Annotated in this window: 186 protein-coding genes and 7 pseudogenes; 115 read left to right on the top strand and 78 right to left on the bottom strand. The window is 71.5% G+C overall.

Annotated elements, in window-relative coordinates; translation table 11 throughout:
• Positions 1-97: 97 nt before the first annotated feature.
• The 8 genes from AC27LF_RS18045 to AC27LF_RS18010 all read left to right on the top strand — a co-directional run bounded on the left by AC27LF_RS18045 (position 98) and on the right by AC27LF_RS18010 (position 10,636).
• Positions 98-1,204 carry a LacI family DNA-binding transcriptional regulator gene (locus AC27LF_RS18045; protein ID WP_479659549.1) on the top strand — a complete coding sequence of 369 codons (1,107 nt, stop codon included), beginning with the start codon at positions 98-100 and terminating at the stop codon, positions 1,202-1,204.
• A gap of 83 nt (positions 1,205-1,287) precedes the next feature.
• Positions 1,288-2,886 carry an FAD-dependent oxidoreductase gene (locus tag AC27LF_RS18040; RefSeq protein WP_479659548.1) on the top strand — a complete coding sequence of 533 codons (1,599 nt, stop codon included), beginning with the start codon at positions 1,288-1,290 and terminating at the stop codon, positions 2,884-2,886.
• Between the two features lie 95 nt (positions 2,887-2,981).
• Positions 2,982-5,111: a hydantoinase/oxoprolinase family protein gene (locus tag AC27LF_RS18035; protein WP_479659547.1), complete on the top strand. Its 2,130-nt coding sequence runs from the start codon at positions 2,982-2,984 to the stop codon at positions 5,109-5,111.
• Positions 5,108-5,704 (top strand): hypothetical protein, encoded by a 597-nt coding sequence (locus AC27LF_RS18030; RefSeq protein ID WP_479659546.1) that lies wholly within the window; start codon positions 5,108-5,110, stop codon positions 5,702-5,704. The genes AC27LF_RS18035 and AC27LF_RS18030 overlap by 4 nt, the downstream gene beginning before the upstream one ends.
• Position 5,705: 1 nt before the next feature.
• Entirely contained in the window at positions 5,706-6,986 is a 1,281-nt protein-coding gene (locus AC27LF_RS18025) for a TRAP transporter large permease (RefSeq protein WP_479659545.1), read from the top strand.
• A 31-nt stretch (positions 6,987-7,017) separates the two neighbouring features.
• Positions 7,018-8,016 (top strand): glycoside hydrolase family protein, encoded by a 999-nt coding sequence (locus tag AC27LF_RS18020; RefSeq protein WP_479659544.1) that lies wholly within the window; start codon positions 7,018-7,020, stop codon positions 8,014-8,016.
• A 257-nt stretch (positions 8,017-8,273) separates the two neighbouring features.
• Entirely contained in the window at positions 8,274-9,560 is a 1,287-nt protein-coding gene (locus tag AC27LF_RS18015; RefSeq protein WP_479659543.1) for an esterase/lipase family protein, read from the top strand.
• 44 nt (positions 9,561-9,604) lie between these two features.
• Complete coding sequence (locus tag AC27LF_RS18010; RefSeq protein WP_479659542.1) at positions 9,605-10,636, top strand: alpha/beta fold hydrolase; 1,032 nt, start codon at positions 9,605-9,607, stop codon at positions 10,634-10,636.
• Positions 10,637-10,709: 73 nt separating this feature from the next.
• Here AC27LF_RS18010 and AC27LF_RS18005 read toward each other — a convergent pair whose 3' ends face one another.
• The 6 genes from AC27LF_RS18005 to AC27LF_RS17980 all read right to left on the bottom strand — a co-directional run bounded on the left by AC27LF_RS18005 (position 10,710) and on the right by AC27LF_RS17980 (position 13,426).
• Entirely contained in the window at positions 10,710-11,096 is a 387-nt protein-coding gene (locus AC27LF_RS18005; RefSeq protein WP_479659554.1) for a VOC family protein, read from the bottom strand.
• A complete protein-coding gene (locus tag AC27LF_RS18000) occupies positions 11,093-11,386 on the bottom strand; it encodes an ArsR/SmtB family transcription factor (protein ID WP_479659541.1) in 294 nt (97 codons plus the stop codon). The genes AC27LF_RS18005 and AC27LF_RS18000 overlap by 4 nt, the downstream gene beginning before the upstream one ends.
• A 119-nt stretch (positions 11,387-11,505) precedes the next feature.
• Positions 11,506-11,967 (bottom strand): DUF6010 family protein, encoded by a 462-nt coding sequence (locus tag AC27LF_RS17995; RefSeq protein WP_479659540.1) that lies wholly within the window; start codon positions 11,965-11,967, stop codon positions 11,506-11,508.
• Positions 11,964-12,251: a DUF3817 domain-containing protein gene (locus AC27LF_RS17990; RefSeq protein WP_479659539.1), complete on the bottom strand. Its 288-nt coding sequence runs from the start codon at positions 12,249-12,251 to the stop codon at positions 11,964-11,966. The genes AC27LF_RS17995 and AC27LF_RS17990 overlap by 4 nt, the downstream gene beginning before the upstream one ends.
• Positions 12,252-12,279: 28 nt before the next feature.
• The gene (locus tag AC27LF_RS17985) at positions 12,280-12,606 is read right to left on the bottom strand and encodes a hypothetical protein (protein WP_479659538.1); all 327 of its coding nucleotides are present in this window, start codon (positions 12,604-12,606) and stop codon (positions 12,280-12,282) included.
• Positions 12,607-12,736: 130 nt separating this feature from the next.
• On the bottom strand, positions 12,737-13,426 hold the full coding sequence (locus tag AC27LF_RS17980) for a DJ-1/PfpI family protein (RefSeq protein WP_479659537.1): 690 nt from the start codon (positions 13,424-13,426) through the stop codon (positions 12,737-12,739).
• Between the two features lie 362 nt (positions 13,427-13,788).
• On the opposite strand from AC27LF_RS17980, the gene AC27LF_RS17975 reads away from it, so the two are divergent.
• Complete coding sequence (locus AC27LF_RS17975; RefSeq protein ID WP_479659536.1) at positions 13,789-14,526, top strand: hypothetical protein; 738 nt, start codon at positions 13,789-13,791, stop codon at positions 14,524-14,526.
• A 91-nt stretch (positions 14,527-14,617) separates the two neighbouring features.
• Here the strand turns inward: AC27LF_RS17975 and AC27LF_RS17970 are convergent, their stop codons facing one another.
• From AC27LF_RS17970 to AC27LF_RS17955, 4 genes are all read right to left on the bottom strand, one after another.
• Entirely contained in the window at positions 14,618-15,283 is a 666-nt protein-coding gene (locus AC27LF_RS17970) for an aspartate/glutamate racemase family protein (protein WP_479659535.1), read from the bottom strand.
• 10 nt (positions 15,284-15,293) lie between these two features.
• The gene (locus tag AC27LF_RS17965; protein ID WP_479659534.1) at positions 15,294-16,058 is read right to left on the bottom strand and encodes an AroM family protein; all 765 of its coding nucleotides are present in this window, start codon (positions 16,056-16,058) and stop codon (positions 15,294-15,296) included.
• Positions 16,059-16,274: 216 nt separating this feature from the next.
• Complete coding sequence (locus tag AC27LF_RS17960) at positions 16,275-17,978, bottom strand: OPT family oligopeptide transporter (RefSeq protein ID WP_479659533.1); 1,704 nt, start codon at positions 17,976-17,978, stop codon at positions 16,275-16,277.
• A 136-nt stretch (positions 17,979-18,114) separates the two neighbouring features.
• A complete protein-coding gene (locus tag AC27LF_RS17955) occupies positions 18,115-19,080 on the bottom strand; it encodes a DUF1177 domain-containing protein (protein WP_479659532.1) in 966 nt (321 codons plus the stop codon).
• 343 nt (positions 19,081-19,423) lie between these two features.
• Here AC27LF_RS17955 and AC27LF_RS17950 point away from each other — a divergent pair, with 343 nt between their 5' ends.
• From AC27LF_RS17950 to AC27LF_RS17940, 3 genes are all read left to right on the top strand, one after another.
• Positions 19,424-20,242, top strand: coding sequence for an IclR family transcriptional regulator (locus tag AC27LF_RS17950; protein WP_479659531.1), 819 nt, complete (start codon positions 19,424-19,426; stop codon positions 20,240-20,242).
• A gap of 82 nt (positions 20,243-20,324) precedes the next feature.
• On the top strand, positions 20,325-21,050 hold the full coding sequence (pepE, locus tag AC27LF_RS17945; RefSeq protein WP_479659530.1) for a dipeptidase PepE: 726 nt from the start codon (positions 20,325-20,327) through the stop codon (positions 21,048-21,050).
• 427 nt (positions 21,051-21,477) lie between these two features.
• Positions 21,478-23,673, top strand: coding sequence for a beta-L-arabinofuranosidase domain-containing protein (locus tag AC27LF_RS17940; RefSeq protein ID WP_479659529.1), 2,196 nt, complete (start codon positions 21,478-21,480; stop codon positions 23,671-23,673).
• A 371-nt stretch (positions 23,674-24,044) separates the two neighbouring features.
• On the opposite strand, the gene AC27LF_RS17935 is transcribed toward AC27LF_RS17940, so the two are convergent.
• Both AC27LF_RS17935 and AC27LF_RS17930 read right to left on the bottom strand, forming a co-directional pair.
• Positions 24,045-25,013: an alpha/beta hydrolase gene (locus AC27LF_RS17935; RefSeq protein WP_479659528.1), complete on the bottom strand. Its 969-nt coding sequence runs from the start codon at positions 25,011-25,013 to the stop codon at positions 24,045-24,047.
• Between the two features lie 118 nt (positions 25,014-25,131).
• Complete coding sequence (locus AC27LF_RS17930; RefSeq protein ID WP_479659527.1) at positions 25,132-25,449, bottom strand: putative quinol monooxygenase; 318 nt, start codon at positions 25,447-25,449, stop codon at positions 25,132-25,134.
• Between the two features lie 143 nt (positions 25,450-25,592).
• On the opposite strand from AC27LF_RS17930, the gene AC27LF_RS17925 reads away from it, so the two are divergent.
• The 3 genes from AC27LF_RS17925 to AC27LF_RS17915 all read left to right on the top strand — a co-directional run bounded on the left by AC27LF_RS17925 (position 25,593) and on the right by AC27LF_RS17915 (position 29,255).
• Positions 25,593-26,498 (top strand): AraC family transcriptional regulator, encoded by a 906-nt coding sequence (locus AC27LF_RS17925; RefSeq protein WP_479659526.1) that lies wholly within the window; start codon positions 25,593-25,595, stop codon positions 26,496-26,498.
• A gap of 158 nt (positions 26,499-26,656) precedes the next feature.
• Entirely contained in the window at positions 26,657-27,409 is a 753-nt protein-coding gene (locus AC27LF_RS17920; RefSeq protein ID WP_479659525.1) for an SDR family oxidoreductase, read from the top strand.
• A 295-nt stretch (positions 27,410-27,704) separates the two neighbouring features.
• The gene (locus AC27LF_RS17915; RefSeq protein ID WP_479659524.1) at positions 27,705-29,255 is read left to right on the top strand and encodes a pectate lyase family protein; all 1,551 of its coding nucleotides are present in this window, start codon (positions 27,705-27,707) and stop codon (positions 29,253-29,255) included.
• A 289-nt stretch (positions 29,256-29,544) separates the two neighbouring features.
• Here the strand turns inward: AC27LF_RS17915 and AC27LF_RS17910 are convergent, their stop codons facing one another.
• Both AC27LF_RS17910 and pdxA read right to left on the bottom strand, forming a co-directional pair.
• A complete protein-coding gene (locus AC27LF_RS17910; RefSeq protein WP_479659523.1) occupies positions 29,545-30,351 on the bottom strand; it encodes a DeoR/GlpR family DNA-binding transcription regulator in 807 nt (268 codons plus the stop codon).
• A gap of 89 nt (positions 30,352-30,440) precedes the next feature.
• Positions 30,441-32,819, bottom strand: coding sequence for a 4-hydroxythreonine-4-phosphate dehydrogenase PdxA (pdxA, locus tag AC27LF_RS17905; RefSeq protein ID WP_479659522.1), 2,379 nt, complete (start codon positions 32,817-32,819; stop codon positions 30,441-30,443).
• Between the two features lie 244 nt (positions 32,820-33,063).
• Here pdxA and AC27LF_RS17900 point away from each other — a divergent pair, with 244 nt between their 5' ends.
• The 8 genes from AC27LF_RS17900 to AC27LF_RS17865 all read left to right on the top strand — a co-directional run bounded on the left by AC27LF_RS17900 (position 33,064) and on the right by AC27LF_RS17865 (position 41,394).
• Entirely contained in the window at positions 33,064-34,662 is a 1,599-nt protein-coding gene (locus AC27LF_RS17900) for an ABC transporter substrate-binding protein (RefSeq protein ID WP_479659521.1), read from the top strand.
• Positions 34,663-34,665: 3 nt separating this feature from the next.
• A complete protein-coding gene (locus tag AC27LF_RS17895; protein WP_479659520.1) occupies positions 34,666-35,595 on the top strand; it encodes an ABC transporter permease in 930 nt (309 codons plus the stop codon).
• 3 nt (positions 35,596-35,598) lie between these two features.
• Entirely contained in the window at positions 35,599-36,495 is an 897-nt protein-coding gene (locus tag AC27LF_RS17890; protein WP_479659519.1) for an ABC transporter permease, read from the top strand.
• 3 nt (positions 36,496-36,498) lie between these two features.
• Entirely contained in the window at positions 36,499-37,341 is an 843-nt protein-coding gene (locus tag AC27LF_RS17885) for an ABC transporter ATP-binding protein (protein ID WP_479659518.1), read from the top strand.
• Entirely contained in the window at positions 37,338-38,264 is a 927-nt protein-coding gene (locus AC27LF_RS17880; protein ID WP_479659517.1) for an ABC transporter ATP-binding protein, read from the top strand. The genes AC27LF_RS17885 and AC27LF_RS17880 overlap by 4 nt, the downstream gene beginning before the upstream one ends.
• Positions 38,261-39,241 carry an aldo/keto reductase gene (locus AC27LF_RS17875; protein WP_479659516.1) on the top strand — a complete coding sequence of 327 codons (981 nt, stop codon included), beginning with the start codon at positions 38,261-38,263 and terminating at the stop codon, positions 39,239-39,241. The genes AC27LF_RS17880 and AC27LF_RS17875 overlap by 4 nt, the downstream gene beginning before the upstream one ends.
• Positions 39,242-39,334: 93 nt before the next feature.
• The gene (locus AC27LF_RS17870) at positions 39,335-40,129 is read left to right on the top strand and encodes an HpcH/HpaI aldolase family protein (RefSeq protein WP_479659515.1); all 795 of its coding nucleotides are present in this window, start codon (positions 39,335-39,337) and stop codon (positions 40,127-40,129) included.
• Entirely contained in the window at positions 40,126-41,394 is a 1,269-nt protein-coding gene (locus AC27LF_RS17865; protein WP_479659514.1) for a sialidase family protein, read from the top strand. Before AC27LF_RS17870 ends, AC27LF_RS17865 begins: the two co-directional genes overlap by 4 nt.
• A 107-nt stretch (positions 41,395-41,501) precedes the next feature.
• Here AC27LF_RS17865 and AC27LF_RS17860 read toward each other — a convergent pair whose 3' ends face one another.
• The 3 genes from AC27LF_RS17860 to AC27LF_RS17850 are packed head-to-tail and all read right to left on the bottom strand — an operon-like array spanning position 41,502 to position 45,218.
• Positions 41,502-43,715, bottom strand: a complete 2,214-nt coding sequence (locus AC27LF_RS17860; protein ID WP_479659513.1) for a xanthine dehydrogenase family protein molybdopterin-binding subunit — start codon at positions 43,713-43,715, stop codon at positions 41,502-41,504.
• Complete coding sequence (locus AC27LF_RS17855; protein WP_479659512.1) at positions 43,712-44,701, bottom strand: FAD binding domain-containing protein; 990 nt, start codon at positions 44,699-44,701, stop codon at positions 43,712-43,714. Before AC27LF_RS17855 ends, AC27LF_RS17860 begins: the two co-directional genes overlap by 4 nt.
• Positions 44,688-45,218, bottom strand: coding sequence for a (2Fe-2S)-binding protein (locus AC27LF_RS17850; RefSeq protein ID WP_479659511.1), 531 nt, complete (start codon positions 45,216-45,218; stop codon positions 44,688-44,690). The genes AC27LF_RS17855 and AC27LF_RS17850 overlap by 14 nt, the downstream gene beginning before the upstream one ends.
• 266 nt (positions 45,219-45,484) lie before the next feature.
• Between AC27LF_RS17850 and AC27LF_RS17845 the strand changes: the two genes are divergently transcribed.
• From AC27LF_RS17845 to AC27LF_RS17775, 15 genes are all read left to right on the top strand, one after another.
• A complete protein-coding gene (locus AC27LF_RS17845; RefSeq protein ID WP_479664531.1) occupies positions 45,485-45,610 on the top strand; it encodes a hypothetical protein in 126 nt (41 codons plus the stop codon).
• Between the two features lie 272 nt (positions 45,611-45,882).
• On the top strand, positions 45,883-47,061 hold the full coding sequence (locus AC27LF_RS17840) for an NAD(P)/FAD-dependent oxidoreductase (protein ID WP_479659510.1): 1,179 nt from the start codon (positions 45,883-45,885) through the stop codon (positions 47,059-47,061).
• Positions 47,058-47,348 (top strand): (2Fe-2S)-binding protein, encoded by a 291-nt coding sequence (locus AC27LF_RS17835; protein WP_479659509.1) that lies wholly within the window; start codon positions 47,058-47,060, stop codon positions 47,346-47,348. The genes AC27LF_RS17840 and AC27LF_RS17835 overlap by 4 nt, the downstream gene beginning before the upstream one ends.
• A complete protein-coding gene (locus tag AC27LF_RS17830) occupies positions 47,335-48,753 on the top strand; it encodes an FAD-dependent oxidoreductase (protein ID WP_479659508.1) in 1,419 nt (472 codons plus the stop codon). Before AC27LF_RS17835 ends, AC27LF_RS17830 begins: the two co-directional genes overlap by 14 nt.
• A gap of 10 nt (positions 48,754-48,763) precedes the next feature.
• Positions 48,764-49,693 (top strand): dihydrodipicolinate synthase family protein, encoded by a 930-nt coding sequence (locus tag AC27LF_RS17825; RefSeq protein WP_479659507.1) that lies wholly within the window; start codon positions 48,764-48,766, stop codon positions 49,691-49,693.
• 1 nt (position 49,694) lies between these two features.
• Complete coding sequence (locus AC27LF_RS17820; RefSeq protein ID WP_479659506.1) at positions 49,695-50,696, top strand: proline racemase family protein; 1,002 nt, start codon at positions 49,695-49,697, stop codon at positions 50,694-50,696.
• Between the two features lie 9 nt (positions 50,697-50,705).
• Positions 50,706-52,151: an aldehyde dehydrogenase (NADP(+)) gene (locus tag AC27LF_RS17815; protein WP_479659505.1), complete on the top strand. Its 1,446-nt coding sequence runs from the start codon at positions 50,706-50,708 to the stop codon at positions 52,149-52,151.
• 98 nt (positions 52,152-52,249) lie between these two features.
• The gene (locus tag AC27LF_RS17810; RefSeq protein ID WP_479659504.1) at positions 52,250-53,266 is read left to right on the top strand and encodes a sugar ABC transporter substrate-binding protein; all 1,017 of its coding nucleotides are present in this window, start codon (positions 52,250-52,252) and stop codon (positions 53,264-53,266) included.
• A gap of 6 nt (positions 53,267-53,272) precedes the next feature.
• Positions 53,273-54,820 carry a sugar ABC transporter ATP-binding protein gene (locus AC27LF_RS17805; RefSeq protein ID WP_479659503.1) on the top strand — a complete coding sequence of 516 codons (1,548 nt, stop codon included), beginning with the start codon at positions 53,273-53,275 and terminating at the stop codon, positions 54,818-54,820.
• Positions 54,817-55,818, top strand: a complete 1,002-nt coding sequence (locus tag AC27LF_RS17800) for an ABC transporter permease (protein WP_479659502.1) — start codon at positions 54,817-54,819, stop codon at positions 55,816-55,818. Before AC27LF_RS17805 ends, AC27LF_RS17800 begins: the two co-directional genes overlap by 4 nt.
• A 29-nt stretch (positions 55,819-55,847) precedes the next feature.
• Positions 55,848-57,887 carry a hydantoinase/oxoprolinase family protein gene (locus AC27LF_RS17795; protein ID WP_479659501.1) on the top strand — a complete coding sequence of 680 codons (2,040 nt, stop codon included), beginning with the start codon at positions 55,848-55,850 and terminating at the stop codon, positions 57,885-57,887.
• Positions 57,884-59,596 carry a hydantoinase B/oxoprolinase family protein gene (locus tag AC27LF_RS17790; RefSeq protein ID WP_479659500.1) on the top strand — a complete coding sequence of 571 codons (1,713 nt, stop codon included), beginning with the start codon at positions 57,884-57,886 and terminating at the stop codon, positions 59,594-59,596. Before AC27LF_RS17795 ends, AC27LF_RS17790 begins: the two co-directional genes overlap by 4 nt.
• A complete protein-coding gene (locus AC27LF_RS17785) occupies positions 59,593-60,789 on the top strand; it encodes a metal-dependent hydrolase family protein (protein WP_479659499.1) in 1,197 nt (398 codons plus the stop codon). Before AC27LF_RS17790 ends, AC27LF_RS17785 begins: the two co-directional genes overlap by 4 nt.
• Entirely contained in the window at positions 60,786-61,682 is an 897-nt protein-coding gene (locus AC27LF_RS17780) for an LLM class flavin-dependent oxidoreductase (RefSeq protein ID WP_479659498.1), read from the top strand. The genes AC27LF_RS17785 and AC27LF_RS17780 overlap by 4 nt, the downstream gene beginning before the upstream one ends.
• Before the next feature lie 122 nt (positions 61,683-61,804).
• The gene (locus tag AC27LF_RS17775; RefSeq protein WP_479659497.1) at positions 61,805-62,482 is read left to right on the top strand and encodes a GntR family transcriptional regulator; all 678 of its coding nucleotides are present in this window, start codon (positions 61,805-61,807) and stop codon (positions 62,480-62,482) included.
• Between the two features lie 128 nt (positions 62,483-62,610).
• On the opposite strand, the gene AC27LF_RS17770 is transcribed toward AC27LF_RS17775, so the two are convergent.
• Complete coding sequence (locus AC27LF_RS17770; protein ID WP_479659496.1) at positions 62,611-62,898, bottom strand: hypothetical protein; 288 nt, start codon at positions 62,896-62,898, stop codon at positions 62,611-62,613.
• A gap of 387 nt (positions 62,899-63,285) precedes the next feature.
• On the opposite strand from AC27LF_RS17770, the gene AC27LF_RS17765 reads away from it, so the two are divergent.
• Complete coding sequence (locus tag AC27LF_RS17765; RefSeq protein WP_479659495.1) at positions 63,286-64,314, top strand: hypothetical protein; 1,029 nt, start codon at positions 63,286-63,288, stop codon at positions 64,312-64,314.
• Between the two features lie 100 nt (positions 64,315-64,414).
• On the opposite strand, the gene AC27LF_RS17760 is transcribed toward AC27LF_RS17765, so the two are convergent.
• A complete protein-coding gene (locus AC27LF_RS17760) occupies positions 64,415-64,573 on the bottom strand; it encodes an LxmA leader domain family RiPP (RefSeq protein WP_479659494.1) in 159 nt (52 codons plus the stop codon).
• Positions 64,574-64,873: 300 nt separating this feature from the next.
• Here AC27LF_RS17760 and AC27LF_RS17755 point away from each other — a divergent pair, with 300 nt between their 5' ends.
• A complete protein-coding gene (locus tag AC27LF_RS17755) occupies positions 64,874-66,094 on the top strand; it encodes a helix-turn-helix domain-containing protein (RefSeq protein WP_479659493.1) in 1,221 nt (406 codons plus the stop codon).
• Between the two features lie 344 nt (positions 66,095-66,438).
• Here the strand turns inward: AC27LF_RS17755 and AC27LF_RS17750 are convergent, their stop codons facing one another.
• The 5 genes from AC27LF_RS17750 to lxmK form a co-directional block, all read right to left on the bottom strand.
• Positions 66,439-67,359, bottom strand: a complete 921-nt coding sequence (locus AC27LF_RS17750) for a hypothetical protein (protein ID WP_479659492.1) — start codon at positions 67,357-67,359, stop codon at positions 66,439-66,441.
• Positions 67,360-67,564: 205 nt separating this feature from the next.
• The gene (locus AC27LF_RS17745; protein ID WP_479659491.1) at positions 67,565-68,311 is read right to left on the bottom strand and encodes a flavoprotein; all 747 of its coding nucleotides are present in this window, start codon (positions 68,309-68,311) and stop codon (positions 67,565-67,567) included.
• Complete coding sequence (locus tag AC27LF_RS17740) at positions 68,304-69,305, bottom strand: LLM class flavin-dependent oxidoreductase (RefSeq protein ID WP_479662975.1); 1,002 nt, start codon at positions 69,303-69,305, stop codon at positions 68,304-68,306. The genes AC27LF_RS17745 and AC27LF_RS17740 overlap by 8 nt, the downstream gene beginning before the upstream one ends.
• A gap of 3 nt (positions 69,306-69,308) precedes the next feature.
• Positions 69,309-70,301 (bottom strand): T3SS effector HopA1 family protein, encoded by a 993-nt coding sequence (locus AC27LF_RS17735; RefSeq protein WP_479659489.1) that lies wholly within the window; start codon positions 70,299-70,301, stop codon positions 69,309-69,311.
• Complete coding sequence (gene lxmK, locus AC27LF_RS17730) at positions 70,298-71,428, bottom strand: class V lanthionine synthetase subunit LxmK (protein WP_479659488.1); 1,131 nt, start codon at positions 71,426-71,428, stop codon at positions 70,298-70,300. The genes AC27LF_RS17735 and lxmK overlap by 4 nt, the downstream gene beginning before the upstream one ends.
• A 131-nt stretch (positions 71,429-71,559) precedes the next feature.
• Here lxmK and AC27LF_RS17725 point away from each other — a divergent pair, with 131 nt between their 5' ends.
• The 3 genes from AC27LF_RS17725 to AC27LF_RS17715 all read left to right on the top strand — a co-directional run bounded on the left by AC27LF_RS17725 (position 71,560) and on the right by AC27LF_RS17715 (position 76,198).
• Positions 71,560-73,353 (top strand): ABC transporter ATP-binding protein, encoded by a 1,794-nt coding sequence (locus AC27LF_RS17725; RefSeq protein WP_479659487.1) that lies wholly within the window; start codon positions 71,560-71,562, stop codon positions 73,351-73,353.
• Between the two features lie 152 nt (positions 73,354-73,505).
• Positions 73,506-74,825, top strand: coding sequence for a M16 family metallopeptidase (locus AC27LF_RS17720; protein WP_487231272.1), 1,320 nt, complete (start codon positions 73,506-73,508; stop codon positions 74,823-74,825).
• Positions 74,826-74,848: 23 nt separating this feature from the next.
• Entirely contained in the window at positions 74,849-76,198 is a 1,350-nt protein-coding gene (locus tag AC27LF_RS17715) for a M16 family metallopeptidase (protein ID WP_479659485.1), read from the top strand.
• A gap of 7 nt (positions 76,199-76,205) precedes the next feature.
• Here the strand turns inward: AC27LF_RS17715 and AC27LF_RS17710 are convergent, their stop codons facing one another.
• Positions 76,206-76,910, bottom strand: coding sequence for a phytanoyl-CoA dioxygenase family protein (locus AC27LF_RS17710; RefSeq protein WP_479659484.1), 705 nt, complete (start codon positions 76,908-76,910; stop codon positions 76,206-76,208).
• Positions 76,911-77,103: 193 nt separating this feature from the next.
• Between AC27LF_RS17710 and AC27LF_RS17705 the strand changes: the two genes are divergently transcribed.
• From AC27LF_RS17705 to AC27LF_RS17660, 10 genes are all read left to right on the top strand, one after another.
• Positions 77,104-78,153, top strand: a complete 1,050-nt coding sequence (locus AC27LF_RS17705) for a LacI family DNA-binding transcriptional regulator (protein ID WP_479659483.1) — start codon at positions 77,104-77,106, stop codon at positions 78,151-78,153.
• A 136-nt stretch (positions 78,154-78,289) separates the two neighbouring features.
• The gene (locus tag AC27LF_RS17700) at positions 78,290-80,575 is read left to right on the top strand and encodes an endo-1,4-beta-xylanase (protein ID WP_479659482.1); all 2,286 of its coding nucleotides are present in this window, start codon (positions 78,290-78,292) and stop codon (positions 80,573-80,575) included.
• Between the two features lie 6 nt (positions 80,576-80,581).
• On the top strand, positions 80,582-82,048 hold the full coding sequence (locus tag AC27LF_RS17695; RefSeq protein WP_479659481.1) for an ABC transporter substrate-binding protein: 1,467 nt from the start codon (positions 80,582-80,584) through the stop codon (positions 82,046-82,048).
• A 13-nt stretch (positions 82,049-82,061) separates the two neighbouring features.
• Complete coding sequence (locus tag AC27LF_RS17690; RefSeq protein WP_479659480.1) at positions 82,062-83,069, top strand: carbohydrate ABC transporter permease; 1,008 nt, start codon at positions 82,062-82,064, stop codon at positions 83,067-83,069.
• A gap of 14 nt (positions 83,070-83,083) precedes the next feature.
• Entirely contained in the window at positions 83,084-83,968 is an 885-nt protein-coding gene (locus tag AC27LF_RS17685; RefSeq protein ID WP_479659479.1) for a carbohydrate ABC transporter permease, read from the top strand.
• 13 nt (positions 83,969-83,981) lie between these two features.
• Entirely contained in the window at positions 83,982-84,953 is a 972-nt protein-coding gene (locus AC27LF_RS17680) for a Gfo/Idh/MocA family protein (protein ID WP_479659478.1), read from the top strand.
• Positions 84,950-85,381, top strand: coding sequence for a Gfo/Idh/MocA family protein (locus AC27LF_RS17675; RefSeq protein ID WP_479659477.1), 432 nt, complete (start codon positions 84,950-84,952; stop codon positions 85,379-85,381). The genes AC27LF_RS17680 and AC27LF_RS17675 overlap by 4 nt, the downstream gene beginning before the upstream one ends.
• A gap of 46 nt (positions 85,382-85,427) precedes the next feature.
• Positions 85,428-87,407 (top strand): MGH1-like glycoside hydrolase domain-containing protein, encoded by a 1,980-nt coding sequence (locus AC27LF_RS17670; protein ID WP_479659476.1) that lies wholly within the window; start codon positions 85,428-85,430, stop codon positions 87,405-87,407.
• Complete coding sequence (locus AC27LF_RS17665; protein WP_479659475.1) at positions 87,404-88,186, top strand: phytanoyl-CoA dioxygenase family protein; 783 nt, start codon at positions 87,404-87,406, stop codon at positions 88,184-88,186. Before AC27LF_RS17670 ends, AC27LF_RS17665 begins: the two co-directional genes overlap by 4 nt.
• 20 nt (positions 88,187-88,206) lie before the next feature.
• Positions 88,207-89,781: a DUF6298 domain-containing protein gene (locus tag AC27LF_RS17660; RefSeq protein WP_479659474.1), complete on the top strand. Its 1,575-nt coding sequence runs from the start codon at positions 88,207-88,209 to the stop codon at positions 89,779-89,781.
• Positions 89,782-89,954: 173 nt separating this feature from the next.
• Here the strand turns inward: AC27LF_RS17660 and AC27LF_RS17655 are convergent, their stop codons facing one another.
• Both AC27LF_RS17655 and AC27LF_RS17650 read right to left on the bottom strand, forming a co-directional pair.
• Positions 89,955-90,959 (bottom strand): LacI family DNA-binding transcriptional regulator, encoded by a 1,005-nt coding sequence (locus AC27LF_RS17655; protein ID WP_479659473.1) that lies wholly within the window; start codon positions 90,957-90,959, stop codon positions 89,955-89,957.
• Positions 90,956-92,275 (bottom strand): Gfo/Idh/MocA family protein, encoded by a 1,320-nt coding sequence (locus AC27LF_RS17650; protein ID WP_479659472.1) that lies wholly within the window; start codon positions 92,273-92,275, stop codon positions 90,956-90,958. Before AC27LF_RS17650 ends, AC27LF_RS17655 begins: the two co-directional genes overlap by 4 nt.
• A 179-nt stretch (positions 92,276-92,454) precedes the next feature.
• On the opposite strand from AC27LF_RS17650, the pseudogene AC27LF_RS17645 reads away from it, so the two are divergent.
• The 3 genes and pseudogenes from AC27LF_RS17645 to AC27LF_RS17635 form a co-directional block, all read left to right on the top strand.
• Positions 92,455-92,787 (top strand): annotated as a pseudogene (locus tag AC27LF_RS17645) (acetylxylan esterase); the annotation flags it as partial.
• Positions 92,741-93,199, top strand: a complete 459-nt coding sequence (locus AC27LF_RS17640) for an acetylxylan esterase (RefSeq protein WP_479659553.1) — start codon at positions 92,741-92,743, stop codon at positions 93,197-93,199. The pseudogene AC27LF_RS17645 and the gene AC27LF_RS17640, both read left to right, overlap by 47 nt.
• Before the next feature lie 83 nt (positions 93,200-93,282).
• Entirely contained in the window at positions 93,283-95,751 is a 2,469-nt protein-coding gene (locus tag AC27LF_RS17635; RefSeq protein WP_479659552.1) for a glycoside hydrolase family 2 protein, read from the top strand.
• A gap of 22 nt (positions 95,752-95,773) precedes the next feature.
• On the opposite strand, the gene AC27LF_RS17630 is transcribed toward AC27LF_RS17635, so the two are convergent.
• Entirely contained in the window at positions 95,774-96,637 is an 864-nt protein-coding gene (locus AC27LF_RS17630; protein WP_479659471.1) for a helix-turn-helix domain-containing protein, read from the bottom strand.
• A 157-nt stretch (positions 96,638-96,794) separates the two neighbouring features.
• On the opposite strand from AC27LF_RS17630, the gene AC27LF_RS17625 reads away from it, so the two are divergent.
• Positions 96,795-97,631 carry a phytanoyl-CoA dioxygenase family protein gene (locus AC27LF_RS17625; protein WP_479659470.1) on the top strand — a complete coding sequence of 279 codons (837 nt, stop codon included), beginning with the start codon at positions 96,795-96,797 and terminating at the stop codon, positions 97,629-97,631.
• Positions 97,632-97,689: 58 nt separating this feature from the next.
• Here AC27LF_RS17625 and AC27LF_RS17620 read toward each other — a convergent pair whose 3' ends face one another.
• The 5 genes from AC27LF_RS17620 to AC27LF_RS17600 form a co-directional block, all read right to left on the bottom strand.
• Positions 97,690-98,220 (bottom strand): OsmC family protein, encoded by a 531-nt coding sequence (locus AC27LF_RS17620; RefSeq protein ID WP_479659469.1) that lies wholly within the window; start codon positions 98,218-98,220, stop codon positions 97,690-97,692.
• Positions 98,213-99,568, bottom strand: coding sequence for an LLM class flavin-dependent oxidoreductase (locus AC27LF_RS17615; protein ID WP_479659468.1), 1,356 nt, complete (start codon positions 99,566-99,568; stop codon positions 98,213-98,215). The genes AC27LF_RS17620 and AC27LF_RS17615 overlap by 8 nt, the downstream gene beginning before the upstream one ends.
• 121 nt (positions 99,569-99,689) lie before the next feature.
• A complete protein-coding gene (locus AC27LF_RS17610; RefSeq protein WP_479659467.1) occupies positions 99,690-100,820 on the bottom strand; it encodes an NrtA/SsuA/CpmA family ABC transporter substrate-binding protein in 1,131 nt (376 codons plus the stop codon).
• A 70-nt stretch (positions 100,821-100,890) separates the two neighbouring features.
• Positions 100,891-101,667 carry an ABC transporter ATP-binding protein gene (locus tag AC27LF_RS17605; protein ID WP_479659466.1) on the bottom strand — a complete coding sequence of 259 codons (777 nt, stop codon included), beginning with the start codon at positions 101,665-101,667 and terminating at the stop codon, positions 100,891-100,893.
• On the bottom strand, positions 101,631-102,542 hold the full coding sequence (locus AC27LF_RS17600; protein WP_479659465.1) for an ABC transporter permease: 912 nt from the start codon (positions 102,540-102,542) through the stop codon (positions 101,631-101,633). The genes AC27LF_RS17605 and AC27LF_RS17600 overlap by 37 nt, the downstream gene beginning before the upstream one ends.
• A gap of 634 nt (positions 102,543-103,176) precedes the next feature.
• Here AC27LF_RS17600 and AC27LF_RS17595 point away from each other — a divergent pair.
• The 23 genes from AC27LF_RS17595 to AC27LF_RS17485 all read left to right on the top strand — a co-directional run bounded on the left by AC27LF_RS17595 (position 103,177) and on the right by AC27LF_RS17485 (position 132,906).
• A complete protein-coding gene (locus AC27LF_RS17595) occupies positions 103,177-103,845 on the top strand; it encodes a GntR family transcriptional regulator (RefSeq protein ID WP_479659464.1) in 669 nt (222 codons plus the stop codon).
• A 791-nt stretch (positions 103,846-104,636) separates the two neighbouring features.
• Positions 104,637-105,806 carry a PucR family transcriptional regulator gene (locus AC27LF_RS17590; protein WP_479659463.1) on the top strand — a complete coding sequence of 390 codons (1,170 nt, stop codon included), beginning with the start codon at positions 104,637-104,639 and terminating at the stop codon, positions 105,804-105,806.
• Positions 105,807-106,139: 333 nt separating this feature from the next.
• Complete coding sequence (locus tag AC27LF_RS17585; RefSeq protein WP_479659462.1) at positions 106,140-111,782, top strand: SDR family NAD(P)-dependent oxidoreductase; 5,643 nt, start codon at positions 106,140-106,142, stop codon at positions 111,780-111,782.
• 211 nt (positions 111,783-111,993) lie between these two features.
• Positions 111,994-113,319 (top strand): condensation domain-containing protein, encoded by a 1,326-nt coding sequence (locus tag AC27LF_RS17580; RefSeq protein ID WP_479659461.1) that lies wholly within the window; start codon positions 111,994-111,996, stop codon positions 113,317-113,319.
• Entirely contained in the window at positions 113,316-114,395 is a 1,080-nt protein-coding gene (locus AC27LF_RS17575) for an ABC transporter ATP-binding protein (protein ID WP_479659460.1), read from the top strand. The genes AC27LF_RS17580 and AC27LF_RS17575 overlap by 4 nt, the downstream gene beginning before the upstream one ends.
• Positions 114,392-115,240 carry an ABC transporter permease gene (locus tag AC27LF_RS17570; RefSeq protein WP_479659459.1) on the top strand — a complete coding sequence of 283 codons (849 nt, stop codon included), beginning with the start codon at positions 114,392-114,394 and terminating at the stop codon, positions 115,238-115,240. Before AC27LF_RS17575 ends, AC27LF_RS17570 begins: the two co-directional genes overlap by 4 nt.
• 3 nt (positions 115,241-115,243) lie before the next feature.
• Complete coding sequence (locus AC27LF_RS17565; protein ID WP_479659458.1) at positions 115,244-116,065, top strand: ABC transporter permease; 822 nt, start codon at positions 115,244-115,246, stop codon at positions 116,063-116,065.
• Between the two features lie 61 nt (positions 116,066-116,126).
• Positions 116,127-116,957 carry a GNAT family N-acetyltransferase gene (locus AC27LF_RS17560; protein WP_479659457.1) on the top strand — a complete coding sequence of 277 codons (831 nt, stop codon included), beginning with the start codon at positions 116,127-116,129 and terminating at the stop codon, positions 116,955-116,957.
• A 53-nt stretch (positions 116,958-117,010) separates the two neighbouring features.
• The gene (tdh, locus tag AC27LF_RS17555; protein WP_479662973.1) at positions 117,011-118,039 is read left to right on the top strand and encodes an L-threonine 3-dehydrogenase; all 1,029 of its coding nucleotides are present in this window, start codon (positions 117,011-117,013) and stop codon (positions 118,037-118,039) included.
• A gap of 219 nt (positions 118,040-118,258) precedes the next feature.
• The gene (locus AC27LF_RS17550; protein WP_479659849.1) at positions 118,259-119,203 is read left to right on the top strand and encodes a phosphate/phosphite/phosphonate ABC transporter substrate-binding protein; all 945 of its coding nucleotides are present in this window, start codon (positions 118,259-118,261) and stop codon (positions 119,201-119,203) included.
• Positions 119,200-120,051: a phosphonate ABC transporter ATP-binding protein gene (gene phnC / locus AC27LF_RS17545; RefSeq protein ID WP_479659850.1), complete on the top strand. Its 852-nt coding sequence runs from the start codon at positions 119,200-119,202 to the stop codon at positions 120,049-120,051. Before AC27LF_RS17550 ends, phnC begins: the two co-directional genes overlap by 4 nt.
• Positions 120,052-120,054: 3 nt before the next feature.
• Entirely contained in the window at positions 120,055-121,818 is a 1,764-nt protein-coding gene (gene phnE, locus AC27LF_RS17540) for a phosphonate ABC transporter, permease protein PhnE (protein WP_479659851.1), read from the top strand.
• Positions 121,819-122,039: 221 nt separating this feature from the next.
• Complete coding sequence (locus AC27LF_RS17535; RefSeq protein WP_479659852.1) at positions 122,040-122,759, top strand: GntR family transcriptional regulator; 720 nt, start codon at positions 122,040-122,042, stop codon at positions 122,757-122,759.
• Positions 122,760-122,886: 127 nt separating this feature from the next.
• The gene (phnG, locus tag AC27LF_RS17530) at positions 122,887-123,327 is read left to right on the top strand and encodes a phosphonate C-P lyase system protein PhnG (protein ID WP_479659853.1); all 441 of its coding nucleotides are present in this window, start codon (positions 122,887-122,889) and stop codon (positions 123,325-123,327) included.
• Positions 123,324-123,995: a phosphonate C-P lyase system protein PhnH gene (gene phnH / locus AC27LF_RS17525; protein WP_479659854.1), complete on the top strand. Its 672-nt coding sequence runs from the start codon at positions 123,324-123,326 to the stop codon at positions 123,993-123,995. Before phnG ends, phnH begins: the two co-directional genes overlap by 4 nt.
• 1 nt (position 123,996) lies before the next feature.
• Positions 123,997-125,076 (top strand): carbon-phosphorus lyase complex subunit PhnI, encoded by a 1,080-nt coding sequence (locus AC27LF_RS17520; protein ID WP_479659855.1) that lies wholly within the window; start codon positions 123,997-123,999, stop codon positions 125,074-125,076.
• A complete protein-coding gene (locus AC27LF_RS17515) occupies positions 125,073-126,245 on the top strand; it encodes a carbon-phosphorus lyase complex subunit PhnI (RefSeq protein ID WP_479659856.1) in 1,173 nt (390 codons plus the stop codon). The genes AC27LF_RS17520 and AC27LF_RS17515 overlap by 4 nt, the downstream gene beginning before the upstream one ends.
• Positions 126,242-127,219 carry an alpha-D-ribose 1-methylphosphonate 5-phosphate C-P-lyase PhnJ gene (locus AC27LF_RS17510; protein ID WP_479659857.1) on the top strand — a complete coding sequence of 326 codons (978 nt, stop codon included), beginning with the start codon at positions 126,242-126,244 and terminating at the stop codon, positions 127,217-127,219. Before AC27LF_RS17515 ends, AC27LF_RS17510 begins: the two co-directional genes overlap by 4 nt.
• The gene (locus AC27LF_RS17505; RefSeq protein WP_479659858.1) at positions 127,216-128,076 is read left to right on the top strand and encodes an ATP-binding cassette domain-containing protein; all 861 of its coding nucleotides are present in this window, start codon (positions 127,216-127,218) and stop codon (positions 128,074-128,076) included. Before AC27LF_RS17510 ends, AC27LF_RS17505 begins: the two co-directional genes overlap by 4 nt.
• A gap of 5 nt (positions 128,077-128,081) precedes the next feature.
• A complete protein-coding gene (locus tag AC27LF_RS17500) occupies positions 128,082-128,894 on the top strand; it encodes an ATP-binding cassette domain-containing protein (RefSeq protein ID WP_479659859.1) in 813 nt (270 codons plus the stop codon).
• Complete coding sequence (locus AC27LF_RS17495; RefSeq protein WP_479659860.1) at positions 128,891-130,111, top strand: alpha-D-ribose 1-methylphosphonate 5-triphosphate diphosphatase; 1,221 nt, start codon at positions 128,891-128,893, stop codon at positions 130,109-130,111. The genes AC27LF_RS17500 and AC27LF_RS17495 overlap by 4 nt, the downstream gene beginning before the upstream one ends.
• 2 nt (positions 130,112-130,113) lie before the next feature.
• On the top strand, positions 130,114-130,938 hold the full coding sequence (locus tag AC27LF_RS17490; protein ID WP_479659861.1) for an inositol monophosphatase family protein: 825 nt from the start codon (positions 130,114-130,116) through the stop codon (positions 130,936-130,938).
• 459 nt (positions 130,939-131,397) lie between these two features.
• Positions 131,398-132,906, top strand: a complete 1,509-nt coding sequence (locus AC27LF_RS17485) for a peptide MFS transporter (RefSeq protein ID WP_479659862.1) — start codon at positions 131,398-131,400, stop codon at positions 132,904-132,906.
• A 57-nt stretch (positions 132,907-132,963) separates the two neighbouring features.
• On the opposite strand, the gene AC27LF_RS17480 is transcribed toward AC27LF_RS17485, so the two are convergent.
• The 6 genes from AC27LF_RS17480 to AC27LF_RS17455 form a co-directional block, all read right to left on the bottom strand.
• Positions 132,964-135,411 (bottom strand): ATP-binding SpoIIE family protein phosphatase, encoded by a 2,448-nt coding sequence (locus AC27LF_RS17480; RefSeq protein ID WP_479659863.1) that lies wholly within the window; start codon positions 135,409-135,411, stop codon positions 132,964-132,966.
• 179 nt (positions 135,412-135,590) lie between these two features.
• Positions 135,591-136,970: a nucleobase:cation symporter-2 family protein gene (locus tag AC27LF_RS17475; protein WP_479659864.1), complete on the bottom strand. Its 1,380-nt coding sequence runs from the start codon at positions 136,968-136,970 to the stop codon at positions 135,591-135,593.
• A 72-nt stretch (positions 136,971-137,042) separates the two neighbouring features.
• Positions 137,043-137,882: an SDR family NAD(P)-dependent oxidoreductase gene (locus AC27LF_RS17470; protein ID WP_479659865.1), complete on the bottom strand. Its 840-nt coding sequence runs from the start codon at positions 137,880-137,882 to the stop codon at positions 137,043-137,045.
• Positions 137,875-138,291 carry a cupin domain-containing protein gene (locus AC27LF_RS17465; RefSeq protein ID WP_479659866.1) on the bottom strand — a complete coding sequence of 139 codons (417 nt, stop codon included), beginning with the start codon at positions 138,289-138,291 and terminating at the stop codon, positions 137,875-137,877. Before AC27LF_RS17465 ends, AC27LF_RS17470 begins: the two co-directional genes overlap by 8 nt.
• Positions 138,292-138,320: 29 nt before the next feature.
• Positions 138,321-139,148 carry a phosphoenolpyruvate hydrolase family protein gene (locus AC27LF_RS17460; protein ID WP_479659867.1) on the bottom strand — a complete coding sequence of 276 codons (828 nt, stop codon included), beginning with the start codon at positions 139,146-139,148 and terminating at the stop codon, positions 138,321-138,323.
• On the bottom strand, positions 139,138-140,367 hold the full coding sequence (locus tag AC27LF_RS17455; protein ID WP_479659931.1) for a Tm-1-like ATP-binding domain-containing protein: 1,230 nt from the start codon (positions 140,365-140,367) through the stop codon (positions 139,138-139,140). Before AC27LF_RS17455 ends, AC27LF_RS17460 begins: the two co-directional genes overlap by 11 nt.
• A 133-nt stretch (positions 140,368-140,500) precedes the next feature.
• Between AC27LF_RS17455 and AC27LF_RS17450 the strand changes: the two genes are divergently transcribed.
• The 9 genes from AC27LF_RS17450 to AC27LF_RS17410 all read left to right on the top strand — a co-directional run bounded on the left by AC27LF_RS17450 (position 140,501) and on the right by AC27LF_RS17410 (position 150,362).
• The gene (locus AC27LF_RS17450) at positions 140,501-141,931 is read left to right on the top strand and encodes an aminotransferase-like domain-containing protein (RefSeq protein WP_479659868.1); all 1,431 of its coding nucleotides are present in this window, start codon (positions 140,501-140,503) and stop codon (positions 141,929-141,931) included.
• Positions 141,932-142,159: 228 nt separating this feature from the next.
• Positions 142,160-142,762, top strand: a complete 603-nt coding sequence (locus tag AC27LF_RS17445) for a helix-turn-helix domain-containing protein (RefSeq protein ID WP_479659869.1) — start codon at positions 142,160-142,162, stop codon at positions 142,760-142,762.
• A 230-nt stretch (positions 142,763-142,992) separates the two neighbouring features.
• Positions 142,993-144,090, top strand: coding sequence for an ABC transporter substrate-binding protein (locus AC27LF_RS17440; protein ID WP_479659870.1), 1,098 nt, complete (start codon positions 142,993-142,995; stop codon positions 144,088-144,090).
• Between the two features lie 3 nt (positions 144,091-144,093).
• Positions 144,094-144,972: an ABC transporter permease gene (locus tag AC27LF_RS17435; RefSeq protein WP_479659871.1), complete on the top strand. Its 879-nt coding sequence runs from the start codon at positions 144,094-144,096 to the stop codon at positions 144,970-144,972.
• Positions 144,969-145,760: an ABC transporter permease gene (locus AC27LF_RS17430; RefSeq protein WP_479659872.1), complete on the top strand. Its 792-nt coding sequence runs from the start codon at positions 144,969-144,971 to the stop codon at positions 145,758-145,760. The genes AC27LF_RS17435 and AC27LF_RS17430 overlap by 4 nt, the downstream gene beginning before the upstream one ends.
• Complete coding sequence (locus AC27LF_RS17425) at positions 145,750-146,922, top strand: ABC transporter ATP-binding protein (protein WP_479659873.1); 1,173 nt, start codon at positions 145,750-145,752, stop codon at positions 146,920-146,922. The genes AC27LF_RS17430 and AC27LF_RS17425 overlap by 11 nt, the downstream gene beginning before the upstream one ends.
• Entirely contained in the window at positions 146,919-148,322 is a 1,404-nt protein-coding gene (locus AC27LF_RS17420) for an NAD(P)/FAD-dependent oxidoreductase (protein WP_479659874.1), read from the top strand. Before AC27LF_RS17425 ends, AC27LF_RS17420 begins: the two co-directional genes overlap by 4 nt.
• 16 nt (positions 148,323-148,338) lie before the next feature.
• A complete protein-coding gene (locus AC27LF_RS17415; RefSeq protein ID WP_479659875.1) occupies positions 148,339-148,719 on the top strand; it encodes a cupin domain-containing protein in 381 nt (126 codons plus the stop codon).
• On the top strand, positions 148,716-150,362 hold the full coding sequence (locus tag AC27LF_RS17410; protein WP_479659876.1) for an amidohydrolase: 1,647 nt from the start codon (positions 148,716-148,718) through the stop codon (positions 150,360-150,362). Before AC27LF_RS17415 ends, AC27LF_RS17410 begins: the two co-directional genes overlap by 4 nt.
• A gap of 93 nt (positions 150,363-150,455) precedes the next feature.
• Here the strand turns inward: AC27LF_RS17410 and AC27LF_RS17405 are convergent, their stop codons facing one another.
• Positions 150,456-151,379 carry a LysR substrate-binding domain-containing protein gene (locus AC27LF_RS17405; RefSeq protein WP_479659877.1) on the bottom strand — a complete coding sequence of 308 codons (924 nt, stop codon included), beginning with the start codon at positions 151,377-151,379 and terminating at the stop codon, positions 150,456-150,458.
• Between the two features lie 226 nt (positions 151,380-151,605).
• Here AC27LF_RS17405 and AC27LF_RS17400 point away from each other — a divergent pair, with 226 nt between their 5' ends.
• Positions 151,606-153,087, top strand: a complete 1,482-nt coding sequence (locus AC27LF_RS17400) for an MFS transporter (protein ID WP_479659878.1) — start codon at positions 151,606-151,608, stop codon at positions 153,085-153,087.
• Between the two features lie 19 nt (positions 153,088-153,106).
• On the opposite strand, the gene AC27LF_RS17395 is transcribed toward AC27LF_RS17400, so the two are convergent.
• The 10 genes from AC27LF_RS17395 to AC27LF_RS17350 all read right to left on the bottom strand — a co-directional run bounded on the left by AC27LF_RS17395 (position 153,107) and on the right by AC27LF_RS17350 (position 163,727).
• On the bottom strand, positions 153,107-153,736 hold the full coding sequence (locus tag AC27LF_RS17395; RefSeq protein WP_479659879.1) for a carboxymuconolactone decarboxylase family protein: 630 nt from the start codon (positions 153,734-153,736) through the stop codon (positions 153,107-153,109).
• A 20-nt stretch (positions 153,737-153,756) separates the two neighbouring features.
• Complete coding sequence (locus AC27LF_RS17390) at positions 153,757-155,022, bottom strand: extracellular solute-binding protein (RefSeq protein ID WP_479659880.1); 1,266 nt, start codon at positions 155,020-155,022, stop codon at positions 153,757-153,759.
• A gap of 41 nt (positions 155,023-155,063) precedes the next feature.
• On the bottom strand, positions 155,064-155,879 hold the full coding sequence (locus AC27LF_RS17385) for a carbohydrate ABC transporter permease (protein ID WP_479659881.1): 816 nt from the start codon (positions 155,877-155,879) through the stop codon (positions 155,064-155,066).
• Positions 155,876-156,790 carry a carbohydrate ABC transporter permease gene (locus AC27LF_RS17380; protein WP_479659882.1) on the bottom strand — a complete coding sequence of 305 codons (915 nt, stop codon included), beginning with the start codon at positions 156,788-156,790 and terminating at the stop codon, positions 155,876-155,878. Before AC27LF_RS17380 ends, AC27LF_RS17385 begins: the two co-directional genes overlap by 4 nt.
• Positions 156,787-157,878 (bottom strand): ABC transporter ATP-binding protein, encoded by a 1,092-nt coding sequence (locus tag AC27LF_RS17375; RefSeq protein ID WP_479659883.1) that lies wholly within the window; start codon positions 157,876-157,878, stop codon positions 156,787-156,789. Before AC27LF_RS17375 ends, AC27LF_RS17380 begins: the two co-directional genes overlap by 4 nt.
• Position 157,879: 1 nt before the next feature.
• A complete protein-coding gene (locus tag AC27LF_RS17370; RefSeq protein ID WP_479659884.1) occupies positions 157,880-158,920 on the bottom strand; it encodes a succinylglutamate desuccinylase/aspartoacylase family protein in 1,041 nt (346 codons plus the stop codon).
• The gene (locus AC27LF_RS17365) at positions 158,917-159,759 is read right to left on the bottom strand and encodes a phytanoyl-CoA dioxygenase family protein (RefSeq protein WP_479659885.1); all 843 of its coding nucleotides are present in this window, start codon (positions 159,757-159,759) and stop codon (positions 158,917-158,919) included. Before AC27LF_RS17365 ends, AC27LF_RS17370 begins: the two co-directional genes overlap by 4 nt.
• 20 nt (positions 159,760-159,779) lie before the next feature.
• Positions 159,780-160,922, bottom strand: coding sequence for an aminotransferase-like domain-containing protein (locus AC27LF_RS17360; protein ID WP_479659886.1), 1,143 nt, complete (start codon positions 160,920-160,922; stop codon positions 159,780-159,782).
• A 176-nt stretch (positions 160,923-161,098) separates the two neighbouring features.
• Complete coding sequence (locus AC27LF_RS17355; RefSeq protein WP_479659887.1) at positions 161,099-162,229, bottom strand: aminotransferase class I/II-fold pyridoxal phosphate-dependent enzyme; 1,131 nt, start codon at positions 162,227-162,229, stop codon at positions 161,099-161,101.
• A gap of 4 nt (positions 162,230-162,233) precedes the next feature.
• A complete protein-coding gene (locus AC27LF_RS17350) occupies positions 162,234-163,727 on the bottom strand; it encodes an alkaline phosphatase family protein (protein WP_479662977.1) in 1,494 nt (497 codons plus the stop codon).
• Between the two features lie 321 nt (positions 163,728-164,048).
• Here AC27LF_RS17350 and AC27LF_RS17345 point away from each other — a divergent pair, with 321 nt between their 5' ends.
• From AC27LF_RS17345 to AC27LF_RS17315, 7 genes are all read left to right on the top strand, one after another.
• On the top strand, positions 164,049-164,933 hold the full coding sequence (locus tag AC27LF_RS17345) for a MurR/RpiR family transcriptional regulator (RefSeq protein ID WP_479659888.1): 885 nt from the start codon (positions 164,049-164,051) through the stop codon (positions 164,931-164,933).
• A 13-nt stretch (positions 164,934-164,946) separates the two neighbouring features.
• Positions 164,947-165,621 (top strand): HAD family hydrolase, encoded by a 675-nt coding sequence (locus AC27LF_RS17340; RefSeq protein ID WP_479659889.1) that lies wholly within the window; start codon positions 164,947-164,949, stop codon positions 165,619-165,621.
• Between the two features lie 123 nt (positions 165,622-165,744).
• Positions 165,745-166,896 (top strand): aminotransferase-like domain-containing protein, encoded by a 1,152-nt coding sequence (locus tag AC27LF_RS17335; RefSeq protein ID WP_479659890.1) that lies wholly within the window; start codon positions 165,745-165,747, stop codon positions 166,894-166,896.
• A 34-nt stretch (positions 166,897-166,930) separates the two neighbouring features.
• Positions 166,931-167,977, top strand: coding sequence for a succinylglutamate desuccinylase/aspartoacylase family protein (locus tag AC27LF_RS17330; RefSeq protein ID WP_479659891.1), 1,047 nt, complete (start codon positions 166,931-166,933; stop codon positions 167,975-167,977).
• A gap of 32 nt (positions 167,978-168,009) precedes the next feature.
• Entirely contained in the window at positions 168,010-168,933 is a 924-nt protein-coding gene (locus AC27LF_RS17325; protein ID WP_479659892.1) for an endonuclease/exonuclease/phosphatase family protein, read from the top strand.
• A complete protein-coding gene (aroA, locus tag AC27LF_RS17320; RefSeq protein WP_479659893.1) occupies positions 168,930-170,240 on the top strand; it encodes a 3-phosphoshikimate 1-carboxyvinyltransferase in 1,311 nt (436 codons plus the stop codon). Before AC27LF_RS17325 ends, aroA begins: the two co-directional genes overlap by 4 nt.
• Before the next feature lie 135 nt (positions 170,241-170,375).
• Positions 170,376-174,068, top strand: a complete 3,693-nt coding sequence (locus tag AC27LF_RS17315) for a family 78 glycoside hydrolase catalytic domain (RefSeq protein WP_479659894.1) — start codon at positions 170,376-170,378, stop codon at positions 174,066-174,068.
• Between the two features lie 81 nt (positions 174,069-174,149).
• Here the strand turns inward: AC27LF_RS17315 and AC27LF_RS17310 are convergent, their stop codons facing one another.
• A complete protein-coding gene (locus AC27LF_RS17310; RefSeq protein ID WP_479659895.1) occupies positions 174,150-175,394 on the bottom strand; it encodes a TolB family protein in 1,245 nt (414 codons plus the stop codon).
• 217 nt (positions 175,395-175,611) lie between these two features.
• Between AC27LF_RS17310 and AC27LF_RS17305 the strand changes: the two genes are divergently transcribed.
• Positions 175,612-175,830: a hypothetical protein gene (locus tag AC27LF_RS17305; RefSeq protein ID WP_479659896.1), complete on the top strand. Its 219-nt coding sequence runs from the start codon at positions 175,612-175,614 to the stop codon at positions 175,828-175,830.
• Between the two features lie 26 nt (positions 175,831-175,856).
• Here AC27LF_RS17305 and AC27LF_RS17300 read toward each other — a convergent pair whose 3' ends face one another.
• Complete coding sequence (locus AC27LF_RS17300; protein WP_479659897.1) at positions 175,857-176,690, bottom strand: helix-turn-helix transcriptional regulator; 834 nt, start codon at positions 176,688-176,690, stop codon at positions 175,857-175,859.
• Between the two features lie 96 nt (positions 176,691-176,786).
• Between AC27LF_RS17300 and AC27LF_RS17295 the strand changes: the two genes are divergently transcribed.
• Positions 176,787-177,386 carry an NADPH-dependent FMN reductase gene (locus tag AC27LF_RS17295; protein WP_479659898.1) on the top strand — a complete coding sequence of 200 codons (600 nt, stop codon included), beginning with the start codon at positions 176,787-176,789 and terminating at the stop codon, positions 177,384-177,386.
• 290 nt (positions 177,387-177,676) lie between these two features.
• A complete protein-coding gene (locus AC27LF_RS17290) occupies positions 177,677-180,346 on the top strand; it encodes a SpoIIE family protein phosphatase (RefSeq protein WP_479659899.1) in 2,670 nt (889 codons plus the stop codon).
• A 176-nt stretch (positions 180,347-180,522) separates the two neighbouring features.
• Here AC27LF_RS17290 and AC27LF_RS17285 read toward each other — a convergent pair whose 3' ends face one another.
• Positions 180,523-181,158 (bottom strand): response regulator, encoded by a 636-nt coding sequence (locus AC27LF_RS17285; RefSeq protein ID WP_479659900.1) that lies wholly within the window; start codon positions 181,156-181,158, stop codon positions 180,523-180,525.
• A complete protein-coding gene (locus tag AC27LF_RS17280) occupies positions 181,155-182,381 on the bottom strand; it encodes a sensor histidine kinase (RefSeq protein WP_479659901.1) in 1,227 nt (408 codons plus the stop codon). The genes AC27LF_RS17285 and AC27LF_RS17280 overlap by 4 nt, the downstream gene beginning before the upstream one ends.
• A 170-nt stretch (positions 182,382-182,551) precedes the next feature.
• On the opposite strand from AC27LF_RS17280, the gene AC27LF_RS17275 reads away from it, so the two are divergent.
• The 6 genes from AC27LF_RS17275 to AC27LF_RS17250 all read left to right on the top strand — a co-directional run bounded on the left by AC27LF_RS17275 (position 182,552) and on the right by AC27LF_RS17250 (position 187,775).
• On the top strand, positions 182,552-183,640 hold the full coding sequence (locus AC27LF_RS17275) for an ABC transporter permease (protein ID WP_479659902.1): 1,089 nt from the start codon (positions 182,552-182,554) through the stop codon (positions 183,638-183,640).
• Positions 183,637-184,320, top strand: a complete 684-nt coding sequence (locus AC27LF_RS17270) for an ABC transporter ATP-binding protein (protein WP_479659903.1) — start codon at positions 183,637-183,639, stop codon at positions 184,318-184,320. The genes AC27LF_RS17275 and AC27LF_RS17270 overlap by 4 nt, the downstream gene beginning before the upstream one ends.
• A 249-nt stretch (positions 184,321-184,569) precedes the next feature.
• Positions 184,570-185,325 carry an SDR family NAD(P)-dependent oxidoreductase gene (locus tag AC27LF_RS17265; RefSeq protein WP_479659904.1) on the top strand — a complete coding sequence of 252 codons (756 nt, stop codon included), beginning with the start codon at positions 184,570-184,572 and terminating at the stop codon, positions 185,323-185,325.
• 205 nt (positions 185,326-185,530) lie between these two features.
• On the top strand, positions 185,531-186,262 hold the full coding sequence (locus tag AC27LF_RS17260; RefSeq protein WP_479659905.1) for an SDR family oxidoreductase: 732 nt from the start codon (positions 185,531-185,533) through the stop codon (positions 186,260-186,262).
• 64 nt (positions 186,263-186,326) lie between these two features.
• Positions 186,327-186,929, top strand: coding sequence for a hypothetical protein (locus tag AC27LF_RS17255; RefSeq protein WP_479659906.1), 603 nt, complete (start codon positions 186,327-186,329; stop codon positions 186,927-186,929).
• Between the two features lie 177 nt (positions 186,930-187,106).
• Positions 187,107-187,775 carry a class I SAM-dependent methyltransferase gene (locus AC27LF_RS17250; RefSeq protein WP_479659907.1) on the top strand — a complete coding sequence of 223 codons (669 nt, stop codon included), beginning with the start codon at positions 187,107-187,109 and terminating at the stop codon, positions 187,773-187,775.
• Between the two features lie 192 nt (positions 187,776-187,967).
• Here AC27LF_RS17250 and AC27LF_RS17245 read toward each other — a convergent pair whose 3' ends face one another.
• The gene (locus AC27LF_RS17245) at positions 187,968-189,857 is read right to left on the bottom strand and encodes an ATP-binding cassette domain-containing protein (protein ID WP_479659908.1); all 1,890 of its coding nucleotides are present in this window, start codon (positions 189,855-189,857) and stop codon (positions 187,968-187,970) included.
• Between the two features lie 428 nt (positions 189,858-190,285).
• Here AC27LF_RS17245 and AC27LF_RS17240 point away from each other — a divergent pair, with 428 nt between their 5' ends.
• Entirely contained in the window at positions 190,286-190,909 is a 624-nt protein-coding gene (locus AC27LF_RS17240) for a GH32 C-terminal domain-containing protein (RefSeq protein ID WP_479659909.1), read from the top strand.
• A gap of 40 nt (positions 190,910-190,949) precedes the next feature.
• Here AC27LF_RS17240 and AC27LF_RS17235 read toward each other — a convergent pair whose 3' ends face one another.
• The 17 genes from AC27LF_RS17235 to AC27LF_RS17155 all read right to left on the bottom strand — a co-directional run bounded on the left by AC27LF_RS17235 (position 190,950) and on the right by AC27LF_RS17155 (position 209,385).
• Positions 190,950-191,744 (bottom strand): SDR family NAD(P)-dependent oxidoreductase, encoded by a 795-nt coding sequence (locus AC27LF_RS17235; protein WP_479659910.1) that lies wholly within the window; start codon positions 191,742-191,744, stop codon positions 190,950-190,952.
• Between the two features lie 184 nt (positions 191,745-191,928).
• The gene (locus AC27LF_RS17230) at positions 191,929-193,899 is read right to left on the bottom strand and encodes a phosphocholine-specific phospholipase C (RefSeq protein WP_479659911.1); all 1,971 of its coding nucleotides are present in this window, start codon (positions 193,897-193,899) and stop codon (positions 191,929-191,931) included.
• 31 nt (positions 193,900-193,930) lie between these two features.
• Entirely contained in the window at positions 193,931-195,400 is a 1,470-nt protein-coding gene (locus AC27LF_RS17225) for an endonuclease/exonuclease/phosphatase family protein (RefSeq protein WP_479659912.1), read from the bottom strand.
• A gap of 317 nt (positions 195,401-195,717) precedes the next feature.
• Positions 195,718-197,061: a cytochrome P450 gene (locus tag AC27LF_RS17220; RefSeq protein WP_479659913.1), complete on the bottom strand. Its 1,344-nt coding sequence runs from the start codon at positions 197,059-197,061 to the stop codon at positions 195,718-195,720.
• A gap of 168 nt (positions 197,062-197,229) precedes the next feature.
• Entirely contained in the window at positions 197,230-198,111 is an 882-nt protein-coding gene (locus tag AC27LF_RS17215; protein ID WP_479659914.1) for a discoidin domain-containing protein, read from the bottom strand.
• A gap of 344 nt (positions 198,112-198,455) precedes the next feature.
• The gene (locus AC27LF_RS17210; RefSeq protein WP_479659915.1) at positions 198,456-199,019 is read right to left on the bottom strand and encodes a phage tail protein; all 564 of its coding nucleotides are present in this window, start codon (positions 199,017-199,019) and stop codon (positions 198,456-198,458) included.
• Positions 199,020-200,999 carry a putative baseplate assembly protein gene (locus tag AC27LF_RS17205; protein WP_479659916.1) on the bottom strand — a complete coding sequence of 660 codons (1,980 nt, stop codon included), beginning with the start codon at positions 200,997-200,999 and terminating at the stop codon, positions 199,020-199,022.
• Positions 200,996-201,415 (bottom strand): GPW/gp25 family protein, encoded by a 420-nt coding sequence (locus tag AC27LF_RS17200; protein ID WP_404024268.1) that lies wholly within the window; start codon positions 201,413-201,415, stop codon positions 200,996-200,998. Before AC27LF_RS17200 ends, AC27LF_RS17205 begins: the two co-directional genes overlap by 4 nt.
• A gap of 5 nt (positions 201,416-201,420) precedes the next feature.
• Entirely contained in the window at positions 201,421-201,696 is a 276-nt protein-coding gene (locus AC27LF_RS17195; protein WP_479659917.1) for a PAAR domain-containing protein, read from the bottom strand.
• Positions 201,697-201,766: 70 nt separating this feature from the next.
• The gene (locus AC27LF_RS17190) at positions 201,767-203,665 is read right to left on the bottom strand and encodes a VgrG-related protein (RefSeq protein WP_479659918.1); all 1,899 of its coding nucleotides are present in this window, start codon (positions 203,663-203,665) and stop codon (positions 201,767-201,769) included.
• Between the two features lie 10 nt (positions 203,666-203,675).
• Complete coding sequence (locus tag AC27LF_RS17185) at positions 203,676-204,488, bottom strand: CIS tube protein (RefSeq protein WP_479659919.1); 813 nt, start codon at positions 204,486-204,488, stop codon at positions 203,676-203,678.
• A 3-nt stretch (positions 204,489-204,491) separates the two neighbouring features.
• Positions 204,492-204,926, bottom strand: coding sequence for a phage tail protein (locus AC27LF_RS17180; protein WP_121890064.1), 435 nt, complete (start codon positions 204,924-204,926; stop codon positions 204,492-204,494).
• Positions 204,927-204,990: 64 nt separating this feature from the next.
• Positions 204,991-206,718, bottom strand: a complete 1,728-nt coding sequence (locus AC27LF_RS17175) for a hypothetical protein (protein ID WP_479659920.1) — start codon at positions 206,716-206,718, stop codon at positions 204,991-204,993.
• Between the two features lie 5 nt (positions 206,719-206,723).
• Positions 206,724-206,867 (bottom strand): DUF6760 family protein, encoded by a 144-nt coding sequence (locus AC27LF_RS17170; RefSeq protein WP_479659921.1) that lies wholly within the window; start codon positions 206,865-206,867, stop codon positions 206,724-206,726.
• The gene (locus AC27LF_RS17165; protein WP_479659922.1) at positions 206,864-207,316 is read right to left on the bottom strand and encodes a hypothetical protein; all 453 of its coding nucleotides are present in this window, start codon (positions 207,314-207,316) and stop codon (positions 206,864-206,866) included. The genes AC27LF_RS17170 and AC27LF_RS17165 overlap by 4 nt, the downstream gene beginning before the upstream one ends.
• Complete coding sequence (locus AC27LF_RS17160; protein WP_059142910.1) at positions 207,316-207,759, bottom strand: phage tail protein; 444 nt, start codon at positions 207,757-207,759, stop codon at positions 207,316-207,318. The genes AC27LF_RS17165 and AC27LF_RS17160 overlap by 1 nt, the downstream gene beginning before the upstream one ends.
• 57 nt (positions 207,760-207,816) lie before the next feature.
• Entirely contained in the window at positions 207,817-209,385 is a 1,569-nt protein-coding gene (locus tag AC27LF_RS17155; RefSeq protein WP_479659923.1) for a phage tail sheath family protein, read from the bottom strand.
• 307 nt (positions 209,386-209,692) lie between these two features.
• On the opposite strand from AC27LF_RS17155, the gene AC27LF_RS17150 reads away from it, so the two are divergent.
• On the top strand, positions 209,693-213,283 hold the full coding sequence (locus AC27LF_RS17150) for a phage tail protein (RefSeq protein WP_479659924.1): 3,591 nt from the start codon (positions 209,693-209,695) through the stop codon (positions 213,281-213,283).
• Positions 213,284-213,286: 3 nt separating this feature from the next.
• On the top strand, positions 213,287-213,928 hold the full coding sequence (locus AC27LF_RS17145; RefSeq protein ID WP_479659925.1) for a hypothetical protein: 642 nt from the start codon (positions 213,287-213,289) through the stop codon (positions 213,926-213,928).
• Positions 213,929-214,276: 348 nt separating this feature from the next.
• Here the strand turns inward: AC27LF_RS17145 and AC27LF_RS17140 are convergent.
• Positions 214,277-214,432, bottom strand: a pseudogene (locus tag AC27LF_RS17140) (IS630 family transposase); the annotation flags it as partial.
• Positions 214,433-214,677: 245 nt separating this feature from the next.
• On the opposite strand from AC27LF_RS17140, the gene AC27LF_RS17135 reads away from it, so the two are divergent.
• Together AC27LF_RS17135 and AC27LF_RS17130 are read left to right on the top strand one after the other, a co-directional pair.
• A complete protein-coding gene (locus AC27LF_RS17135; protein WP_479659936.1) occupies positions 214,678-214,860 on the top strand; it encodes a hypothetical protein in 183 nt (60 codons plus the stop codon).
• On the top strand, positions 214,845-215,081 hold the full coding sequence (locus tag AC27LF_RS17130) for a transposase (RefSeq protein ID WP_479659933.1): 237 nt from the start codon (positions 214,845-214,847) through the stop codon (positions 215,079-215,081). The genes AC27LF_RS17135 and AC27LF_RS17130 overlap by 16 nt, the downstream gene beginning before the upstream one ends.
• On the opposite strand, the pseudogene AC27LF_RS17125 reads toward AC27LF_RS17130, so the two are convergent.
• Positions 215,048-215,392 (bottom strand): annotated as a pseudogene (locus AC27LF_RS17125) (ATP-binding cassette domain-containing protein); the annotation flags it as partial. The gene AC27LF_RS17130 and the pseudogene AC27LF_RS17125 overlap by 34 nt on opposite strands.
• Before the next feature lie 343 nt (positions 215,393-215,735).
• Here AC27LF_RS17125 and AC27LF_RS17120 point away from each other — a divergent pair.
• The 4 genes and pseudogenes from AC27LF_RS17120 (at position 215,736) to AC27LF_RS17105 (ending at position 227,974) form a co-directional block, all read left to right on the top strand.
• Positions 215,736-216,167, top strand: a complete 432-nt coding sequence (locus AC27LF_RS17120; protein ID WP_479662972.1) for a hypothetical protein — start codon at positions 215,736-215,738, stop codon at positions 216,165-216,167.
• 270 nt (positions 216,168-216,437) lie between these two features.
• A pseudogene (locus tag AC27LF_RS17115) lies at positions 216,438-220,639 on the top strand (LamG domain-containing protein).
• A 118-nt stretch (positions 220,640-220,757) separates the two neighbouring features.
• Positions 220,758-227,689, top strand: a pseudogene (locus AC27LF_RS17110) (polymorphic toxin-type HINT domain-containing protein).
• Between the two features lie 45 nt (positions 227,690-227,734).
• Positions 227,735-227,974, top strand: coding sequence for a hypothetical protein (locus AC27LF_RS17105; protein ID WP_479659928.1), 240 nt, complete (start codon positions 227,735-227,737; stop codon positions 227,972-227,974).
• 48 nt (positions 227,975-228,022) lie between these two features.
• Here AC27LF_RS17105 and AC27LF_RS17100 read toward each other — a convergent pair.
• The 4 genes and pseudogenes from AC27LF_RS17100 to AC27LF_RS17085 all read right to left on the bottom strand — a co-directional run.
• Positions 228,023-228,547 (bottom strand): annotated as a pseudogene (locus AC27LF_RS17100) (tyrosine-type recombinase/integrase); the annotation flags it as partial.
• A 270-nt stretch (positions 228,548-228,817) separates the two neighbouring features.
• Positions 228,818-229,309 (bottom strand): LexA family protein, encoded by a 492-nt coding sequence (locus AC27LF_RS17095; protein ID WP_479659929.1) that lies wholly within the window; start codon positions 229,307-229,309, stop codon positions 228,818-228,820.
• Between the two features lie 35 nt (positions 229,310-229,344).
• The gene (locus AC27LF_RS17090) at positions 229,345-230,346 is read right to left on the bottom strand and encodes an acyl-CoA dehydrogenase family protein (RefSeq protein ID WP_479659930.1); all 1,002 of its coding nucleotides are present in this window, start codon (positions 230,344-230,346) and stop codon (positions 229,345-229,347) included.
• A gap of 20 nt (positions 230,347-230,366) precedes the next feature.
• A pseudogene (locus AC27LF_RS17085) lies at positions 230,367-230,686 on the bottom strand (hypothetical protein); the annotation flags it as partial.

Here is a 230,686-nt window from a genome sequence, read left to right as displayed (position 1 = left end):
ACCGGCCCGTCACGGGGGTTGACTTGAAACCGCCGGTCCCTCACAGTGCTCGTTAATGCGCATTACCTAATACGCATTAACAGCGAGGAGGAGCGGCGTGGCCAAGGAAGTCGCGGGACGAGCCCGGCCGGGGCGGACCCCTGCGCCGCCGGGACGGCGCTCCCGTCCCCGGCAGGCCGAGGTGGCCCAACTGGCCGGTGTGTCACAGGCGACGGTGTCCCTGGTGCTGTCGGGACGGGACGAGGCGACGGCGCGGCCGATCTCGGAGGAGACCCGCCGCAAGGTCCTCCAGGCCGCGCAGAGCCTCGGCTACGTGCCCGATCCGGCCGCCCGCCGGCTCGCCGCCGCCCGCAACAACCTGCTCGGTGTGTTCAGCTTCACCGCGACCTTCCCGACCGATGTACGCCACTCGTACTACCCCTTCCTGGTGGGCGTGGAGCAGGAGGCCGCCGCACAGGGCTACGACCTGGTCCTGTTCACCGGCTCCAGCGCGGGCGGCGCCGACGCGGCCGGCGCGGGCGCGCTCAACCGGGTACGGCTGGCGGACGGTTGTCTCTTCCTCGGCCGGCACGCTCCCGCGCGGGAACTGGCGCGGCTCGTGCGGGACGGCTTCCCGGTCGTCCATCTCGGCCGCCGCGAGGACACCGACCGGGTGGCCTGGGTGGGCGCCGACTACGTGAGCGCCAGCCGGGACGTCGTCACCGCGCTCGCCGACGCCGGTCACCGGCGCGTCGTGCTGGTGCGCGAGGACGACGACGCGCCGGCCTCCGCCGACCGCGAGCGCGGCTTCCTGGACGGCCTGCGGGCCGCGGGCCTGCCCGCCGGGCCGCGGGCCGTCTTCCGCTCGGCCGATCCGGCCTCCGAGGTCACCGCCGCGCGGATCCGCGCCTGGCACAGGGACGGAGTGACCGCGTTCGTCGCCGAGGAGACCGACACCGGTGACGCCTGGCGCGCCCTGCGGGCCGCGGTCGCCGAGGCGGGCCTCGGCTGCCCCGGCGATGTGTCGCTCGCGGTCCTGGGCAGCCCGCCACCGGACCTGGCGAGCGAGCCCGTACCGATGGGGTTCGACATCCCACGGGCGAGGCTGGGCGCCGAAGCCGTCCGGCTGCTGTCCGCCCTCATCGCGGGCGAGCCGACCGAAAGCACGCTCGTCGCCTGCACGTTCAGGGTCGGCGTCAGCGCCGGTCCGCCGGGCGCCGGCTGAGCCACGGCCGGCCACCGAGCGAACCCCGCACCCGACCGGCCGCACCTTGGGCCGGTCGGCCCCGAAGACCAGCAAGGAGAAGCGTGATACCGGAAGCCGACATCCTCATCGTGGGCGGTGGGCTCGGCGGCGTCGCCGCCGCGCTCGCGGCCTGCCGGGCCGGATGCAGCGTCGTGATGACCGAGGAGACGGACTGGATCGGAGGCCAGCTCACCAGCCAGGCCGTGCCGCCGGACGAACACCCGTGGGTGGAGCAGTTCGGCGTCACCGCCACCTACCGGCAACTGCGCGAGGCCATCCGCGACTACTACCGCCAGTGGTACCCGCTGCGCGCCGAGGCACGGGCGGTGGCCGAACTCAACCCCGGTGCCGGACGGGTGAGCAAGCTGTGCCACGAACCCCGGGTGGCGCTGGCCGTGCTGGAGGGCATGCTCGCCCCGCACCGGGCGGCCGGACGCCTGACCGTCCTGACCGAACACCGGCCGGTCGCCGCCGAGTCCGACAACGATGTCGTACGATCGGTCACCGTGCGGGACCTGCGCGACGGCACCCGCCGCACGCTGACCGCCCGTTACGTCCTGGACGCCACCGAGACCGGCGAACTGCTGCACCTCGCCGGCGTCGAACACGCCACCGGCGCCGAGTCACGAGCCGAGTTCGACGAGCCGCACGCTCCGGACGCCGCGCAGCCCCTCAACCAGCAGGGCATCACCGTCTGCTTCGCGATCTCCCACCACGAGGGCGAGGACCACACGATCGACCGGCCCGCCGACTACGACGTCTGGCGTGCCTACCGGCCCGCGTTCTGGCCCGGCCCGCTGCTCGGGTTCACGGCACCCGATCCGCGCACCCTGGAACCCGTCGGACGCACCTTCCGGCCCAATCCCGACATCGACCCGCTCGCCGTCACCGCCGACCAGAGCGCCGACGCGGGCGACAAGGAACTGTGGGGATTCCGCCGCATCCTGGCCCGGGGACTGCACGCACCGGGCGCGTTCGCGTCGGACATCACGCTGGTGAACTGGCCGCTCAACGACTACTGGCTCAAGCCCTACATCGGCCAGGAGACCGAAGCCCTCGACGGGGCACGGCAGTTGTCGCTGTCGCTGCTGTACTGGCTGCAGACCGAGGCACCCCGCCCCGACGGCGGCACCGGCTATCCCGGTCTGCGGGCCCGCCCCGACGTCACCGGCACCACCGACGGCCTCGCCAAGGCCGCGTACGTGCGCGAGTCGCGGCGCATCAAGGCCGTCACCACCATCACCGAACACGACGTCGCCATCGACCTGGTCGGCCCGCGCGGGGGCACCCGCTACCGCGACTCCGTGGGCGTCGGCGGCTACCGCATCGATCTGCACCCCTCCACCGGCGGCGACTCCTACATCGACATCGGCTCCGTCCCCTTCGAGATCCCGCTCGGCGCGCTCCTGCCGCGCCGCATGCGCAACCTGCTGCCGGCCGGCAAGAACATCGGCACCACCCACATCACCAACGGCTGCTACCGGCTGCACCCGGTGGAGTGGAACGTCGGCGAGGTCGCCGGCGCCCTGGCCGGCTACTGCCTCGCCGAGAACGTCGAGCCGCACCAAGTGCACTGCGAGAACAAGCGGTTGGAGGACTTCGGCCGGCTGCTCGACCGCTCGGGCGTGCAACGTCACTGGCCCGACGTCAGAGGCTACTGAACCACCCCCGCGCGGCGCGGAGTCGGGCGGGGCAGCACCACCTGCCCCGCCCCGCCGCCCGCGTGGACCGACCCAGCACAAGGAGGTGCCCGGACATGACCACCCACCGCATCCGCGTCGGCATCGACGTGGGCGGAACCTTCACCGACGCCGTGGCCGTCGACGCCACGACGCTCCGACTCGTGGGCCAGGTGAAGGTGCCCACGAGCCACCACCACGAGGACGGCGTCGCCCACGGCATCGTCGAAGCGCTCGACCGGCTCCTGCGACAGACCGGCCACGCACCCGCCGACGTCACCTTCCTCGCCCACGGCACGACCCAGGCTACCAACGCCCTGCTGGAGGGCGACGTCGCCACCGTGGGCCTGCTCGGCATCGGCACGGGACCGGCGGCCTTCCTCACCCGCCGCCTCGCCTCCCTCGCCAAGCTCGAACTCACCCCCGGCAAACGGCTTCCCCTGCTGTACGCGCACGTACCCGACCCCGACGACGAACGCGCCGTACACGCGGCGGTCCAGCAGCTGAAGGACGCCGGCGCACAAGCGCTCGTGGCCAGCGAGCCGTTCGGTGTCGATCGACCCGAGGGCGAGCAGGCCGTCGCCGCGGCCGGCCGCGCCGCCGGGCTGCCGACGACGGCCGCGCACGACATCACCTCCCTGTACGGGCTGCGCAAGCGCACCCGCACCGCCGTCGTCAACGCCGCGATCCTGCCGCGCATGCTGGCCACCGCCGACCTCGTGGACTCCTCCATCACCAAGGCGGGCGTCACCGCGCCGCTGATGGTGATGCGCTGCGACGGGGGAGTGATGTCGCTCGACGAGATGCGCCGCCGCCCCCTGCTCACCGTGCTGTCGGGACCGGCCGCGGGAGTCGCGGGCGCCCTGATGCAAGAACGCGTCAGCGAGGGCGTCTTCCTGGAGACCGGCGGCACCTCGACCGACATCAGCGTCGTCCGCCGCGGCAAGGTCGCCGTACGGCACGCCACCATCCTCGGCCGCACCTCCTACCTCAACGCCCTGGACGTGCGCACCGTAGGCATCGGAGGCGGCTCCATGGTCCGCCTCGCAGACGGCCGGATCACCGGTGTCGGCCCGCGCAGCGCCCATATCGCCGGCCTGCCGTACGCCTGCTTCGCCGCAGCCGACGACCTGCGGGACGCCACACTGACCACGGTGCGCCCGATGCCGGGCGACGCCGCCGACCACGCGGTGCTCGACGCCGCGGGCGGACGGTTCGCGATCACCCTGACCTGCGCCGCCAACGCCCTGGGACGGGTACCGGAAGGCGACTTCGCCCACGCCGACCCCGAGGTGGCGCGCGCCGCGCTCGCCCCGCTCGCCGCCGCACTCGGCACCGACGTGGCCACCGCCGCCACCCGGATCCTGGACGCGGGCACCGCCCAGGTGAAGACCGTCGTGGACACCCTGATACGCGAGTACCGACTGGACGCCGACATCGCGGTCCTGGTCGGCGGCGGGGGCGGCGCGGCCTCCGTCACCCCGCACCTGGCCGCGGTCACCGGCATGCGCGGCCGGATCGCCGCGCACAGCGAGGTCATCAGCCCGATCGGCGTCGCCCTCGCCCTGGTCCGCGAACAGGTGGAGCGGATCGTGCCCGGGGCGAGTCAGGAACAGATCCTCGCCGTACGCGCGGAAGCCGAGCAGGCCGTCATCGCCCAGGGCGCCGCCGCCGACGGCGTGGAGGTCGAGGTCACCGTGGACGCGCAGACCCATGCCGTGCGCGCCGTCGCCACCGGAGCCACCGAACTGCGCACCCAGGACCGCGCCCACCGGGCCGACGAGAACGAACGCCTGCGCCTGGCCGCGGCCAGCCTCAAGACCGACCCCTCCCGCGTCCAGGTCCTCGCCGGCACGCCCGCGCACACCGTCTACGGCGCCGACACGCCTCGCCGCTTCCGCCCCGACCGGCATCCGGTACGGATCGTGGACGCCGACGGCGTCGTACGCCATCACGCCGCCGACGCCACGGTGGCCGCCACCACGGTCGGACAGGCACCCGAGGTCCTGGCCCGCCTGGTCGCCGAGTCCACCTCCTACGGCGACGGCGGAGTGCGCGCCCCCGCCGTCCGCCTGCTGCTGGGCTCGCGCATCGCCGACCTCTCCGGCGTGCTGGACCCGCAGCCGCTGCTCGCCCTCGCCCGCAGCGAACTGCGCTCCAGGGCCGCCGACGAACCCGTCGTCGCCGTCCTGGAGGCACGGACATGACCGCCCCCGCGGCAGGCCAGGACCTCGCGCGGACCGACGACATCGAGTGGGCCGTACGACTGCTGGCCGCCACCCCCACCCATGAGGGCCGCGACCCCCTGCTGCTGCGCCGATGGGCCCTGGCCGCCGACGCGTTCGGCGCCGCTCTCACCCCCGTCGCCTGCACCGCCCGCGTCGTCGAACGCGACGGCGGACTCAGGCAAGGGCTGCTCGCCCGCTACCGCTCACGACCGCCGACGGTCGAGCTGTACACCGACACCCTCGCCCTCGCCGAGCGCGTCGTCGACGAACACGGCTGGCGCGCCTGGTACCCGCCGGGCTCGGTGCGGGCCGCCGCCCTCGCCCACGAGGCCGCGCACGCCCACCTCCACCACGGCCCGGCACGGGCCGCCCTCACCCGCAGCCTCGGCCACACCGCGATGCGGCTCGGCCGCTGGCAGTTGCCCGGCCATGTCGCAGGCGCCGAGGAGGTCGCCGCGCACGCCTACGCCCGCACCGTGTGCGGCCTCGGCCGAAGCCCCCTGCTCCTGACCGCCGCGCTGGCCGCCGTGACCGGCGACGACCGTGCCCGCCCCGCAAGAAGAGAGAACTGACATGGGTGTCGTCATCCTCGTCGTCATGGCGGCCGGTGTCGCCGCGATGCTCACCCGCAGAATTCCCACGGCCTTCGCCCTGGTCATCCTCGCCGTGGCCATCGCCTTCCTGGCCGGCGCGCCGCTCACCGGCGAGAACAGCGTCCTGGACACGGTGCTCCAGGAGGGCGCACCGGCGCTGGCCGCGACCATGGTCGCGATCATCCTCGGCTCCTGGCTCGGCCGGCTCCTCGACGAGACCGGCATCGCCGGCACCCTCGTCCGCAAGATCGTGGAGTTCGGCGGCGATCGGCCCACCGTCGTCGCCCTCGGCGTCCTCGCCGTCTCCGCGCTCGTCGGCACCGTGACGGGCTCGGCGCCCGCGGCCATGCTCGCCGGCATCATCGGCATCCCCGCCATGATCGCCGTGGGCGTGCCCAAGGTGACGGCCGCGGGCACCGTGCTGATGGGCATCGCCGTCGGCGCCCCCTTCGAACTGCCCGTGTGGCAGTTCTTCTCCACCGCGCTGAACCTGCCGATCCCCACCGTGCGCGGCTTCATGGTGAAACTGTTCCCCTTCGCACTGGCCGCGGCCCTCGCCTATGTGGTGATCGAAACCCGTCGCCGCGGCACCGAGCACACCTGGTCCCTGAAGTCGGTGCCGGCCCGGCCCCGTTCACGCCGGGAACAGCTCGGCGACGCACCCTGGTACGCGCTGCTCGCCCCGCTGGTGCCGCTGGTGCTCGCCCTCGGCCTTGAGGTGGCCATCGTCCCCTCCCTGCTGGCGGGCGTCGGCTACGCCCTGGTGACCACGACGAAACCGCGGGAGATGAACAAGCGGCTGCTGCGCACCCTGTACGGCGGCTTCGAGGTCGCCGCGCCGCCGATCACCCTGTTCGTCGCCATCGGCATCCTGCTCGCCGCGGTGAAACTCCCCGGTGCCGTCGACGCCCTGCAACCCCTGGTCAAGGCGGTCAGCCCGGACAACCCCGTGCTGTTCGTGCTCGTCTTCACCCTGCTGGTGCCGCTGTGCCTGTACCGCGGACCGCTCAACGTCTTCGGCCTCGGCGCGGGCATCGCCGGCGTCCTCATCGCCACCGGCATCTACCCGGCCGCCGCCGTGCTCGGCATGGCCACCAGCTACAACCAGGTCTTCGGCGTCGCCGACCCGACCAGCACCCAGACCGTGTGGAGCGCCCAGTACGCCGGCGTCAGCCCGCAGCAGGTCATGCTCCGCACCCTGCCCTACGTATGGGCAGTCGCCCTCGGCGGTCTGTGCGTCACCGCCGCGCTGTACCTGTGACCCGATCCCTTCCGCACCCGATGGAGCCGACATGCACGAGCCGCACCTCGACCGCCGTCTCTTCCTGAAGGGCACCGCCGCCACGGGCGCCGCCCTGGCCCTGGGCACCGCCGCCGCACCCGCGGCGACGGCCGCGCCGGCAGGCTTCCCCGACTACACCTACGTCCGCACCCTGCTGACGCCGTCGAAGCTCGCCTACAACCCCACCGGCGAGATCATCTTCCCCACCGTACGCGGCGTCTACGACAAGCTGGCCACGCGGCTGGGCCGCTACTACCTCTACTACGCGCCGCATGACGCGCCGGGCGGCATCTGCCTCGCCTACGGCGACTCCCTCGAAGGGCCGTTCACCGAGTACCCGGACAACCCGATCGTCTCCAACCAGTGGCAGCCGCACTACTCCGTCAGCCATGTCTCCTCACCCCATGTGCTGTGGAACGCCGACGCGAAGGAACTGTGGCTGTACTTCCACGGCGAGAACACCACCACCCGCCTCGCCCGCTCGACCGACGGCATCCACTTCACCTACGACAAGGCGGTCCTGACGACGGCGATGCTGCCCGCGGGCACCACGGAGACGTCGTACGCCCGTGTCTTCCGCCACGACCTGCCCTCGCGGGGCGCCCGCTACGTCATGGTCTTCATGCTCAACAACACCACCAACCACCGTGACATCCACTGGGGTTGGTCCGCCGACGGACGCAACTGGACCTTCGACCAGAAGCCGCTCATCCGGCACGGCGACGTCGGCGCGGTCAACGTCGGCGGCCCGCACCTGCTGCACCGCAACAACTCCACCTACGTCGTCTACAACAAGGACAAGGAGAGCGGCGGCGACATCATGATCACCGAGGTCGGCAACGACTTCACCCTCCGCAACCACCTCGGCGTCTTCTACAACTCCCGTTCCTCGGCCCCGGAGAACGGCCGCGCCGCCGCGCCCAGCTTCGGCACGGACCACGGAGTCCCCTACATGATCTACGAGGCAGGCGAACGCCTCGCCGGCTCCATAGCGGTGGCCCGCGCCTGACCAACCGCCCGGCACCGGCGGGGACGGCCCTCGACCGCGAGATCGGTCGAGGGCCGTCCCTCGTGCTGGGGGAGCGGGATCGGGCCTGAGAGGGACCGACCGTTGAGCGCCACCATGTAAGTGGCCTTCTTTATAGGGCCCGCGCACATGCCGTGCCTCGCGTCCTTTGCCTAGCGTGTGCGCTGCTCGGGGCAGGCCCGGCGGCAGCGCGAACAAGGCTGACAAGGCTGACAAAGGCGGACAAGGGGGTCCGGAACATGGGGCACGGACGACGTCATATCGGGCGGTGGCGGCTGCTGTTCGCCCTGCTGCTGGCGGTGGTGGCCGGCGTTCCGACCGCCGCCGGCACCGCGTCCGCCGCCGCGCCGCCGTACCTCACCCTTGAGGCGAGCTACGGGTCAGGCGTCGTCAAGGGCGGCTGGGAGAGCGTGGAGCGCTATCTCGACACCACCACCGGATTCCGCACCGAGGGTTACCCGCCGGACGGCCGCGGTGACCAGGACGGCCGGCGCGTCACCTACTTCGGCGGCGTCTCCCGCCCCTACTCCGGCCGCTTCCTGCTCTACTCGGCGCCCGGCTGGAACACCGGCACCCGCACCACGCCGGTCCTCCTCGTGCACGGCGCGAACGACACCGCGGACCGTGCCTGGGCCGACCCGGGCGAGGCGGGCGGTTACGGTTGCGGCGCCGCCTCCTGCCCGTCCACCGGGCTGATGCAGTACCTGTCCGCGCGCGGCCACCGCGTCTTCGCCGTCGGCTTCGCGCACAAGCAGGGCGACAACCTGATGCAGGCGCAGATCGTCGGCGACGCGATCGCCGTCATCAAGGCGAAGCTGGGCGTCGACAAGGTCGACCTCGTCGGCTGGAGCAAGGGCGAGATGTCGACCCGTGCGTATGTGTCGTCGGTGAAGCCGAGCTGGGGCCGCGGCTACGCCGGTGACGTACGCAAACTGATCACCGTCGGCGGCCCGAACGGCGGCTACGACTACCCGTACGCCCACGGCTGGGCGCACGACTTCTCCATCTGGCCGGAATGCGGCGGAAAGGTCAACGCACCCTCCCCGCACTCCCACATGACCTGCTACGGCCTGTACACGGCGCACCCCGAATTCTCCATGACGCCCTCCGGCGGCTACGACGACTACCCCGGCCAGCGTCAGATGCTGGCTCGCTGGGACGGGGTGTACGGGGTGGACGGCGCCGCGCAGGACTGGTACACGACGTACTACGGCGGCCAGGGCTTCTACACAGCGGGCGGCGGTATCCAGGCCGCCATCGACGCCGGCTCGCTGATCAAGCCGCTGCAGAACGCCGGTGTACCCGCCTCGGTCACGACCTACCTGCTGGCCGGCGGCTCCCCGGACGTCCTCGGCATCTTCAACGAGAACCGCGGCCCCAGCGACGGTGTCGTCTTCATCGCCAGCGCGCTCGACACCACCGGCATCCCCACCGTCGGCGGCACCGCAACCGTCGCCGGCGCCAACCACCTGGAACTGGGGTGGAACACCTCGGCCGCCGCCCAGATCGCCACCTGGCTGTCGTGACGAGAACGACGGACCAGGCAAACCCAGGAGACCAAGGACCGCACATGAGCACGAGCAGCATCCGCTCCCGCCGCGTACCCACCGAGCGGCTGACCGTCCAGATCGAGGAGGTCCGGGACGAGGGGGAACCGGTCGTCTTCGTCCACGGCAACGTCTCCTCCGCCGCGTTCTGGCGCCCCGCCCTCGCCCGGCTCCCGGACCGTTACCGGCCCATCGCGCCGGACCTGCGCGGCTTCGGCGGCACCGACCCGCTGCCCATCGACGCGACACGCGGACTGCGCGACCACACCGACGACCTCGCCGCGCTGCTGACGGCCCTCGGGATCGACCGGGCGCACCTGGTGGGCTGGTCGATGGGCGGAGGCGTGGTGCTGCAGTATCTGCGCGACCACCCGGCGGCGGTGCGCTCGGTGACCCTGGTCAACCCGGTCTCCCCGTACGGCTTCGGCGGCACCCACGGGAAGGACGGCATCCTCAACTCCGAGGACGGCGCGGGCTCCGGCGCGGGCACGGCCAACCCCGAGTTCGTGGCGCGGCTCGCCGAGGGCGACCGCGGCGAGGACTCCCCGCTCTCACCCCGCTCGGTCCTGGCGAACTGCTATGTGAACCCGCCGTGGCGTCCCGAGCACGAGGACGAGTACGTCACGTCCATGCTCAGCACGCGGACCGGCGACGACCACTATCCCGGCGACACCACCGCGTCCCCCTGCTGGCCGGGTGTCGCACCGGGCACCCGCGGGGTGCTCAACTGCCTCTCCCCGCTGCGTTTCCGCATCGACGACCTCCATCTGATCGACCCCAAGCCGCCGGTGCTGTGGATCCGCGGCGAGAAGGACGTGATCGTCTCGGACACCTCGATGTTCGACCTGGCACACCTGGGCTCGATCGGCGCGGTGCCGGGCTGGGACGGGACCCCCGCCCAGCCGATGGTGGCACAGACGCGCCACGCCCTGGACCGCTACGCGGCCGAGGGCGGCACGGTGCGCGAGGTCGCCGTGCCCGGCGCGGGGCACGCGGTGCATCTGGAACGGCCCGAAGTCTTCGGCGCCGCGCTGCTGGACGTGCTCTCGGCATGACGGCGTGCGCGGCGTGTCCGTACGGCGGCGGACCCACCCGGCGGTGGTGACGCCGCCGCGGCGGACGCGACACCTACTCGCTGTGCACGATCTGGATCAGGTTGCCGCAGGTGTCGTCGAAGACCGCGGTGGTGACCGTGCCCGTCTCCAGCGGCTCCTGGGTGAAACGCACCCCGAGTCCGCGCAGCCGGTCGAACTCCGCCCGTACGTCGTCCACGGCGAAGGAGGTGGCCGGGATGCCGTCCTGGACGAGAGCCGTCCGGTACGGCCGCACCGCGGGATGGCCGGAGGGCTCAAGCAGCAGTTCGGTCCCGGTGGGATCTTCCGGCGAGACCACGGTCAGCCACCGGTCCTCGCCGAGCGGCACATCGTGCTTCTTCTCGAAGCCGAGCACGTCGGTGTAGAAACGCAGGGCCGTCTCCTGGTCGTCGACGAAGACACTGGACAGATGGATCTTCATGGGCTGCTCTCCGGTGTGTCGGGCCTGAGCCATCGGGTCACGATGCGCTCCAGCGGCTCGGTGTTCAGGTCGTGGAACTTGTAGCGGCCCTGGCGCCGCGACATGACCAGACCCGCGGATTCCAGTACGGCCAGATGCTGACTGATCGCTTGGCGGGACAGCCCCAAGCCGTGCTTGGCCGTCAGCCGAGCGCATATCTCGAAGAGGGTCTGGCCGTCCCGTTCCACCAGTTCATCGAGGATGCGCCGACGGGTGGGGTCGGCCAACGCCTTGAAGACATCGTCCGCCACGACCACGAGCATAGGCAAGTGGTGACTTGCCTATCAAGTCCGCTGTCCGGAGACGGTTCATGCCGCGGCCGCCTGCCGTCGGTCGGCGCACGACGACGCGGCGCGGATCACCGTGCGGCTCATCGACTCCGGGCGTGGCCCGCGTCGCCGACGGCGGGTTTCCGCGGTGTGACCGCCGCGGCGCGGGAGCGTGTGAACCGGCCGCGGACGACGTCGATCAGCGAGGGGCCGCCCCGCAGACACCACAGGGCGATGACCGGATCGCAGATCGCGCAGCCCAGGGAGGACGTGTGGGCGAACGGCACGATCGGGTTGCCCTTGAGGTGGTGCAGTACGTCCCAGGCGGTGTGCAGCAGCCAGGCGATGCCGATGAACGTCCAGGACTCCAGGCCGCGGTAGGCGACATACGTGGCGACGGCGGTGAACAGGAACTCCCAGCCGCCGAAGCCGCCACCGCTCAGATACGCGGCGCCCGCGCCCGCCACCATGATCGCGTTGAAGCGGCGCCGGTGCGGTTCACGGATCAGCGACATCAGCAGCGCGTACAGGAGGCCGATCAGGATCGGCATGACGTAGATCATGACTGGGTGGCCCTTTCCGGGTCCGTACGGGTGGCGCCGGAGCGGTCGAGCAGGCGCAGGGCGAGGAGACCGCCGACGCCGGGGACGACGGCGACGGCCTTGGCGGTGGGCGTGGCCCGGCTGAGGCGCCAGGTGGCGATCACGACGAACAGATAGGCGCAGCCGTGGGTGGGGCCCATCAGGGAGGAGACGGGTTCGAGGTGGGCGGTGGCGAGGTTGGTCAGCATGACGACCAGTGAGATCAGTTCTGTGTGTGCCGCGATGCGCAGGGGCCGCAGGTGCACGGTCGTACTCCCGTGGTGGAGGCGGGCGTCAGGGTCGGTGTTCCGCCGTGGGCGGGGCCGTGCGCCGCTCACCGCTGACCTTGGAGGCCGGAAGGCGCCCGGCCCTGGAGGTGCCCTTCATGGTGTCGCCGTCGACCGTCACGTCGAAGGCCAGGTTCAGCCGCAGGGGCTTGGTGATGGCCTGATGCCACGTCAGCCGGTCGCCGTCCAGGGCGACATCGCTGAGCGGGACCTCCTCGCCCGCTCCTCGGGCGACGCCGGTCAGCACGCCGGCCTCCCTCCGAAGATCGACCACGGCCTTGATCCTGCCGATGGGAGTGGAGATGGACAGGTCCCAGATGCCTTCGACGGACATGGTGCCGTTCTTCCTTACGGTGTGCGCGAACGAAGAGGGAAAGAGGGGGAGGGAGAAAGAGGGGGAGAGGGAAAGAGGGGTGGACGAGAAGCGGCGCGCTGTGCCGGGCCGGGTGTGCGTACGTGTGCGGTCAGAAACCCACGGGGGCCGGGCCCCGGTCGCGCCACACCGTGCCGCGGCGCTCATACGCGAACATCTCCTCCACGGCGTGCGCGATACGGGGCCCCAGCTCGCGCTCCAGCAGATACAGCCCCAGGTCGAGCCCGGAGGTCACGCCGGCGCCGGTCACGAGGTCGCCGTCGTCGACGACGCGGGCCCGCACCGTGTGGGCGCCGGTGGCGTCGAGCATGTCCAGGCCCAGGTGGTGCGTCGTGGCACGGCGTTCCTCCAGCAGGCCCGCCATGGCCAGGACGAGCGAGCCGCCGCACACGGTGGCGACCGTCACCTCGGGGTTGGCCATGGCCGCCGTCATCAGTGCGGGCAACTCGGTGTTCAGGGTGCGGGCCAGCAGGACCGGGATGAACTCGTTCTCGCGCCACTCCCCGTCGTCCGCGTCACGGTCGGGGACCTCGTCGGGCTTACCGACGCGGCCCGCCGCACCGGGAACCACGATCAGGCCGGGGCGCGAGGGGTCCAGGGCGGCGGTGGCGCGCAGGGGCAGGCCCCCGGTGCCGCTGACCACCTCGCGGGCGCCCTCCGCGGAGACCAGTTCCACGCTGAGCGCGCCCGCGGAGGCGATGCCGCCGGCGGACAGCACTTCGAAGGGGGCGACGACGTCGAGCGGATCGAAGCCGTCGAACAGGACGATCTGGGCGCGCATGGAGAGTTCCTTCGGACGAGGGCGAACCGGCCCGCTGCCGGAGACGCCTTTCGAACGTATGCGGTCGCCCTCGGGCACCCCAGTGGCACCAGTGACACTCTTCAACGGAATACCGCCAAGCCCCACCACCAGCCCTCCAGCCGGGGGCCTTGAGCGCCGACGCCACCATGCCGCAGGGCCACGGACCACGGTCGCCCGCACGTCCGTGCACAGCCGCTCACCACATCCGGCCGGCGGATAAACTCCACACGTGCGCTGATCTCCCCGCGGCGGCCACGTACCGCCGCACACGGTGCCGGCGGTCCCACCCGCGGGGGCCGCCCGGCTGATGTGCCCGCCATCACCCCACCGGAGACTTCGCCATGACTGCGCACCAGCGCCTCACCTACGACACGTTCGTCGAGCGTGCCACCATCGATCCGGCCGTCGTCGGCCTGGTCCTGAAGGGCTCCTGGGCCCACGAGGGCATGACCACCGCACACTCCGACCACGACCTGTACGTCGTCCTCGCCGACGGCGCCGCAACGGAACTCACCCGGTTCGCCGGGCACCGCACCCCGGAACTCGACCTCGTCGTCGTCTCCCTGGACGAGTTCCGCGCCGCCGGCATGCCGGGCTTCGAGCGGTACGCCCTCGCTCGTGCCCGGATCGTGCTCGACCGGCTCGACGGCGGCATCGCACACATCCTGGCCGACAAGGCACGGCTCACCACCGATGAGGCGTCCCGCACCGCACGCGCATGGCTCGACGCCTACGCCAACTCCCTCTACCGCTCGGTCAAGAACGACCGCGACGGCCATGCGCTCGCGGCCCGGCTCGACGCCGCCGACAGCATCCGGTATCTGCTGGAACTGCTTTTCGCCCTCGACCGTCGCCCTCGCCCCTACAACAAGTACCTGGAGTGGGAACTCGCCCGATTCCCCCTGCCCGGCTGGGACACCGGCATGCTGCTGGCCGCGGTGGAACACATCGCGGCAACCGGCGACGTGCCCACGCAGCGACGGCTCTTCGCCCAGGTCGAACCGGCAGCCCGCCAAGCCGGCCACGCCACGGTACTGAACGCCTGGGGCAAGGACCTCAACCTGATGCGCCCCCAGTGACCACCCCACACCTTCGCGCCAGAAACCCCCCGGAACCAGCAGGGTTTGACGGCCGGACGACGGGCGCGTGGTCCGGGACCGTGCGGCGGGGTCAGGTGGTGGGGTGGTAGGTGGTGATCAGGCCTGCTGCTAGTACGGGGTCCACCACCGGGATGCCGAGGTGGTGTTCCAGGCGGGGGCGGACGCCTATGGACGTCAGGCCCGTGCAGGCCAGCAGGAGGGTGTCCGCGCCCTGCGCGACCAGGTCCGCCGCCGCCGAAACGGCGGCTTCGGTGCCCTCCGGGGTGCGTAGTTCCGTGGTGCTGTGCACGCCCTGTGGGCGGATCGAGGCCGTCAAGCGGGTGCCGAGCAGGGCGGCCACGGCGGGTGGAGTCTCGTCCCGGATGCCCAGGACACCGATCCGGCGGCCCAGGGACAGGGCCACGGCCGCCGCGGCCGAACCCGCCCCGACCACGGGAACGCGCACGGCCGCACGGGTGTCGTCCAGGGCCGGATCGGCCGCACAGCTGATGATGACGATGTCCACGCCGTCCTCCTCCAACTCCCGGGCGAGGCGGACGATCTTCGGCTCCGCCCGGCGGTGCGAGGCGTCGTCGTGGATGCCGTGCGGCTGGTCGGGGATGCAGCGGGACACCGTGTGCAGGCCGTAACGCTCGGACAGCAGACGACCGTGGTCCTCGACCACGGCGGGGTCTTCGCTGGTGAGGACGCGGATGATGCCGACGGTGGGAACGGACACGGCAGACCTCGCTTTCATGTGGGAAAGGTCAGGGGTGGGCGGCCACGACCTCGGCCGCGGCGCGGACGGCCAGCGACCGGGCGAGCAGTACGGGCCGGCCGGCGGCCCGCGCCGCCGTCGCCCGCATCTGCTCGGTGTAGCCGATGCAGTCCAGCACCAGCCACGCCGCTCCGCCGTCGGCCAGTTTCCGGGCCGCCTCGGCGATCTGCCGATGGGCCTCATCGGCCGGGGCGTACGGGTCGGCTCCGGCGGCCGTGACGGGTCCGGGGAGCAGTTCGGTCCAGCGCAGGGTGACGTCCGCGACCTGGTCCGGATGCGGGCACACGAGGCCGACCGGGGCGTCACCCACGATCGCGGCCACCGCGCGCTGCACCAGCGGCTCGGCGAAGAGCACCGGTCGGGAGCCGTGGATGGCGGGGAACCGCCCGGTGCACAGCAGCAGGGTCGCGACCGCGCCCTGCGCCTCCGCGCGGGCCACGGCCCGTCGCATCCGGAGGATCAGCGCGCGGTGGCCCAGCAGCACCGAACCGCCGTCGCGCAGCCGGGACACGAGGGGGGCCTCGCCGGGCTCGGGGGCAAGTGCCCGGCGGGTGGCGGCCTCGCTGCCACCGGTGAAGTCGTCCTCGTCCAGGGCGCCGTGCTCGATGAGGTGGACGCCGGGCAGCAGCGGCTCGGCGTCGGGCCGCAGGTCGGACCGGGGGGCCTGGCCGATGGTGACCAGGCCGAGGGCGGGACGGCCCGCGGACGGGGGGCCGGCCGGTGCGGCGGGGGCCGGGGGCTGGTTCGGGAACACGGTCACTCCAGCAGGTCGGGGCGCAGGGGCGTCGGACGAGGCCGCCCGAGCGCGGGGCATGCGGGGGTCGGGATGAGCGGCGCCCGAGCGCGGCGCGTGCGGGCGCGGTGGACGGGGTGGGTGTCGTGGGTGTGGTGGTGCCGGTGTGGCTGAGGGGCCGGCGCGGTGACGCCCGGCCCCGGCGTCACCGCGCCGGCCCCGGCAGCAGCACGGGTGTCAGAGCGCCTTCGTGAGCTTGCTGATGTCGTTGAGCGAGCTGCCCGCGATGAGACCGGCGCCCACCAAAGACATGTCGTTGTCGGACTGCTCGTCCCGGCGGCTCCGCTCGTCGGCCGTGTGCGCACCCCGGCGGCGCCACCGGGTGTAGCCGTAGCGGACGGCGAGCGCGCCCAGCACCATCCAGCCCGCGTTGGCGGTCGCCACCAGCAGACCCGTGGCGAGCAGGACACCGAGCTGGCGGGAGGAGCCGCCGATGAGCTGGATCAGGGCGCCGGGGATCGCCCACAGCAGCAGGGTGGTCATGGTGTGCGGGTCCAGTCCGGACGTGATGGTGGTGACGTACACCTTGGAGACCGGGGGCACCTTGCCGTCGGTGAAGAAGGTGTGCCAGGCCAGGGCCACCACGCCGAGCGCGACGGCGAAGCCCATCACCTGGGCGATGTACTGCTCACGGCGACCGGCCATCTCGTAGGGCTGCCACGGCACGGCGTCCCGGCGCAGCAGCCAGCCCGCCTTGAAGTCGTAGCCGAGGTCGGCGAAGGCCGGCCCTGTGGAGGCGGTGTAGCCGACGAGAAGGGCCAGCGGCACCGTCGGGATGCCGAGGAAGAGACCCACGATCAGGACGATGAGGGTCACCGCGAAGGCCGGGAACCAGCCCGAGTGCATCGCGGCGAGTCCGACGATCAGCTGATGCACCAGCGCGGCGGCCCCGGCCAGCAGCATCCAGCCGATCAGCCCGGGCACGGTCATGTGGCCGATCAGACCGCCGGTGAGGGCGACCACCACCGCTCCCGCGGTGAACAGGACCACGCCCTCCAGCAGGCCGCGCCGCAGCCGGGTCGCGCCGACCGTGCGCCCGGGGGTGCCGTCGTCCTCGGCCCGCGCCGCGCCGGCCTTGCGCCCGCCGCCCCCGCGCCCGCGCCCGCGCATCAGCATCCCGGCCTGGCCCAGGGCGACGAGCCCCGCGCCGATCATCAGGCCGTGCGGGACGAAGGCGCCCGACAGGTCGACATCCAGCAGGGTCGGCGCGTACTGCGCCACCAGCAGACCGATGCCGAACATCAGCAGCGCCCAGACGTTGCCCAGGAAGGCGACACCGGCCGCGCTCGTCGGGATCTTCATCAGCGCGCCGAGCAGACCGACCACGGCGCCGGCACCGAGGACCACGGCCTTCTTGCCACCGCTGTCACCGGCCTTGATCGTCTCGGCCGCCGCGATACCGGCGGGCCAGGCGTTGGTCGCCGGGAGCAGTGTGGAGTCGAAGACCCGGTACAGGACCCAGCTGTCGACCGCCAGGCCGATGGTCGCGCCGCCCAGCATCGGCCACACCAGGTCGGTGCGGCCCAGCGCGAAGGGCACGGCGATCGGGGTCATCAGCGAGTTGGCCGCGGCGAAGGTCGAGCCGGACACGGCCGACTGCACGAGGTTCTGGCGGTGCAGCGACCGCATCCTGACCAGGACACCGGCCGGGACGCGCCCGACGAGCATCGCGACCAGGGCGCCGATCACGGCGGTGTTCGGGGACACACCGAGCGAGGTGATCAGGACGACGCCGATCAGCGCGCCGAGCACGGACAGCAGCACGATGAGGATCGCGGTGACCGGTTCCAGCGCACGGGGGTGCCGTGCGGCGGCCGGTGCGGTCGTCGCCGCGGCGGCGGTCGGCGGGCCGGGTGGACCGGTGGCGGGCGTACGGTGCACAAAGACTCCTGGGGCCAGTTCTCGGGGCGGCGGGAGAGCGGGGACGGACGCCTCGGCTGCCGCAGGGGAGGGGGACGGACGGGGAGAGGACCAACAGAGCAGTAACAGGGGGAGTGACAGGGGGAGCAGCGGTGGATCAGGCGGGTCGGCCCTGCAGGCGGGCCATGGGCCCGTACAGCTCGACCAGACGGTCGAACTCCGCGGGGTCGAAGAAGCGGGCTCCGCCCCGGCCGAACTCCTTGGCCGTCTCCAGGGCGAACCGCGCGGCGGCCGCGATGTCGGTCTCGTGACTGGCCCCGGTGGCGCACCCGGCGACCGCCGTGCCCGCGGTGACGGCCAGCCCGACCACCGGGGCGCCGGTGGCGACGGCGGGCTGGAGCAGGGAGTTGATGTGGTGGACGCCGTTGCCGTACGGGGTGATGTCCTGGGTGGTCACGGGGATGACCCGGGCCGGCTCCCCGGTCACCGTCTCCAGGACCGACAGCAGGTCCTCGCTGACCCGCAGCACCCAGCCCTGCCGGATGGTCGGTGAAAGGGCGATGCCACGGTGGTTGAGCAGCCGGTTCCCCTTGGTCGTGTCGATGGAGACGATCGCGTCCATCTCCTCGCGGACCTCCTCGCGGTTGCACAGCGCGATGTCCACCGGTGAGTCCATGAACGGTACCGGGTCGTGCGGGCGGGTCGGGGCCCAGCCGCAGACATGGGTGGAGAACATCACATCGCCGTCGAGCACGTCACCGCGCGCGTGCATGTCGAGGAGCTTCGCGGCGGCCGCCAGCGCGGCGACGGCTCCGTCGGCGTCCGAGACCAGGCCGATCCGCTCCGGCCGGGCGCCCACTCCGCCGAGACGGCCCAGGATGCCCAGGGTCGGCGCGTCACCGCCGGACAGCCGCCCTGACCGGCCGGGGACCGTCACGCTGACGAAGTCGGTGCTGCCCTTGTCGCCCGCCACGGTCCGCACCTCGATGGTGGGCCGGGGCGCCACGGCGTCGGCGTCGGCCGGTACGGCGGCCAGGACCCGCCGGAGGTGGTCGGCGAGCAGGTCGCCGCTGGTCTGCGGACGGTCGAGGAGTTCGATGACGTCGATCACGTGCTTGAGCAAGGGAGCGCCTCTCGGGGTGCCGGGCCGGGGCCGGGGGAACGGCGAACACAGTCGGCCGGGTGGAACGGGTCGTGCGGATACGGGCCGGGCGGGACCGTCGGGTGAGCCGGGTCCGTCCGGCCGCGGCGCCCGGTGCCGCGGGCCTCGCCTCGGGCGAGGTCCGGTGGCCGGCGCGCGGGCGGCCTCGGGCCGCCGACGGTGGGGGTGGCCGTCGGTCCTGCCCAGAACGCGGGCGCCGGTCGGGCGTCGTGGTGCCGGTGGAGTTCCGGCGGTCACAGAGTTCTGCGGAAAGTCGCTGAGCGCAATCATTTCCCGATATCAGAGAAGCGTTACCCTGCGTCCCATGAACGAACATGTTCCGGCAACCTCGGCGGAGACCGTGCGCCCTCCGTTGCAGACCGCGGACCGGCTGCTCAGTGTGCTGCAGTCCTTCGACCGGGAGCATCCCGAGTGGGGTGTCTCCGATGTCGCCAAGGAGTTCGGCCTGGACAAGTCGGTGGCCCAGCGGCTGCTGGCCGCCCTCGCCTACCGGGGATTCCTCGTCTCGGACCCGCGCTCCCGCCGCTACCGGCTCGGGCCCGCGGTCTGGCACCTGGCCCATGGCTGGGAACGGGACGGCGGGCTGGCCCGGCTGGTGGGGCCACCGCTGCAGGCGCTCGCCGCCGAGACGGGAGTGTCCACCCTGTTCGCGGTGCCCGACGGGATCCACATGCGGTGCGTGGCCTCCGCCGAGGGCGCCGAGGGCCCCCTGCGGGTGGACGGCCTCGCCGGGGAGCTGTACCCCGCGCACGCCGGAGCCACCTCCCGCGCCTACTTCGGCATGCTGACGCCCAGGGACCGGGCCGCGCTGCTCTACACGCGCCCGATGGCCCGCTTCAGCGAGCGGACCGTCGTCGAACCGGCCGCCCTGGAAGAGCGGTTCGCCGAAGTACGCCGCGACGGACACGCGTACTCGGAGGGGGAGTACGATCCTGACACCGCCGCGCTCGCCGTCCCGGTCGCGGTGGGCCGTCGCGCCGTCGGTACCCTCAGCCTCGTCGCTTCCACCGACGCACTGCGCTCCCGCCGCGCGGAACTCGTCGGCCCGCTGCTGCGCGGCGCCGTCGAACTGGGCAGGCTGCTCACCCCCCGCCGCCCCAGCCCGGCCGCCGGAGGCCGCTGACCGCCGCACGGCGCCGCGACGTGCTGCCCGGGCCGTGCCCGGACCCGGCCGCACCACCACCCCTGCCTCGGAAGGAACCACCGTGAAGCTGCTGCTCCTGTCCAACTCGACCGCCCCCGGCCGCGGTTACCTTGAGCATGCGCTGGACGAGATCCTCGACGTCCTCGGCACGGCCCGTCGGCTGGTCTTCGTGCCGTACGCGCTCGCGGACCACGACACCTACACCGCCAAGGTGGCCGCCGCCCTGGAACTCCGCGGGATCGAGGTGACGGGGGTACACACCGCCGCGGACCCGGTTGCCGCCGTGCGCGGGGCCGAGGCCGTGTTCGTCGGCGGCGGAAACAGCTTCCGGCTGCTGACGGCACTGCACACCCGCGGCCTCGTGCCGGCCGTACGGGACCGGGTGGCGCAAGGGGCGGTGTACCTGGGCTCAAGCGCGGGGACGAACATGGCCTGCCCGACCGTGCGCACCACCAACGACATGCCGATCGTCCAGCCCCCGACCTTCGAGGCGCTGGGCCTGCTGCCCTTCCAGATCAACCCGCACTACCTGGACGCCTCACCGGACTCGACACACATGGGCGAGACCCGTGCCGAGCGGCTGGAGCAGTTCCTGGAGGAGAACGACGTCCCGGTGGTCGGGCTGCGCGAGGGCACCTGGCTGCGCCGTGAGGACGACCGGCTCACCCTGGGCGGCACCTCGGCCGGCGCCGTGCTCTTCCGCCGCGGCGAAGACCCCGAGGAACTGACGGCGGGCCGCGATCTCAGCCATCTGCTCACCCTCCCCGCCCGCTTCGACCGACGCTGACCCCTACGGGGGCACCGATAGGGGCGCGGGGAACCGCGCAAAAACCGCAACACCGCCGCGGACGAACGCCGGCCGGGCCGGAGAGCCGGGCCGGAGAGCCGGGCAAAGCGCCCGCCTGCGGTCGTGCGCGCGGCGAACAACGCGACGCTTCCGGTCCATTGACACTCCGGAAGCGGCTCACTTACTGTCTACCAGGAATTCGAACGGCATTCGAAATCTCGAACAGTCCGAAGAGTCGCCTCCCGTACGGACCGCTCGGGCGCGGCCCGCGCCGCGCCGGCACCGCTCGTCGCACGCACGCACCCGCACCGCACGTATCCCCGGAATGTCATGGTCGCGTCCCGGGCCGCCGGCGGGCCGCCTCGCGCCAGTCCGCGGCGCCCGCGGCCGGAGCATCGTGGCTTCCGCCGTTGCCGAGGAGATGGTCATGTCCGAACTCCCGCGCCGCGATGCCCTGCGGCTGACCGCACTCGCCACCGCCATCCCGGCGTTCCAGGCCATGTTCCCGGCGGCGGCCGGGGCGGCGACACCCCCGACAGCCAGGACTGCGGCCGGCCGTTCCGCGGCCGGCGCGGCACAGGGCCCCCGCCTCCCCACGCCCTCCTCCTGGATCGTCAAGCCGTTCGACAACACACGCGTGACGCTCGCCCCGAGCCTGTTCACCGACAACCGCGACCGGGTGCTGAACTTCCTGCGGGCCTACTCGGCCGACCGCATGCTCGCCGTCTTCCGCACCAACGCGGGACTCGACACCCACGGCGCCCAGCCACCCGGCGGCTGGGAGACCGCGGACGGCAACCTCAGGGGCCACTTCGCCGGGCACTTCCTCAGCGCGCTCAGCCTCGCCTACGCCGGAACCGGCGAGCGGGTCCACAAGGACAAGGCCGACTACATGGTGGGGGCGCTCGGCGCGTGCCAGGACGCGCTCGCCGCGCTGGTCGGCACGGACGACCCCGCGGCGCCCAGCCACGCCGGCTACCTGGCCGCGTACCCCGAGACGCAGTACGTCCTGCTGGAGCAGTACGCCACCTACCCGAGGATCTGGGCGCCCTGGTACACCTGCCACATGATCATGCGCGGCCTGCTCGACGCCTACCAGCACGCGGGCAACGAGCAGGCGTTGCGGATCGTCCTGGGCATGGGCGACTGGGCCCACAGCAGGCTCGGCCACCTGCCCAGGACACAGCTCGACCGGATGTGGAAGATCTACATCGCGGGCGAGTACAACGCGATGCCGGTGGTCATGGCCGACCTGTACGCCCTCACCGGCGACGAGAAGTACCTGACGACCGCGAAGTGCTTCGACAACACCTACCTGTTCGAGGCCGCCGTGGCCGGTGAGGACACCCTGGACGGGGAGCACGCCAACCAGCACATCCCGCAGTACCAGGGGTACTTGGAGATCTACGAACAGACCGGGGAGCGGCAGTATCTCGCCGCGGCCAGGAACTTCTGGGACATGGTGGTGCCGCACCGCACCTACGTCGACGGCGGCATGGCCGGCTCGGGCGAGATCTTCGGCGCGCGGGACGTCATCGCCGCGACCATCCAGCAGGACAACGCCGAGACCTGCTGCGTCTACAACATGCTCAAACTGAGCCGGAGCCTGTTCTTCCACACCGCCGACCCGAAGTACATGCAGTACTACGAGCGGACCCTGTACGGCCAGATCCTCGGCTCACGGCGCAACACATCGAGCGACACCAACCCGTTGCTCACCTACTTCGTGCCGGTGAATCCGGGCGCCCACCGGTCGTACGGCAACATCGGCACCTGTTGCGGCGGCACCGGTCTCGAAACACACGCCAAGTTCCAGGACTCCGTCTACTTCAGCTCCGCGGACGGCTCGGCACTCTATGTGAACCTCTATCTGCCGTCCGTCCTCGACTGGCCGGAGCGTGGATTGACCCTCACCCATGCCACCGACTACCCGACCGACCCGGCCGGTACCAGCACCCTGACCGTCACCGGGAACGCACGGCTCGACCTCAGGCTGCGCGTCCCGTACTGGGCCGAGCGCGGTTTCACCGTCCACGTCAACGGGGTCAGGCAGCGGGTGGCCGCCACGCCCGGCACCTATGTGTCCCTGAGCCGGCGCTGGCGGACGGGCGACCGGGTGGACATCGCCGCGCCGTTCACCCTGCGCATCGAACGCGCTCTGGACGACCCGGCCACCCAAGCGGTCGCGTACGGTCCGGTGCCCCTTGTGATCCGGAGTTCCGCGACGGAGTACCAGAAGCTGACCCTGTACCGCAATTACCCGCTCAGCCGTGACCTGAGCCGGGTGATCCGCCCGACGGGGGAGCCGATGACCTTCACCGTCGGCGGCCTGACCCTGGCCCCCTTCTACATCAACACCACCGACGGCTATCACATGTACTTCAAGCGCGCCGAACCCGAGATCGTCTTCGGCGCCACCGGCACCGGCATCGAGAACCGCGCGAATGCCGCCGGGCTGACGTTTCTCGACGAGGTCTGGGACCGGGGCCCGTTCCGCACCAGAGGCGACCTGGTGCGGGCGGTCGCCGAGGTCGCCGAAGACCGCACCGCCACAGGCGACTTGACACCGCGTCAGCGCCAGACACTGATCGAGGCGGCCGCCCGAGCCCAACTCCCTTCCTGAGCCCTTGATTCCGGGCGGACCAAGGCCCTGAGTCCGGGCGGACGCGCCTCGCCGATCCGACCGGGGTCTGTAGGAGGGCGACCCCGCCACCGGCCCGGCACACACCGCTCACACCCCATCCCACAGGCGGAGGCACACCGCCGCCTCGTGGCGCCCGGTATCCGAGTCCGCCTGGGACGACCACCCCGGACAGCCGACGGCCCGCTCGCCGCGCAATCCGCCAACCCTCCGACCGCCCCGACACCAGACCGCCAAGCGGCCGACTCCTCCTGCCGGACACCGTGGGCGGCGACATGCAGTTTCCTCTGGTTCCGCCGGCGTCGTGTGCGGCGCCGGCGGAGCAGCCTCGACGAGGTGTCAAGCGGTCGGCGTCAGGCGTCGGAGTTCGGCCGCAGGACTCGGGTGAGCCAGGCCGTGCGGGTCCGGCGGGCCGTGGCCGAAAGGGCCGCCTGGGGGTACAGCGCGTCGAAGCCGTGGAAGCCGCCCGCCCAGACGTGGAGTTCGGCCTGGCCGCCTGCCGCCCAGATACGGGTGGCGTAGTCGGTGATCTCGTCGCGGAAGACCTCGGCGGAGCCGGTGTCGAGGTAGGTGGTCGGCAGGCCGGAGAGGTCGTCGGCCAGGGCGGGCGAGACATACGCGGGCACCTCGTCGTCGCTGAGGCCGCCGAGGACGGCGCCCCATCCGAACGCGTTCATCTCGCGGGTCCACACGCCGGGCCCGCCGGAGTACTGGCGGCTGGAGGTGGTGGTGTTGCGGTGGTCGAGCATGGGACAGACAAGCATCTGTGCGGCGATCGCCGGGGCGCCGAGGTCGCGGGCCAGCAGGGTGACGCCCGCGGCGAGCCCGCCGCCCGCGCTGGCGCCCGCGACGACGATCCGGGCGGGGTCGACGCCCAGCTCGGCGGCGTGTTCGGCGATCCAGAGCAGCCCCTGGTAGCAGTCCTCGACCAGGGTGGTGCCGGTGACCTCGGGCGCGAGCCGGTAGTCGACGGAGACCACGACCGCTCCGAACTCGTCCAGCCACTCCAGGGGGATGTCGATCTGGGAGAAGCGGTCGCCCATGACCATCCCGCCGCCGTGCATCCAGTAGACGCAAGGGCCGGCGGCGGTACGGTCCTTGTCCGCCGGGCTGAAGACCGACAGGGGCAGAGGGGTGCCGTCCTTGGCGGGCACGAAGACCTCGCGGCGCTCGACCCGCCGGTCGGCGAGCAGGGTGTCGACGGGCGTCGGCGGGAGCCCGCGCAGGTGGGCGAGCACGTCCGGGCTGAGCTCGGACATCAGGGGCATGTCGGCCAGCAGCTCGCACAGTTCGGGGTCGAGAGCGGGTCGCGGCGTGGTCATGATGGTTGCCTTTCGCGGGGTGGTGCCGTGGGGCGGGGGAGGGGCCGCCTCGCCGGGGGCGAGGCGGCAGGACGGTGGGCGCGTTCGACGTGCCAGGACGGTGGGCGCGTTCGACGCGTCAGAAGGCGGCCTTGCCGCGGACCGGGACGTAGTCGGTGTACTCGGACTCCTTGGCCAGCAGCGGCTCGATCCGCGCCACGATGGCCTGGGCGGCTTCGCCGGCGAAGACCCGGTGGTGGTCCTCCTCGCTGGTCCAGCCCTCGGTGACGTGGACGACGTCCGGGTCGGAGGCCGAACGCGAGACGAGATAGACGAGGCAGTGTTCGCTCGCGCCGGGGCTGCCGTCGTCCAGACCGGTCAGCAGCAGGTCGACGAGCTGGTCCCCCATGGTGGGCCTGGCGGTCAGTGTGGCGTTGAAGCCGTAGGTGACGGTCATGGAATCCTTCTTCCCTGTGCTGGAGTGCGGTGATTCCATTGAACCGGCCTGACCTGCGTAAATGTTAGAACGATGCTCGCTTGCACTTGCACGATCCTCGCGGTCACGGGAGCCATGGCCTGGATCGGTGGTGCAATGGACGCATGAGCCTCGACGAGTTCCGCACCCTGCTGACCCGGCACGCCCGGCCCGACTGGACCACCGCCATCGACGGCGTCCTCATCTCCAGGGTCGACCGCCCCGATCCGCCGGCACCGTCCATGTCCGGGACGGTCCTGGCGGTCATCGCCCAGGGCGCCAAACGTCTCGCCCTGGGCGACCGGGTCTACGAGTACGGGCCAGGGCAGTACCTGGTCGCATCCGTCGACCTGCCCGTGACCGGACAGTTCACCCAGGCCGACGCCAAGGAGCCGGCGCTGGGCTTCGGACTCACGCTGGAACCGTCCGCCGTCGCCGAACTGCTGCTACAGGCAGGTCCCGGCGACACCCCCCGCGCCGGCGGGGGCACACCCTCGGGGATCGCCGTCAGCGACGCCTCGCCCGCCCTGCTCGACGCGGTGGTCCGGCTGCTGCGCCTGCTCGACGAGCCCCGCGACCGCGCCGTACTCGCCCCCCTCGTCAAACGCGAGATCCTGTGGCGGCTGATCACCGGCGAGCAGGGTGCGACGGTGCGTCAGCTCGGCCTCGCCGACAGCAGCCTCAGCCATGTCTCCCGGGCCGTGCGCTGGATCCGCGAGCACTACGCGCAGCCCTTCCGGGTCGAGGACGTGGCGCGGCAGTCCGGCATGAGCGTCTCCGCCTTCTACCGCAACTTCCAGGCGGTGACCGCGATGAGCCCCATCCAGTTCCAGAAGCAGATCAGGCTCCAGGAGGCCCGGCTGCTGCTCGCCACCCACCCCGGCGACGTCACCGGGGTCGGCCATCGCGTCGGCTACGACAACCCGTCACAGTTCAGCCGCGAGTACCGCCGGCAGTTCGGCGCACCCCCGAGCCGGGACGCCGCCCGGCTGCGTCAGGCCGTACGCACCTCCGCGGGTGTCCTGCCCTGAACGACGGCTGGATGACAGAGGAGGATCGTGCAACGGCAAGCGAGGATAGTTCTACTGTCTGTGCAGGTCAGAACGGTTCAATGGAATCACTGATTCTCCCGCTGGGCAGGAAAGTGCCTGCCCGTCGGCGGCTCCCACCTCATCGCAGGGATCACAGCATGAAGACAGTTCTGATCACCGGTACCTCCTCCGGATACGGGCGGGAGACCGCTCTCCACTTCCACGCCCAGGGGTGGCAGGTCATCGCCACGATGCGCACACCGCGTACGGGCGTGCTGCCCGACTCGGACCGGATCCGTGTCGTCGCACTCGATGTGACCGATCCCGAGAGCATCTCCTCCGCGTTCGAGACGGCGGGGCCCGTCGACGTCCTGGTCAACAACGCCGGCGTGCCGTCGATCGGTGTGTTCGAGGGCACCCCCATGGCCCGGGTGCGGGAGGTCTTCGAGGCCAACACGTTCGGTGTGATGGCGACGACACAGGCGGTGCTGCCCCAGTTCCGCGAGCGCGGCTGCGGGGTGGTGGTCAACGTGACCTCCAGCGTGGTGCTGGGCCATATGCCGCTCTCGGCCGTCTACAAGGCCAGCAAGATGGCCGTCGAGGGGTTCACCGCTTCCCTCGCGCTCGAACTCGCGCCCTTCGGTGTGCGGGCCAAGACCGTCGAGCCGGGCGCCTGCATGACGACGAACTTCGCAGCCAAGGCGACGAACGGCGGGGCGCTGGACGAGGAGTTCGTCCCGGCTCCCTACGCGGCCTGGGCGCAGAAGGTCATGGACGGCTTCATGGGCCAGGATGTGTTCACCAAGGAGAGCGATGTCGCGGAGGCGGTGTGGCGAGCCGCGCACGACACGACCGGGCAACTGCGGTTCCCGGCCGGCCCCGACGCCCTCTGGCTCGCCGAGGCGAAGTGACCGAGGGGCGGACACGGTGCCGATGCCGCACTGACGCCACGAGCGGGCCCCGCGCGGACGCGCGGGGCCCGCTCGTTGTGCGGCGTCCCGCCGCTCCCGTGCTGTTCATGTAGGTGAAGCGGAAAGCAGTGCTCCGAAACCGCGCAAAGCCTTGCCGCCGCATGGCAGCCTCCCTACACTCCCGGACGGCAAGCGCTTTCTGAGTGTCTGGCGGCAAGGTTAGCCCAGCGCGACCAGTTCAGTTATCAGAACGATGACCATCAATCTGAACTCCGAACGAAAGGGCAGGGCGAGGATGAGACGAGCACGAGCGGCGCGGCTCTACGCGGCGCTGGCGACGACCGGCCTGGTGGCGGCCTGTGTGACCGGCGCGGTTGTGTCGATGCCCGAGGCGGCGGCCGCCACCGGCGGCGCCTCGGGCTACGCGAGCCAGAACGGCGGCACCACCGGCGGAGCGGGCGGGCAGACGGTCCGGGCCACCACGGGGACCGCGATCCATCAAGCCCTGTGCAGCCGTGCCAGCAGCAGCACGCCCCTCATCATCCAGGTCGAGGGCACCATCAACCACGGCAACACCAGCAAGGTGTCCGGCGGCAGTTGCAACACCGCCGCGGACAAGATCGAGCTCAAGGAGATCAGCAACGTCACCCTCGTCGGGGTCGGCACCGGTGCCGTCTTCGACCAACTCGGCATCCACGTCCGGGACTCCAGCAACATCATCATCCAGAACGTGACCGTACGGAACGTCAAGAAGTCGGGCTCTCCGACCTCCAACGGCGGTGACGCCATCGGCATGGAGAGCAACGTCCGCAACGTCTGGGTGGACCACACCACCCTGGAGGCATCGGGCGGGGAGTCGGAAGGCTTCGACGGCCTCTTCGATCTGAAGGACAACACCCAGTACGTGACCCTGTCCTACAGCATCCTGCGCAACTCCGGGCGCGGCGGCCTCGTCGGATCCAGCGAGAGCGACACCTCGAACGGCTACATCACCTACCACCACAACCGGTACGAGAACATCGACTCCCGTACGCCCCTGCTGCGCGGTGGCATCGCCCACATCTACGACAACCACTACGTCAGCCTCAACAAATCCGGTATCAACTCCCGCGCCGGTGCCCGGGCCAAGGTGGACAACAACTACTTCGAGGACTCCAAGGACGTCCTCGGCACCTTCTACACCGACGCGGCCGGCTACTGGCAGGTCAGCGGCAACATCTACGACAACGTCAGCTGGTCGAGCCCCGGCAGCGAGAACCACCCGGCCGGCCCCGACCCCCAGTCCAACACCACCGTCAGCATCCCCTACGCCTACAGCCTCGACCCGGCCAGTTGCGTGCCGAGCGTCGTGAGCGCCACGGCGGGCGCCAACAAGGGACTCAAGGTCTCCGACGGCAGCTGCACCCCGCAGACCCCCTCGCCGACACCGACCGGTCCTGCGCCCACGCCCACACCGACCGGCCCGACGCCGAGCCGGCCGAGCGGGACCAACCTCAGCCTCGGGGCCGGCTCGGACGGGTCGAGCAAGGCCACCGGCACGAGTTACGGCGACGTCCTGGACGGCGACCCGAGCACCTACTGGTCGCCGGCCGGCTCGACCGGCTCCATCTCGGTCAAGTGGGGCTCCGCCACCTCGGTGTCCGCGATCACCATCCGTGAGACGGCGGGCAGCGCGGGCAGCATCGGCTCCTGGCGGGTCGTCAACCACGACACCGGAGCCGTCCTCGCCTCGGGCAGCGGCGCGGGCGTCATCCATTTCGCCCCGACCTCACTGCGCAAGATCACCTTCGAGATCACCGGCTCGACGGGCACCCCGCAGATCGCCGAGTTCGAAACCTACGCCTGACACACCACGGCAGGGGCCCCGCCGCCCGGCGGGACCGGCCACCCCGGTCCCGCCGGACAGCCGGGGCCCCTTGTCCCGGCTCCGCCGCACCGCCCGGCGGCCGGTCGCGCGGGTGCGGGTGCGGGTGCGGTTGCGGGGGGACCGTGCGGCCGACCGCCACGGACGCCGCACCGCGTACGCCTCGCCGACGATCCGACGGTGTGTCCGGTAAGGGCGCAGGTGGCGGTTCCGGTGGCGGTGTGCGGCGGCCGCGGTGGGTGCTGCCGCTCGATGGCGCCGCGGGCCGCGCTCACCGGGCTGCGGGGGGCAGAGCGTGGTCCGGATCCGGCTTGGTGACGACCGTGGTCACTCCCCGGCCGCGCAGCTCCTCAAGGATGCGCGGGTCGGCGGTGTCGTCCGTGACCAGGGTCCAGCCCTCCGGGAGTGCGGTCCACGCGTGGAAGGGGCGCCGGCCCAGCTTGGCGGCGTGCGCGAGGACGTACACCTGGTCGGCCCGTCGGGCCATCAGCTCCTTGAGCCGGGTCTGGCGCAGATCGGCCTCGCAGATGCCGTGCCGCGGCGAGATGCCGTCCGTGCCGAGGAAGACCCGGTCGAACGTCATGCGTTCCAGGGCCGCTTCGGTGAGCGGTCCGACGAAGCCCTGGCTGAGCGGGCGCAGGGTGCCGCCGAGGCATTCGACATGGATCGTCTCCACGTCCGACAGCGCCTGAAGCGTGGTCAGTCCGGTCGTGGCGACCGTGATGTCCTTGGCGGTGCGCAGTTCATGGGCGAGCGCCCCGACCGTCGAACCGGCGTCCAGCAGCAGCGTCTCGCCCGGCCGTACCTGCCCCGCCGCCCAGCGCGCGATGGCCTGCTTGGCCTCGAACGCCTCGCCCGTCCGCTGCCGCAGCGATGCCTCGGGGTGCGCGGACAGCGCCATCGCACCGCCGTAGGTGCGGGCGAGCCGCCCGTCCGTGGTGAGCTTCGCCAGGTCACGGCGGATGGTGGACGCCGTCACGCCGAACAGCTGGGAGAGTTCGTCGACGCTTGCCAGACCGGTGGTGGTGGCGAGCCGGACGATCCGGTCGCGCCGGTCCTTGGAGCCGATCGCAGACATGTGTCCTCTGTCCTGTGGTGTCCAGTGGTGCCTGGAGTTGCCTGTGCTCGGGGCGCTTCGAAGCTGCCGCGGGCGCGCACGGCCCGTGGTCAGCGGGCGGCCGGAGCGGTCGACATCTCGGCGGCCTGGCGCAGGGCCTCGACCATGCTACCGGCCTCGGCCCGCCCGGTCCCCGCGATGTCGAAGGCGGTGCCGTGGTCGACGGAGGTGCGGATCACCGGCAGCCCGACGGTGAGATTGACGCCGGCCTCGATGCCCAGCACCTTCACCGGGCCGTGCCCCTGGTCGTGGTACATGGCCACGATCAGGTCGTAGTCGCCGCGCGAGGCGAGGAAGAACGCCGTGTCGGCGGGGAGCGGGCCACGCGCGTCGATGCCGTCGGCGCGCAGCACCTCAAGCGCCGGGACGATCTTGGTTTCCTCCTCGCCGTGGCCGAACAGGCCGTTCTCACCGGCGTGCGGATTGATGCCGCACACGCCGATGACCGGTGCGGCGACGCCGGCCCGCACCATCGCCTCGTGACCGCGGCGCACGGTGCGCTCCACGAGCCCGGGCTCGATGCGGTGGACGGCGTCGATCAGCCCGATGTGGGTGGTCACGTGGATGACCTTCACCTTGGGCGTGGACAGCATCATCGAAACCTCCTCGACGCCCGTGAAATGGGCGAGGAGTTCGGTGTGACCGGGGTAGAGGTGACCCGCCGCGTGCAGGGCCTCCTTGTTGAGCGGCGCCGTGCAGATGCCCTGCACCTCGCCGCGCAGCGCCAGGTCGGCGGCGACGCGCACGTAGTGGTAGGCGGCGTCGCCCGCCACCGCGGACAGCCTGCCCCAGGGCAGATCGGCCGGGAGCAGACCGAGGTCGATGACGTTGACGCGGCCGGGCGTGAACTCGGCCTGAGAGGGGTGCCGGACGGGCACCACCGTGCACTCGACGCCCAGGATGCGGGCCGCCTCGCGCAGTCGTGCGGCGTCGCCGACGACCACGGGGCGGCACACGCGCAGGGTGTCGGGGTGGAGCAGCGCCGGTACGACGACCTCGGGTCCGATGCCGGCTCCGTCGCCCATGGTCACCGCGATGACCGGGAGCGCACGGCCGGTGGTGCCGGTCTGCTCGGTGAGGGGGGCGGCGGCGGGTGCTGCGTTCACGGGGTTTCTCCTAGGGGGGTGGAGGGCGGGAGCGATGGAGGGGGTGGAGGGGCGGGGGCGCAGCGCGCGGGCGATGCGCAGCAGGGAGTCGGGCTCGCCGAAGCTGCCGGGCCGGGTGACGACGCGTCGGCCGTCGGGGGTGCGGGAGTGCACGGCGCCGTGATGGATCTGTCCGACGGGGCACAGCAGGGTGACGCCGAGCGCGTCGAGGACGCGGCGCGCGGTCTCGCCTCCGGTGAGCACGAGATCGCTGTCGTGCGCGATCTCGGCGACCGCCCGGGCGAGCCCGGCGACCAGCCGGCGGCCCTGGCCGGGGGCGACGGTGCCGTCGTCGGCGATGCTCACGACGGTGACGGAACCCGGTGCGAGACCCGCGGGGAGCCACGCCGCCTGGTCGACCGGAGCGAGGCCGGCCTGCGCGGGACGCCCCAGTCGTGCCACGGGCAGGGCGACATGATGGGCGCCCGCGGCCACGAGTTGCGCGATCTGCGCAATCGCTCCGGGTTCGGCGGTGCCGACGACGACCAGCAGCGGCCTGATCCCCGTAGGTTTGGGGCCCGTTGACGCAAGCGGAGCGGGGCCCGCCGCGTGTCCCGCGCGGTCTGGTGGCCGGGCGCCGTCGGCGCGGAGCCCGCGCCCGAGCGCCGCGGCGAGGCCGCCCGCGCCCAACAGCCTCACGGACGGCCCCAGTTCGAGTACCGCTTCGGCTATCGCATCGAGATCCGCGTCCGTTTCCGCGTCGCACACCGGATGCAGACCGCTCGCGATCAGCTCGCGCAGCCGCCCGGGCAGCGCACCGCGTACCACATCGAGGGGCACCGGCGCGGTCGGCACGTCCCCGAGCGCGGCGGCGACGGACCGGGGCGCGGCCCGTGCCTCCGCCCGCCACGCCGGTGTCGCGTGCAGTGGCACACCGCGCAGGTGGACCACGCCGCCTTGCACGGTGCGCCCGGCCACCGGAAGCGCGGGTGCGATCACCACCCCCGCGGCGCCGTCCGCGTACGCGGCGGTCTCGGCGGCGAGGTTGCCCCGCAGCAGCGAGTCCGCCTTCTTGAACAGCACGCGGCCGTCGGCCGCCGACACCGCGGCCCGAACGGCCCGCGCCGCCGCGGTGGCCGGCAGGTGCCTGGTGTCCAGGTCGAGCACCGTCGCCGCACCCGCGGCGGACGCCCCCGCGGCGCCGGGCCGCAGCAGGATCCGGCCGCTCAGGCGCAGGGCCACCGCGGTCTCGGCGGCGCCGGACAGGTCGTCCGCGAGGGCGAGCACACGGCGCGCCGGACTGGGGCGGCTCAGGGCCTGGCCGCCGCGGCTGGTGAGGGACACGGATACCTCCTCGGGCCGGCCCGGACGGGCGGCCTCGGGCACCGATGATGACATGGTGTGCGCGATCTGCGCGAGACCTCTTGCGCGAACTACGCAATCGTGCCACCTTTTCCGGCGCGACACCTGTTCGTCACCACCGGCCCGGTTCCCCGACCGGACCCGGTACGACAGCCGGACCTCCGTGAACCGGTCCGGGCGAGAACAGCCAGAGCCGGTCGCCACCCGGAACGCGAGAAGGTCGACGATGACCCCAACTCCTCACAGCGCACCCTCCGAAAGCCCACCGCGCACGCCCCTCAGCCGCCGCACCCTGCTGCGCTACGGCGCCCTCGGCGGGGCCGGCATCGCCCTCGGCCCGCTGGCCGCGTGCGCGGGACCCACCGGAGCCCCCGGCCCCGGAACCCTCACCCTCGGTCTGAACCGCTCCCTGGTCAGCCTGGACAACAAGCTCAACCAGTTCGACGCGGCGGTCACCGTGCAGCGCGCGGTGCGCCAGGCCCTCACCCGCATCGGCCCGCGCATGCGGCCGCAACTCGTCCTCGCCGACCGCTTCGAGATGACCGAACCGACCGCCTGGACGGTCCGGCTGCGCGAGGGCGTGCGCTACTCGGACGGCAGCCCGGTCACCGTCGAGGACGTCGCCACGGCCCTGCGCATGTACGGCCAGGTCACCGGCTCCTTCCTGCTGGGCCTCTTCCCCGAGCTGCCCACGGTCGAGCCGGCCGGCGAGCGCACCTTCCGGCTGCGCACCCAGCACCCGGTGCCCGTCCTCGACCGGCTGATGGCGAACATCCACATCACCCCGGCCGCCGCCAACCGCCCCGAGGAACTGCAGAGCGGCCTCGGCTCGGGCCCGTACCGGGTGCTGAAGGCGAACAGCGGGGCCGGCGAGTACACCCTGGCCCGCAACACCAGGTACTGGGGGCCGCGCCCGCGCGTCGACACCGTCCGGGTGCGGTTCGTGCCCGAGGAGTCCAGCCGGGTCATCGCCCTGCGCAGCGGCGAACTGGACGTCGTCGACACCCTCACCCCCGACTCCGCCGACCAGCTCACCGGTCTGCCCGGCGTCACCGTGCAGCAGACCGCGGGCGTACGCATGTGCCAGCTCTTCTACAACTTCCGCAAGCCCAAAGGGCATCCGCTCGCCGACGCCCGGGTACGGCAGGCCCTCACCCACGCGATCGACGGTGAGGCACTGATCCGGGACGTGCTGACCGACTCGGCCGAAGAGGCCAGGGGAGTCGTGCCGCTCGCCCTCGAAGGCGCGGTGCCCACCGGCGAGTACACCTACGACCCACGCAAGGCGAAGGCGCTCCTCGCCTCCCTCGGCGCGGCCGACCTGCGGATCAGAATCATCTGGGAATCCGGGGAGTTCGCCGCCGACACCTCCGTCATGGAGGCCGTCATCGACATGCTCCGGGCCGTCGGCGTACGCGCCACCCTCCAGCAGTTCGAGCCCGGCGGCGACATCCTGAAATGGCGTCAGGGCCGGGCCGGCGACTGGGACGTCATCGGCAACGGCTACGGCAGCCCCACCGGACAGGCCCTCACCGTCCTCCAGGGCATGTACGGCGGCACGGCCGAGAAGGACCGCACCGGCGACGCCTTCATGGGATACGTCGTCCCCCGCGTCGAACGCGCCCTGTCGGCCGCCGCGATGGAGGTCGACGCCACCCGGCGCACCGCACAACTGGCCGCCGTACAGCGCGACATCTGGCACACCTGGCCAAGCCTTTGGGCGTTCGCGCCCAAGACCCTGCTCGCCCGCCGCGACCGCGTCCACGACCTGCGGCTGCTGACCATCAACTCCTACGACCTGTCCGCCGTACGGCTGGAGGGCTGAGCCGTGCCGACCTATCTCGCCCGCCGCATCGGCCAGAGCCTGCTGACCGTCTTCCTCACCCTGACCACCGTCTTCCTGCTGGTCCGCCTCGCCCCCGGCGACCCGGCCTCCGCCTACGCCGCGCCCAACGCGACCAGCGCCGATCTGGACGCCATCCGCGCCGAGTTCGGCCTCGACGAACCCCTCGTCAACCAGTACGGGATCTTCCTGCGCGACCTGTTCACCGGGAACCTCGGCACCAGCTATTCCTTCCACGCGCCCGCCTTCGACGTGGTGATGTCCCGGATGCCGTACACGATCACCCTCGCCGTCTCGGCGATCGCCGTGACCGCGCTGGTCGCGGTGCCGCTGGGCGTCTGGATGGCCCGCCGTGCCGACACCGGACGCGAACTGGGCGCCAACGTGCTGACCATCGCAGGCCAGTCGATGCCGGACTTCTGGACCGGCGTGATGCTGCTGACCGTGTTCGCCGTGCTGCTGCCGGTGCTGCCCGCCTCCGGGTTCACCTCCTGGAGCGGCCTCGTACTGCCGACCGTCACCGTGGCCGTGCTCCAACTCGCCCTCGTCTCCCGGCTCGTACGCCGCGAGATGACCACCGCACTCGCCGCCCCGTACACCACGGTGGCCCGCTCCCGCGGCGTCGCCGAACGGGCCCTGGCCTGGCGCTACGGCCTGCGGAACTCCGCGGTGCCCCTGCTCACCGCCCTCGGTACCCGCTTCGCGGCCCTCCTCAACGGCGTCGTCGTGGTCGAGGTCGTCTTCGGCTGGCCGGGCGTCGGCTCACTCGTCGTACGCGCCCTCGCCACCCGCGACTACCCGCTCATCCAGGCCACCGTCCTGGTCACCGCGACCCTCGCGATCCTCGTCCAACTCCTCGTCGACCTCGCCTACCCGCTGCTCGACCCGCGGGTGCGTCTCGGAAAGGCGGCCTGAGCCATGACCACCACGGTCGTCCCCGCCGAGCGGCCCAGCGCCGTCACCGCCCGCGAACTGGCCCGCGCCACCGCGACGCGGCAGCGGCGCAGCGCCCACGTCAAACTGTGGGCCGGCGCCGTGTGCACGGCACTCGTCGTGCTGCCGGTGGCCCTCGCGGGACTGCTGCCGCTGCCCGGCGCCGACGAGCAGGACCTGTCCCGGCGCAGGCTGCCACCGCTGAGCGAGGGCCACCTCTTCGGCACCGACCAACTCGGCCGCGACCTGCTCTCCCGCATCCTGCACGGCGGCCAGGTGTCGCTGTCCGTCGGTGTCCTCGCCGTCCTGGTCTCCGGAGTCATCGGCATCGTCGCGGGTTCGGCGGCCGGGTACTTCGGCGGCTGGATCGACGCGCTCGTCTCCCGCTTCCTGGAAGCCCAGCTCGCGCTGCCGCTGCTGATGATGCTGCTCCTCGTGGTCGCCCTGTTCGGGCCCTCCGTCACCGTCATCACCTGCGTGATCGCCGTCGCCCAGTGGCCGGAGGTGGCCCGGCTGACCCGCTCGCTGGTCCTGGTGGAACGGGAGAAACCCTACGTCGCCGCCGCCCGGGTCCTCGGACTGCGCGGCTGGGCGGTGCTCGTACGCCACATCATCCCCAATGTGGTCCGCCCGGCCAGCCTCGTCGTCCTGCTCCTGCTGGCACAGGCCGTGCTGCTGGAGAGCGCGCTGAGTTTCCTCGGCGCCGGGCCGCAGCGGCCGTTCGCCACCTGGGGGCGGATCATCTCCGACGGCCAGGCCTACCTCACCACCTCCTGGTGGCTGGTCACCCTGCCGGGCCTGGTCATCGCCCTGCTGGTGGTCGGGGTCAACCTGCTGGGCGACGGACTGCGGGACCGCACCCGCCGCCGGAAGGGAGCCTGAACCATGACCGAGCACAGCACACCGCTGCTCGACGTCAGCGAGCTGCAGGTCGAACTGATCACCGCACACGGCGTCGTACGCGCCGTCGACGGTGTGAGCTTCACCGTCCGGCGGGGCGAGACCGTCACCCTCATCGGGGAGTCCGGCTCCGGCAAGTCCACCACCGCCATGGGCGTCCTGCGCCTGCTGCCGGACGGGCTCGCCGTGCTGTCGGGCAGCGTCCGCATCGCCGGCCGGGACGTCCTCGCCGACCCGGCCGCCGCGCACGCCGTACGCGGCCGCACGGTCTCCCTGATCCCGCAGGACCCCATGACCGCGCTCAGCCCGGTGCACACCATCGGCCGCCAACTCGGCGACGCGCTCCGGCTGCGCCACCCCGAACTGACCCGGACCCAGGCACGCGAACGGGGCGTGGAACTCCTCGCCCAGGTGCACATCACCAAGCCCGAGACCCGCTGGCGGGCCTATCCGCACCAGTTCTCCGGCGGCATGCTCCAGCGCATCCTCATCGCCATCGCCCTGGCAGGCGAACCCGAACTCCTGGTCGCCGACGAGCCGACCTCCGCCCTCGACGCCACCGTTCAGGCCGGCGTCCTCGACCTGCTCATGGAACTCCAGGAACGCACCGGCATCGGCATGCTGATGATCACCCACGACCTGGGGGTGGCTCGGCTCGTCTCCGACCGCATCCACGTCATGAAGGACGGCCGGTTCGTGGAGTCAGGACCCGCCGAGCAGATCGTCACGCGGCCCGCCGCACCGTACACCCGTGAACTCCTCGCCGCCGTCCCCCGGCTGGGCGCCTGGGACGAGGGCGAGCCCGTCATACAGGGAGCAGCCACATGAGCGACCACCCGCGTCCGGCCGCCGCCCGGGCGTCCCGCGGCCCGGACGGGCCGGCCCCGGCCCCCGGTCATCCGCTGCTGTCCGTCGAGGACCTGGTGGTCGAGTACCCGACCGCCGACGGACCGTTCCGCGCCGTCGACGGGGTGAACCTCCAACTGGCGCGCGGCGGCTGCCTCGCCGTCGTCGGGGAGTCCGGCTGCGGCAAGTCGACCCTGGCACGCGCGCTGGTACGGCTGCTCAGACCCCGCTCGGGCCGCATCGTCCTGGACGGCACGGACATCGCGAGCCTGCCCGAGCGGCGCCTGCGTCCGCTGCGCCGCCGGGTGCAGATGGTCTTCCAGGACCCCTACGGCTCCCTCGATCCGCACCTCACCGCCCAGCAGATCGTCGCCGAACCGCTGCGCCTGGCCGGCGTCTTCGACCGGTCCGAACGGGCGCGGCGCGCCGCCGAGCTGATCGACCAGGTCGGGCTGCCCTCCTCCGCCCTCCACCGCCGCCCCGCCGACTTCTCCGGCGGCCAGCGACAGCGCATCGGCATCGCACGCGCGCTCGCCTCCCGCCCCGACGTCCTCGTCTGCGACGAGGCGACCAGCGCCCTCGACGTCTCCGTGCAGGCACAGGTCCTCACCCTGCTGAAGGAGTTGCAGGCCGAGACCGGGACCGCCTACCTCGTCATCGCGCACAACCTGGGCGTCGTCCGCGAGATCAGCACCGACGTCGTCGTCATGCGGGCCGGGCGGGTCGTCGAGACCGGCCGGACCGCCGCCGTGCTCGCCTCGCCCGCCGAGCCCTACACACGTGCCCTGCGCCGCGCCGCCCTCGACCCCACCGTCATCCAGGGCGTCAAACCCCGCCGACTGGTCACCCCCGTGGCCGCCGCCCTGTCCGCCGCCACCCCCGCCACGGAAGGAATTACTTCGTGACCTCCGGTATCGACCTGCCGAACATTCCCGTCCCGCTCTCCCGGCTGGTGCTCGGCACCATGACGTTCGGCGACACCGTCGACCGTCAGGGCGCCGCGGCCATGCTCGACGCGGCGCTCGACGCGGGCCTCACCGGCGTCGACACGGCCAACGGTTACGCGGGCGGCGACAGCGAACGCCTGCTCGGCGAACTGCTGCCGGGCCGCCGCGACCGGATCGTGCTGGCCACCAAGGCCGGCATCCCCCACCCCGACCAGGGCGAGCACGCCCCGCTGTCCGCCGCCGGGCTGCGCGCCGCCCTGGAGGGCAGCCTCAAGCGGCTCGGCACCGACCACGTCGACCTCTTCTACCTCCACCAGCCCGACCGTTCGACCCCGCTCGCCGAAACGCTCGCCACCGTCGCCGAGTTCGCCGCCGAAGGGAAGATCCGCGCACTCGGCGTCTCCAACTACGCCGCCTGGCAGATCGCCGAACTCGTCCGCACCGCCGACGAGACGTGCGCCCCGCGCCCCGTCGTCGCCCAGCAGCTGCACAACCTCCTCGCACGGCGCATCGAAGAGGAGTACGTGGAGTACGCCGCCGTCAGCGGACTGCGTACCATGGTCTACAACCCGCTCGGCGGCGGCCTGCTGACGGGCCGTCACCATTTCGGCGAGGCACCCGGGCAGGGCCGGTTCGGCGACTCGCGGCTGGCCGCCATGTACCGGCAGCGGTACTGGGACGAGCGGCTGTTCACCGCCGTCGACCGGCTCGCCGCCGTCGCCGACGGCGCGGGCATCCCGCTCACCGAACTCGCCCTGCGCTGGCTTCTGGACCGGCCCTCCACCCACGCGCTGCTGCTCGGCGGCTCGCGCACCGCCCACCTGCTCGCCAACATCGCCGCCGCCCAGGCCGGCCCGCTGCCCGCCGACGTGAGCGCGGCCTGCGACGAGGTCGGCGCGCGACTGCGCGGCCCGATGCCCGCCTACCACCGCTGACCACCCGACCCCGACACGTCCCGGACCTCTGACCGGAGCCCGCGACCCCGTCCGCGACCACGCCCGTGACCCCGTCCGGAAGGAGCCCCTTTCATGACCGCCGCTCCCGGTACGCCCGCCGCCTTCGCCGCCGCGCTGCGCGCCCGCGAACAGCTCGTCGGCTACTGGTCCGTCCTCGACTCCCCCATCTCCACCGAACGGATCGCCCGCCTCGGCTACGACTACGTCGCCCTCGACGCCCAGCACGGCCTCATCGAGTACTCCGGTGTCCTCGCCTCCCTCACCGCGATCGACACCAAGGGATCCACCGCGGTCGGCCTGGTGCGCGTCGAGGCCAACGACCCCGCGCCGATCGGCAAGGCGCTCGACGCCGGCGCGGCCGGAGTGATCGTCCCGCTCATCGACACCGCCCAGGACGCGGCCGACGCGGTCGCCGCCGTCCGCTACCCGCCGCTCGGCCGCCGCTCGTACGGTCCGATGCGCGCCGGGCTGCGCATCGGGCCCGACCCGGCCGACGCCCATGAGCAGACCGTGGTCCTCGCGATGATCGAGACCGCCGAAGGACTCGCCGACGTCACCGGCATCTGCGCCACCGACGGCCTCGACGGCGTCTACATCGGCCCCTCCGACCTGCGCATCGCCATCGGCGGCGCCACCTCCACGGACCCGGCGGTGACCGCGGAGTTCGAGGCCGCGCTGGTGACGGTGCGGCAGGCGGCGGCAGCCGCGGGCATCGCGGCGGGCATCCACACCGCTGACGGCGCGAGCGCCGCCAAGCGGCTCGCCGAGGGGTTCACCTTCGCGACCGTCTCCAGCGACCTGGTCCATCTGCAGCAGGCGGCGGCGGCCCATCTGGCCGCGGCACGCGCGACGCGGGACAGCCGATGACGACCGGGGCACAGCGGGCGGATCCCGGTGCCGCCGACGGCGTGCTGCGCCCCGCCCCGGGGCAGCCCGGCCGGGCCGAAGCCCGCCTGGCCGCGCCCGCCGTGCAGAACCACGCCGCCAACCTCACCGTGCTGCCCGGCGGCGAACTGGGCTGCGTCTGGTTCGCGGGCACACTGGAGGGCGTCGCCGACATCTCGGTGTGGTTCTCCCGGCTGGCACCGGGGGCGGACACCTGGTCCACGCCGGTGCGGCTGTCCGACGACGCCGGACGCTCCGAGCAGAACCCGCTGCTGTTCCCCGCCCCGTCCGGCGAGCTGTGGCTGCTGCACACCGCCCAGCTCGGCGGCCGGCAGGAGACCGCCGAGGTCAGGCTGCGCGTCAGCGACGACGGCGGCGCGACCTGGGGACCCGCGCGCACCCTCTTCGGGCCCGGCGTCTTCGTCCGCCAGCCCGTCGTCGAACTCCCGGAGCGCGGACGGCTGCTGCTGCCCGTCTTCCGCTGCACCACCCCACCGGGAACGTCCTGGACCGGTGCGCGCGACACCAGCGCCGTGCTGCTCAGCGACGACGGCGGACGGAGCTGGCGGGAGCGGCCGGTGCCGGGTTCCACCGGCCTCGTCCACATGAACGTCCGGCCGCTGCCGGACGGTTCACTGCTCGCCCTCTTCCGCAGCCGGCGCGCCGACGCCGTGCACCGCAGCACGTCGTACGACGGCGGCCTGACCTGGAGCGTGCCCGAGCCGACGGACCTGCCGAACAACAACTCCTCGATCCAGTACACCGTGCTGGCCGACGGCCGGCCGGCCCTCGCGTACAACCACAGCAGCGCGGCGGACGCCACCGAGCGCCGGGTCTCGCTCTACGACGACATAGCCGATGCGGCCGATGCGGCCGATGCGGCCGACGTGGCCGACGTGGCCGATGCGGCCGACGCGGGCCCGAGCGGGGACGGGGGCGCAGGGCCGGCCGCGGCATCCTCGGGCGACGTCTTCTGGGGCGCCCCCCGTGCCCCGCTCAGCCTCGCCGTCTCACCCGACGGCGGCCGCACCTGGCCGCTGCGCCATGACCTGGAGACCGGCGACGGCCACTGCCTCACCAACAACTCCCGTGACGGCCTCAACCGTGAACTGTCCTACCCGAGCCTGGCCCAGACGCCCGACGGCGCCCTGCACCTCGCCTACACCCACCACCGCCGCACCATCAGACACATCCGGCTGAGCCCCGGCTGGATCGCCGAAGCGTTCCCCGGTCCCGGGCTGTCCTGAATGCGACGCTGCGGGTGGACGCGCCGTGTGCCGGCGCGGAATCGACTACGGCCCTCGGTGTCCGCGCCGCTCACACCGGTGACGCGAGCGGGTCGCGACGGGTGGGGTCACAGGAGGGCGTCCAGCGTGATCGGGAGTTCGCGCACGCGCTTTCCGGTCGCGTGGTGCACGGCGTTGGCGATCGCGGGCGCGATACCCACAAGGCCCACCTCGCCGACGCCCTTGGTGCCGGTCGGGGTGGCGCGATCGGGCTCGCCGACGAAGACGACGTCAAGGTCCGGGACATCGGCGTTGACCGCGACCAGGTAGTCGCCGAACGTGCCGTTGGCGATGCGCCCGGTGCGCGGGTCGGTGACCGTGTTCTCGAACAGGGCCATGCCGATGCCGCCGACCGTCCCGCCGATGATCTGGCTGCGCGCCGTCTTCTCGTTGAGGATGCGGCCGCCGTCGATCACGGAGACCACCCGCGCGACCCGGATGAGACCGAGGTCCGCGTCGACCCGGACCTCCACGAACTTCGCGCCGTACGCGCCGGCGGGGGACATGCCCAGCTCGCCGTCGACCGGCGGGGTGCTGTGTCCGTTCGCCGTCAGCTCGGACAGCCCGTGCCGGGCCAGGATGTCCACGAACGACTCCCCGAGGTCCGCACGCCCCGCGGGGTGGATGCCCCCACCGCCGCACTCCACATCGGCCGGGCGGACACCCCGCAGGGGCGAGGCGGCGTCGGCCGAGGCGAGTTCGGCGAAGGAGCGCACCAGCCGTCGGCACGCGTCGTGCACGGCGTTGCCCAGTGCGCCGGTCAGGCCGGAACCGCCCGCCATCGGCGAGTCGGGCATGTCGGAGTCGCCCAGGTCGAAGCGGACCGTGTCCAGGGGCAGGCCCAGTTCCTCGGCGGCCAACTGGGCCATCACCGTGTAGGTACCGGTGCCGATGTCGGTCGCCGCGCTGCGTACCAGGGCGCTGCCGTCGCCGCGGACGGTGGCCTGCGCGGCACAGGGCTGCGCGAAATGAGGGAAGAGCGCGCCGGCCATGCCGTAGCCGACGAGCCAGTCGCCGTCGCGCATGGAACGCGGCTCGGGGTTCCGCTCGAACCAGCCGAAGCGCCGCGCGCCGACCTCGTAGCACTCCAGGAGCGCCTTGCCCGACCACGGCAGCCCGTTGCGCGGATCGACGTCGGTATGGTTGCGCACCCGCAGCTCCAGCGGGTCCGTGCCCAGCAGACAGGCCAGTTCGTCGAGCGCCGACTCCAGCGCGAAGTTGCCCTGCGCCTCGGCCGGTGCGCGCATCGACGTCGGGACGGCGATGTTGATCCGGGCCTGCCGGTCCCGGGTGGTGACATGCGGGCACCGGTAGGCGAAGGCGGTCGCCGCGGCGAAGGGCTCGTAGTCGTTGTCCTCCATGCTCAGGGAGGACAGGCTGCGGTGGTCGAGGGCGACCAGCTCGCCGTCGCGCCGGGCGCCGATCCGCAGCCACTGCACCCCGCTGGGCCGGTGCCCGACGGAGGTGAACATCTGCGGCCTGGTCAGGACCAGCTTGACCGGCCGCTTGAGCACCCGGGCCGCCATGGCGGTCAGGATCACATGCGGCCAGGCGCGCAGCCCGGCGCCGAAACCCCCGCCCACGTAGGGCACCAGGACCCGCACCGAACTCTCGGGGATGCCGAAGGCCATCGCCAGGCTTGCGCGCACCATCGACGGCCACTGGCTGGTGTCGTGCACGGTGAGGGTGTCGCCCTCCCACGCGGCCAGGGTGGCGAACAGCCCGAGCGGGTTGTTGGTGTTGTCCGCCGTGGTGTATTCGGCCCGCAGGGTCACGTCGGCGGACTCCAGTGCCGCGCCGGTGTCGCCGCGCGAGGTGTCCGTACCCCAGGGGTCGGTGAGCTGTTCGGCCCGCGGGTCCCGGAGGTCCAGCAGCGGCTCGGTGGCCTCGTAGTCGGCCCGTACCAGGCGTGCCGCCGCGCCGGCCTGCTCCGGGGTGTCGGCCACCACGAAGGCGATGTGCTGCCCGTGGTGGCGGATCCGGTCGTCCCGCAGCGGGGCGGGCGGCGACGCCCCGAGCACCGTCACCGGTCCCGTCCCCACCCGTGGCGCGTTCTCGTGGGTGAGGACGCCGATCACTCCGGGGGCACGCTCGGCGGCCTCGGTGTGCATGCGGACGATCCGGCCCGCGGCGATGGTGCTCTGCACCAGGGCGCCGTATGCCTGGCCGGGCACGCTGAAGTCCATCGGGTACGGGGCGGTGCCGGTGACCTTGCGCGGGCCGTCGACCCGGTCGACGCCCGCGCCGACCAGCGGCCTCCTCCTGCTCTCGACGGTGCTCATGCGGTCACTCCCGAAACTGTCTGCAACGCGCGCACCAGGGTGCGCCGGGCGAGCGGCACCTTGAACGCCGTGCCCGGGACGGTCCAGGCGTCGCGCAGAGTCGCCCCGGCGGCCTCCCGGAACGTGGCCGTCGTGGCGGACGCGCCGGTCAGCACGTGTTCGGCCTCGTGGGCCCGCCACGGTTTCGTGCCCACACCGCCGAGGCCGACCCGGGCCGCGGCGATCACGCCGTCCTCCACGACGAGCAGCACCGCGGCCGAGGCGAGGGCGAACTCGTACGACGCGCGGTCGCGGACCTTGAGGTAGCCCGACCGGGCGGACGGCGGCGGCAGCGGGATCTCCACCTCGGTGATCAGTTCGGCGTGCTCCAGGACGTTCTCGCGCTCAGGGCTGTCGTCGGCGGTCAGATAGAACTCCGTCAGCGGCACGGTGCGGGTCCGCGAGGGCCCCTGGATGTGCACGACGGCGTCGAGGGCCACCAGGGCGACGGCGAGGTCGGACGCGTGCAGCGCGATGCACCGCTCGCTCGCGCCGAGCACCGCGTGCATGCGTGCCGCGCCCCGCACCGCGGCGCAGCCGGTACCCGGCGTGCGTTTGTTGCATTCGGCGACGGTGGGGTCGCGGAAGTAGCGGCAGCGTGTGCGCTGCAGCAGATTGCCCCCGATGGTGGCCATGTTCCGCAGCTGCACCGAAGCGCCCCGCAGCAGGGACTCGCGCACCACGGGCAGCCGCGCGGCGACCGTGGCGTCGGCGGCCAGCTCCTCCATGGTGGTCAGGGCCCCCACATGGAGGGCATCTCCGCGGCGTTCGACGTCGTGCAGCGGGAGGCGGGTGATGTCGATCAGCCGCGGCGGCTTAAGGACCCCGTCCTTCATCAGGTCGAGCTGGGTGGTGCCGCCCGCCAGGCAGGACGCCGCCGGGTCCTGAGCCAGCAACCGCACCGCCTCACGGGTGTCGGTGGCCCGGACGTAGTCAAAGGTCCGCATCCTGGCCTCCTCGGGACGCCGCCTCGCGTATCGCCGCGACGATGTTGGGGTAGGCGCCGCACCGGCACAGATTGCCGCTCATGAACTCCCGGATCTCCGCGTCGGAGCCGGCCCGGCCCTCGGCGATCAGTGCCACCGCGGACATGATCTGGCCCGGCGTGCAGAAGCCGCACTGGAACCCGTCGTGCTCCATGAACGCCCGCTGCACCGGATGTGTCCCCTCGGCGCCTGAGACACCCTCGATGGTGGTGACGGCGCGGCCCTCGGCCTGGGCGGCCAGGGTCAGGCAGGCCAGTACCCGCCTGCCGTCCAGATGGACCGTGCACGCGCCGCAGGCGCCCTGGTCACAGCCCTTCTTCGTGCCCACGAGGCCCAGCCGGTCACGCAGCGCGTCCAGCAGGGTGACCCGGGTGTCCAGGCGCAGGGTGTGCGGGCGGCCGTTCACGGTGAGTGTCACGACCCGCTCGCAGATCGCAGGACGCTCGTCCACGTCCCGCTTGCTCGCCATGTCCGTCATCGCGTCCTCCTCAGGACGGGGGAGGGCACGGGACTCACGCCGCTCCTGGGACGGACCCAGCGAAGGCAAGGATGCGCCAATGCGGCATTTTGCCCATGTTCGTCCACTATAAGGGCGGTTCATCGTGAAGGCCCCACGCAAGCCGGCGGCCGAGCCGTGCCCGCGAAGGCACAGGGTGTCGCGCCGCCGCGGAGCGGACCGCACCCGGCGGGCGGGTCACCGTCCGCGCGGGCGGCAGGCTCTCCATGTCGCCCGGGGGTCCGGCCGTGACCATGCGGTCCAGGACCGGGTGGCGGGCGGGCGACCTCGTGCCGTTCACGCTGCGCTTCGAACGCAGCGGGGCGATCAAGACCGTCGCGGTGGTGGTCCGCCCGAGCGGACCGGCCTCCTGATCACACCGGCCGCGGGTCCGGGTGTGACCGGTGCCGCCGGCCGGCGGCGGGCCGTGCGCGCGGGCCGCCGCCGGCCGTGCTCCTCTGGCTGCCGCACGGCGCCTGACGTGGGTGTAGCACGGGACACAGTGACGGAGACGAGGAAACAGGGGGATCCTCAAACGTGCCGCGACCCTCTGTGCGGCGTCCCGGGCGAGACCCGCGGTGACGAGCACGTATTTTTCCACTGACGTATCTACCAATAGAACGTGGCATGTGACATGGTACTGCCCATGCAGAGCGCAGACGTCGTCATCGTGGGGGCCGGTATCGTCGGCGCCGCCGTAGCCCGGCGGCTGGCCCTGGGCGGGTTCCGGGTCACCGTGCTGGATCGTGGCGCCACCGCCGGAGGGACGTCGTCCAGCGGTGAGGGCAACATCCTCGTCTCCGACAAGGGCCCCGGTGCCGAACTCGACCTCGCGGTGCTCTCCGGCCGCCGCTGGGGCGGACTCGCCGCCGAGCTCTCCGCGGAGCTGGGCCCCAAGTTCCCCGATCTTGAGTTCGAGGCCAAGGGCGGCCTGGTGGTGGCGACGACCGCGACGGGCGCGGACGCGCTGGTCGCCTTCGCGTCCGCGCAACGCGTCGCGGGTGTCGACGCCCGCCCGGTGAGCGCCGCGGAGGCCGCCGAACTGGAGCCCGACCTCACACCGCACGTCGCCGCGGCCGTCCTGTATCCCGACGACGCCCAGGTGCAGCCGGCCGTCGCGACCGAGGCCCTGCTCGCGTCGGCTCGCCGGCACGGCGCACAGGTGCGCCAGGGTGTCACCGTCGTCGGCGGGATCGTCTCCAAAGGACGGATCGTCGGCGTGGAGACCACCGCCGGGACCTTCCCCGCCGAGCACACGGTCGTGGCCGCCGGACCCTGGTCGGGCGAGGTCGCCGGGAGCCTCGGCGTCCGGCTTCCGGTGCTGCCCAGACGGGGGACCGTGCTGGTCACCGCGAGGATGCCGCGCCGCATCCGGCACAAGGTGTACGACGCCGACTATGTCGGTGCCGTCGAGTCGGGGTCGGCCGCCCTGCAGACGTCCAGCGTCGTCGAGTCGACGGCGGCCGGGACCGTGCTCATCGGCTCGTCGCGGGAACGACGCGGCTTCGACGAGCGGATCGAGGCCGCGGTGGTCGGCGAACTGGCCGGCAAGGCCATGCTTCTCTTCCCTTTCCTGGCCGGCGTTCCGGTCATGCGGGCCTACGGCGGGTTCCGGCCGTATGTGCCCGATCACCTCCCGGTCATCGGACCCGATCCCCGCCTGCCCGGCCTGTGGCACGCGACCGGGCACGAGGGAGCGGGCATCGGGCTCGCGCCGGGTACGGCGGACCTGCTCGCGGCGCTGATGACCGGGACGGAACCCGAGATCCCGGCCGCCCCCTACGCCGTGACCCGTCCCACTCTGAAGGAGGAGACGACCGGATGAACACCCGCGTGACCGTGGACGGCGAACGGCTGCGCGCCACGCAAGGGCAGACCGTCGCCGGGCTGCTCATGTCGCGTGGCCGGGTCTCCTGGCGCACGACCGCCAAGAACGGCCGGCCGCGCGGCCTGTTCTGCGGCATCGGCGTCTGCTTCGACTGCCTGGTGACGGTGAACGGGCTCAGCGATGTGCGTGCCTGCCAGCGCCTGGTGGCCGACGGCGACGTCATCGAGACCGGGATGGCCGACGGCGATGTCGTCGAGACAGGGGTGGCCGATGAGACGCGTTGACGTGCTGGTGATCGGGGCCGGGCCGGCCGGTCTTGCCGCGGCCCGCGCCGCCCGGCGCGCCCACGCCCGGGTCGTGCTGCTCGACGCGTCCGCCGTCCTGGGCGGGCAGTTCTGGCGCCATCCGCCGGCCGGGAGCCTGGACGCTGGCAGCAACCCGCTCCAGCACAAGTGGGCCCGGTTCACCGCGCTGCGGCAGGCGCTGACGGACGATGCGGACTGCGAGATCCTGACCGGCGCACAGGTCTGGGCGGTGGACCGCCGTGACGGCCTGCCGCCTGTCGTGCACGCGCTGGTCGGCCCGGCCGACGGCGGTGATCGCCGGCGCCTGGTCTTCGAGCCACGCGCCCTCGTGCTCGCCACCGGCGCGCACGAGCGCACGCTGCCGTTCCCGGGCTGGGACCTGCCGGGTGTCTACACGGCCGGCGCGGCACAGGCGATGGCCAAGGGCGAGGGCGTCGCCGTCGGCAAGCGCGTGCTGGTCGCGGGCACCGGCCCGTTCCTGCTTCCGGTCGCCGCCGGCCTGATGCACGTGGGCGCGACCGTGGTCGGTGTCGTGGAGGCGAGCGGCTGGGGGCGGATCGCCCGGGGCTGGCTGTCGCACCCGCACCGGATGAGACCGCGGGACCTGATGCCCAAGTCGGCCGAACTCGGCGGGTACGTCCGTCAGTTGGCCGCACAGCGGGTGCCCTTCCGTACCGGCGCGGCAGTGCTGGCCGCGCACGGCGAGGACCGGGTGAGGGCGGTCACCGTGGCCCGCGTCGCCGACGACTGGCGGCCGCTCGCGGGCACCGAGCACCGCGTCGAGGTCGACGCGGTGTGCGTCGGCCACGGTTTCGTGCCGCGTACGGAGATCGCCATCTCCGCCGGCTGTGCGCTCGCCGAGGGCGGAAGCGTGCGCGTCGACGACGAGCAGCGCACCTCGGTGCCCGGCGTCTACGCGGCCGGCGAGATCACCGGTATCGGCGGCGCCGATCTGGCCCTCGCCGAGGGCGATGCGGCCGGCCGGGCCGCGGCGGGCCGGGCCGCAGGCAGCGCCGAGGTGGCCCGGCACCGTGCCTTCGCCGACCGTATGCACCGCGCGCACGGCATCCGGCCCGGCTGGAAGACCTGGGTCGACGACGGCACGATCGTGTGCCGCTGCGAGGAAGTGACCGCCGGGGAGCTGCGCGCCGCGCTCAGCGCGACCGGGACATGCGGCCTGCGTTCCCTCAAGCTCAGCTCGCGCGCCGGTCTCGGCAGCTGCCAGGGCCGCACCTGCGGCCGGAACGTCGAGGACCTTCTCCCGGGCGCTCCGCTGGATCCGGGACGCATGGCCAAACGCCCGATCGTCGTCCCGGTCCGGCTCGGCGAGATCGCCACGCCCCCTGAACGACACGACCCCCTGAACACGTCCCCCACCGAATGAGAGGCAGACCATGACCAGCAAGCGATTCGATCTCGGCGGTGTCATCGTCGCGACGGCGCTGCCCTACAAGCCGGACAGCTCCGCCCCCGCAGGGCTCGCCGTCGACTACGACCGCTACGCCGAGCACTGCGACTGGCTGATCGCCAACGGCTGCCGTGGCGTCGGGCCGAACGGCTCGCTCGGCGAGTACTCGTCGCTGACCGACGAGGAGCGGCGCCGTGTGGTGCAGGTGGCCGTCGAGGCGGTGGGCGGGCGCGGCCTGGTGGTGGCCGGCGTGCACGGCGCGGGCTGGCACCAGGCCAAGCACTGGGCCGAGCTGGCCAAGGCGGACGGCGCCGACGGTGTGCTCGCCCTGCCGCCCACGCTCTACCGGGCCAGCGACGAGCAGGTGGTCGACCATTACCAGCACATCGCCGAGGCCGGCCTGCCCATGATGATCTACAACAACCCGTTCGACACCAAGGTCGACCTTGCGCCGCGGCTGGTCGCACAGCTCGCGGAGATCGAAGAGGTGGTGGCGATCAAGGAGTTCAGCGGGGACGTCCGGCGGGCCTTCGAGATCCGCGAGCTGTGCGACATCGACGTCATCGCGGGCGCCGACGACGTGCTGTTCGAGCTGATGGTGGACGGCGCGGTCGGCTGGTTCGCCGGTTTCCCCAACACGTTTCCCGCCGAGTCCGTCGCGATCTACGAGCACATGGCGGCCGGCCGGTACGAGCAGGCCCGTGAGCTGTACAAGCAGCTGGTCGCGGTGTTCCGCTGGGACTCGCGGACCGAGTTCGTGCAGGCCATCAAGCTGGGCATGGACATGGTCGGCCGCTACGGCGGTCCGTGCCGTCCGCCGCGGGGGCCGCTCACCCCGGCTCACGAGAAGCAGGTGCGCGCCGACATGGAACGCGCCATCTCCGGGGTCGCCGCGCTGTCCGCGGAAGCGGTCTGACATGCGGGCCAAGCGGCTGTTCTCGGCGGTCGATTCGCACACCGAGGGAATGCCCACCCGGGTGGTCACCGGCGGGATGGGCGTGATCCCCGGCGCGACGATGAACGAGCGCCGGCTGTACTTCATGGAGCATCTGGACGATGTGCGCCGGCTGTTGATGAACGAGCCACGCGGGCACGCCGCGATGAGCGGGGCGATCCTTCAGCCGCCGACCCGGCCGGACGCCGATTTCGGTGTGCTGTTCATCGAGGTGTCCGGCTGTCTGCCGATGTGCGGTCACGGAACGATCGGGGTGGCCACGGTGCTGGTCGAGACCGGCATGGTCCCGGTCAGCGAGCCGGTCACCACCGTACGGCTGGACACCCCGGCCGGGCTGGTGGTGGCGACGGTCCAGGTCAGCGACGGTCACGCCGACGCGGTGACGCTTCAGAACGTGCCGGCGTACAGCGACCGGCTGGACGCGGAGATCGAGGTGCCGGGGCTCGGGCGGGTGCCGTACAGCCTGGCCTTCGGCGGCAACTTCTACGCGATGGTCGACCTGGACGCGGTCGGGCTGCCCTTCGACCGGGCCCACAAGAACGAGATCATCACCGCGGGGCTGGCCATCATGGAGGCGATCAACACCCAGGCGCCGCCGAAGCACCCGGAGATCGCCGGCCTGGACCACTGCCACCACGTGGAGTTCATCGCACCCGGCTCGACGGCAAGTCACTCCCGGCACGCGATGGCGATCTTCCCCGGCTGGTTCGACCGGTCACCGTGCGGCACGGGAACCTCGGCGCGCATGGCCGAGCTGTGGGCCCGCGGGGAACTGGAGATCGGTGCCGACTTCGTCAACGAGTCGTTCATCGGCAGCCGGTTCACCGGGCGGCTGGTCGCTCAGACGACGGTGGGCCCGCACGCCGCCGTCGTGCCGACCATCACCGGCCGCGCCTGGGTCACCGGGCTCGGGCAGTACCTGCTGGATCCCTTGGACCCGTATCCGGCCGGCTTCGAGTTCTGAGGACGACACATGGACCTGACCGAGACCCCGCCCGCCGAGCGGGCGGCCGTGCTCAACGCGATCGGGGACGAGCTGACCGCCGCGGCAGGGGAGTTGATACCGCAGGCCATGGCCGAGACCGGGCTGGCCGAGGCACGGCTGTCCGCAGAGCTGAAACGCACGGTCGTACAGCTGCGGATGTTCGCCGACGTCTGCGCCGAGGGCGACTTCCTCGACGTGCGGATCGACGAGGCCGACCCGGACTTCGTCCTCGGCCCCCGTCCCGATCTGCGGCGGTTCAACCTGCCGGTGGGCCCGGTGCTGGTGTTCGCCGCGAGCAACTTCCCGTTCGCGTTCTCGGTCGCCGGCGGTGACACGGCGTCCGCGCTGGCCGCCGGCTGCCCGGTGATCCTCAAGGCGCACCCCGGCCATCCGCGCCTTTCCGCGCTGACCGCCGAGAAGGTGCGGTCCGCGCTGGTCAAGGCCGGCCGGCCCGCGGACACCTTCGAGGTGGTCTACGACCAGGACGCCGCGGTAGAGCTGCTGCGCGACGACCGGATCGCCGCGGCGGCGTTCACCGGCTCGTTCAAGGCGGGCCGCCTGCTCGCGGGGATCGCCGCCGCGCGCGAGCGCCCGATCCCGTTCTACGGCGAGCTGGGCAGCGTGAACCCGGTGGTGGTGACGCCGGGCGCGCTGGCCGAACGGGCCGACGCGATCGCGTCCGGCTTCGTGGCCGCCGTGTCCGGCTCGGCCGGGCAGCTGTGCACCAAGCCCGGCTTCCTGTTCCTGCCGCAGGACCATGGCCTCGCCCGGGAACTCGGCGCGGCGGCCAAGGCGGTGCCGGGCCATCCGCTGCTGCATGAGGGCATAGCCGCCGCCTACACCGCGCGCAGGGCCGCCGTGCTCGCCGCCCCGGGTGTGTCCGTGCTGGCCGAGGGGTCCGTCGAGGCCGGCCCGGACGGCTGGAGCCGGGCCGCGCCGACCCTGGTGGAGGTGGACCTGGACGATCTGCTCGCACAGCGCGGCGCGCTGCTGGACGAGGCGTTCGGACCACTGTCCATCGTGGTGCGCTACGACCCGGACCGGCCCGAGGCACTGCTGGACGCCCTCGCCGAACTGTTCCCCGGCGCGCTGACGGCCACCGTGCACCGCGGCGCCGGGGAGCACCACGACTGGCTGCGCAGGCTCGTCGCGGTGCTGAGGGAACGCGTGGGCCGGCTGCTGTTCGACGGCTGGCCGACGGGTGTCGCGGTGACGCCCGCGATGCAGCACGGGGGTCCTTATCCGGCCACCACGGCCCCCGCGACGACCTCGGTCGGTACGGCCGCGATCCAGCGCTTCCTACGCCCGGTGACCTTCCAGAACTGTCCGCCCGAGCTGCTGCCCGCGGCCCTGCGCGACGACAACCCCTGGCGTGTTCCCCAGCACCGTGCCGTCGCAGGCGCATCGCTGAACTGGGGAAACCACTCCACCTGAGCCGGTTGGCCGAAACAGAGTTGTTACTGTCGGCCTCTTTCCCGATGAGTGCGGTGTGACATATTACTACGCCATAGCAATCAACCGGAGGCTCTCCTATGAACAGTTTGCGCATCTCCGGCACTGTGGCCCTGACCGCCACCGCCCTCCTGCTCACCGCCTGCGGAGCCGCCGACTCGGTCGGCTCCGACGGCGGCACCCTCAAGGTCGCCGTGCTCGCGGCCTCCAGCCAGAACGGGTACAACCAAGCCGTCTACAAGGGCGTCCAGCAGGCCGCCGCCGCATCGGGCAAGAAGATCAGCCTGAAACTCCTCGACGGCCAGTTCGACTCGAACACCCAGCTCTCGCAGCTCCAGAACGTCTCCAGCACCGGCAACTACGACGGCGTCGTCGTCGTACCCAACGACGGCGTCGGCCTCGCGGCCGCGTTCCCGCTGTCCCGGAAGATCCCCGTCGCGACGGTGCTCAACCCCGTCGGACCGGACATCAACACGATGGAACCCCAGGTCGACGGCGTGGTCACCACCGTCGGCGTGCCGCCCACCACGGCCGCGGAGAAGCAGGCCGAGGGCGTGGTCGGCTACTGCGCCCGCATCAACCCCTGCAAGGTCGTGCTGCTGGTCGGCAATCTGTCGACCCCGCTCGACGTGGCCCGCCGCGACGCCTACAAGAAGGTCCTCGACCCGCACTCCAACATCAAGGTGGTCAGCACGGTCGAGGGCCAGTACGACCGGGACACCTCGCTCAAGGCCATCAGCAACGTGCTCCAGGCCCACAAGGACGTCAACGTCATCCTGTCCAACGCCGACCAGGAGGCCGCCGGCGCCCAGATCGCCCTGCAGAACGCGGGCATCAAGCCGAGCAGCATCTACCTGACCGGCGCCGGCGGCACCAAGGACGCCGTGGCCGCCGTCCGCGCCGGCACCTGGAAGGCGGCCTACGTCAACTTCCCGGTGAGCATGGGCAAGGCCGCGATGGAGCAGCTGATCAAGGCCATGAACGGGGGCACGGCGAAGGCCGTCGTCAACGCGGACGACGTCGGCGCGACCGAGCCGTACGCGACCAAGGAGACGCTGTCCAAGACCCCGGACTTCACCGGCGAGTGGAACGGCTGAGCGGCGATGGCCACCGCCCAGCCGGTCATCGAGCTCACCGGCATCACGAAGCGATTCGGCGGAACAGTGGCCCTGGACGACGTCGACCTGGCGGTGCACGCGGGCAGCGTGCACGCCCTGGTCGGGGAGAACGGGGCAGGGAAGTCCACCCTCGGCAAGATCGCGGCCGGCGTCTACACGCCCGATACGGGGCGCATCCGCGTCGACGGGCAGCCGGTCGGGCGCTGGGACACGGTACGGGCACAGCGCCGCGGGATCGTGATGATCGCGCAGGAGCTGTCGCTCGTACCGGACCTGACGGTGGCACAGAACGTGTTCCTCGGCATCGAGCAGAGCAGGTTCGGCGTCCTGCGCCGCGACCGGGGCCGCCGGTTCGCCGCCCTCGACGAGGTCGCGGGGTTCGGCCTCGACCCGGACGCACGGGTGGGCGACCTGCGCATCGCCGACCAGCAGAAGGTGGAGATCCTGCGCGCCCTGGCCCGGCAGGCCAAGGTGATCGTCATGGACGAGCCGACCTCGTCGCTGACCGCGCACGAGACCCAGCGGCTGCACGAGGTGATCCGCCTGCTCACGAGGCAGGGACGGGCGGTCGTCTATGTGTCGCATTTCCTCGACGCGGTGCTCGAAGTCAGCGACACCGTCACGGTGATGCGTGACGGCCGCAGGATCCGCACCGCGCCCGCGGCGGACCAGACCAAGGCGTCCCTCGTGGAGGCGATGCTCGGCCGCGAACTCGCCGTCTCCTTCCCGCCGCTGCCGCCCGCGCCCCACCGGGACGTCGAACCGCTGCTCACGGTGGAGGCACTGGCCAGCGAAGGGGGTGTGAAGCGGGCCTCGTTCGAGGTACGGCCGGGCGAGATCGTCGGGCTGCTGGGGCTGGTCGGCTCCGGGCGCACCGAGATCGCCCGCGCCCTGATCGGCGCGGACCGGGTCACCTCGGGACGCGTCACGCTGGCCGGCCGCACACTCGGCCGGACGACCCCGCGGCACAGCCGCGACGCCGGCCTGGTGCTGGTCCCCGAGGACCGGCACGGGCAGGGCCTCGTCCTGCAGCGCAGCGTCACCGAGAACATGACGCTCGCCTCGCTGGGCCGCTTCTCCCGGCTCGGCGTGATCGACCGGCGGGCGGTCGGCCGACAGGTCGACGAGCTGGTCCGCCGCCTGGAGCTGCGCCCGGCCAGGCCGGAGCTGCCGGTACAGAGCTTCTCCGGCGGCAACCAGCAGAAGGCGCTGATCGCCAAGTGGCTGGTCGGCGACCCGAAGCTGGTGATCCTCGACGAGCCGACCCGCGGCGTCGACGTCGGCGCGAAGCTCGCCATCTACGAACTCATCGCCGATCTGGCGGCCCGCGGCATCGGAGTGCTGCTGATCTCCTCGGAACACGAGGAAGTGCTCGGTCTCGCCCACCGAGCCCATCTGGTCAGCCGCGGCGAGGTGCTCGACGAGGTGGACCCACGCGGCCTGGCCGTCGAAGACGTCCTCCGGCGGCTGTTCGACGTCGCCGACACGGCCGGTACCGGCGAAGCAGGAAAGGCAAAGGAGTCCGTCCAATGACCGCCACCGAAACCGCGCCCGAGGCCGGCGCGGGTGCCGCCCTGCGCGGCGGCACCCCGATCGGCCCGCGCGTCATCGCCTTCGCCCGGGACTACGCCGCGCTGATCCTGCTGGTCGCGATCTTCGTGACGCTGTCGATCATCTCGTCGTCGTTCCTGTCCTTCACCAACGTCATGAACATCCTCAACCAGAACGCGCCGCTCGCGATCATCGCCGTGGCCGGCACGTTCGTCATCGTCTCGGGGGCGTTCGACCTGTCCACGGCGGCGATGTACGCGGTGGCCAGCGTGGTCGCCGCGTCGATCGCCACATCGGCGGGCAGCACGACGCTGGCCCTGCTCTCCGCGCCGGTGCTCGGCCTCGTGATGGGCGCGCTCAACGGGCTCGCCGTGACCCGGCTCAAGGTGCACTCGTTCCTCGCCACACTCGCCTCCAGCCTCGTCTACAAGGCCATCGCCGTGCTGGTCACCGGCGGCTCGCTGATCACCGTGACCACGAGCGGCTTCTCCGATCTCGGGCGCGGCCAGGTCGCCGGGATCTTCTACTCGGTGCTCATCCTGCTGGCCGTCTTCGCCCTCGCGTGGCTGCTGCTCAACGGCACCGTCTTCGGCCGGCACGTGTTCGCCGTCGGCGGCAACTCGGACGCGGCCCATCTCTCCGGCGTGCGCGTGGACCGGGTCAAGGTCATCGTGTTCGCGCTCAGCGGCCTGGCCGCCGGCACCGCCGCCGCGATCGGCGTCTCCCGCCTCGCGTCCGGTCAGCCGCAGGCCGGCAGCGGCCTCGAACTGCAGGCCATCGCGGCGATCATCCTCGGCGGCACCAGCATCTACGGAGGTGTCGGCGCGGTCTGGCGCTCGCTCGTCGGTGTCTACCTGATCGCCCTGATCGGCAACGGCTTCGACATCCTCAACGTCAATCCGCAGATGAAAGACCTGGTCACGGGCGTCATCATCCTCGCCGCTGTGGCGCTCGCCGCCGCCGACCGCCGTCGGCGCTGACCGGTCCCCCGAACGCAGAAAGGTTCGACATGGCTGAAGTACGCGTCGCCATCGATGTCGGCGGCACCTTCACCGATGTGGTGAAACTCGTCCCGCACACCGGGGAGCTGCGGTTCGAGAAGGTGGCCACCACCCCCGCCGAACCCACCAAGGGGGTGCTGGCGGCCTTCGCCGCCGCCGAGGCCCAGCTGAGCGAGGTGACCACCTTCAACCATGGCTCCACCCTCGGCCTCAACTCGCTGCTGACGCGCACCGGAGCCAAGGTGGCGGTGGTGGCCACCGCGGGCTTCCGCGATGTGTATCTGCTCGGACGCACCGACCGGCGGCCGATGTACGCGCTCACCTACCGCAAGCCGGAGGCCCTGCTGAGGCGGCGGGACACCTTCGAAGTGGTCGAGCGTTCGCTGTTCGACGGCAGCGTCGCGACACCGTTCGACGAGGCCGGCGCGCGCTCGGTCGCCGCCGAGATCGCCGCCGGCGGCTATCAGGCGGTCGCGGTCGCCTTCCTGCACTCGTACGCGAACCCCGCCCACGAACTCGCCATGCGCGAGGTGCTGCACGAGATCGCACCCGGCGTCGAAGTGACGCTCTCGCACGAACTGTCCGGCGAGTACCGGGAGTACGAGCGCACCTCGACGGCCGTACTGGACGCGTACATCAAACCGATCATGCGGACCTATCTCGAAGCCCTGACCAGGCGGCTGGACGAGGGCGGCTTCACCGGCCGGTTCCTCATGTCGCGCTCCGGCGGCGGCGCGATGACCGCGACCGCGGCGACCCGGCAGCCGGTCAACCTGATCCTGTCCGGTCCGGCCGGCGGTGTCGTGGGCGCCGCCTCCCTGGCCGAGGCGATCGGCATCCCCAACCTGATCACCATCGACATGGGCGGCACCAGCCTGGACGCCTCGCTGGTGCTCGACGGCGAGCCGGTGCTGCACCAGGGCGCCGAGTTCGAGGGCCTGCCCATCAACACCACGTCCCTGAACATCCACACCATCGGCGCGGGCGGTGGCTCGATCGCCTGGCTGGACGCGGCCGGCGCGCTCCAGGTCGGCCCGCAGAGCGCCGGGGCCATGCCGGGACCCGCCGCGTACGGGCGCGGCGGCACCCAGCCCACCTTCACCGACGCCGCCCTGATCCTCGGCTACATGGGCGCCGACGTGCCGCTCGGCGGTTCGCTGGTGCTCGACCACGACCTCGCGGCCAAGTCGTTGCAGCCGATCGCCGACCGGCTCGGCATGAGCCTGCACACGGTGGCCCGCGGCATCGTGCGGATCTCGACCACCAAGATCGTCGGCGCGGTCCGGGCGATCACCGTCGAACTCGGCCGCGATCCGAAGGACTTCGCGCTGCTCTCGTTCGGCGGTGGCGGCGGCCTGGTCGCCGTGGACGTGGCCCGTGAACTCGGCATCCCGACCGTCATCGTGCCGCCGGGACAGGGCGCGTTCTCCGCGCTGGGCATGCTCATGGCCGACGTACAGCACGACTACGCGCGCACCGACGTGCTGCCCCTGGCCGCCACCCCGGACGCGTACTTCGAAGAGGCGTTCACCGCGATGGAGGCCGAGGCCGGCACCGCCCTCGGCGAAGAGGGCTTCGCCCCCGACCAGCGCGCCCTGCACCGCTCCGTCGACCTGCGCTACGCCGGACAGGAACACGCGGCGACCGTGCCCTACCCGGACGAGAACGTCGCCGACGGCCTCGCGCAGAGCTTCCGCGCGCTCCACGAACGGCTCTACGGCCATGTCATGGACGACCCGGTCGAGATCGTGACGCTGCGGCTGCGCGCCGTCGGCCTGGTCGACAAACCCGCCTGGCCCCTGCATCCCGAGCGCACCGAGGGCGAGCCGCCGGAGCTGGGCCGGCGCCAGGTGTTCGCCCACTCCGACACAGGTGTGCCCTACCGCCTGGTCACCCGGGAGCCGCTGCTGGTCGGCGATGTGATCGAGGGCCCCGCCGTGGTCGCCGAGCACACCGCCACCACCGTGTTGCACGCCGGCGACCGGCTGCGCGTGGCCGAACACGGCGAACTCGTCATCAGCGTCAAGGCCGAGGAGAAGGACCAGTGACCGACGCGATCACCCTTGAGGTCATTCGGCACGCGCTGCTCGCCACCGCCGAGGAGATGGCCCGCAACCTGTGCCGCACGGCGTACAACACCGTCGTCTACGAGATCCACGACTACGGCATCGGAGTGCACGACGCCAACGGCGACGTGGTCGCCGACGCCCCCGGCATCGCGATCTTCACACGCGGCAACGACCATGGCATCCACCGGGCGATCGAGCACCTCGGCGCCGAGAACATGGCCCCCGGCGATGTGTTCCTGCTGAACTACCCCTACTGGTCGTCGGCGCACACCCTGGACACCCTCGTGTTCGCGCCCATCCACGCCGACGAGCAGCTGATCGGCTTCGCCTCGTGCCGTATCCACGTGCTCGACCTGAAGCAGAAGAACCCCGGGTATGTGCTCGACTCGACCGACATGTATCAGGAGGGCATGTTCTTCCCCGGCTCGCGCCTCTACCGCGCCGGCACGCCCAACCAGGAGATCTTCGACATCATCCGGTTCAACTCGCGGATGCCCGAGCGGACCATCGGAGATCTGCAGGCCCAGGTGTCGGCCTGTGTGACGGGTGTGCGGCGCACCCAGGAACTGGCCGCCAAGCACGGCGCCGACGTCCTGGTCTCCGCGATGCGGTCGATCAACGACCACGGGGAGCGGCTGGCCCGGCTGGCCCTCGCCCACCTGCCACGCGGCACCTGGAGCGCCACCGACATCGTCGACTCCGACGGCGTCGACACCGACCGCGAGATTCTGCTCAAGGCCACGGTCACCATCACCGAGGACGAGTTCGTCGTCGACTGGACCGGAAGCGAACGCGACGTACGCGGCCCCATCAATCTGCCGGTGGGCCAGACGATCGCGCTCTCCAGCCTGGTGTTCAAGGCACTGACCACGCCGGACACCCCGGTGGTGGCCGGCAACTTCGCACCGCTGCGGGTGGTCACCGACCCCGGCAGCGTCATGCACGCCGTGCCGCCGATGCCCACGTTCACCCTGTGGACCGGCCTGCTCGCCGGCGAAGTCATCCTGAAGGCGCTGGCGCAGGGCATGCCGGAGCGCATTCCGGCCTGCTCCGGCGGCGACGTCTCCTCCATGATGGGCCTCGGCACCAACCCGCGAACGGGCCGGGACTGGCTCGAAGCGACCAACGAGGCCGTCGGGTTCGGCGGCCACGCCGGCGGCGACGGAGAAGACGGCATCATGCACCTGTCCGAGCCGGGGTGCCGCAACAACCCGGTCGAGGTGCTGGAACAGAAGTCGCCCATGTTCATCGAGCACTACGGGTATGTGCCCGACACGGCGGGCCCGGGCAGGCATCGCGGCGGCGTCGGCGTCCAGCGCGTCTACCGGTTCACCGCGCCCTCCACCGGTATCGCTCTGGTCTACCGCACCAAGTCGGCACCCTGGCCGATCGCCGGCGGCGACCCCGCGACCCCCGCCCGCATCGTGCTCAACCCGGGCACCGACCGGGAGGTCGTCACCCGCGGCAGCTACAACTCGCTCGCCGCGGGGGACGTGCTCGCCAACATCACCGGCGGCGGGGGCGGCTACGGACCGGCCTTCGAACGCGAGCCCGCGAAGGTGCTGGAGGACGTGATCGACGGCCTCGTGTCCGTCGAGGCGGCCCGGTCCGCCTACGGGGTCGTGATCACCGAGCATCCGTGGGCCGTCGACGAGCCGGCCACGGCACGGCTGCGGGCGGCCCGATGACCGCCGTGGACCTCCTCATCACCGACGCGTTGCTGCACGAGGGCGAGCCCGTCGAAGCCGATGTCGTCGTGCACGACGGGCGGATCGTGGCCGTCGGCCCCGGCGCGGGCCACGGCCACACGGCCGCACGGACACTCGCCGCCGCCGGAGCGTCGCTCCTGCCGGGCCTCATCGACGCGCACTTCCACGCCTACGCGACCAGCCTCGACGCCTGGCGGCTGGAGCACGCGCCCCTCAGCTTCGTGGCGCTGGCCGGCGCCCGCAGGCTGCGCCGGGCGCTGCGCCGCGGGTTCACCACGGTCCGTGACGTCGCCGGTGGCGACGCGGGCCTGGACCAGGCGATCACCGCGGGACTGATCGAGTCCCCCCGGTACCTGTGGACCGGCCCGGCCATGAGCCAGACCGGCGGCCACGGCGACCCGCGCGCCGCCGACACCGACATCTGCTTCCACTCCGGGCCCATGAACCAGGTCGTCGACGGAGTGGACGCCCTGCGGGTCGCCGCGCGCGACCGGTTCCGCCGCGGCGCGCACGCCCTGAAGATCATGACCTCCGGCGGTGTGGTGTCGCCCACCGACCCGATCCGGGTGCCCCAGTACTCGGCCGAGGAGATCCAGGCGGTCACCGAAGAGGCCCGACGCCGCGGCAGCTACGTCGCCGCCCACGCCTACTCACCCGAGGCGATCCGGCACTCCGTGGCCAACGGGGTGCGCTCCATCGAGCACGGCAACCTGCTGGACGAGGACACGGCCGCCGCGATGGCCGCGGCGCGGGCCTTTTTGGTACCGACCCTCGTGGCCTACGACGCGATGGCCCGGCGCTGGCAGGAAGTGGCCCTCAGCCCCGTGCAGCGCGCCAAGAACGCCGAGGTGCTGGACTTTGGCCTCAGGGCGGTGCAACGGGCCCAGGCGGCCGGGGTACGCGTCGGATTCGGCACCGACCTGATGGCAGACCTGGAAGACGACCAGCTGCGCGGCCTTGAACTGCAGGCCGAGGCCATCGGCTGGCAGGCGGCCCTGCGCTCGGCGACCCGGGTCAACGCGGACCTCGTGGGCCGGCCCGACCTGGGCCGTATCGAGGTGGGCGCGACCGCCGACCTGCTCCTGCTGGACGGCCGGCTCACCGACGACGAGACGCTGCTGTGGAACGGGACGAGGAAGCGCACCGTCGTTCAGGGGGGTGTGCCCACGTGACGGTTCCCGCCCTGTCCTGCCTGATCCTGCCGGACCAGGCGCCGGCGGAGTTCATCGCCCGGGTCCGCGACGCGGAGCAGGCGGGCGCCCGCACGGTCTGGACGTACGATCACCTGTCCTGGCGCGACCTGGCCGACGGCCCCTGGTTCGGCACGGTGCCCCTGCTCGCGGCGGCGGCCTCGGCGACGTCCGCCGTGCGGCTCGGCGCGCAGGTGGCGACGCCCAACTTCCGTCATCCGGTGCCGTTCGCCAAGGAGGTCATGACCCTCGACCATGTCGCCGCGGGACGGCTGGAACTGGGCATAGGAGCGGGCGCGGAGGACGCGGACGCACGCGTGCTCGGCCGGCCGCCGGCGTCCCGCAAGGAGCGCGCCGACCGGTTCGAGGAGTGGGCGACACTGCTCGCCACCCTGCTGGAGCAGGACCGCACGCAGTTCCGTGGCTCCTTCTACAGCGCCGAGGACGCGCGCATGATCCCGGGCTGTGTGCAACGACCCCGGGTGCCGCTGACCGTCGCCGCGACGGGCCCGCGGAGCATGCGGCTGGCGGCACGCCTGGGCGCGGCCTGGGTGACGTACGGGCCGTACCGCCAGTCCCCGGCGCCGCGGGAGTGGCTGGCGGCGATCGCGGAGCAGAGCACGCGTCTGGACACGGCGATCAGCGAGGTGGCACCCGGCAGGCGGATCCGGCGCATCGCGCAAGTGGCGCTCGACGAGGCCCGCCCGTTCGAGGACGCCGACACCTATCGGCGATTCGCCGAGGACGTGGCGGCGGCGGGATTCGACGAACTCACCGTGCACTGGCCCCGCGCCGACGGCCGCGGCGTGCCGGCCGCCGCCCTCGACATGGTGGTCGCCACCCACACCGGATCCCCGCCGGGTCACGCAGCGTGACGCGTCGGACGCGCCGCCTGGCGGAAACGGACAGGCCCCGGCGGAGGGAGGCACGCCATCGGTAAGATGTGCCATTGCACTGGGGGACAGAGCTCGGTCGTTGATTGGTGATGGGGATATTCATGGTGACCGCGGACAGTGACTCTCTGGCTCCGCTCGCGCCCGCCAGCAGCCTGCGTGAGCGGGTCGAGGAGGCGATCGCCGCCGCCATCGTCTCGGGTCAGATGCCTGCCGGGGAGGTGTTCTCCGCCCCGACCCTGGCCGCTCGCTTCGGTGTCTCGGCCACACCCGTCCGAGAGGCGATGCTCAACCTGGCCAAGCGCGGCATGGTCGACATCGTCCGCAACAAGGGCTTCCGCGTCACCGCGGTGAGCGAGGACGAACTGCGCTCGATCGTCGACGTACGCCAGCTGCTGGAGGCGCCGGCGGTCAGGCGACTCGCGGGAGGACTCGCCGAGGCCGACCTGACCCGCCTGCGCTCCCTGGCCGAGGAGATCGTGCGGGGCGCCCGCGATGCCGACCTGACCCACTACCTCCAGGCCGACACGGCCTTCCACCTCACGCTGTTGAAGCTGGCCGGCAATCCGAGGCTGCACGACATCGTCGCCGACCTGCGTGCCCGGACCCGCCTGACGGGCCTGGCGAATCTGGTGGCGACGGAGGAACTCCAGGCGTCGGCTCGTGAACACCTGGACCTGCTGAACCTCCTGGAGGCGGGGGAGGCCGAGGAATGCGAGCGGCTGATGGTCCGTCATATCGGCCATGTCCTGGGCTGGTGGGCCGGCCACCAGGAGGCGTGACACCCCGCCGTCCGACCCCCGGCCGCCCGACCCCCGGCCGTCCGACGCGCCGCCGCGGCGCCGGCCGGACCGGCCCGCGGCGCCGTCCCTCGCCGCGGCGGTGGCGCTTGAACGCCACGCGGCTCATGTCAGGTGAACAGGGCCATCAGGACCTGCCCGAGGAACAGGGCCCCGGCGCAGAACGCGAGGAAGCCGAGGGCGAGTTGCCCCCAGCCGCGCGCGCCGTCGAAGCTCACCACACAGCCGATCAGACCCGCCGCGCCCACCGACGCCCCCAGCCAGAAGCGCGGTCCGCCGTCGGTGTGCGACAGCAGGCCGATCGCGACGGCCATGAGAGCGAGCGCGAAGAGCTGTCGCGGCCGGGGGCCGCGGGCACGGCGGCCGGCTCCCGTGGTGGCCGGGGTGGAAGCGGGCACGTAGAACCTCCGGAAGTGTAGGGCGCGGGTGCGGGGCCGGGTCGCGGGAGCCCGGCGATCTGGTGGACGCCACCCCGCGGGCCGCGGTTCCCGACCGGCCGCGCTCGCGGCGGCGCGGACGCTTTCCGCGCCGGTCCGGATCGTGGCTCTCGGCCGCAAGTGCGGTGTTCCGCAGGCAAGTTGTGTACGCCATCGACCGGATCGGCACATGACGCGCACCTGTTCTGATATAAATCTTCGGCGTCACGTCATTCATCTCAGCTGATGTGCGCCCCTGTGGGCGGCAGCGGGAAAGGTGAGGACAGGTATGGCCGAATCACCCCACGACGGCCCCCGGAACGCGGTGGCGGGACGGCGGCGCACGCACAGACGGGGAGGATCCGCGCAGTGGACCTCGCAGAGCTGACGGCATGCCCCTCGCCGCGGGACGCGCAGGCGCGGTGGGCGATGCTGGCCGTGGCGGCGGGTGCCACCGGTGCCGCTCCGCTTCCCGGCCGGCCCGCCGCCGGAACGGGCAAGGCCCGCGGGCCCGCCGCCGCGCTCATCCGCGAAGCGCGCGCGGCGCAGGCGCGGGGCGGCCACGCGCGGGCCGGCGTCCTGCTCGCCGAGGCGATCGAACGCACCCGGCACCGCGACGCCGGACGTGACCGGGCGCTGGCGGTGACGATGCTCGGTGTGTCGCTGTGGCACGGACCGGAGCCGGCCGCCGTCGCGGTCGAGCGCATCCTGGGCCTGCTCGACCGGCACGGGGCCGAACTGCCGGAGGTCGTCGCGGCGCTCAACGGCCCGCTCGCGGTGCTGTGGGCGATGCGGGAGCGCCGGGCCGAGGCGCGGGCCTGCCTCGCGGTCGTGCGGCGCGCCGCCGCCCGGCCGGCGCCGCCCGGCGCCGCCGCGGTCGCCGCGCTGTTCGCCGCCTGGGCCGCTGAGGCTCCGGGACCGGCGTCGCGCGCCCCCGAGTCGGGATGTGCGGGGCCCGGGCCGTTTGCCGGTGGGCTCGGGCCGGTGTGGGCGCGCAGCGCCGCCCGGCTGCTCCTGGACGCGAACCGCCCCGAGCAAGCGGCGCTGCGCCTGTGCGCAGTGAAGGGCGGCGGCGACCCGGCATCGGCCGCGGCGGCACCCGCGCTCGCCGACCTGAACGGCCTGCGGGCCAGGATCGCCGCGGCGCGGGGCCGCACCGAGCAGGCGGCTGCCCTGGCGGACCGTGCGGTCGCCGCCGCCACCGGCACCGACTCCCGTACCGCCCTGGCCGTCGCCCTGCTCGACCGGGCCGAGGTGGCCAGGCGCGGCGGTCGCCTGGCCGAGGCCCGCTACGCGGCGGCCATGGCCGGACACAGTTTCGCTCTCAAGGGACACCTGACGGGCGCGGGCCGGGCGGTCGCCCTGCATGCGAGCCTCACACCCCCGCAGCGCGCATAGGCCCGCACGCCCCGCCTCGGCGTAGGGGCGGCATGCAGGAGGGGCGGGGAGCCGTTCGGCTCCCCGCCCCTGTGTCTGTCTACGCCGTCCGCGGGTGAGGTCAGCAGGCGTGCTCGGCCGTCACCGTGAGGGAGACCCCGGTGATGAAGCTGATGCAGAGCGGGCTGGACTCCTGCGCGGGGGCGGCGACGATCTGCGCGGCAAGCTCCTCCGCGTCGGTGTACTGGGCGTAGCCGTTCATGAGGTCCTGAGCGGACATGAGGTCTCCTTGTCGGATCGTGTCATCGGTGCTGCGCTCCACGCTCAACTCCACTGGTGTGGGGCGCGGTTCAGTTCTACCATCCGATGACACGCGCCTGTCAAGGATGATGACAAGTCTGTCATGGCGGCGAGGTCGGGTGGCGCGGAGGCGCGGCGCCGCGCCTCCGGGGCCGTGCGTCCCGGCGAGGGCGCTTCCGGCCCTGGGCCGGCACGCGCGGTCACGGGCGCCCGGGTGTGTGTCAAAATGCGTGACACCTCGTGGGTGCGGCTTGCAGGAGGGGTGGATCCGCCGTTGAACATGTTGAGCCAGCCGGCTTTCGGACGCCTGCTGCGCAGGCTCCGGATCGAACGGGGCCTGTCGCAGGCGGACCTGGCAGGACCGGGCGTGTCCGCCAGCTATGTCTCCCGGCTGGAGTCGGGGGACCGCCCGCCGACCGAGGCGGCGGCCGCTCATCTCGCGCAGCGCCTCGGCGTCGACGTGCGGGCGTTCGCCGGTGCCCCGGGCGGCGACCGGGCCGTGTCGCTGCTGGCCTCGGGAATGGCCGCGCTGGACGACGGCAACGCCGCCGACGCCGTGCGGGACCTGGCGGAGGCCGCCCGCGCGACGCCGGACGACGCGCCGGACACGGCCTGGCAGGCCCTGTGGCACCTCGCCAAGGCGCACGCCCTGCTCGGTGACCGGGAGGAGCAGCGCCGCGTCCTGCTGCGGCTCCGGCCGCTGCTCACCGAGCAGGGCATGACCGTCCTCGAAGCCCATGCGCTGGCCGCCACGGCCGCGTGCGACCGGGCTCTCGGCGACGTCGACAGCGCCATCCTGCGCGCCAGGGAGGCGGTGGCGCTCGCCGGCGGCGAGGGCGCCGCGGGCAGCCTCGAAGCGCTGCTGGTGCTGGCCTCGGCCGAGGTGGAGGCCGGCCGGCTCAGCGAGGCCGCCGAACACGCCGACCTGCTCCTTGCGCGGACCGCCGGCGCGTCCGGCGGGCAGCGCACCCGCATCCTGTGGACGGCCTCCACCGTACGGGCGCGGCGGGGCGCCGAACAGGAGAGCCTGGCCCTGCTGGAGGAGGCGGTGGCGGGCGCCGACGCCCAGCGGGACCTGCTCGCCTGGGCACGGCTGCGGCTCGCCGCGGTCGCTCAGCACCTGCGCGTGCACGGCCGGCTGGCGCCGGACGCCGTCGCCTGGTTCGACGAGGCGCGGTCCGCCCTGCGGATGATCGGCCTGCCGCAGCATCTGACGGAGGTACGCGCGCTGAAAGCCCGCATCGCCTTCAGCGAAGGGGACCACGCCACCGCCGCCGCACTTGCCCGCGGCGTGGTCGAGGAGCCCGGAGCGCTGAGCTTCCACGACCGGATCCGCGCGGAGATCCTGCTGTACCAGGCGGAGGCGGCCACCGGCTCCTTCGAGAGCGCGGTACGGGAACTACGGCGGCTCGCGGACGAGGTGACCCGCTCCGGCAACCTTGACCTCGCCGCCGAAGCCTGGAAGGCCCTCGCCGAGGGCGCGGTGGTACACGGCACCTGAACGGGGGCGCGGTGGTGCGCGGCGCCTTGCACGGGGCGTGCCTCCTCGCCGCCCCTGCCTGGTGCCCCGGCGGCGCAGAGCCCGTGCGTTGCCCGTGCCGCAGGCCGCTGACGCCGCAGCCGTCCGCCGCCGTTCCGTCGCGCACGCGCCGCGGCGCGGCCGGGCGGTCACGGTGGTGGCGTGCCGCGGACCTGCCGCGGCTCGCGCGGCTGCCCGGTCCGGTGCGGCGCCGGTCCTGACATCGGCGCCGCACCGCCGCACATGCGTCGCCGCGCACGCCGGCGCGGAACCGCCGCGGCGCGGGCCCGGCTTGCGGGGGCGCCCCGTGAGGCAGGGCGTCGGTGTCAGGGTGGGTCCGCGATCGGTGTGTCGTCCTCGGCGGCGTCCACCGACTCGGCGGCCAGGTCGAGATAGGCGAGGAGTTCCGCGTGCCACTGGACGTACGCCGCGAAATCGTGCGCGTGCGTGAGCATCCGCAGGGCGGTGGCCCGCCGCACGGCCCGGTGGGACGGACGCCGGCCGTAGCCGCCCGTCACGGCCGCGGCCAGAGCCGGATAGTCCGCCGCCGGGGCGCCGCCGATGCCCCGCTCCCGTGCCCGTGCCAGCTCCGTCAGTTCCGCCAGGAGCCAGGCCATGTCGAACTCCCAGCTGCCAAGGGTCAGTTCCTCTCCGGTGAGCAGGGCGGGACGGCCCAGGTCCGAGGGCATGACCAGGGCGCCGAGGGCCGGGCCGCCATGCAGCAGGACCCGTGCTCCCGGTCCGTCCGCCGCCCCGTCACCCCAGGCGCGGACGAGGTCCAGCCGGCGCGGCCCGAGCCGCGCGAGGGCAGCCTCGTACAGCCGCGCCGACGCCCCGGGGCCGTCGCCGGAGCGCAGCCACCGGACGAGCCGGGCCGGCCCCGGCGGCACGGTCCCGGCCCCCGCCGGTGCCGGCGCGGCGTGGATCAGCCGCAGCACGGCACCGACGCCGTGGAAGGCGTCCCGGACCGCCGCGCGGCCGCGTTCCGCGGGGTCGCGGAGCAGCCGTGCCACCGAGTACGCACCGGGAACGCGATAACGCAGCCCCTGCGCTTCGCCGGGTTCGGCCAGGGCCAGCCGCACGGGAGCACCCCGGGACAGCGCGGACAGCGACGCGGCGGTGGCGGCGTCGGGGCGCGGCAGGACGGCACCGTGCGCGGGCCCCTGCCGCCGCAGCCACACGTAACCACCGTCCGGCCGGGACAGGACCGTCGTGCGGACCCGGGCGGTGCCGAGCACACGGATCACGCGTTCACCCGCCGCAGCCGCAGCCGCAGCCGCAGCCGCAGCCGCAGCCGCAGCAGCAGCCGCCGTAGCCGTCGGCGCGCCGCCGTTTTCTTGTTCCGGCGGCACCGCGACGGCGTGCCCTGCGGTGGGGGAGTCGGCGTCCTCGCCGCCGTCGCCGTCCCCGCCGTCCACCGGCGGACCGTGCGCCCCGCGCCGTGTCCCCGCGTCAGCCCTGTCCAGGCCGTCCATCGGCTGCTCCTTGCGCGTGATGACGTTCGATCAGGGCGAGGAGGGCGGGCAGCGGCGCCGCGGCCCAGCCGTCGTTCCTGCCGGTCGAGGCGCTGCGCCCCGGGTGCGGCGGGGCGATCAGCACGTTGTCGTACCGGCCCAGTTCCTCGACGTGGCGGCGGTAGGCAGGACCGCGCTCGGCGCCGGGCGGCAGGCCAGGGGCGATCCCGATGGTCGCCCGGGTGCACTGCAGGGCCATCAGCACCGGTGTGTCCGCCGATCCCTGCGCGAACCTGGCGAGGAAGTGCAGACCGGCCGGGTGCACGGCCACCGCGTCGGGCCACTCGGCGAGTTCGACGTGGTCGATGCTCCGCGACGACGAGTCGGCGCCGTCCGGCCACGCGTCGAGCAGCACCTCGTCACCCGCCAGGCTGCGCAGGGCGGCCCTGCTGACGAACCGCTCGGCGCTGCGGGTGACGACCACCCGCACCTGGGTGCCAGGACAGGCGATGCGCAGCCAGTTCAGCCAGAACGGCAGGAAGGCGACGCTCAGCGCCCCGGTGCCGAACAGCAGCAGCCGCCGGGCTGTGAAGGGCGGCGCGGCCCGCCCGGGTGCGGGCCCCTGGTCCGGTTCCGGCCCGTGCTCCTGGCCCGGTTCCGGCCCGTACGCCTGATCCGGTTCCGGCCCGTGCCCGGCCGGGGACTCGGCGGCGGGCGCGCTTCGCGTAGCGGCGGTGTCAGCCATGAAGTTCCTCCATCGCGGTGAACACGTCCTCCACATCGGCGAGCGCTTCCTGCATGCCGTGGGCGAAGAGGACTCCGCCGGTGTTGAGCACGACCTCGTCGACGCCGGCCGCGGTGTACCGGGACAGTTCCCGTGCGATGTGCGCCGCGGTGCCGAACACGAACACCCCGGCCTGCACCAACTGCTTCGCCCTGACCAGCCGTTCGTCGGACGCGCGCAGCGGCACGCCCGCCCGGCGCAGCATGTCGACGTAGTGGCCGGCCCGCAGATGACCGGAGAGCACCGCGTCCGCCAGCCGCGCCGGATCCCGGCCGGGACGGTCCACGGCGACGTGCACCACGGTGGCCACCCGCGGCGGGCACCGGATACCGGCGCCCTCGGCCAGCGCCGGGACCAGCACGTCCCGCACATAGTCGGCCGGGGTGAGCCAGGTGATCGCCACGTCGGCCGCGGCGGCGGCCGTCCGGGCCATCGCGGGCCGCAGCACACCAGCCCCGACCTCGACGGCCGGGTGCGGGCCCGTGGCCGGCAGGGCGGCGCGCAGCCGCTGGTAGCGCCCCTCCAGATCCGCCTCGCCGCCGTCCAGGAGCGCGCGGACGGCGGTGAGGTACTCGCCCGCGGCGGTGCGCGGGCTGCCGTACGGCTCGCCGTGCAGGGAGGCGACGAAGGCGGGTGTCGCGGTGCCGTACCCCGCCACCACCGGACGCCCGGTGATCAGGGCCAGCGAGCGGGCCTGCAACGCGGCGTCGTACGGCGTGCGCAGGGGCATCAGCGCGACGCCCGTGCCGACGGGGACGCGCACTCCGCGGCCGGCGAGGTGGGCGAAGAGCTGGTGGGCGTCGCAGCGCAGTGACTGCCCCATCCACAGGCGCCGGCCGCGGCGGCGCGCGACGAGTTCGGCGAAGGGCAGGACGTCGTCGGGGGTGTCCGGCTGGAGCGGGACCATCACGGCGGGGGCGGCACGAGGGGGCAGCGCCACGGTTCCGGTTCCCATCGTTCAGCGTGAGGGTGCCGTCGCCTGCCGCGCGGGGGCGGCGTGCGGCAGCACCCCGCGCGGGGAGTCGACGTTGCGGGCCGGGTCGGCGGGATCGATCCCCGCCTCAAGGAACGCCTCGTGCACCGCGTCGAAGGCGGTGTACGCGTCCGGCTTCTCGTTGTGCAGGAGCAGACCGTGCGCGAGCGCGGCGGCCCTGTGCTCGCCGAAGCTGACCTTGCCCATGCCCGGCCGGCGGTCCTCGGGTTCCCAGGCCGCGCCCACCCCGGGCGCCAGTTCGCGCACGAACGCCGACGTCGAACTGCCCACACCGGGCAGGGCGATGACGCTTTCCACGATCCGCTCGGCGGCGTACCAGCCCTCCGCGCCCAGATAGACGACCAGGCCGTCCTGGCGCGGATAGGCCGCACGCGCCGAGCAGATCTTGGCCCGGTAGGGGATCGGTTCGTCCTCCAGCGCGGTGAGCGCGGCCCGCCAGACGGCCGGCGCGGCCTCGGGGTCCGTCACATGCACATAGACCCGGAGCAGGCCGGTGGAGTGCAGACGGCGTTCCCGTGAACCGTCGCACAGGAAGAACCCCGGGGACAGCGCTGCCCGCGCGGCGTCCAGACGGACACGCGCCGACCTGCCGTCCCCGCCCACCGCCTCCACGCGCTCGGCGGGCAGCGTCACCCGGACGCCGTCGAGCAGCACCGTGGCCGTCGACGCCTCCACCGGGGCCAGCAGCGGAGCGACGCGCGTGGTGTGGCGGTGCGGCATGACCTCAAGCAGCCGCTGCTCGAACTCGGGGTCGCGCAGGGACCGCCTGGGCAGTTCCGGCTCTCCGGCGCGCCCCACGTGGTGGCACCGGTAGAACTCCTCCGCGAGCTGGGAGCGCAGGGCGTGCCGGGTGTCGCCGTTCAGGGTCCGCCGTCCTACGAGCGCGCTGCGGCCGTCGGGCGCGAGCCGCGTCTCGCGCAGCAGCTGAACGATCCGTGGTGCCAGGGCGGTTGTCATGCGAGGCGCCCTCCCCATCCGAGTACGGTGACGAACGCCTGCGGTGTGAGGAGCGCGGTACGGCCGATGCCCGCGGCGGCGCGCTCGGCGGCCGTCAGCCGGGACCGCATGAGTGCCGACGCCAGCAGGCGGTCGAGCAGATGCCATCCGGCGAACGCGGTCGCCCGCTCCAACAGGGCCGGATCGGCGGCCGCTTCGGGACGCAGCGCGGTGTAACCCGACCAGAAGGCGGCCACGAGCGGGGCCACGCGGTCCAGTTCGGCGACTCCGGCCCGCACCACCTGGTCGTGCGACGCCTCGGCGGCCGACCCGGGGTGGAGCCCGGAGGGTACCTTCAGGACCGCGCGGTAGAGCCAGTCACCGGCGTACGCGCCGAGGTCGCGGGCCGGGTCACCGAGGCCGAACTCCTCCCAGTCCGTGAGCATCAGCCCGCCGTCGGAGCCGATCAGGAACTGGTCGAGGCGCACATCGCCGTGGACCGGCGTGGTGCGCACGCCTTCCTGCCCGTCGCGCAGCGCACGCAGCGCGCCGTGCAGCGCGTCGTCCTGCTGGAGCAGCCGCCATGCCTCCAGTGTTCCGGCGCTCGCCGCGCCGAACACGGCCCACGGCAGCGCCTCGAACCAGCTCTGCGCCGGGAGGGACGGCGGCGAGACCTCCAACGCGCCGTCCGCGGGCAGGGCGTGCAGGGCGGCCAGGGTGCGGCCGGCCCGCCGGGACAGCGCCTCGTCGAAGGCGTCCTCACCGGCCAGCTCGCTGCCGGCGCCTGCCCCTTCCAGCAGTTCGAAGACGAGAAGGCGGGCGTTCTCGTCCGAGCCGAGCAGGCGCGGGGTGCGGATCGGGTGCACCGCCGCCGCGGCGGTCCGCTCGAAGGCCAGGACCCGGCGGAAACGGCGCAGGGACTCGGCAGGTGCGCCGCCGATGCGCTTGACGAAGACCGCCTGGCCGCTCTCGGTGTGTCCCGCCCAGTTGTCGTTGCGGCCGGGGTGGGCGGCGAGCCCCGCACCGAGAAGGCGGCCCAGGCCGAGGCGCAGCAGCAGCCGGTCCACCGCGGGAGTACCGGACGGGTCGGTCGGCAAGAACCTCCGGCGCGGACCGACGTCCGGCCGCGCAGCGATGTCAACATTCATGACGTAAGAGCGTGAGGCTTGTCGGGCGGTCAGTCAAGTGACATGACAAGCCTTGACAAGCGGGGGGCGGTGTCGGGTAGACCAGGGCTGTCCACGCTCCTGCCTTCCGTAACCGACCGAGGAGTCGTTCCATGTCCGCTTCAGGGCCGCCGCTCGCCGCGTCTCCTCGGCTGCGCGTGTTCCGCCATGTGCTGGCCGACCGGACCAACACCCTCGCCGCGGTCCTGCTGGCACTGGCCGCCACCGGGGCCACGCTCGCGGTGCCGATGGTGCTGCGCCGTATCGTCGAGGCGTTCGCCGGCCACCGTGCCGTGACCGGCTCGGTCCTGCTGATGACGGCGCTCGCAGTGAGCGGCGCCGTGGCCGCGGCCCTGTCGGCCTTCTTCCTGGCCCGGGCAGGGGAGCGCACCGTGCTCACCGTCCGGCAGCGCGTCACGGCCCATGCGCTGCGGCTTCCGCTGCCCGAGGCGCGCCGCGCGGGCGCGGGCGAACTGGTCGCCCGGGTCACGTCCGACTCCGCGCAACTGCGTGCCGTCGTCGACATCGGCGTCACGCAACTGCCGATGGCCTGTCTGACCGCCGCGGCGACCCTGATCGTCATGGGTCTCCTGGACTGGGTGCTGCTACTGATCGTCGTCGGCACCTTCTGCGTCGCGGGCCTCGCGATCGTCGCGTTCGTGAAGGGAGTCCGGCACAGCACCGCCGCCCAGCAGGCGGCACTCGGCGACCTCGCGCAGCGCTTCACCTCCGCGCTCGCCGCGCTGCCCACGATCAAGGCCCACCGCGCCGAGTCCCAGGTGGCGTCCGGCATCGTGGGGTGCGCCGAGACCGCCGCGAGCGCCGCGGTCGACGCGGCCCGACGGCAGGCGTTCGTCACCCCGATCATGGGACTCGGCCAGCAGTTCGCCCTGGTCGGGGTGGTGATGGGCAGCGGCATACGACTGGCCTCCGGAGCGATCGGCGTCGCCGAGTTCGCCGCGTTCCTGCTCTACCTGCTGCAACTGGTGGCCCCGCTCAGCATGCTGGCGAACGGCTTCGCACGGCTGCAACTCGGCTTCGCCGCGGGGACCCGCATCGAGCAGACGCTCGCCCTGCCCACCGAGGACACGCGGGCCACGGCCGCCGGTACGCTCCGTGCGGTCACGGACGAGCCGCGGCCCGACCCGCGACAGGTGCCGCACGCCGTGCAGTTCGAGGAGGTCCGCTTCAGCCACGGCCAGGACCGGCCCACCCTCGACGGACTGTCCTTCACCGCGCCGCGCCGGGGGATCACCGCCCTCGTCGGCTCCTCAGGCGCGGGCAAGACCACCGCACTCGATCTCGTGGAGGGCTTCCTGCTCCCGCAGTCCGGCACCGTGCGCGTGCTCGGCCACGACGTCACACAGTGGCCCCTGGACCGCCTGCGCGCCCAAGTGGCCTATCTGGACCAGACGTTCGCCCTGGTCGAAGGGACGGTCCGGGAGAACCTGGAACTCGGCCGGCGCACCCCCGTGGCGGACGCCCACCTGCATGAGGTCCTGGCCTCCGTGGCGCTGGACCGCGCGGTCGCCGACCTGCCGCAGGGACTGGACACGGTCCTGGGACGCGCCGAGGACCTGTCCGGCGGCCAGCGCCAACGCCTCGCGCTGGCCCGCACGTTGCTCAGCGACGCCGCCGTCGTCCTGCTGGACGAGCCGAGTTCCCAGCTCGACGGCGTCAACGAGGGCCGGCTGCGGGACGTGGTGGACGAACTCGCCCGCGACCGCGCGGTCATCATGGTGGCCCACCGCGGCTCCACCATCCGGCAGGCCGACCACATCGTCGTGATCGAGGAGGGGCGCCGGCTCGACGCCGGAACACACGACGAACTGCTCGACCGCTGCCGCTCCTACCGGGAACTCGTCGGGGGACAGCGGCCGGTCGAACGGGCCGGAGCGCGCCGGTGACCGTGCCTGAGCGCTCCGCCGGAAATGCCGCGACGCGGCGTCGGTCGTCCGCGGTGCCGTCCTGGCCGGTCCCGGCGTTCCCCGCGACCCTTCAGGGCGCTGTCGAACCGCAGCGGACCTCACCGGACCCGACCGTCCTTGCGGACGATGCCGTGCCCGCCTTCGACGACGGGGCCGTGCCCGACCCGCGGCTGCGGCGTCTCACGCTGCCCAACGGGCTCCGCGTGCTCCTCGCACCGGAACACACCGGGAGTTGTGTGGGTGTCGCCGTCCACTACCGCGTCGGCTTCCGCTCCGACCCGCCGGGCCACGGCGGGCTCGCCCACCTCCTCGAACACCTGATGTTCCAGCGGTCCGACCGCGCGGACCGCGCGCACGCCGTCGAACGGGCCGGCGGCTACCGCAACGCCGCGACCGGTCCCGACACGACGGACTTCCACCAGGTCGGACCGGCGGGCTCGTTGGAGAGCATGCTGGCCACCGAGGCGGACCGGATGCGCGGGCCGGGCATCGACGCGCGGGCACTGCGCACCGAGACGAACGTGGTCGCCGAGGAGATCCGTCGCAACGTCACCTCCCGCCCCTACGGCGGCTTCCCGAAGTTCGCCCTGCCACGCCTGCTCTACGGCACCTTCGCCAACGCCCACGACGGGTACGGCGACGCCGCGGGGCTCGCCCGTACGACCATCGAGCAGTGCCGGGACTTCTTCGCCCAGCACTACGCCCCGGGCAACGCCCTGCTGACCGTCGTGGGTGCCTTCGACACCGGCACGGCCCGGGACCTGGTGCTGCGGCACTTCGGCGCCGTCCCGGCCCGCGCGACCGCCCGGCCGCCGCTGCTGCACGAGCCGGAGCCGACGACCGAGCTGCACGGGCGGCACGACGATCCGCTCGCCCCCCTGCCCGCCACCACCATCGGCTACCGCCTGCCCGACCCCACCGCCGACCTGCCCGGCTACCTCGCCCATGTGCTGCTCGCGGCGGTGCTCGAACGGCGGCTGCGGCACCGGCTCGTGCTCGAACAGCGCGCCGCCGTGGCCGTCACCGCCGTCTGCGGGCTGATCGGCGGCCCGTTCGAGGCGTGCCACCCGCAGACTCTCGCCGTCACGATCACACAGCCCGCCGGAGCGGATCACCGGCGGGCGGTCACCGCCGTCGACACCGAGCTGTCGGCGCTGGCACGGCACGGGGCCACCGGGAAGGAACTGCTCGTCACCACCCGCCGATGGGTCAGCGGTCTGCTGCGCCGGCACGACTCGCTGCCCGCACGCCTGCGCTCCCTCGGCACCTTCGAACTGCTCCACGGCGACGCCGCCCTGCACACGCGTGTGTCCCGGCTGGCCGCGGCGACCGACGCCGCCGGCATCGCCCGTGCGGCACAGCGGCTGACGGCCGCCGGCCGGGCCGTGCTGACGCTGAGCCCGCGGGGCCCCGCCACCGCGGCCACCCCCCGCCCGGCAGGCCGGCGATGACCGGCGGGCCGCCCCTCTGGCCCGTGCCGCCGAGCGCCGCCGCCACGCTGCCGAACGGGCTGCGCGTCCTCGCCGTCCGTCTGCCGACGGTGCCGCGCGTCGAACTGCGCCTCACCGCCGGCCTCGGCACCGTCGTACCCGGACTCTCCGCGCGGGCGTCGATCCTCGCCGCCACCCTGCTGCGCGGGCTTCCCGGCCGCGACCGGCAGGACATCGAGACGGCGCTCGGCAGCCTGGGCTGCGACCTCGTTCCCCTCGTCCACGGCGGACGGCTCAGCCTCCGCGGCGGCGTGCTGAGCGGCGGACTCGTCCCCCTGCTGGGTCTTCTCGCGGACGCCCTGACCGCGGCGACCCATCCCGAGCAGGAGGTACAGGCGGCGCGGACCACCCTCGGCGGTCAACTCGCCCTGGCCCGCGCGACCCCCGCGGCCCAAGCCCTCGCCCTGCTGCGTCTTCGGGTGCACGGCGAGGGCGCGGCGGCGCAGGAACCGCCGACCCCGCAGCAGCTCGCCGGCGTCACCGCCGAGGAGGTGAGGACCCTGCGCACCGAGCGGCTGCTGCCGTCGTCGTCGGCACTCGTCCTCGTCGGCGATCTCGACCCCGACGCCACGGTGCACAGCGCACGGCGCATCTTCGACGGCTGGGGCACCGCGGGCACCGGCGACGGCACCGCGCGCGAGGGATGCCCGCAGCCGGCCGGGGCGACGAGGGCGACAGGAGCGACGGGGACCGGGACGGCGGGCGCGATCGCCGTCCACCCGACGGCGGAGGGCGACCGGGCGTATCTGTGCCTGGGCGCGCCGATGGGCGACGGCCCCGTAGGGCCCGCGCTGCGCCTGGCCGACGTGATGCTGGGCGGCTCCCCGAGATCGCGTCTTGAGCTGCGCCTGCGCGACCGGGACGCCCTCGCCTACACCGTGCGGTCGTCGCTCGACAGCGGCCTCGGCGGCCCGCGGCTGATCGTGTGCGCCGACACGGCCGCGCCGACGGCCCCGCGGTTGACCGAAGCGGTCGGGGACGAACTGACGCGGCTGGCGGAAGGGCCGCCCGACGCGCGGGAGACGGCCGCCGTACGGGACTACGCGCTCGGCAGCGCGCAGATCGCCTGGTCATCCCAGGCCGGACTGGCCGACGCGCTCGCGGAACTGCCCGACGCCCGGCAGGGCCCCGCCGCACTCGCCGCCCGCCAGGACGAACTGCGGCGGGTCGACGCGGGCGCGCTGGCCGGGGTCTGCCGAGGGATGCTGCCCCCCTCCCGGTTCACCGGCGTCCTCGTCGGCCCCGCCTCCGCCGCGGACTCCATCGGACCCTGGCGGCTGGAGCCGGGCCGCAGCGGGCCGTCGGCCGGGGAGTTGCCCGCACCCTGGACATAGCGTGCGGTCACGGTGCCGGGGGCCACAGCCGCGGAAGATGAATGGCGATCGACCGGCGTGGCTCGCCGCTGTGGTCGGGGCCGCTGCCGTGGATGGTCCGGCAGTGGTGGAAGCTGACCTGTCCCCAGACGAGGGTGGCGCTGACGATGCGCAGGCCCTGCTCGGCGGCACCACGGTCGATCGTGGTCAGATCCTGGTCGAAGAAGCTGAAGTCCCACCGCCCGTCCGAGCGGTGGCTGCCCGCCACGAACATCACCGGGCCATGGCGCTCGCCGATGTCGTGGAACGGCACCCACGCGGTGAGCATCTCCTGGCTGGAGCAGCAACGCCAGTACTGCCGGTCGGTGTGCCGGCCGACATGGCCGAGCCGCGCCGATCCGCTCGGTTTGTGCAGCAGTCGGTCGTGCCACAGCCGGATCTCCTCGGCCCCGGCGAGCCGTGCGGCACACCCGGCGATGACGGACTGGCGGACCAGCAGGGCCAGTTCGTCGACCCGCAGTGACGCGTAGTCGTTCTTGCGCAGCACGTCGCCGTCGTCGGGCCGCCATCCCCGGTGGCCGCCGTCCCGGTCACCGGGCAGCCGATGGTCGACCTCGCCCAGGTGATGGCGGCGCATGCCCCGCTCGGCGGTGTCGAGTACGGCGTCGGTGAGGATCGGCGGGGAGATCCAGTACCCGTCGCAGCACTTCGCCACCGCCTTCCGCCGTGACACCGGCACCACACCGTCGCGGTACCGGGCCGTGGCCGTCGGCGAAGGGATCTGATTCCTGCTCCGCTCAACCTGTCTCTGTTCGATGCATTGACGGTGGACCAGTCCATCGATACGGTCCACAACCAGCGTTGGACTGGTCCAACAGCTGTCTGACGGCGTCTCGTTGGACCAGTCCAACGGAAAGAGGAACGATATGGCGAAGCTGACGATCCGTGATATCGCCCGGCTCTCCGGACTGTCGAAGTCCACGGTTTCCCTGGTGTTGAACGACAGCCCCAAGGTGGACCCGGCGACACGACGCCGGGTGCTCGCCGTGATGGAACGGCACAACTACGTGCCGAGTTTCGCCGCCACCGCGCTCGCCCGGGGAAACACCGGCCTGATCGGCATGATCGTGCCGGGCCTGACCTGGCGCTTCATGGCGGACATCAACTACGGCGTAGCGAAGGTGGTCGAGAACACCAAGTACGAGATCCTGCTGTTCACCAGCACCAACGAACGTGACTACTCAGGTGCCATCGACCGGGTCGTCAGCTCCGGCCTGTGCGCCGGGCTGATCGTGGTGGCCCACGACCAGCAGCCGCTGGACCGCCTGGTCGAGCTGCACCGCGGCGGGATGGCCATGGTCCTGGTCGACACCCTCGGCGCGGACAGCGACCTGCCCGCCGCCGGCGCCGACAACTACAGCGGGGGCCTGCTGGCCGGCCGTCATCTGCTCGGCCTCGGCCACCGCAGGATCGCCAGCATCCTCGGCCCCCTCGACCATCCCTACGTCCAGGAGCGGCGGCGCGGACTGCGGGACGCCCTGCGGGAGGCCGGCCTGGAACCCGTACCGGAATGGGACGTGGACACCGACTTCCAGGACGCCGTGATCCGCACCCGCACCCGCGAGTTGCTGCGGCTGCCGCAGGACCGTCGCCCCACGGCACTGTTCGTCTACCACGACTCGGCGGCCTTCACCGTGCTGGACGAGCTCGCGGCGGCCGGTGTGCGGGTGCCGCAGGACATGTCGGTGGTCGGGTTCGACGACATCGACGCCGCCGCCCATGTGCGCCCGGCCCTCACCACGGTCCGCCAGCCGTTCGCCGAGATGGGGCGGCGTGCCGCCGACATACTCCTCACCGCGCTGGACGGCAGCGAATCCGGTGGGGATTCCCGGCGCATCGTCCTGCCCGTCGAATTGATCGTCCGGGACAGCACCGCGCCCGCACCGGAAATCCACCAGCCCCTTTCCTTCGACTGAAATCCCTGTACCGCCTCACACCCCCCACCGGTGGAGCCGCAGCACGATGCAACAGGGCATCGTGCCCACCACCTACCCGGAAGGGTCATCCATGAGGCATTACATGAATCCCTGGAATGCCCGCCGCAGATCCCCGGTGGGAAAGCCACTGCATTTTCTCGCCGCGCTGCTTCTGACCGTCTTCTGTCTTCAGACGGTCCCGGGCGCGGTACGCGCCAGTGCCGACCCGGTCGAGATCATGGGCCCGGACCCCTTGGCCGGCTTCACCGAAGTGAAGGGAGACCCGGCCCCGCGGTACGAGGTGGTTCCCGTCTTCGGCCCGTCCGACGTCACCCGGGCGCTCCAGATCACCACCACATCGGCCCCGAAGAGCGCGGGTCTCGACGGCGAGTACGAGATCACGCTGGGCGCGAAGACCGCCGACGCCGTCAAGGCGGGGGACGCGGCCGTGGCCACGTTCTGGGCCCGGTCGGTCACCGCGCCGGCCGGCTCGGCCGACGGCTACGCCGCCTTCGTCTTCGAACGGGACGGAGGCTCCTACAGGAAGTCCGCGAACGCGGCGCTGCGACTGACGTCAGCCTGGCAGAAGTTCACCTTCCCCTTCCGGATCGCCGAGGACTACGCGGCCGGCGAGGCACACGTCAACTTCTGGCTCGGCTACGGCGCTCAGACACTCCAGGTCGCCGGCGTCTCGGTGCGTGACTGGGGCCCGGGCGACCCGGCCGGCTTCCCGAAGGTGACCTATGCGGGCCGCGCATCCGATGCCGCCTGGCGCTCGGCCGCGGACCGGCGGATCGACAAGTACCGCAAGGGCGAGCTGACGGTGAAGGTCGTCGACGGCAACGGCGACCCGGTGCCCGGCGCCACCGTCAGGGCGGACATGCAGCGGCACGCCTTCAAGTTCGGCACCGCCGTGGACGCCGCCCAGATGATGAGCGGCACCACGGACGGCCAGAAATACCGCCAGGCCCTCACCAACGGCGACTTCAACCAGGTCACCCTCGCCAACGACCTCAAGTGGACCCGCTGGGAGAACAGCGACTACCAGCAGACCGTCACCCAGCCGGCGCTGAAGTGGATACGCCAGCAGGGCTTCGCCTTCCGCGGCCACAACCTCCTGTGGCCCTCATGGGGCTATCTCCCCGCCGACCTGCAGAACCTGAAGGACGACCGGACGGCGCTGCGAGCCCGCGTCGACGGCCACATCACCGACGAGGCCGGCTCGCTCACCGGGAACGCAGAGAACTGGGACGTCGTCAACGAGCCCTACTCCGAGCACAATCTGCAGGACATCCTCGGCCCCGACGAGATCAACCGCTGGTACGTCCTCGCCCGACAGGCCGACCCCAAGGCCCGGATGGTCCTCAACGACTACGGCCTGCTGGAGAACAACGGCTGGAGCAAGCGGCACCAGGACTACGTCTACCAGCTGGCCAAGCGGATCAAGGACGGCGGCTACCCGATCCAGGGGATCGGTCTGGAGAGCCACTTCACCGCGCTGCAGCCCACCCCTCCCACAGAGGTCTACACACTGCTGGACCGCTACGCCTCGCTCGGACTGCCCCTGGAAGCCACCGAGTTCGACATCACCACCGCCGACACGCAGTTGCAGGCCGACTACACACGTGACTTCCTGACCACGCTCTTCAGCCACCCCGACGTGAGCGGGATCAGCACCTTCGGGATCTGGGAGAAGGGCATCTGGGACCCGCTGGCCGCTCTCTACGACGCCGACTGGTCCCTCAAGCCCAACGGCCGCGTCTGGCACGACCTGGTGACCAAGCAGTGGTGGACCAACGCCTCCGGTACGAGCAACGCCTCGGGCGACTACCGCACCCGCGGCTTCCTCGGCGACTACCTGGTCACCGTGACGGCAGCCGGCGCCACGGAGAAGGCGCACGTCCACCTGGGATCCACCAAGGGCGCCACGATCACCGTGGTCGCCGACGGCAAGGACTCCGACGACTCCGATCTGCTCGGCAACGGCGACGCCGAACTGGGCGGCGTCGGCTGGTACGGCTTCAGCCCGAGCACGGTGAAATGCGACACCGGGAACGTCCACTCCGGGTCCGTCGCGATCCGCTCCACCGGCCGCACCGCCGAATGGCAGGGACCGGCGCAGGGCGTGCGGGTCCTCGACGGCCGGAGCTACACCTCCAACGCCTGGGTGCGGCTCGCCTCGGGCACCGCCACCACCGCACGGATCAGGCTGAAACTGGCGTACACCGACGGCACCTCCGAGTCGGTCCCGCTCGCCTCCGGCACCGCCTCCACCGGCGGGTGGACACACCTGTCCACCCCCGTGGCCGTGCCCCTTGACTTCCACGGCAAGACCCTTTCCAAGGCCGAATGGTGGGTCAGCACCACCTCCGGCACCGGCGATCTCCTCGTCGACGACGCATCGCTCAAGAACGGAGCGTGAGCCCGCATGCCCCACCTGTCCAGACGCGGCTTCCTGACCGCCTCCGCCGCGCTCGGCGGCACCGCACTGAGCACCGCACTCGCGGGCTGCTCCGCGTCGTCCGACTCCACCGCGCCCGGCACCACGACCATCGACCACTGGGACTGGTACGTCAGCCAGGCACCGTGGCTTGAACGCGAGATCGAGCTGTTCCAGAAGAAGCACCCGAAGATCAGGATCAAGCGCACGGTCCAGGTCAGCGACAAGTACCCCGACCTGATCAACCTCGCCTTCCGCGGCGGCAACGCCCCGGACCTGCTGATGATCCCCAAGAGCCCGCAGTTCGACGAGCAGGTGAACAAGGGCTGGCTCCGCTCGCTGGACGGCTACGCCACCTTGCAGTGGCGCGGCCGTTTCCCCGAGGGGAACTTCTTCAACGGCGTGAACATGGTCGAGGACAAGGTGTACAGCGCGCCGGTCAGCGGCACCTCCCCCTGGCTCCAGCTGTACATCCACAACGGCCTGTTCAAGGAGGCCGGGATCACCGACGCCGACGGCTCCGTCAAGATCCCGAGGACCTGGGACGACGTCACCTCCGCGGCGGACGCCATCACCAGGAAGACGGGCGGCAAGGCGTACGGCCTCGGATTCGGCAACGCGCAGAACGCCACCCTTCCCTGGTGGGTCGAGCTGTTCGTACGCGGTGCCGGCTCACCCGCCGGCTACGGCGTCGACGGCCTCGACTACCGCGTCGGCAAGTGGACCTTCGGCTCCGACCGCAACTACGCCGACTTCGTCGAGTTGCTGCTGGAGTGGAAGAAGAAGGGCTACATCTACCCGTCCTCGATGTCCATCGGCGACGAACAGGCCCGTGCGTTCTTCGAACGCGGCAAGTTCGGCATGACCGTCGGCGGCGTGTGGAACCAGTCGACCTGGACCGAGCACAGGTTCACCGACTACAGCCTGACCACACTGCCGTCACCGACCGAAACCCCCAAGGCGTTCTTCTACTACCAGCCGGGCGGCCGGGTGTGGGCGCTGTCCCAGGACTCCAAGGTCTCCGACGAGGCATGGGAGTGGTTCGACTGGCTGCACAGCCCCGCGGCCGGACAGCGCTGGGTCGAGGCGGAGCAGGGACTGTCGATCTACCCGCGGTCGAACCGCAACGCCAAGATCGTCTCCAAGCCGTTCCAGACCTACGTCGACCTCGCCGAGTACGCGCTGCCATGGCCCGTCCCCGCGATCCGCAACCCCGAGGTGTCCAAGGTCACCATCGCCGCCGTCACACCCGACCTGCCCGACGTGCTCACCGGCCTGTACACCGGGCAGCTGAAGAACGTCGGCGACTCCCTCACCGCCCTGGAGGACCGCCGCAACAAGGCCCTCGCCGACGGAGTGAAGGCGGCCCGCGCCGAGGGAGCCAAGGTCAGCCTGGACGACTGGCTGTACCAGGACTGGGATCCCACCAAGGCGTACCAGAACAAGCCGGCGTGAACCGGAGGCATGTGTGCGACTGCTTGACACGGCCGCTCCGAGCTCGCCCACCGGCGGGCCCGGAGCGGCTCCCCCGGCGACATCACCGAGGCCCAGCCTGTGGTACCGCGTCCGCGGGAACGGGTGGAGCTACCTCTACCTGGCCCCGCTGCTGATACTGCTCCTGACCTTCGTCATCTACCCGATCTTCGGCTCGCTCGCCTACACCTTCTACCACTGGAACGGCATCGGATCACCCGGTGACTTCGTCGGCCTCGACAACTTCCGGCAGATCGCGCACGACTCGATCTTCTGGCGAGCCGTCGGTCACACCTTCGTGTACGCCATCGCCGTGGTGCCCGTGCAACTGGTCATCGCCCTCGCGCTGGCGCTCGTGCTCAACAACAAGAGCCTGCGCTTCTCCGCCTTCTACCGCACGCTGTTCTTCCTGCCGGTGGTCACCTCGCCGGCCGTCGTCGGTGTCGTCGTGCAACTGATGCTCTCCAACTTCGGCGACACACTCAACGGCTGGCTGCTCGACGCCCACCTCGTCGACCGGCCCGTCGACTGGCTCGGCAACCCGAAGATCGCCCTGGGGATCATCGTCCTGGTCGGCATCTGGCAGACCCTCGGCTACAACCTCGTGTACTTCCTCGCCGGCCTGCAGACCATCCCCGAAGAGGTCTACGAGGCGGCGAAGATCGACGGCGCGGGCCGGCTGCGCACCTTCGTGAACATCACGGTGCCGCTGCTGCGCCCGGTCGGACTGATGATCGTCATCCTCGCCTTCATCGGCGCGTTCCAGGTGTTCGACCTGGTGCAGGTGATCACGGGCGGCGGCCCCTACTTCGGCACCGAGGTGGTGAACACGTACATCTACCACCTGGCCTTCGGCGGCAACCAGGCCCAGGCCACCGAGCCGAACGTGGGCCTGGCCTCCGCCGCGTCCTTCTTCTACGGCCTGCTCCTCATCGGCTTCTCCGTGCTACAGGTGCTCATCTTCCGGTCCATCGCCAAGCGTCGCGCCGCCGGGCGCGCCTGAAAGGAGACAACGCCATGGCCGTTCTCGTCTCCTCCGCTCGCCGCGGCCGCACCCCCGCGCGCCGCCGCGCCGCCCGCCGCACGGCGGGCCGGTCCCTGACCCATCTGCTGCTCCTCGGCGGCGGACTGCTCTGGCTCTTCCCGTTCCTGTGGATGCTGGGCAGTTCCCTCAAGAGCGCCGACGGCTTCTTCTCCAAGGGCCTGAACCCGTTCCCGGACGGGCTGCATCTCGACAACTACAGCGGCGCCTGGAAGGGCGCGTCCTTCGGCACCTACTTCTTCAACACGATCGTCGTCGCGGGCGGTTCGGTCGTCCTGACGCTGCTCGCCACCTCCATGGCGGGCTACGTCCTCGCCCGCACCGAATTCCCGGGCCGCAAGCTCTGCGTCGGGCTGATCTCGGTCACCCTGTTCCTGCCGCACGGCTACACGATCATCCCCATCTTCGACATCGTGCGCGAACTCCACCTGCTCAACACGCTGTGGGCCGTCGTCATCGTGCAGTCGTCCAGCGGCCTGGTGTTCGCCACCTTCCTGTTCATGGGCTACTTCTCCACCATGGACCGGGAGATCGAGGACGCCGCGAAGGTGGACGGCGCCGGCTTCCACCAGACCTTCTGGCGCGTGATGCTGCCGCTGTCCGGGCCGATGCTCGCCACCGTGGGCCTTTTCACCTGCATCAGCGCCTGGAACAGCTTCTTCATCCCGCTCGTGTTCACCCTGTCCAGGCCCGAACTGCGCACCCTGCCGGTGGGGATGTACTCGTTCCTCGGCGAGAACTCCACGGACTGGACGTTCCTGTGCGCGGGATCCGTGATCTCGCTCGTGCCGATCGTGGTGGTCTTCGTGCTGCTGCAGCGCTACTTCGTCAACGGTCTGGCCGGCGCCGTCAAAGGATAAGGAAGGAGCATCCGTGACCCTGCGCCTCGCCCTGCTCAGCTTCTGGCACGTGCACGCCCGCGACTACGCACGCCAGGTGCGAGAACACCCCGACACCGAGATCACCGCCGTCTGGGACGAGGACCCCGCCCGCGGACGCCGCCGGGCCGGCGAACTCGGCGCCCGCTTCCACCCCGATCTGGGCGGGCTGCTCGCCCGCGACGACGTCGACGCGGTCGTCGTCACCTGCCCGACCACCGCGCACCGCGAGGTCATCACGGCCGCCGCGGCAGCGGGCAAACACATCTTCACCGAGAAGGTCCTCGCCCCGACACCGGCCGAGTGCACCGAGATCACCGCCGCCGCGGAGAAGTCCGGTGTGACGCTGATGCTCGCGCTCCCGCGGCTGTACGAGGGCTACACCACGGCCATCCGTACGGTGGTGCACGCCGGCGAACTGGGCCGTCTCACCCTGGTGCGGGTGCGCCTCGCGCACGGCGGCGCGATCGAGGGCTGGCTGCCCGAGCACTTCTACGACCCGGCCGCCACCGGGGGAGGCGCCCTCATCGACCTCGGCTGCCATCCCATGTACCTCGCCCGGCTGTTCCTCGGCCGGATGCCCGAGACGGTGACCGCGACCTTCGGCCATATGACCGAGCGGGCCGTGGAGGACAACGCCGTCGCCGTGCTGCGCTGCGCGGACGGCGCCCTCGCCGTGGTGGAGGCGTCCTTCACCACACCCCTGTCCCCGTTCTCCATCGAACTGCACGGCACCGAAGGCTCACTGGTGTACGGCACGCCCGAGCCGCGGCTGCTGCTTCGCCGTACCGGCGGCGACTGGCGTGAACTGCCCGTGCCCCAGGCCACCGGAACGCCCTTCGACCGCTTTGTGCGTCACGTCATCGAAGGGACCCGGGACGAGGAGAACCTTGCCCTCGGCCTCGACCTGACCCGCCTGATGGCAGCCGCCATGTGCAGCGGCCGTGAGGAAGGAAGCCTCCTGTGACCGTCTCCGTCGGCATCATCGGCTGCGGCAACATCTCCCGCTCCCCTCTGCGGGGCTATCTCGCCGTCCTGGACCGGGCCACCGTCGCCGCCGTCGCCGACGTCGATCCGGGCGCCGCCCGCGAGCGCGCCCGGCAGGCCGGCGGCGCCCAGGTGTTCGACGCGTACGAGCGGATGCCGGCCGAGGCCGACATCGACGCCGTCGACATATGTCTGCCGCACCATCTGCATGCCGCCGCCGTCATCGCCGCCGCCGAGGCAGCGTGTGGAGCGACGGGACCACGCTGCGCCACAGGGTGCGCGGCGAAGCGCTCCACTACCCGGCGACCGACTCCCTGGCGGCCGTCTGCGCCGACTTCACCCACCGGATACGGGACCGCACCCGGCCGGTGCACACCCACGAAGAGGGCACGGACGTGCTCAAGGTGATTCTCGCGGCCTACCGGTCCGCGCGGCAGAAACAGGAGATCAGCCTGTGACAGGCCATGAGACCCGCGACTTCGACTTCGACCTGCGCCACGGTGTCGCCGAGACACTGTGGACCGCGAGCGGCTGGTCCACGGCGGCAGTCGTGACGGGCACGGTGTGCGGGGTCGGCGCCTGCTACGCCCCGCCCCACGCCGCCCCGCGGGCGCGGCTGGCCGTCGCCTTCGAAGCCGACGGCATCCCCGTCGGCGACACGGGTGCCCCGGGCATGCACGGCACCGGACTGCTGCCGGCCGGCGGGACCTGGCGGCTCGACGGCATCGAGCGGCGCGGCAGCTATCACCGCCGGCACCAGGGACGGCTCGTGTCGCTGGCGGTGCGCTCGCAGCTGACACCGCTGCACGGCATCCCCGGCTATGTGCTGCACATAGCCGTCCGCAACCGGTCCGGGCGGACGCTGCCCCTGCGCGTGCGGCCCGAACTGACGACAGGGCCGGTCGGCGAGGTGCCGCTGGGGGAGTGGGGCTGGATGCCGCCCGAGCCCGACACGGTGGCCGAGAACCGGGCGACGCTCGTGCACGGGCCGCTGACCACACGGCTCCAACCGGCCGACGAGGCCCACTTCGACCTGGCCGTACTGCTCGACGGCAGCAGCCCGGACGGCACCCTGGGCCAGTGGGCGGCCACCTCCCGCGCCCTGGTCGAGCGGCGCACCGCCCGCGCCCTGGAACGCGTGCCGAGGCTGGTCACGGACCTGCCGGAACTGGACACCTACTACCGCCGGTCCCTCGCCAGCGGCCTGGTGTGTCTGTGGGACAACCCGGCCTTCGCCACCGTCCCGTTCCCCGCCACCTCCGGCATCGACGGCGGAGCGTTGTGCGCCTACGCCTGGGACACCGGCGGCTATGCCCCGCACACCCTCACGCTGATGCTCGGCCGCGGCGTCACGGACATCGTCGAGGCCATGGTCAAGGCCGACCTGACGGACCATTACGCGATCGCCCCGGACGGCAGCGGCACCGGCGTCGCCTACGCCTACAGCGGCTGGTCACTGGTGATGCTCGCACACGCCGCGGCCTGCCACGACGGGATCGCCCCCGACCTCGTGGCGCGTCTGCACGTAGCGGAGGAGCGGCTGGCCGACCGCTTCCCGGCCGCCGGCGAGCTGCGCGACTACGGCGCCCAGCCCAATCTGCTGGAGATGCGCTCCACCGGCTGGGAGCACATCGTCGCCAGCCCCAACGCCGAGCGGGCCTGGAGCCTGGATCTGCTGGCCGAACTGGCTCAGGTCAGTGACGCGCCGGTCCCCGCGGCCCCGCTGCGGGCCCGCGCGCGGCGCATCCTCAAGGCCGTGGGAGAGGAACTGTGGGACGCCGACGCGGGCTGGTTCCGCAGCCGCTACCCCGACGGCCACACCGAACTCGCCTACTCGATCCAGGGGTTCGACGCGCTACGGGCCGGCGCGTGCACTGCGCCGATGGCCGCCGCGCTGCTGACGCACCTGCGTGAGGGCGCCTTCCTCGGACCGTACGGGGTGAGCAGTGTCTCGGCCGAGGACAGCCTGCACTACGAGCTGGGCGACGTGGACTGGTCCGGCGGCGGCGCCTACACCGGCGAGGCCCCCCAGCTCGCCCTGACCCTGTGGGAACGCGACGAGCCACGGCGGGCCTGGGACGTGCTGCGCCGGGTGCTGTGGATGGGCCGGCACTTCCCCTACTACCCGCAGGACCACTACTGCGACCGGCCCGCGGCCCCGCCCCGCGGCCGCCGCGCCAATGTGATCGCCGGGCTGACCGGCGCGGAGGCCGTGCTGCTGGGCCTCGCCGGACTGCGTCCGCAGGCGGACGGCGCGCTCGACCTGAAACCCCCCGCCTGGCTCCCCGGTGGCCTGGAGCTCCACGGGCTGCGCTACCGCGGCCATGAGATCGATCTGAAGCTGGCGGCCGACCACTGCGAGGTCGCGGTGGACGGCCATGTCCGCCACACCGGGGCACCCGCCCCGCTGCGCATCCTGGGAGACGTCCGATGAGCGATGTCCTCGACCGCTTCGACCGCGACGGCTACGCCGTCTTCCGTGGGGTCATCGACTGGGAACTGATACGGGAGGCGGCAGGCCACGTCGACTGGCTGCGCCTGCGCCACCCGGACCTCAGGCCCGAACAGCTGGGCCACACGCTGCTGCGCGACGACCCGTTCTGGCTGCGGCTGGTCTCGGACGACCGGCTGCTGGACATCGCGGAGACCTTCGTCGGCCCGGACATCGCGCTGTTCGCCTCGCACTACATCAGCAAGCCGCCGTACTCCGGACAGGCCGTGCTCTGGCACCAGGACGGGGCGTTCTGGCCGCTGGAACCGATGCGGGTGGTCACGCTCTGGCTGGCGATCGACCACTCCACACCGGAGAACGGCTGCGTACGGCTGATCCCCGGCAGCCACCGCGGTGGCATCGAGGCGATGCGCGCCAACACGGCGGTGGACAACGTGCTCGGTGAGGAGATCGCCGTCGACGTCGACGAGTCGGCCGCCGTCGACATGGTGCTGGCGCCGGGCGACGTCGAGGTGCACCACCCCCACATCGTGCACGGCAGCAACGCGAACACCTCGCAGCACCGGCGGTGCGGGCTGACCATCCGCTACATCCCCACGTCGACCCGCATCACGGCGGACGAGCAGCCGTACCCGAGCGCGTTCCACCTGCGCGGCGAGCCCGGTGTGAACACATATCAGCCGTGGCCCGACTTCGATCCGGACCGGCACTACCGCTTCGCGGGAGCCGAACCCCAAGCCGAACCCCACCCGGGCCGCTGACCGGCACCTCGCGCACCGGCATGCGGCCCACACCGCCGCGCGCCGGCCAAGGGCCCGGCCGCACCCTCCCGAAGACGGGCAACTCCAGGGAGACGAAACCCGACATGCAGGTCACCAACGGCTGGTACGTCGACACAGGACGCGTCGTATGGGGTCTGGCTCAGCACGGCGGGATCTGGGGCGGGCTGCGGGGGAGGGAGGGCTGGTTCACCGATTGTCCGATCCGGCCCAACATCGCGGCCTTTGACCCCGAGCGAACCGGGCCCGGGTACACCGAGGACCTTCATCGTCTGACGGAGTCGATGGTGGAGTGCGGCATCCTGGGATTCGAGCACTGCTTCGGGCTGTGGTTCGACCGCAGGCGTGACGCTCATGACACGGGACGACGGCCGGACTCGGCCGCCGTCCCGCCCTTTCTGGAGCAGCCGTGGCAGCGGAGCGGGACGGCGGCCGCATGGGACGGCCTGCCCCAGTACGACCTGTCCAGGTTCAACCCCTACTACTTTCACCGGCTGAAGGAGTTCGCGGATCTGTGCGACCGGAGGGGGCTTGTCCTCTTCCACAACTTCTACCTCCAGCATGCCCTGGTCGAGGTGGCCGCGCACTATGTGGATTTCCCCTGGCGGCCCGTCAACTGCCTCCAGCCGACGGGAATGCCGGACCTGATTCCGGCCGCCGACGCCTTCTACGACGTGCGGCACCCCGTGCGCAGGCAGCTGCATCGCGCGTACATCAGGAAGTGCCTGGATGTGCTGGGCGGCAACCGGAACGTGGTGTTCCTGCTGTCCGAGGAATACACAGGACCGCTGTCGTTCGTGGAGTTCTGGCTGGACGAGATCCGGCGCTGGGAGGCCGAGACCGGACAGGGCGTGCACATCGCGCTCGGCGCGACGAAGGACGTGATGGACGCGGTCCTGGACGATCCGGTCCGCTCCGGGACGGTCTCGACCCTCGACCTGAGGTACTGGTCCTACGACGCGTCCGGCGTCCTGAACGCCCCACCCGGTGGCCGGCAGATTCCGGCGCGTTTCATGGACGACCTGCGGCCCACTCCGTATCAGCTGTACCGGCAGGTCGAGGAGTACCGTACTCGATACCCGGACAGGGCGATCGTCCTCGAAAGGCAGCTGGCCTCGCGGCAGCATGTCTGGGCGTTTCTCATGGGCGGCGGGTCCATGCTGATCGACAAGGTCCATTTCCCGCCGGCCGTCACCCCGGCATCCGCGGGCACCGCGGACTACCTGCCCCCGGTGGGGTGCGACATCATCCAGATCCCGTTCCGCTTCATCAAGGACCAGCTGTCCGCATCGCTGGTGCGGGCCAGACCGCTGGCGCTCGACAACCGGAGAACCACCTGGTGTCTCGCCGATCCCGGAAACTTCTACCTGATCTATCTGCTCGAAGGGGGCCGGCTCACCGCGCGGCTCCCCCTCGACGACCGCGCCGTACGGTGCCGATGGCTGGACCCGAGAACGGGTGACGTCGTCGACGACCGGACGACGAGCACATGCCCGCCCGGCCTGCTCGATGTGACGGCTCCGGACGACCGGGACTGGCTGCTGTGGCTCACCCCGCTCCCGCCGCACGACGCGTGACCGCCACGCCGGCCGCGGGAGCAGCCGGACGCGGTGCCCTGCCGGGCTGCCACGTCGCGCCGCCGACGCCGGCGGTCATAGCCAGCGCCCCGAAGGGGCGCGGGGAACTGCGCGACCAGCCACGACGGTGCCGCGGACGACCGACGGCATAGCGCGGCAACTCCAGCGAGCGTTCAGGTGCGCGGCTGCGCTGTCGCGCCGTTCGGTCGTCCGGTCGAGGCGCGGACCACCAGGCTCGTGGGGAGCACGGTGCGCCGGGGCTCGCCGTCCGGGTCCTCGATGCGCTGGAGCAGCAGGTCCACGCCCCGGGCACCCATCACGTCGAGGGGAATGTGCAGCGCGGTGAGCGCCGGATGGATCGTACGCGCCATGAACGTGTCGTCGACCGTCACCAGGCTGAAGTCCCCCGGCACCGACCGGCCTTGCCGGGCCAGACCGCCGGCGACACCGTGCGCCACCATCTCGTTGTGCGCGATGATCGCGGTGGCCCCGCTGGTGGGCACCAGGTCCGCCGCCGCCACCCCGTTGTCGAAGGTCAGGTCGAAGGGGCCCAACTGCTCGACGAGTTCCACCGCGTACTCGTCGCACGCCTCCCGTACCGGCCGCCGGTGACCGTCCGTGCGGGCGGTGCGGGTTCCGTTGACGTACACGATCCGGGTGTGGCCGAGCGCCGCCAGGTGCCGGACCGTCTGCCGCATGCCCGTCGCGAGGTCCGCGTACGCGCAGTCGGTCCTGGGCAGTTGGGCGCCGATCAGCGCCACCGGACCGGCCCCGGCCAGCTCGCGCACCATGTCGTCGGTCATCCGCGGACCGGCGAGCAGCAGCCCGTCGGTCTGCCGGGCCATGGCCTGCGCCAGCTCGAAACCGTCGGCCGCGTCGTCGCCCGTGTCGGCCAGGAACAGCGCGTGGTCCTTCGCGCGGGCCCGGTGCTGCACGGTCTTGACGATCTCCGCGTAGTACGGGTTGACCACGTCCGGCACCAGCAGGCCAAGGGTCCGGGTGCGGCCGCGGGCGAGCGAGCTGGCCGCGCGGTTGGGTGTGAAGTCCAGCCGTCGTGCGACCGCGAGCACCCGTTCCCGGGTGTCGGCGCGCACCGCATGCGGCAGGCTGAACACACGCGAGACGGTGGAGGCGGACACCCCGGCCTCGCGTGCCACGTCGGCCATGGTGGCGTTCACTTGATGCTGACCACGTCATCGATGTTCACGGGCCTACCCTGCTCGAACGCGGAGTTCGCGGCAAGTCCCGTGGCCAGCGCGAGCGCGCCGTCCACCGCCGTCGCGGTCGGCGTCCTGCCGTCCTCGCCCCGCTCGCCGTCGAACAGCGCCCGCAGCATCCGCGCGTCGCCGCCGCCGTGCCCGGTGTGGTCGAACTCCGGGATCGCCACCTCGCGCGGCGGCTGCCACAGCGGCCGTACGAGGATGCGCGCACCGCCCGCGTTGTCCGGCGCGGTGTCGCCGTGCACGGCACCCTTGGCCGACGTCAGCTTGGTGTTCGGACGCTGCCACTCGCTCTCCTGCACCTCCAGCTCCAGCCGTCCGCCGGTGCCGTTGAACATCACCCGGTAGCCCTCGCAGGGAGAGTAGGCGGTGAGGTGGTACGACATGGACGCGCCCGTGTCGTAGCGCACGAGGACCGCCATGTCGTCCTCGATGGTGATGCCGTCGCCGAAGACGTTCCGGTCGCGGTGGTAGCCGTCCGCCGCCTCGGCGTCCAGGTACAGGGCCCGCAGGCCCGCGTTGTCCTCCAGGTGCAGGGCGAAGGGGTCGTCCGCCGCGGCCGGTGACCCGTGGGCGCGTTCGTAGTCGCGGCGGTAGCCGGTGCGCTCGCCGTTCTCGCGTCCGTAGAAGCCGAGCCGGCCGATGCCGAAGACCTGCTGCGGGCGGGCGCCCAGCCACCAGTTGACGAGATCGAAGTGATGGCCGGCCTTGTGCACCATCAGGCCGCCGCTCTGGTCCTTCTCGCGGTGCCAGCGGCGGAAGTAGTCGGCGCCGTGGCGCACGTCCAGCAGCCACTCGAAGTGCACGGACAGCACGTCGCCGATCGCGCCCCCGCGCAGCTCCCGGTGCACCAGTTCGTGCACCGGGTTGAAGCGGTAGTTGAAGGCCACCGAGAGGGTGCTGCCGGTCTCGGTGACCGCGTCCAGGATGCGGCGGCAGCGCTCCGCGTCGGTGGTCATCGGTTTCTCGGTCACGACGCGGCAGCCCGCCCGCAGCGCGGGGACGATGTAGGTGTCGTGCAGCGCGTCGACGGTGGTGACGACCACGGTGTCGACGCGCTCGGCGTGCAGCAGTTCCGCGAAGCCGTCGGGGCCGTAGGCGCGGGCCGCGGGCCGGCCCGCGGCGGCCAGCAGCCGGTTGTGGTGCGCCATGCGCACCGGGTTGGGGTCGCAGAGCGCGGCGACCTCGATGTGCGGGCGTTCGGCGAGTCCTTCGGTGAACTGCTGAGCGCGGTTTCCGGTGCCGACGATGGCGACACGTGCGTTGGTGGGCATCGCTCACCTCCTTGCGCTGCAACGCTTGCATGCGCTTGCAGAGCGGTCAAGTGCCGTGCGGGAAGCGGTGTTTACAGGTTTTCTGCCGGTGGAGAGCGCTGGACGGGCGGCCGGTGTGATGCCTACCTTGGTGGCGCGTGCAGAATTCTTCGCCCCTCCGCCACCCCTGGGAGCCCTGCATGGCCCTGCTCGACATGCCCCTGGCCGAACTCCGCTCCTTTCGCACCGAACGGACCGAACCCGAGGACTTCGACGCCTTCTGGAAGAGCACCCTGGAGGAGGCCGCGGGCCACGACCTGGCGGCAGAGTTCCGGCCCTGCGACGCGACGCTGACCGAAGTGCGGGTGTACGACGCCTCGTTCACGGGATGGGGAGGGCAGCGCGTCTTCGGCTGGCTGATCGTGCCCAGGCACGTGACCGAACCGGTGCCCTGCGTGATGCTCTACGCCGGCTACCACCGCGGTCGTGGCATCCCGCACGACCACCTGCTCTGGCCCGCCTCAGGGCGTGCGGTCTACGTCGTCGACACCCGGGGGCAGGGCGCCTCGGGCGGCGACCACGCGGACGCCACCGCGGACCCGCACGGCGGCGCCAAACTTCCGTCGCGCCCTGGAGATCACCGACAGCGATCCCTACCAGGAGATCGTCCGGTTCCTGAGCACCCAACGGGGCACGGACGAACAGGTTTTCACCACTCTGTCCTCCATCGACGGCCGCACCTTCGCGGTGCGGGCCGCGTGCCCCGCGCTGTACTCCGTGGCGCTGATGGACCCCGTCTGCCCGCCCTCGACGGTCTTCGCCTCCTACCACCACTGGGCCCACCCGCGCAAGTCCATCGAGGTCTACCCGTGGAACGGCCACGAGGGCGGCACCGCCGAACACCGCTCCACGCAGCTGAAGTGGCTGCGGAACGCGGACGTGTGACATCTGAGCGACGACCACGGCCCGGGTCTTGCCGAGGGCCGACGCCGACCGCCCGTCCCCCACGCAGCACAGGAGTCATCGCCATGGTCCATCAGATCCTGCACGACGGCTGGCGGCTGTCGGCCACCACGGGCCCGGTCCCCGCACACATCGCGGGCAGGACGCTGCCGGCGCGGGTGCCCGGCAGCGCCCACCTCGACCTGCTCGCCGCCGGCCTCGTCCCCGACCCGTACCTCGACCGGGCCGAGGAGGAACTGGCCTGGGCGCACCGCACCGGATGGCGCTACACCCTCACCTTCGACGCGGCGGCGCCTGTTCCCGGCGAGCGCGTCGACCTGGCCTTCGACGGACTGGACACGGTGGCAGCCGTGGAACTCAACGGCCGCCCGCTGGGCTCCACCGCGAACATGCACCGCGCCTACCGGTTCGACGCGCGCCAGGCGCTGCGGGGCGGGACCAACGAACTGGTCGTCGCCTTCCGGCCGGCACTGGAGTACGCGGAAGAGATCGAGCGTGACCTCGAACGCCCCCACAACTACCCGCACCCGTTCAACATGATCCGCAAGATGGCCTGCAGCTTCGGCTGGGACTGGGGACCGGACCTGCAGACGGCGGGCATCTGGAAGCCGGTGCGGCTGGAACGGTGGGCCACCGCGCGCCTCGCGAGCGTGCGCCCGCTGGTCACCGTCGGGGACCATGGCGTCGGGCGGGTCGAACTGCACGCCGACGTCGAACGGGCCCACGCCGATGACCGGAGCGAACCGGTACTGACGATCCGGGTCGCCGGCCGCGAGGCGCACGTCCGGGTGCCTGCCGGGAACACCTCGGCGGCGGTGACCCTGGAGGTACCGGACGTGGCCCTGTGGTGGCCGCACGGATACGGTGACCAGCCCCTGTACGACCTGGACGTCGCCCTGTACGACGCCACCGGCACGCGCCGGCTGGACACCGCGGTGCGCCGCATCGGCTTTCGCACCGTCACGGTCGATGTCACGCCGGACGAGATCGGCACACCGTTCACGGTCGTCGTCAACGACCGGCCCGTGTTCGTCAAGGGCGCCAACTGGATACCCGACGACCACTTCCTGACCCGTATCACCCGTCGCCGCCTGGCCCACCGGGTGGACCAGGCCCGCGGCGCCCACATCAACCTGCTGCGCGTGTGGGGCGGCGGCATCTACGAGACCGACGACTTCTACGACGTGTGCGACGAGCGCGGCATCCTCGTCTGGCAGGACTTCCCGTTCGCCTGCGCCGCCTACCCCGAGGAGGAGCCGCTGCGCTCCGAGATCGAGGCCGAGGCGCGCGAGAACGTCACCCGCCTCGTCTCCCACCCCTCCCTGGCCCTGTGGAACGGCGCCAACGAGACCATGTGGGGCCATCGCGACTGGGGCTGGCGCGACCAGCTCGACGGCCGCACCTGGGGCCACGGCCACTACACCGAACTGCTCCCGCGGATCGTCGCCGAACTCGACCCCACCCGGTTCTACGCCGCCAACAGCCCCTACAGCCCCGGCCCCCCGCTCGACCAGGTGCACCCCAACGACGCCGACCACGGCACCCGCCACGAATGGCAGGTGTGGAACGAGGCCGACTACACCGCCTACCGCGACCACGTCCCGCGGTTCTGCTCCGAGTTCGGCTACCAGGGTCCCCCCACATGGGCCACCCTGCGGCGCTGGATCCACGACGACCCGCTCACCCCCACCTCGCCCGGCTTCCTCCTGCACCAGAAGGCCGAGGACGGCAACGGCAAACTCGAACGCGGCTTCGCCCCGCACCTGCCGAGGCCCACCACCTTCGCCGACTGGCACTGGACCACCCAGCTCAACCAGGCCCGGGCGGTGGCCTTCGGCATCGAGCACTTCCGCTCCTGGTGGCCGCGCACCGCCGGTGCCGTCGTCTGGCAGCTCAACGACTGCTGGCCGGTCACCTCCTGGTCGGCCGTCGACGGCGACGGCCGGCCCAAACCGCTCTACTACGCACTGCGCCACGCCTACGCCCCGCGGCTGCTCACCATCCAGCCACGCGACACACGACGGGTGCTGGTCGCCGTGAACGACACCGACACCGTATGGAGGGGGACGGCCAGGGCCGAGCGGCAGACCTTCGACGGCCGGGTGAGGGACACGGCCGCCGTCGCGTTCGAGGTGGCTCCCCGGTCCGTGACCCACCTCGATCTGCCCGGCTCGCTGCTGCGACCGGACGACCCCGCGCGGGAGGTCCTGGTGGCGACGAGCGGCGCGGCCCGCACCGTCCAGACCTTCCTGGAGGACCGCGAACTCGCCTACGAGACAGCGGCGTTGACCACCCGTGCCACGGCGGTGGAAGGCGGCTGCCGGGTGGATGTGCGCGCCGTTTCCTTCGTCCGGGACCTGGTCGTGCTCGCCGACCGGCTCGCCCCCGACGCCGAGGTGGACGACATGCTCGTCACCCTTCTCGCCGGCGAGACCCACTCCTTCCTGGTGCGCACCGCGGCACACCTGGACCCCGCGGAGCTGACCGCGCCGCCCGTGCTGCGGACGGCCAACGACCTGTGCCACCGCGCCTGACGCCGCGCCGGACGGCAGGCGGTCACACGATCGCCGGCCGCCCGCCTCGATGCGCGGCCCGGTACTCCGTCGGCCGCAGGCCCTTCAGCTCACGGAAGCGGCGGTTGAAGTTGGACAGGTTCCGGTAGCCGCTGCGGTCGGCAACCTCCGTGACCGGCAGGGAGGTCGAGGTCAGCAGCGAGCACGCCGTCTCCACCCGGAGCTGATTGACGTAGTCGGTGAGCGTACGTCCCATGACCCGGTGGAAGAAACGGCTGAAGGACGTCGGCGACATATGTGCCAGCGCCGCCACCTCCGCCAGCTCCACCGGCTCGGTGTGGGCCTGCTGGAGATGGCGGCACACGGCGTCGATGCGGTCGCGCACGGCGGTGCCCGGCGCGGCGGCGTATCCGGGCCCGGTCATCGGCGAGGCCGTGACGTCCTCGGCGAGCCGCCGCAGCACGTCGAGGAGCGCCACCGTGCGGGCCGCGGCCTCCAGCCGGGGCAGCCGGGCCACGAGCGCGCGCACCTCGCCGGCGACATGATCGAAGCGCAGCCCGTGGGCCGAGCGCGCCAGCAGGCCGTCCAGGACACGGAACGGGGGCAGGGCGAAGAAGTCCGGGCCGAGGAAGTCGTGCCGGAACTGCGTGACCACCGCTTCGGCAGGTGCCTCGGACGGCTCGGAGGCGAAGGTGTGCGGCAGGTCAGGGCCGAGCAGCACCAGGGCGCCGGGCCGGTAACGCTCCACGGTGGTACCCACATAACGGGTGCCGGTACCGGCGGTGATGAGCGTCAGCTCGTACTCCCGGTGATGGTGCCAGGCGAAGTCGAAGGACCTCTCGCTGCGCACGAAGCACGTGAACGTGGTCCCGTCGGAGATGCCAGGCTGCTCGTAGCGCGGTTTCACACGGGGCATGCTAGCCCTCGGCAGGCCCTCCGGGTGAGGGGCAACCAAGTACCAGAAGTGGGCAACAGCGGCGTGGCGTGGCCTCCGCCCGCCCTGCGACGGTTGAGTCCGGCAAACGGTACCTTCCCGCACCCTTGGACATGAGGAGCAAGGCGCCATGACCACGCCCGTGCACACACCCGCATCCGAACTGGACGTCCCGTACGAGGGCCTGGCCCCGTCCGCGACAGCCGACTTCAACCGCGACGGCTTCGTGCGCCTGACCGGCGTGCTGTCGCCGGAGACGATCGCACAGTACGAGCCGACGATCACCTCCGAGGTGATCCGGTTGAACACCCAGCGCCTGCCGCTCGCCGCGCGGGACACCTACGGCAAGGCGTTCTTGCAGGTGTCGAATCTGTGGCGAGAGAACGAGAAGGTCAGGCAGCTGGTGTTCGCGCGCCGGCTCGCCCAGGTCGCCGCCCGGCTCCTGGGCGTGCACGCGGTACGCCTCTATCACGACCAGGCGCTGTACAAGGAGCCGGGCGGCGGCATCACCCCCTGGCACGCCGACCAGTACTACTGGCCGCTGTCCTCCGACCGCTGCCTGACGCTCTGGTTGCCGCTGCAGGAGACCCCGCTGGACATGGGCCCCCTGACCTTCGCCCGGGGCAGCCACCACTTCTCCTGCGGCCGCGACCTGCCGATCTCCGACGAGTCCGAGACACGGCTCGAACACGCCCTGGCCGAGAAGGACTTCGAGGACGTCGTCGAACCCTTCGCCCTCGGTGACGCCAGCTTCCACCGCGGCTGGACCTTCCACCACGCGGGCCCGAACCGGGGCGCGGTGCCGCGCCGCGTGATGACCGTCATCTACATGGACGCCGACATCCGGGTCGCCGAGCCCACCAACGAGTATCAGAGGCGTGACCTCGGCTGGATGCCCGAGACCAAGCCGGGTGACGTCCCCGACACCCCGCTGAACCCCGTCCTGTACGACAGCCGGGCCGCCTGACGGCCGGCGGCCGTTCCGCCGCGGCGGGCAGGGACGGGAGCGTGCCTGTCGCGCTCCGTCAGGAGGCGGGAAGAGCGGCGCTTGTCGCGTGCACCGAGAGCGTGATGTCACCGCCCCGGCGCAGAGTGTTGTAGATGGGGCAGCTGCCGGCGAAGAGCCCGGCCAGTGTCTCGGCCTCCTGCTGGGTCACACCGGCCAGCCGGAGGTCGAGGCGGATGGCCGCGTAGCGGGTGGGGTCCTGCGGGTCTCGTTCGTAGCTGACGTGAGCCCGCCCGTCGGTCAGGCCGGACCCACGCTCCTGGGCGTGCAACTGGATGTTGCTCAGGGAACAGGAGGCCAGGGAGGACAGCAGCAGCTCTCCGGCCTGGACGGCCTCGGCCGGTCCGGTACGGGCGTCGGAGACGAAGTGGTTGCTTCTGGCGGTCACCAGGAAACGGCCCACGGTGTCCGTGGTCCGCCCGGTGATGCTCACGGTGTCGGCTGCGGTCGTCATCGCGGTGGTGTCCTCGTGGTCGTCGGTGGTGGTGGCGGTGGTGGTGGACGGGCGGGCGCGGCGGTGTGCCCACCCGGTCGGCGGGTGCTCAGGCACCGAAGCGGCGGCCCTGCCAGGCTCCGGCCCGAGGGCGTGCCAGGCCCAGGTTGTCGCGCAGGGTTGTGCCCTCGTACTCGGTGCGGAAGACACCGCGGCGCTGCAACTCGGGAACCACCTGACGCACAAAGTCCTCGAACGCTCCCGGAGTGTGCACGGCGCCGATGGTGAATCCGTCGCAGGCACCCTCCGAGTACCACCGCTGCATGCCGTCGGCCACTTCGGCGGCCGTGCCGACGAAGGCTCCCTCGGTGCGTCCGCCGTAGCGCTTCCCCAGCTCACGCAGGGTCAGTCCGTCGCGCCGCGTCATCTCCACGACCTCCTTGTAGTGGCCCTGTACGCCCGGTACGTCCACGTCGGGCAGCGGCTCGTCGAGGGGGAGGCCGGCGAGGTCGACGTCCAGGTGATAGGCGAGCGTCGACAGTCCGGCCAGCGGCGGCACCAGGTCCTCCAGCCGCCGCCGGGTCTCGCGCGCCGCCTCGGTGGTCGGGCCGATGACGGGAGTCGCCATGGGAAGGATCCTGATGTCCTCGGCGCGGCGGCCGTGGCGCACGGCGCGGGCCTTGACGTCCTGGTAGAAGTCCCGGGCCGAGTCCAGCGAGGCGTGGCTGCAGAAGATGACGTCCGACCAGCGAGCGGCGAAATCCCGTCCCTTGGGGGAGGCGCCGGCCTGGATGATCACCGGGTAGCCCTGGGGTGGACGGGAGACGTTGAGGGGGCCGCGGACACTGAACCACTCGCCCTCGTGGTCGATGCGGTGGACCCGTGCGGGGTCGGCGAAGAGCGGGGCGGCCGGGTCCATGACCAGGGCGTCGTCCTCCCAGCTGTCCCAGAGCTTGCAGGCCACTTCGAGGAATTCGTCGGCCCGGTCGTACCGCTTGTCGCGGTCGATGTGCCGGTCGTCGCCGAAGTTGCGGGCTTCGGAGTCCTGGAAGGAGGTGACCACGTTCCAGGCCGCGCGGCCGTTGCTGAGGTGGTCGGTCGTGGCGAACGACCGCGCCACCGGGAAGGGTTCCAGATAGCTGGTGGAGACCGTGGCGGCCACCCCGAGATGACGGGTGACGGCGGCGACCGAGGCGAGGATGGGCGTCGGGTCCAGACGCAGCGAGCCGAGCGCGCCGTACCGCAGTTGGCTGTCCATGCTGTTGTCGAACCGGTCGGGCACGGACAGGATGTCGGCGAAGAACATCAGGTCGAATCTGCCCTGTTCGAGGATCCGTCCGATGTGCTGGTAGTAGGAGGCGGACAGCCAGTTCGGCTCGGCGCCCGGGTAGCGCCAGCCTCCGGGCCGGCCGGGCCCCGCGGTGACGAAGGCGGCGAGGTGCATCTGGTTCTGGGACATGCTCATCAAGAGGCTTTCTGCCGTGGCGGGTTGCGGGCTTGGGAGGCTTCCAGGGGTGCTGTCACGGGCGGCCCGGCGGCCGGGATGCCGTGGCCTCGCGCCGTGCGGTGGGGTGTCCGGCGCCGGTTCACTTCGCGAGTTCGGCGGCGACCGTCTTCCTGATCGAGTCGAACCGGGAGTCCCGCAGGAACCCGGACACATCGATCTTCGACGGGTAGACGCCCAGGGCATGGAAGTTGTCGGCGAGGTCCTGGGTGCTGTCGATCGCCTTGGCGTCCACCGCCGCAAGCGCGTCGGCGTTGGAGTCGGACAGCAGCTTCTTCCGGGTCAGTTCGAGGTAGACCTCGCGCTCCGGTTTCGCTGAGCCGAATCCGCCGATGCGGTCGAAGAACTCGACACTCCGTTCCGGGGAGGCGTTGACGCGACGCTGGACGTCGCGGACGGCGCGCACGGCCTTGGCGACGGCCTCGGGGAACTCCTTCGCGAACGACTCGCTCGTCACGTAGAAGCTGTAGTCGTACGTCCTGACGTTCGGCAGGCTGCGGGCCCGATGCCGGGCCTTGGCCAGGCCGATGGCGGGCTGCCAGCTGATCCAGGCGTCCACCTTGCCGTTGGCGAAGGCCGACTCCGCGTCGGCGGCCGGCAGATCGACGTACTCGACGTCGTCCAGCCGCAGACCGGCGCTCTCCAGGTACTTGATGAGGCTGTAGGTGCCGGTCGTGCCCTTCTGGTCGGCGATCCGTCTGCCTTTGAGATCCGCCGCGCCGCGGATGGAGGAGCCCTGTGGCACAAGGATCTCGACCTCCGTGGCGGGGAGCGGGTAGGCGGCCAGCGGCACGAGGGGGACGCCGCCGCCGATCGCGTAGGCCACGGCGGTGGCGGTGGCGAACGAGAAGTCGACACTGCCGGCCTTGAACGCCTCCATGACGGGCAGGGAGGCGGTGAAACCCGAGGGCCAGGCGACCGCCGTTCCGCCGAGTTCCTTACCGATGTCCAGGCCGTCGAACTTGTAGCGCAGAGCCGCCGGTATGCCCGTCTTGCCGCTTCCGATGACGGCGAAGCGGAGCGCCGCTGGCACGCCCTCGGCGAGTTGCGCGGTCCTGGGCGCGGAGCCGCCCTGGCCGCAGGCGGCGAGGGCGGGAGCGAGCGCGGCGATGCCCCCGAGGGCCAGCAGCCGACGCCGCGAGGGCCCGGCCGACGGTGTGCCGGAGAAAGGGGACGTGGTGAAAGGGGAGGTGGTGAACCGGTGTCCGGGCATGGCGAGTTCCTTCGTTCCGCGGGGGCGATGGCAGGAGCGGTGGAGGGTGTCGAGGGGAGGTACGGCCGGGTCAGGCGATGCCCGGGGGGACGGCATCCGGTGCGAGCAGCCCCCGCAGGATCTCCTCCTTCCAGGCGACGAGGCGCGGGTGGCCGCGCCTGTCCCCGCGTGGCAGGTCGATGGGCAGGTCGCGTCCGATCGAGCCGCCGGTCAGTACCAGAACGCGGTCGGACAGCACCAGTGCCTCCTCCACGTCATGGGTGACCAGCAGCACGGTGCGGGGCTGTGCCAGCCAGAGGCGTTCGACGAGTTGCTGCATGGCGATCCGGGTCAGGGCGTCGAGAGCGCCGAACGGCTCGTCCAGCAGCAGCATTTCGGGACGGTGCAGGAGCGCGCGGGCCAGGGCGACACGCTGCCGCTGACCGCCGGACAGCTCGGCCGGCCAGGCACGCTCACGACCGGCCAGTCCCACGGCCTCCAGCAGGGCACGGGCCTCGTCCCCGCGGCCCTTGACACCCAGCAGCACGTTGTCCTCGACGCTGCGCCAGGGCAGCAGCCGGTCCTCCTGGAACATCATGCGCGCCGTGGCGGGCCCGTCTCCCGTCGTGTGGAACGCGACGCTTCCCGTGCTGGGTCGCTCCAGCCCCGCGACGATCTGCAGCAGGGTGCTCTTGCCCGCGCCGCTGGGGCCGAGGAAGGAGACGAACGAGCCGGGTTCGACCTCCAGGTCGAGGCCGTCGAGGACCCACCGGTCGCCGTACCGCTTGCCCACGCCGCTCAACCGGAGGCGGGCACCGGCCGCAGGGGACGTCACGGGGCTGACGGACGACGGTAGTTGGGGTGCCATCGCAGGACCCTCCTTTCGATGAGCCTGGTGAGGAAGTCGGCGAGCAGACCGGCCAGCGCGTACAGCACCACGGCGAGCACGATCTGGTCGGTGCGCAGCATCTGCCGGGCGTCCTGGGCGAGGTAGCCGATGCCGTCGCCGGCGGAGATGGTCTCGGCGACGACGAGCGTCATCCAGGCGACGCCGAGGGAGTAGCGGATGCCCGCCAGGATGGTCGGCAGCGCGCCGGGGACGGCGATGTCCCGTACGAGGGCCCAGCGCCCCAGACCGTAGGAGCGGCCGAGCTGGAGCAGTTTCGGGTCCACGCCGCGGATGCCGGTGACGGTGTTCAGATAGACGGGGAAGAAGGTGCCGAGCGCCACCAGCAGGATCTTGGGCTCCTCGCCGATGCCGAACCAGGCGATCATGAGGGGGACCAGCGCCAGGTGCGGGATGGTGCGGACCATCTGCAGCGAGCGGTCCAGCAGCACTTCGGCCGGTTTCGACATCCCCACGGTGAAACCGAGGACGAGGCCGGTGGCCGTGCCGAGGGCGAAGCCCTGCGCGATGCGGCGCAGGCTGGTGAGCAGATACCGCTGGAGATCACCGGTGGCGGCGAGGTCGGTGCCCGCCCGCAGGACCGCCTCCGGGGCGGGAAGGACCGACGGGGCGAGCACCCCGGTCCGTGCGGTCACCTGCCACACCACCAGGGCGAGCAGCGGCACGGCCCAGGGGCCGAGCGCCCGGCCGGTGCGCGGCAGCAGACGGGCGATGGCGCGGGGGGTGTGCGCTCCGGTCGGACGTGGCGGGGCGGCGCGACCCGGTGCGACGACGCGGGGGCCGGCCGGACCGGAGGGCGGCTCCCCGTCCTTGGTGAGCAGTGGCTGCTCGGGCATGGGTCTCCCTTTCAGGAGTGGTTGTTCGGGCCCCGGTCGCCCGCGCCCGCGGCCCGCGCACGGGCGTGACCGCCGTGGGGCGAAGGAGGACGCCGGCGTCGGTCCAGCGAGGGGCGCTCGCGGGCACGAGGGCGGGCCCGAGGGGCCGAAGTACAGGACAGGCGAAGCGGGAGAAGCGGGAGAAGCGGGAGAAGCGGGAGAAGCGGAAAGGAAGCCGCGTGCCGACCATGCGGTCGCGGCGTGCCGCTACGAAGTGATCAGCGACAGGTCGCGCTGGAGACCCGCATCAGGTCGATGTGCCGACGGCATGTCAGTTCGCCCGCTCGCAGGAGTGCGACCGCGACGTGCAGGGGGGTCAGACCCCACCGTGACTGCGCCTCGCGGAACATGCCGGAACTCCCGTGGATGTGGTCGCCGGCCGAACGGCCCGGCGTCCGGAGCTGCTTCGAACGTGGAGCAGACACTAGCGACACCTGCATTCAAGTGCAAGCTAGTGTATACAGATGTAGTCAGTCGGGGCCGCGAGGGCGAGCCGTCCCGCACGCACCTGGAGGGGCCGCACAACTACCGTGGTACGGGCGGCCCCGCCGCCGAGGACGACATGTCGCGACGCGAGAGGACAAGGGAAGAGGACGTGGCCCCTTCACAGGACGACGGGCGTATGGGCAGTCACTACACCCGCATCCGGCACAGCATCCTCAGCGGCGAGGCGGGACCCGGCACCGTCCTGATCCCCACGGCCCTCAGCGCGCGGTACAACGTCTCGCGCACCCCGGTGCGGGAGGCGCTGATCAGGCTCGAACAGGACGGCCTGGTGGAGCAGGCGACCCGCGGCTATGTGGTGCGCACCCGCACACCGGAGGAGATCCTGGAGATCTGCGAGGCCCGCATCGCCCTGGAGTCCTCGGCCGCGCAGGCCGCCGCTCTGCGCCGGACCGAGCTCGATCTCGCCCGGCTGGTCCATGTCCACGAGAGCACCGTGGTGGCCAAGGAGGACCCCGCAGAACTGCGGGAACTCAACAAGCTGTGGCATGTGGCCCTGCGGGATGCCGGGCACAACGCGACGATCGCCGCGCTGATGGACCGGCTGGACGCCCAGCTGACGGTGTACGACGCGCACACCGCCCCCGCCACGGACCTCCCCGGCAACCTCACCCTGATTCTCGAAGAGCACGCCGCGATCCTGGACGCGGTGCGCCGCCGCGATGCGGCCGCGGCCCGTGACCGCATGATCGCCCATCAGAGCCGCACCAGGGATCTGCGCATCAGCGCCCTGGCCCGGGCGCGAGGCGCCGGCTCCTGACGGGAGGATCCCGGGCCCCTGCCCGGCCGGCCCCGCCCGGCGCAGGAACGACGCACGTGTGACCGCCGCCTCGAACGAGGCGGCGGTCCTGTCGCACCCCGGCGCCCATGTCTCCCGCTGGGTCACCCTGCCGCGGCGGGCAGTACCGGGAGGTGCGCCTGGTGCTGCCGGGTGTACGATCAATTCCGCTTTCAGCAGCGGAACTTCACCGAATCGCAGGCCCGGGCGACGACGCCGGGGGCCTGCTCACCGAACCCCTCCCGCACCGGGTCCGGGTGCCCCGCGTCGGGACTGAGCACGTGTGCCCACACGACGTACGCCTGGCGCGACACCCCGGCCCACCCGCGTCGGCACAGGAGACACAGGAACCGCCGCACCGTCCCGGGCAGGGCCGATCGCGCCCGTAACCGAATGAAGATCGGCTAGAAAGACGGTAGGCCGCCGGAGTTCGATCGAGAAGACTACAAGGCTCATCGAGCGGTCGAGTGCCCCCTCACACGTCAAGGCACCGGCCGAAGCCACGGGTATGACAGGCGCTCGTGCCGCAGCGAGGGTGACCGTCCTCGCTTCGGCCCTGGACGAGCGGCTGTGACCAGCACATCCGAGACACGCCCTGGGGGAAGAAGATGACAGCCGGCAACGAACGCGTCCCGTCCGGGGCGCCACCACTGTTTCTGCCCGCCGGGATCTCCCCGCCCCATGACAGGGGACCGGAACCGACGGGGACACGCCGCTCGCCGCACGCCGAGGAGGACACCCCCCGTCAAACGGGCGGAAGGCGCGGCGACGCCGTGGCACTCCTGGAGGCACGGGTCGACGTGATGGCGACGGCCATGGTGCGCGCCTACCAGGCGGAGATCAGCACCTACGGGGAGATCACCGACGCATCGCTGCTCAGTGACATACGCGAGGTGTCCGCGGCCACGGTGCGCTGCTGCCTCGCGGCGATGAGGGCAGGGGAGATCCGGGACGAGGAGTTGATGCCCCTGACGGAGGGTGCCCGGCGTCGCGCCACCCAGGGCATAGACCGGGAGGCGGTGCTCCGTGCCTACCGGATCGGGGCACGGGTGCTCTGCGAGGAGATCGTGGGCACACTCGCCGTCGGCGGCACCGTCGTGGAACGCGACATCGGGGCGATGGCGGCCTGGGTGCTGGAGTTCGCCGACCGGATCAGCGCCGCGTCCGCCGCGGCCTACTCCGACGAGGTCGCACGCATGAACAGCGCCCCTGAACAGCAGCACCGCTCCCAGCTGTTCGACGCGGTGCTCGCCGGGACCTGCGCCGAACACCACCGGCGCACCGATGCCTTCGCCGTCCCGCACTGCGTGGCCGTCGCCCAGGTCCGGGCGACGGCGACGTTCGCCGACCTGGAGGACATCGGCAGGGCGATGGTCAGCCAGGCGGGCGCGTTGTTCTGGACCGTACGGCACAGGAGCGTGGTCGCGGCGCTCGAACTCCCCGACCACCTGGGCAGGAAACACCTCGTACGCCGGCTGCGGCACCTCGCCACGGGCCAGGTACTGGGCGTCGGCCTTGGACACACGGCACAGGGCTCGGCCCAGACACGGCAGAGCCATGCCGAAGCGGTCGACGCGCTGCGGACCGGTATGGACGCCGTACCGCACGGCGGTGACCGGCTCGTGTACGACTACCACGAACTCGCTCCGCTGATCGCGATGCTCGCCGAGCCCGACAGGGCCCAGCGGTTCGCCAGCGCCGTGCTGGAGCCGCTTTCGCCGATGCTCGACCGCGAGTGGGTACTGCCCACCATCCAGGCGTATCTCTCGCGCTGGGGCCGGCTGAAGGAGGTCGCGGCCGCGCTGGGGGTGCATCAGAACACGGTCAAGTACCGCGTCAGCGAACTGCGGCCGTTTCTCGATCTGACCGCCAGCGGCGGCGACCAGGCCGCCGTGCTGCTGCTGGCCGTGCGGGTGCGCGAACACCTGTCCGCGGCCGGCTGACGGCCGTACGCGATGCGGCGCCGCGGCCGGCTCGCTTTTCCATGATTGAGCAAAGAACGCGACAGGGCTACGCGCGTCGCAGCCCTGTCCGAATTCTGCTGTCGGCCGCTCTGACCAGCGATGGTACGGGCGGCCGCACCCGTCTGCGATTGGGGCGACCAAGGGATGGGGCGGCTTCTGGTCGAATCCGACAAGCGGGCCGTGCCGGTTTGGCTTTCTCGGACGAGGCGTGATCGGCTTCCCGGCCGATACTGTTGCGGCCGCAAGGTTCGAATTGATTCCCCCTCCTTTTCCAATGGCGCGCGACAGCGCGACCCAATTGCATGGAGAGAAATGGGTGACGCCCAGAAGTTCGCGGTTGTCGGACTCCATTGCCGACTGCCCGGCGCTCGCGACGCAGAGGAATACTGGTTCAACCTTAAAGCAGGCGTCGAGAGTATCACCACATGGTCGTTGGAGGAACTGCTCGACGCGGGCATAGACCCGGACAAGGCCAACGACCCACGCTATGTCAGGGCTCGCCCGGCATTCGCCGACGTGGAGAAGTTCGACGCGCGGTTCTTCCGTTTCACGCCCCGGGAAGCCGAAATCAGGGACCCCCAGCACCGGTTGTTCCTGGAGTCCTCCTACAGCGCCCTTGAGGACGCGGGATACGACCCGTTCTCCGTTCCCGGGCGGGTCGGGGTGTTCGCCGGCAGCGCCCCGAACGCCTATGAGGAACAGAACGTCATCCATTACCCCGACCGCATCGAGTCGGTGGGGCAGATGACGGTCGCCATCGGCAACGATGTCGACTACCTCGCCCCGACGGTCTCGTACAAGCTGGGCCTCGGCGGCCCGAGCGTCAACGTGGTGACCGCCTGCTCCTCCTCCCTCGTCGCGGTCCACCTGGCCTGCCGTTCCCTGCTGAACGGCGAGTGCGAGACCGCGGTGGCGGGCGGTGTCGAGGTGGAACTCCCGGTCGTGTCGGGCTACTGGTGGAGCGAGGGAGGCATCTACTCCAGGACGGGCCACTGCCGGCCCTTCGACCACCGGGCCGACGGCACCGTCTTCGGTACGGGCGTCGGCGCCGTGGTGCTGCGCCGCTACGAGGACGCCGTACGCGATCGCAACCACGTCTACGCGGTGATCGTGGGCTCGGCCCTCAACAACGACGGCGGCGACCGGTCGGGCTTCACGGCACCCAGCATCGGCGGCCAGCGCGCGCTGATGCGGGCGGCGTTCGACGAATCGGGTGTCGACCCGTCGACGATCGGCTACGTGGAGGCGCACGGCACCGGCACCCTCGTGGGCGACCCCATCGAGATCACCGCGCTCAGCGAGACGTTCTCCTCCGGAAAGACCCACGATCAGCGCTGCCTGATCGGTTCGGTGAAGGGCAACATCGGACACATGGGGCCGGCCGCGGGCGTCGCCGGTCTGATCAAGGCGGTGCTGGCGGTGCGCGAGGGCGTGGTGCCCCCGCTGGTCAATTTCACCAAGGCCAACCCGAAGATCGAGTTCGAGAGCACACCGTTCGAGGTCAACACCCGGCTGGCCGACTGGCCGGAGCGACCCGGCAAGCGCCGGGCGACGGTCAGTTCGTACGGCGTGGGCGGCACCAACGCCTTCGCCATCGTGGAGGAGGCGCCGAAGGCCCGTCCCGGTGGCCGCACCCGTCCGTGGCAGGTGCTGCCGCTGTCGGCGAGGACCGAGAGCGCTCTGGACGCCGCGGCGACCAACCTGGGTGCCGCCTGCACGCAGGCGGTGGGCGACTGGAACGGCCGTGACCTCGCCGACGCGGCCTTCACGCTGGCCACGGGCCGTCCGCAGCTGCGGCACCGCCGGGCGATCGTCGCCTCCGACGTGGGCGCCGCCGCCAGGGTGCTGACCGGACGTGACGCCAAGAAACTCGCCACGGTGTACACCGGCGAGGCCCCCAAGGGCGAGATCGCGCCCGTGTTCGTCTTCCCCGGCCAGGGTTCCCAGCATCGGGGCGCGGCCGCCGAGCTGTACGGCTCGGAGCCGGTCTTCGCCGCGGAACTCGACCGGGTGGCGGAACTCTTCGACGAACACATCGGCATCGACCTGCGGGACGCGGTGCGCGATGCGAAGTCGGCCATCGACGTCGACCAGACCCGGGTGGCGCAGCCGCTCCTGTTCGCCGTCGAGTACGCGCTCGCCCGGCTGTGGCTCTCCTGGGGTGTCCGGCCGGCCGCGATGATCGGCCACAGCGTCGGCGAGTTCGTGGCCGCCACCCTCGCCGGGGTGTTCTCGCTCAAGGACGCCGCCCGGCTGGTCGCCGAACGCGGGCGGCTCGTTCAGGACATGGAGCCCGGCGGGATGCTGGCTGTGCCGGCCCCCGAGGACGCACTGGGCTCGCTGCCCGAGGGTGTGTCGGTGGCGGCCACGAACGCGCCCGAGGTGACCGTCGTCTCCGGGCCGCAGGAGGCGATCGATCTCTTCGCCGCCCAGTTGGAGGAGCGCGGCACCAACCACCAGGCGCTGCACACCTCGCACGCCTTCCACTCCGCGATGATGGAGCCGGCCGTCGCGCCGCTCACCGAACTGGTGGCCGCCACGGCCCGCAACACTCCGTCGGTGCCCATCGTGTCCAATGTGACCGGGGACTACTTCACCGACGACCAGATCACCGACCCCGCCTACTGGGCCCAGCACCTGCGCAAGCCCGTCAGGTTCTCCGAGTCGGTCACCCGGCTGATCGAGGACGGACACACCGTGTTCCTGGAGGTGGGGCCCGGCCAGGCGCTCACGGGGCTCGTCCGGCCGCGGGCGGCGGCCGTCGGCGGCTGCGCGCTGCCGTCTTTGCACCACGAACGCCGCCCGGTGCCCGACGGCAGGGTGCTGGCCTCGGCGGTCGCGGAGCTGTGGTGCCGCGGCGTCGCACTGGACTGGGACGCCTACTACGGCCAGGAGATCCGCCGCAAGGTCGCCGTCCCGACGTACCCGTTCGAGCGCGAGACGCACTGGCTGCCGCGCCCGGCGGACGCCGAGTCCCGGGCGGTGCGGGGCGGCGGCACGAAGGCCGCCGACGACGGGGGGCCTCACGCCCACTCGACGGATCCGCTGCAACTGTTCCGGCCCCGCTGGGTCGAGAAGCGGCGTCCGGATGCCGTCGCGGGCGCCGGCACGGGCCGTCGCTGGCTGCTGTTCGTCACCGGTCAGCCGCTGGTCGACCGGCTGGTCAGCCGACTGCGACGGGCCGGCGAGACCGTGATGACCGTGGCCGCGGGACGTGAGTTCACCGAGGCCGGTGCTGGGCGGTTCCTGGTGGGTCCCGGTGTGAGCGACGACTACGACCGGCTGTTCAAGCAGCTGCGTGACGAGGGCCGGCTGCCGGACCGGGTACTGCACTGCTGGCTGCTGGACTCGCCCACCGGTCTCGACGACCAGGCCGTGCAAGCGACACAGGACCGCGGTTTCTACAGTCTCCTCGGACTGGCCCAGGCGCTCGCCAAGCACGCCGAGGGCCGAGCCGTCCACATCGACGTGGTCTCCAGCGGCGCGTTCGACGTCACGGGCGACGAGGAACTGGAGCCGCAGCGCTCCACCGTGCAGGGCCTCGGCAATCTGATCCCGCAGGAGATATCCGGGCTCTCCTACCGTCACATCGATCTGCGGGCGAGCGCCGGCAACCCGGTCCGGATCGGCGACGACACCCTGCTCGATGAGCTGATGGCCGAGCCGGCCGACGACAAGGTGGCGCTGCGCGGCCACAAGCGCTGGGTGTGGGACTACGAACGCATCGGTGTGCACGCGGTCGACGAGGTCCCGGCCCTGCTGCGCGAACGCGGCGTCTACCTGATCACCGGCGGTCTCGGCGGCATCGGCCTTGCCGTGGCCGAGGATTTGGCCCGTCTCGCGGCGGCCCGCGTCGTGCTCACCGGGCGCGGCGAATTCCCCGACCGCGCGCAGTGGGACACCATCACGGCGCAGGCACCGGCCGACGATCCGCGGGTGCGGCGGATCGCGGCTCTGCGCCGTATCGAGGCGCTGGGCGGCGAGGTGATGGTCCTTCAGGCCGATGTCGCCGACGAGGCCGCGATGCGCGCTGCCGTCGAGTCCGCCGAAAAGGTCTTCGGCCCGGTCAATGGAGTGCTGCACTCGGCGGGCGTGGCCGCCGGCGGCATGATGGCGGTCAAGTCGCGGGCCGAGGCGGAACGCGTCATGGCACCGAAGGTGAGCGGTGTCCTCACGCTCCACCGGATCTTCGGGGACCGCCTGGACTTCCTCGTGCTGTTCTCCTCGATCTCCTCCGTCGCGACCGACTTCGGTCTGTCGGACTACGGCTCCGCCAACGCCATGCTCGACACCTACGCCCACTCCCGGGCCGACGACGCCACCCATGTCGTCTCGGTCAACTGGGGTCCCTGGTCGGAGGTGGGCATGGCGGTCGACACCGCGGCGAGCGCGCCGCAGGCCTTCCGGATGCTTCAGGGCGACTCCGTGGCCTCCGCCGACAGGGCGGCCGCCGGTGTCGAGCGCACCGTCGACCACCCGCTGGTGTCCCGGCGGCTCCCCGCGGAGGACGGCCGGATCGTCTTCGTCACCGATGTCGCGCCCGGATCCCACTGGGTGCTCAGTGAGCACCTGCTCGGCGAGACCCAGGTGTGGCCCGGCGTGGCCTACCTGGAACTGGTGCGGGCCGCCTACCAGGAGGCGGTCGCGGTCCCCGACGACGCCGCGGTGGAGATCTGCGACGTGCTCTTCCAGGGGCTCCTTGAGATCACGGCCGCCAGGAAGCTACGGGTGACGTTCGAGCCGGCCGACCTGACGGCCCGGGAATACGAGTTCGTCGTGGCGGCGGGCGCCGCCCCGGGACAGCCCGAGAGCTGGACCGTGTACGTGAGCGGCCGGATCCGTCTCGGCAAGGCCGAGGCCCGCACCGTCGACATCGGCCGGCGCTGGGCCGAGGGCGCCCCGGCGGAGCGCCACCCGGTCGCGGTCACCATGAACTACGTGCCCGGGGCCGAGACCGGTCTGAACTGGTGGGTACGGTTCGGCGAGCACTGGGAGGGGGTCATCAAGGAACGGCGCACGGCCGAACGCACCACCCTGGCCGAACTGTCCCTCGCCGAGGAACACGCCGACGAGACCGGTACCTACGTGCTGCATCCGTCCCTGCTGGACTGCGCCACCGTGCTGGTGCTCGATCTGCGCGACTCGCTGGCCCCGGGCATGTCGTTCCTTCCCTTCACCTACGGAAAGCTCACCGTGCACGCGGCGCTGACGGACCGGATGTTCAGCGTGATCAGGCACAAGAGCGATGCGGGCAGCGCCATGCAGAGCTTCGACATCGACCTGGTCGACGAGGACGGCCGGGTGCTCGTGGAGATCGTCGGCTTCGCGGTCCGGTTGCTCTCCGCTGACCGGCCCTTCGCATCGGCCGGGCAGCCGAAGGCGGATCTCCAGGCCGCACCCGCGCCCGCCGCCATCGCTCCGCGTGCCGACACCGACGCCTACGTGGGACTGCGGACCGAAGCCGGCCTCCTGGCACTACGGCAGATCCTGGCCGAGCGCCTTGGGCCGCAGGTCGTCGTCCTGCACGAGGACCTGGGCGACAAGCTGGCCCGGACCAAGGCCCTGACCGGCGACATCCTGACGCACACGCAGACCTCGCTGGCCTCCGGGGCCGACGCGAACGGCACCGGCCGAGCCGCCGTATCCCCGAAGCCCGACGCCGAAGGACCCGAGGGCAAAGCCGTGGCCGACATCCTGCTCCACTTCTGGCGGGACACCCTGGGCGACTACGCCCTCGGTGTGGACGACGACTTCTTCGAGTCCGGCGGCAACTCGCTGGTAGCCGTACAGCTCGGGGCCCGGATCCGGGCACACTTCGAGATCAGCCTGCCCATCGTCGTCCTGTTCGACCACCCGACGGTGCAACTGCTGGCGGGGGCGGTCGAGAACGAACTCAAGAACAGAGAAGGCCGGGCCGACGCCACAGCGGGAGCCGCGGGCAACGGCACGGCATGAGCGGCGCGCACCGAGCATCCGCCATCGAGACACCTTCCCGCCGATCTTCAGGAAGCATGTAATGGACTGGACCGGAAAGCGAGGGACCGAGACCGGCGCGTCGGTGGCAGGGCGGCGGCCCGGAGCGCGCGACCAGGGCGAGGGGACATCCGGTGCGGCGAGCCCGGCCGCCGCACCGGGCCCTTCCCGGCAGCCGGTTGCCGACAGGGCCGTGACCCGGGTACGGGCCGGCATCGCGCAGGGCCGGTTCTGGACACTGGAGCACACCGACCCGGACGAGGCGTCCCTGCACCTGAGCGGGCTGCTCCGCTTCGTGGGGACGGGCTGGCAGCCGGACCGGATCGCGGCCAACATCGTCCGGCTGATCGAGGAGCAGCCGTCGCTCCGCACGGTCTTCGAGGAGACCGACGGGGAGTTGTGGCAGCTCGTGCTCCCCGCCATGACCCCGCCCTTCCAGGTCGTCCACCTGCGGGCGCCGTCCGACGCGAGCGAGGAACGGATGGCCGAGGCCGTCGAGACCGCACGGCGGCTGGCCGACGAACCCTTCGATCTGCGCCGCGGACCACTGTTCCGTGTCGCGATGCTCGTGGTCGACCCCGACGAGTTCTTCCTGCTGGTGACGCTGCATCACCTCATCAGTGACGGCTACTCGATTTCCCTGGTGGGCCACGCCGCCATGCTGGGCACCTCGGGGCCGTTGCAGTACACCTATCTCGACCACGCCGAACGGCAGCGGGCCACGCTCGCGGCCGGCGGCTACGCGAAGGAAGTGGAGCACTGGCGAGAGATACTTCGCGACGCCCCACCGGTCACGACCTTCCCGCTGGACCGGGCACGGCCCGCCACCTGGCGTCCGGAAGGTGCCGTCCTGACCGAGAGGGTCGATCCCGAGATCACCAGACGGGTCCACGCGCTCGCGGACCGATCCCACCGCTCTGCCGGCGCGATCATGGTCGCGTGCCATCTGATCGTGCTGGCCGGCTGGAGCGGCCAACGTGATGTGGTCACGGCCACCGTCACGTGGGGGCGTTCCACGCCAGGCAGCGACAAGGCCATCGGGGTGTTCCGCAATTTCGCCCCCCTCCGCTGGTCCGGCGCCGAGGAAGGCCGGTTCACGGACGTGCTGGAGCACGCCCAACGCGCGCTCTACGACGCGGCGGACAACTCCGAGATGCCGATAGCCGCCCTGAGCGCCGCGCTCGAACCCGCCCCCCCGACGGATCGCGCCCCTGTCTTCCAGACGCTCATCAACCTCCTGATGGTCGATGACGAGGACTACTGCCTGCCGCCTCCCAGGCGGTTGACCTCCTGCACACTCGACATGGTTCTGCACGTCGAGAAATGGTTCGGTACGTACTACCTCAACTGGATGTACCCCAGATCGCTTTTCGACGCCGACTCCGTCGCCCGATTCGACGCCACGTTCCAAAGGGTGCTCCGGCAGGCCGTGGCCACGCCGGACATCCCGACAAAGCGGCTGCTGACCCTGGTGCGTGAGGTGGCACACGACTCCCGTGCGAAGGCTCCCCGATCATGACCGAACTCAGCGAGGCCGGCGTCACGGCCGGCCGGCCCGACGATGTGGCGCACCGGCGTGAGCCGCTGCTCACGGTGGACAACGTGTCCAAGGACTACAGCGGAGGCCGTCGCACCCTCACTCAGCGCCTGCGCCGGGCACCGGACCAGCGCACGGTCGTGCACGCCGTGAACGGGGTCGGCCTGACGGTCGGCCGGGGCGAGGTGCTGGGGATTCTCGGCCCGAACGGAGCGGGCAAGTCGACGCTCGTGCGGATCGTCGCCACCCTGCTCACGCCGACCAGTGGCTCCGTCCGTCTGTGCGGGGTCGACGTCCTCGCACAGCCCCGAAAGGCCCGGCGCCACCTGGGGGTGATGCTGGCCGGCGACCGGGGCGTGTACTGGAAGCTGACGGGCCGGGAGAACCTGGAGTACTTCGCCGCGCTGCACTTCGTGCCCCGGGACCGGATACGGCGCCGGGTGGACGAGGCGCTGGCGGAGGTACGGCTCACCGACAGCGCGAACGACTACGTGGAGCGCTACTCGACCGGCATGCGACAGCGTCTGTGTCTCGCCAGGGCACTGATCCACCAGCCGGAGGTGCTGCTGCTCGACGAGCCCACCTCCGGGCTCGACCCGGTCTCCGCCGTCGAGTTCCGGCGGCTCGTGCGCGGCCTGCGCGGGCGCGGCGCTGCCGTCCTGATCACCACGCACGACCTGGCCGAGGCGGAGGACCTCTGCGACCGGATCGCCATCCTGGACCACGGCACCGTCGCGTTCCAGGGCGACGTCGCCGAGGCACTGACCCTGGTCCCCGGGACCGGCGTGCTGGCGCTGGAGGCCGAGTGCGGGACACGGGACCCGGCGCAGGTGGCCGACTGGCTCACGCGGCACTTCGACGCGGGCCTGGTGGAGCAGCACGAGCGGACCGTGCGCGCCCGGCTGTACTGCGAGTCCACGACCGACCTCATGGACGAGGTGTCCGCGGCACTGCGCGCCGAGGGACTGAAACCGGTGCGCACCGAGGCGACCCGTGTCAGTCTGACGGACGTCTTCTTCTCCATCACCGGCCACGGACGCACCGGGGGCGGCCAGTGAGACCCCGCAACGAACTGGCGCTGCACGCCTGGGCGCTGGTGGCCTCCGCCCGGCGCGAGTGGCGCGTCGCACGACGCTACCCGGACGTGCTGATCAGCGCCGTCGTCTGGCCTGCCGTCACCCCGATCGTCTTCGTCTACCAGGCCCATGCCTTCACCGGCGACGCGGCCGCGAGCGGGGCAGGGCGGCTGCTGCCCTCGACCACCGCTCAACTGGCCGTGTTCCTCTACCTCGGCTGGCTGGTCGCCGCCTGGTTCGGCCTGCTGCTCACCGAGTCCAGTGCCTCGTTGGCCGGACAGCGTGTCCAGGGCTCCCTGGAGACCACCCTGCTCGCCCCCGCCACCAGGCTGACCCTTCTGTTCGGGCCCGCACCGGTACTGATCGCCACCGGGGTCCTGTCGTATCTCGCGGTGATGCTCAGCCTGATCCTGGGGTTCGGCGCGCACGTCCCGCTGTCCTCCGTGCTCGCGGGCGGCGCGGTGCTGGTGCTGGCCGGACCCGCGCTCGCGGCGATCGCCGCCGTGACGGGCACCACCACGCTGTTCATGCGTCGTTCGGGCGGGCTGGTGGACATCGCCCGCGCGGTGTCGGTGGCCTTCTGCGGCTTCACCGCGCCCATGGCGATCCTGCCGGACTGGGCCGAACGGATCGGTCGCCTGCTGCCGCCGACGTGGACGGTCGACGCCCTGCGCAACGCCGTGTTCGGCACATCGTCACCACCCGACTGGCCACGGCTGGCGCTGCTGCTGTCCGGGACGTTCCTCGGCCTGACCCTGCTGGCCCGGGCGGCCTTCGCCGTCGGCGAGCACCGGGGCCGCAGGGCCGGGACACTCGGTGGGATGTGACCTGTGCTGATCCGTATCCTCGCCATCAATGTCCGCAAGGACTTCCGCATGGTCATGGGCAGCCCGCTGGCATTTCTGAACATGACCGCCCTCAACCCGCTCTACCGGCTCATTCTGCCCAGCTACCTGCTGGCCGGCGCCTTCCTCACCCACGGGCAGGCCCTGGGGCTTGAGCGCATCACCGGCTCGGAGAAGTATCAGGGGTTCCTGTTCATCGGCGCGTTCCTGAACATCCTCATGGTCGGAACGATCACGGGCACCTCGATCATGATGAGTGTCGAACGTGGTTCGGGCTCGCTCGAACAGGCGTGGACGACGCCGAGCAGCCGCGCCGCAGCCGCCGCTCCGGTCGCGGTCAGCGCGTTGGCCATCTCGTCGATCGGCGCGGTCTCCTGTCTGCTGCTCGGCGTGGTCGCGTTCGATGTACGCGTCGCCTGGACCACGGTGTACGCGCTGCCCGCCGTGCTCTTCGGGGTCGTCGGCATGGTCGGCGTCAGCTATCTCGTGATGGCCGTGCTGCTGCTCATGCGTCAGGCGCGGGCCCTCCTGGACGGAGCCGGCTTCTTCCTGGGACTGCTGTCCGGGAACCTCTTCCCGGTGACCGTGCTGCCCGCCCCGTTGCGTCTGGCCTCGGACGTCCTGCCCGGCACGTACGCGATCGACCTGCTGCGGCACTTCGCGCTCGGCAGCCGGCCGCTGCTGGACATCCGCTGGGAGTACCCCCTGCTGGTGCTGTGCTCGGCGGGGCTGCTCGTCCTCGGTGTGCTCGCGTTCACCCGCGCGGAGCGGCACATCGCCATGACCGGTGAACTGGGCCAGTTCTGACCCGCCCCTACCCGTTTGACCACGACCCGCTCGGCCGGCCGCACACAAGGAGGACCCCACAGTGGACACCACCGAACGGCAGCGGACCCCGGATTCCGCCGCGCACGAACGAAAGACAACGATCATGGTGAACCCAGGGCACATCGCCGTGGTCGAGTCGACCGACGAACTGCGTGACAGGCTCGCGCACAGCGCATACGTCCGGTACCAGGTGCCGCCCAACGTGCACGCCCCTCAGGGGGGACACATGTGGGCCACGGCGAACGCGGCGGCATCCACGCACACGGGAGAGCGCCTTTTGGTCCATGGAGACCCCCAGGGCGCCGTCGATCTGCTCCTCGGTCTTCTGGACACCTGGCCTGCGGCGCTCGGCGACGGTCCCGAAGAGGTGACCCTGCCACGCGACGCACACCTTCTGCTGCCGGCCCCGCTCATGCCCGACACGGTCCGGCAGTGGGCCTACCGCTGGCTCACCGTCGCACCCGCTCTCATGCCGGACGAGGACCAGGTGCTGGAACTGCGGTTCACCGACCCCCGGCTGACCGGATTCCTGACCGAACACCATCCCACGTACGCCGTCGCTCCCGGTACGCCGAGCATCGTGCGCTGGGCCGGCATCGAGGACGAAGACGGAAACCTGATCGCCTGCGGCAGCCATCAGCGCACCGAATTCACCGGGTTTCCGCAGCTCGGATCCATCGCCACCGCGACAGCACGGCGCGGGACCGGACTCGGAGCGGCGGTCACCGCCTGGCTCAGCCGTCGGGCCATCGACGACATGGGGGTGTGCACGCTCGTCCACCCCTCCGGCAACACCGCGGCCGCTCGCCTGTTCACACGGCTCGGTTACGAGACCGACGACAGTTACACCACGTTCCGTCTGCATCGGTGACACATCCGGCCCCATGCCGGCGGGCCGGAGCCTCACCCACAGGAGCCGTATTCGTGAAGGCGTTGGTCAAGGAGAAGGCGGAGCCCGGGTTGTGGCTCGCGGACGTTCCGGAGCCGGAGATCGGCCCTGGTGATGTGCTGATCGAGGTGCAGCGGACCGGGATCTGCGGTACCGATCTGCATATCAGGTCCTGGGACGGCTGGGCGCGGCAGGCGATCCGTACGCCGCTGGTGATCGGGCACGAGTTCGTGGGGCGGGTGGTGGAGACCGGCCGGGATGTCACCGATGTCCGGCGGGGGGACCGGGTGAGCGGTGAGGGGCACCTGGTGTGCGGGAGGTGCCGTAACTGCCTGGCGGGGCGGCGCCATCTGTGCCGGGCCACGGTGGGCCTGGGGGTGGGCCGTGACGGGGCGTTCGCCGAGTATGTGGCGCTGCCCGCGTCCAATGTGTGGGTGCACCGGGTGCCGGTCGACCTGGATGTGGCGGCGATCTTCGACCCGTTCGGCAACGCGGTGCACACGGCGTTGTCGTTTCCGCTGGTCGGTGAGGATGTGCTGATCACCGGTGCCGGGCCGATCGGTCTGATGGCCGCCGCGGTGGCCCGGCACGCGGGTGCGCGCCATGTGGTCGTCACCGATGTGAGCGAGGAGCGTCTGGAGCTGGCCCGTAAGATCGGGGTGAGTCTGGCGCTGAATGTCTTGGGTGCGTCGATCGCGGACGGGCAGCGGGAGCTGGGGCTGCGTGAGGGTTTCGACGTCGGTCTGGAGATGTCGGGGCGGCCGGAGGCCGTGCGGGACATGATCGCCAACATGACGCACGGCGGCCGGATCGCGATGCTCGGGCTGCCGTCCCAGGAGTTCCCGGTGGACTGGTCCCGGATCGTCACCTCGATGCTCACGATCAAGGGGATCTACGGCCGGGAGATGTTCGAGACCTGGTACGTGATGACGGTGCTGCTGGAGGGCGGCCTGGACCTCGCCCCGGTGATCACCGGCCGGTACGGCTACCGCGACTTCGAGGCGGCGTTCGCCGACGCGGCCGGCGGCAAGGGCGGCAAGGTCATCCTCGACTGGACCGGATAAGCCGCACACAGCGCGACTTCGGTGGCTGGTGCGGGCACGCCCCACCCAAGGGAGGCGGACGCGCGGAGCGTGACGTCGCTTGTGCAACCAAGTCGCGCATTGCCTCGGGGGCTGTTCAGCGGCCCGTAACCTCGTGGCGCGCGGCGACTCATCCGCGATCCAGAGGCTTACGGCACGACCGGCGGTGCCCCGCCGCCCAGCTCCTGTAAGGAACACCGCATGTCACGCCACCTCCGCCCCCATGCGCTCGCCGCCGCCGTCCTGTTGCCCATGGTGCTGACCGCCTGCGGCAGCAGCGCCGCGGGCGATGCCTCGTCCTCCGGCAAAGACAATCCGGGCACCCTGGCGCTCGCGGTGGTTCCCTCCGAGGACGCCACCGCGACGGCCCAGCACTACCAGCCGCTCATCAAGCTGCTCGAAGACGAGACCGGCAAAAAGGTCGTGCTGCAGAAGGCGACGAACTACGCCGCCGTGATCGAGGCCCAGCGCGCGCACAAGGCCCAGATCGCGCTCTACGGACCCCTGTCCTACCTCATCGCCAAGAACAGCGGTGTGGGAATCGAACCGGTCGCCGCCAACATCCTCACCAAGGGCGCCACCCCCGGCTACTGGTCGTACGGCTTCACGCGCAGCACGACCAAGGACGTCAACAGCCTGTCCGACTTCAAGGGCCGCAAGGTGTGCTTCGTCGACGAGAACTCCACGTCCGGCTATCTGTACCCGCACGCGGGGCTGCTGGGGGCCGGGGTGAAGGACGACTCGTACACCAAGGTGATGGCGGGCGGCCACGACGCGTCCGTGCTCTCGGTGGCCCGCGGGAACTGCGACGTCGGCTTCGCGGACAACACCATGGTCGACGACCTGCTGATCAAGCAGGGCAAGCTGAAGAAGGGGGAGCTGAAGAAGGTGTGGAAGTCGAAGGTCATCCCCAGCTCCCCGGTCGCGCTCTCCACCGACCTCAGCGCCTCGCTGCGCCGGCAGCTCGCCGACATCTTCACCAAGAAGGCGAACGCCGACTATCTGAAGTCCAAGGGGTACTGCAACGGCGACGACTGTTTCATCTACGGCTACTGGGGTTTCGTTCCGGTCAAGGACTCCGACTACAAGAGCGTGCGCGATGTGTGCGCCACGACCGGGGACGCCCAGTGCAAGGCGGGTTCGTGACGGCCCTCGGCACCGAGCCCGGTGCACGCGACGGTCATGCCCGGCCGGTGATCCGGCTCACCGGCCTCACCAAGCGGTTCGGCACCGGACCTGAGGCCCGGCTCGCCCTCGACCAGGTCTCCTTCGACGTCGCGGGCGGCGAGGTGGTCGCGCTCCTCGGCCTGTCCGGCTCCGGAAAGTCCACCCTCCTCGCCCAGCTCAACGGGCTGCAGCGGCCCACCTCCGGCACCGGCACCGTGCTCGGCACCGACCTGGCCGTGACCGGGGACGCAGGACTGCGGGAACTGCGCCGCCGTATCGGGTTCGTCTTCCAGCAGTTCCACCTGGTGGGTCGGCTCACGGTCCTGGAGAACGTCTGCACCGGGGCGCTCGGTTCGCTGCGCGGCCCCCGGCTCGGCCTGCTCAGCTACCCGCGCGCGATCCGCGAACGCGCCCTGGACGGTCTTGAGCGGGTCGGCCTCGCCGAGCACGCCTTCCAGCGGGCGGACACCCTCTCCGGCGGCCAGCAGCAGCGCGTCGCCGTGGCCAGATCCCTGATGCAGCATCCCGAACTGCTCCTCGCCGACGAGCCCGTGGCCTCCCTCGACCCCGAGTCGTCCGCCCAGATCATGCGGCTGCTCAGGGATGTCGCGGACCAGAGCCGGCTCACCGTTGTGTGCAGCCTGCACCAGGTGGACGTGGCCCTGTCCTGGGCCGACCGGATCATCGGCCTGCGCCGGGGCCGGGTGGTGATGGACGTCACCACCCGCGCCATCGACCGCGCGGCCGTGATGCGGCTGTACACCGAGGTCGGCGCGGACCCGGCACCCCTGTCCGGGGCGGCCGTGCCCGCCACGGGAGGGAGGTGAGGCATGTCAGCCGTCGATCAGCGCCCCCCGCTCGCCCCCGCGGCCGACTCGGGCGGCCCCGCCGCCCGGCGGACCCTGACCCGCCCGGGCGGCGCGGGACCGGCCGCCGCGATCGCCCTGCTGATCTGCCTGGGCGGCGGCGTCTGGGCCTTCATCAGCCTGCGTCTGAACATCGCCACTCTCGTCGACAGCGCCGGCAACGCCGCCGATTTCACCGGCCGGATGCTCCCGCTGGACTTCCCGTCCGTACCGGAGCTGTTCGGGCTGCTCTGGCAGACCCTCGCCGTCGTCATCACGGCCACGGTCCTCTCGGTCGCCCTGAGCGTGCCGGTGGCTCTGCTCGCCGCCCGCAACACCACCCTCAACACGCCCTGCCGTGCGGTGGCGCGTGCCGTCATCGTGCTGTGCCGCGCCGTGCCCGAGGTCGTCTTCGCCATCGCCGCCTTCCGGGTGTTCGGCCTGGGCGGCATGACCGGCGTGGTGGCCCTCGGCGTGCACTCCGTCGGCATGGTCGGAAAGCTCACCGCGGACGCCGTCGAGCAGATCGACGAGGGACCGCGCACCGCGCTCAAGGCGGTGGGCGCCGGCCGGCTCCAGCAGATCACCGGTGCCGTACTTCCCCAGGTGCTGCCCTCCCTGGTCGCCACCGCACTGCACCGCCTCGACATCAACCTGCGTGTCTCGGTGGTGCTCGGCTTCGTCGGCGTCGGCGGCATCGGCTACAGCCTCGCCAACGCCGTCGCACGGCTCGACTACCGGCGCGCCATGGCACTCGCCCTCGTGGTGCTGCTGGCCTGCCTCGCCTTCGAGGCCGTCTCCGGGGCCATCCGGCGCACCCTGCTGCCCGAGGTGACCGCCCGCTCCCGGCACCGGCGACGGCGCCGGCCCGCGGCGCCGAAGCCCACCGCGACGGCCTCGTCGACGGCTGGTGCGGCCCCGCCCCGGGGCGTTGCCGCGGAGAACACCGGCACGATCGCCGCCGGCCCGCGGACCAGCCCGCCGTGGAACGCGGCACGCGTGCGCCGCACGGTCTGGTGGGCCCTGACGGCGGCGCTCGTCGTCGCCTCCGCCGTGCGCTCCGGTGTCTCCTGGCAGTCCTTGACCAGCGCGGCCGGCTCCTTCCTGCCCACCGTCGGCGACTTCCTGCCGCCCAGCACGGGCGCGATGGGCGAAACACTGGCCGCAGACCTGTGGACGACGCTGCAGATCTCGCTCGCCGGCACGCTGATCGGCCTGGTGCCCGCCGTACTGCTGGGCGTGCTGGCCGCCGGAAACGTGGTCGGGTCGCCGCGCGCGGCACGGTTCTTCAGAACCGTGATCCTGTGTGTGCGGGGCGTTCCCGAACTCATCCTGGCCATCGTCTTCGTCGTGGTCACCGGCCTCGGCCCGGTGGCCGGAGCGCTGGCCCTGGGCATCGGCTCCATCGGGCTGCTCGGCAAGCTGGTGGCCGACTCCCTGGAGGAAGTGGAACCAGGACCCGTCCGGGCCCTGCTGGCCACCGGGGCCCGGCGGCACCAGGTCTTCTTCGGCGCGATCCTGCCGCGCGCCTGGCCCGCTCTGCTGGGACACCTGCTGTACCAGCTCGATGTCAACATCCGCTCGGCCACGCTGCTCGGCATCGTCGGCGCCGGCGGCATCGGCTACGACCTGCTCAACGCCGCCCGGGTGCTGGACTTCGGCGTGGTGACCACCGTGGTGCTGATGGTCCTCGCCGTCGTCCTCCTGGTGGAGGGCATCGCGGTCTGGGTGCGGAAGGTGTACGCCTGACGCCATGCCTGGAGGCGCCTGGAGGCGCCTTGACGTGCCGACGAACGGCCCGCTCTGTCTCGGACGGAGCGGGCCGTTCGACGTTCGTCCCGGACCCACCGCCCCTCTGCCGGGGCGCGGCCGGAAAGGCGCAACAAGTGTTCCTGTTGTTCACTTGCGCGCAGGCGACCGATGGTGTGGGGACACTTGTACGGACAGCGGCGGGGTCCAGAGTCGAAGGCGTGGCCAAGAAGAGCAGGTACGCAGAAATAGCCGCCGTACTCGCGGCCGAGATCGCCGACCAGCCCGCCGGCACACGTGTCTCCAGCGAACACGAGATCGCCGCGCGCTTCGCGGTCAGCCGTGCCGCGGCCCGCGCCGCCCTCCAGGAACTGGAGGGCCGCCTGCTGGTGCGGCGGGTCCGCGGTGCCGGCACCTTCGTCAACCGACCCATCGACTATCTGCTGTCGCGGCGCCAGCCCCCGTCGGGAAGCCGGACCGTGGAGGACGCGGGCGGTACGCATCGCCGCATCGTGCGGGACGTACGCCGCGTCGGCCTCGGCGCCGAGCACGCCGAGCGGCTGCAGCGCGGCGAGGGCAGCCCCGCCCATCTGCTCGTCTCGCAGACCTACCTCAACGGCCTGGTCAGCGGCTGGAACCAGGCGTGGGTTCCGGTGGACCTGCTGCCCGATCTCAGCTCGGCGGTGCGCGCCGTGGAATCCCTCGATGTGATTCTGCGGCAGATGTGCGGTGTGGTGCCGGTGCGCGCCTGGTGCCGGGTCAGCAGCGTGCCGGCCCCGCCCGCGGTGGCCGCGGAACTGGAGGCCGAGCACAGCCGGCCGGTGTGGCTGCTGGAGAGCATGAGCCGGGACTCCCGCACCGGAGCCCCCCTGATGTGCAGCGAGTCCTGGTCACGCCCCGACGGCCTGCGCATCGTCGTCGAACTCGACGACCGCGACTGACCGGCCGCCCCGGCCCCGGAACCCACACCCCGCGGGCCCGGCCGCAACCCGCAACGAACCCACGACCGCGACCGCGGGCGAAAGCCCGCACCCGCGGCCGATCCCGCAAGGAAATCAAGGAGCACACGTGTCTTCGACACAGACTCGTGAACGGCGCTGCGAACTGCTCGCGGCCGCCGCGCACGAGGAGATCGTCCCGCTCGCCGAACGGCTCCTGGCCGACGGCAGCATTCCCGAACCGACCGTCCTGAAGGGCCCGGAGACCGGCATGACGGTCCTCCAGGTACGCGAACCCGTCGAGGAGACCCGCTTCTACCTCGGTGAAGTCCTGGTCACCGAGTGCTCGGTCGATGTCGCCGGCGTGCCCGGCTGGTGCATGCGGCCCGGCGACGACCGGATCGCCGCCCTCGCCGGAGCGGTCCTCGACGCCCTCGCCGCGGCGGGCGACCCCGCCACCGCCGAGATCGACGCCCTGTGCGCCGCCGTGGCCGAGCGGCGGGCCGCACAGGACGCCGCCGAGTGGGCCGACGTCACCACCACCACCGTCGTCTTCGAGGAGCTGACGTGACCGACCGAGCGGCCGGCACCGCCCCGGCCCCCGCCCACCGCGCACCCCTCGCCGCCCCCGACGCGCGGCGCGTCCGCGCCCTGCGCCGCGCACCCCAGCAGTCCCAGCGCGACTTCACCGCGCTGCTCGACGTCCTCGCCCGGCCCGGCCGCATCCGCCGGCTCACCGTCCCGGACACGGCGCCGGCCGCCGCCGTCGCCGCCTGCGGACTGATCGACGTCGAGGTCCCGGTGCATGTGCTGACCGGTCCCGACCCGGACTCCGCCGCATGGGCCAAGGCGGTGTACGCCGCGACCGGCGCCCCGCGCGCGGACCTGCCCGACGCCCGATGCGTGATCGCGCTGCGCCCGCTCACCCCCGATGACATCGCCGCCCTGAACCCGGGCACCCCGCTCGACCCGGAGACCGGAGCCCGCGTCTTCGCCCAGGTGGACGCGCTCGGCGACACGAGCCCGCAGGACACGGAACTCCTGCTGACCGGCCCGGGTGTGCCGGACGGCACCGAGCGGCGCCTCGCCGTGCGCGGGCTCACCGCGGACACCGTCGCGGCGCTCGCCGCCGCCAACGCGGCCTTCCCCTGCGGCGTCGACCTCTTCCTCGCCGCCGCCGACGGCTCCGTGGCCGGACTGCCCCGTACCACCCGGATACGGCGCCCGGAGGAGGACTGAGATGGGCTACGCCGGAGTACGCGGCGGCCAGGAGGCCATCGCCGCCGCCGAACACCTCATCCGCCGGGACCGGTTCGGCGGATCAAGCCGATGGCTGGAACTGGACCAGATCACCGCACGGCTGGGACGGGCCGTGGACCGGGTGATGGGCGAGGCGGGACTGTGGGCCCCGGACCGCGCGGCACGCGCGATCCGGCAGTCACGCGGAGACCTGCTGGAAGCCGCGCAACTGCTGCGCGCCCACCGTTCGACCCTGCCCCGCCTCGCCTATGGGGCGCCCGTCCGCACGGACACGCTGCGTCCGGTGCGCCGGATCGCCCCCGCCCACCGCAATCCGCCGGGCGGCCAGGTCCTCGGCGCCACCGACGACTACACGCCCCGGATCCTCGACCTCACCGACGAGGACACGGCACGCGCCACCGCGCCGCCACCGCGCAGGCCCGCCACCGCCGGGTCGCCGGTCACCGCACCGGACCCGACGGTGCCGGCCGCCGCGATCCCGCCCGCCGGGCTGCTGGCGGACCGCCGTGACCCCACCGACCCCGACCCGTTCGACATCACCCGGGCGCCCGCACGCCCCGGCGCCCCGCGCTCGGCCCGGCTGACCTCCCTGGCCCGCGCCGAGACGGGCTCGCTGACCCACCTGTGGTACACGGTCACCCGCGCCCCGCACCACGACCAGCCGGAGATCCCCCTCGAACTGCGCCGCGGCCACCTGCCGTTGCGGGTCGAGCACCCCTTCACCGGCGCCCCGGTGACGGTCGCGGGCGTCCGGGTGACCGAGGCACGCACGGTCCGTTCCACCGACCGGCCCCGGCCGGACGGCAGCCGCTTCGACATCGGCTACGGACTGTGCCTCGGCGACAACGAGGCCAAGGCGCTCGCCATGGCGGGCCTGGACCTGCTGGTGCACCGCGACGGTGCCGCCGACCGACTGGAGCAGAAAGTGCTGATCGCCCTGGACGGCCCCGAGGCATCCGGCTTCCTCGAACACCTCAAACTCCCGCACTACGTGGACTTCCGCTCGACCCTCGACCGGGTCCGCGCGGTACGGGCGGCAGCAGCGGGGGAGCGATCGTGAACACGACTGCATCCGCCGCCACTTCGGTCCCCGAAGCCGAGGGCCCGGCGTGGCTGGAACTGGACCAGCTCACCGAGCGTCTCGACCTAGCCGTGGACCGGGCGATGGGCGAGGGCGGCCTGTGGGCTCCCGAGCTGGCGGCCCGTGCCCTGCGCCAGGCGGAGGGCGACCCGGTGGAGGCCGCGCATCTGCTGCGTGCCCACCGCGCCGCGCTGCCCCGCCTGGCGGTGACGGAACCGGTGCCCACCTCGGAACTGAGGGTGGTGCGCCGGATCAGCTCCGCCTTCCGCAACCCGCCCGGCGGCCAGGTCCTCGGCCGCACCCTGGACTACGCCGGCCGCCTGCTCGACCTGCTCCCCGAGGACGAGGGACGGGGCCGCGTCGCCGACGATTCCCTTGTCCCGGCCGGTGACGAGCATGACCACCACGAGCACGACCACCACGGCCACGGCCACGATCACCACGGCCACGCCCACCACCACGAGCACCCGCACACTGCACCCGACCCGGGGTGGGACCCCGGCGCGGACCAGTCCGACCCCGCGACCGTGGAGCGCGCCCCCGGCCATGTCCTCGGCGTCTTCCGCGAGATGGGCCTGGTCGCCCCGCTCCCCGAGAACCCCGACGACCCCGATCCGTACGACATCACCCGGCGTCCGGTCCGGCCCGGCGTCCCGCGGTCGGCGTGGCTGCAGACCATGGCACGCGCCGACACCGGATCGCTGCTGCACCTGTGGTACGGCTCCGACTGGCGCCCGGAGGATCACGAGACCCCCGGCGAACTGCGCCACGGTGCCCTGCCCGTCCGAGTGACACACCCGCACACCGGCCGCCCGGTCGCGGTCGCGGAGGTACGGGTCAGCGAGGTCCAGACCTTCCACAGCCTGCCCCGCGCCGGTGAACTGCCCGAGTTCCTCAATGTCGGCTACGGCATGTGCTTCGGCCACAACGAACGCAAGGCCATCGCCATGGCCGGGTTCGACCTGCTGCTGGCCCACCACGAGAGCGCCACCGACCTCCAGTACGACGTCCTGCTCACCCTCGACGGCCTGGACTCCACCGGCTATGTGCACCACCTCAAGCTGCCGCACCACGTGGAGTACCGCTCGGTGCTGGAACGCGCCGAGGCCGCCCGCAAGGACGCCAACTCATCCGGAGACACCGCATGACCACTCTGCCCCTGACCCCCACCGGCACCGGCGCCTCCCGCACCGGAGCCCTCGCCGGGCCTGACCCCCGCCCCGGCGTCTTCGACGAACTGTCCAAACGCGAACTCCGCCGCGCCATCCTCAGCGGCATCGCCATCCCCGGCTACCAAGTCCCCTACGGATCACGGGAGATGCCCGTCGCCCGTGGCTGGGGCTCCGGTGGTCTGCAGGCCACCCTCGCCCTGGTCGGCGAGGACTCCCGGCTGAAGGTCATCGACCAGGGCGAGGACGCCGGCGTCAACGCCTCCAACTTGCGCCGCCTGATCACCGAGCACACGGGCTGTGAGGAGGAGACCGACACCCGCGCCGCCGACATCATCCAGTCCCGGCACCGCATCCCCGAACAGCCCCTCACCGACGGACAGATACTGGTCCTGCAGGTGCCCGTCCCCGAGCCGCTGGCCGGCATCGTGCGCGAGATGGACGAGCAGCGCCGCATGCACGCCGAGGCGGACTACGCCAAGATGTGGGTCCGGCTCTACGAGGACATCGTCCACAACGGCCTGATCACCGCGGCGGCCGGCTACCCCGTGCTCGTCGGGGGCCGGTATGTGATGACGCCGAGCCCGATCCCGCGCTGGGACGTGCCCAAGATGAACCACTCCGAGGCGATCACCGTCCTCTCGGCGGGCCGTGAGAAGCGGCTGTTCGCCGTCCCGCCGCACACCCGGGTCGTACCCCTCACCTTCGACGACCGGTCCTTCGAGGTCGAGTACACCCCCGGCGCCGCCTGCAAGTTCTGCGGCTCCGACGACACCTACCTCGCCCCGGAGCCGGGCGAGGACGGCACATTCAGCACCTGGGTGTGCTCGGACACCGACTTCTGCCTCCGGCGCCGTAGCGGCGACGCCCCCGCCGACGTCGCCGGGCGGCCCGCCGATCTGGCCCGCGCGGTACTGCGGAGCACCACCCGAGAACAGGAAAAGACCGCATGAGCACGCACACCCCGCAGCCGCGTCCCTGGGCGCTGAAGGTGACCGGCCTCGGCCGCATCTACGGAGACCCGTCGCCCGCCTCCCTGCCCGGCACCGGACCGGAGCACGGCACCGCTGTCTCACCCGCGACCGGCGCGGTCGTGGCCGCCTGGGACGTCTCCTTCGACGTGGCACCCGGTGAAGCCCTCGGCATCATCGGCGAGTCCGGGTCCGGCAAGTCCACCGTGATGCGCTGCATCGCCGGCGACGAGGCCGCCACCGCCGGCGCCATCGCCCTGCGTTCCGTCGCCGACGGCACCGTCAACCTGTGCGACCTCCAGCCCCCGGCCCGGCGCCGGCTCCGGCTGAAGGACATCGCCGCCGTCTACCAGGACCCGGCCGCGGGCCTGAACCTGGATGTGTCAGCGGGCGGCAACATCGCCGATCCGCTGACCGCGGTCGGCTGGCGCTCCTACGGCGACATCCGTGGGCGTGCGGCCGAACTGCTGGACCGGGTGGAGGTCCCGCTCAGCCGCATGGACGACCTGGTCCGCACCTTCTCCGGCGGCATGCGCCAGCGCGTGCAGATCGCCAAGGCCCTCGCCAACGACCCGCCGGTGCTGCTCCTGGACGAGCCCACCACCGGGCTCGACGCGTCGGTCGCGGCGGGTGTGCTCGATCTGCTGCGCGGGCTGCTGGAGGAGACCGGGGTGGCCGCCGTCGTCGTCTCGCACGACTTCGGCGTCATCGACATGCTCACCCGCCGGGTCCTGGTCATGAAGCACGGCCGGGTGGTCGAGAACGGCCTCACCGACCAGCTTCTGGAAGACCCCCAGCACCCCTACAGCCAGCAACTCGTCGCGGCGGCCCGAGGATGACCACGATGACAACCCCCGTCATGACCCCGACCCGGCCCGCCGCCCCCGCGGACGTGCCCGGCGACACCGTCCTGTCCGTGCGCGCACTGCGCAAGGACTTCACCCTGCACACCATCGACGGCCGCACCGTCGACGCCCTGCACGGCGTCGACCTCGACGTCAGGCCCGGCGAGCACGTCGCCCTGGCCGGCACCTCGGGCGCCGGCAAGTCCACCCTGCTGCGCTGCGTCTACCGCACCTACCTGTCCGGCTCGGGCCGCATCTGGTTCCGGACGGCGGGCGGTGAACTCCTCGACGTGGCCGCGCTGCCCGACGCCGAAGCCGCCGATCTGCGCGGCCAGGAGATCGGGTACGTCTCCCAGTTCCTGCGGCCCCAGCCGCGCCGCTCCGTGATGTCCATCGTCGCCTCGGCCGGCGTCGCACGCGGCATGGACCGCACCGACGCCCGGGAGGCCGCCGCCGCGGCGCTGCGCCAGGTCGCCATCGCCGAGCACCTGTGGGACATGCACGCCACCGTCCTGTCCGGCGGGCAGAAGCAGCGCGTCAACATCGCCGCCGGCACCATCGCCCCGCCCCGGCTGCTGCTGCTGGACGAGCCGGTCTCCGCCCTCGACCCGGCCAACCGCGCCGCGGTCCTGGACCTGATCGCCCGCCTGGAGGAGACCGGCACCGCCGTGCTGTCCGTCTTCCACGACCTCGACGCCATCGAACGCCTCGCCACCCGCGTGGTGGTGCTCGGCGCCGGCCGGGTGCTGGCCACCGGCGCCCCCGCCGACATCCTGCACGACGCCGACCTGCCGCTGGAGGTGGCCCGATGAGCCGCTATGTGTTCGTCCACGCCCGGGCCGTCCTGCCCGACCGCACCCTTGACGACGCCCTCGTCGCCGTCGAGGACGGCAGGATCACCGAGGTCGCCCCCGTCACCCCGGGCGCGGTCCCGGCCGGCGCCCTCGACCTCGGTGGCGCCCTGCTGCTTCCGGGCATCGTCGACACCCACAGCGACGCCCTGGAGAAGGAACAACGCCCCCGTCCCACCGTGGAGTTCGAGGCGGGCTTCGCCGTACGGAGCTTCGAGGGACGGGTCCGCGCCGCCGGTGTCACCACGATGCACCACGCGGTCAGCTACCAGACCAGACTCGAAAAGGACCGCACCGTCGAGCGCTCGCTGGCGCTCACGGCCGCCGTACGGGAACGCGCCGCGGCCGGCACCGGCCTGGTCGACCACCGGGTGCTGCACCGCCTCGACGCCCGCGACGCCGACGCACTGGCCGCACTCAAGGGCGTCCTCGCGGCGCAGCCGCACACCGACGTGCCGCCGCTGGTCTCCTACGAGGACCACACACCCGGCCAGGGCCAGTACCGGAACCTGGAGGCGTACCGGGCGACCGTCCAGCAGCAGGAGCGCCTGTCGGCCGAGGACGCCGACCGGTTCATCCGCGACCGCATCGAGGAGCGTGTCGACGGCTTTCCGCAGCGCGCCCGCACCCTCGCCCACCTCGGCCAGGAAGCACGCGCGGGGCGGATCCGGCTGCTCGCCCACGATGTGGAGAGCACCGAAGAACTCGCCCAGGTACGGGCGGCGGGTGCCGCCGTCGCCGAGTTCCCCACCACCCGCGAGGCGGCCCGCGCCGCACAGGACGCCGGGATGCCGGTGGTCGCCGGCGCGCCCAACGTGCTGCGCGGCGGCTCGCACAGCGGCAACGTCGGCGCCGAGGCACTGATCACCGAAGGGCTGGTGGACAACCTGTCCAGCGACTACATGCCCACCACCCTGCTGGCCGCCGCCCTGAAACTGGCCGAACGCGGCGTGGTCCCGCTGCACACCGCCGTGGCGCTCATCACCTCGGGCGCCGCGCGGACCGCGGGACTCGCCGACCGCGGCGCCCTCGTCGCGGGGCTGCGCGCCGACCTGGTCGTCGTCACCGCCGACGGCGGCCGGCCCACCGTACGGATGTCCCTGCTCGCCGAGGAGTCCCGGGACGGCGACGACGCACCCCTGTCCGTGGCCCGGCTGCTCCAGCCCACGGGACGGTGACCATGACCACGACCGACCCCGGCACCCACCCGGCGCTGCTCGCCGCCGCACGGGCCGCACTCGACACCTACCACGACGCACGGGCCGCACACGACCGGACCACACTGGCCGAGCCCGTGGCCACCGGCGCCGACGGCACCCCCACCATGTACATCGACCGGCTCGTCGAGGACGCCGTGATCGACGCGCTGCGCCCGTACCGGGTCAACGTGCTGTCCGAGGAGAGCGGCTGGATCGACAACGGCAGCGCCGTCTCCCTGGTCATCGACCCGCTCGACGGCTCCGCCAACGGCGCCGCCGGTGTCCCGCTGACCGCGTTCGCCGCCGCCGTCGCCGTCGACGGGCAGTTCACCGAGGCATACACGGTCTGGCTCGACACCGGCCGGAGCTGGTGGGCGCACCGCGACCAGCCGGTGCCGTACCGCACATCGGGACGCACGGCACTGTCCGGCGCCGCGCTGTCAATGTTGCGCCCGCACACCGGCAAACCCGGCCCGGCCGCCGCCTGGTGGGCCGCCGCCTCCCGCGCCGCCCGGGTCCGCATCCTGTCCACCACCTGCCTGGAAGCGGCCCTGGTCGCCGAGGGCGCCATCGACGCCTTCGCCGACGCCTGCTCCGGCACCCACCGCCTGGTCGACCTCGCCGCGGCGGCCGTCATGGTGCCGCGCGCCGGGGGAGCGGTGCTCGACGTCCGCGGGCGCCCGCTCGTCTTCGACACCGATCTGACCCGCCGCTGGTCCGGTGTCGTCGCCGCCACCCCCGAACTGGCCGCCGAACTCGCCGGCGTACTGGCCCACGCGGCCGACGCGGCGACGTCCGCGCACTGAACAGCCGTCGCGCCCCGATCGCCGCAGTCCATGAGACCGGCACGGGGCGCGACGGCATCGCACCGGTCGTGACCTTCCCGAACCTTCCCGGTGACCATCCGCCGGCGGCCCGGGAGCGCGTCCCGCCCGGCGACGTGGCCGAGTCGCCGCTGGTGCGCCGGCCCACGGACAGCGGTCACCCGCACCCGTGCGGAGCTGTCGAACGCGCCGATAACGACCGCTTATCGGCAGCGTGAAAACCTCTATTGGACCCCTCGCTTCGGCCCGTGCTGAACTCTCCGCCACCGCAGACGATGCTCGATGGAGGGTGACGATGGGACATACGGTCGCCGAAGACCCGGCGGCGGCGTCGCGACGGCACAGAACGCCACGCCGCGACCCTGCCGACGCCGCCCCTGGCCGTTGTGGAGCCCGCGGCCGAGCCGGCCGGAACCCTCTGGTTCGGGAAGGACTCGGCGCATGAGAAAGACACAGCACCCTGCGACCGCGGCAGGTGTCCGCGACACACACGGGGCGACGGCGGGGGCGTCCGGGCGTCCCTTCGGGCGCGGACTGTGGAGCATGGCCCTCACCGAGATGTGGGAGCGCTACTCCTTCTACGGCCTTCAGGGCATCCTCTCGTTCTACCTGCTCTACGCACTGGCCGACGGCGGCCTGGCCATGGACCCGTCCGTCGCGGCGGGCATCGTCGGGGCCTACGGCGGCACCGTGTATCTGTGCCAGATCCTCGGTGCCTGGCTGGGCGACCGGCTCGTCAGCCCGCAACACATGGTGCTCTACGGTGCCGTCGTCATCACGGCCGGACACATCGTGCTCGCCTTCGCCCCCGGCCCCGCCGGCCTCGGCGCCGGACTGCTGTGCATCGTCGCCGGCACCGGTGCGCTGAAGACGAACATCACCTCGATCGTCGGGTTCGTGCTGGACCAGAACCCGGAGGGACGCCACCGGGACGCCGGCTTCTCCTACTTCTACATGGCCATCAACATCGGTGCGGTGGCCGGTCCGCTCACCACCGGTCTGGTCCAGAGCGAACTCGGCTTCCACTACGGGTTCGCACTGGCGGCGGTCGGCATGGGCGCCGCCCTCGTCCAGTACGTCGCCTCGATGAAGCATCTGCCCGAACGCGCCCGGACCGTCAACAACCCGCTGCCCGCGGGCCGCCGTCCGCTCGTCGCCATGGCGGGCGTCGCCTTCCTCGCCGCCGCGGGCGCGGCCGTCGCCACCGGAGTGCTGCGGGCGGAGAACCTGTCCACCGTGGTCACCGTCGCCGCGCTGGTGGCCGCGGCCGCCTACTTCCTCACCCTGACCACCTCGTCGGCCGTCAGCGGCGCCGAGCGCCGACGCGTCCTCGGCTACCTCCCCCTCTTCCTGGCCTCCGGGGTCTACTTCGGCTTCCTGTTCCAGAAGTTCACCGCGATATCCATCCTCATCACCGAACGCATCGACCTGCACATCGGCGGCTGGACGTTCCCGGCCGCCTGGATCACGACCGTCAGCCCGCTCGCGCTCGTCCTCGTCATCCCGCTCGTCGCCCGGATGTGGAACACCTTGGGGGAGCGCCAGCCCGGTCCGGTGACCAAGGTCGCCATCGGACTGGCCCAGATCGGCTGCGCCTATCTGTTCCTGCTCGTCATCTCCGAGGCCACCGGTCACGCCCAGATCCCGTTGGTCCTCATCCTGCTGTTCATGATGGCGGCCGGTTCCTCCGAGGTCTTCGTCGGGCCGATCGGACTGTCCCTGGCCACGCGGATCGGCCCCGCGAAGTTCACGTCCCAGATGGTGGGCCTGAACTTCCTCACGCTCGCCCTCGGTTCCTCCCTGTCGGGCCAGCTCGGCCAGCTGTTCACCGTGATCGACAACGCCTCCTACTTCGCTCTCACCGCGGTGTGCGGCATCGCGCTCGGCCTCGCACTCCTCGCCGCGCGAGGCCCGCTGGAACGCCTGCTGAGGACGGGGCTTGAGCACTGAGCACACCGGGCGGAACGGTCGGCTCGACGGCCTTGCGGAGCGTGGAGACCGCCCAGATCAGTTCTTGTGAGGCAGCGGCGGCGTCGGCGGCACGATGGGGATCTCGGCCCAGATGGTCTTGCCGGTGGGGGTCTGACGACTTCCCCAGCGCCGGGTGAGCTGCGCCACGATGAGCAGGCCGCGGCCGCCCTCGTCGAACGTGCGGGCGCGCCGCAGGTGCGGTGCGGTGCTGCTGGTGTCGCTCACCTCGCAGATGAGCACCGTGTCGCGGATCAAACGCAATTGCACGGGCGGTTTCCCGTAGCGGATGGCGTTGGTGACCAGCTCGCTGATGACCAGTTCGGTGACGAACTGCTGGTCCGGCAAGTCCCAGGCCGTGAGCACGTCCATCGCCGCTCGGCGGGCCTCGGCCACGCCGGAGGGGTCTTGCGGCAGCTGCCAGACGGCGACCTGGTCGTCGGCGAGGGCCTTGGTCCGTACGAGCAGGAGCGCCGCGTCATCGGAGCGGCGCACGGCCGGCACATGGCTCAGCAGTGCGTCGCACGCCGTCTCCAGTTCACGCCCGGGGACGGCGAGCGCCTCCCGGAACATGCGGAGTTCGGCCTCGGGCTCCCCCCGGGCATCCCCCACCAGACCATCGGTGTAGAAGGCGAGCACGCTGCCTTCCGGTGCCTCGAACTCCGCGACTTCGAACGGCAGCCCGCCCACACCCAGGGGCGGGCCGGCCGGCGGCTCCAAGAACCGCACCGAGCCGTCGGGCGTCACGAGCACCGGCAAGGGGTGACCCGCACGGGCCATCGCGCAGCGACCCGACACGGGGTCGTAGACCGCGTACAGGCAGGTCGCGCCCACCTCCGCCAGCTCTGTGCCCGGCACCGCGGTCTCTTTCGCGGCTGCCTGTTCGTCCAGGCGCAGCACGAGGTCGTCGAGCTGGGTCAGGAGTTCGTCGGGGGCCACATCGGCGTCGGCGAGTGTGCGCACCGCCGTGCACAGCCGTCCCATGGTCGCCGAGGCGTGGATGCCGTGGCCCACGACGTCGCCCACCACCAAGGCCACCCGCGCGCCCGACAGCGGAATCACATCGAACCAGTCGCCCCCGATGCCGATCGCTGTGGTGGCGGGCAGATAGCGGGAAGCGATGTCCACGGCCGCGGCCGACCGCAAGGGCACTCGCTCGGGCAGCAGAGTGCGTTGCAGGGCCAAGGACGTCAGGCGCTCGCGGGCATAGCGACGGGCATTGTCGATGTACACCGCGGCACGACTGCACAGTTCCCCCAAGAGCCGGACGTCCTCGGCGTCGAACGGATTCGAGGTGCTGTGCCGGAAGAAGGTGGCCAGGCCGAGCATGGCGCCGCGGGCGTGCAGCGGCACCGCCAGGGTTGAATGGATGCCGTGCTCTTCGGCCAGGCGCCGGCTGACGGTGACCGGCAACCGTCCGTCGGCGTCGAGGTCGTCCGGTCGGCCCAGCACGGGCCGGACAGCCTTCAGCGCACGGGCGATCGACTCGCTGACCTGGGGAGGGTGCAGCTGACCGGGCTTGACCCCGGATTCCGGGCAGCCGGGCAGGACCGAGCGTTGCGCGACTCTCCGGAACGCCTCCGTCTCGCCCGGATCGACGCCGCCGTCCTCCTCCCCGCGGAGCACACCGTCCAGGATGTCGACGGTGACGAAGTCGGCGAAGTGCTCGGTGGCGACCTGGGCCAGTTCATCGGCGGTGCGGACGAGGTCGAGCGTGGTGCCGATCCGTTCGCTCGCCTCGTTGAGGACATTCAGCCGCAGGCGCGCCTGGTACTGCTCCGTGCTGTCAGCGGCGGCCAGACCCACGGCCCGGACCTGCCCCTCGGGGTCCTTGATCGGATACACCCAGCTCAGCCAGGCGTGCGGAGCGGCGTCACGTGGCGTCTTGACGTGGGGCTCGAAGGCCAGCGGCTCTCCGGTGCGCAGGACCTGCTCGGCGGCTTCGGCGACCGCCCTCAGTGGCGGTGGCAGCGGACCGTGCGCGTCCTGTCCCAGACGGAATCCGACGAGCTCCGATTCGGCTCTGCCCAGTCCGGAGGCCACGGCCGGGTTGACGGCGATACGGACGAGCGAGCGGTCGCAGAGCGTCACGGGCAAGGGCATCTGGTCGATGGCCCACTGCTTGAGGAGCGCGAGTTCACCTTCCCTTTCGCCGCCCATGGCGGCCCCGGCGGCGTCGATGATCCAGATGGTGTCGCCCGCACCGTCCGACAACGGCCGCACGCGGATGCCCGCCCGCCGCACATGGCCCTTGCGATGCCGGAGAAGAACCACCCCGCTCCAGGTCTCGCGCCCCGCCCAGCACCGGCGGAGCGCCGACGGCGCGGGTTCGCAGAACAGCTCGAAGAAGGAGCGCCCCACCGTCTCCTCGGGGGCGAGGCCCAGCAACCGGCGTCCGCCAGGCCCCCAGGCAGTGAGTTCGCCTGACATCCTCGCCACGCCGACGCTGTCGCCCTGCCGGAAGGGTTCCGCAGATTCGTTGTGCATGGGGTCCACTGTCCGACCGATGCTCCCGATGGTCCCGGACCGACTGTTCGGGGAGGCCGGCGGCCCCCTTCCAGGGTGCTCCGCGGCCCCGGCCTGCGCAAAACAGTCCGCCGAGCGCTCGCGCGGCGGCCCGCGCACATCCCCGGCGAGGGACAGGAGCGCGGGCCGCTCGTGGCGGGCTACTCGGCCGCGAGGGCTTGGGCGTCCGGTGTCTGCCCGGCTCTCGACCCCAGGTGGTTGAAGAAGATGTTCAGCGTTATCGCGACGAGCGCGGTGACGACGATGCCGCTCTTGAGCACGACTTGGAGCTGTTGCGGAAAGGCGTGGAAGAACTGCGGCTGCGCGACGGGTACGGTTCCCGCTCCGAGGCTGACGGCGACGGTGATCAGATTGCGGTCACTGGTCAGGTCGGCATGGGACAGGGTCTGGATTCCGACGGTCGCGATGGTGCCGAACAGCACGAGCAGGGCGCCTCCCACGGCGGCCTTGGGCAGCGCTGCCGCGACCGCCGCCACCTTGGGCAGACAACTCAGAACGATCATGAACACCCCGGCGACCGCGCAGACGAACCGGCTGCGGACGTTGCTGGTCCGCACCAGCCCGACGTTCCCGTTGAAGGTGGTGGGAGGCAGCGGGCTGAAGGCGCCGCCGAGCATGGTCGCCAGGCCCTCGCCGAGCACGCCTCGTGTCACGGCGCGCTGGTCAGGTGCCCGGCCGACGATCGCGCCGACGGCGAAGAAGCTCGCCGTGCTCTCGACCGCCACGATGATCATGGCGATGCTCATGGACACGACGGCGGACACGTCGAATCGGGGCCACCCGAAGTGGAACGGTCCGACGAAGGCGATCCAGCGGGCGTCGGCGACACCGCTGAAGTCGACGGCGCCGAGGACGACACCGACCACACCGCCGACGAGCAGGCCGATCAGGATGGCGATGCTCCTGAGCAACCCGGTGGTGACGCGGTAGGCGACGAGGACGGTGAGCACGGTCGCGCCCGCGATGGCCAGGTTGCGCGGGCTGCCGAACGTGGCTGCGGACGCGTCACCGCCGCCGGCCAGCGTCACACCGATGGGGAGGATCGCGAGCCCGACCATGGTGATGACGGTTCCCGTCACCAGCGGGGGAAAGAACCGCAGCAGCCGTCCATAGAGGGGAGCGGCCAGGAAGATGACGAGCCCGGCGGGTAGGGCAGCTCCGTAGATCGTCAGCAGACCGGTGACGCCGCCGCCGTGCGCGTTGCCGATCGCGATCGCCGGCCCGATCACGACAGAGGACCCCCCGAGCACGAGCGGTAGCCGGATCCCGGCCTTCCACAAGCCGATCGACTGGATGAGTGTGCCGATGCCGCCGGTGAACACCACGGCACTCAGCAGCACGGCCGTGTCGCGCGCCGACAACCCGATGCCCGCGGCGATGATCGCCGGCAGCACGACGATCGCCGCGTAGAAGGTCAGCAGGTGTTGCAGCCCGTAGAGAACCAGACGCCCCGCGGGGGGTCTTTCGTCCACGGGATGGGGCACGTGATCCGGGTGTTCGGATCCGCTCGGCTGGGTCATGGTCGGCTCTCTCTCACTAGTGTCCGCGGTGCCCCCGTCCCTCGGTGGTGGGCGTGCTTCCCCCGGGTCGGCTCAGTACGGGCAGCTGCCACCGTCGACGTTGATGCTCTGGCCGCGGATCGCCTGCACGTGGTCGCTCAGCAGGAAGGAGATGACCGACGCCACCTCGATCGGCGCGATGTGCCGGCCCAGTTGCTCGTTGGCCATGAACGCGAAGATGTCGTCGGCGTCGTCGGGCGTGTGCCGGGCGTGGGTGTCGGCGACCTGGTGGAGCATCCGTGTTTCGACACCACCGGGGCACACACAGTTGACGTTGATGGCGTACGGAGCCCACTCCTCGGCGGTGACCCGGGTTAGGTTGATGATCGCGGCCTTGCTGGCGTTGTAGGCCACCATGTCCGGGTGCCCCTTCTTGCCGGCTTCCGAGGCGACGTTGACGATGCTGCCTCCCGTGCCCTGGTCGATCATCCGAGCTGCCACCAGACGTGTGACCTCGAAGGGACCGAAGACGTTCACCGCGAACTGGTCGTCCCACAGGGACCGGACGTGCTCAAGCGCGGGAGCCATCCTCACCATGCCCGCGACGTTCGCCAGCCCGTCCACACCGCCGAGCAGACTCACGGACCGGTCGACCGCGGCACGCACCGATGCCTCGTCCCGCAGGTCGAGTCCGATCGCGTACACGCCCCGGTCGCTGCCGCCGAGTGTGTCGGCCAGCTTCGCCGCCGCGTCCTCGGACACGTCGGCGATGACCACGCCGGCACCTTGCTTGAGCAGCAGTTCGACGGTCGCGGAGCCGACGCCGCCGGTGCCGCCGGTCACGATGAACCGCTTGCCACGGTGGACGGGGAAGACGGCCGGCTCCACGACGGGAAGGGTGTGGCCGCCCTGGTGGCGCTTGAACTCACCCACGGGACGCCACCGCCCACGTCGGAGCCTGTCCCGGGGCCAGCTCGGCGAAGTCGGGCACGGACCTGAGTGCCTTCTCCGCGCCGCCGGGTGTGTAGGTCGCCACGAGGCGCAGCGGACGCCAGCCGGTGTTGTACGTCGAGTGCGGGGTGCCCTTGGGGATCCAGACGGCATCGCCCGCCCGCACCGGGAATTCCGGACCGTCGCCGACGGTCTGCCTGCCCTCGCCCTCGATCACATAGAGGACTTCGTCGGCATCGGGGTGTTCATGCCGGTCATGGCCCTTGTTCGGGTTGATGACCACCTCTCCCAGTGTCGAAGAGGCGCCCGGTACGGCGTCCGGTGTCACATGCCATTTGATCGACCCCCAGTCGAAGACCATGGTGGGGATCGAGTCCGGGTTTCGGTGCATCGGTTGTCTCCAGTTCGTATCGACGCAGGTCAGTCGGCCGCGGGAAGCTGCTTGAACGCGCGGAGCTGGCCGGCGATGGCCCGTTCGGTGGGCAGCCGTTCCATCGACGAGGCACCGAAGAACCCCGCGATGCCCTGGGTCCGCTCCAGGATGTAGCGCACGTCGTCGGGTTCGGCGAGCGGCCCGCCGTGGCACAGCACGTGGATGTCGGGGGCGACGGCGACGGCGGCGTCACGCATCTCCTGGATGCGGTCCACGGCCTCGTCGAGGCCGATCGTCGTCCGGGCGCCGATGCTGCCCTTCGCCGTCAGGCCCAGATGCGGGACGATGATGTCGGCGCCGGCCTCCGCCATGGCGGCGGCCTGCGCCGCGTCGAACACATACGGCGCGGTGAGCAGCTCGCGCTCCGCGGCGAGCCTGATCATCTCGATCTCAAGATCGAAGCCCATGCCGGTCTCTTCCAGGTTGGCACGGAAGACACCGTCGACGAGCCCCACGGTCGGGAAGTTCTGCACGCCGGTGAACCCGATGGCGCGCAGTTGGTCGAGGAACCACGGCATCCGGCGAAACGGGTCGGTGCCGCAGACGCCGGCGAGCACGGGTGTGCGTTCGACGACGGGCAGCACTTCGCCGGCCATCTCCAGCACGATCGCGTTGGCGTCGCCGTAGGGCAGCAGCCCGGCCAGCGAGCCACGCCCGGCCATCCGGAAGCGTCCCGAGTTGTAGATGATGAGCAGGTCCACACCGCCCGCCTCGGCTGCCTTGGCGGACAGGCCGGTGCCGGCGCCGGCACCGATGATGAGCCGTCCCGCCTCCAGTTGGCCGCGGAAGGCGGCGAGTGCCTGATTACGATCCATGACGCTTCCTCAGGATGAGTTGATGCAGGTGGTCGGCGGCCGCCGCGGCGAACACGGCGTCGTTGACGTGCCCGTCGGTGTCGACGACCTCGACGGCGCTGCCGGCCACCGCCTCAAGCGCGGCGCCGGCACACGCGGCGTCCGCCGTCGGGTCCCAGAACGCCCCGCCCGGGGCATCCACGGCGGAGAACCCGCCACGCGGCACGAACAACGCGGTGGGACCGGTCGACGCGGCGAGCTTGCCGCCCAGCACGCCACCGATCTCGGCGGCCTCGGCCGCGCTCGTCCGCATCAGCGTCACCGCGTCGTTGTGGACCAGCAGCGTGCGGTCCGCGAACCGCTGCGGCACCGTGCTCCGTGGACCGAAGTTCACCATGTCGAGCGCTCCGAGGCTGACCACCTGCGGCACACCGGCCACGGCCGCGGCGGTGAGCCGGTCCGGTCCGGCGGACAGCACACCGCCGACGACCTCGTCGGCGATCTCCGTCGTGGTGAGGTCGAGCACGCCGGCGATATGGCCCTCGGCGACCAGTGATTCCATCGTGCGTCCGCCCGAGCCGGTCGCGTGGAACACCAGCACCTCATAGCCCAGCTCTTCCAGCCGTCGCCGCGCCGTGTCCACGGCCGGGGTGGTGACACCGAACATGGTCGCCGCGACGAGCGGCCTGTCCTCCGGCACCGTGCCCGCGGCCCGCCGGGCGTCGTACGCGGTGGCCATCCCGGCGATCGCGGCCGCCGCGTTGGCGAGGACCTGCCGCGAGATGGAGTTGACACCGGCGACGTCCACAACGCTGTACATGAGGGTGACGTCACTCGTGCCGACGTAGGCGGAGACATCACCGGCGGCCATCGTGGAGACCAGCAGCTTCGGCAGGCCCACCGGCAGCGCCCGCATGACGGTGGCGGCGACCGAGGAGCCGCCGCTGCCACCGAGGGCGAGCACGCCGCTGAGCCTGCCACGTGTGTACAGGTCCTCGGCGACGGCCCTGGTCCCCGCGGCCATCGTCGCCAGCGCGTGTCCGCGGTCGCGCCGGGCCCTCAGCGCTTCCAGACTCGTGCCCGCGGCCTCGGCGACCTCGGCCGCCGACACATCGGCCGCGAGGGCCGGCGCCCCCAGCACGCCGGTGTCGACGAGCACGACATCCGGCCCGAGCCCGACGACGAGGTCGCGGACGAACGCATACTCCCGGTCCTTGGTGTCCAAGGTCCCGAACAACATGACGGCCACACTGACGCTCCTCGCACGGTTCCGCTTGTGGCGCGGAACGGTTGGCCCAATACTGTGGTCGGCCGATGGGCCCCTCAAGGGCCAATTCCGCGCGAATGGCCCAAGGACAGGAGGTGGCTGCCGCGTGTCCCCGCCCCGTACCGCGCGTGTCGCCCGGCTGCTCGACGGCTGGGAGAGCACTTCCGGACACCTTCCGGACCGGTTGTGCCACGCCCTCGCGGACCTCATCGACCAGGGCGACCTGGCCGACGGCGACCGGCTGCCCTCCGAACGCGACCTCGCCGCCGCGCTCTCGGTGAGCCGCGGCACGGTCACCGAGGCGTACACGAGGCTGCGCGACGACGGCCGGATCAGCAGCCGGGTCGGAAGCGGCTCCGTCGTGACGCTGAACCACTGGCGGGAGACGGCCGGTGACGCCAGGTTCAGCAGCTTCGGGTCCCGGTACGACGAGCCCATCGACCTGTCGAGTGGCGCCCCCGGCGGCCTGCGGGCCGTGGTCGAGCACGCCCGGTCGGCGCTCGACACATCGGCGTTCGCCGAGCTGGTGACCGAGGACGGATACGACCTGCATGGCCTCAGACGCCTGCGCGCGGCGCTCGGCACGTACTACGCGGACCTCGGCGTACCCACCGAGCCGGAGGAGGTACTGGTCACCAACGGCTCGCAGCAGGCCCTGAAGCTCCTCGCGGACACCCTGGTCAGCCGCGGGGACACCGTCATCGTCGAGGACCCGACGTACCGCGGCGCACTGGAGGTGTTCCGTGCCCGCAACGTCCGGCTGGTGCCGCTGCCCGTCGAGGCGGACGGCCCGGACGTGAACATGCTCGCCCGGTTGGTACGGCAGCTGCGGCCCCGGCTGGTGTATCTGCTCCCCGTCGCCCACAACCCGACCGGGTGTCTGGTCTCGCCGGAGAAGGCACGCCGGATCGCCGAGATCATGGACGACTCCGACGCGATCCTCGTCGAGGACGGCTCACCGGCGGATCTGACCCTCAGCACCCCGGCGCCGCCCACTCCGATCGGTGCGGCACTGACATCGGCGCGGTGGATCGCCGTCGGCTCCGCGTCGAAGGTGTTCTGGGGCGGTCTGCGCATCGGCTGGATCCGCGCCGGGCAGTCCACCGTGCGCACCCTGGCCCGGGCGAAGGCCGCCGAGGACCTCGGCAGCTCCGTGCTGAGCCAGCTGGTCACCGTGGCCTGTCTGGACGATCTCGCGAACGCACGCTCGCTGCGTCGCCGTCATCTGCTCCGCGGCCTGCGCGCGGCCGTCGACACCCTCAACCGGCACGCGCCGGAATGGTCGTGGACCGAACCGCGGGGCGGCAGCGGCCTCTGGGTGCGCCTGCCGGGCACCGACACGACGGCGTTCGCCCAGACGGCCCGGCGCAACGGCATCGTCATCGTGCCGGGCCCGGTGTTCTCGTCGGTCGAGGGCTTCCAGGACCACCTGCGCATCCCCTTCTGGAAGGAGCCGGACGAACTGACCGCCGGCCTGACCCGCCTCGCCGACCTCTGGCGGATCACCCGGACACACGCCACGCGCACCAGTCGCTGAATGTGCGGGAGCGCCGTCGCTCTCACTGGCTCGGCTGCCTAGGCACCAGAAGGTGCGTGACCGAGCGGGAAGCGGATACGCCGGGCCTGAGGCGGGAGCGCTCCGAGGCGGTTGGTCACGGTCCGGTGACGGCGGTGACGGGGTCTTGTGCGGCGGATCACGCGAGCGTACGGTCCGTATCACCGCAGCGAACAAAGTGTTCGCTGAAGTTGCGTCAGGTGTTCGCCCATGACTGAACGTTCACTGCAGGAACGCTCCGGCGATCTCTCCGCCGACGCCGCTGACCTGGCTCTGGGAGCCCGGATCCGGGAGTACCGGAAGATGCGGCGGATGTCATTGCGTGCCCTGGGAGAGGCCGCCCAGGCCAGCCCCGGTTTCCTCAGCCAGTTGGAACGCGGGCAGGTGAACTCCTCCATCGGCATGCTGCGGCGGATCGCCGTGGCACTCGGCGTCACCGTGGCCGATCTGTTCGACCAGGACAGTGCGCCCGGTCCGAAGGTGGTGCGACGGGCCGACCGGCCGACGCTGCACACCGCCCCGGGAAGCCGCAAATCCCTCATTTCCCAGCGTCCGCTCGGTCATCTGGAGGTGTACTCGGGCGAGTTCGACCCGGGCGCCTCCACCGGTGACGACGCCTACACCCATGGAGACTCCCAGGAGATCCTTCTGGTGATCACTGGCGCCGTGCGGGTCGAACTCGACGGCCGCGCCCATGAACTGGACGCCGGCGACAGCATCGAATACCGCTCATCGGTGCCGCACCGCGTGGTCAACAGCCACGAAACACCCGCCGAAGTCCTCTGGATCATCAGCCCGCCGACGCCGGACTGAGCACACCCACACTCCTTTCCTTCTCCCGTCCGGCCCTCCCGTCCGGCGCACTGTCACATCCCGTAGTGCGTCCCGTTTCCCTCCCGGTGGCGCACACCCTTTCCCGTCGCCCCCTCGTAGGCGCTCCGCGCACCCTGCGCCCACATCGTGCGCTCCGTGTCTTCGCCGTCTCTGTGCGCCTTCACCGCTCATCCCTGGAGTCAGCAATGCCCGGAACATCACACAAAATCATGGGGTGTGCCGCTGTCGCCGGCGCCCTGCTCCTGACCCTCACCGGCTGCGTCGGCACCAGCCCCGCCGGGGCCGATGTCGACCTCGGCCCCGGCCCGGCACAGGCGGGCCAGGTGAAGAAGGGCGCGCTCGACGGTGTCACCCTCACCTTCGCCTCCTACGGCGGCATCTTCCAGGACGGTCAGGAGACCGCCGCGGTGAAACCGTTCGCCGCCGCGTCGGGGGCCAAGCTGCTCTCCGACGGTCCCACCGACTACACCAAGATCAAGGCCCAGGTCGACGCCAAGAACGTCACCTGGGACGTGGTGGACACCGACACCCTCTGGGCCGAGCACCAGTGCGGCAAGCTGCTGATGCCGCTCGACACCACCGTCGTCGACACCTCCAAGCTGCCCAAGGGCATGCGGGGCAAGTGCTCCGTGCCGGCCATGAGCTACGGCGTGGTCCTGATGTACGACAAGAAGAAGTTCGGCAGCAACCCGCCGAAGGGATGGGCGGACTTCTTCAACACCGCGAAATACCCCGGCAAGCGCGCGATACCCGGCATCGCGTCGGACCTGTCCCCGGGCGCGCTGGAGGCGGCCCTGCTCGCCGACGGGGTCGCCCCCGACCGGCTGTTCCCGCTGAACGTCGACCGGGCGCTGAAGAAGCTGACGAGCGTCCGTTCCTCCCTGGTCTTCTGGGACACCGGTGCCCGCTCCCAGCAGTTGCTGGAGTCCGGCGAGGTCTCCATGGCCATGGTGTGGTCCGGCCGCGCCTACGCGGCGGTCAAGAACGGGGCTCACTTCGCACCGCAATGGAACCAGTTCCTGCCGGTCTCCGACTCGCTCGCCGTCCCCGTCGGCGCCAAGAACCCCAAGGCGTCCATGGCACTGATCAACTACTACCTCGGCGCCGCCCAGCAGACCAAGCTCACCGAGCTGACCTCGTACTCGCCGATCAACACCGACGCACACCCCAAGCTCGACAAGCTCGCCTCGCAGTATGTGACCACCACACCCGAGAGGCAGGCCCAGGCGCTCACGATCGACAACGCATGGTGGGCGAAGAACCAGGCGCAGATCATCCAGAAGTGGTCCGACTGGCTGGCTCGGTGAGCGATGACAGCCCTGATCGACCTCGCCTCCCCGGCCACCGGCAGCCGGCCCCGCAAGGGCGCCGACGGCCGCTGGGGATGGCTGCTGCTGCCCGCGGTGGTCCTGCTGGCCGTGCTCTTCCTGGTGCCGCTCGGCATGATGGCCTGGCGCAGCGTCACCGAGCCGACGCCCGGCGCGGGCAACTACTCCTGGTTCTTCACCAGTGACGTCGCCCTCGCCACACTGGTCCGCACGCTGACCATCGGTGGCGTCGTCACCCTGGTGACGCTGCTGCTCTCCTACCCGTACGCCTACCTGATGACCGTGGTCGGCGCCCGCGCCCGGATCTGGCTCACCCTGCTGGTGCTGCTGCCGTTCTGGACCAGCCTGATGGTGCGCACCTTCGCCTGGGTGGTGCTGCTCCAGGACAACGGCGTGGTCAACCAGCTCCTCGGCACCGTCGGCCTGGGACCACTGCAACTGATCCGCACCCCCGCCGGAGTGGTGATCGGCATGTCCCAGGTGCTGATGCCCTTCATGGTGCTGCCGCTGTTCGCGGTGATGAGCGGCATCGACCGCCGGCTGCTCGACGCCGCGCAGGGCATGGGCGCCCGCCCGGCCACCGCGTTCTGGCGGGTCTTCGTGCCCCTTTCGCTGCCCGGCGTGGGCGCCGGCTCCCTGACCGTGTTCATCACCTCGCTCGGCTTCTACATCACCCCGGCGCTCCTGGGCTCGCCCGACCAGGCGCTGATCTCGCAACAGATCTTCACCCAGGTCAACGGGCTGCTCGCCTGGGGCCGCGGCGGAGCGATGGGCGTGGTGCTGCTGGCGGTGACGCTGGTCCTGCTCGCACTGGTCGGCGTCGTCCTGCGACTGACCCGTGCCCGGGGAGGAGCCCGATGAGAACCGGAATCGCGCGGATCGCGCTGTGGGCGTTCAGCGCCCTGGTGGGCTGCTGGCTCATCGCGCCGACCCTGGTGGTGATCCCGCTCAGCTTCACCGACAAGGCGTCCCTGGTGTTCCCGCCGAGCGGCTGGTCCACCCGCTGGTACACCAACTTCTTCACCAACCGCCAGTGGACCGACGCCATGCTCGCCTCCCTCCAGATCGGCGCCCTCGTCGCCCTGGTGTCCACCGTCCTGGGCACCGCCGCCGCGATCGCGCTCACCCGGTCCGCATCACGCTGGGTGAAGGCGTCGTACGGCCTGCTGCTGGCACCCATGATCGTGCCGACCGTGGTGGTCGGCATCGGCGTGTACGCGCTCTTCCTCCAGTACAACCTGCTGGGCACCCTGCTCGGCTTTGTCACCGCGCACACCGTGCTGGCCCTGCCGTTCGTCATCATCCCGGTGACGGCGAGCCTGCGCGGCTTCGACCGGCGCCTTGAGGACGCCGCGCTGATCTGCGGCGCCGGCCGCTGGGCCGCCATCCGGCAGGTGACCCTCCCGCTGATCGCCCCCGGCGTCGTCTCCGGTGCGCTGTTCGCGTTCGTCACCAGCTTCGACGAGGTCGTGGTCTCGCTGTTCATCCAGAGCCCCTACCTGCAGACCCTGCCGGTCAGGATGTTCGCCAGCGTCACCCGGGACACCGACCCCACCATCGCCGCGGCCGCCACCCTGATCATCGTCTTCACCACGGTGCTCGTACTGGCCGCCACCTTCGCCACCGCCAGGAGGAACCGTGTCCGCTGACACCCGCCTCATCACGGCGCGCGGAGCCCGCATCGAACTGACGCAGGTGCGCAAGGAGTACGCGGACTCCGTCGCCGTCGACGACGTCTCCCTGGTCATCGAACCAGGCGAGTTCATGACCCTGCTGGGCCCCAGCGGCTCCGGCAAGACCACCACCCTCAACATCATCGCCGGGTTCACCACCGCCACATCGGGCACGCTGACCATCGGCGGCCGGCAGATGCAGGACCTGCCACCGCACCGGCGTGACATCGGCATGGTCTTCCAGCACTACGCGCTCTTCCCGCACATGACCGTCGCCGAGAACGTCGCCTTCCCGCTCAAGCAGCGCAAGGTGCCCAAGGCCCGCCGCGCCGAGATGGTCGAAGCGGCCCTGGAGACGGTACGGCTCGGCGGCTACGGCCGCCGCAGGCCGCGTGAACTCTCCGGCGGCCAGCAGCAGCGGGTCGCCCTGGCCCGGGCCGTGGTGTACGAGCCGAGCGTGCTGCTCATGGACGAACCGCTCGGCGCACTCGACAAGAAACTGCGTGAATCCCTCCAGATGGAGATCAAACGGGTGCATCAGGAGGTCGGCTCCACCTTCGTCTTCGTCACCCACGACCAGGACGAGGCACTGGTCCTCTCGGATCGCATCGCCGTCTTCGACGACGGCGGCATCCAGCAGATCGGCACCGCGAGCGAACTCTACGAAAGGCCCCGCAGCCTCTTCGTGGCCGAATTCCTCGGCGAGTCCTGCACCGTCCGCGGACACGTCGAGCCGGACGGTGACGACTCCTGTCTGCGCGTCGGCGACCGCACGGTACGCGTCGCGGGCCGTGCGGTCCGGGGCGGCGCGGCGGCCGTCGTGGTACGCCCCGAACACATGCGGGTGCAGCAGGCCGCGGCGCCGGTCGCCGCCGGTGTCAACGCGCTGCCCGCCCGGGTCACCCAGGAGATATACCTGGGCTCCGGCCGCAAGCTCGAACTCACCCTGCCCGACGGCACGGTGCTGCTCTCCCGCGAGCAGGCCGACCGGCTGTCCGGCGTCCGCCGCGGCGACGAGGTCACCGTGGTCTGGGACGTCGAACGGGGCGTCCTGCTGGACGATCCCACCGGCACCACCCGCCCACCCACTTCCGGTGACCGCGTCCCGGTCACCACCGTGAAAGAGAGCGGACGATGAGCGTCAGCCTCACCACCAGCCCCCGTTTCGTCAACGGCGAGGTCTCCTTCTGGTTCCGGGACGGCGGCGTCCCCGCCCGCCGCCCCGCGCTGCCCGGCGACCTTGACGTCGACGTCGCCCTCGTCGGCGGCGGCTTCACCTCCCTGTGGACCGCCTACTACCTCAAGCAGGCCCAGCCCGACCTGCGGATCGCCGTCCTGGAGAAGGAGTTCGCCGGCTTCGGCGCCTCCGGCCGCAACGGCGGCTGGCTCAGCGCCGAGCCGCCCGGCCAGATGCGCCGCTACGCCGCGTCGCACGGCCGGGAGCAGGCCGTCGCCCTGCAACGCGAGATGTTCTCCTCCGTCGACGAGGTCATCCGGGTCGCCGCCGAGGAAGGCATCGAGGCCGACATACAGAAGGACGGTCTGCTGCACGTCGCCACCAACGCCGCGCAACAGCGCCGGCTGCGCGAGCGCCTGCCGTCGCTGCGCGCCGAAGGCTGGAGCGAGGCCGACCTGGTCGAACTCGACCGTGACGAACTCGCCGAAAGGGTCCGCGTCGCCGGCGCCCGCGGCGCCCACTGGAGCCCGCACTGCGCCCGCATCCAGCCCGCCAAACTGGTGCGGGGCCTGGCCGACGTGGTCGAGCGGATGGGCGTGGCCCTCTACGAGGGCACCGAGGTCACCGAGATCCGCCCCCACGCGGCGGTCACCGCGCACGGCACCGTCCGGGCGACCCATGTCATCCGGGCGCTTGAGGGGTTCACCGCCGGGCTGCGCGGCCACCGCCGGGTCTGGCTGCCCATGAACAGCAGCATGATCGTCACGGAGCCGCTGCCCGCCTCCGCGTGGGAGGAGATCGGCTGGCGCGGCGCCGAACTGATCGGTGACGAGGCCAACTCCTACTGCTACATCCAGCGCACCGCCGACGGCCGTATCGCCATCGGCGGGCGCGGCATCCCGTACATGTTCGGCTCCCACGTCGACCAGCGCGGCGAGACCCGGACCGCGACCCAGCGGCAGTTGCAGACCGTCCTCAGACAGCACTTCCCGGCCACCGAAGGCGTCGCGGTCGACCACACCTGGTCCGGGGTGCTCGGCGTACCGCGCGACTGGTGCGCCACCGTCCACCTGGACGAGCGCACCGGACTGGGCTGGGCCGGCGGCTACGTCGGGCACGGCGTGACCACGACCAACCTCGCCGGACGCACCCTGCGCGACCTGATCCTCCGTCACAAGACCGACCTGACGCGGCTGCCCTGGGTCGACCGCACGGTGCGCGGCTGGGAACCGGAGCCGCTGCGCTGGCTCGGTGTGCGCAGTCTCTACGTCGCCTACCGCGCCGCCGACCGTCACGAGAACTCCGGCCTGCGGCGCACGTCGTTCATCGCACGTGTCGCCAACGTCATCAGCGGCCGCTGAAAGGAGCCGAACCCGCATGGACACCACCGCCGGCGTTCCGTCCGTCGCCTTCCTCGACGACGCGGCCAGCGCCGACCTGCCGCCCACCACTCCCAAGCCCACCAGCACCACCGGGCAGCGGGAGACCACCCGCACCCTGTGGCAGTCGCCCGACGGGCTGATGGAGGTCGGCGTCTGGGAGTGCGGCCCCGGCCACTTCACCGCGACCCGCGACGGCTACGACGAGGTCTGCCAGGTGCTGACGGGCTCCGCGACCATTCGCACGGAGCAGGGCGAGGCCGTCGAACTGCGCCCCGGCTCCACCCTGACGATGCCGGCCGGCTGGCGAGGCACCTGGCAGGTCCACGAGAGCCTGCGCAAGGTGTACGTGCTGCGCACCCACCGGACCGGCGCATGACCCTCGTCCTGCACGGCGGCCGGGTGTGGACCGGCGATCCGCGGCGCCCCCTGGCCACCGCCGTCGCGGTGGCCGACGGCCGGATCACGGCGGTCGGCACCGACGCCGAGGTACGCCGGGCCGCCGGCCGGCCGGACGAGACGTTCGACCTGGCCGGCCGGACCGCGGTGCCCGGCCTCCAGGACGCCCACATCCATCCGGTCTGGGGCGCCCTGGAGATGCTGCGCTGCGACCTCACCGGCGCCGCCGACGCGGAGAGCTGCGTCGCGGCCGTCCGCGCGTACGCGGCCGCCCACCCCGGCAAGCCGTGGATCACGGGCGGCGGTTGGACGATGGACTGCTTCCCCGGCGGCTGGCCCGTGAGGGAGCCGCTGGACGCGGTCGTCGCGGACCGGCCGGTCTTCCTGCCCAACGCCGACCACCACTCGGCGTGGGTGAACTCGGTGGCGCTTGAGCGTGCCGGGATCGACGCGGCCACCCCCGACCCGCCGGCCGGGCGGATCGAGCGGGACGCGGCCGGCCGGCCCACCGGGGTGCTGCACGAGAGCGCCATGGACCTGGTGGGCCCGCTGCTCCCGCAGGACACCCTCGACGACCAGCTCGCGGCGCTGTCCCACGCACAGGCTCATCTCTTCCGGTACGGCATCACCGGCTGGCAGGACGCCATCGTCGGTGCCTACGGCGGGGCCGGCGACACACTCGCCGCCTACCGCAGGGCCGACGCCGAAGGACAGCTGAGGGCACGGGTCACCGGCGCCCTGTGGTGGGACCGCGAGCGCGGCACGGAACAGATGGACGACCTGGTCGCCCGGCGTGGCCGGCCCGGCCGCCGGTTCCGGGCCGATGCCGTGAAGGTGATGCAGGACGGCGTGCTGGAGAACGGCACCGGCGCCCTGCTGGAGCCGTATTTGGACTCCTGCGGGTGCGCCACCGGCAACCTCGGCCATTCCAACGTGCCCGCCGGCCTGCTCGCCCAGGCGGTGACCCGGCTGGACGCCGCCGGCTTCCAGGTGCACTTCCACGCGATCGGCGACCGGGCGGTACGCGAATGCCTGGACGCGGTCGAGGCCGCCGTCCGGGCGAACGGGCCGCGCGAGCGGCGCCATCACATCGCCCATGTGCAGCTGATCGACGACGCGGACATCGGCCGGTTCGCCGAACTGGGGGTGGCGGCCAACGTCCAGTCGCTGTGGGCGACTCACCACCCGCAGACCGACGAGCTGACCAATCCGCTGCTGGGCGAGGCGCGGGCCGGCCGGCAGTACCCGTTCCGCCGGCTGCTGGACAGCGGCGCCCGGCTCGCCGGGGGCAGCGACTGGCCGGTCACCACGGCCGACCCCTGGCGGGCCATGCACGTCGCCGTGCACCGCACCGAACCGCCCGGTTCGGCGCACGCGGGCCGGCCGGGCGCCGACCGCCCGTTCGCGCCGCGTGAGCGGCTGGAGCTGACCGACATCCTGCGCGCCTACACGGCCGGCTCGGCCTGGGTGAACGGCAACGACGACGAAGTCGGCCTGATACGGGAGGACATGGCGGCGGACCTCGCCGTACTCGACCGGGACCTCTTCGCCCCGGACACGGATGTCGCGGGCGTCAGGTCGGTGCTCACCCTGGTCGCGGGGGAGGTGGTCCACACCGGGTGACCGCCGGCCGCCGCGGCTCAGTGCCCCTCGCCGTTGTGCGAAGCCACCGGCGGACCGTGACCGGGTGTCCCCGCGACGACGGCGCCGCGCCGGCTATGGGCGCGGCGCGGTGACCGCCGCTCCCGCCGGCTCGGCCGGCCAGTGCCGGCCCTCGCCGATGGAACGGATCGGGTTGGCGTGCGCGAGGATGGCCGTGGTCAACGCCTCCACGGGTTCGGCGGGAGCGTGCGGGTTGGTCAGCAGGACGAGGTCGATCTCGCCCAGCTCGGGCAGCCCGGCACCGGCGGGCAGCTCGACGAGGTCCGCGGGCAGCAGACTGCGGGGAAAGATGGCGACGCCGAGGCCGGCGCGGGTGGCGGCGAGCACGGCGTTGACCCCGCGCGCCGTGCAGACCACACGGTGCCTGATGCCCGCCCGCTCCAGCGCCTGCACGGCGAGCGCCCTGCTGGGGCTCGGCGCCTGGTACACGATGAGCGGCACCGGCCGTTGCTCGTCCCACAGCAGACCGGTGCCCTCGACGGCGGCCCACACCAGCCGGTCCCGTCGCACCAGCCGGCCCCGTCCGTCGCCGGCGGTCGTCTTCAAAAACGCGATATCGACGTGGCCGGATTCCACGCGGCGTTGCAGCTGCACCCCCTGGGACACGGTGAGGTCCAGGGTGACACCGGGGTTGAGGTGCCGGAAACCCCGCAGGATGCGCGGCACCCGGGTCAGTGCCAGATCGTCGGTCACCCCGAAACGCAACCGGCCGCGCACGCCGGTGCCGCTGAAATAGTCCGTCGCCTGGGCGTGTGCCGCGAGGATCGAGCGGGCGAAGCCGACCATCGCCTCCCCGTCGACGGTCAGCGTCACGCTGCGGGTGTCCCGGACCAGCAGGGGGCGGCCCACCGCCTGTTCCAGCTTGCGGATGTGCTGGCTCACCGTGGGCTGGCCGAGGCCCAGGGCCGCCGCGGCCTGAGTGAAGCTCAACGATTGCGCCACGGCCAGAAACGTCCGTACCTGCTCCGGGGGAAACATTCTCCGAGGCTAGAGCCGACTCATCGCCATTCGCAATGGGAATTATTGGATCGATTCTCTTTCTCAATTGCCGTCGTGGCCCCAACGATGGAAGCGCACACCCGGCCGATGAAGGAGGCATGCCGCGGTGACCAGGGCGGCCGACGGACCCGAACATCCCCACACCCCATCGATACGATCCACCCCACCCACGACGGAGGGCACCGGCACGGGCAGCGGCGAGCCCGTGAGAGACGACGACACGGCGACGGAGCATCCCCCCACCGGCAGGCGGGGCGCCGTGGTCGCCGCGCTCATGCTGGCCATGGCGCTGGCGGCGCTCGACTCCACCGTCGTCTCCACCGCCGTACCGCAGATCGTCGGCGACCTCGGCGGATTCTCCTCGTACTCGTGGCTTTTCTCCGGCTATCTGCTCGCCGTGACCGTGTCCCTGCCCGTGTACGGGAAGCTGTCGGACATCTTCGGCCGCAAACCGGTGCTCGTCGTGGGCGCGGCCTGCTTCCTGCTCGGCTCCCTGCTGTGCGCCGGTGCCTGGAACATGGCGGCGCTGATCGCCTTCCGCGTCGTACAGGGACTCGGCGGCGGCGCCCTCCAGGGCACCGTCCAGACACTCGCCGCCGACCTGTACCCCCTGGCGGAGCGCCCCCGGATCCAGGCCAGGCTCTCCACCGTCTGGGCGGTGTCCGCGATCGCCGGTCCGCTGCTCGGCGGTCTTCTCGCCGGCTACGCCGACTGGCGCTGGATCTTCCTGGTCAACCTGCCGGTCGGCTCGCTGGCCCTGTGGCTGATCGTCCGTCACCTCCATGAGCCGGGCCGCCGACCGGACCGGCGCCCGCCCATCGACTGGGCAGGCGCGCTCAGCGTGTTCGCCTGCGGCGGCGTACTGCTCACCGCGCTGGTGCAGGCAGGGGTGGCCTGGCCGTGGCTGTCGGCACCGTCCCTCGCCCTGTTCGGCACCGGACTGGCTCTCGTGGCGCTGGTGGTCGTCGTCGAACGGCGGGCCGCCGAGCCCATCATGCCCGGGTGGGTATGGCGCCGCCGCACGATCGCCACCGTCAACCTGGCCCTCGGCGCGCTGGGCCTGCTGGTGGTCGCCCCCAGCCTGGTCCTTCCCCTGTACGCGCAGTCGGTTCTGGGACTGAGCCCGGTGGCCGCCGGGCTCGTGCTGTCCGTCTGGACGCTCAGCTGGCCGATCTCGTCGGCCTTCAGCCAGCACGTCTACCGGCGCATAGGCATCCGCAACACCGCGATGCTCGGCATCGGCGCGGCCACACTGCTCCTTTTCGCGTTCCCCTTCCTGCCCTACCCGGGCCGGGCCTGGCAGCCGACGGCCCTGATGCTGGTGCTGGGCGCCGCGCTCGGCCTGTTCAGCCTCCCGCTCGTCGTCGGCGTCCAGTCGGCGGTCGGGTGGTCGCAGCGGGGCACGGCCACCGCCTCCATCTTCTTCTGCCGGCAGACCGGCCAGACCATCGGCGCCCCCCTGTTCGGCGCGATCGTCAACGGGGTGCTGGCGGCCCGGCTCGGCGGCACGAGCGACCTGGACTCGGTGACGGCGTCGATGGACTCCGGAACGGCACCGGAGGCGACCCGGCAGGCCATCGCGGACGCCGTGCACGCCGTGTACCTGGGCGCGGGAGGCGCCGCGCTCCTGGCGTTCCTGGTCCTGCTGTTCGTGGCCCCGCGCCGCTTCCTCACCGTCACCGAGTGAGCGACGACGCTCTCGTCGCTCACCCGGCCGCCGCGCTGCGCGCACCGTCGTGGGACGCGGAAGACTCGCCGGTCATCGGCCGCAGGCCGAGCGCGTGGCTGATGCGTGAGGTGGCGACGAACCGCGCGGCCAGATGGATGACCGCGACCAGGGCGCGGTCGTCGAGATGGGTTCCGGCCGCGGCCAGGGCGGGCGCCGGAGGCGACGCGAACACCACGGTGAGGGTCAGCCGGCGCACCGCCTCCTCGGCCGCGGTGAGGCCGTGGGCGGTGCGCCCCTGGGCCGCGTCGATCCACTCCTCGCTCATGCCGTGCGCGCGGGCCACGTCCAGGTACTGGGCACGCTCGTACGCGTTGCCGAGCGCCTGGTGCGTGGCGAGCGCCACGATCAGCACATGCGCGGGATCCAGCGCGGCTTTCAGCTGCTCCGTCATCTCCAGCAGTGCCAGGACGGCGCCCGGATGGTGCAGACCCACGGCGAGGAACCCGTTGATGTAGCCGAGCCGGTCCGCCCGCTCGGCGAGCCGGTCCCGCAGCCCGTCGGGCAGGTCGGCCACGACCGCCGCCAGGTCCACGGGTTCGGGTCGTGGCTCGTCGCCGAGCCCCCGGTAGGGCACCGTCGTCCAGTCCATCTCGCGTCGGTCGGGCATGTCGGGTCTCCGGGTTCGGTTCAGGCGAGGAGGGCTTCGGCCCGGCTCGCCGCGTCGTCGAGTGCCTGCCGCGGATCCTTGGCGCCCGCGAGGGCGGCGTAGATGTTCTGTTGCAGCAGGTCGTTGATCTGCACGGCCCGCAGGCCGGGGAACTGGAAGCGCTGCGCGAGGTCCGGTACGGAGTCGAGCGCCGGCCTGCGGTACGGCTGTTCCTTGATGACCGGGCCGAGGTACCGGGCGCCGGTGGCCCGCACGTTGACGGGGATCTCACCGCTGTTGGTGCACAGCTCGGTCTGCCCGGGGGCGCTGATGAGGGCCTGGATGATCTGCCAGGCGGCCCGCTGCTCCCCCTTGTCCTTGGTGAAGATCACCAGTGATCCGCCGCCCGGTGGCAGCCGCCGGGTGCCGCCGTCCGGGATCGGGACCATGGCCGTACGGCAGTCGAACGACGCCTCCTTGGCGTAGCGCACCGGCTTGGTGGACGGGCCGAAGACCATGGCCGCGTCGCCGCGCAGGAACGCGTCGTCCATCTCCAGCGTGGTCGTCGGGGTGCTGAGCCTGTCGGTGATCAGCGCGCGCCAGTAGGTGAGCACGTCGACGCCGGGACGGTCGGCGAAGGTGATGCGCCGGCGCCGCGCGTCCATCAGGGAACCGCCGGCCCAGCCGATGAAGTTCTCGAACGTCCAGTTGGAGTCCGCGTTGTAGGAGTGCAGCACTCCGTAACGCGCGGCTCGCCTGCCCACCACGGCGGCCGCGGCGGACCGCATCTCGCTCCAGGTGGCCGGCGGCCGGTCCGGGTCGAGCCCGGCCTTGCGGAAGGCGTCCGCGTTGTACGAGAACACCATCGCGCCCAGGCTGTAGAGGGCGGCGACCGTGTGCCCGCCGTACTGGTTCACCCGCCGGAACGGCTTGATGTAGTCGTCCGGCCGGAAACCGCCCTCGGCCATCAGGGAGTCCAGGGGCTGCAGCAGGCCGGCCGCGGCATAGGTGAGGACGGCGTTGGCCCCCACCATCGCCATGGCCGGGGGAGTGCCGGCGGCGAACGCGGTGGCCAGCCGGCCGTCGACGTCGGTCCAGTTGCCGCCGCCGCCACTGAGCTGGATCTCGGGCGAGACGCCGGTGCGCCGGGTGAAGTCCGTGCCGAGCGTGGCACCCGCGGCCTCGGCGCGCACGCCGCTCGGGACGAGGAACCGCAGGGCGCCGGACGTGTCGCGGCCGCAGGCGGTCGTGACCGCGGCGGCCCCCGCTGCCAGCAGCAGGGCCCGTCGGGAGACGATGCTGGTCATGGCTGTGCTGTCCTTGCGTGGATACGGGATACGGGCCACGGCTATTCACCGTCGGCGGTGAGGACGAGTCCGCGGACGAGGTGCCGCTGGACCAGGAGGAAACAGACGAGCAGCGGCAGCGCCGCAAGGGCGGCGATCGCCAGTTGCACGCTCAGCGGCACGGTGCTCTCCGGTCCTGAGACCCCGGCCACCGCGTACGGGACGGTCGCGACACGGTCGGTGGTCAGGACGACCGACGGCCAGTACAGGTCGTTCCAGTGCGAGACGACGCTGAACACACCGGCGGCGACCAGAGCGGGACGCACATGCGGCAACACCACCCGCCACAGCATCGCCACCGGCCCCACCCCGTCCAGCCGGGCTGCGTCGAACATGCTCACCGGGATGGCGAGGATGAACTGGCGGAACAGATAGATGCAGAACCCGCTGCCGACGCTCGGCAGGATCAGCGCCGGATAGCTGTCGAGCAGACCGAGGCCCGACAGCAGGAAGTAGATCGGGATCGCTGTCACCTGGACCGGGATGACCAGACAGACCAGCACGAGCTTGAACGTCAGCCGTCGCCCGCGGAACTCCCAGCGCGCCAGCGCGTAGGCGATCGGCAGCGATGTCACCACCTGGGCGAGGAAGATCGCCCCGGTCACCAGCACGCTGGTGCCGTACACGCGCGGCCAGTCCAGCGCGGCCCAGGCGTCGCGGACATGGGCCAGGGTGAGGTGCGGCGTCAGGTCCCCGTTCAGCGGGTTGCCGACGAGGAACGTGCCCGCGAGCATCAGCACCAGGGGCCCCAGCATGATGACGCCGCCGGCCGCGACCGCCGTGTGCACACCGATGCGGTGCCGCATCGTCGTGTTCATCGCGCACCCGCCTTCTCAAGCCGGCGTCCGCCGGCCAGGTACTGCGCGGCGACGGTGACGAGGACGAGGCCGAGCAGAACGGTGTTGACGATCGAGCCGCTGCCGATGTCGAGATAGCTGACGCCGTACCGCCATTGCAGGTCCGCCAGGGTCTCCGTCGACCCGAGCGGTCCGCCGTCGGTCATCACATGCACCTGGTCGAAGACACGGAGCGCGTCGCGGGTGGCGATGATCAGGGCGAACATGGTCGACGGGCCGAGCGCCGGCCAGGTGATGTGCCAGAACCTGTGCCAGGGCCCGGCGCCGTCCAGCCGGCCTGCCTCGTGCAGATGCCGCGGCACGCTGGACAGGCCGGCGAGGAACATCACCATCGACGAGCCGATGCCCGCCCAACTGCCGATCACGGCGATGGCCGGCAGCGCGAGCGTGGTGGAGTGGAGCCAGTCGGTGGCGCCGGTCAGCCGCCCGATGGTGGAGTCGACCAGGCCGGTGCCCGGGTAGAACAGCCAGCGCCACACCACCGACATCGCCGCCATCGTCGCGATCGTCGGCAGGAAGTACACCGTGCGCCACAGCCCGCCCCAGCGGGGCAGGGCATGGATGCCGAGCGCCGCGAGCAGGCTCAGGCCGACGATCACCGGCACCGTCAGCACGGCGTACAGCAGGGTGTTGACCGTGGCCTGCTGCAGTTCGGGGGAGGTCAGGATGCGGTCCCAGTTGCGCAGCCCGACGAAGCGGATGGAGCGGGTGAGCGGTTGGTAGTCGAACAGGGTCAGCGCCATCACCGCACTCAGCGGCACGATGAAGAACACCATGAGGAAGGTCGCGGCCGGTGTCACCAGCAGCGCCGGTACATACCGCCGTGGTGTCCGCAGCCGCCGCTGCACGGGGGTGTCGAGCAGTGCGGTCATGGGCAACGCACCCCGTCGGCCGTGAAGTGGTGCAGCTCGGACCGCCGCATGTGCAGCGCGATCTCGCCCTCCGGCCGGGTGTCCGCCGGCACCCGCATCCGGGCGTGCCGGCCGCCGATGTCGAGGTGCACGAGGCGGTCGCGTCCGCGCAGTTCCGTCATGAGGACCTTTCCGCGCAGGTCGATGTCGTCCCCGTCGCCCGCGCCGATCCTCAGATGGTCCGGCCGGCAGCCGACGGTGGCGGCCCCGGGCGCCGAGGCCGCCGCGAACGGGCCTTCGGCGGCGAAGGTGTTCATCCCGTCGAGGAAGGTGGCCACGAAGGTCGTCGCCGGGGTGCGGTAGACGTCCTCGGGCGGCCCGGCCTGTTCGATGCGGCCCGCGCGCATGACGACCAACTGGTCCGCGAGAGCCAGCGCCTCGACCTGATCGTGTGTCACGAACACGACCGTCATGCCCAGGCGCCGCTGCAGCGTGACGAGTTCGGCGCGCATGGTGTCCCGCAGGGCCGCGTCGAGGTTCGAGAAGGGCTCGTCCATGACCAGCACCGCCGGGTCGCGGACCAGGGCGCGGCCGATGCCGACCCGCTGCCGCTGCCCGCCGGACAGCTCGCTCGGCTTGCGGTCGAGCAGCCCGTCGAGGCGCATCAGTTCGGCGGCCCGCAGGGCGCGTTCGCGGCGGGCGGCCCGGTCGACCCGCCGCATCCGCAGCGGGAACTCGATATTGCCGAGGACCGTCTTGTTCGGGTAAAGGGCGTAGTTCTGGAAGGCCATCGCCACACCGCGGTCCTCTGCGGCGACATCGGTGACGTCGGTGTCGCCGATCTCGATCCGGCCCGAGGACAGCGTCTCAAGCCCCGCGATGCAGCGCAGCAAGGTGGTCTTGCCGCAGCCGCTCGGCCCGAGCAGCACCGTGATGGATCCGGCGGGCACGGTGAGGTCGACGTGGCTGAGGGCGTCCGTCTCGGAGCGGTCGAACCGCTTGGTCGCCGCGGACACCCGCACCGCCGACGGGGCCGGCGTCGTGGTGTGCCCGGCGGGCGCCGGGGGCGCGGTGTGGCGGCCGGCCCCGGCCGGTGACTTCAGCTGCATGTCAGACACCGCCTTCCCACGGCCGGCCCAGGACGAAGACACAGTCCCCGAGGCCCGTGCGGGCGGGGATGCGCCGCGCGAGGACGACGCCCTCGCTGGTGGACACCACCGGTTCCGGCTTACGCCACGGAGCGGTGGTGAAGCGGATCAGCCCGACGACCTGACCGCGCTCGACCCGTTCGCCCAGCGACACCAGCGGTTCGAACAGGCCGCGTTCGGTGGAGCCGGCGTAGATGTACTCATGGGCGGGTGTCCGGTGCAGCATCGTCGTGGTGGCGGGCGGCTCGGTGGTGAGCGGCGTACGCAGCAGGCCGATGTGATGCAGCAGCCGCAGCACGCCGTGCTCGGCGAGCCGGACCTCGTCGCGGCCGACCGAGGCGCCACCGCCCAGCTCCGTGGACAGATGGAACACGCCCGCGCGCCGGCAGGCGCCGATCAGCGCGGCGTCACCGCCCGTGGAATGGTCGATGATCATCGAGTTGGGCATGCCGAACGCCCGCAGCATGTCCAGGGACCGGGCGAACCGGTCCTCGTCCTTGGACCGTGCGACGACGGCGACGGGCAGGTACTCGATGGACTTGCCGCCCGAGTGCAGGTCGAAGGCGAACTGCACACGGGGCAGGAGGTGGCTCTCGATGTAGTGGGCGATCATCTCCGTGGGCCGGCCGTCGGGCCGGCCCGGGAAGTTGCGGTTCAGGTTGCCGCCGTCGAGCGGTGAGGTCCGCTGGTCGGCCGCCACCGCGGGTGCGTTGGCCCCCGGCAGCACGATGAGCCGGCCGGTGAGGTCGGCGGCCCGCAGCCGCTGGAGCAGCCGCATCACCACCACTTGGCCCTCGTACTCGTTGCCGTGGTTGCCGGCCATGAGGAGCACGGTGGGACCGTCGCCGTTGCCGAGCGTCACGATCGGGATGCCCATGTAGCCGTAGCCGGCGTCGCCGTCGGACGTGGTGTGCACGGCGAGCGGCAGCCGCAGATAGCCGCGCGCCTCACCGTCGGCGTCCAGGTCGATGTCGGTGAAGATCCGGGTGGGTGCGGTGGTCATCGCTCGCTCCTCGCCGAGCCGGACTGCGCGGCGATGGCCGCCTTGCGCCGCTCGGCCTCGCCGACGATCTCGTCGTAGAAGGCGGACGCGGCCGGGTCGAAGTCCGTGGCCGGCCGCGGCTCCGGGCGGAAGTGCCCGTGGCGGTCGGTGCCGCGGACCAGCGTGGCGCTGTCCTGGAAGCCGGTGGTCTGCCGTACGTGGGCGGCGACGTACCGGATGGTGATCCCGAGGCGCCGCACGTCCGATGTGTTCGGCAGCGAGCCGTGCACCAGCATCGTGTGATGCAGCGAGAACTCGCCCGGCTGCAGTTCGAGGTCGACCGCGGACGCCTCGTCGACGTCGACCTCGACCTCCTGGCCGCGGCTGGCCATGTTGTCGGCGGCGAACGTGTCGGTGTGCCGCAGCTGGCCCGCGGTGTGGGTGCCGGGGACGACACGCAGGCAGCCGTTTCGCCGGTCGCTCGGGGTCAGCGCCACCCAGGCGGTGACGACGCTGGGTTCGGACAGCCCCCAGTAGGTGGCGTCCTGGTGCCAGGCGAGGAACCCCGCGTCGTGGGGCTTCTTGTCGAAATGGCCGGTCGCCCAGGCCAGGATGTCGGGACCGAGCACGTCCTCGACGGCGTCGAGGATCCGCGGCTCGCGCATCAGCTCGTTGAGCCATGTCATGAGGAGGTGCGGCTTGACCTTGGCGCCCGCCCACAGTCCGGGACGGTCGGCCTCCAGTTGGTCCATCCGGTCGCGGTAGCCGGCCGCGACGTCGGCGTCGAAAGCGCGGACCGGGCACACGTAGCCGTCGGTCCGGTAGCCCTCGACCTGTGCGTCGGTGAGTACCTTGGGCATCGTTCGGGTCTCCTTGGTGGTCAGCGGCGGTAGGCGTCGCGGACGGCGGTGAGGCCGCGTTCCAGCGCGGCGCGGTCGGGCGCCGCGCCGACACCGAGCCGGACCGCCTCGGGTGCGGCCTGGGCGCCGAAGTAGAAGGTGTCGCTGGTGCCGATGGACGCGCCCCGGGCGAGCGCGGCGGCGGCTAGGTCCCGAGCGGTGCGCCCCGGGGACAGCGGCAGCCAGACGTGCAGCGACTCGGGGGTCGTGCGGTGCTCGATCCCGGCGAGCGCGTCGGCGACCATGTCGTGGCGGGCGCGGATCTCGTCCCGGACCGCGTCGATGATCGCGCCGGCCCCGTCGTCCTCGACGAGGCTGCTCATCACGGCGGCGTTGACCGGCGCGACCATCCAGTAGGTGCTGCGGACGCCGGGCCAGAACCGTTCCTTCGCCAACTCCTCGTCCGGCGCGACGACGTAGGCGACCTTCAGGCCGGCCGCGATGGTCTTGGCGGTGCCGAGCACGTACCAGGACAGTTCCGGCAGGTATGCCGACAGCGGCGGGGGCGCGTCCGTGGGAAGGAGGCTGTAGATGTCGTCCTCGATCACGGACACGCCGTAGCGGCGGCACACGTCGGCGATCGCGCCGCGGCGGTCGGTGCCCATGGTGACGGTGGTGGGGTTCTGCAACGTCGGCATGGTGTACAGGGCGGCGGTCCTTCGGGTCCGGCAGATCCGCTCGAACGCCTCCGGGTCGATGCCCTCGCCGTCCATCGCCACGGGAGCGACGTCGATGCCGAGCATCTGGACGAAGGTGCGGATCGTCGGGTAGGTCAGTTCCTCGACGGCGAGCACTCCGCCGCGCGGAACCAGTTCCGAGAGAAGCTGGATGAGGACGCTCTGGGTGCCGTTGGCCACGACGACCCGTTCCGGGGCCGGTGTCGTCCCGAGGCGCCGGGCGGTGAACGCGGCACCGGCGGCCCGGTCGCGGTCGGAGCCGCGGTACTGGTGTGCGCCGATCAGACGGGACGGCGACCGCCGCGAGAGCGCGGAGTCGAGGGCCGCGCCGTACCGTGCGTCGAACACCTCCGGTACGTCGGGCGGCAGGTTGCCGGTCATGAAGACGGGGCTCTCACGGCGGCGCAGGTCGTCGGGGTTGTGGTCGGAGGCGGTGAGTTCGGTCATGCGGGGCTGCTTCCTTGAGGTCCGGTGGCCCGGGCGAGGGCGAGGGGCGAGGTTGAGGGCGGGGCCGGCGCGGCCCGGTGAGGGCCTGGTGAGCGCGCGGTCACGCGTGCGGATGAGGGGCCGCGGTTGCCGAACCGGTGGGTCACGGGCGCGCGGGCCGAGGTGTGCGCGGTGGGTCAGGTGTTCCAGCCGTTGAGGACGTCGGCCATGACCCGCAGTCCGTGGCGCAGTTGTGTCTCCTCGACGGCGAAGCTCAGCCGCACGTGTCCGGGCGCGCCGAACGACGTGCCCGGCACGGTGACGACGCCGGCGCTGAGCAGCCGGTCCGCCACCGCGATGTCGTCGGGGTGGAACCGGCGGACGTCGGGGAAGACGTAGAACGCGCCGTCGGGGGGTGTTCGGAACAGGCCGAGGGGTTCCAGGACGGCCGCGCACAGCCGCAGCCGGTCGCGGAGGGTGGCGCGGAAGCCGGCGGTGACATCCGGCCCGGTGAGCGCGGCGAGTGCGGCTGCCTGCGCGATGCGGCCGACGTTGGAGGTGGTGTGGGACTGGACGGCGGTCGCGGCGTCGACGATGTGCGCGGGGCCCGACATCCAGCCCACCCGCCAGCCGGTCATGGCGAAGGACTTGGAGACACTGCCGACCGTGACGAGCCGGTCGGCCATGGCCGGTTCGACCCGGCTCGGCGCCGGGACGGGCCGGAAGCCGAGGTCGACATAGGTCTCGTCCGACACGATCCAGATGCCGTGCCGGGCCGCCCAGGACACAAGGGCGCGCAGTTCCGACGGGTCGTAGACCAGGCCGGTGGGGTTGTTCGGCGAGCACAGCACCAGCGCCCGGGTCGACGGCGTCCGGGCCGCCTCCAGGTCGTCCGGGGTCACCTTCAGCTCGCCGGTGGACGGCTTGACGACCACCGGACGGCCGCCTGCGAGCCGCACCGACGAGGGGAAGGTGACCCAGTACGGCGCCGGGACCAGCACCTCGTCGCCCGGCTTGAGCAGCGCCATGAACGTGTTGAACAGGGCCTGTTTCGCACCGTTGGTGACCAGCACCCTCGATCCGTCCAGGGGAGCCGCGGCCCGCGGGGTGAGCCGGTCGGCGATCGCCTGACGCAGGTCGTCCTGTCCGCCGGTCGGTCCGTAGTGGTGGTTCTCCGGGTCGGCCGCGGCGTCGACGGCCGCGGCGACGACATGGGCGGGCGTCGGCAGGTCGAGTTCGCCCGCCGAGAAGTCGAAGACGTCGACACCCGCACGGCGCAGCCTCGTGGCGCGTTGGCGCAGTGCGGCGGTCGGCGACAGGGTGACCACGGGCCTATTCCTCGTTCCCCGAGTCGGCCTGCCGCCCGCCGGCGGCCGGTTCGGCACGGCCCTGCCGCGCCGGCTCGCGATGCTCGGGCGGCGTTGGATGGTCCGACACACCGCTCATCAGGTAGGAACGGCCCCCGGCCCGGCGCACGCTGACGGACGCCGCGCCGCGCCGGATCGTCCGTTCTTCCACGAGGGGTGCGGGGCCGTCGGCGGCATCGCGCAGCGCCTCGGACAGCACTCGGCCGTCGATGTCGTCGAGCGGCGCTCCGGTGACGAGCGCGTACGCGGTGGCGGCGATGTCGGCCGGTCCCGCGGGCTCGGTGCGCCGGGTGCGTGTCTTGAAGGCCGGTCCGTGGAGGATCAGCGGGATGCGCATGTCCGCCGGGTGGACGGTGCCGTGCACGCCGCGGTACGGCCGGGTTCCGGACGCCCGTGCGTGCAGGGCACGGGCCGGCGAGTCGGCGGGCTCGCGCTGGTCGGTCGGTTCGGTGCGCAGGGTGATGATCAGGTCAGGTGTGAACGGTGAGTCCCCGCTCACGGCAGGCGACAGCGGGAACGCGCCGTCGGGGCAGTGGGCGTCCGCGCAGAAGACGGGGCCCGCCCAGGGCTCCTGGGCGATCCGGGCTGCCATGTCGGACCGCAGGCGCGATGCCGTGCCCGGCTCGAAGTAGCCGAAGACCGCGCCGCTGTTGAACGTCGGTATGAATCCGTTCGGGGGCAGACCGGAGCGTTCGGCGATCAGGTCCAGCGTCTCGGTCAGCTCGATCGACTCGATGGTCTCGCAGAAGCCGTGGTCGGCGGTGACGATCAGATTGCACGCCCGGCCGGTGTCGAGCACGGCGGAGTGCAGGGCGTGTACGGCCCGGTCGGTCCGCCGGATCGCCTCGGTGCTGGTCGCCGACGTCAACCCGGTGGCGTGGTGGGCGGTGTCGGGTTGCCCGGACCAGAAGACCAGCAGGTCGGGAGCCTGCTTCGTGATCGAGACCACCCCTGCGGCGACCGCCCATTCCAGCGCCTCGTCGTCGGAGGCGGGGCGCGGCCCCAGGTCCTCGATCGCGGCCCTGACACCGGAGGGAACGGACCGGTGGACCTCGTGCTCGGGGCCGACCGAGGCGATCCTGGTTCCGTGTCCGGCGTCGCTGCCGGGATTGAGCAGGTAGGTGCAGCCGGCCGAGCCGTTGCCGATGACCACGGTGTCGTGGCCCGACCTGCTGAGCCGCTCCGCGACAGACGCCTGCGGCATGGCCCCGGCGCCGCGCAGCCGGCGCACATCGTCGGCGACTGCCGTGTCGATGTGACCCAGCTCGGGATGCCACATCCGGTTTCCGAGGACCCCCGTGCGTCCGGGATGGCATCCCGTCGCCAGCGTCGCGGCGTTGGTGCGGGTCAGCGCGGGGAAGGCGGCGACGGCGTGGTCGTAGGAGCAGCCCTCGTCGGCCGTGCGCGACAGAAACGGGGTGGTGGAGGGATGCAGAGCGGCCGGCCTGAGGCCGTCGATGACCGCGATCAGGGTGAGTGGTGTGGCGGGGATGGTTGTCTCCTTCCTCAGGGGCCACCGCGGGGCGCGCCGCGCTGGGTGGCCGTCCGGCTCAGGGGGCGTCGGTACTGCGGCCGCCCTGTGCCGGCGGTGCCAGGCTCAGAGGCGGGAATGGCGCGCGGACCAAGCCGCGGTTACCGAAGGATGAACTATCCAGTTCATCCAAAAGTTCAGGATGGATTATCCATTCCGTGCTAGTCTCCTGGCCGCACCGACAGTCGATCTGTGTTCGCACGCCGAAAAACGGCAAAAAAACGGCGAAATACGGCGAAAAGAGGCCCCGTGGTTGCAGCCAAGTCGTCCCTGGTGAGCGGCGAGTTCGTCACCCGTGCCCAAGCGGCACTGCCCAGCCTGGGTGCCACGGACAAGCGGGTCGTCGAGCTGATCCTCAGCGACCCCGAAGCGGTCGTACGCGGCTCGGTGACCGAACTGGCCCACAGGGCGGGCGTCGCCCAGTCCTCCGCGGTCCGCGCCTGCCAGCGCATCGGGTACCGGGGCTATCAGGACGTCAAGCTCGCCATCACCCGCGACCTCGCCCAGCAGGGCGAGCAGGAGCAGGAACTCGCCCACGAAGAAGGGATCGACGGCCGGACCCCGGCCGGCGAGATCCTGGAACGCATACTGCGCCGCAGCGGCCGGGCCCTGGTCGACGCGACACAGACCGTCGACCCCGAACCGCTGTCCCTCACCATCGACCGCATGGCGGTGGCCGCGCGGGTCCTCGTCGTCGGGAACGGGACCTCGGCCGCCCCGGCCCACGACGCCGCCTACCGGCTGTCCGCGCTCGGCCTCGTGACGACGTACCCCACGGACGTGATGGCCCAGCACCTGGCCGCACGCCATCTCGACGACTCCTGTGTGTGTCTGGTCATCAGCCACACCGGTGCCAGCCGTGAGTCGCTGCGGGTCGCCGAGGCGGCCCGGGCGGCGGGTGCCTTCGTCGTCGCCGTCACCAGCTTCACCAAGTCACCCCTGACCCGCGTCGCGGACGCCGCGCTGATCGCGGGAGCGCCCGAGTACGGCTTCCGACTCGAAGCCATGGCAAGCCGCCTCGCCCACCTGGGCATCGTCGACACACTCTTCGTCGGCATCGCGGTCCGCCGCCCCAAGGCGTCCACCACAGCACTCGACGTGATGGCCGACATCACGATCGAACACTCCCTGTAGAAGGAACACACCTGTGCCTCCTCAGCACGACACCTCCCGAGCGATAGACCTGGCCGTCCTCGACATGGCCGGCACCACCATCGCGGACAACGGCACCGTCGAACGCGCCGTGGACGAGGCCCTGTCCCTCGCCGGCCTCGACGCCATCACCCCGGAAACCCTCCGCCCCCTGCGCGGCATGGCGAAGAGTGACATGTTCAACCGCCTGACGCCCGACCCCCACAAGGCCGCCGCGGCGCACCGCGCCTTTGTCGACCTCATGCTCAAGGCGGTCCTCGCAGGAGAGCTGACCGCCAAGGACGGGGCCGAGGACGTCCTCGCCGGCCTGCGCGAACGCGGCGTGCGGACCTGCCTCATGACCGGCTTCGACGCCGCGGTCCAGGACGCACTCCTCGAAACCCTCGGCTGGCGCGATCTGGTCGACCTGACCGTCGCCCAGTCCGGGACACTCCGTGGCCGCCCCTACCCCGATCTGATCCTCTCCGCGGTCATCGAGCTCCGTGTCGAAGCGGTCCAGCGTGTCCTCGTCGCCGGTGACACGGTCAACGACCTGCTCGCCGGCACGCGCGCCGGAGCCGGGCACGTCATCGGTGTCCTCGGCGGAGCGCACGACCGCGAACACCTGCTCACCGCACCGCACACGGCCATCGCGGCCGACCTGAAGGACGTGCTCGGCCACCTTTCCTAGAGCGGACACGGCGGCGGTTTCCGGCGCGGGCGCGCTCGGCGCGAGCGCGCCGTCCGCCGGTGGGCGGCGACCACGCGGCTCACCGATCACCACGCTGAAGATCCTCGACAACCGGGAGGCCCCATGCACTCGCCCTACCGCCCGGCGCGGTACAACCTCGACGACCGCCGCGACGCCGACTCGCCGGCGTTCATGACGGGAACCCTGCCGCCCAAGGTGCCCGATGTCCTCAACCCGATCCTGCACCGCGCCGTCGACTCGGTTCTGGCCCAGTGCGATCCGATGGACCTGATCGGCTCCCATCAGTACAGGGGCGCCGAACGGGACCAGGCCGCCGCGGCGCGGTTCGTCGCCGGCCGCTTCCCGCACCCACCGGACCCGGAGCGGATGGTCGTCACCAACGGCACCCAGAGCGCGCTCATGATGCTCATGGCCGGACTCGTCGGCCGCGGAGGTGTCCTGGCGGTCGAGGAGCTGAGCTATCCGCCGGTCAAGGTGTTCGCCGACACCCTCGGCGTCCGACTCGTGCCCGTGCCGATCGACGCCGAGGGGATGCTGCCCGACGCCTTCGCGACCGTCTGCGCGACCCATGCTCCCCGGGCGCTCTACACCATGCCGAGCCTGCACAACCCGACCACCGGCACGCTGAGCGTGCACCGCAGACAGAGCATCGCCGAGACCTGCCGCCGCCACGGTGTCCGGATCATCGAGGACGACATCTACGGTGTGCTCCCGCCCAGCTCGCCGCCCGCCCTGTCCTCGTACGCACCCGAACTGGCCTGGTACATCGTCGGGACGGCCAAGTGCATCGCACCGGGCCTCAAGATCGCCTACGTGGTCGGCCCGAGCCACGAGGAGACCGGCAGGCGGTTCTGGCCCGGGGTGCGCGCCACCTACTGGATGGCTGCTCCGCTCAACGCCGCCGTCAGCACCGAACTGGTCGAGACCGGCCGCGCGGACGAGATCATCCAAGCCGTACGCGACGAGATCGCCTGGCGCCAGCACCGTGTGACCGAGGCCCTGACCGGCGCCACCTACCGTGCCACCGCGCACAGTCCGCACGTATGGCTTTCCCTTCCCCCCGACGTGCCGCGCGACCGGTTCGTGCGCACCGTCCTGGACCTCGGCGCCGAGATCGGAGCGAGCGACCAGTTCGCCCTCGACCCCGCGGTCACGGTGCCCAACGCCGTCCGCTTCGGAGTCGGTGGCCCCCGAACACGTCAGACCTTCGCGGCGGGCCTGGACGCCATCGCCGCCGCCTACGCGGCGCACTGACCGCGTACCGCCCGAGGAACACAGGAGCACCGCTATGTCTCGCACCCGCATATGGACCGACATCGACCTGGACGCCGACGGCCGGCAGGCGGGCTATCTGCGCCTGCCCCACTCGTCGAACGAGTCCGGCGCCGGCTGGATCCCCATCCCCGTCGTGACCCTCGGCAACGGCGACGGCCCCCGCATACTCCTCCAAGCCGGCAATCACGGCGACGAGTTCGAGGGGCAGGTCCTGCTGATCAAGCTCCTCCAGTCGCTGCGCGCCGAGGACATCCGAGGGCGCGTCATCATCCTTCCCGGCGTCAACGCGCCTGCCGTCAAGGCCGGTTCGCGCTGTTCGCCGCTCGACGGCGGCAACCTCAACCGGCTCTTCCCCGGTGACCCCGACGGAACACCGACCGAGATGATCGCCCACTATCTCGAATCGGTGATCCTGCCCCGGGTGGAATTCGTCTTCGACTTCCATTCGGGCGGAAAATCCACCGAGTTCATCCCCATGGCTCATGCCGTCCTCAGCCAGAACCCCGAGATGCGCAAGCGAGTCCTTGAGTTCTTCCGTGTCTTCGCCATGCCGCACAGCACCGTCATCGACGGACTCATGGGCGGCGACCAGCGACTCCTCGGCGCCTGCGAACGCGCCGGAGTCCACCACATGTCCACCGAACTCGGCGGCGGCGGTTCCGTCTCCCCGGCCTCCGTACGCCTGGCGGAACAAGGTGCCCTGCGGCTGCTCGACCACCTCGGTGCCACCCGGCGACCGCTGGCCACCGAGCCGCCCGGACCCACCGCCTTCTACCGGCGCCTGCCCCAGCGCGACTACATCTACAGCCCGGCCGGCGGCATCTTCGAGCCCTACGCCGAACTCGGCGCCACCGTCCGCGCCGGAGACCCCGCCGGTGCGATCCACTTCTACGACGAGCCCTGGCGTGAATCGGCGCGGGTGCGGTTCACCGCAAGCGGAACCGTACTGGCCAGGCGAGTCCCGGCGCGCACGGAGATCGGCGACCAGCTCTTCACCCTCGGGGTCCCCCTCGACCCCGACAGCGATGCCGCGGCCGGTCCGACGCGGACGGCGAGCTGATGCACCAGGGGCACCCACGGGGACCGGAACCGGTGACGCAGGCGGCGAAGGCCGCTCCGGCCGGCCGGCTGTCCCTGCGCATCGCCAACTGGAACGTGCACTGGATGCACGACGACCACCGAAGCCGCCGACACCGGCTCGTCGAGGAACTGGGCCGCCACGACTTCGACGTGATCTGCCTTCAGGAATGCTGGAGCGACGGCGACGACAGCCAGGCCAGGCGTCTCGCCGCCGACCTCGGACACCCCTACTTCGCCTACCTGCCGGTGCGGTGGAACGGCGCGCGCAGCCAGGGCCAGGCCGTGTTGTCCCGCCATCCGATCAGCGAAGCACACGCGGTGGAGATACCCGACGAGACGATGCACCGCCGCGGCTGCACCGCCGTCCTGGACACCGCGCTCGGGCGGCTGCCCGTCCTGTCGGCCGGCCTGTGGGGCAACGCGAAGATCGCCTGGCACCAGCGCGTGATCGCCGACCGGCTGCGGCCCTACCGCACGATCGTGAGACACCTTCAGTGCATCGAGAGCGAACTGCCGCCGCTCGTCGGCGCGGACCTCAACGCGGAACCCGACAGTGGCGAACTGCGCTGGCTGACCGGTGCCGACGCCGGAACGGCCGCCGACACGGGCCGCGAACTGTACTTCGCCGACACCTGGCCGGCGGACCACGGCCGCGGACACACGGTCGACGCGTCGACCAACCCGCTGGTGACCTTCGCCCGGGGACGCTGGCGCACCGACTACCTGCTCGCCGGTACCGCGCCCCGGGACCGCTACGTGCACGGCTGGACCGTCGAGGACTGCGGGCAGCTCGGCGTCGGTCTCGACAGGCCCGCCTCCGACCACTACGGCCTGTGGTCCGAACTGCTGGCCGTGCCGCTGCCCACGGCGCCGGCCGCCGTCTGGCGGCCGGCCCACGAGCCACCGAGCGTGGGAAGGACCGGCCCCGAGGCATGAACCCCGAACTCTCCCCGCGGCAGCACGACGAGAGACCGCGGCGCGGGCACGGCGGACGCCTCCCGGAGGGCGGCTACCGGTTCCAGGACGCCCCGGGTTCGAAGTCCATCACGGCACGCGCGCTGTTCCTGGCGGCGGCGGCCCGAGGAACGACGGTGCTGCACAAGCCGCTGGTCGCGGACGACACCCTGGGGTTCGCCGAGGGCCTTGCCGCGCTCGGCTACCGGCTGGACCGCGCGCCGGACCGGTGGACCGTCGAGGGCCGCCCACAGGGACCGGCCGCCGAAGAGGCGGCGGTGTACTGCCGCGACGGCGCCACCACCGCGCGATTCCTTCCGGTCCTGGCCGCGGCCGGTCACGGCGTCTTCCGCTTCGACGCGTCCGCCCAGATGCGCCGCCGCCCCCTCGGCCCGATCACCCGGGCACTGCGCGCCCTCGGGGTCACCGTCATCCACGGGGAACAAGAGGGCCACCACCCGTTGACCATCCACGCCGACGGGATCAGAGGCGGGCACATCACGCTGGACGCCGGACGGTCGTCCCAGTTCCTCACCGCCCTGCTGCTGGCCGGCCCGCTCACCGAGCGGGGGCTCACCATCACCGTGACCGACCTGGTGTCCGCGCCCTACGTCGACATCACACTGGCGATGATGGAGACCTTCGGGGTGCGGGTGCACCGCGACGGGGACACCTTCACCGTGCCCGCCCGGCCCTACACGGCCACCGCCCACACGGTCGAGCCTGACGCATCCACGGCGAGCTACTTCCTCGCGGCCGCCGCGCTCACCGGCCGCCGCGTCACCGTCCCCGGACTCGGCGCGGGCAGCCTGCAAGGAGACCTGCGCTTCGCCCAGGTGCTCGCGAGGATGGGCGCACAGGTCACGCTGACCGAGGACGAGGTGAGCGTCACCGGAGCCCCGGGCGGACGGCTGACCGGCATCACCGTGAACATGCGTGACATCTCCGACACCATGCCCACGCTCGCCGCCCTCGCACCGTATGCCGACGGCCCGGTCCGGATCGAGGACGTCCACAACACCCGGATCAAGGAGTGCGACCGGCTCGAAGCCTGCGCCGGGAACCTGCGCGCCCTCGGGGTCCCGGTCCTGCTCGGACGGGACTGGATCGAGATCCGGCCCCGCCGGCCCCGCCCGGCCCGCATCGCCTGCCACGGCGACCACCGCATCGCCATGGCCTTCAGCGTCACCGGCCTGCGCACCCCCGGCATCACCCTGGACGATCCCGGATGTGTGAAGAAGACCTTCCCCGGTTTCCACCGGGCGCTGGACGACCTCCGCAATTGCTGAGCCAGACCGTTGTGTCACGGCAGGGGCAGTTCGTAAGCTGACCGTTCGTAGGGGGTTGAAACGATTCAACCCCCAGGGGGAGGGACACCCCCTCCCGGCGCACATCGTCGTGCGCGTACGAAAGGACTCTCAGCCGTGGCCGAGGACAACAGAACCCCGCTGAGCCGCAGGCACCTGCTCGGCATCGTGACGGCGGCAGCGGCGGGGGCCTCCCTCCCGCTCGCCGCCACGAACGCCGTGGCGGCGGACGGCACGGCACCCGCCGGGCGCGGTCTGCCACCCGCGGACCTGCGGGTCAACTCCCGCCGCCGACCCCTGGGTACCGAGACCACGCCGGCGTTCAGCTGGGTGCCTTTGGTGGCCCGGCAGAGCGCGTACGAGATCGAGGTCGGCACCGGGCCCGGCAGGGCGGACGTCTGGCGCAGCGGGAAGGTGACGGGCCCCGACAGCGTCGAGGTGGCCTACCGGGGCGGCGCGCTGCGCTCCGAGCAGAGGTACTTCTGGCGCGTCCGCACCTGGGACGAGCACGGCACCCCCGGCGCCTGGAGCGAACCCGCCCCCTGGGAGACCGGCCTGCTCAAGGGCGAGAAGGACTGGGCGGGCGCGCGCTGGATCGGCGGACGGCAGCCGCAGGACCACGACTGGGAGGACCTGACCGCGACCGTCGTCTTCCGCGGCGGCGCCGACCCGGCCAGCGGGCTGGCCCTGCTGCTGCGCGCCGAACCCATCGGCAAGACCTGGGGCGAGGGCCTGAACTGGACCATCCGGCGAAGCGGCGACGCCATGCAGCTGGTCATGACGACCGGCCACTACGCCGGCAACACCTGGGTGGACGACGGCACCTCCGCACCGGACTGGGGCGTCGACCACTACGACCCGCAGAGCGAGACCAATCCCACCACCGCGGGCACCCGCAGCGTCCCCGTCGGCACCGTCACCCTCCCCGCGTCGGCCGGACTGACCAAGGACACCTGGGCGCTGCGCGATCACACCGTGGTGGTGACGGTGCGCGGGCTCACCGTCACCACCACGGTCAACGGCGTCGAGGCCGACCGCCGCACGCTCACCGGCGACCAGATCCGCCGGCACGGCAGCTTCGGCTTCGCCGGCGGCACCTCGGCCACCGTCCGCAGCGTCGAGGTCACCGGCACCGGCGCCCCCGACTTCTTCGCCGATCTCACCACGGGAGCCAACCCGTTCGAGGCCGGCATCGGCACCCTCGACGGACTGACCTTCCCGCCCAAGAACCCGTACGTCCCCAGCAAGAACGCCGTCCTGCCCATCGCCAACCCGGCACCGCTGCTCCGCCGCGCCTTCACACTGCCCCGCGGCCGGCACATCGCCCGGGCACGCCTCCACCTGAGCGCCGCGGGCAACGTCACCTGCACCGTCAACGGCGACCCGCTCACCGTCGACGGCCGGCGGGCGGACCGGGACGGCACCCAAGTGCCCCGGCTGCTCACCGACCAGAGCACCTACGACCGCACGGTCCTCTACGACACCTTCGACGTCACCGCACTGCTGCGGGCGGGCCGCGAGAACGTCGTCGCCGCTGAACTCGGGCGCGGCTGGTACGGGGTGACGACACCGCAGGAGTGGTACTGGCAGCTCGCCCCCTACGCTGGAGCGCCCCGGCTGCGGGCGAAACTCGTGGTGACGTACACCGACGGCTCGGCCACCACGCTCGTCACCGACGAGGACTGGCTCACCGCCGACGGGCCCACCACCTTCGACTCCGTCTACTCCGGGGAGAAGTACGACGGCCGACGAGCCGAAGAACTGGGGCAGTGGCGCTCGGCCGGCCACCGCACGGGAGGCGACTGGCGTCCGTGCACCGTGCTGATCCCACCGGGCAGTTGCTTCGGCCCCTCGCCGAAGTACCACGGCGCCCTGCCGGCCACCAAGGTCCCCGAGGGCTTCACACCGGCCGTCCTGCGGGCGCACGAGGCGGAGCCGGTGCTGGTCGACCAGATCCTGCGCCCCGTCTCACTCACCGAGTCCGCGCCCGGCTCCGGGACCTGGATCCTGGACTACGGGCAGATCCTCACGGGCTTCGTCCGTCTGCGGCTGACCGGGGTACGCCCCGACAAGGAAGGTCTCGCCCTCCGCGTCCGCGGCGGCAACCGGATCACCGGCGGCGACGGCACGGCAGGCGCACCGCTGTCCGTCGAGGAGGAGAACTTCCAGCACGACGCCGACCTCCAGACGCACTACTACACCCTCGGCAGGCGGCCGGAGCAGACCTGGGAACAGCAGTTCAGTCACTTCGGCTTCCGGTACCTGGAGGTCCGCAACCTCGAAGCGGTCCTCGGCCGCGCACCCGACCTGAAGCGCGACGCCGGCCTGCTGACCGTCGCCGTCGCCCGCTCCGGCTTCGCCCGCACCGGCACGTTCACCACGGACAACGCCCTGATCAACCGCATCCAGCGCAACCTGGAGTGGGCCGAGCAGAACAACCTGGTGCAAAAACCCACCGACACCCCGTCGCGGGAGAAGAACGGCTGGACCGGCGACGCCATGGCCAGCTCCGAGTCCCAGTCGCTCACCTGGGACGTCAACGGGGTCCTGACCACCTACCTGCGTCACTTCCCCGACGCCCAGATCTCCACCGGCCAGCTGCCCATGATCGTCCCCGTCGCCAAGGGCGGCTACGGCTACGACCGCACCCCCGGCTGGGAGGCGACGTGGAAGGCGGTGCCGGCCTGGGACTCCGCGTACTTCGTCATCCCGAAGGAGCTGTACGCCCACTACGGCAACAGCAGCCTGTTCGCCGAGCTGTACGACCACCAGGACACCCTTCTCACCTACTACGAGACGCTGTTCACCCCCGAGAACGACTACACGTTCGAAGCCTCCCTCGGCGCCTACTCCGGCGCGGAGAGCCCCGGCAGCAACGCCGTCATCAGCCTCGCCTTCTACATCCACTTCTGCGACTACATGGACGAGGTCGGCCGCCGCCTGGGCCGCACCGAACGCGCCGCCCACTACGCGCGGCTGGCGCGCACCCTGCGCAGGGCGTTCATCGCGAACTACTGGGACGCCCGGCAGGGCCACTTCACCAAGGGCAGCATCTCCAGCGAGAACACCCTGGCCATCGCCTTCGACCTGGTTCCCGGCTCGGACCTGGACCCCGACGACCCGCGCCATCTGGCGGGCACGAAGACACTCGCTCAGAACAAGAAGGCCCTCGCGAAACTGCTCGCCGACCGCATCGCGGGCGCGGACCACCACCTCCAGAACGACATGTACGGCTCGCGCTACGAGTTCAACATCCTCAGCGAGTACGGCTACACGGACATCGCCCTCAAGGCCGTCACCCAGACCGGCGTCCCGGGCTACGTCCACCAGATCGCCAAGGGCGCCACCTCACTGTGGGAGCAGTGGACCGACCGGCTCTCCGTCAACCACCACTACCGCTCCAACGTGGCCACCTGGTTCTACCAGAGCCTGGCCGGCATCAAGCCCACCTCGACCGCCTACGAAACGCTGCGCATTCGCCCGCACATCCCCTCGGTTGCGGTCAACAGCCGTGTGCCGAAGGACATTCAGGACACCGACCTGGCACCCGCCACGCTCGACCATGTCAGCGCCCGCATCGACACCGTGCGCGGCAGGGTCGCCTCCCGGTGGCACCGCCGTTCGGACGGCAGGGTCGAGCTCGCGGTCACGATCCCGTACAACACCGAGGGCGAGATCTGGGTACCCACTCAGGGCAAGCCGGTCACGGCACCCCGGGGGGTCACCTTCGTCCGCGACGACACCTGCGGGCAGGCCGCCTACAAGGTCTACCGGGCCCGAGCGGGTTCGTACCGCTTCAACGCCGGCTGATCCGGCCGGCCCGGGCCCGTCGGCCCGGGCCTCGGTCCGGTGTGCACCGAGGCCCTCAAGGGGCCGCCGCCCGCCGCTGTGTCACCGGTCGCGCCAGGCGAGCGTCGCCGACGCCGTCTTCCAGGGGCCCTTGAGCTCCGTGGCCCCGCCCGTCGCCAGGTCGATGATCCCCACCTTGCCGTCACCCGTCACATAGGCGACGGTGCCGGCTCCGGCGCGCGGGTCCACGGTGACCGGCCCGCCGGCGGGGCGGGAGAGCGGGCCGCCCTTGCCCACGGCGAGCGGCATCGACCGTCGCTTCACGGTGGCACCGGTCTTGCCGTCGACCCTGGTCACCAGATAGTCGTACGTGCCCGTGTCGGGCGATACGGGTACGGCGCCGACGAGTTGGCAGGTGCCCGGGAGGAACGCCCAGAAGGCCCCCCGGTCGGCGAGCCGGGTGGCGGTGAGGTCCTTGCCGGCCGTCTGCGGGTTGTCGGCGTAGTCCCGGTAGGCCAGCGCCCGCGAGTCGACGAGCAGCGGCCGGCCCGGCTTGCGGGCCGAGTTCGGCACGGGCGAGGGGGTGACCGAGACGGACTGCTCCGGGTGGAAGTCGAGCAGCACGCGGTCGCGGCAGGCGCCGCTTGCGGTCCACCGGGCGAGCAGCTTGGTCAGTTCGGGTTTCTTCGTGTCGACGCGGGCCACGATGGTCGTGTCCGCTTCGGCGGCGCCGATCGATTCCGCCGTGTCCTCGCCCAGACCGTCGAAGGCCAGGCGCTTGTTGTCGATCCACTGCGCGCAGGTGATGTCGGAGGCGGCCGCCACATCGTGGTAACTCGGCGCGGAGGCGAGGTTGTTGAGGTCCCGCTGTCCTTCGCGCCACTGGGACACGGGACGGCCGGACACCAGGCGCCCCGTGCCCGAGGCGTCGTAGACGAACACACCGCGCTCGACGGTGAACGCCACATGCTTCCCGTCGGGCGACCAGGTCGAACAGAGCGAATCGTCGGCCATGCCGGGGTCGGTGGCGCGCTCCTCGCCGATGCTGCCCGCGGTGTGGGCGGCGTGGGCCTGGCCGGTGCCGATGTCCTTGACGTACATGATGCCGCGTGACACATAGGCCAGATGACGGCCGTCGGGGGAGAGCGAGACGGAGGCCACGGGCAGGTTGGCGGCGGTGTCGCTGAGCAGGGGCCGCGCGGAGCCGTGGGTCACCTGCCACACCGTCGCCGAGCCGTCCTCGGCCGTGCCGGCGACGAAGAGCGTGCCCGTCACGTCGGGCGCCGCGATGTCCGGCGGCTCGGGGCCCGAGGAACAGGCACTCAGCGTCAGCAGCGCCACTGCCATGGAGGCGGCTGCCTGTATGAGTCTGACGGGGCGGGTCACGGTGGTCGGCTCCGATCGGCTTCGGTTTCGCGTGCACTGTGCACCGACTATATTCCGGGCCGGCCCTGCGACTTGCGCGTTCGGCCCGGCCCACCCGGGGCCCGGGCAGGAGCGAGATCACCGCCTGACAGGCCGCGCTCTTCGCCGGTCGCCCGGACAAAGTCCCCGGCAGGTCGCCATGGTGCACGCACAACGGCAGCTCACCGCGGCACTCGACGCCCTGGACCGCGCCTTCGCCCGTGCAGCGCCCTTCGCGGTCACGGGCTGCGCCTCTTGCCACGCGGAGCAGGACCTCATCGAGCTGTCCGGCCCGCTCCACTCGATGTCCGACGACCTGGTGTCCGCTGCCGCGGCCGAGGTGCCCAGCCACGGGGAGGACTTCGCACGCCTCGGCTGACCGACGGCCTCAAGGCGGCGGGGGCACTACGAGATGGCCCGGAGCCGGCCCTGGGGGCGGCGGAGTCGGTCCAGCTCCTGCGCCGTCCGGTCGTCCGCGGCCAGGAAGACGACCAACTGCTGTGCGTCGGTGGGAAGTTCCAGCGTCTCGCGGACCATGCGGAGTTCTGGCCCGGCCGGGTGGTTGAGCCGGAGCACTCCGCGCGGCGGGATCGCGTGGCCGTGCAGACGGCGCGTGAAGTCGGGGCCGGCCACCGGGGCGAGCTGTGCGGTGAACCACTCGGCGTTCTCGACGGACGGACCACGCCACAGGTCGAAGGCCCGCTCGTCGGCGACCGCCTCCCAGTCGGCGAAGAACGCCCTGGCGCGGGGGTCGGTGAAGACGTAACGGGTGAGGTTCGGGCCATCGGCGTCGAGCAGCCCGGTGCCGCCGGTCAGGGACGCGAATCCGCTGGTGTGGGCGAGCACGTCGCCCAGCCGGTTGGTCACCATGGCGATGCCCGGTTCCAGGAGCCGGAGCATCTGCCGGACGGACGGTCGCACGTCCCGGCTCGGCGGCGCGGGCCGGGTACGGTCGGAACACACACCCCCGGTGATCTTCGCGAGGTAGCGCAGATGGTCGCGCTCCGGCGGGCCGAGGCTGAGCGCGTCGGCGAGCGCGTTCACCACGGCCACCGAGGGATTGCGGTCACGGCCCTGCTCGATGCGGGTCAGATACTCGACGCTGATTCCGGCCCGTGCCGCGAGGTCCACCCGGCGCAGCCCCGGCGACCTGCGGCGGCCGTGATCCGGCAGCCCCAGCGACTCGGGCTGGATGCTGTCGCGCTTGGCCCGGACGAAATCCCCCAGTGGCGTACCCATGAGCCGAGGATACGGCGCCGCCGGCGGGCCGAGGGTGGCCCTGTCAGGGCCAGCCTGAGCACGGTCTGGCTGCGGCCGGGCGAAGGCCCGACCGTGATGGGCATGAACAACACACACAAGCTGGTGATCATCGTCGGCAGCGTCCGCGAGGGCCGGTTCGGCCCGGTGGTGGCGGCGTGGGTCGCCGAACAGGCCCGGCTGCACGGTGGTTTCGATGTGGACGTCGTCGATCTCGCCGAGTTCGACGTCCCGTTGACCCTGCCCGCCGTGTCACCGAAGGCCGCCGGCGCCGACTACCCGCGCCCGGCCGGCCTTGCGGGTCTGACGTCGGCCCTGGCGGGCGCCGACGCGTTCATCGTGGTCACACCCGAGTACAACCACAGCTATCCCGCGTCCCTGAAGGCGGCCATCGACTGGCACTTCACCCAGTGGACGGCCAAGCCCGTCGCGTTCGTCAGCTACGGCGGAGCGGCGGGCGGCCGGCACGCGGTGCTGCACCTGGAGAATGTGCTGACCGAGTTGCACGCCGTGACCGTCCGCGACGGACTGGTCTTCCCGAACTACTACACCGCCTGGCAGGACGGCAGGCCGCTCGATCCCGCGGCCGCCGGATACGCCAAGACCCTGCTCGACCAGCTGACCTGGTGGGCGGGCGCACTCCGCACGGCACGCGCGTCCGCCCCCTATCCGGCCTGAGACCTGCGCCGACGGCACACCGCCCAGGCACGGTGGGCCGCTCAGGATCCGCGCGTTCACCCCGTGAAGAAAATGGTGCTATGAACAGATGGTGAAGCGATTTTTACCGCCGATACCGGCGGTGGCTCCGCCGTCTCTCCGCAGGTCCGGCGCGTGATCGGTACGGTTCCGCGAGCCCGGACCGCGGCTGCGGTGTCCGGCGGGCGGACCGGCGCGCCGGGCCGGGGCCGGCCGCCGGTCCGGGCTCGGGACTGCGCTCCCTGCTCAACCTGGGCAGCGCGGCCGGGCAGGTGTTCGTCGCGCAGGTCCTCATCGTGGTGTTGCTGGTCGCGGCCGGAGTGGTCGCCCTCGTGCTGCTCGCGCAGCAGTACAGCACGCGGGAGGCGCAGCAGAAGTCGGTGACCGCCGCCGAGACGTTCGCGAACTCGCCGGGCGTGGTGGCGGCGCTGGACGGCCGGAATCCCACGGCGGCGCTGCAACCGCGCGCGGAGGCGGCCCGGAAACGGGCGGGTGTCGACTTCCTCGTCGTCATGAACACCCACGGGATCCGCTATACGCATCCCTTCCCGGGGGCGATCGGGAAGAAGTTCACCGGCACCATCGGGCCCTCGCTGGCGGGCCGCGTCACCATTGAGCGCTCACAGGGCGGACCGCCGCTGCCCGGGGGCAGCGGCCCGGCCATCCAGGCGATCGTCCCGGTGTTCCGGGACAACGGCTCGATCGCCGGCCTGGTCTCCGCCGGGGTCAAGGTCCAGAACGTGTCCCGACTGGCCCGGCAGCAGCTTCCGATCGTCCTCGGCACCGGTGCGGGCGCCCTCGTCGTGGCGACGGCCGGGACGGTGCTGGTCTCCCGGCGGCTGCGACGGCAGACGCACGGACTCGGGCCGATGGAGATGACACGGATGTACGAGCACCATGACGCGGTGCTGCACGCGGTCCGGGAGGGCGTGCTCATCGTCGCGGCCGACGGGCGGTTGCTGCTGGTCAACGACGAGGCACAGCGACTGCTCGATCTGCCGGCGGACGCGGAGCGGCGGCACGTGGGTGACATAGGTCTGGACAGCGGGACGGCGCGGCTGCTGGCGTCGGGCGAGCCGGTCACCGACGGAGTGCACCTGGCCGGGGACCGGCTTCTCGCGGTGAACAAGCGGCCGACCGCCCCGTTCGGGGGGCAGGCGGGCCATGTGGTGACGCTGCGGGACACCACGGAGCTCGCGCAGGTGTCGGGGCGGGCGGAAGAGGCACGGGGCCGGCTGAAACTGCTGTACGACGCCGGAATGCGGATCGGGACCACGCTGGACGTCGTCCGCACCGCGGAGGAACTGGCGGACGTGGCGGTGCCGCGGTTCGCCGACGGCGTCGTCGTCGACCTCCTGGACGCGGTGCTGCAGGGGCGCGACCCGGGCAGCGAGCAGGTGCGGCGGATGCGGCGCACGGCGATCAGCGGCCGGTTCGACGGGCTGCCGCTGACTCCGCCGGGTGAGCCGGTCACGTTCCCGCCGACGACACCGCAGGCGCGGGCGCTGGAGCGCAGGCGGGCGGAACGCGAGGCCGATCTGCGCCATGCGACGGGATGGCAGGCGCACCACCCCGACCTGGCACGCAGCGCGCTGGAGCACGGATGGCACTCGCTGGTCACGGTGCCCCTGCAGGCCAGGGGCGTGGTGCTGGGGCTGGCGAGTTTTTGGCGTGCGGGGGATTCGCCGGCCTACGCGGAGGAGGACGTGTCGTTCGCGGAGGAGCTGGCGGCGCGGGCGGCCACCTGTCTCGACAACGCCCGGCGGTTCACGCGCGAGCACACGACGGCCGTGACGTTGCAGCGCAGCCTGCTGCCGCGGGGGCTGCCGCAGCAGAACGCCCTGGACATCGCCTGGCGGTATCTGCCCGCACAGGCGGGCGTCGGCGGGGACTGGTTCGATGTGATCCCGCTCCCCGGGGCGCGGGTCGCGATGGTGGTGGGCGACGTGGTCGGCCACGGTCTGCACGCCGCGGCGACCATGGGGAGGCTGCGTACGGCAGTGCACAACCTGTCCGCCCTGGACCTGCCCCCCGACGAACTGCTGGGCTTTCTCGACGAACTGGTGGCGCAGATGGACGCCGGCGACAGCGATACGGAGGTCGGTCAGGAGGTCACCGGGGCCACCTGCCTCTACGCGATCTACGATCCGGTGCCCGGATCATGCACCATCACGCGCGCCGGACACCTCGGCCCAGCCCTGATCCACCCGGACGGCACCGTCATGTTTCCCGAGACCCCCCTCTCACCGCCGCTCGGGCTGGGCAGCGGTCTCCCCGTCGAAACCGCCACCCTCAAGCTGCCGGAAGGCAGCCGGCTGGTCCTGTTCACCGACGGATTGATCGAAGACCGTCACCGAGACCTCGACACGGGCCTGCGTATTCTGCGGGACGTTCTCGCCCAGCCGCACCGGACCCCGGAACAGACGTGCCGGGCGGTGGTCGAGGCGCTGCTGTCCGGGCATCCACGAGACGATGTCGCCCTGCTCGTCGCTCGCACCCGCGTCGTCAGGCCCGACCAGGTCTGCGAATGGGACGTTCCCTCCGACCCGGCGGTGGTTTCCCGTATCCGCTCCGACGTCGGCCGCCGGCTGGAGACCTGGGGCCTGGACCAGCTCGCCTTCGCCACCGAGCTGATCACCAGCGAGTTGGTCACCAACGCCATCCGGTACGGCACCCAGCCCATCCGGCTGCGTCTCCTGCATGACCGCGACCTCATCTGCGAGGTCTCCGACGGTGCCAGCACCTCGCCGCATCTGCGCCGGGCGGCCACCACCGACGAGGGCGGCCGCGGCCTGTTCCTGATCGCCCAGTTCGCCCAGCGCTGGGGGACCCGCCACACCGCCCACGGCAAGATCATCTGGACCGAGCAGTCCACCGCCGGCGGGGCCACGGCACCTGGCGACGACCTGGCCGACGCGCTCCTCGATCAATGGGACGAATGAGAAAGGCCCCTTTGCGCCGCACGGATCCGCCGCCGTGAGCCCTGCCGTCATGGGACCGACACCTCGCCGTGCGGGTCGGGCGGCCCGGGCGACCCGTCGGGGACCGGCGCCACGCTCTCACCGGGCGCCGACGGGCCCAGGGCCGGCCGTGGCCGCGGGACGGCACGTCACCTGTGTCAGCGGCGGATGAGCCCGAGGTCGGTGGCGGTGGCGACGGCGGCGGTGCGGGAGTCGACGCCGAGTTTCGTGTAGATGCGGGTGAGGTGGGACTTGACGGTGCCCTCGGTGAGGTGGAGGCGGCGGCCGACGGCCTGGTTGGACAGGCCGTCGGCGACCAGAGTGAGAACGTCGGTCTCGCGCCGGGTCAGGGCGGCGCCGGGTGTGCGCAGCCGGCTCATCAGCCGCTCGGCGACCGCGGGGGCCAGGGTGGTCCGGCCGACGGCGGCGGTGCGCACCGCGGCGGCCAGGTCCTCGGGAGGGGCGTCCTTGAGGAGATATCCGGTGGCACCCGCTTCGATGGCGGGCAGGGTGTCCGCGTCGGAGTCGTACGTGGTGACGACCAGAACACGGGGAGCGCCCGGCCGGGCGGTGATCCGGGCGGTGGCCTCGGCACCTCCCATGCCCCTGCCGAACTGCAGGTCCATGAGGACGACGTCGATGCCGCCCGCGGCGGCGCGGGCCACGGCGTCCTCGGCCGTGGCGGCTTCCGCCACGATGACGATGCCGGGTTCGGTCTCCAGGACGGCGCGCAGCCCGGCCCGCACCACGGGGTGGTCGTCGGCCAGGAGCAGACGGATGGGTGTGTCGGTCACGGGCGGGCCTCGGCCTCGGGTTCGGGTTCGGCGGATGGGGCGAAAGGCAGCCGGGCGGACAGGGCCGTGCCGTGGCCGGGGGCGGATTCCAGGGTCAGGGTGCCGCCGAGCGCGTGCATGCGGGCGCGCATGGCCGCCAGACCGAAGCCACCGCTTCCCGGGTCGGGTGTGAGCACCTGCGCGGGGTCAAAACCCGCACCGTCGTCGACGACGGCCAGGGTGATGTGCTCGCCGAGGTAGGTGAGGGTGACCTCCGCGGTGGTGGCGAAGGCGTGGCGGACGGTGTTGGCCAGCGCGGACTGGGCGACGCGCAGCAGGGCGACCTCGTGCGCGGTCGGCAGCGGGGCCGCAGGGCCGGCGAGGTGGAAGCGCGCGACGAGCCGGTGGCGGGCGCCGACGCCGGCGCACAGGCGTTCCAGGGCGTCGGCGAGGGTGCTGCCGTCCAGGGCGGGCGGGGTGAGGGCGGCGACAAAGCGGCGGGCCTCGGCGAGATTGTCCGCGGCGGCCAGACGGGCCGCCCGCACATGGCGTTCGGCGGCGTCGGGCCGGGCGGGCAGGGAGCGTTCGGCGGCCCGCAGGAGCAACTGGATGCTGGACAGTCCCTGGGCGAGGGTGTCGTGGATCTCCCGGGCCAGCCGCTCACGTTCGGCCAGCACCCCGGCGGTGTGCTGCGCCTGGGCCAGATCGGCGCGGGTGGCGGTCAGCTCCTCGATCAGTCGCCTGCGGTGTTCGCTCTCCCGGTACAGGGCCCGGTATCCCCACACCACGACGACCGCCACGGCGGCGCCCAGAGCGGGACCGATCACCATGGCGACGCTGAAGGAGCCCTGATGGGCGGCGAAGGCGGTGACCGCGGCCAGCGCGGTTGCGGCCACGGCGACGAGTCCGCCGCGCCGGGGCAGCAGATGGAGGTGGAGGAAGTACAGCGGGAAGGCCACCCACACGCCGTCGGGGGACAGGGCCAGCAGCGCCAGCCAGCCGGCGCCCACGGCGGCCAGCCATCCGGCGGCGGCCCGCCGGGAGCGGCGCACCCGGGGCAGGATCGGCCCGGTCATGTACACCACGGCGCAGGCCGCCGTCATCGCGAGGATCCACCCGGCGTGCGGCCGGCTGTCGGCCAGAGCGCGGGCGCCGGCCAGCACGAGCAGGCCGATGACCAGCAGGTGCAGGCACCAGGCCAGGGCACGGCCGGTCGGGGTCGGGGCAGGGGCATCAGGGTTCACAGCCCTCCCAGCCTAAGGAAACAGCCTCCGTGCGGCCTCCATCGAAAGTCACAACCCGTGCGATGCCCATCGATCCGCGAAGTGCGCTCCCCTGCCAGAGGCCCGACCGCGGTCCCCCGGGGGACGGTGGGGGCGTACCGCGTCATCACCCGAAAGGTCAGGTCAAGGCCGTGTTCGTCGCCTGGAGAGATCTGAGGTTCGCCAAGGGGCGCTTCGCCCTGATGGCGACCGTCATCGTGCTGATCACTGTGCTGGTCGGTCTGTTGTCCGGGCTGACCGCCGGGCTGGGCCGGCAGAACGTCTCCGCCATCACCGGCCTGCCCGCCGGCGAGATCGCCTTCGACGCGCCCGGGGACGGGCAGGCGCTGTCGTACACCGACTCCACCGTCACCGAACGACAGTGGCAGCAGTGGGCCGGGACGCCCGGCGTCACCCGGGCCGAGCCGCTGGGCATCACCACCACCAAGGCCACCGCGGGTCGCACGAGCGCCGGTGTCTGCGTCTTCGGCGTCCGGCCCGGCTCCCGTCTCGCTCCGGACGGCGGCACGATCGAGGAGGGCGCGGTGGTGCTGTCGACCACGGCCGCCGACGACCTCGGTGTGGGCTCCGGCGACCGCCTCACCCTCGCCGGGCAGCGGCTGACGGTGGCCGCCGTGCGCGGCGACGCCTCCTTCAGCCACACTCCGGTGATCTGGACCAGCCTCGACGACTGGCGGAGGATCGCGCCGCCGACGGGCGGAAGCGGCGGTCCGACCGCGAGCGTGATCGCCCTGAACACCGCCTCCGGCGTCGACGTGGCGGCGGCCGACCGCGCCGCGGGCACGAAAACGGTCTCCAGGGACGACTCGCTGTCCGCGATCGGTTCCTACACCGCCGAGAACAGCTCGCTGCAATTGATGCGCGGCTTCCTGTTCGCGATCTCCGCATTGGTCATCGGCGCCTTCTTCACGGTGTGGACGATCCAGCGCGGTGGCGACGTCGCCGTGCTGAAGGCCCTCGGTGCCTCCACCGCCCATCTGCTGAAGGACGCCCTCGGCCAGGTCCTTGTCCTTCTCACCGGCGGAACCCTGATCGGCACCGGCATCGCCGTCGGCGTCGGCGCCGCCCTGGCCGACTCCGCCGTGCCCTTCGTCCTCACCCCCGCCACGGTCCTCGCCCCGGCCGCCGTGATGATCCTGCTCGGCGCGCTCGGCGCCGCCCTGGCCGTCGGCCGCATCACCTCCGTCGACCCGCTGACCGCACTGGGGAGCGCCCGATGAGCCTGAACCTGACCGGCATCACCCTCACCTACCCCGACGGCGACGTGCGGCTGACCGCCCTCGACCACATCACCCTCGACGTCCCCGACGGCACCCTGACCGCCGTGGTCGGTCCGTCCGGCTCCGGCAAATCCAGCCTGCTGGCCATCGCCGCCACCCTCATCACCCCCGACGCCGGCACCGTCACCATCGACGGCACCCCCACCACCGGCATGACCCGCCGTGAACTCACCGACCTGCGCCGCCACCGGATCGGCATGGTCTTCCAGCAGCCCAACCTGCTGCCCTCACTCACCGCGGCCGAACAACTCCAGGTCATGGCCCATATCGACGGCCGCCCACCGGCCAGGGCCCGCGGCCGGGCCATGGAACTCCTCGACGCGGTCGGCCTCGCAAGCCACGCGCACCGCCGCCCCCACCAGCTCTCCGGCGGCCAGCGCCAGCGCGTGAACATCGCCCGCGCGCTGATGAACGACCCCACCGTCCTCCTGGTCGACGAGCCCACCAGCGCGCTCGATCACGCACGCGGAGCCGCCGTCGTCGACCTGATCACCCGCCTCACCCGGCAACGGGCCACCGCCACCGTCCTGGTCACCCACGACCGCGCCCACCTCACCGCCGTCGACCGGATCGCCGAGGTCCACGACGGACGACTCGACCCGCCGGCCCCGTCCCGCTGAACACCGCACGGAGTCTTCGGACCGCCAGGGGGCGCCGCCGGGAGCGACCACCGCGACGGCGACGGGCTGCGACCGCACACGTGGACACGGTCAAGCGCGCCCCCGGGGAGCGGCGCCCGCCGGCTCGGCCGCCCATGCCGATCCGCACACGTTGCACGCACCGCTCGACCTGTTTGATCCTGGAGACAGACCGGCCCTTTGCTCGCCCGCCGTTCGTGCCGCTCGTGCCGGTCGTCCGGAGGTGGGTCCGTGACTGAGGCGACCGGCAGGGTGGCACTGGTGACCGGGGCCGGCAGCGGGATCGGCGCGGCCAGCGCGCGGCTGCTGGCCGCCCGGGGAATGCGGGTGGCGGTCGACTACCTCCACAACGGCGCGGCGGCCGAGGAGGTCGTCGCCGGCATCAGGGCCGCGGGCGGCCAGGCGATGGCCGTGCGGGCCGATGTACGCGATCCGGTGGCGGTCGGGAACATGATCGAGCGGGTCCAGGCGTCCTGGGGCGGCATCGGTGTGCTCGTGAACAATGCGCTCACCCCGTACGCGATCAAGCCGTTCAGGGACATGACCTGGGAGGAACTGAGCCGCAAACTCGACGACGAGATGCGCGCCGCGTTCATGGTCACCAAGGCCGTGCTGCCCGCCATGACCGACCAGGGCTGGGGACGGATCATCTTTCTCGGCACCGGCCTCAGCCGGCGGCCCCGGGCGGGCATGATCGCCCTGGGCACGGCCAAGGCCGCCCTCGCGCAGTTCGCCCGGTACCTCGCCCAGGAACTGGGCCCGCAGGGCATCACCGTCAACGTCGTCGAGCCCGGCCCGGTCGAGGACACCCGGATGGCACACGTGCCGGACGAGGAACACAGGCGGCGGCAGATAGCCGCCACCCCCCTGGGCCGGCTGGCACACCCGGAGGACATCGCCTACGCCGTCGCCTTCTACGCGAGCGAGGACAACGCCTTCATGACCGGCACCACGGCCGCGGTCAACGGCGGGATGGCCATGTACTGACGCCCCGCCGGCCCCGCACACCCGGACCACGCGGCCCCGCGACCGACGCGACCCGAGGAAGAGCGTTCATGCACCCGATCGATCTCACCCACGCCGGGCGGGGCCCGCACGAGGAAGCGGTCGCCCAGCCGGCGGCACCGCCGTCCAGGCACACAGCTCCCACAGGACCCTTATGCGCCACCGGCGTTGAGAGAAGGGGATCGCCATGAAGTTCGCAGTGATCGGCGGGACCGGACTGATCGGGTCCCGTGTCGTGGAGAACCTGAACGCGGCCGGGCACCGAGCCGTCCCGCACTCCCTGTCCACGGGGGTGGACCTCATCACCGGCCAAGGGCTGGAAGCAGCCGTGGCGGACGCCGATGTCGTCGTCAACCTGACGAACTCGCCGACCTTCGACGACGCATCGCTCGGCTTCTTCCAGACCTCGATGGACAACCTTCTCGCGGTGAGCGAGAAGGCCGGCGTCGGGCACTTCGTCATCCTTTCGATCGTCGGCGTGGACCGGGTGCCCGAACTGGTCTACTACCGCGCGAAGGTGCTTCAGGAAGACATCCTCAAGGCCGGTCCGATCCCGTATTCCATCGTCCGGGCCACACAGTTCATGGAGTTCATGGGCGCCACCCTGTCCATGACCGCCGACGGCGACACCGTCCGGCTGCCGCGCACGCCCATCCAGCCGATCGCCGCGGCGGACGTCGCCGGTTGCGTCGCCGAGGTCGCCGCGGGCAGGCCGCTGAACGCAGTCCTCGACATCGCCGGGCCCGATGTCTTCCCCCTCGACGAACTCGGCCGCCTCACCCTGACCGCCCAGCGCGACAGCCGCTCCGTCGTCACGGACGACACCGCCGGCATGTTCGCCGCCGCCCGCGGCGATGTCCTCACCGCTCCCAAGGGCGCCCGCATCGCCCCCACCCACTACACCGACTGGCTGTCCTGACCGCCGCCTCAGCGGGGAACGGGCGGCGGCACACCGGGTTTTCGGATGCCCGATGATGGAGGGCATGACGAACCGCACGTCCGTGCCCGGGGCGGCGGCGCGCCCCGGGCCGCCGCACCTGGCCGGCCTGACCGAGCCGGCCGACCGTCCCTGTCATGTGTCCGAGCATGTGTGGGCCGGACTGCTGGAGGCCGGCTGGGCCGCACGGCTGCGGTCCGAGGACGGCCGGACCCGGTTCAGGCTGCACTACTACGGGGAGCGGTTCGAGGACCTGATCGTCGGTGACGCATTGCCCGCGCTGGTGTACGCGGTCACCGGCTCGGGGCAGCGGATTCTGCTGTTCGACGGCGCGGTGCACGGCCATGACGCGATGTTCTGCGACCGGTGGGACGAAGACGCCCTGCGCACGCGCCGCGCCGACCAGGTGTATGTCGACGCCGACGGCGAGGACACCTTCGAGCTGGTGGTCTGGGTCGGCTACAACATCGACTGGGAGGAGGAGCGGGAGTTCTTCGTGGACGCCGACGCTCTCGACCTCGTCACGCTGGTCGACGGCCGTCGCATCCCGTTCGAGACCGCCCGGCACGCCGCCTTCGACGCGCTGTCCCTGTTCGCCACGAACGCCCGGGGACGGGCCGTGGACGTCGTCTCGGAGGAACTGGCCTGACCGGCACCCGGCCCCGCGGCCTTCGACGCCAGTTCAGTTCCGCCCAGGCGCTCGTCTCCCTCGTGCGCCGCCGCGGAGGTCTTGACCCTGCCCGAAGGTGAAGGCGGAGGGTGTCTCGAAAGACCACCGAGACGCGCACGCTTGGCTTCGTTCGAGACCTGGCAGAGAGGACCCCGCATGGACGTCGACGCTCTCCTGGCAGAGCAAAGGGCCTACTACAAGGCGGGGGCGGCCGAATACGACCGCCACTGGGCAGACCGCGAAGACCTGAAGGAACTGCTCGCTGCCGTCGATGAACTCCCCATTGCCGGAGACGTGTTGGAGCTGGCCTGCGGAACGGGCCAGTGGACCGGGAGGCTCGCGGCGCGGGCACGGTCGGTGACGGCTGTCGACGCGGCAGCGGAAGCGCTGGCGCTGGCTCAGGCGCGTACGGCGTCCCCCACCGTCCGGTTTCTTGAGGCCGACCTGTTCGAGTGGCGGCCGCTTCGGCGCTACGACACCGTCTTCTTCGCGTTCTGGCTCTCCCACGTCCCACCCAGCCGCCTGCCGGACTTCTGGAACATGGTCGCCGCCGCGCTCGCGCCGGGCGGCAAGGCGGTCTTCATCGACGACGGCCCCGGCATCGCGGCCCAGGAGGAAGTCCTCGGCGACCAGCCGGCCCCTGCGGTGCTGCGCCGCCTCGACAACGGCACCGAGTACCGCATCGTGAAGGTGTTCCATGACGTCCGCACGCTCACGGACCAGCTCACAGCGAGCGGGTGGCGGGCCCGCATCCGCCCGGTGGCCGGCAACTTCATCGCCATCGCGCAACCGCCGGCCCAGGCTGTCGGTCCGGCTCGGCCGTGAGAACCCTTGCCGGGTCGGGCGGTTGCCGCTGATCCGTCGAGAACCCGCGCGGGCAGCCGCAGGCGGCCCGTGGCCGCCGGACGCGCCACGCTCCGAAGACCGGCGCCGTGAACCGGCGCCGGTCCGTCGAGATCAGCCGCGCGAACGTCCGCCACGGCTACGGGCGTCGGCCCCGGCCCACGGGCCGGCCTGTCACCGGTCGCGCGCCAGGGAGAGGAGTTCCGCGAACAGGCCCCCGGCGTGTGTCAGGTCGTCGTACGTGCCCTGTTCGGTGACCCGGCCCTTGTCCATGACCAGGATGCGGTCGGCGAGCCGGGTGTTCTCCAGTTGGTGGGTGACGACGATCGTCATGCGGTCGGCGGCGATCCGCTTGATCTGAAGGAAGACGGCGTGCTCACCGCGGGCGTCCATCTGCGAGGTCGGCTCGTCCAGGATCAACAGGGGGGTCTGCCGGTAGAGCGCGCGGCCGCACACGAGCCGCTGCCACTGCCCGCCGGACAGTTCGGCACCGCCCCACAGCTCCTTGGCGAGGAGGGTGTCGAGCCGCCGGGGCAACTTCTCGATCGCCTCGCGCATCCCGACGGCATCGACCACGTCCCACACCGGTCCGTCGTCGTACGTCTTCGGCTGGCCCAGGGTGATGTTCTCGCGGGCGCGCAGCGGCCAGCAGGCGAACCCCTGCGGGACCAGCGCGGTGCGTTTCCACAGGGCGTCGGCATCGACCTGGGCGAGATCGACGCCGTCCCACAGGACGCGGCCCTTGTCGGGAAGCAGAATCCCGGTGAGGAGTCTGGTCAGGGTCGACTTCCCCGAGCCGTTCTCGCCGACGATCGCCAGGATCTCGCCACGGCGCAGCGACAGCGAGACCCCCGCGACGGCCGGTTCCTGCTTGCCGGGGTACTGGTACACGACGTCGTCCAGGCGGATCTCGTCCACGTGTTCCGGGACGGTCGAGTCGCCCCGCCGCTGGGCGCGTTCACCGGCCATGTCGAGGAAGGACCGCATGTCGGCCAGGTAGAGCGAGGTGTGGAACATGGCGGCGCCGTGGACGACGCACTGGGAGAGCGCCGCCAGTGTGGTCTGGACGGCGACGACGGCGGTGGCCGCGACGGGCAGGGCGACCCGGCCGGTGGTCGCGAGCCAGGCGAGGACGGCCCATGCGCACAGCAGGAAGACCCCGCCCAGGGCGCTGGTCGCCAGGACGATGCGGAGCATCCGTGGAGCCGCGGTCAAGGTGCGCCGGTCGATCCGGTCGGACAGGGCGCGGTACCAGTAGACGAGGTAGCCGGTCATGCCGTTGGCGCGGACCTCGTCGCCGTAGCGGGAGTAGGTGGCCCACCAGCGCATCATGGAGCGCACGTTGCGGTCGCCCAGGTTGAGGTAGTGGGTCTCGTAGTCGACGCGTGCGGTCAGCACGGCCCCGGCGCCGGCCGGGAGCACGGCCAGCAGGAGCAGGGGCAGCATCAGCGGGTGCAGCGCGGTGATCACTCCGCTGGCGGCGATCATGCGGATCAGGGCGGACATGAACCGTTGGGCGTCCTGCACCATCATCCGGGTCCGGGTGACACCGACTTCGGCGGCCTCCTGCCGGTCGGCGAATCCGGCGTCCCCGTACGCGGAGGACTCCACGCGGCACACGGCGGTGACGAGGGCGATGTCCGCTTCGGTCATCAGCACAGGAGTGATACGGCCGTCGGCGTACGAGGACAGGGCGCTGCTGACGCGGCCGACGGCCGCGGCCGCCGTCACGACGATCAGGGCGGGCAGTGCGGTGTGCAGCCGTTCGGAGACCGTGCCGGCACCCAGGATGCGGGTCATCGCCTGTGCGGTGAAGGCGAGGACGACGGCTGCCGCGACGCCGGTCAGCACCTGGCAGACGAGGAGGAGCAGGACGCCCGTCCTGTCGACGGCCCATGCCATCCGGGCCGTGTGCCCGAGCACCGAGGGGAGGCGTCGGCACATGGCCCCGAAACCGGCGTCCGCCAGCGGGTTCTTGCCGAACTTTCCCTCGAAGGTGATGCTGGCCGGTGGTGGAGGGGGCGGCGTCTTGGCGTCGGCGGTCGAGGTGTCAGTCACAGTCACCCGCATCCCTTCGAGGGTCCGTGCCGCGCCCGGACGGCTCGGCGGTGCACGGCATAACGACCCGTCGACGGAATCGAACGCGCTCGCTTTCGGACGCGCTGGGGGCCTTGAAACGCAAGGGCTCGAACGCGTGGACGCTGCGCGGGGGCCGTCGGGGGACGGCGGGGCTTGGCCGAATCGCCGCTGCCTGAAACAGGAGTGGCGGATGAGGTTTCCGACGGTCGATCGGCTCACGACGACAGCGGCGATCCCCGCCGTTCCATCGCCGCCGCCGAGCGCCGCTGACACGTTTCTCGTCCCAGCTCATCGCACTTCGCACTGCGCACTTCGCTCACCGGTCATCGCTCCACACCCACTCGCGTCCCATATGTACCGAGTTATCGCTAGGAGTCGTCCCATGCCCCGCCTCGGCACGGGACGCCGAGCGGGTGGGTGCCCCCAGCGCCTGGGCCGAACAGGTCGGCTGGGCCGGCCTGTTGACCCTGCCGCGGGAGCTGACCGCGCATCATGACGGCACCGTGCGGCAGCGGCCGGCCCGTGAGATCGACGCGCTGCGCGCGGAGCGGATCGCCGCCGTACGGACCGTGGTGAGAGGCGGTGAGCGGCGCGAGATCGCGGTGACCGGTGCCGCGTTCGATCTGCGGGCACGGCTGGAGCGCGACCCGGACGGTGCGGCGGCCGGCGGACTGCGCCCGGTCACCACGCGGGACGGCCGGGAACGGCTCGACATCGCGCTCGCCCCCGCCACCGGAGACCTGGTGGCCGACCGCGGCCGGGCCTCGCTCGACCCGCGGGCTCGGGGCGGCGCCTGGCGCATTCCGCGGGCGGCGGCTCCCGGCGCCGGCGCCGAGGTCAGGGTGATCGTCGACCACTCCGTCGTGGAGGTCTTCCTCGGCGACGGGCGGACGCTCACCCTGCGCTTCTACCCCACGGGACGGGCGCCCTGGCGGCTGCTGGCCACGGCGGCGGGCAGCGGCGACGCGGTGGTCGAGGCCGACGCCTGGCGGCTCGGCCCGCTGCGCCCCACCGGTGGCCAGGCCCCACCCGGCTGACGGCCTTGGCCGCGGCGGCGAAGGCCCGGACGCACACCGCTCAGGGCAGGATCGCGTCGACGTAACCGCCGTCGACGCGCAGGGCGCCGCCCGTGGTGGCCGATGCCAGATCGGAACTCAGATAGACCACCATGTGGGCGATCTCCCTGGGTTCGATGAGGCGTTGCAGCAGGGACTGGGGCCGGTGCCGCCTCATGAACACGCGCTGCGCCTCGTCCCAGGGCAGATCGCGGTCGACGAGCTGATAGACGAAGTCCTCCACGCCCTCGGTGTGCGTGGGTCCTGCGATCACACAGTTCACGGTGACGCCGCTGCCGGCTGCCTGCTTGGCGAAGCCGCGGCCGACGGCGAGCAGAGCGGTCTTGGACACGCCGTAGTGGATCATCTCGGCGGGGATCACCACCGCCGAGTCGCTGGCGATGTACTGGACGCGCCCCCAGCCCCGTGCGGTCATCCCCGGCAGATACATGCGGGTGAGGCGGACCGCGGCCAGCACGTTCACCTCGAAGTAGCGGCGCCATTCCGCGTCGGTGATCTCCAGCGGGTCCTTGGCGCCGAAGATCCCGAGGTTGTTCACGAGGATGTCCACCTCCGGCAGGACCGCCCCGACGCGCTCCGCTCCCTCCTCGGCGGCCACGTCGGCGGCCACGGGGGTGAACTCCCCGTCGGGGACGTCATGCCGAAGGCGCTCGACCGCGCCCTGGACCCTGCTGGAATCCCGGCCGTTGACCCCCACCCGCGCACCGGCCCGGGCCAGCTCCGCCGCGATCGCGGCCCCGATTCCCTGGGTGGAGCCGGTGACCAGAGCGGTCCGCCCGGACAGGTCGATCCGCATGCCATCCCCTTTCGCACCGCGGACGCCACGCCCCCTGGAGGTGACAGGGGGAACGCGACGCCGTGACGGACCGCCGCCCGCCCGCCGCCGGCCGCCATCATCGTGGACCCGTTCGACCAAAGGCGGCAGACACGCGGGAGCACCGGCGGCCGTCACGGCCTCGCCACACCAGCGGGCGCCCCGCTCAGTCCGCGTGCACGCAGCCCGCGTATCGCTGGGCGAAGCGGGTGCCGCTGCCCGCGGTGACGGTGACGTCGTACCGTCCGTCGTCGGTGCGCCACGTCAGCCGGACCCGGTCGCCGGCCCGGACCCACACGGTCTGCTCCTTGCCCGCGAAGTCGTTCGGCGTGAGCGTGAAGGCCACGTCGGTGCCGCCGTCGTTACGGAGGTCGAAGTCCACCGTCGCCTTCTGCGGCCGACCGGAGTGCCGCAGGGCCGCCGTGACCACCGGCACCGCCACATCGCCTTGGTCCGCACGGACGAGGGTGCCGGAGAACCGGCGGACGAACCCGTCGGCGCCGTACACGGAGAAGTCGTAGCGGCCGTCGGTGGCCGCCGCGTCCCAGACATAGGTGCGTGACGAACGCGGCGGGACCGTGAACGGCGTGCCGGTGAAGGGCAGCGCGATGTTCGGCAGCACGGTGAAGTGGTAGCCGACGCTGCCGTCGTTGGTGAGGGTGCAGGTGACCTTGCCGGTGCCGCGGTCCACCTTCACATCGGCCCACGGCCGGTACGGCAGCGGCCGGTGCGGGCGCTCGCCCTCCTCCTGCCCCGGCATGGACTGCTCCGTGGGCACCTTGACGCCCGGCAGGGAGTTGCCGGCGTCCGCCTTCGCCATGAGCGCGACCGTGTCCGGCAGGGCGGGGATGCTGTAGTCGGGTCTGGTGAAGTCGAAGCAACTGGTCAGGTCGCCGCAGACGGTGCGCCGCCAGTCGGAGATGTTGGGCTCCCGCACACCGGTGACCCGCTCCAGAAAGCGCAGTACCGATGTGTGGTCGAAGACCTGGGAGTTGACCCAGCCGCCGCGTGACCACGGCGACACCACCCACAGCGGCACCCTGCTGCCGAGGCCGATGGGCTTGCCGTTCGCGAACTCGTCCTTGGTGCCCGGCTCCGGGAACGGCGGGATGACATGGTCGAAGTACCCGTCGTTCTCGTCGTACATCAGCAGGAAGACGGTGTGCTTCCACACCTTGGGGTTGGAGAACAGCGACTGGAGCGCGGTGTCGACCCAGTGGGCGCCGTAGTCGGGGCTGGCCGCCGGGTGTTCGCAGAACAGGTACGGCGCCACCAGCCAGGAGACCGTGGGCAGGGTGCCGTCCTTGCAGTGCCGGTCGAACGCCGTGAGATCGAACTTCGTCATGGCGTTGATGTAGCGCGGGTCGTCCTTGGGGAACTCGTGGAACTGCTTGAAGTACGACAGGGCGTTGTCGTCGTAGTCGCCGCAACGGTCGTCGGAGCCGTCGGGATTGTGGTAGACGCGCCAGCTGACGCCGGCCTGTTCCAGGCGCTCGGCGTAGGTGGTCCAGTCGGCCACCGGGTTGTTCGTGACCGGGGTGTTGTCGGTCCACGGGCCGGTGGTGCCGTCGATGCCGGGACCCGCGGTGCCGGTCCACAGATAGAGGCGGTTGGGGTCGGTGGGCCCGTTCAGCGAGCAGAAATAGCCGTCGCAGAGGGTGAAGGCGTCGGCGAGCGCGTACTGGTAGGGGATGTCCTCGCGGGTGAAGTAGCCCATGGTGCGCTCGCCCTTGGCGGAGACCCACTTGTCCATGGCGCCGCCGGCCACGGCCGTGTGCCCGGTGTCCCAGTCGTGCGGGAGTCCGCCCGCGTTCTGCGCGTTGTACTTCGTGGTGTCCATGCGGAAGGGCAGGAGGTGGCCCTCCGCGCGTCCGCGGTCGGGCTGGCGGAACACCGTGTCGCCGCTCGCGAGCACGCTCGCCTGCCGGTCGCCGAACCCCCGGACGCCGCTCAGCGTGCCGAAGTAGTGGTCGAAGCTGCGGTTCTCCTGCATCAGGATCACCACGTGCTTGACGTCGGCGATGCTGCCGTGCCGCATGTCGCGTCCGGCCGCCTCCGCGGTGCCGGGCAGTCCGGCCGCGACGGCGGCGCCGGCCGCGGTGGTGCCGATGAAGGTGCGGCGGCTGATCTCAGTCATGGGAGGAAGGTCCTTCAGGTCGTTTCGGTGGTCAGCCGCGAGCGGACAGGGAGAAGGTGACGACGGCGGCCGCGTGGTCGGAGGGCCAGCCGTTGGCGGAGGCGTCCGGCACCGGCCGCGGCCAGCCGGTGACCAGGCTGTGTGCTTCCAGGACCTTCAACCGGCCCGCGTACTGGATCTGGTCGATCCGGTCCTGGGGTTCCGTGCCGCCGTCTTCGCGTCGCGGGCGGACGGGCGACCAGGTGGTGCCGGGCGCCTTCGCCGGGTCGGGGTGGGCGAGGCGGTAGGCGTCGACGAGTCCGGCCTGCTCCAGGGCCTCGGTGACCGGCCAGCGGACCCGCCCCACTCCCGCGTGCGCGGACGCCGTCCGGCTCGTCCAGTCGTGGTGCGACGGCGAGGCGAGCCCCGCGGCCAGCACAAGGGGGTCGCGGGAGGCGAGATCCGTCCGCAGCGCGGCCACCAGGGCCCGTGCCTGCCGGTAGCGGGTCGTTCCCCGCTCCGCCGCCTCGACCTGCTCGGCCGTCCGCCCCGCCAGCAGCGCGTACGGGCCGTAGTCGGCCTCGTCGAGCTGGGCCGTCCACAGCCGCACCGTGCGGTCGCCGGGCAGACGCAGCGTCGCGGCGGCGGCCGGGAGTGCCGCGGTCGGCGCGACGACGTCGGTGAGCGGGTAGTGGCTCACGATGCCGAGGCCCCCGGCCTGGTGCACATGCCAGCCGAGCGCCGCGGCGAGCTTCGCGGCCCCGTCGGCACCGCATTCCTGGAGGGCGACGACGTCCAGACCCTGGGTGAGCACCAGCCGCACCTGCTTCTCCAGGAAGCCGTCGACATGGGTGCCCGCGTCCCACAGGTTCAGCGTGGCCACCTTCAGCCGGAGCCGGTCCCGCACGGCCCGCACGGGCACCTGGACGGTGACGGTGTCGCCGCCCACGGCGCTGTCGCTGACGGCGGCCACCACCCGGCCGGGTGTCCGCGGCGCGACGGCCGGGACCCGCCCACTGACCGTGCCGTCCGCCGACAGCGACAACCACGGGTCGCCCGCGACCCGTTCGAAGGTGGCGCTGCCCGCGGCATTGCCCTCCGGTCTGACCCACAGGCCGCCAAGCCGTACCGAGAAGGACGTGCCCGTGGTCTGCGGGGCGATGGTGACGGCGTCCACCACCGCGTGCGGACGGGGGATCACCGGGCGCACCGCGAAGCTGAACGCGGCGGTGCGGGCCAGGATGCCGTAGCCGTCCTTGGCGAGCAGATAGGCGGTGTACGGGCCGCCGCTGAGTCCCGAGGTGTTGATCGTGATGTCGCCGGCGGCCCCGGGGGTGTACTCCCAGGCGAGGGAGGCGCCGTGGCCGGGCAGCCGGTCGCCGTCGTAGACACCGATCCAGTTCTTCGCGTCGGGCGCGTCCGTCGACCACGTGAAGGTCAGCTTGTCGCCGCGCCGCGGGGGTGTCGGGGAGCCGATCGCGATGCTGCTCCCGGACGCGGCGACCTCTGAGGGGGACGACATGGTGGGTCCTCTCCGCCCCGGACACCGGCGCGGCGGCGCCCGGGTGAGCAACGAAAGTTGTCTGTATAAGTTCGCTCCCCAGCAAGCAGTTCCACGGCGACGGGACGGTGAACGGAGGGTTGCTGCCGCCCGGGAAACAGACGGAAATCTGAAGATCCCGCGTGCGGCGGCGCCCCGAAGGGGCGCGGGGAACTGCGCGACCAGCCACGACGAAGCCGCAGACGACCGACGGCCCAGCGCGGCACGGCTCAGCGCGGCACGGCTCAGCGCGGCACGCGGCACGCGGCACGCACGGCGCGGCACATCCAGCGGAGCGCTCAGCGTGCTTGGACGGTCATCAGCATCCGCCCCGGCCGTACGGTGGCTCGGGCGACGGGCCGGACCGTCTGTCCCGGGGGCAGTTCGAACCTGAGCCGGCGCAGGATGGTGGCGAGCGCTGTGGTCAGTTCGGTCATCGCGAAGTGGTCGCCGATGCATTTGTGCTTGCCCTCCCCGAAGGGCAGGAAGGCGCCGGGCGGAAGGGTGTGCGCACTGGTGAGCCACCGGTCGGGGTCGAAGGCGAGCGGGTCCGGGAACAGTTCGGGGTCACGGTGCAGGGCGTGCTGGCAGTAGGCGAGATCCGTGCCCGCGGGCAGCACCCAGGGGCCCAGGCGGGTCTCGGTGACGGTGCGGCGGGTCACGATCCAGCCGGTGTGGTGCAGGCGCAGCGTCTCCTGGATGACCCGATGGAGACAAGGCAGGCCGGTGACGTCGGAGAGCGTCACCGGCCGGTCGCCGAGTGTCGTGTGCAGTTCGGCGAGGACGCGGTCCTCGATGTCCGGGTGCCGGGCCAGTTCATAGAGCACCCAGGCGAGCACCGAGGCCGTGGTTTCGGTGCCGGCCAGCGCCAACGTGAGGATTTCCGAGCAGATGTGACGGTCACTCAATGGTTCCCCGGTCACCGGGTCCGGCGAGCGCAGCAGCAGCGACAGCATGTCGCCGGTGTCGCGATCGGAGGAGCGCAGCTCGGCGACGGCGCTGTGGACGGTCGACCGGACCGCCGCGACGGCCCGGTCGAAGCGCCGGTTGGCCGGCAGGGGGAGCCGCTGGACCCAGTCGGGCAGCATGATGCGCATGCCGATGCTGTCCATCACCACCACGAGGTCCTGGCGCAGTCGCCGGAACGCCTCGGGCTTGAGACTCCCGGCGAAGATGGTCTGCGTGAGCATGTCAAGCGACAGTTTGATCATCGTCTCGCGGACGTCGAGACTCTGGCCGGGACGCCAGCTGTCGACGGCGGCCGTCGTCCGCTCGCGCATGATGTCGACGTACCGGGCGATCTCGCCCCGCCTGAAGGCCGGTTGGAGCTGGCGCCGCTTGCGGACGTGCTCGTGCCCGGCGACGGTGACCACGCTCTCTCCGAGCAACTGGCCCATCACCTCGAAGAATCTGCCTTTGTCCAGGTGCGGTGCGATGTCCTTGAGCATCGTCAGGATCAGACCGGGGTCCTGCACCACGAGGGTGCGGGTCCCCGGCTGGAGCGTGATCTCCACGATCGGGCCGTAGCGGTGCCTGAGCGAGGCGATGAAGGCGAGGTTGTCTCGCCAGAGCGGTAGTGCGTGCCCCAGGAACGGCAGGGATCCCGCTGCCCGGGGAATCGGTGGAGGCGCTGCAAGGGTCACGAGTGATGGCTCCCTTCAGGTGATCACCGTCGGTATGGGTTCCCTGCCGCCGCGCCCCGGCAATCGGCGGCACCGTGTGTCCTTGGCCACGCGGGCCACACGAGGGCTACGCGGGGCACACCGGCCACTCGGAGGGATACGCGGGCCACGGCAGGGACGCGGGGCCGGTCACTGGCGGCCGAAGAACTCGACCTCGGCGACGGCGACCCGGCGGTCGGGGCGGACACCGTAGGCGGCGTCCACCGTCAGTCTCACTCGCGTCACCTCCGAGCCCCGCACGTCGAAACTCTGCTGGCCGGGTGCGTCGTTGAGGTTGATCGCCTTGGTGGTGCGTTCACCCTCCGCGGACACCAGGGTGACGGTGATCTCCGACGGCCGCGCCTGGGTGAGGAATTCGTCCCCCTTCGCCGAACTCCCGGAGGTGATCAGCAGTTTCTGCAGCCGCACCGGCCGGTCGAACTCCGCGTCCAGATACTGGCCCGCGCCGGGCCCGCGGCCGGCGGGCGCCCAGTAGCGGTTGCTGAACCCGTCGAAGGCCGCCTGCGCCCGGTGGGCCGGCGACTCGCTGGACGCGCTCACCTTCACCGGGTGCAGCGGTTTCGGGTCACCGGCGCGGTCCTCGGTGAACGTGAGCACATCGGACAGGTAGGAGCGGGCCAGCCAGGCCGCGGCGGCGAGTACGAGCAGCAGCACCGGCAGGGTCAGGCGCGGCCGGGGCCACCTGCGACGCCTGGACCTGGGCCGGCTCCCGGCGGCCAGCGGGCGCTCCCGGCGGCCCGGCACGAGCCGACGCCACCACGGCGGAGCGGCATCGGGCGCCGGTGCCGAGGCGGGGTCGAGCAGGTTGCCGCAGCCGACGCAGAGCCTGCGGCCGTACGGGTTCTCCCGGCCGCACGTCGGGCAGCGCCGGGTGGCCGGGGGCGGCGGGGTGCCGGGTCGGGGCGGCGCCGACGGCGCCGCGGCCGAGGCGGTGGCCGCCGTGTCCGCCGGGTCCGGGCGGTGGTCGGGTCCGGTCCCGGAGCCGTCGGGCCGTGGGTCGCCGGGCCGCACCGGTGCCGCCGTGGGGCCCTCAGGGTGCGCAGGGGCCGGGGCCGGTGCCTGGACGGGGGCGGGCGACGGCGGTACCACGGCCGGGGCAGCCGGGGCAGCCGGGGCAGCCGTAGCAGCCGGGGCAGGCGGAGCAGGCGGAGCAGGCGGGGCAGGCGGGTGAGATGGAGCAGGTGGGGGAGCGGTCGGTGCCGTGGCGTCGGGCGGCCGCTCGCCGGCCCGGTCCGCCGCGGTCTGCGCTGTGCCGTCCGGCGCCTGCGCCTCGTCGTCCCAGCCGAGGAACGCCTGACAGGAGCCGCAGAAGCGGGTACGCGCCGCATTGCGGTGACCGCACTCGGGGCAGATCATCAGGCACCCGTCCCGTCCGACGCCACCACGACGTCCACCGTGTACGGAACATGCGCGGGCACCTCGGCGGCCATCAGCCGCTCCAGCCGTAGCCGCGTCGGGGCGACGGCCCCCTCGTCCGCCACCCGCAGCCGCACCCGCAGCCAGGGACCCGCCGACCCGGGCAGCGCCGAACCCGGCTCGGCGGACCAGGACGTGGCGCCGCTCTCCTCGATCTCCGGTTCGACACCCGTCTCCATCCGTATCGCCGACGCCAGCCCGTGCCGCGTACCGCGGGCGCGGTGCCGGGCCACCGCCCCGGTCACCAGGGCGCGACGCTGGTGCACCGGCCGCTCCGGGTCCGCCTCCACCGCGACCCACCCGGCCAGCCACGCCAGCAGATCCTCGGGTGCGGTCCGCGGATGCAGATGGGCGGGCAGGTTGTCCAGGGTGAGCAGCACCGGCGCCAGCACCTCGTCCAGCGCGCTCAGAAACCGCTCCACGAACGGCTGCTCCATGTAGACGGCGGGCAGTTGATGCAGCAACGGATGGGGCGTCGGCAGCCCCGGAAGTCCTTCGCGCACTCACGCCTCCCGCACCCGGAGCCGGTGTTCGTAGCTGAACACCAGCGCATGCCGGTCCAGTTCGATCCTCGCGGTGGCCTCGGCGCGCTGTCCGCTCACCGGGTCCGCCGGAAACAGCCGTACGTCCTCGACCAGGTCGACGCCGGGCACCCGTTGCAGCACCGCGAACACCTCCCCGGAGTGCACCGGCCGCCCGAACGGCCAGCCATGCCCGTCCGGCCCGCCCGTCAGCGGGTTGAAGTAGCCGTACAGCGCGGCCAGGGCCGACTCCCGCAGCCGGTCGGCCGCCGCGCCACGGGCCGCCACCACCGAGGCCACCACGGTGACGCCCTGGTAGTACGGCGGTTCCACGGCCAGCCGGGTGCCGATCGGGCGCCGCTCGTCCAGATACGAGGCGATCATCGCCAGGGTGTCCCGCGGCGGGATCAACTCCTCGAACCGGATCCGCCCCTGCGCATCACCCCGCCCGGCCGGAACCACCAACAGCCGTACACCGGCGCCCTGTTCGCCTCCCTGCCCGGCCGGCTCCCGGTCATCCGCCGGGCCCGCCGGGACGCACGCCACCCGGGCGGCGTCCGGTGCCACCTCACGGGCCAGCAACTCGTAGTCGCGCGGCACCACGGCCCGGTGCAGGGTGCGCAGCGTCATCGGCCCCCGCACCCGCGCGTTCTCCACTGTTTCGCCGTCCACCCCGCCCAGCGCGGGCCGCCGGTTCTCCACCCGGGCCACGAACGGCAGCGAACTGCGCAGCACCCGCAGCGTGCCCCGCGCCACGTTGCCCCGGTGCCCGCCGCCCGTGCGGTAGGAGCGCACCCGCACCGGGGCGCCCTTCGGCGGCACCGCGCCGTACAGCCGCAGCGTGCCGTCGGCCTCCCGTACGGCGGGGCCGAAGTCCACCTGGCCCAGGTTGGGGTCCAGGGTGAAGTGGCGGTCGTACGGGGTGGAGTGCGCGAAGTCGTCCACCCGGGTCCACTCCACCCAGCCGGACTCCTCCGCGACCTCCACCACGAACGGCTCCTCGCCCGCCACGACCGGCGGCCGGGCCAGCCGGAAACCCTGTCCCGCGATCCCCTCCGACAGGCCGAGCACCTCCTCCGCCACGGTCTCGGCGTGGGCGGCCGCCACGGTGCCGCCGATGCTGAACGCGCTCGCCCGGCGCACCGTCGGAGACGCCACGTACGTCGGCTGGTCCGCCGCCGCCTCCACCAGTCGGCAGCGCAGCCAGCCACCGGACCGCCCGGCGACCACCGAGGCGGTGTGCCCGTCGGGCACATGCAGGATGACCTCGCCCGCCTTGTTGAACCCGCCGGTGTCGTCCTTGTCCACCTCGCACGCCACCCAGGCCGCGCCGTCCCACGCCTCCCACCGCAGCGGCGGGCGGCGCGGGTCGACACCGACGCCGTCCACCCGGCAGTCCAGCCGCAGCACCACCGCACAGCCGGGCACTGCGGCGGACAGCCCGAAACAGAGGCAGTCCCCGGGGGCGGGTGCCGCGGCGAAGCACGGCACATCGCGGCCGAGCGTCAACTCCTCGGACCGGTCGGCGGCGTTGCCGTCGGCCGGCCAGGTGACGAGATGGGACAGCTCGCACGGCACCACCGACAGATCCCGGCCGGTGGTGAACACCACCGCCTCCTCGGTCTCGGCGCGCACCGTGGCGACCTCCGTGCCCGCCCGCATCCGTACCGTGTCGGGCTGCGGCGCGGACAGCCAGAACGTGACCTCGGTGCGGGCGGCCGTCGGGGGGAACAGCCGTACGCCGATGAGGTCGAGGAAGGCCAGATAGTTCTTCTCCGGAACCCGGTTGAGCCGGTAGACGAGCTGGTCGACCATGGTGGCGAACGCCTCGATCAGGGTGACCCCCGGGTCCGACACATTGTGGTCGGTCCACTCGGGACAGCGCTGCTGCACCAGCCGTTTGGCCTCGTCCACCAGGCCCTGGAAACGCCGGTCGTCCAGATGGGGGCTGGGCAGCGTCACCGCGAACCCCCGCCCGTACTCTCGCCGTCCGGGATCACATAGAACGGGAAGACGAGGTTGCGCGGGTCGTTGGTGCCGCGTACCGCGTAGCCGATGACGATGTACAGCACCCCGTTGTCCGCCTCGTCGAACCGTACGGCGACGTCCGCGACCTCGATCCGCGGTTCCCACCGCTCCAGCGCCAGCCGCACCTCGTAGGCGAGTTGCCCGGCCGTACCGGCGTCCGCGGGCGCGAACACATAGTCGCCGAGCGCGCAGCCGAACTCCGGTCGCATCGGACGCTCGCCGGGCGAGGTGGCCAGGACCAGCCGAATCGACTCCTCGATCTCCCGTTCGTCCCTGACCAGCGCTATACCGCCGGTGGCGTCCGTGCGGGGCGGGAAGGCCCAGCCCGCACCGATGAATTGACGGCCCATCAGCACTAGCCTCCGATCTGCACGGTCGGGCACCCGGCCGTGATCGGCGCGCCGCAGCCCGCCCGGTCGCCCACCCGGGCCGCGGGCCGACCGCCGATCAGCACGCTGGAACTGCCGGGCGGGGCGATCGCGGACGGGGCGTGCGCGGCGGGTGAGGCGCACTGGTGCGGGGTGCCCACGGTGGCCGCCGGCTGCCCGCCGATCAGCACGGTGGGCTCTCCGGGCGGGCCGACCACCCCGGGATGCCCGGTGGGATCGCCGACGCGTGCGGCTGCTGGCATGTGCTGTGCCCCCTGCCCTGGTTCGTCACGTTCCTGCGGTTGTGGCCGATGAGGTGTCCGCGGCGCGGTTTCAGTTGATGCGTACGAGAGGCGCGTTGACCAACAGGGCGTTGCCGCCCCTGAGTTCGGTCCGGGTGGTGCTGCCCACCGCCACCTGGTTGCCCCGTACCTCCACCGCGCCGCCCGTGGCCAGCTTCAACGGGCCGTTGCCGCCGTCCACTTGGACGCCGGTACGGGCGGTGAGCCGGACCGAGTCGCCGGTCAGCTCCAGCGTTCCGCCGCCCGCGTCCAGCGCGACCCCGTTGCCCGCGCTGATGGAGACCTGTTCCTCCGCCTCGATCTCCACCGTGCCGTCGCTGTGCACCACGACCGTGGTGCCCCGGCGGTCGAGGCTGATCCTCAGCTTTCCGTCGCCCGTCGACAGCCGTACGCCCTGCGGTCCGTTCGCGGCATCCAGCAGTTCCAGCCGGTCGCCGCTGCGGGCACCGAAGGCGCGCTTGGTGACGGCTCCGCTGGTGGGGTCCACCGCGCCGGCATCCTCGTCCGCCCGCGCACCGCCCCCCTGCGCCGGCCCGCCGCCCGCGCCGCCGGGCTTGTCCTGCCCGTTGTAGAGCCCGGCGAGGACGTACGGACGGTCCAGATGGCCCTGTTCGAACCCGACCAGCACCTCGTCGCCGACCTCGGGGATGAACGCCTCCCCGCCGCCGGTGCCGCTCGCCTGCGCGGTCCGCGCCCAGTCGCTCGCGTACTCGTCGGACAGCCACGGGAACCGCACCTTCACCCGGCCCAGGCCCTCCGGGTCCTTGGTGTCCGTGACCGTGCCGTTCGCCAGGCCCGAACACCGGGCGCCCGCCCCCGTGCCGGTCCCCGTGCCGCCGGTCAGTTCGAACAGCGAGCGCTCCTGCTGCCCGGACACCGTCACCCAGGTCTCGTAGCCGCGCACCGGATCGAAGACGTGCCGCGACGACGTCACGGTGTACCGGCCCTCGAAGGGAGCGCCGACCCCGGCCAGGGTGACCGCGACACCCGCCCGCACCTCCGGGTTTCCCCGGATCACCGCCTCCAGGTCGGCGAACGACCCCGCGATCCGCGCGGCGAGCGCCTTCGCCGCCTGGTCCACCTGGGCCTGGTTCCCGTACGGCGCGTCGGACACCACGAAGTCGGCCTCGCCGAACGGCCGCGCCACCTCGGCCGCCGTCACGCCCAGCTGGAGCGTCGCCGCGGAGCCCGCGTCGGCGCGGCCGATCAGCGGCTGCTTGGCCCGTACGTCCCAGCCGCGCACCTCCACCGCCGAGACCTGCTCGGCGGCCGACACCCCGGCCCGGCAGCGCAGCAGATTGTCACCCATCTCAAGGACCAGCGGATCGCGGTCCGCGCGGGCGGAGGTGTCGGGCGCGCCGCCCGCGTCGGTCGGCCTGGACACATGGAGCCGGCCGTCCCTCACGAAGACCTGGACACCCGCCTGATCGGCCAGCGAGCTGACGAACTCCCAGTCGCTGATGTTGGGTTGCGCCACATGTTCCAGGACCGGACCCGCCACGTCGAGCGTGCCCGGCTTCAGCCCGGCCCGCCGCGCCACCTGGACACAGATGTCCGCCAGCGTCATGTTCTGGTAGCCCGCGACCCGGCGGCCCCGGAAGAGACGATGGGACTCGTCCAGGCCCCGCACCACGGTGTAGGTCCCGGTGTCATCGATCTCCACCTCCAGCGCCGTCACGCTCCCGGTCAGCAGCGGACGCGGCGAAGGACCCCCGTCGGCGCCGGCCAGCAGCCGCACCTCCGTACCGATCCGCACCCCCGTCTGCTCCAGCAGCACCCGGCTCGGGTCGCGGAACCGCAGCAGGAACAGGTCGGGCAGGGTACGGCTGTCGTCCACGTACCCCTCGACCAGGGTGTTCGCCAGGGCCGCGGAGAGCGGACGGCCGCCGAACTCCACCACCAGGGACTTCGCGACGCTCTGATGGACCATGACGCCCGCCTCACCGATCCCTGTCGTGTCCGTCGCCCAGGCCGCCGCCCGTGCCCTGCGGCCCCCGGGCACGTTCCAGTTCGTCCAGCGCGGGAAGCAGCAGCTCGCGCCCCTCGGGCAGGCGCATCGGATCGTCGATCCCGTTCGCCTCCGCGATCGCCCGCCAGCCGGCCGGGTCGCCGTACTCACGCCAGGCCAGCAGCGCCAGCGTGTCCCCGGCGCGCACCCGGTGCACCCGCCGCGCGTGCAGGGCGCCCGAGGTCGGGTTCTGCCCCGGGGTCTCCCCGCTGATCTCCTCCATGGTCACCTGGCACACCGCCCGGATCGGCACGCCGGACGTGGTGAACAGGGTGTATTTCGCCTGTACTTGGCTGACGTAACCGGGGAAGCCGGTGAGCCCGCCCCAGTGGAACACCACCCAGGGCGGCGAGGACCGCTGCTGCTGCCGTGTCTCGTTCGTCGGCACACAGCACGCGAACAGCTTCTCCACCGCGGTCACCACGCTGGTGTCCTGGGTGTCGCTCGCGTCGAAGAACATCTCCACCGTGAGCTTGCTGGGCTGCGGCCCCTGGTACTCCGGCGGCCCCGCGCTCTTCGCGCCCTTGGCCGGGGTGCGTTTCCAGGCCGCCGCCTTCGTCAGGGACAGCTCCTTGGGGTTGAACTGGAAGTCGATCCGCCCGCACGGCCCGCCGGGCGTCAGGCTCCCGCCCGGCGGCGGCGTACGCAGCTCCAGGTACGCGTGCTCCAGCTTGGGCCGTGCCCCGCCTCCCTGGGCGGCGGTCGCCCCCGCGCCCGCCGCGCTGAACGCCACCGGAGAGCCCACGGGTCAGTCCTCCATCGTCACGAAGCCGTGGTGGGCGATCTCGATCGTCTCCATGGCCACCTTGGGTGATTCCGGATTGAAGGCCGGCCCGGTCCAGCGCACCGGCACCACCTCCAGCAGCCCCCATTTCGCCACCGGCCGTCCGTCCCCGGTGCGTGCCTCGATGTGCGCCGTCCTGCGTCTGATCCCGGTGGTCATGCTCGCGAACCACTTGGCCACCTTCTCGGTCTCCCGGGTCAGCGGCCTGGACAGCTTGATGTTGGGGTACTTCAGGCGGGTGGGCAGCTGCCACAGATGGATGTTGTTGCCGCCCTCCTCGCGCTGTTCGAGCACGACCTCGCAGCCCAGACCCTCGCAGGTGTTGAACGAGCCGAGTTCGATGCCGTCCACGGTGACGACGAAGCAGACGCTGACCGCCGGGTCGTCGGTCACGGCCATGCCGTCCCTCCTTGGTGTTCGGTCCGTGCTGTGCGCACACGGTCGGTGGCTGGTCGGAGCCTGGTCAGTGCCTGGTGTCGATCAGGTGTCCGGCCCGTTCCCGGTCCAGCCGCAGCTCCGCCTTGAGCAGCCGGCTGAGCGGGGCGAACAGGGCGCGGACCAGTGCGTCGTCCACCTTCGGCGGGCCCCCGGGGCCGGGCTCGCCGGTCTGCTCCCCGGGGGCGTCCGGGGCGGTGGCCGAGGCGCCGGGAACGGGTTCGGGTGACGACGGGGCGGGCGGATCGGGCGGGGCCGGGGGCTCCGGGGGAGCGGGAGGGTCCGGCGGGGTGGTCTGGGCGTCGCGCTGCACCAACGGGACGAACCGGGCGGAGGGAACGGGTTCGGCGGATGGCACGGCCCGGGCGCGCTGGACGGCCGCGGACAGCGGCACGGACGCGTACGGTGGCGGGGACGCCGGAGCGGCGGCGACGGGAAGCACGGGCGCGGCGGACGGCGGCCGGAAGACGACGGAACCGTCGGCCATGCGCTGTGCCACGCCGGCGGCGACGGCCACGGAACCGGCGTCGACCGGCACCGGCGACCGGGACACGGCCGGTGCGGCCGGGCGTGCGACGGCCGGCCGGACAGAGGGCGCGGCGCCCGCGGCGACGGACCGCTGGGCGTACGGCACGGACCGTACCGAGTCCCTGGTGGCCGCGGCCGGTGCCCCCGGCGCGGGGGTGCCGGTGGTCCGGTGGCCGTCGTCGGGCCGTGACCAGCGCACCGGCACGGCGACCCGCTGCTCGGGCGCGTGCGACGCGTCACCGGCCTCGGCCGGCCGCACACCGGAGAACAGCGGCACCGAACGCTGCGCGACGAGCGGCGCCAGCGGCCCGCTCACCGGGTGCGGTCCGGGTGCCGCCGGTGTCCCGTCGGCGGCGGCCCGCTGAACGGGCACCGGGGTGTCGGCGGACGTCGGCTCCGGCAGCGGACCGGTGTCCGCCAGACGCACGACGAGCGGGTCGTCGAAGAGCAGCGGCCCGGCGGGCGGGTCGGCCGAGGGAGCGTCGGGCCACGGGGCGGCGGCGCCGGGTGCGTCCGAGGCCGGTGAGGCGCCGCTGCCGTCGGTGTCCTCCCGCCGGGCGGTGCGCGGCAGTTCGGCCAGCGGCTCGCCGAGGCCGAAGGTGGGTGAGCCGGGGCGGTCGGCCGCCGCAGACCGCTGGACCGGCGCCGCGGACGGCACAGAGGGTGCGGACGGCGATGGTGATGGTGATGGCCGGACGGACGGCGGCGGGGGCACGGGCGCGTCGGGGCGGGCGGCATCGACGGGCACAGCGGTGAGCCGGCGTATCCGCATGGCCGGTGCGTCGGCCGCGACCAGCGGCGCGATCGGGGCCGCAGGGCCCGTGCCCGCGCTGCTCGATGCCGTCTCTCGCTGCACCGGCGGGTTCGGCTGCCGCGCCCCGCGCGCGGTGTCGGCGCGGACCTCGCGGCCCACCACCGGTGTCTCCCGCGGCGCGGCCGGTGTGGCCAGACCATGGCCAAGCCCGGACGGGGCCTCAGGGCTCACCAGATGGCCGAGCGGCAGCCGCAAGGACGCGTCCCGCCAGGTGTCCAGGGAGCCACGGAACCCCACCGGATCCGTGACCAGCGCGGGAGCACCCACCGTACGCTGGAGCGGCGGCACGTCACGCCACCCGGCCGCCCGCACCGGCGCACGGTCCGTCTCCGGCGCGCTCGCGGCGTGGCCGCTCGCGCCGTCGCCCTGCCGCTCACGTCGGCGCCGGCCGGCCGGCCAGGACAGCCATCCCATCCCTCTCACCCCTCGCTCAGCCGGGCGACGTGCTGGACGTACCGCAGCCGGTCCTGGTGTTCGAGGTCGAGGATCTGGTCGAGTGACCAGTGGAAGTGGTAGGCGAGGTACGCGACTTCCTCGTGGAGCCGGTCGGCCGCGTACGTCATGATTCCCCCAGGCGACCACCGCCGGACAGGTCCACCGCGAAGCTCTCCTGGCACGAGGGACAGGTGACCGCGGCACGGGTGTGCCCCTCGGCGTTGATACGGCGGTAGAAGTCCTGCAGGAAGGCGAGGTCGGAGGCGAACAGGTCCTCGACGATCCCCGGATGGACGTCCTCGATCGAGCCGAGCCGCACCAGCACCCGGGAGATCAACACCACGGACAGATAGGCGGAGTTCTCCCGTACCCGGTCGTCGCGCAGCGGGACAAGCTCGTCGCGGGCGGTCGCGAGCCGCATCACCCCGGTCCGGTGCACGGTCCCGGAATCGTCCACGTAGCCGCGCGGCAGTTCGAAGGCGAACTCGGTGCGCAGGGTGTCGACCCGCCCGGCCCGGTCCGCCGTCTCCGCGGCCCCGGGCTCCGCCGCGGACGCCGTCGCGATCGTACGCCGCATCAGTCGACTTCCACGCTCTCGTAGGTGATGGCCAGCTTCTCGGTGAGAACGGAGGTGTCTCCGGCCTTCAGGGTGCTGATCTCCAGCGACTTGGGCCAGGCGTTGATCAGCTTGTAGCGCTTGATCGGGATGCCCTCGTAGTCGTAGACGATGATGGAGCCGTTGCGGCGGGCGTTGGTCATCTTCCCGAACCGGGAATCCTTGATCCACTGCTCGAAGCTGTTGTCCTCCGTCAGACCGCGGGTGACGGTGACCTCACCGGCCTTGGGACGGCCGGGGAGCTTCTTGATGGCGTATTTGCCGTCGGCGGTGTTCTGCTTCAGCTCGATGACGTCCTGCTCCATCTTCAGGCCGCTGACCTCGGTGATCTGCCTGATGAGAACGCTGTCGAATTCGAGGCCGAAGGAATGTCCTACGGAACTGTCGAGTTCGGGGAGCGGCATGCCAGCCTCCTAATGCTCCGGATCCTGTCGGTCCTGGCGGCCCCGCGGGCCGTGGCGTCACTCGTCGATCCCGCCCGACCCCGCCGAGAGCTGGGCGAGCCGGAACACCACGAACTCCGCGGGTCTGACCGGGGCCACCCCGACCTCACAGATGACCTGACCGGCCTCGATCGACTCCGGAGGATTGGTCTCGCGGTCGCACTTCACATAGAACGCCTCGTCCGGCGTCAGCCCGAACAGAGCGCCCTTGCGCCACTCGTTGACCAGGAACGCCGAGATGGTCCGCCGGATCCGCGCCCACAACGCGTCGTCGTTCGGTTCGAAGACCACCCACTGCGTGCCCGCGAGGATCGACTCCTCCAGGTAGTTGAAGAGCCGGCGCACATTGAGGTAGCGCCACGACGGATCGTCGGCGAGGGTGCGCGCGCCCCATATCCGGATGCCGCGGCCGGGGAAGGCACGGATGCAGTTGAGCCCGATGGGATTGAGCAGGTCGTGCTCCCCCTTGGTGATCCGCGTCTGCAGACCGACCGCGCCCCGCAGCACCTCGTTGGCCGGCGCCTTGTGCACCCCGCGCGTCTCGTCGTTGCGCGCCCACACGCCCGCGACATGCCCGCTCGGCGGCACGAAGGCGTCACGGCCGACGGCCGGGTCGAACACCTTGATCCAGGGGTAGTAGAGCGTGGCGTACCGGGAGTCGAAGCCCGTCGTCTCCTCCCGCCACGTCTTGATCTGGCGCGGGCTCAGGGCGGGCGGCGGATCGAGGATCGCGATCCGGTCGCCCATGGCCTCGCAGTGCGTGATCAGCCCGCGCTGCACGGAGATCACCGTCTCCAGGTCCAGCGCCCCCCGCTGGTAGGCACTCATCAGATCCGGTGCGGCCACCATCGTGACCTCTTCGACCGCCTCAAGGCCGCCGAACCCGGTGCGCTGGTCGGGATCGCCGACGTAGGAGTCGGCGGACAGCGCGTCGGGCACCCCGACCGCCCCGCCCGGACCGGCACCGGGCGCCGTGGCCAGCGTCACCGACTGGACCTCGGGCCGGGCCGGCGCGGCCCCCTTGCCGGGCTCCTCCAGCCGGATGAGCTGCGACCGGGCGCGGACCTGGGTGGCCACGTTGTCCTTGCTGCGCTTGGTGGTCACCGAGGGGTACGTCTCGACGACCTGTCCGTCCCGCTTCACGATCAGGGTGAAGACGTCCTGGGGCGGATCCTCGCCCTCGGGTTCCGCCACCTCCACGGTGATCTCACCCGTGACGCCGGGCAGCACCCGCACGGAGTACGGGCCGAGCCGCGCGGTGGGCCCCGCGAGCTCGGCGCCCTCCTGCGCCGGCCCCTCGGCCTTCCCCACCGGGCCCGCCTCGGCGCCGCCGATCCGGATCACGTAGCAGATTCCGCCACCGTTGGCGAAGTACCCGTAGACGGCCGAGGCCAGGTAGGTCCCCTCGACGAAGTCGCCGAAGACGCCGGTGAACTGGGTCCAGTTGGTGATGAGGGTCGGCTCGTTGAACGGACCCTTCTGAGCGAAGCCGATGAAGGCGGCGACCGAGGTGCCGACCCCCTCGATCGGACGTGACCCGGATTCCACCTCTTCGACGTAGACGCCCGGGGACAGGTACGACGGCATACCACTCCTCTTGACCGGGTCTCCTCGACCAGGTCGACCAGTTGACCAGGTTGACCGGGGAAGCGAGAGCGATTGTTCCCGGGACGGGGAACCGCGGGACAGGGCGTTCGGCCGCACCGCAGTACAGACGTCCTTGCCCCAAGGGGCAGCGGATCCGCCTCCCTAAGGGGCAGCGATCTCTGCCCTCGGCACTACCCCGACTCCCTGGGGGACCACCCCACTGGACCCCGCACTCTGGCAGACATGTTGCGCACGCGCCGCGCGCCAGGGCCCATCGTCGTCGTCATCCGGCCGACCGGGTGATGCGGTGAAGGCTGCGTCGCACAAGCCTGCCGAGCCCACCGCGTCCGCCAAGTCCCCGAACCCGGCGCCGCAACGGACACCGGCGACCGCACCCGAGCAGGCGCAGGCCCCGGCGCGGCCCCCGGGCGCCGGGGGCCTGACCCTCCAGAGCCTGCGACGCCTCCAGGGCACCGCGGGCAACGCGGCGGTCGCCCACCTGGTGGCCCAGCGCTACGCGGCACCGGTGAAGCCGCCACCGTCGCAGGCGCCGGGCATGCGCAAGGTGAACGCCGACATCGCCGCGAAGAAGCAGAAGCTGGCCCGGCACAGGACCGCGACCGCCGAGTCCCGTTCGGCGCAGGGCGCGGCGAAGGCCCCGCCCGACGACAGACAGGCACAGGGCAAGGCGGCCAACGCGGAGAAGATGAACGCGGCCCAGCCGGGGGAGTTCGACAAGGCGGCGTTCATCGCGGCGGTGAACGAGGCGATCGACCAACAGGCGCCGAAGAACCTGGACGAGGCCGACAAGTTCGCCGACTCGGGCAAGGCGGACGAGATCAAGGGCGCGGTCGACGGCAAGGTCACCGAAGGCAAGGAGTCCTCGGCCAAGGACATCGAGACCACGACCACGGCACCGCCGGACACCTCACAGGCGAAGGAGAAGCACGTCACGCCCATGACGCCGGACCAGCCGCCGGCCAACCCGGGCGCGCCGAACGCCGCCGACGCCGTGCCGCGGCAACAGCCGCCCGAGGTCACGGACTTCTCCGAGGGCCCGCGGCAGACCGAGAAGCAGATGGCGGACGCCGATGTCACCGAGGACCAGCTGGCCAAGAGCAACGAGCCGCAGTTCACCGAAGCGCTGGGGGAGAAGAAGAAGGCCGAACAGCACTCGGCGACGGCCCCGGCGCAGGCCCGCACCGCCGAGAAGCAGCAGTTGGCGACGGCGAAGGCGGGCGCAGCGGCGGCCGGCGCGACGGCCATGGCGGCGCTGACCGCCAAGCGCGGCGCGGCGGGCAAGGAGGTGGACGGCGGCAAGGGCGTCACGAAGTCGAAGGACGAACAGAAGCGGGAGGAGGTGACGGCCAAGCTCCAGAAGGTCTTCGACGCGACGCAGAGGGACGTCAAGGAGATCCTGGACGGTCTGGACGGCAAGGTCGACAGACAGTTCGAGGAGGGCGAGAAGAAGGCACGGGACGCCTTCAACACGGACCAGAAGCGCCGGATGAAGGAGTACAAGGACAAGCGCTACGGCGGCTTCTGGGGCCCGGCCAAGTGGGCCAAGGACAAGATCGCGGGTATGCCGGATGAGGCGAACCAGCTCTTCCAGGAGTCCCGCAAGCTGTACGTGGGCCTGATGCAGGGAGTCATCTCGTCCATCGCCGACATGATCGGCAAGGAGCTGGGCAGGGCCAAGGCCCGCATCTCCCAGGGCCGCGCGGACCTGAAGGCGGAGGTCGACAGACTCCCCGCGGACCTGAGGCAGTTCGGCCAGGAGGCGGCGCAGGACTTCGCCGCCAAGTTCGACGACCTCGAATCGGAGGTCAACGACACGTCGCAGGAACTGGTCCAGAGCCTGGCGCAGAAGTACACGCAGGCGCTGAACGCGGTGGACGAGGAGATCAAGAAGCTCCAGGAGGCGAACAAGGGCCTGGTCCAGAAGGCGGTTGACGCGGTGGTGGGCGTCATCCAGACCATCAAGGAACTCAAGGACCTCCTGATGGGCGTCCTGGCCAAGGCCGCGAGCGCGATCACGAAAATCATCAAGGACCCGATCGGCTTCCTGGGCAACCTGGTCCGTTCGGTGGGCGCGGGGCTCCAGCAGTTCATGTCGAACATCGCCACGCACCTCCAATCGGGCCTGGTGTCATGGTTGTTGGGCACGTCGGTGAAGGCGGGCATAGAGATCCCGGCGAAGTTCGACCTCAAGGGGATCATCCAGCTCATCGCCTCCCTGCTGGGCCTGACCTGGGCGAACATCAGGGCCCGCATCACCCGCAAGGGCGTCCCCGACCAGGCGATGACCAAGGTCGAGCAGTCGGTGCCGGTGGCGAAGGCGCTGGCGACGGAGGGGCCGGCCGGGGCGACGAAGGAGATCCAGGCCGAGGTGGGCGACCTGAAGTCCACGATCCTGGAAGAACTGAAGTCCTACTTGATCCCGACGGTCATCGTCGCGGGCATCACCTGGATTCTGTCGCTGCTGAACCCCGCGTCGGCCTTCGTCCGCGCCGTCAAGGGCATCATCGACATCGTCACGTTCATCGTGACGCAGGGCGCCCAGATCGTGGAGTTCGTGAACGCGGTCCTGGACGCGGTGATCGCCATCGCGGGCGGTGGCTCGGCGGGCGTCCCGAAGATGGTCGAGACGGCCCTCGCGGCAAGCATCCCCCTCCTCATCGGCCTGCTGGCCTCACTCCTCGGCATCGGAAACCTGGCCAACAAGATCAGACAAACCTTCCAGAAGGTCTCCCGCCCGGTCAACCGAGCCATCGACAAGCTCGCCGCCAAGATCGCTCAAATCGGCAAGAAGCTCTGGAACAAGATCAGGCCCGGAAGGTCTGGAAGATTGGGAAGGGGCGCAGATGACCGAAATGGTCGCCGGTCGGGCCAGAAGGACCCACAGGGCCGTCCGGAAGACCGTCCGGAGAAAGAGACGCGGCGCAGTGCCGACGTGAAAAGGGAAGCCAGAGAACTCCTCGCCGCCCCCACGTCAAAGCCCTTGCCCAGCCATCGGGCACTTGATCGGGTCATCGCAAGTGTCCTCGCGCGCCTGCGGCCCAAGGGTCTCAAAGCCCTTGAGGTGAGTTCATCTGGTCAGGACCCTGCCAACTTTTCGGTCACGGCCAAGGCGAGCCCGCCGACTCCCGTCGCGGCGGGTGTCATCGAGCGAACAAGTGCAGATTATAAGGAGATCCTGCGCAAGGCGATTCCTACGGCGTCTTCCATCGTTCCTTTCCTGAAGAAGATGGCAACGGGCGGGCATGAGCTTGTCGAACATGACGGGGAGAAGGTGAAAGTTGACATGGACTTGTTCGAGAAGGCCTGGAACAAGAGGCCCTTCAAGGGTGCGCGTGGATTTGTGAAGAAGAGATTCCGGGATGCCATGCCGGGGCATCATGAGTGGATTCCGAGCGATTACATCCTTGTCGTGCTCGACAGGGCTCAGAACGCAGATGACATAGCGACAGGGGAAAAGTGGATCGATTTTCATCACGAAATGCGCAGCGATACCTCTCACCTTGTCTTTCATAACGCCTCTCAAGCCCCTCCAAGAGCGGTGGAGGACTCGCTCGACGGTGCGCCCAGAAAGAAGTTCACGGTGCCTACGGGGCACGTAGGTGCCGTCTATTACAAAGGGGATCAGCAGACGAAGTACGAGTCTGCCTTCCATAAGGCTGTGCGGGGTGTTTTCGATGGCGCAGAACAGATATCGGGGGTGGCTGCGAACCTGAAAGGAGTGGCCGTGCAGTGGATATGGGACGGGAAGCGGAGCTACCCGCACGACGTACATCCGGAGTGCGTCGACAAGAACGGTCAACAAGTCACCGGTGATCGACAGGAAGGGAATTACGAGGCAGTCATCAATAAGATCGACCTACTTGCCAATGGGGACTGAGCAGTGCGTGACGACACTCATTTCGAAGAACCAGCAGAAGGCTCGTTCAGTGATGCGCTGAGGTGGATCAACTCATCCTCCCTGGGCGATGAGGAGAAGGAGGGGCTTCGCGGGTTCGTGGAGAATTTTCGGTCACTTCGCTTTGTCAGGGAATCGAGTCACCAACTCGACGATTATGCGCGGCGGGATCATGTTCGGATTCCGGAGTGGTTCCGCCGGGTGCGTGAGACTCTCTCTTTCGTTCAGGTAGGGCGCGTGGCATTCCCGCCGGTCCTCGTCAGGTTCAGTGGGTTTGATTTCGACTGCAATGCGGCAGATTCAAGCATGCTTTCGTGGTATCAAATCAAAGTCGGCGTAATGGGTGAGGACGACCGGGATCTCTTTGTCGATCGTGCGGGCATGTATCCTATCGCAACATGGTTCGGCACGAACCAGTCATCCCTTGCCATCAACCTACGAGACCCTGAAGACCGACGCATCCACGAGTTCTCGGGTGAGGACTACTGGGATAATTTCTTCAATGGAGAGTCGCTGGAAGGGTCGAGCGAGCCCGCGTTCTCGTCCTATGCTCGAATGCTGTGGCATATTGCTGCCCTGAAATTTCCGGACGGCTCCGAGATGCAGGCAGCGCGAGGCGCCGCGTAATGCCCTGAGTCATCGGTGCACACAAGCGTTCTCTGAGGGGGTTGACCCTGGAGCACAGTTGCGAGTTGAGAGCGGTGGTTGGTTGGGCGGCAGCGCTGCATGGTGAGGCGGTGGGGAGTGTGATGCCGGGAGTGCGGGTGCGATCCGAGGTGCTGAACAACTGTGCTCACTGGGGCCGAAGCGTCGGCTCGTCGGGACTTGGTCGACAGAGGCATGGCCTCTACGCGGGGCTCCGGCATTGGGGATAGCTCGCGGCTCCAGTGGGGCCATGTGCGATGGTTCGCGCAGGCTCGATCCCTCGACGGGGGCCGGGGCTAGTGCTCTGACCGCACGGGTTCGCCGGGTCGTTCAGGCTGCGGTGGCGAGGGGGCGTCCGCCCCAGCGGCTGCCCTTTTCGCTGCGGATGCGGGCGCGTTCCTTGCGTTCGGCGGCCAGGACGTCGCGATGGCGGGCGTTGGCGTTGCGTCAGCGCAGGTAGGCGTGTAGGGCCCGGGCCTGGTCGGTCAGTCTGCGCACACGGACAGGCTCGGCCACCACGCCTCCAGCGGTCGGCTCGGACGTCACCGCACATCCAACCGTCATGACCGCCAACCCGGCGAACCTATGCGGTCAGAGCACTAGGGAGCGGGGAAGTCGTCGTCTGGCAGGCGATCCCCGGTCGTCTACCTGAACCGGGTGACCCGGAGTGGAAAGCCAGACGCCGGCTGCTGCGCAACCGCGAAGACCTCACCGCCGAGCAGTTCGCGACGATGTGGAACCCGCTGCTGGACGAGGGTCAGATCGGGCAGACGCTGCTGACCACGTGGATCGCGAAGGAGAGCCTGCGCAACCTCCTCGCCCTGGCCCGCACCGGCCGGACCGCCACCAAGTCGGCCACGCCCGATGGAATTTCCTCACCTGGTGCGCAGACTCCGGCATCCCCGAAGTCGTGACGCCGGCCACGACCGTCGACCGCTGGTGGCCCGAGATCGCCGCGTTCCTCGACACCGGCCACAACAACGCCAAGAGCGAAGGCATCAACCGCGTGATCAAGCTCGTCGCCCGCCACGCCTTCGGCTCCGCAACACAGAGCACCAACGCCTACGCACGCTGCGTCACCACCCGCAGAGCCCGCGGACACCTCCGCACCGATTCAACTTTGAAGCCCCGGTAAAGCCTGCCGACCGTGCGCAGGTTCTCCTGGGCGGTGAGATCCTCGTCCACGGCGGCGTACTGACCCGACAGCCCGATCTTGCGGCGCAGCTTCACCATGTCCTTCAGCACGTCGAGGCCGGCCACCGTGGCCCGCCCGGAGTCCGGGCGCAGCAGCGTGGACAGCACGCGCACTGTCGTGGTTTTGCCGGAGCCGCTGGGATCCGGCAGGCCCATCACCGACCCCTCGCGGACCGCCAGGTCCAGGCCGTCCAGTGCGCGCGTGGAGCCGAACCGCCCTGTCAGGCCTTCGGCGAGGATCGCATGTGTCATTGCTCCCGCATCACCCGAGGAAAAGCGCGTTTCCACAGGTGAGCGATCTGTGATCGCTTCTGGGCCCACACCGTACGGGGGGTCGAGGCCAGCTTCCGTCCGCCATCGCCCGCCGCGGTGCGATCGGTTCCGGTACGGCCGTCGTGGTGCCCCGAAAGCGTCGGAGCGATCGTTGGACACCCGGTGGAGATCCGGGTGGAGCCGCGCCGGCGTGACGGCGGTCCAGGGGAACTTGAGCCGTGTTCTGAGGACGGGCTTCGATGCTTTCCGGGCACCCGGCTCCGGGCCACGAGACGGGGCTGGCCGCATCAGACGGCAGGGCGTGAACGAGTGGGTACCCGCCATGGGGAGAGGACGAGGACCGACCGGCGCACGGTCCGGCGGAGCGGCGACGAGACGCCACGGGACGCGAGGCGTCCGATCGGCGGATGCGGCACGGCGCAGCCGCCGCCCGGCCCGGGCCGCGGCCGCCGCGGTCCTGGGCATCGCCCTGGCGCTGCCGGTGCCGGCCGCGGTGCACGCGGTCGCGCTGACGGGTACGGAAAAGGGCAGGCCCGCACCGGTCGGGCTGTGGCCCGGCACGGTGACCTTCTCCCCGACGGAGATCGAGGCCACGATGTCGTTCGCGGTGGACGGCACCATGTGTTTGAGCCAGCCGCCCGGCCCGGAGGGCGGGGCAGCTGGCTCGGGGCCGGTGGTGGCGCACCGGGCCGGCGACGTTCTCCCGCAAGATCTCCTGCTCCGTCTCCAGCTCTCGTACGGCAACAGGTACTGAGCGAGCTCAGTGTCTCCGGACGTTCTGCGCGGGCCATGAGTGATGTATGTCACTTGGCGGGTCATGGTCGCGGACTTTGCTGCGCATCACGCCGATTGTCCACTTGTGGTGGTCTAGACCGTCTCATGGGCCTTGTTTTACTCTCCGGACTGCGATCTGTAAGGGATCGTTCACGGAGAGGCAGGGTCTGGGGAGACTCTGTGGGGAGGGTGTGTCATGCCTGTGGGCAGACGGTTGGGTGCCGCGGGGGTGGTGTTGTCGGCCGTGGTGATGTTGAGCGTCCTCGCGCCGACGAGCGGGGTCGGGGTAGCTCAAGGTAACGCGCTTGCAGGTGCGGCGGCGGATGCCGTGACCGGCGACCAGCCTGTGGCCACCGAGGGTGAGGCCATCGCACAGGCCCGGCGCACGGGCAAGCCTGTAGAGATCGCTTCTCTGCGCGGGGAGAGCAGTGAGGTCTTCGCGACCCCGAAGGGCAGCTTGGAGGCGCGAGAGCACTTACGTCCGGTGCGGGCGCGTGTGGACGGTGAGTGGAGGGACATCGACACTGACCTGTCCAGGTCGGGTGACGGCATGGTGGCGCCGAAGGCCACCGCGGTGGGCCTGGAGTTCTCCGGGGGCGGTGACGTTCCGATGGTGCGGATGACGAAGGCCGGACGGGAGCTGGCGCTTTCGTGGCCGGGGGCGCTTCCCTCTCCGCAGCTTGAGGGTGACACGGCGACGTATGTGGATGTGCTGCCGGGGGTCGACCTGAGGCTGGGGGCGCAGGAGGACGGGTTCACGCAGTTGCTGGTGGTGAAGTCGGCCGAGGCGGCTGCCAGTACGAAACTGGCTGAGCTGCGGCTGGAGTTGGATGCTGCGGGCGTGGACGTAAGGGAGACCGGCGGCGGTGGGCTGGAGGCTGTGGACCGGGGAGCCGACGGCGCGGTGTTTGAGGCCCCGCAGCCGCTCATGTGGGACTCCAGCCCGGGCACATCGACGCAAGAGGCCGCGAAGGCGCAGCCGTCGGCGGCAGTGATGGAGAGTTCAGATGGTGGTGAGCCGGGCGCGGGGGAATCGGGGAAGCTGGCGCCGGTCCATGTGGAGGTCGAGGCCGGCCAGGACGAGATGGTGCTGAAGCCGGACACGCAGGTCCTGCGGGGTGAGGACACGGTGTATCCGGTGTTCATCGACCCGCAGTGGTACTCGCCCAAGGCGACGGCGTGGACCATGGCGTCGAAGTACTGGGCGTCCTCGCCGCAGTGGAAGTTCAACGGCGACTCGGATGCGGGTATGGGCTACTGCGGTTGGGCCTACTGCAAGCCGTACGACACGAAGCGGCTTTTCTACCAGATTCCGGTGTCGAGGTTCGCGGGAAAGTCGGTGCTGTCGGCGGAGTTCGTGGTGCGCAACACGTCGTCGGCGTCCTGCAATGAGCGGAGTGTGCAGTTGTGGCGGACGAAGGGGATCTCGTCGTCGACGACGTGGAATTCGCAGAATGCTCCGGGGTTTTGGATCGACCATCTGACGACGGCCTCGTTCGCGTACGGCTATGACGGGTGTGCGGCCAAGGATGCCGAATTCAAGGTGAAGTCGGCGGTGCAGCAGGCTGCAGACAAGAAATGGTCGACGATGACGTTCGGCAGGCCGGCGATGAGTTGGACGCGTACGGCTGGAGGCGTTTCTCGGACGACGCGTTTCTGCGGGTGGAGTACAACCGGCCGCCGTCGCAGATCAAAATGTCGCAGCTGACGATGGAGTACGGCGGAACCTGCAAGAAGCCGTCGGAGGCGGCGCGCGTGCGCACCCTGGGCAAAGTCTACGCCAACGAGGTCACCGACCCCGATGGCGACAGAGTCGCAGTGCAGTTCCAAGCCAAATGGGATTCGGGTGACGGAAAGGGGATGATCGCCCGGTGGAAACCCGCCTTGACCTCGTCCAAGCCGTCTGGTTCCACCTTCGCTGTCAGCTTGCCGTCTTCGGTGCCGGAGAACAAACAGGTCCGCTGGTACGCCCGCAGCTACGACGGCGCCCAGTACTCACCGTGGTCATGGTCGGGTGATCTGACGGCCTGCTACTTCGTCTACGACACCAATGTGCCCAAGGCTCCTGCGGTTTCGTCCGGGGACTACCCGCCCTCTGATACGGAGAACCCGGACGACCCGTGGTACGACGGGGTAGGAAAATATGGCAGCTTCACCCTCAAGGGCGCTAACAGCGATGTGACCAGGTACTGGTACGGCCTCAACGGCGACCCCACTTCGAAGAACGCGGTCTCCACCTCCGGGGGCGCGGCGAAGCTCGCGAAAGTGCTGCCGACCAACCCTGGCCTGAACTTCGTGACGGCCCAGGCGTTCGACCAGGCCGGCAACGGCAGTGAGATCCACACCTACAAGTTCCGCGTCAAGGCCGGGCAGCCCGAGCGGGTCATGTGGCAGATGGACGACGCGTCCGGCGCGGGGGCGGCGGCCGGATCGGCGCCCGAGCGCACGGCCCAACTGCGAGGTGGTGCTGTGCCGGGGGCCGCGGGTGCCAAGGGCACGGCGGTGTCCTTCGACGGCCAGGACGACTACGCGGTCACTGACATCCCGACCGTAGACACCTCGACAGGGTTCTCCGTCTCCGCGTGGGCGAAGCTGGCCCAGATGCCTGATCACGCCGCGATCATCGCGGCGCAGCCGGGCAACCACGCCCCCGGGTTCGAGCTGTACTACTCCAAGACGTACGACCGTTGGGCGTTCAACCAGTACAAGGCCGACGAACCGGGGGCCGGTATCGCCCGTGCGATGCAGGCATCGGCAGGCGGAGCGCAGGCGGGGCAGTGGACGCATCTGGTGGGTACCTTCAGCGCCAGCAGTGATGAGCTGAAGCTGTATGTGAACGGCCAGCTGGCGGGGACCGCGGCGTATGACTCGCCGTGGGACGCGCGGCGGGGGCTGCAGATCGGTGCGGGCTCCTACGACGGGCAGCCCGGCTCGTTCTTCCCCGGTGCGATCGACGAGCTGCAGATCTTCGACAAGCCGATCTCCGCCGCCGAGGTCACCCGTCTGTACGGCAAGGAGCCGATCACCACGGGCCGTCCCGCGCGGGCAGTGTTCACGATGGACGATCCGGCCGACGCCACCCAGCTGACCGGCCGGGCTCAGGTCCCCAACGCGGCCATCAAGGGGGGCGCCACCTTCGGGCAGCCGGGTATCGCGGGCAAGGCACTGACGCTGGACGGCATCGACGACTACGCCTCCGCCGGGCGGCCTGTGCTGAACAACCAGGCCAGCTTCGCCGTATCCGCCTGGGCCAAGCTGCCGAAGACCAAGCCGGACCATGCGGCCATCATCGCAACGCAGACGGGCACCTACCGGCCGGGCCTGGAACTGTACTACTCCAAGGCATACGACCGTTGGGCGGTCAACCAGTACTCGGCCGATTCCTCCGAGGCCACCCCGATCCGGGCCATGCAGGCCGACGGCCAGACCGCGTACGGCGACACCTGGACGCACTTGGTCGGTGTGCACGACACGGTTGCCAACAAGCTGATCCTGTACGTCAACGGGGTCAAGGCAGGGGAGACGGATCTGCAGGCCAACTGGTACGCGGGCGGTGCGGTGCAGATCGGTGCCGGCTCCTACGACGGACAACTGGCCTCGTTCTTCCCCGGCCAGATCGACGACGTCCGCTTCTTCGACCGCCCGGTTTCTGCCGCCGAGGTCCAGCAGATGTTCCGCCAGCGGCCGCTGGTCAAGGGACGCTGGACGTTCGCGACGGCCTCGGGTTCACCGCTGGTCACACCGGACGCGTCCGCGTCGGGCAACGCCATGACACTCAACGGCGGCGCGCAGGTGGGCCCTGGCTGGGTCGATGGCGGCGTGACCGTCGACGGGGTCGATGACTACGGTGTGACCTCCACCGCTCCGCTGGACACCAGCGCCAGCTTCACCGTGGCCGCGTGGGCACAGGCCGCCGCCGTCCCAGCGCACGAGGTGACGCTGCTCAGCGCACCAGGTACGACGCAGAACGCGTTCGCGGTGCGCTACGAGCCCAGTGCCACCCCAGACACCGATCCCGGACGGTGGCGCATCGCGATGCCCGACGAAGACACGGTTACGCCCGCGGTTGTTCAGGTCGGCAACGGGCAGTTCTTCAGCCCCACTGACTGGACCCACCTGGCTGTGGTCTACGACGGATTTGCCAAGCATCTGTCGCTGTATGTCAACGGTGAGCTGGAAACGGTCGCATGCGTGGACGCGGACGGTGACGGAGAGCCGGACGACACCTCCTGTGCAGACAGGTTCTCCTGGGCGGACGACGTGCTGTCGTTCAAGTCGTCGCAGCCATGGCAACTGGGCCGGGCCAAGACCGGAACCAGCACATGGGGCGAGTACTGGCCGGGTGCCGTGTCCGATGTGTGGGCCTTCCAGGGCGCGCTGACGGGCGCCCAGATCGCACTGCTGGCCACCGGCCAGCCCGGCATGGACACCGACGTACCCGGCGCCGACTGACGTGCATCCGTTGCGGGCGCGGTTTCAGCGCCCGCAAAGATTCCCCGCTTGACATTCAGCTTCCGCCGCTGTGTGTGCGGTGAGCACACAGGCCTTGCAGCGAAGGACGAACAACAGGATGAACGCCAGATCGAGCAAGCGGTTCGGAGCACTGCGGAGACGCGTCGCGCTGGTCTCGGCCGTCGTCATGGTCGGCACGCTCCTGCAGGCAGTGACACAGCCGGCCGTTGCGGCGGACGACGGCAGGGGCCGCCCTGACCTGCCGGCATCAGAGAAACCTGTCCCCGGGGCGACCGGCAAGGTCAAGCCGCGCACACTGATGAAGGCACCGCGCACCCCACAAGTGGCCCCTGACGCGGCCTGGCCGAAGACAGCGACCGCGAAGGTCGAACTGCCCCCAGCCGGCGCGAAGTACTCCACGGCATCTGTGCGTGCCAAGGGGCTGCCGTTGACGCTCGACACTCGGCTGAAGGCTGGCAAGAAGCCTGCCCGTGGGCCTGTGGAGGCACGTGTACTGAGCCGCGAGGCTGCCGAGAGGGCAGGCGTGGACGGGCTGCTGTTCACCCTGCGCCCTGAGAGCACGCGCGACACGTCGCAGTCCGGTCGTGTGCGGGCCACGGTCGACTATTCGGGATTCGCCGACGCTTATGGCGGTGACTACGCGTCCCGGCTGACGCTGGTCCAGTTGCCCGCCTGCGTGCTTACGGCACCGGACAAGAAGGGGTGCCGCACCAGCGAGCCGGTCGCGACGGTCAACGACACCGAGAAGCAGACACTGACCGCGCAGGACGTGCTCCTCAGCGCCGGTTCGACGACCGTGCTCGCTGCTGTTGCGGGAACGGCGAGTGAGAACGGAGATTACAAGGCGACGTCGCTGGCACCGTCGTCGACATGGAGCACCACCTCAACACCGGTGACTTCTCCTGGTCGTACAACATGCCGGTGCCCGAGGTGCCGGGTGGTCTGACCCCCAGCGTCGGACTGTCCTACTCCTCGGGCTCGATCGACGGGCGGACCGGCAACACCAACAACCAGGCATCCTGGGTCGGCGACGGTTTCGACCTATGGCCCGGCTACATCGAGCGTCGCTACAAGCCCTGTTCCGACGACGACGTGAAGAACGCCGACGGCCACATCCCGGGCGATGTGTGCTGGGCCTACGACAACGCGTTCATCACCTTCAACGGCAAGGGCGGCGAACTCGTCCCGAACGGCACCGACTCCTTCAGGCTCAAGGACGACGACGGAACCAAGATCGACCGTCTTACCTCCAGCGCCCGGGGCAACGGCGATGACAACGGCGAGTACTGGCGGTTGACCACACCCGACGGCACCCACTACTACTTCGGCTTCAACCGCCTGCCCGGATGGACGGACGGCAAGGAGACCACAGACTCCACCTGGACAGTTCCCGTTTTCGGCGATGACACGGCGGAGCCCTGCCACGCTTCGGCGTTCGCCGATTCCTGGTGCCGGCAGGCCTGGAGATGGAACCTCGACTACGTGGTCGACACACACGGCAATGCCATCGCCTACTACTACAACAAGGAGACCAACTCCTACGGCCGCAACCTTGAAGCCGCCGACAACACCCCCTACGAACGAGGCGGCACCCTCGCCCGCATCGAGTACGGCCTGAAGTCCTCCTCCATGTACGGGACGAAGGCACTGGCCAAAGTCGCCTTCAACAACAACGAGCGCTGCCTTCCCGACTCCTCGACCACCTGCTCCGACATCAAAGCAGACGGGTTCTACTGGTACGACACACCCTGGGACCTGAACTGCGACAGAACAGAGGACTGTGACCGGGGCCGCGTCTTCCCTGTGTTCTTCACTCGCAAGCGGCTGACTGAGGTAACCACCCAGGTCTACGACGGCAGCGTGTACAAGAACGTCGACTCGTGGAAGCTGACCCACCGCTGGGGCATGGCCGACACCGACTACCAACTCCTGCTCGACTCCGTACAGCGGACCGGGCACACCGCTACCCCGGCGATCACCCTGCCGAAGACAACCTTCGCCTACACCCAACTCGCCAACCGCCTCGACAAGACCGGCGACGGTTACGCCCCCTTCATCAAGGATCGCCTGTCCTCGGTCGCGGACGAGTCCGGCGGTCAGATCGACGTCGACTACTCGGCCCCGGCCTGTGACTGGGGCTCCCTGCCGACTCCCGAGACGAACACCACCCGCTGCTTCCCCCAGTACATCGGAGGCAGCGTCACCGACGACCCGGAACGGCAGTGGTTCAACAAGTACGTGGTCGCCTCGGTGACGGCCACCGACCGCACCGGCGGCGCCCCCGACCAAGTCACCGCATACGACTACATGGGCGGTGCAGCCTGGCACTACGACGATGACGACGGGTTGACGAAGGAGAAGTTCAAAACCTGGTCGCAGTGGCGCGGCTACGGCCGGGTTCGTGTGCAGACCGGCGGCCAGGGCGGTGCGTCGGAGATGAAGACACAATCGGACACATACTTCCTGCGCGGCATGGACGGGGACCGCAAGGACACCTCGGGCGGCACCAAGTCCGTGACTGTCTCCCTGAGCGAGGGCGATCCGATCGCCGACCATGAGTCGGTGGCCGGCTTCGCCTACAAGACCGTCAGCTACTCCGGCCCCGGCGGCAAGGTGCTGGCCAAGACCGTCAACCGGCCCTGGCACCATGAAACGGCGAAGAAGGTCCGCGACTGGGGCACGGTCACCGCCAACCTCAGCGGCACCTCCCTCACTCAGTCCTTCACCTCGCTCGACGACGGTGCTGGCGCCAAGTGGCGCACGACTTCCCGTGCCAACACCTACGACACGGTGGCCGGGCGGATCACACGGGTCGATGACTTCGGCGATGACAGCACCGCCACGGACGACAGATGCACACGCACCACGTACGCCACCAACACCACCGACAACATCCTGACGCTACCCTCCCGCGTGGAAACGGTCGCCAAGGCCTGTGACAAGACGGTCAGCCGCCCCGACGACGTGATCTCCGACGTCCGCACCGCCTACGACGGGGGCACCTACACCGCGGTGCCTGCAAAGGGAGACGCGACCGCGAACGCGGTACTGAAGAAGTACGACGGCACCACCGCCGTCTACCTCGAATCCGGGGCGGGCTACGACTCCTACGGCCGGCCGACGACCACCACCGACCTCACCGCTGACGTGACCGTCTCGGCCGCAGGAGCGATCACGCGCACCGTGCGCACAGACGGACGCACGACCACGACCGAGCGGACTCCGACCGCAGGGTTCGCCACCAGCGTGAAGGTAACCACGCCCCCGGTGAAGGCCGGCGACACGGCTACGGCGCAGACCTCGACCACCACTCACGACATTCTGCGCGGCCAGGCGCTGACCCAGACCGACACCAACGGCAAGGTCACCAACTTCGCCTACGATGCCCTGGGCCGCTCGGCCAAGGTGTGGCTTGCTGACCGCCTCACCGGTCAGACACCCACGTACGAGTTCACCTACACGGTCAGCGACGGCAAGCCAGTCGCAGTCGGCACCAAGACCCTCGGCAACAACGGCGTCCAGCGCACTTCCTACACCCTCTACGACGGATTCCTGCGTCCACGTCAGACCCAGGATCCCGGTCCCGACGGCGGACGTCTGCTCACCGACACCTTCTACGACGAACGTGGCCTGGCCGCCAAGGAATTCGCGACCTACTACACCAACGGCGCCCCGGCCGCAGACCTGTTCAAACCGGCCGACGCGCTCGCGGTGGAGACGCAGCACCGCTACAGCTACGACGGCCTCGGCCGCCAGACCGAGGCAAAGCAAATCGCCGGCAACGGTGACGGCGGCACAGTCCTGTCCACCATCCGGACGATCTACGGTGGTGACCGCGTCACCGTCATTCCGCCCATCGGCGGCACCGCCACCACCACACTGATCGATGCCCGAGGGCAGACGACCGAACTGCGTCAGCACCATGCGCGCGCAGCAGAGGCCGCCTACGACACCACGAGCTACGCCTACACGCCCCGCGGCGAGCTGAAGAAGCTGACCGACGCGGCGGGCAACGACTGGACCTACACCTACGACCTGCTCGGTCGGCAGACAAAGGCCACCGACCCGGACAAGGGCACCACCACCAGCACCTACGACGATCGCGGTCAGCTGACCACGACCACGGACGCACGCGAAACCACGCTCGCCTACACATACGACGGCCTCGGCCGTCAGACGGAACTGCGACAGGACGCGGCCACCGGCCCCTTGCGCGCCTCGTGGACCTACGACACCATCAGCGGCGCCAAAGGCCAACTCGCCGAAACAACGCGGTACGAAGGCGCCAACGCCTACACCACCAAAGTCGTCGCCTACGACCGCCTCTACCGCCCCACGCGCACGTCCGTGACCATTCCGGCGTCCGAAGGCGCCCTCCAGGGCACCTACATATCGACCACCGCATACAACGTCTCCGGCACGGTCCAGGGCGTCGGCTATCCCAAGGCGGGATCCCTCGCGGCAGCGACCGTGGCCTACACCTACGAGGACGACACCCTGCGCCCGATCGCCGTCACCGGCAGCCAGGGCGTGAAGGCCACAACGAACTACAGCCTGACGGGCAAACCACTCCAGTACGAACTGTCCAACAGCGCTGGCAAGAGGACCTGGGTCAGCGACACCTACGAGTGGGGCACGCAACGCCTGGCCACCTCCCGTGTGGACCGCGAAGAGATCGCCGGCGTCGACCAGAGCAACACGTACCACTACGACGAGGCGGGCAACGTCCTGTCCGTCTCCGACGTCTCCCGCTCCGGCGCCGACACCCAGTGCTTCGCATACGACTACCTCGCCCGCCTGACCGAAGCCTGGAGCCAGAGCACCAGCACCTGCGCCACCACACCCAGCGGCAGCACGCTCGGCGGCCCGGCCCCCTACTGGTCGTCCTACACGTACGACCTCGTGGGCAACCGGAAAACGGAAACCCTCCACGACACCACCGGCGACACGGCCAAAGACACCAAACGCACCTACGCCTACCCCGACCCGGGAACCACACGGCCCCACGCACTGAGCTCCGTAACCACGACGGGCCCAACAGGCACCGCCCTGGACACCTTCGCCTACGACGACACGGGAAACACCACCACCCGCACCCTGGGCGGCACGGCACAAACCCTCACCTGGGATGCCGAAGGCCACCTCGCCCGGGTCACCGAGCCCGTCGAAGGCGGCACCGCCAAGGCCACCGAGTACGTCTACGACACCGACGGCAAACGTCTCATCGGACGCACCCCCACCGAGATCACCCTCTACCTCGGCGCCACCGAAATCACCCTGCCCAAGGGTTCCACCACGGCGAAGGCCACCCGCTACTTCGACCTCGGCGGAGGACACCAGGCCGTCCAGAGCGACAACGGATCGGTTTCCTTCACCCTCGCCGACCATCAGGGCACAGCCCAGCTCGCCGTCGATGCCGCCACACAGAAGCTCACCCAGCGGCGCACCTTGCCGTTCGGCGGCACCCGCGGCCCCGAACCGGCCACCTGGCCCGGAACCAAGGGCTTCGTCGGCGGCACGGACGACACCAAGGCCACCGGGCTGACCCACCTGGGCGCACGCGAATACGACTCCAGCCTCGGCCGCTTCCTCAGCGTCGACCCGCTCCTCGACACCAGCGACCCACAATCCCTCACCGGCTACGGCTACGCCGGGAACAGCCCCGTCACCAGCAACGACGCCACCGGCCTGTTCTGCGACGGATGCAGCGCGAACAACCCTGATACCGCGTGGACCCCGGACAACGGCCCCGGCTGCACGACGAGCGCCTGTTACGACCACAGCGGCAAGGTCCTGTACTCCACCGCCGGCAAACCCAAGTCCACGGTGACCAACAAGAGCTCGAAAACCCCGTCAGGTGACGAGCAACTCGTACTCGCCGGTGTCGCCGTTCCGACCGAGGAACAACTCAGGGCACGCGGCTACGCCGGATACAAAAGTACCACCTACGATTCCATGGTCATGCGCTGGTCCGAGGGCATGTGCATGATGGACCCGGGCTCGGAATTCTGCAAAGCAGCCAACGCCCTCGGCTGGATACGCCCCTCCTCGGACCTCCTCCTCGAACTCACCGGCATCCCTGACGCCGTCCGCTGCGCAAAGGGAAGCGCCCGCGGCTGCCTTTGGACGGCCGCCGGATTCCTTCCACTCGGAAAGATCGGAAAGGCCGCCAAGCTCCTCAGGGGAGGCGAGGAAGCAGCCTCCGTCGCCGCACGTCTCGGCGCCATGTGCTTCAAACACAGCTTCGTCCCCGGCACCGACGTACTACTCGCCGACGGCACAACCAAACCCATCGAGGAGATCCAGGTCGGTGACAAGATCGTCGCCACCGACCCGACGACCGGCAAGACCACCACGCGCGAAGTCGCCGCCACCATCATCACCGAAGACGACAAGGACTTCGTCGACCTCACCATCACCCAGGCCCACGACACCAGCACGAACCCGGGCGCATCGCTCATCGCGACAACGACCCACCCCTTCTGGTCACCCTCGCAACACGCCTGGGTCAACGCCGGCGACCTGAAGCCGGGCATGACCCTACGCACTGACAAGGGCGCCACTGCGAGGGTCGCAGAAACTCGCCACTTCACCGAGCGACAGACCACCCACGACCTCACCATCAACGGCACCCACACGTACTATGTGCTGGCGGGGGAGACGCCGGTACTCGTTCACAACAGCGGGCCCGGGTGCGGAACGAATTGGATGTCGTCCGACAAGCTTCCGCATCATTACATGCGGACGAGCGACCAGGGAGTTATGCATGCCGAGGACTTCGGCGTGAAGGGCCCATACAATAAGGCGAATGGCCAGGCGTTCATTCGTGCCATTGAGCAGTTCGTGAAGAACCCGGGAACGCGCCAAATCCAAGGAAGTTATAGGGGTCAGGCCGCCATCCACTACGTAGACGACACGGGGCTTCACGCGTCATTCGCCGCGAACGGTCCGAATGTCGGAGAATACCTCGGCGGGTGGCGATCCAGTGGGGATCAGCTGACCTACCTGCTGCGGGATGGGAAGCTGTAATGGTGAGCCGTCGGCATGAGAGCTGCGAGCTGAAGAGAGATCTCCGTGAAGATTGAGTTGACAGACGATCAGGCGCTCGTCCTGTCCGACTGGATGAACCGCGTTATGCATCGAGAAGATTTCTCGACGCTCGTCGACGATCGAGCTGTCTGGTCTGCTCTGTTCAGGATCAGCGGAACGCTGGAAACGCAATTGTCGTCGATCTTTGATTCCGCGTACTCCGAGCGGTTGGACGCGGCCCGCCAACGGCTAATTGGTGAGCTTGGAGAGTTTGGCGAGCGATGAATTGACACACATGCCGTCATGGCCTGGTAGAAGGCCATGACGGCAACGTCAGCGGACGGCTGACGGGGGCGGTGGCTCGTGAGGGCCACCGCCCTCTTCGGTGAGTGCGGCAGTGAGCCGGTCGATTGCTTGGCGTTGGAGGCGGAGCCGGACGTGGGCGTAGACGCCGGCGGTGACGCCGATGTGGGCGTGACCGAGCAGTTCCTTGATCACGACGAGGTCGACGCCTTGTTCCAGGAGGAGGATGGCGGTCGAGTGTCGGAGGTCGTGGAAGCGGATCGTCCGGAGCCCTGCGCTGTGAAGGAGGCGGCGGGTGAGGTTGGTGGGGTCGAGCGGCCTGCCCTTCGGGGTGGTGAAGACGAGCCGGTTGCCCATCCAGCCCGTCCCGGCCGTCTGACGCTCTTCCTGCTGCCTTTCCTGGTGGATCTTGAGGGAACTGAGGCATTCGGTAGGGAGGGCGATGCGCCGCTCGGAGGCCAGGGTCTTGGTGTTCAGGACGGTCAGACCCTGGCTGCGGGTCCGCTGGAGGGAGCGGCGGATGGTGGCGGTGCCGCCGTCGAGGTCAAGGTCGTCGTCATCGACGGCATCGAGGACGGCGACGACCACCTGCGGTTGCTCCTCAGCGTTAGGGTCCCAAGGGCCCCATTCGACGATCGTGACTTCGGGCGGCGGGCGTAGGTTGCTGGAGACCCCGGCCTGCGATACGGGATCCTGGGCGTGCAGCGCCACCGTGATGCGTTCTGGATGCGCCTGTAACACGGCTTTTCTTTCCTTGTGGGTAACCCCCGCCGGGTGATGCGAGAATTGATCAAACAGGCTCAGCACATGGGGCGGGCCCTTGCGTCATCGGTGAACTGGCGGTCCATTTCGTCGCCGAATTTCCGGTCTTTGGCGAGGCCTGAATCGGGCGCCACGCGCCACGGGTAGGGGCCAAGAACAGTGAGAACGTCCCGCGATGGTCCCACTGATCCTGGCGGGGTTGAGTTTGACCTGAAGCAGCATTTCTGTCTCAGGCTCGGCGCTGTTGTCGGGGATCAGCAGGCTGCACACAGGGGCCGTGTAGGCAGTCGGGTCCGGGGCTTCGGAGTCGGTTACGACGTTGTAGGTGCGGGGGATTCTTGGGTCGCGCTTGAGCAGGCCCATCTTCTCCAGGCTTCTGATGTGGTGCGCCACGCTGGATGTGCTTTCCAGTTGGGCGGCTTCGTCAATCTCGCGTAGTGATGGCGGGTATCCGTTCTTCTTGGTCGATGCTGCGATGAAGGCAAGGATGTTTCTCTTGCGTGCCGTCAGCGCCGGATATGCCAGCGAGGCTTTTTCGCTGTCAGGATGGGGCATGGGATGTTCTTTCCATGGGTGGGTCGGGGGAGGGGTCAGCGATGGCGTCGGGCAGCGTGTTGTGCGGACCACTCGGTGCGGGTCGGGCCGAGCACTGCTTCGGCAAGGCGCTTGAGCTGGAGGTCGTCGGGGCCGGCTGGGGCGTGGATGAGGTCGATGTCGCGCCGTAGTTGTTCGCAGGGGTTGCCGATGCGTCCGGCGTGGCCGCCGTGGAGTTGCTTGGCGTCCTCTGCGGAGGCGACGCCGGCGCGGTGATTGGTGAGCTTGCTGTTGAACAGCCAGACGTCGCATGGCTGGCCCGCATCGAGCAGGTATGCGGCGTGGTAGGCGGCGAGTTCGGCGGTCATCAGGCGGTGCTGTATCTCGGCGATGCGGTGGCGGACGGTGTCCAGGTCGCTGAGGAGTCCTTGGTAGCGCGGCCGGGCGGATACCCACTGTGCGGTGATGTCGAGGATGTGCTGGTGGGCGCCCAGGGCGACGGCTGCCAGGTTGAGGCGTCCGTAGACGACAGAGGACAGCAGCGCGACGGCCAGGCCGTCGCCGATCTCACCGATGACGTGGGTCTCGGGGACGTGGACCCGTCTCAGGCGTAGGCCGTCGACGGAGAAGCCGCGCAGCCCGTTGAGGGGTCTGTGGACGACTTCGAGGCCGGGTGTGTCCTTCTCTACGAGGAAGGCGGTGAGGCTCTTGGGGTGAAGGGGTTTGCCGGTGCGGGCGATGACGCAGTGGACGTCACCGAGATCGGCGTTGCCCACGAGGTCCTTCTCACCGGAGAGAATGTAATCCTTGCCCTTGCGGCGGGCGGTCGTCTCCATCGCCAGGACGTGGCTGCCGGTGGTGGGTTCCGTGGTGGCGATGGTGGGCCAGATACGACCTGCGGCGATCTCGGGCAGCCAGTTGCGGCGCATCTGCGTACTGCCGTACTCGGCGATGGGGGCGGCACCGAGGATGGATGCCTGGAGGATCGCGCCGGCCGCGGCATTGACCCGGGAGATCGCCGCGAGTATGGCGGTTTTGGCGACGTGTCCCTCGTCCATGCCGTCCCACTCGGATCCGATCAGGACGCCGAGCCATCCGTCTTGCTGAGTATGCGCCGGACGTTGTGGTCGGTATGCGGGCCGCGGCTCTCCAGTTGCGGAGTGAGCGAAGCGAGGTGCTTCTCGGCGGTGTTCTGCGCCTGGAGCTGGAGACGCAGGTGGTCGTCGGTGAAATAGGGGTGGGAGAGAGGTGCTCGGCATGGGCACTTCCCTTTCTGGGACTGGTGGCGGGTGAGCGCCTGACGCTGACTTGGGATGATGGGCGTGGAGCAGGCCGCCACGAGAATCTGGGATTCGTGGGTGAGGGGGCTTTGGTCGGATGAGCCGCCGTGTCCCGGAC

It is taken from the genome of Streptomyces diversicolor, from assembly GCF_057537855.1.
The sequence above is the reverse complement of the archived record's forward strand: the minus strand, read 5'-3'. Positions and strand labels throughout refer to the sequence as shown.

Excerpts from the sequence above, each read along its gene's own strand:
- AC27LF_RS18035 (WP_479659547.1), top strand. The coding sequence starts at position 2,982 with ATGACCACCCACCGCATCCGCGTCGGCATCGACGTGGGCGGAACCTTC.
- AC27LF_RS18030 (WP_479659546.1), top strand. The coding sequence starts at position 5,108 with ATGACCGCCCCCGCGGCAGGCCAGGACCTCGCGCGGACCGACGACATC.
- AC27LF_RS18025 (WP_479659545.1), top strand. The coding sequence starts at position 5,706 with ATGGGTGTCGTCATCCTCGTCGTCATGGCGGCCGGTGTCGCCGCGATG.
- AC27LF_RS18020 (WP_479659544.1), top strand. The coding sequence starts at position 7,018 with ATGCACGAGCCGCACCTCGACCGCCGTCTCTTCCTGAAGGGCACCGCC.
- AC27LF_RS18015 (WP_479659543.1), top strand. The coding sequence starts at position 8,274 with ATGGGGCACGGACGACGTCATATCGGGCGGTGGCGGCTGCTGTTCGCC.
- AC27LF_RS18010 (WP_479659542.1), top strand. The coding sequence starts at position 9,605 with ATGAGCACGAGCAGCATCCGCTCCCGCCGCGTACCCACCGAGCGGCTG.
- AC27LF_RS18005 (WP_479659554.1), bottom strand. The coding sequence starts at position 11,096 with ATGAAGATCCATCTGTCCAGTGTCTTCGTCGACGACCAGGAGACGGCC.
- AC27LF_RS17995 (WP_479659540.1), bottom strand. The coding sequence starts at position 11,967 with ATGATCTACGTCATGCCGATCCTGATCGGCCTCCTGTACGCGCTGCTG.
- AC27LF_RS17985 (WP_479659538.1), bottom strand. The coding sequence starts at position 12,606 with ATGTCCGTCGAAGGCATCTGGGACCTGTCCATCTCCACTCCCATCGGC.
- AC27LF_RS17980 (WP_479659537.1), bottom strand. The coding sequence starts at position 13,426 with ATGCGCGCCCAGATCGTCCTGTTCGACGGCTTCGATCCGCTCGACGTC.
- AC27LF_RS17975 (WP_479659536.1), top strand. The coding sequence starts at position 13,789 with ATGACTGCGCACCAGCGCCTCACCTACGACACGTTCGTCGAGCGTGCC.
- AC27LF_RS17970 (WP_479659535.1), bottom strand. The coding sequence starts at position 15,283 with ATGAAAGCGAGGTCTGCCGTGTCCGTTCCCACCGTCGGCATCATCCGC.
- AC27LF_RS17950 (WP_479659531.1), top strand. The coding sequence starts at position 19,424 with ATGAACGAACATGTTCCGGCAACCTCGGCGGAGACCGTGCGCCCTCCG.
- AC27LF_RS17940 (WP_479659529.1), top strand. The coding sequence starts at position 21,478 with ATGTCCGAACTCCCGCGCCGCGATGCCCTGCGGCTGACCGCACTCGCC.
- AC27LF_RS17935 (WP_479659528.1), bottom strand. The coding sequence starts at position 25,013 with ATGACCACGCCGCGACCCGCTCTCGACCCCGAACTGTGCGAGCTGCTG.
- AC27LF_RS17930 (WP_479659527.1), bottom strand. The coding sequence starts at position 25,449 with ATGACCGTCACCTACGGCTTCAACGCCACACTGACCGCCAGGCCCACC.
- AC27LF_RS17925 (WP_479659526.1), top strand. The coding sequence starts at position 25,593 with ATGAGCCTCGACGAGTTCCGCACCCTGCTGACCCGGCACGCCCGGCCC.
- AC27LF_RS17920 (WP_479659525.1), top strand. The coding sequence starts at position 26,657 with ATGAAGACAGTTCTGATCACCGGTACCTCCTCCGGATACGGGCGGGAG.
- AC27LF_RS17915 (WP_479659524.1), top strand. The coding sequence starts at position 27,705 with ATGAGACGAGCACGAGCGGCGCGGCTCTACGCGGCGCTGGCGACGACC.
- AC27LF_RS17910 (WP_479659523.1), bottom strand. The coding sequence starts at position 30,351 with ATGTCTGCGATCGGCTCCAAGGACCGGCGCGACCGGATCGTCCGGCTC.
- AC27LF_RS17900 (WP_479659521.1), top strand. The coding sequence starts at position 33,064 with ATGACCCCAACTCCTCACAGCGCACCCTCCGAAAGCCCACCGCGCACG.
- AC27LF_RS17890 (WP_479659519.1), top strand. The coding sequence starts at position 35,599 with ATGACCACCACGGTCGTCCCCGCCGAGCGGCCCAGCGCCGTCACCGCC.
- AC27LF_RS17885 (WP_479659518.1), top strand. The coding sequence starts at position 36,499 with ATGACCGAGCACAGCACACCGCTGCTCGACGTCAGCGAGCTGCAGGTC.
- AC27LF_RS17880 (WP_479659517.1), top strand. The coding sequence starts at position 37,338 with ATGAGCGACCACCCGCGTCCGGCCGCCGCCCGGGCGTCCCGCGGCCCG.
- AC27LF_RS17870 (WP_479659515.1), top strand. The coding sequence starts at position 39,335 with ATGACCGCCGCTCCCGGTACGCCCGCCGCCTTCGCCGCCGCGCTGCGC.
- AC27LF_RS17865 (WP_479659514.1), top strand. The coding sequence starts at position 40,126 with ATGACGACCGGGGCACAGCGGGCGGATCCCGGTGCCGCCGACGGCGTG.
- AC27LF_RS17860 (WP_479659513.1), bottom strand. The coding sequence starts at position 43,715 with ATGAGCACCGTCGAGAGCAGGAGGAGGCCGCTGGTCGGCGCGGGCGTC.
- AC27LF_RS17855 (WP_479659512.1), bottom strand. The coding sequence starts at position 44,701 with ATGCGGACCTTTGACTACGTCCGGGCCACCGACACCCGTGAGGCGGTG.
- AC27LF_RS17850 (WP_479659511.1), bottom strand. The coding sequence starts at position 45,218 with ATGACGGACATGGCGAGCAAGCGGGACGTGGACGAGCGTCCTGCGATC.
- AC27LF_RS17840 (WP_479659510.1), top strand. The coding sequence starts at position 45,883 with ATGCAGAGCGCAGACGTCGTCATCGTGGGGGCCGGTATCGTCGGCGCC.
- AC27LF_RS17835 (WP_479659509.1), top strand. The coding sequence starts at position 47,058 with ATGAACACCCGCGTGACCGTGGACGGCGAACGGCTGCGCGCCACGCAA.
- AC27LF_RS17830 (WP_479659508.1), top strand. The coding sequence starts at position 47,335 with ATGAGACGCGTTGACGTGCTGGTGATCGGGGCCGGGCCGGCCGGTCTT.
- AC27LF_RS17825 (WP_479659507.1), top strand. The coding sequence starts at position 48,764 with ATGACCAGCAAGCGATTCGATCTCGGCGGTGTCATCGTCGCGACGGCG.
- AC27LF_RS17820 (WP_479659506.1), top strand. The coding sequence starts at position 49,695 with ATGCGGGCCAAGCGGCTGTTCTCGGCGGTCGATTCGCACACCGAGGGA.
- AC27LF_RS17815 (WP_479659505.1), top strand. The coding sequence starts at position 50,706 with ATGGACCTGACCGAGACCCCGCCCGCCGAGCGGGCGGCCGTGCTCAAC.
- AC27LF_RS17810 (WP_479659504.1), top strand. The coding sequence starts at position 52,250 with ATGAACAGTTTGCGCATCTCCGGCACTGTGGCCCTGACCGCCACCGCC.
- AC27LF_RS17805 (WP_479659503.1), top strand. The coding sequence starts at position 53,273 with ATGGCCACCGCCCAGCCGGTCATCGAGCTCACCGGCATCACGAAGCGA.
- AC27LF_RS17800 (WP_479659502.1), top strand. The coding sequence starts at position 54,817 with ATGACCGCCACCGAAACCGCGCCCGAGGCCGGCGCGGGTGCCGCCCTG.
- AC27LF_RS17795 (WP_479659501.1), top strand. The coding sequence starts at position 55,848 with ATGGCTGAAGTACGCGTCGCCATCGATGTCGGCGGCACCTTCACCGAT.
- AC27LF_RS17785 (WP_479659499.1), top strand. The coding sequence starts at position 59,593 with ATGACCGCCGTGGACCTCCTCATCACCGACGCGTTGCTGCACGAGGGC.
- AC27LF_RS17775 (WP_479659497.1), top strand. The coding sequence starts at position 61,805 with ATGGTGACCGCGGACAGTGACTCTCTGGCTCCGCTCGCGCCCGCCAGC.
- AC27LF_RS17760 (WP_479659494.1), bottom strand. The coding sequence starts at position 64,573 with ATGTCCGCTCAGGACCTCATGAACGGCTACGCCCAGTACACCGACGCG.
- AC27LF_RS17755 (WP_479659493.1), top strand. The coding sequence starts at position 64,874 with ATGTTGAGCCAGCCGGCTTTCGGACGCCTGCTGCGCAGGCTCCGGATC.
- AC27LF_RS17745 (WP_479659491.1), bottom strand. The coding sequence starts at position 68,311 with ATGGCTGACACCGCCGCTACGCGAAGCGCGCCCGCCGCCGAGTCCCCG.
- AC27LF_RS17740 (WP_479662975.1), bottom strand. The coding sequence starts at position 69,305 with ATGGGAACCGGAACCGTGGCGCTGCCCCCTCGTGCCGCCCCCGCCGTG.
- AC27LF_RS17735 (WP_479659489.1), bottom strand. The coding sequence starts at position 70,301 with ATGACAACCGCCCTGGCACCACGGATCGTTCAGCTGCTGCGCGAGACG.
- lxmK (WP_479659488.1), bottom strand. The coding sequence starts at position 71,428 with ATGAATGTTGACATCGCTGCGCGGCCGGACGTCGGTCCGCGCCGGAGG.
- AC27LF_RS17725 (WP_479659487.1), top strand. The coding sequence starts at position 71,560 with ATGTCCGCTTCAGGGCCGCCGCTCGCCGCGTCTCCTCGGCTGCGCGTG.
- AC27LF_RS17705 (WP_479659483.1), top strand. The coding sequence starts at position 77,104 with ATGGCGAAGCTGACGATCCGTGATATCGCCCGGCTCTCCGGACTGTCG.
- AC27LF_RS17695 (WP_479659481.1), top strand. The coding sequence starts at position 80,582 with ATGCCCCACCTGTCCAGACGCGGCTTCCTGACCGCCTCCGCCGCGCTC.
- AC27LF_RS17685 (WP_479659479.1), top strand. The coding sequence starts at position 83,084 with ATGGCCGTTCTCGTCTCCTCCGCTCGCCGCGGCCGCACCCCCGCGCGC.
- AC27LF_RS17665 (WP_479659475.1), top strand. The coding sequence starts at position 87,404 with ATGAGCGATGTCCTCGACCGCTTCGACCGCGACGGCTACGCCGTCTTC.
- AC27LF_RS17660 (WP_479659474.1), top strand. The coding sequence starts at position 88,207 with ATGCGGCCCACACCGCCGCGCGCCGGCCAAGGGCCCGGCCGCACCCTC.
- AC27LF_RS17650 (WP_479659472.1), bottom strand. The coding sequence starts at position 92,275 with ATGCCCACCAACGCACGTGTCGCCATCGTCGGCACCGGAAACCGCGCT.
- AC27LF_RS17635 (WP_479659552.1), top strand. The coding sequence starts at position 93,283 with ATGGTCCATCAGATCCTGCACGACGGCTGGCGGCTGTCGGCCACCACG.
- AC27LF_RS17625 (WP_479659470.1), top strand. The coding sequence starts at position 96,795 with ATGACCACGCCCGTGCACACACCCGCATCCGAACTGGACGTCCCGTAC.
- AC27LF_RS17615 (WP_479659468.1), bottom strand. The coding sequence starts at position 99,568 with ATGAGCATGTCCCAGAACCAGATGCACCTCGCCGCCTTCGTCACCGCG.
- AC27LF_RS17610 (WP_479659467.1), bottom strand. The coding sequence starts at position 100,820 with ATGCCCGGACACCGGTTCACCACCTCCCCTTTCACCACGTCCCCTTTC.
- AC27LF_RS17605 (WP_479659466.1), bottom strand. The coding sequence starts at position 101,667 with ATGGCACCCCAACTACCGTCGTCCGTCAGCCCCGTGACGTCCCCTGCG.
- AC27LF_RS17600 (WP_479659465.1), bottom strand. The coding sequence starts at position 102,542 with ATGCCCGAGCAGCCACTGCTCACCAAGGACGGGGAGCCGCCCTCCGGT.
- AC27LF_RS17585 (WP_479659462.1), top strand. The coding sequence starts at position 106,140 with ATGGGTGACGCCCAGAAGTTCGCGGTTGTCGGACTCCATTGCCGACTG.
- AC27LF_RS17575 (WP_479659460.1), top strand. The coding sequence starts at position 113,316 with ATGACCGAACTCAGCGAGGCCGGCGTCACGGCCGGCCGGCCCGACGAT.
- AC27LF_RS17550 (WP_479659849.1), top strand. The coding sequence starts at position 118,259 with ATGTCACGCCACCTCCGCCCCCATGCGCTCGCCGCCGCCGTCCTGTTG.
- phnE (WP_479659851.1), top strand. The coding sequence starts at position 120,055 with ATGTCAGCCGTCGATCAGCGCCCCCCGCTCGCCCCCGCGGCCGACTCG.
- AC27LF_RS17520 (WP_479659855.1), top strand. The coding sequence starts at position 123,997 with ATGGGCTACGCCGGAGTACGCGGCGGCCAGGAGGCCATCGCCGCCGCC.
- AC27LF_RS17510 (WP_479659857.1), top strand. The coding sequence starts at position 126,242 with ATGACCACTCTGCCCCTGACCCCCACCGGCACCGGCGCCTCCCGCACC.
- AC27LF_RS17505 (WP_479659858.1), top strand. The coding sequence starts at position 127,216 with ATGAGCACGCACACCCCGCAGCCGCGTCCCTGGGCGCTGAAGGTGACC.
- AC27LF_RS17500 (WP_479659859.1), top strand. The coding sequence starts at position 128,082 with ATGACAACCCCCGTCATGACCCCGACCCGGCCCGCCGCCCCCGCGGAC.
- AC27LF_RS17495 (WP_479659860.1), top strand. The coding sequence starts at position 128,891 with ATGAGCCGCTATGTGTTCGTCCACGCCCGGGCCGTCCTGCCCGACCGC.
- AC27LF_RS17490 (WP_479659861.1), top strand. The coding sequence starts at position 130,114 with ATGACCACGACCGACCCCGGCACCCACCCGGCGCTGCTCGCCGCCGCA.
- AC27LF_RS17485 (WP_479659862.1), top strand. The coding sequence starts at position 131,398 with ATGAGAAAGACACAGCACCCTGCGACCGCGGCAGGTGTCCGCGACACA.
- AC27LF_RS17480 (WP_479659863.1), bottom strand. The coding sequence starts at position 135,411 with ATGCACAACGAATCTGCGGAACCCTTCCGGCAGGGCGACAGCGTCGGC.
- AC27LF_RS17475 (WP_479659864.1), bottom strand. The coding sequence starts at position 136,970 with ATGACCCAGCCGAGCGGATCCGAACACCCGGATCACGTGCCCCATCCC.
- AC27LF_RS17465 (WP_479659866.1), bottom strand. The coding sequence starts at position 138,291 with ATGCACCGAAACCCGGACTCGATCCCCACCATGGTCTTCGACTGGGGG.
- AC27LF_RS17460 (WP_479659867.1), bottom strand. The coding sequence starts at position 139,148 with ATGGATCGTAATCAGGCACTCGCCGCCTTCCGCGGCCAACTGGAGGCG.
- AC27LF_RS17455 (WP_479659931.1), bottom strand. The coding sequence starts at position 140,367 with ATGTTGTTCGGGACCTTGGACACCAAGGACCGGGAGTATGCGTTCGTC.
- AC27LF_RS17445 (WP_479659869.1), top strand. The coding sequence starts at position 142,160 with ATGACTGAACGTTCACTGCAGGAACGCTCCGGCGATCTCTCCGCCGAC.
- AC27LF_RS17440 (WP_479659870.1), top strand. The coding sequence starts at position 142,993 with ATGGGGTGTGCCGCTGTCGCCGGCGCCCTGCTCCTGACCCTCACCGGC.
- AC27LF_RS17435 (WP_479659871.1), top strand. The coding sequence starts at position 144,094 with ATGACAGCCCTGATCGACCTCGCCTCCCCGGCCACCGGCAGCCGGCCC.
- AC27LF_RS17430 (WP_479659872.1), top strand. The coding sequence starts at position 144,969 with ATGAGAACCGGAATCGCGCGGATCGCGCTGTGGGCGTTCAGCGCCCTG.
- AC27LF_RS17420 (WP_479659874.1), top strand. The coding sequence starts at position 146,919 with ATGAGCGTCAGCCTCACCACCAGCCCCCGTTTCGTCAACGGCGAGGTC.
- AC27LF_RS17415 (WP_479659875.1), top strand. The coding sequence starts at position 148,339 with ATGGACACCACCGCCGGCGTTCCGTCCGTCGCCTTCCTCGACGACGCG.
- AC27LF_RS17410 (WP_479659876.1), top strand. The coding sequence starts at position 148,716 with ATGACCCTCGTCCTGCACGGCGGCCGGGTGTGGACCGGCGATCCGCGG.
- AC27LF_RS17405 (WP_479659877.1), bottom strand. The coding sequence starts at position 151,379 with ATGTTTCCCCCGGAGCAGGTACGGACGTTTCTGGCCGTGGCGCAATCG.
- AC27LF_RS17395 (WP_479659879.1), bottom strand. The coding sequence starts at position 153,736 with ATGCCCGACCGACGCGAGATGGACTGGACGACGGTGCCCTACCGGGGG.
- AC27LF_RS17390 (WP_479659880.1), bottom strand. The coding sequence starts at position 155,022 with ATGACCAGCATCGTCTCCCGACGGGCCCTGCTGCTGGCAGCGGGGGCC.
- AC27LF_RS17385 (WP_479659881.1), bottom strand. The coding sequence starts at position 155,879 with ATGAACACGACGATGCGGCACCGCATCGGTGTGCACACGGCGGTCGCG.
- AC27LF_RS17380 (WP_479659882.1), bottom strand. The coding sequence starts at position 156,790 with ATGACCGCACTGCTCGACACCCCCGTGCAGCGGCGGCTGCGGACACCA.
- AC27LF_RS17375 (WP_479659883.1), bottom strand. The coding sequence starts at position 157,878 with ATGCAGCTGAAGTCACCGGCCGGGGCCGGCCGCCACACCGCGCCCCCG.
- AC27LF_RS17370 (WP_479659884.1), bottom strand. The coding sequence starts at position 158,920 with ATGACCACCGCACCCACCCGGATCTTCACCGACATCGACCTGGACGCC.
- AC27LF_RS17365 (WP_479659885.1), bottom strand. The coding sequence starts at position 159,759 with ATGCCCAAGGTACTCACCGACGCACAGGTCGAGGGCTACCGGACCGAC.
- AC27LF_RS17360 (WP_479659886.1), bottom strand. The coding sequence starts at position 160,922 with ATGACCGAACTCACCGCCTCCGACCACAACCCCGACGACCTGCGCCGC.
- AC27LF_RS17335 (WP_479659890.1), top strand. The coding sequence starts at position 165,745 with ATGCACTCGCCCTACCGCCCGGCGCGGTACAACCTCGACGACCGCCGC.
- AC27LF_RS17330 (WP_479659891.1), top strand. The coding sequence starts at position 166,931 with ATGTCTCGCACCCGCATATGGACCGACATCGACCTGGACGCCGACGGC.
- aroA (WP_479659893.1), top strand. The coding sequence starts at position 168,930 with ATGAACCCCGAACTCTCCCCGCGGCAGCACGACGAGAGACCGCGGCGC.
- AC27LF_RS17310 (WP_479659895.1), bottom strand. The coding sequence starts at position 175,394 with ATGGCAGTGGCGCTGCTGACGCTGAGTGCCTGTTCCTCGGGCCCCGAG.
- AC27LF_RS17305 (WP_479659896.1), top strand. The coding sequence starts at position 175,612 with ATGGTGCACGCACAACGGCAGCTCACCGCGGCACTCGACGCCCTGGAC.
- AC27LF_RS17300 (WP_479659897.1), bottom strand. The coding sequence starts at position 176,690 with ATGGGTACGCCACTGGGGGATTTCGTCCGGGCCAAGCGCGACAGCATC.
- AC27LF_RS17295 (WP_479659898.1), top strand. The coding sequence starts at position 176,787 with ATGGGCATGAACAACACACACAAGCTGGTGATCATCGTCGGCAGCGTC.
- AC27LF_RS17270 (WP_479659903.1), top strand. The coding sequence starts at position 183,637 with ATGAGCCTGAACCTGACCGGCATCACCCTCACCTACCCCGACGGCGAC.
- AC27LF_RS17260 (WP_479659905.1), top strand. The coding sequence starts at position 185,531 with ATGAAGTTCGCAGTGATCGGCGGGACCGGACTGATCGGGTCCCGTGTC.
- AC27LF_RS17255 (WP_479659906.1), top strand. The coding sequence starts at position 186,327 with ATGACGAACCGCACGTCCGTGCCCGGGGCGGCGGCGCGCCCCGGGCCG.
- AC27LF_RS17250 (WP_479659907.1), top strand. The coding sequence starts at position 187,107 with ATGGACGTCGACGCTCTCCTGGCAGAGCAAAGGGCCTACTACAAGGCG.
- AC27LF_RS17235 (WP_479659910.1), bottom strand. The coding sequence starts at position 191,744 with ATGCGGATCGACCTGTCCGGGCGGACCGCTCTGGTCACCGGCTCCACC.
- AC27LF_RS17230 (WP_479659911.1), bottom strand. The coding sequence starts at position 193,899 with ATGACTGAGATCAGCCGCCGCACCTTCATCGGCACCACCGCGGCCGGC.
- AC27LF_RS17225 (WP_479659912.1), bottom strand. The coding sequence starts at position 195,400 with ATGTCGTCCCCCTCAGAGGTCGCCGCGTCCGGGAGCAGCATCGCGATC.
- AC27LF_RS17200 (WP_404024268.1), bottom strand. The coding sequence starts at position 201,415 with ATGGGCCGTCAATTCATCGGTGCGGGCTGGGCCTTCCCGCCCCGCACG.
- AC27LF_RS17195 (WP_479659917.1), bottom strand. The coding sequence starts at position 201,696 with ATGCCAGCAGCCGCACGCGTCGGCGATCCCACCGGGCATCCCGGGGTG.
- AC27LF_RS17190 (WP_479659918.1), bottom strand. The coding sequence starts at position 203,665 with ATGGTCCATCAGAGCGTCGCGAAGTCCCTGGTGGTGGAGTTCGGCGGC.
- AC27LF_RS17180 (WP_121890064.1), bottom strand. The coding sequence starts at position 204,926 with ATGGCCGTGACCGACGACCCGGCGGTCAGCGTCTGCTTCGTCGTCACC.
- AC27LF_RS17175 (WP_479659920.1), bottom strand. The coding sequence starts at position 206,718 with ATGGGATGGCTGTCCTGGCCGGCCGGCCGGCGCCGACGTGAGCGGCAG.
- AC27LF_RS17170 (WP_479659921.1), bottom strand. The coding sequence starts at position 206,867 with ATGACGTACGCGGCCGACCGGCTCCACGAGGAAGTCGCGTACCTCGCC.
- AC27LF_RS17165 (WP_479659922.1), bottom strand. The coding sequence starts at position 207,316 with ATGCGGCGTACGATCGCGACGGCGTCCGCGGCGGAGCCCGGGGCCGCG.
- AC27LF_RS17160 (WP_059142910.1), bottom strand. The coding sequence starts at position 207,759 with ATGCCGCTCCCCGAACTCGACAGTTCCGTAGGACATTCCTTCGGCCTC.
- AC27LF_RS17155 (WP_479659923.1), bottom strand. The coding sequence starts at position 209,385 with ATGCCGTCGTACCTGTCCCCGGGCGTCTACGTCGAAGAGGTGGAATCC.
- AC27LF_RS17135 (WP_479659936.1), top strand. The coding sequence starts at position 214,678 with ATGTGGAACCCGCTGCTGGACGAGGGTCAGATCGGGCAGACGCTGCTG.
- AC27LF_RS17120 (WP_479662972.1), top strand. The coding sequence starts at position 215,736 with ATGGGGAGAGGACGAGGACCGACCGGCGCACGGTCCGGCGGAGCGGCG.
- AC27LF_RS17095 (WP_479659929.1), bottom strand. The coding sequence starts at position 229,309 with ATGCCCCATCCTGACAGCGAAAAAGCCTCGCTGGCATATCCGGCGCTG.
- AC27LF_RS17090 (WP_479659930.1), bottom strand. The coding sequence starts at position 230,346 with ATGGACGAGGGACACGTCGCCAAAACCGCCATACTCGCGGCGATCTCC.